Annotated in this window: 202 protein-coding genes and 5 pseudogenes (2 of these 207 running past the window's edge); 103 read left to right on the top strand and 104 right to left on the bottom strand. The window is 67.4% G+C overall.

Going from position 1 to position 230686, the window contains the following annotated elements; translation table 11 throughout:
* The 7 genes in view from LGN17_RS15615 to LGN17_RS15645 are tightly spaced (at most 25 nt apart) and all read right to left on the bottom strand, a layout consistent with a single transcriptional unit that may run on beyond the window.
* Window positions 1-11: the beginning of an acyl-CoA dehydrogenase family protein gene (locus tag LGN17_RS15615; RefSeq protein WP_226197594.1), read on the bottom strand. It extends 1159 nt beyond the left edge of the window; only the first 11 of its 1170 coding nucleotides appear in the window; the start codon lies at window positions 9-11; the stop codon falls past the left edge of the window.
* Window positions 8-817 carry an enoyl-CoA hydratase family protein gene (locus LGN17_RS15620; protein WP_226197595.1) on the bottom strand — a complete coding sequence of 270 codons (810 nt, stop codon included), beginning with the start codon at window positions 815-817 and terminating at the stop codon, window positions 8-10. The genes LGN17_RS15615 and LGN17_RS15620 overlap by 4 nt, the downstream gene beginning before the upstream one ends.
* Window positions 818-842: 25 nt before the next feature.
* On the bottom strand, window positions 843-1931 hold the full coding sequence (locus LGN17_RS15625; protein WP_226197596.1) for an NAD(P)H-dependent flavin oxidoreductase: 1089 nt from the start codon (window positions 1929-1931) through the stop codon (window positions 843-845).
* The gene (locus LGN17_RS15630; RefSeq protein ID WP_226197597.1) at window positions 1928-2854 is read right to left on the bottom strand and encodes an enoyl-CoA hydratase; all 927 of its coding nucleotides are present in this window, start codon (window positions 2852-2854) and stop codon (window positions 1928-1930) included. Before LGN17_RS15630 ends, LGN17_RS15625 begins: the two co-directional genes overlap by 4 nt.
* Window positions 2855-2862: 8 nt before the next feature.
* Window positions 2863-3660: a CoA-transferase subunit beta gene (locus tag LGN17_RS15635; RefSeq protein ID WP_226197598.1), complete on the bottom strand. Its 798-nt coding sequence runs from the start codon at window positions 3658-3660 to the stop codon at window positions 2863-2865.
* Between the two features lie 10 nt (window positions 3661-3670).
* Window positions 3671-4564, bottom strand: a complete 894-nt coding sequence (locus tag LGN17_RS15640) for a CoA transferase subunit A (RefSeq protein ID WP_226197599.1) — start codon at window positions 4562-4564, stop codon at window positions 3671-3673.
* 9 nt (window positions 4565-4573) lie between these two features.
* Window positions 4574-5470 carry a VOC family protein gene (locus tag LGN17_RS15645; RefSeq protein WP_226197600.1) on the bottom strand — a complete coding sequence of 299 codons (897 nt, stop codon included), beginning with the start codon at window positions 5468-5470 and terminating at the stop codon, window positions 4574-4576.
* 765 nt (window positions 5471-6235) lie between these two features.
* On the opposite strand from LGN17_RS15645, the gene LGN17_RS15650 reads away from it, so the two are divergent.
* Window positions 6236-7459, top strand: a complete 1224-nt coding sequence (locus tag LGN17_RS15650) for a trypsin-like serine peptidase (protein WP_226197852.1) — start codon at window positions 6236-6238, stop codon at window positions 7457-7459.
* A gap of 133 nt (window positions 7460-7592) precedes the next feature.
* Here LGN17_RS15650 and LGN17_RS15655 read toward each other — a convergent pair whose 3' ends face one another.
* From LGN17_RS15655 to LGN17_RS15705, 11 genes are all read right to left on the bottom strand, one after another.
* Window positions 7593-8009, bottom strand: coding sequence for a type II toxin-antitoxin system VapC family toxin (locus tag LGN17_RS15655; protein ID WP_226197853.1), 417 nt, complete (start codon window positions 8007-8009; stop codon window positions 7593-7595).
* On the bottom strand, window positions 7996-8232 hold the full coding sequence (locus tag LGN17_RS15660; RefSeq protein WP_014899176.1) for a FitA-like ribbon-helix-helix domain-containing protein: 237 nt from the start codon (window positions 8230-8232) through the stop codon (window positions 7996-7998). Before LGN17_RS15660 ends, LGN17_RS15655 begins: the two co-directional genes overlap by 14 nt.
* Window positions 8233-8613: 381 nt before the next feature.
* Window positions 8614-9267 (bottom strand): hypothetical protein, encoded by a 654-nt coding sequence (locus tag LGN17_RS15665; RefSeq protein ID WP_226197601.1) that lies wholly within the window; start codon window positions 9265-9267, stop codon window positions 8614-8616.
* A 476-nt stretch (window positions 9268-9743) separates the two neighbouring features.
* Window positions 9744-9956 carry a hypothetical protein gene (locus LGN17_RS15670; RefSeq protein ID WP_226197602.1) on the bottom strand — a complete coding sequence of 71 codons (213 nt, stop codon included), beginning with the start codon at window positions 9954-9956 and terminating at the stop codon, window positions 9744-9746.
* A gap of 34 nt (window positions 9957-9990) precedes the next feature.
* Window positions 9991-10167 (bottom strand): hypothetical protein, encoded by a 177-nt coding sequence (locus tag LGN17_RS15675; RefSeq protein ID WP_226197603.1) that lies wholly within the window; start codon window positions 10165-10167, stop codon window positions 9991-9993.
* Between the two features lie 24 nt (window positions 10168-10191).
* Window positions 10192-11778, bottom strand: coding sequence for a FadD3 family acyl-CoA ligase (locus tag LGN17_RS15680; protein WP_319000830.1), 1587 nt, complete (start codon window positions 11776-11778; stop codon window positions 10192-10194).
* A gap of 39 nt (window positions 11779-11817) precedes the next feature.
* Window positions 11818-12867, bottom strand: a complete 1050-nt coding sequence (locus tag LGN17_RS15685) for a ferredoxin--NADP reductase (protein ID WP_226197605.1) — start codon at window positions 12865-12867, stop codon at window positions 11818-11820.
* A 15-nt stretch (window positions 12868-12882) separates the two neighbouring features.
* Window positions 12883-13401, bottom strand: a complete 519-nt coding sequence (locus tag LGN17_RS15690) for a flavin reductase family protein (protein WP_226197606.1) — start codon at window positions 13399-13401, stop codon at window positions 12883-12885.
* Window positions 13398-15158 (bottom strand): FAD-dependent oxidoreductase, encoded by a 1761-nt coding sequence (locus LGN17_RS15695; RefSeq protein WP_226197607.1) that lies wholly within the window; start codon window positions 15156-15158, stop codon window positions 13398-13400. The genes LGN17_RS15690 and LGN17_RS15695 overlap by 4 nt, the downstream gene beginning before the upstream one ends.
* 10 nt (window positions 15159-15168) lie before the next feature.
* Complete coding sequence (locus LGN17_RS15700) at window positions 15169-16362, bottom strand: acyl-CoA dehydrogenase family protein (protein ID WP_226197608.1); 1194 nt, start codon at window positions 16360-16362, stop codon at window positions 15169-15171.
* 168 nt (window positions 16363-16530) lie between these two features.
* A complete protein-coding gene (locus tag LGN17_RS15705; protein ID WP_226197609.1) occupies window positions 16531-17670 on the bottom strand; it encodes an LLM class flavin-dependent oxidoreductase in 1140 nt (379 codons plus the stop codon).
* Window positions 17671-17930: 260 nt separating this feature from the next.
* On the opposite strand from LGN17_RS15705, the gene LGN17_RS15710 reads away from it, so the two are divergent.
* Window positions 17931-18281, top strand: a complete 351-nt coding sequence (locus LGN17_RS15710; RefSeq protein ID WP_226197610.1) for a VOC family protein — start codon at window positions 17931-17933, stop codon at window positions 18279-18281.
* Between the two features lie 38 nt (window positions 18282-18319).
* Here the strand turns inward: LGN17_RS15710 and LGN17_RS15715 are convergent, their stop codons facing one another.
* Entirely contained in the window at window positions 18320-19180 is an 861-nt protein-coding gene (locus LGN17_RS15715) for a LysR family transcriptional regulator (RefSeq protein ID WP_226197611.1), read from the bottom strand.
* Window positions 19181-19338: 158 nt separating this feature from the next.
* Here LGN17_RS15715 and LGN17_RS15720 point away from each other — a divergent pair, with 158 nt between their 5' ends.
* Entirely contained in the window at window positions 19339-20727 is a 1389-nt protein-coding gene (locus LGN17_RS15720) for a DHA2 family efflux MFS transporter permease subunit (protein ID WP_226197612.1), read from the top strand.
* 9 nt (window positions 20728-20736) lie between these two features.
* Here the strand turns inward: LGN17_RS15720 and LGN17_RS15725 are convergent, their stop codons facing one another.
* Window positions 20737-21117 (bottom strand): DUF4377 domain-containing protein, encoded by a 381-nt coding sequence (locus tag LGN17_RS15725; RefSeq protein WP_226197613.1) that lies wholly within the window; start codon window positions 21115-21117, stop codon window positions 20737-20739.
* A 179-nt stretch (window positions 21118-21296) separates the two neighbouring features.
* Between LGN17_RS15725 and LGN17_RS15730 the strand changes: the two are divergent.
* Together LGN17_RS15730 and LGN17_RS15735 are read left to right on the top strand one after the other, a co-directional pair.
* A pseudogene (locus LGN17_RS15730) lies at window positions 21297-21685 on the top strand (helix-turn-helix transcriptional regulator); the annotation flags it as partial.
* Window positions 21686-21778: 93 nt separating this feature from the next.
* Window positions 21779-22972 carry a tyrosine-type recombinase/integrase gene (locus LGN17_RS15735; RefSeq protein ID WP_226197614.1) on the top strand — a complete coding sequence of 398 codons (1194 nt, stop codon included), beginning with the start codon at window positions 21779-21781 and terminating at the stop codon, window positions 22970-22972.
* 53 nt (window positions 22973-23025) lie between these two features.
* On the opposite strand, the gene LGN17_RS15740 is transcribed toward LGN17_RS15735, so the two are convergent.
* The 8 genes from LGN17_RS15740 to LGN17_RS15775 form a co-directional block, all read right to left on the bottom strand.
* Window positions 23026-23424 carry a lysozyme inhibitor LprI family protein gene (locus LGN17_RS15740; protein WP_226197615.1) on the bottom strand — a complete coding sequence of 133 codons (399 nt, stop codon included), beginning with the start codon at window positions 23422-23424 and terminating at the stop codon, window positions 23026-23028.
* A 163-nt stretch (window positions 23425-23587) separates the two neighbouring features.
* Window positions 23588-23806 carry a YXWGXW repeat-containing protein gene (locus LGN17_RS15745; RefSeq protein WP_175954122.1) on the bottom strand — a complete coding sequence of 73 codons (219 nt, stop codon included), beginning with the start codon at window positions 23804-23806 and terminating at the stop codon, window positions 23588-23590.
* 61 nt (window positions 23807-23867) lie between these two features.
* Complete coding sequence (locus LGN17_RS15750) at window positions 23868-25025, bottom strand: DUF1501 domain-containing protein (RefSeq protein ID WP_413227029.1); 1158 nt, start codon at window positions 25023-25025, stop codon at window positions 23868-23870.
* A 2-nt stretch (window positions 25026-25027) separates the two neighbouring features.
* Complete coding sequence (locus tag LGN17_RS15755) at window positions 25028-26422, bottom strand: DUF1800 domain-containing protein (RefSeq protein ID WP_226197617.1); 1395 nt, start codon at window positions 26420-26422, stop codon at window positions 25028-25030.
* Between the two features lie 422 nt (window positions 26423-26844).
* Complete coding sequence (locus LGN17_RS15760) at window positions 26845-27348, bottom strand: periplasmic heavy metal sensor (RefSeq protein WP_226197618.1); 504 nt, start codon at window positions 27346-27348, stop codon at window positions 26845-26847.
* The gene (locus LGN17_RS15765; protein WP_226197619.1) at window positions 27345-27761 is read right to left on the bottom strand and encodes a hypothetical protein; all 417 of its coding nucleotides are present in this window, start codon (window positions 27759-27761) and stop codon (window positions 27345-27347) included. Before LGN17_RS15765 ends, LGN17_RS15760 begins: the two co-directional genes overlap by 4 nt.
* Window positions 27758-28522 (bottom strand): RNA polymerase sigma factor, encoded by a 765-nt coding sequence (locus LGN17_RS15770; RefSeq protein WP_226197620.1) that lies wholly within the window; start codon window positions 28520-28522, stop codon window positions 27758-27760. Before LGN17_RS15770 ends, LGN17_RS15765 begins: the two co-directional genes overlap by 4 nt.
* 241 nt (window positions 28523-28763) lie before the next feature.
* On the bottom strand, window positions 28764-29063 hold the full coding sequence (locus tag LGN17_RS15775; RefSeq protein WP_175953842.1) for a YXWGXW repeat-containing protein: 300 nt from the start codon (window positions 29061-29063) through the stop codon (window positions 28764-28766).
* Between the two features lie 322 nt (window positions 29064-29385).
* On the opposite strand from LGN17_RS15775, the gene LGN17_RS15780 reads away from it, so the two are divergent.
* The gene (locus LGN17_RS15780) at window positions 29386-31071 is read left to right on the top strand and encodes a purple acid phosphatase family protein (RefSeq protein WP_226197621.1); all 1686 of its coding nucleotides are present in this window, start codon (window positions 29386-29388) and stop codon (window positions 31069-31071) included.
* Window positions 31072-31137: 66 nt separating this feature from the next.
* Here LGN17_RS15780 and LGN17_RS15785 read toward each other — a convergent pair whose 3' ends face one another.
* On the bottom strand, window positions 31138-31749 hold the full coding sequence (locus tag LGN17_RS15785) for a C39 family peptidase (protein ID WP_226197622.1): 612 nt from the start codon (window positions 31747-31749) through the stop codon (window positions 31138-31140).
* Window positions 31750-32053: 304 nt separating this feature from the next.
* Between LGN17_RS15785 and LGN17_RS15790 the strand changes: the two genes are divergently transcribed.
* On the top strand, window positions 32054-32341 hold the full coding sequence (locus LGN17_RS15790) for a hypothetical protein (protein WP_226197623.1): 288 nt from the start codon (window positions 32054-32056) through the stop codon (window positions 32339-32341).
* Between the two features lie 206 nt (window positions 32342-32547).
* Window positions 32548-33492 carry an aromatic amino acid DMT transporter YddG gene (yddG, locus tag LGN17_RS15795; protein WP_226197624.1) on the top strand — a complete coding sequence of 315 codons (945 nt, stop codon included), beginning with the start codon at window positions 32548-32550 and terminating at the stop codon, window positions 33490-33492.
* 72 nt (window positions 33493-33564) lie between these two features.
* Here the strand turns inward: yddG and LGN17_RS15800 are convergent, their stop codons facing one another.
* Both LGN17_RS15800 and LGN17_RS15805 read right to left on the bottom strand, forming a co-directional pair.
* Window positions 33565-34197 carry a LysE family translocator gene (locus tag LGN17_RS15800; protein ID WP_226197625.1) on the bottom strand — a complete coding sequence of 211 codons (633 nt, stop codon included), beginning with the start codon at window positions 34195-34197 and terminating at the stop codon, window positions 33565-33567.
* A 123-nt stretch (window positions 34198-34320) separates the two neighbouring features.
* Window positions 34321-35217, bottom strand: a complete 897-nt coding sequence (locus LGN17_RS15805; protein WP_226197626.1) for a LysR family transcriptional regulator — start codon at window positions 35215-35217, stop codon at window positions 34321-34323.
* Window positions 35218-35538: 321 nt separating this feature from the next.
* On the opposite strand from LGN17_RS15805, the gene LGN17_RS15810 reads away from it, so the two are divergent.
* Window positions 35539-36387 carry a sulfite exporter TauE/SafE family protein gene (locus LGN17_RS15810; RefSeq protein ID WP_226197627.1) on the top strand — a complete coding sequence of 283 codons (849 nt, stop codon included), beginning with the start codon at window positions 35539-35541 and terminating at the stop codon, window positions 36385-36387.
* 374 nt (window positions 36388-36761) lie between these two features.
* Here LGN17_RS15810 and LGN17_RS15815 read toward each other — a convergent pair whose 3' ends face one another.
* On the bottom strand, window positions 36762-37718 hold the full coding sequence (locus tag LGN17_RS15815; RefSeq protein WP_226197854.1) for a LysR substrate-binding domain-containing protein: 957 nt from the start codon (window positions 37716-37718) through the stop codon (window positions 36762-36764).
* An 88-nt stretch (window positions 37719-37806) separates the two neighbouring features.
* On the opposite strand from LGN17_RS15815, the gene LGN17_RS15820 reads away from it, so the two are divergent.
* The 3 genes from LGN17_RS15820 (at window position 37807) to LGN17_RS15830 (ending at window position 40027) form a co-directional block, all read left to right on the top strand.
* The gene (locus LGN17_RS15820; RefSeq protein WP_413227032.1) at window positions 37807-39147 is read left to right on the top strand and encodes a D-serine ammonia-lyase; all 1341 of its coding nucleotides are present in this window, start codon (window positions 37807-37809) and stop codon (window positions 39145-39147) included.
* Between the two features lie 53 nt (window positions 39148-39200).
* The gene (locus LGN17_RS15825) at window positions 39201-39455 is read left to right on the top strand and encodes a hypothetical protein (RefSeq protein WP_027791787.1); all 255 of its coding nucleotides are present in this window, start codon (window positions 39201-39203) and stop codon (window positions 39453-39455) included.
* 272 nt (window positions 39456-39727) lie between these two features.
* Window positions 39728-40027, top strand: coding sequence for a DUF4148 domain-containing protein (locus LGN17_RS15830; protein ID WP_226197629.1), 300 nt, complete (start codon window positions 39728-39730; stop codon window positions 40025-40027).
* 70 nt (window positions 40028-40097) lie between these two features.
* On the opposite strand, the gene LGN17_RS15835 is transcribed toward LGN17_RS15830, so the two are convergent.
* The 3 genes from LGN17_RS15835 to LGN17_RS15845 form a co-directional block, all read right to left on the bottom strand.
* Window positions 40098-41888: a GGDEF domain-containing protein gene (locus tag LGN17_RS15835; RefSeq protein ID WP_226197630.1), complete on the bottom strand. Its 1791-nt coding sequence runs from the start codon at window positions 41886-41888 to the stop codon at window positions 40098-40100.
* Entirely contained in the window at window positions 41885-43015 is a 1131-nt protein-coding gene (locus LGN17_RS15840; protein ID WP_226197631.1) for an extracellular solute-binding protein, read from the bottom strand. Before LGN17_RS15840 ends, LGN17_RS15835 begins: the two co-directional genes overlap by 4 nt.
* Window positions 43016-43172: 157 nt before the next feature.
* A complete protein-coding gene (locus LGN17_RS15845) occupies window positions 43173-43895 on the bottom strand; it encodes a FadR/GntR family transcriptional regulator (protein ID WP_226197632.1) in 723 nt (240 codons plus the stop codon).
* Between the two features lie 267 nt (window positions 43896-44162).
* On the opposite strand from LGN17_RS15845, the gene uxuA reads away from it, so the two are divergent.
* The 6 genes from uxuA to LGN17_RS15875 all read left to right on the top strand — a co-directional run bounded on the left by uxuA (window position 44163) and on the right by LGN17_RS15875 (window position 51070).
* Window positions 44163-45227: a mannonate dehydratase gene (uxuA, locus tag LGN17_RS15850; protein ID WP_226197633.1), complete on the top strand. Its 1065-nt coding sequence runs from the start codon at window positions 44163-44165 to the stop codon at window positions 45225-45227.
* A gap of 71 nt (window positions 45228-45298) precedes the next feature.
* Window positions 45299-46609: an MFS transporter gene (locus tag LGN17_RS15855; RefSeq protein ID WP_226197634.1), complete on the top strand. Its 1311-nt coding sequence runs from the start codon at window positions 45299-45301 to the stop codon at window positions 46607-46609.
* Between the two features lie 129 nt (window positions 46610-46738).
* Window positions 46739-48172 carry a PLP-dependent aminotransferase family protein gene (locus LGN17_RS15860; RefSeq protein ID WP_226197635.1) on the top strand — a complete coding sequence of 478 codons (1434 nt, stop codon included), beginning with the start codon at window positions 46739-46741 and terminating at the stop codon, window positions 48170-48172.
* Between the two features lie 92 nt (window positions 48173-48264).
* Window positions 48265-48660 carry a hypothetical protein gene (locus LGN17_RS15865; protein ID WP_226197636.1) on the top strand — a complete coding sequence of 132 codons (396 nt, stop codon included), beginning with the start codon at window positions 48265-48267 and terminating at the stop codon, window positions 48658-48660.
* Window positions 48661-48857: 197 nt separating this feature from the next.
* Window positions 48858-50642, top strand: coding sequence for a nitrite/sulfite reductase (locus LGN17_RS15870; RefSeq protein ID WP_226197637.1), 1785 nt, complete (start codon window positions 48858-48860; stop codon window positions 50640-50642).
* On the top strand, window positions 50639-51070 hold the full coding sequence (locus LGN17_RS15875; protein ID WP_226197638.1) for a DUF934 domain-containing protein: 432 nt from the start codon (window positions 50639-50641) through the stop codon (window positions 51068-51070). The genes LGN17_RS15870 and LGN17_RS15875 overlap by 4 nt, the downstream gene beginning before the upstream one ends.
* 54 nt (window positions 51071-51124) lie before the next feature.
* On the opposite strand, the gene LGN17_RS15880 is transcribed toward LGN17_RS15875, so the two are convergent.
* The 4 genes from LGN17_RS15880 to LGN17_RS15895 form a co-directional block, all read right to left on the bottom strand.
* Entirely contained in the window at window positions 51125-52405 is a 1281-nt protein-coding gene (locus LGN17_RS15880) for a virulence factor family protein (RefSeq protein WP_226197639.1), read from the bottom strand.
* A complete protein-coding gene (gene mprF, locus LGN17_RS15885) occupies window positions 52402-54996 on the bottom strand; it encodes a bifunctional lysylphosphatidylglycerol flippase/synthetase MprF (protein WP_226197640.1) in 2595 nt (864 codons plus the stop codon). Before mprF ends, LGN17_RS15880 begins: the two co-directional genes overlap by 4 nt.
* 427 nt (window positions 54997-55423) lie before the next feature.
* Window positions 55424-55858: a hypothetical protein gene (locus tag LGN17_RS15890; RefSeq protein ID WP_226197641.1), complete on the bottom strand. Its 435-nt coding sequence runs from the start codon at window positions 55856-55858 to the stop codon at window positions 55424-55426.
* An 80-nt stretch (window positions 55859-55938) separates the two neighbouring features.
* Window positions 55939-56853, bottom strand: coding sequence for a LysR family transcriptional regulator (locus LGN17_RS15895; protein ID WP_226197855.1), 915 nt, complete (start codon window positions 56851-56853; stop codon window positions 55939-55941).
* A gap of 95 nt (window positions 56854-56948) precedes the next feature.
* On the opposite strand from LGN17_RS15895, the gene LGN17_RS15900 reads away from it, so the two are divergent.
* Both LGN17_RS15900 and LGN17_RS15905 read left to right on the top strand, forming a co-directional pair.
* Window positions 56949-57386 (top strand): GlcG/HbpS family heme-binding protein, encoded by a 438-nt coding sequence (locus tag LGN17_RS15900; protein ID WP_226197642.1) that lies wholly within the window; start codon window positions 56949-56951, stop codon window positions 57384-57386.
* A 4-nt stretch (window positions 57387-57390) separates the two neighbouring features.
* Window positions 57391-58167: an SDR family oxidoreductase gene (locus LGN17_RS15905; protein WP_226197643.1), complete on the top strand. Its 777-nt coding sequence runs from the start codon at window positions 57391-57393 to the stop codon at window positions 58165-58167.
* A 43-nt stretch (window positions 58168-58210) separates the two neighbouring features.
* On the opposite strand, the gene LGN17_RS15910 is transcribed toward LGN17_RS15905, so the two are convergent.
* Genes LGN17_RS15910 through LGN17_RS15925 form a run of 4 tightly spaced genes read right to left on the bottom strand, consistent with a single transcriptional unit; the run spans window position 58211 to window position 66742 of the window.
* Window positions 58211-62395 (bottom strand): bifunctional nitrate reductase/sulfite reductase flavoprotein subunit alpha, encoded by a 4185-nt coding sequence (locus tag LGN17_RS15910; protein WP_226197644.1) that lies wholly within the window; start codon window positions 62393-62395, stop codon window positions 58211-58213.
* A 16-nt stretch (window positions 62396-62411) separates the two neighbouring features.
* Window positions 62412-62759 carry a nitrite reductase small subunit NirD gene (nirD, locus tag LGN17_RS15915; protein WP_226197645.1) on the bottom strand — a complete coding sequence of 116 codons (348 nt, stop codon included), beginning with the start codon at window positions 62757-62759 and terminating at the stop codon, window positions 62412-62414.
* A 38-nt stretch (window positions 62760-62797) separates the two neighbouring features.
* Entirely contained in the window at window positions 62798-65395 is a 2598-nt protein-coding gene (nirB, locus tag LGN17_RS15920) for a nitrite reductase large subunit NirB (RefSeq protein ID WP_226197646.1), read from the bottom strand.
* 21 nt (window positions 65396-65416) lie between these two features.
* Window positions 65417-66742, bottom strand: a complete 1326-nt coding sequence (locus LGN17_RS15925; RefSeq protein ID WP_226197647.1) for an MFS transporter — start codon at window positions 66740-66742, stop codon at window positions 65417-65419.
* A gap of 662 nt (window positions 66743-67404) precedes the next feature.
* Between LGN17_RS15925 and cobA the strand changes: the two genes are divergently transcribed.
* The 8 genes from cobA to LGN17_RS15965 all read left to right on the top strand — a co-directional run bounded on the left by cobA (window position 67405) and on the right by LGN17_RS15965 (window position 74574).
* Complete coding sequence (gene cobA / locus LGN17_RS15930; RefSeq protein ID WP_226197648.1) at window positions 67405-68175, top strand: uroporphyrinogen-III C-methyltransferase; 771 nt, start codon at window positions 67405-67407, stop codon at window positions 68173-68175.
* A 156-nt stretch (window positions 68176-68331) separates the two neighbouring features.
* Entirely contained in the window at window positions 68332-68928 is a 597-nt protein-coding gene (locus tag LGN17_RS15935; protein WP_175966346.1) for an ANTAR domain-containing response regulator, read from the top strand.
* A 5-nt stretch (window positions 68929-68933) separates the two neighbouring features.
* Window positions 68934-69986, top strand: coding sequence for a CmpA/NrtA family ABC transporter substrate-binding protein (locus LGN17_RS15940; protein ID WP_226197649.1), 1053 nt, complete (start codon window positions 68934-68936; stop codon window positions 69984-69986).
* Between the two features lie 122 nt (window positions 69987-70108).
* A complete protein-coding gene (locus LGN17_RS15945) occupies window positions 70109-70771 on the top strand; it encodes a uracil-DNA glycosylase family protein (RefSeq protein ID WP_226197650.1) in 663 nt (220 codons plus the stop codon).
* A complete protein-coding gene (locus LGN17_RS15950; protein WP_226197651.1) occupies window positions 70768-71553 on the top strand; it encodes a YkgJ family cysteine cluster protein in 786 nt (261 codons plus the stop codon). The genes LGN17_RS15945 and LGN17_RS15950 overlap by 4 nt, the downstream gene beginning before the upstream one ends.
* A 300-nt stretch (window positions 71554-71853) precedes the next feature.
* Window positions 71854-72594 carry an SDR family NAD(P)-dependent oxidoreductase gene (locus LGN17_RS15955; protein WP_226197652.1) on the top strand — a complete coding sequence of 247 codons (741 nt, stop codon included), beginning with the start codon at window positions 71854-71856 and terminating at the stop codon, window positions 72592-72594.
* Window positions 72595-72808: 214 nt separating this feature from the next.
* A complete protein-coding gene (locus tag LGN17_RS15960; RefSeq protein ID WP_226197653.1) occupies window positions 72809-73750 on the top strand; it encodes a helix-turn-helix transcriptional regulator in 942 nt (313 codons plus the stop codon).
* Between the two features lie 125 nt (window positions 73751-73875).
* Window positions 73876-74574: a fumarylacetoacetate hydrolase family protein gene (locus LGN17_RS15965; RefSeq protein WP_046548002.1), complete on the top strand. Its 699-nt coding sequence runs from the start codon at window positions 73876-73878 to the stop codon at window positions 74572-74574.
* Between the two features lie 70 nt (window positions 74575-74644).
* On the opposite strand, the gene LGN17_RS15970 is transcribed toward LGN17_RS15965, so the two are convergent.
* The 4 genes from LGN17_RS15970 to LGN17_RS15985 all read right to left on the bottom strand — a co-directional run bounded on the left by LGN17_RS15970 (window position 74645) and on the right by LGN17_RS15985 (window position 80174).
* Entirely contained in the window at window positions 74645-75184 is a 540-nt protein-coding gene (locus LGN17_RS15970; RefSeq protein WP_226197654.1) for a DUF4303 domain-containing protein, read from the bottom strand.
* A gap of 147 nt (window positions 75185-75331) precedes the next feature.
* Window positions 75332-76543, bottom strand: coding sequence for an MFS transporter (locus LGN17_RS15975; protein ID WP_226197655.1), 1212 nt, complete (start codon window positions 76541-76543; stop codon window positions 75332-75334).
* Window positions 76544-76769: 226 nt separating this feature from the next.
* A complete protein-coding gene (locus tag LGN17_RS15980; RefSeq protein WP_226197656.1) occupies window positions 76770-78347 on the bottom strand; it encodes a trypsin-like peptidase domain-containing protein in 1578 nt (525 codons plus the stop codon).
* Between the two features lie 354 nt (window positions 78348-78701).
* On the bottom strand, window positions 78702-80174 hold the full coding sequence (locus LGN17_RS15985) for a PLP-dependent aminotransferase family protein (RefSeq protein WP_226197657.1): 1473 nt from the start codon (window positions 80172-80174) through the stop codon (window positions 78702-78704).
* Window positions 80175-80377: 203 nt separating this feature from the next.
* Between LGN17_RS15985 and LGN17_RS15990 the strand changes: the two genes are divergently transcribed.
* A complete protein-coding gene (locus LGN17_RS15990) occupies window positions 80378-81580 on the top strand; it encodes a GNAT family N-acetyltransferase (protein ID WP_226197658.1) in 1203 nt (400 codons plus the stop codon).
* A gap of 24 nt (window positions 81581-81604) precedes the next feature.
* Here LGN17_RS15990 and LGN17_RS15995 read toward each other — a convergent pair whose 3' ends face one another.
* Window positions 81605-82084, bottom strand: a complete 480-nt coding sequence (locus LGN17_RS15995) for a DUF3331 domain-containing protein (RefSeq protein ID WP_226197659.1) — start codon at window positions 82082-82084, stop codon at window positions 81605-81607.
* 101 nt (window positions 82085-82185) lie between these two features.
* Window positions 82186-82553, bottom strand: a pseudogene (locus LGN17_RS16005) (MFS transporter); the annotation flags it as partial.
* A gap of 213 nt (window positions 82554-82766) precedes the next feature.
* On the opposite strand from LGN17_RS16005, the gene LGN17_RS16010 reads away from it, so the two are divergent.
* The 4 genes from LGN17_RS16010 (at window position 82767) to LGN17_RS16025 (ending at window position 86879) form a co-directional block, all read left to right on the top strand.
* Window positions 82767-83507 (top strand): GNAT family N-acetyltransferase, encoded by a 741-nt coding sequence (locus LGN17_RS16010; protein WP_226197662.1) that lies wholly within the window; start codon window positions 82767-82769, stop codon window positions 83505-83507.
* A 346-nt stretch (window positions 83508-83853) separates the two neighbouring features.
* Window positions 83854-84918 carry a 2,3-butanediol dehydrogenase gene (locus LGN17_RS16015; RefSeq protein WP_226197856.1) on the top strand — a complete coding sequence of 355 codons (1065 nt, stop codon included), beginning with the start codon at window positions 83854-83856 and terminating at the stop codon, window positions 84916-84918.
* Between the two features lie 357 nt (window positions 84919-85275).
* Complete coding sequence (locus tag LGN17_RS16020) at window positions 85276-85932, top strand: VC0807 family protein (RefSeq protein ID WP_226197663.1); 657 nt, start codon at window positions 85276-85278, stop codon at window positions 85930-85932.
* A gap of 80 nt (window positions 85933-86012) precedes the next feature.
* Window positions 86013-86879: a CPBP family intramembrane glutamic endopeptidase gene (locus LGN17_RS16025; protein ID WP_226197664.1), complete on the top strand. Its 867-nt coding sequence runs from the start codon at window positions 86013-86015 to the stop codon at window positions 86877-86879.
* Window positions 86880-86899: 20 nt separating this feature from the next.
* Here the strand turns inward: LGN17_RS16025 and LGN17_RS16030 are convergent, their stop codons facing one another.
* The 5 genes from LGN17_RS16030 to LGN17_RS16050 all read right to left on the bottom strand — a co-directional run bounded on the left by LGN17_RS16030 (window position 86900) and on the right by LGN17_RS16050 (window position 92656).
* Window positions 86900-87880, bottom strand: coding sequence for an aldo/keto reductase (locus LGN17_RS16030; RefSeq protein WP_226197665.1), 981 nt, complete (start codon window positions 87878-87880; stop codon window positions 86900-86902).
* Window positions 87881-88074: 194 nt separating this feature from the next.
* Window positions 88075-88746 carry a MarC family protein gene (locus tag LGN17_RS16035; RefSeq protein WP_175953933.1) on the bottom strand — a complete coding sequence of 224 codons (672 nt, stop codon included), beginning with the start codon at window positions 88744-88746 and terminating at the stop codon, window positions 88075-88077.
* A gap of 132 nt (window positions 88747-88878) precedes the next feature.
* Window positions 88879-89679, bottom strand: coding sequence for an enoyl-CoA hydratase-related protein (locus LGN17_RS16040; protein WP_226197666.1), 801 nt, complete (start codon window positions 89677-89679; stop codon window positions 88879-88881).
* Window positions 89680-89717: 38 nt separating this feature from the next.
* Window positions 89718-91040, bottom strand: a complete 1323-nt coding sequence (gene paaK / locus LGN17_RS16045; protein ID WP_226197667.1) for a phenylacetate--CoA ligase PaaK — start codon at window positions 91038-91040, stop codon at window positions 89718-89720.
* Between the two features lie 59 nt (window positions 91041-91099).
* Complete coding sequence (locus tag LGN17_RS16050) at window positions 91100-92656, bottom strand: 3-hydroxyacyl-CoA dehydrogenase (protein ID WP_226197668.1); 1557 nt, start codon at window positions 92654-92656, stop codon at window positions 91100-91102.
* Between the two features lie 541 nt (window positions 92657-93197).
* Here LGN17_RS16050 and LGN17_RS16055 point away from each other — a divergent pair.
* Window positions 93198-94286, top strand: a complete 1089-nt coding sequence (locus LGN17_RS16055; RefSeq protein ID WP_175966382.1) for a calcium:proton antiporter — start codon at window positions 93198-93200, stop codon at window positions 94284-94286.
* 94 nt (window positions 94287-94380) lie between these two features.
* Here LGN17_RS16055 and LGN17_RS16060 read toward each other — a convergent pair whose 3' ends face one another.
* From LGN17_RS16060 to LGN17_RS16070, 3 genes are all read right to left on the bottom strand, one after another.
* Window positions 94381-95514, bottom strand: coding sequence for a transporter substrate-binding domain-containing protein (locus tag LGN17_RS16060; RefSeq protein WP_226197669.1), 1134 nt, complete (start codon window positions 95512-95514; stop codon window positions 94381-94383).
* A 20-nt stretch (window positions 95515-95534) separates the two neighbouring features.
* On the bottom strand, window positions 95535-96308 hold the full coding sequence (locus LGN17_RS16065) for a hypothetical protein (RefSeq protein ID WP_226197670.1): 774 nt from the start codon (window positions 96306-96308) through the stop codon (window positions 95535-95537).
* 662 nt (window positions 96309-96970) lie between these two features.
* Window positions 96971-97882 carry a LysR substrate-binding domain-containing protein gene (locus LGN17_RS16070; RefSeq protein WP_226197671.1) on the bottom strand — a complete coding sequence of 304 codons (912 nt, stop codon included), beginning with the start codon at window positions 97880-97882 and terminating at the stop codon, window positions 96971-96973.
* A 113-nt stretch (window positions 97883-97995) separates the two neighbouring features.
* On the opposite strand from LGN17_RS16070, the gene LGN17_RS16075 reads away from it, so the two are divergent.
* Window positions 97996-98934, top strand: a complete 939-nt coding sequence (locus tag LGN17_RS16075; protein WP_226197672.1) for a 2-hydroxyacid dehydrogenase — start codon at window positions 97996-97998, stop codon at window positions 98932-98934.
* A gap of 71 nt (window positions 98935-99005) precedes the next feature.
* Window positions 99006-100370, top strand: coding sequence for an MFS transporter (locus LGN17_RS16080; RefSeq protein WP_226197673.1), 1365 nt, complete (start codon window positions 99006-99008; stop codon window positions 100368-100370).
* Between the two features lie 49 nt (window positions 100371-100419).
* Here LGN17_RS16080 and LGN17_RS16085 read toward each other — a convergent pair whose 3' ends face one another.
* Window positions 100420-101388: a LysR family transcriptional regulator gene (locus tag LGN17_RS16085; protein WP_226197674.1), complete on the bottom strand. Its 969-nt coding sequence runs from the start codon at window positions 101386-101388 to the stop codon at window positions 100420-100422.
* A 364-nt stretch (window positions 101389-101752) separates the two neighbouring features.
* On the opposite strand from LGN17_RS16085, the pseudogene LGN17_RS16090 reads away from it, so the two are divergent.
* The 4 genes and pseudogenes from LGN17_RS16090 (at window position 101753) to LGN17_RS16105 (ending at window position 106097) form a co-directional block, all read left to right on the top strand.
* A pseudogene (locus tag LGN17_RS16090) lies at window positions 101753-102927 on the top strand (HPP family protein).
* 131 nt (window positions 102928-103058) lie between these two features.
* Window positions 103059-103472, top strand: a complete 414-nt coding sequence (locus tag LGN17_RS16095) for a MarR family winged helix-turn-helix transcriptional regulator (protein ID WP_085037382.1) — start codon at window positions 103059-103061, stop codon at window positions 103470-103472.
* A 20-nt stretch (window positions 103473-103492) separates the two neighbouring features.
* Window positions 103493-105280: a chloride channel protein gene (locus LGN17_RS16100; RefSeq protein WP_226197675.1), complete on the top strand. Its 1788-nt coding sequence runs from the start codon at window positions 103493-103495 to the stop codon at window positions 105278-105280.
* 481 nt (window positions 105281-105761) lie between these two features.
* Window positions 105762-106097 (top strand): hypothetical protein, encoded by a 336-nt coding sequence (locus tag LGN17_RS16105; protein ID WP_081436670.1) that lies wholly within the window; start codon window positions 105762-105764, stop codon window positions 106095-106097.
* Window positions 106098-106186: 89 nt separating this feature from the next.
* Here LGN17_RS16105 and LGN17_RS16110 read toward each other — a convergent pair whose 3' ends face one another.
* Both LGN17_RS16110 and LGN17_RS16115 read right to left on the bottom strand, forming a co-directional pair.
* Window positions 106187-106507 carry a pyrimidine/purine nucleoside phosphorylase gene (locus tag LGN17_RS16110; RefSeq protein WP_006478890.1) on the bottom strand — a complete coding sequence of 107 codons (321 nt, stop codon included), beginning with the start codon at window positions 106505-106507 and terminating at the stop codon, window positions 106187-106189.
* Between the two features lie 209 nt (window positions 106508-106716).
* The gene (locus tag LGN17_RS16115) at window positions 106717-107619 is read right to left on the bottom strand and encodes a LysR substrate-binding domain-containing protein (RefSeq protein WP_174918575.1); all 903 of its coding nucleotides are present in this window, start codon (window positions 107617-107619) and stop codon (window positions 106717-106719) included.
* A gap of 182 nt (window positions 107620-107801) precedes the next feature.
* Here LGN17_RS16115 and LGN17_RS16120 point away from each other — a divergent pair, with 182 nt between their 5' ends.
* The 3 genes from LGN17_RS16120 (at window position 107802) to LGN17_RS16130 (ending at window position 111122) form a co-directional block, all read left to right on the top strand.
* Window positions 107802-108986, top strand: coding sequence for a M20 aminoacylase family protein (locus LGN17_RS16120; protein ID WP_226197676.1), 1185 nt, complete (start codon window positions 107802-107804; stop codon window positions 108984-108986).
* A 44-nt stretch (window positions 108987-109030) separates the two neighbouring features.
* On the top strand, window positions 109031-110350 hold the full coding sequence (locus tag LGN17_RS16125; RefSeq protein WP_226197677.1) for an MFS transporter: 1320 nt from the start codon (window positions 109031-109033) through the stop codon (window positions 110348-110350).
* Between the two features lie 229 nt (window positions 110351-110579).
* Window positions 110580-111122, top strand: a complete 543-nt coding sequence (locus tag LGN17_RS16130) for a cysteine hydrolase family protein (protein WP_226197678.1) — start codon at window positions 110580-110582, stop codon at window positions 111120-111122.
* A gap of 278 nt (window positions 111123-111400) precedes the next feature.
* Here the strand turns inward: LGN17_RS16130 and LGN17_RS16135 are convergent, their stop codons facing one another.
* The 7 genes from LGN17_RS16135 to LGN17_RS16165 all read right to left on the bottom strand — a co-directional run bounded on the left by LGN17_RS16135 (window position 111401) and on the right by LGN17_RS16165 (window position 118364).
* The gene (locus LGN17_RS16135) at window positions 111401-111859 is read right to left on the bottom strand and encodes an NUDIX hydrolase (protein ID WP_226197679.1); all 459 of its coding nucleotides are present in this window, start codon (window positions 111857-111859) and stop codon (window positions 111401-111403) included.
* Window positions 111860-111914: 55 nt separating this feature from the next.
* Window positions 111915-112829 carry a phosphotransferase family protein gene (locus tag LGN17_RS16140; RefSeq protein ID WP_226197680.1) on the bottom strand — a complete coding sequence of 305 codons (915 nt, stop codon included), beginning with the start codon at window positions 112827-112829 and terminating at the stop codon, window positions 111915-111917.
* Window positions 112830-113183: 354 nt separating this feature from the next.
* Window positions 113184-114290: a porin gene (locus tag LGN17_RS16145; protein WP_226197681.1), complete on the bottom strand. Its 1107-nt coding sequence runs from the start codon at window positions 114288-114290 to the stop codon at window positions 113184-113186.
* A 63-nt stretch (window positions 114291-114353) separates the two neighbouring features.
* Window positions 114354-114773, bottom strand: a complete 420-nt coding sequence (locus LGN17_RS16150) for a DoxX family protein (RefSeq protein ID WP_175953959.1) — start codon at window positions 114771-114773, stop codon at window positions 114354-114356.
* 185 nt (window positions 114774-114958) lie between these two features.
* The gene (locus tag LGN17_RS16155) at window positions 114959-116236 is read right to left on the bottom strand and encodes a cytochrome c (RefSeq protein WP_175966417.1); all 1278 of its coding nucleotides are present in this window, start codon (window positions 116234-116236) and stop codon (window positions 114959-114961) included.
* Between the two features lie 2 nt (window positions 116237-116238).
* Complete coding sequence (locus LGN17_RS16160) at window positions 116239-117858, bottom strand: GMC family oxidoreductase (RefSeq protein ID WP_226197682.1); 1620 nt, start codon at window positions 117856-117858, stop codon at window positions 116239-116241.
* Window positions 117858-118364: a sorbitol dehydrogenase family protein gene (locus LGN17_RS16165; RefSeq protein WP_226197683.1), complete on the bottom strand. Its 507-nt coding sequence runs from the start codon at window positions 118362-118364 to the stop codon at window positions 117858-117860. The genes LGN17_RS16160 and LGN17_RS16165 overlap by 1 nt, the downstream gene beginning before the upstream one ends.
* A gap of 304 nt (window positions 118365-118668) precedes the next feature.
* On the opposite strand from LGN17_RS16165, the gene LGN17_RS16170 reads away from it, so the two are divergent.
* Together LGN17_RS16170 and pbpC are read left to right on the top strand one after the other, a co-directional pair.
* The gene (locus tag LGN17_RS16170) at window positions 118669-124722 is read left to right on the top strand and encodes an alpha-2-macroglobulin family protein (protein WP_226197684.1); all 6054 of its coding nucleotides are present in this window, start codon (window positions 118669-118671) and stop codon (window positions 124720-124722) included.
* 10 nt (window positions 124723-124732) lie between these two features.
* Window positions 124733-126976 (top strand): penicillin-binding protein 1C, encoded by a 2244-nt coding sequence (gene pbpC, locus LGN17_RS16175; protein ID WP_226197685.1) that lies wholly within the window; start codon window positions 124733-124735, stop codon window positions 126974-126976.
* 23 nt (window positions 126977-126999) lie between these two features.
* Here the strand turns inward: pbpC and LGN17_RS16180 are convergent, their stop codons facing one another.
* The 3 genes from LGN17_RS16180 to LGN17_RS16190 form a co-directional block, all read right to left on the bottom strand.
* Window positions 127000-127626, bottom strand: coding sequence for a LemA family protein (locus tag LGN17_RS16180; RefSeq protein ID WP_226197686.1), 627 nt, complete (start codon window positions 127624-127626; stop codon window positions 127000-127002).
* An 82-nt stretch (window positions 127627-127708) separates the two neighbouring features.
* Window positions 127709-129127 carry a TPM domain-containing protein gene (locus LGN17_RS16185; protein WP_226197687.1) on the bottom strand — a complete coding sequence of 473 codons (1419 nt, stop codon included), beginning with the start codon at window positions 129125-129127 and terminating at the stop codon, window positions 127709-127711.
* Window positions 129128-129247: 120 nt separating this feature from the next.
* Window positions 129248-129721 (bottom strand): hypothetical protein, encoded by a 474-nt coding sequence (locus tag LGN17_RS16190; RefSeq protein WP_226197688.1) that lies wholly within the window; start codon window positions 129719-129721, stop codon window positions 129248-129250.
* Window positions 129722-129854: 133 nt separating this feature from the next.
* On the opposite strand from LGN17_RS16190, the gene LGN17_RS16195 reads away from it, so the two are divergent.
* The gene (locus LGN17_RS16195) at window positions 129855-130013 is read left to right on the top strand and encodes a hypothetical protein (protein WP_226197689.1); all 159 of its coding nucleotides are present in this window, start codon (window positions 129855-129857) and stop codon (window positions 130011-130013) included.
* 308 nt (window positions 130014-130321) lie between these two features.
* Window positions 130322-131011, top strand: a complete 690-nt coding sequence (locus LGN17_RS16200) for a hypothetical protein (RefSeq protein ID WP_226197690.1) — start codon at window positions 130322-130324, stop codon at window positions 131009-131011.
* A 39-nt stretch (window positions 131012-131050) separates the two neighbouring features.
* On the opposite strand, the gene LGN17_RS16205 is transcribed toward LGN17_RS16200, so the two are convergent.
* Both LGN17_RS16205 and LGN17_RS16210 read right to left on the bottom strand, forming a co-directional pair.
* Window positions 131051-131572: a GNAT family N-acetyltransferase gene (locus LGN17_RS16205; protein WP_226197691.1), complete on the bottom strand. Its 522-nt coding sequence runs from the start codon at window positions 131570-131572 to the stop codon at window positions 131051-131053.
* A gap of 21 nt (window positions 131573-131593) precedes the next feature.
* Window positions 131594-132847 carry a multidrug effflux MFS transporter gene (locus LGN17_RS16210; protein ID WP_226197692.1) on the bottom strand — a complete coding sequence of 418 codons (1254 nt, stop codon included), beginning with the start codon at window positions 132845-132847 and terminating at the stop codon, window positions 131594-131596.
* 310 nt (window positions 132848-133157) lie between these two features.
* Between LGN17_RS16210 and LGN17_RS16215 the strand changes: the two genes are divergently transcribed.
* The 3 genes from LGN17_RS16215 (at window position 133158) to LGN17_RS16225 (ending at window position 135650) form a co-directional block, all read left to right on the top strand.
* A complete protein-coding gene (locus LGN17_RS16215) occupies window positions 133158-133700 on the top strand; it encodes a hypothetical protein (RefSeq protein ID WP_226197693.1) in 543 nt (180 codons plus the stop codon).
* A gap of 330 nt (window positions 133701-134030) precedes the next feature.
* A complete protein-coding gene (locus LGN17_RS16220) occupies window positions 134031-134891 on the top strand; it encodes an urea carboxylase-associated family protein (RefSeq protein ID WP_226197694.1) in 861 nt (286 codons plus the stop codon).
* A gap of 84 nt (window positions 134892-134975) precedes the next feature.
* A complete protein-coding gene (locus tag LGN17_RS16225; protein ID WP_226197695.1) occupies window positions 134976-135650 on the top strand; it encodes a GntR family transcriptional regulator in 675 nt (224 codons plus the stop codon).
* Between the two features lie 24 nt (window positions 135651-135674).
* Here LGN17_RS16225 and LGN17_RS16230 read toward each other — a convergent pair whose 3' ends face one another.
* From LGN17_RS16230 to LGN17_RS16250, 5 genes are all read right to left on the bottom strand, one after another.
* Complete coding sequence (locus LGN17_RS16230) at window positions 135675-136073, bottom strand: ectoine synthase (RefSeq protein ID WP_226197696.1); 399 nt, start codon at window positions 136071-136073, stop codon at window positions 135675-135677.
* 61 nt (window positions 136074-136134) lie between these two features.
* The gene (locus LGN17_RS16235) at window positions 136135-137481 is read right to left on the bottom strand and encodes an amidase family protein (protein WP_226197697.1); all 1347 of its coding nucleotides are present in this window, start codon (window positions 137479-137481) and stop codon (window positions 136135-136137) included.
* A 23-nt stretch (window positions 137482-137504) separates the two neighbouring features.
* Window positions 137505-139007 (bottom strand): amino acid ABC transporter permease/ATP-binding protein, encoded by a 1503-nt coding sequence (locus tag LGN17_RS16240; protein ID WP_226197698.1) that lies wholly within the window; start codon window positions 139005-139007, stop codon window positions 137505-137507.
* A gap of 125 nt (window positions 139008-139132) precedes the next feature.
* Window positions 139133-139975 (bottom strand): ABC transporter substrate-binding protein, encoded by an 843-nt coding sequence (locus LGN17_RS16245; protein WP_226197699.1) that lies wholly within the window; start codon window positions 139973-139975, stop codon window positions 139133-139135.
* A 470-nt stretch (window positions 139976-140445) separates the two neighbouring features.
* Complete coding sequence (locus LGN17_RS16250) at window positions 140446-141342, bottom strand: glutamate/aspartate ABC transporter substrate-binding protein (RefSeq protein ID WP_226197700.1); 897 nt, start codon at window positions 141340-141342, stop codon at window positions 140446-140448.
* A gap of 421 nt (window positions 141343-141763) precedes the next feature.
* Here LGN17_RS16250 and LGN17_RS16255 point away from each other — a divergent pair, with 421 nt between their 5' ends.
* The 3 genes from LGN17_RS16255 to LGN17_RS16265 all read left to right on the top strand — a co-directional run bounded on the left by LGN17_RS16255 (window position 141764) and on the right by LGN17_RS16265 (window position 147707).
* Entirely contained in the window at window positions 141764-143404 is a 1641-nt protein-coding gene (locus tag LGN17_RS16255) for a S8 family peptidase (protein ID WP_226197701.1), read from the top strand.
* Between the two features lie 716 nt (window positions 143405-144120).
* The gene (mgtA, locus tag LGN17_RS16260) at window positions 144121-146886 is read left to right on the top strand and encodes a magnesium-translocating P-type ATPase (RefSeq protein WP_226197702.1); all 2766 of its coding nucleotides are present in this window, start codon (window positions 144121-144123) and stop codon (window positions 146884-146886) included.
* A 77-nt stretch (window positions 146887-146963) separates the two neighbouring features.
* Complete coding sequence (locus tag LGN17_RS16265; RefSeq protein ID WP_226197703.1) at window positions 146964-147707, top strand: transporter; 744 nt, start codon at window positions 146964-146966, stop codon at window positions 147705-147707.
* Between the two features lie 71 nt (window positions 147708-147778).
* Here the strand turns inward: LGN17_RS16265 and LGN17_RS16270 are convergent, their stop codons facing one another.
* Entirely contained in the window at window positions 147779-148063 is a 285-nt protein-coding gene (locus LGN17_RS16270; protein WP_226197704.1) for a transcriptional regulator, read from the bottom strand.
* Between the two features lie 98 nt (window positions 148064-148161).
* Complete coding sequence (locus LGN17_RS16275; RefSeq protein WP_226197705.1) at window positions 148162-149037, bottom strand: LysR family transcriptional regulator; 876 nt, start codon at window positions 149035-149037, stop codon at window positions 148162-148164.
* 51 nt (window positions 149038-149088) lie between these two features.
* Here LGN17_RS16275 and LGN17_RS16280 point away from each other — a divergent pair, with 51 nt between their 5' ends.
* A complete protein-coding gene (locus LGN17_RS16280) occupies window positions 149089-149406 on the top strand; it encodes a hypothetical protein (protein ID WP_226197706.1) in 318 nt (105 codons plus the stop codon).
* 71 nt (window positions 149407-149477) lie between these two features.
* Here the strand turns inward: LGN17_RS16280 and LGN17_RS16285 are convergent, their stop codons facing one another.
* Window positions 149478-150458, bottom strand: coding sequence for a hypothetical protein (locus LGN17_RS16285; protein ID WP_226197707.1), 981 nt, complete (start codon window positions 150456-150458; stop codon window positions 149478-149480).
* Window positions 150459-150711: 253 nt separating this feature from the next.
* Here LGN17_RS16285 and LGN17_RS16290 point away from each other — a divergent pair, with 253 nt between their 5' ends.
* The 5 genes from LGN17_RS16290 (at window position 150712) to LGN17_RS16310 (ending at window position 154694) form a co-directional block, all read left to right on the top strand.
* Window positions 150712-151806: a serine hydrolase gene (locus tag LGN17_RS16290; protein ID WP_226197708.1), complete on the top strand. Its 1095-nt coding sequence runs from the start codon at window positions 150712-150714 to the stop codon at window positions 151804-151806.
* A gap of 44 nt (window positions 151807-151850) precedes the next feature.
* Window positions 151851-152084 carry a hypothetical protein gene (locus LGN17_RS16295; protein WP_226197709.1) on the top strand — a complete coding sequence of 78 codons (234 nt, stop codon included), beginning with the start codon at window positions 151851-151853 and terminating at the stop codon, window positions 152082-152084.
* A gap of 72 nt (window positions 152085-152156) precedes the next feature.
* Window positions 152157-152612, top strand: coding sequence for a MarR family winged helix-turn-helix transcriptional regulator (locus LGN17_RS16300; protein WP_226197710.1), 456 nt, complete (start codon window positions 152157-152159; stop codon window positions 152610-152612).
* 67 nt (window positions 152613-152679) lie between these two features.
* Complete coding sequence (locus LGN17_RS16305) at window positions 152680-153243, top strand: isochorismatase family protein (protein WP_226197711.1); 564 nt, start codon at window positions 152680-152682, stop codon at window positions 153241-153243.
* Window positions 153240-154694 carry a DHA2 family efflux MFS transporter permease subunit gene (locus tag LGN17_RS16310; RefSeq protein WP_226197712.1) on the top strand — a complete coding sequence of 485 codons (1455 nt, stop codon included), beginning with the start codon at window positions 153240-153242 and terminating at the stop codon, window positions 154692-154694. Before LGN17_RS16305 ends, LGN17_RS16310 begins: the two co-directional genes overlap by 4 nt.
* Before the next feature lie 41 nt (window positions 154695-154735).
* Here LGN17_RS16310 and LGN17_RS16315 read toward each other — a convergent pair whose 3' ends face one another.
* A complete protein-coding gene (locus LGN17_RS16315; RefSeq protein ID WP_226197713.1) occupies window positions 154736-155389 on the bottom strand; it encodes a LysE family translocator in 654 nt (217 codons plus the stop codon).
* A 42-nt stretch (window positions 155390-155431) separates the two neighbouring features.
* Here LGN17_RS16315 and LGN17_RS16320 point away from each other — a divergent pair, with 42 nt between their 5' ends.
* Window positions 155432-156307 carry a LysR substrate-binding domain-containing protein gene (locus tag LGN17_RS16320; protein ID WP_226197714.1) on the top strand — a complete coding sequence of 292 codons (876 nt, stop codon included), beginning with the start codon at window positions 155432-155434 and terminating at the stop codon, window positions 156305-156307.
* A 12-nt stretch (window positions 156308-156319) separates the two neighbouring features.
* Here LGN17_RS16320 and LGN17_RS16325 read toward each other — a convergent pair whose 3' ends face one another.
* The gene (locus tag LGN17_RS16325) at window positions 156320-158038 is read right to left on the bottom strand and encodes a SulP family inorganic anion transporter (RefSeq protein ID WP_226197715.1); all 1719 of its coding nucleotides are present in this window, start codon (window positions 158036-158038) and stop codon (window positions 156320-156322) included.
* 493 nt (window positions 158039-158531) lie between these two features.
* Between LGN17_RS16325 and LGN17_RS16330 the strand changes: the two genes are divergently transcribed.
* On the top strand, window positions 158532-159782 hold the full coding sequence (locus LGN17_RS16330; protein WP_226197716.1) for a mechanosensitive ion channel family protein: 1251 nt from the start codon (window positions 158532-158534) through the stop codon (window positions 159780-159782).
* Window positions 159783-159836: 54 nt separating this feature from the next.
* On the opposite strand, the gene LGN17_RS16335 is transcribed toward LGN17_RS16330, so the two are convergent.
* Window positions 159837-161258, bottom strand: coding sequence for a PLP-dependent aminotransferase family protein (locus LGN17_RS16335; RefSeq protein WP_226197717.1), 1422 nt, complete (start codon window positions 161256-161258; stop codon window positions 159837-159839).
* 155 nt (window positions 161259-161413) lie between these two features.
* On the opposite strand from LGN17_RS16335, the gene LGN17_RS16340 reads away from it, so the two are divergent.
* Together LGN17_RS16340 and LGN17_RS16345 are read left to right on the top strand one after the other, a co-directional pair.
* Complete coding sequence (locus LGN17_RS16340; protein WP_226197718.1) at window positions 161414-163738, top strand: FdhF/YdeP family oxidoreductase; 2325 nt, start codon at window positions 161414-161416, stop codon at window positions 163736-163738.
* Between the two features lie 12 nt (window positions 163739-163750).
* The gene (locus LGN17_RS16345) at window positions 163751-164671 is read left to right on the top strand and encodes a bestrophin family protein (protein WP_226197719.1); all 921 of its coding nucleotides are present in this window, start codon (window positions 163751-163753) and stop codon (window positions 164669-164671) included.
* A gap of 18 nt (window positions 164672-164689) precedes the next feature.
* Here the strand turns inward: LGN17_RS16345 and LGN17_RS16350 are convergent, their stop codons facing one another.
* Entirely contained in the window at window positions 164690-166720 is a 2031-nt protein-coding gene (locus tag LGN17_RS16350; RefSeq protein ID WP_226197720.1) for an FUSC family protein, read from the bottom strand.
* 145 nt (window positions 166721-166865) lie between these two features.
* Between LGN17_RS16350 and LGN17_RS16355 the strand changes: the two genes are divergently transcribed.
* The 8 genes from LGN17_RS16355 to LGN17_RS16390 all read left to right on the top strand — a co-directional run bounded on the left by LGN17_RS16355 (window position 166866) and on the right by LGN17_RS16390 (window position 174548).
* Entirely contained in the window at window positions 166866-167768 is a 903-nt protein-coding gene (locus tag LGN17_RS16355) for a LysR family transcriptional regulator (protein WP_226197721.1), read from the top strand.
* A 397-nt stretch (window positions 167769-168165) separates the two neighbouring features.
* A complete protein-coding gene (locus tag LGN17_RS16360) occupies window positions 168166-169725 on the top strand; it encodes a DHA2 family efflux MFS transporter permease subunit (protein ID WP_226197722.1) in 1560 nt (519 codons plus the stop codon).
* A 174-nt stretch (window positions 169726-169899) separates the two neighbouring features.
* Window positions 169900-170229 carry a hypothetical protein gene (locus LGN17_RS16365; RefSeq protein WP_226197723.1) on the top strand — a complete coding sequence of 110 codons (330 nt, stop codon included), beginning with the start codon at window positions 169900-169902 and terminating at the stop codon, window positions 170227-170229.
* A 242-nt stretch (window positions 170230-170471) separates the two neighbouring features.
* Complete coding sequence (locus tag LGN17_RS16370) at window positions 170472-170807, top strand: sugar ABC transporter ATPase (protein ID WP_175968549.1); 336 nt, start codon at window positions 170472-170474, stop codon at window positions 170805-170807.
* A 136-nt stretch (window positions 170808-170943) separates the two neighbouring features.
* Window positions 170944-172533 (top strand): ABC transporter substrate-binding protein, encoded by a 1590-nt coding sequence (locus LGN17_RS16375; RefSeq protein ID WP_226197724.1) that lies wholly within the window; start codon window positions 170944-170946, stop codon window positions 172531-172533.
* A gap of 384 nt (window positions 172534-172917) precedes the next feature.
* Window positions 172918-173097 carry a hypothetical protein gene (locus LGN17_RS16380; protein ID WP_226197725.1) on the top strand — a complete coding sequence of 60 codons (180 nt, stop codon included), beginning with the start codon at window positions 172918-172920 and terminating at the stop codon, window positions 173095-173097.
* Window positions 173098-173129: 32 nt separating this feature from the next.
* The gene (locus LGN17_RS16385) at window positions 173130-173267 is read left to right on the top strand and encodes a hypothetical protein (protein WP_226197726.1); all 138 of its coding nucleotides are present in this window, start codon (window positions 173130-173132) and stop codon (window positions 173265-173267) included.
* A gap of 54 nt (window positions 173268-173321) precedes the next feature.
* The gene (locus tag LGN17_RS16390) at window positions 173322-174548 is read left to right on the top strand and encodes a hypothetical protein (RefSeq protein ID WP_226197727.1); all 1227 of its coding nucleotides are present in this window, start codon (window positions 173322-173324) and stop codon (window positions 174546-174548) included.
* A 17-nt stretch (window positions 174549-174565) separates the two neighbouring features.
* Here LGN17_RS16390 and LGN17_RS16395 read toward each other — a convergent pair whose 3' ends face one another.
* The 3 genes and pseudogenes from LGN17_RS16395 to LGN17_RS16405 form a co-directional block, all read right to left on the bottom strand.
* Window positions 174566-175873: an Nramp family divalent metal transporter gene (locus tag LGN17_RS16395; RefSeq protein ID WP_226197728.1), complete on the bottom strand. Its 1308-nt coding sequence runs from the start codon at window positions 175871-175873 to the stop codon at window positions 174566-174568.
* A gap of 87 nt (window positions 175874-175960) precedes the next feature.
* Window positions 175961-177217: an oxalate decarboxylase family bicupin gene (locus LGN17_RS16400; protein ID WP_226197729.1), complete on the bottom strand. Its 1257-nt coding sequence runs from the start codon at window positions 177215-177217 to the stop codon at window positions 175961-175963.
* Between the two features lie 406 nt (window positions 177218-177623).
* Window positions 177624-178311 (bottom strand): annotated as a pseudogene (locus LGN17_RS16405) (HipA domain-containing protein); the annotation flags it as partial.
* Window positions 178312-178504: 193 nt separating this feature from the next.
* Here LGN17_RS16405 and sapR point away from each other — a divergent pair.
* From sapR to LGN17_RS16450, 9 genes are all read left to right on the top strand, one after another.
* Window positions 178505-179392, top strand: a complete 888-nt coding sequence (gene sapR, locus LGN17_RS16410; RefSeq protein WP_226197730.1) for a sap1 transcriptional regulator SapR — start codon at window positions 178505-178507, stop codon at window positions 179390-179392.
* Between the two features lie 16 nt (window positions 179393-179408).
* Window positions 179409-179972, top strand: a complete 564-nt coding sequence (ddpX, locus tag LGN17_RS16415) for a D-alanyl-D-alanine dipeptidase (RefSeq protein WP_226197731.1) — start codon at window positions 179409-179411, stop codon at window positions 179970-179972.
* Between the two features lie 73 nt (window positions 179973-180045).
* Window positions 180046-181647 carry an ABC transporter substrate-binding protein gene (locus LGN17_RS16420; protein WP_226197732.1) on the top strand — a complete coding sequence of 534 codons (1602 nt, stop codon included), beginning with the start codon at window positions 180046-180048 and terminating at the stop codon, window positions 181645-181647.
* A 10-nt stretch (window positions 181648-181657) separates the two neighbouring features.
* On the top strand, window positions 181658-182728 hold the full coding sequence (locus LGN17_RS16425; protein ID WP_226197733.1) for an ABC transporter permease: 1071 nt from the start codon (window positions 181658-181660) through the stop codon (window positions 182726-182728).
* Between the two features lie 66 nt (window positions 182729-182794).
* On the top strand, window positions 182795-183709 hold the full coding sequence (nikC, locus tag LGN17_RS16430; protein WP_226197734.1) for a nickel transporter permease: 915 nt from the start codon (window positions 182795-182797) through the stop codon (window positions 183707-183709).
* Between the two features lies 1 nt (window position 183710).
* Entirely contained in the window at window positions 183711-184625 is a 915-nt protein-coding gene (locus tag LGN17_RS16435) for an ABC transporter ATP-binding protein (RefSeq protein WP_226197735.1), read from the top strand.
* Window positions 184622-185398 (top strand): ABC transporter ATP-binding protein, encoded by a 777-nt coding sequence (locus tag LGN17_RS16440; RefSeq protein ID WP_226197736.1) that lies wholly within the window; start codon window positions 184622-184624, stop codon window positions 185396-185398. Before LGN17_RS16435 ends, LGN17_RS16440 begins: the two co-directional genes overlap by 4 nt.
* A gap of 128 nt (window positions 185399-185526) precedes the next feature.
* The gene (locus LGN17_RS16445; protein WP_175954063.1) at window positions 185527-185781 is read left to right on the top strand and encodes a GlsB/YeaQ/YmgE family stress response membrane protein; all 255 of its coding nucleotides are present in this window, start codon (window positions 185527-185529) and stop codon (window positions 185779-185781) included.
* Window positions 185782-186112: 331 nt separating this feature from the next.
* Window positions 186113-186448 (top strand): type 1 fimbrial protein, encoded by a 336-nt coding sequence (locus tag LGN17_RS16450; RefSeq protein WP_175954065.1) that lies wholly within the window; start codon window positions 186113-186115, stop codon window positions 186446-186448.
* A gap of 42 nt (window positions 186449-186490) precedes the next feature.
* On the opposite strand, the gene LGN17_RS16455 is transcribed toward LGN17_RS16450, so the two are convergent.
* From LGN17_RS16455 to LGN17_RS16465, 3 genes are all read right to left on the bottom strand, one after another.
* Window positions 186491-187363, bottom strand: coding sequence for a LysR substrate-binding domain-containing protein (locus LGN17_RS16455; RefSeq protein WP_226197737.1), 873 nt, complete (start codon window positions 187361-187363; stop codon window positions 186491-186493).
* 106 nt (window positions 187364-187469) lie between these two features.
* Window positions 187470-188369, bottom strand: coding sequence for a class A beta-lactamase (gene bla / locus LGN17_RS16460; protein ID WP_226197738.1), 900 nt, complete (start codon window positions 188367-188369; stop codon window positions 187470-187472).
* Window positions 188370-188579: 210 nt separating this feature from the next.
* Complete coding sequence (locus LGN17_RS16465; RefSeq protein ID WP_226197739.1) at window positions 188580-189440, bottom strand: peptidoglycan DD-metalloendopeptidase family protein; 861 nt, start codon at window positions 189438-189440, stop codon at window positions 188580-188582.
* Window positions 189441-189973: 533 nt separating this feature from the next.
* Between LGN17_RS16465 and LGN17_RS16470 the strand changes: the two genes are divergently transcribed.
* The 3 genes from LGN17_RS16470 to LGN17_RS16480 all read left to right on the top strand — a co-directional run bounded on the left by LGN17_RS16470 (window position 189974) and on the right by LGN17_RS16480 (window position 193972).
* Window positions 189974-190870 carry a LysR substrate-binding domain-containing protein gene (locus LGN17_RS16470; RefSeq protein WP_226197740.1) on the top strand — a complete coding sequence of 299 codons (897 nt, stop codon included), beginning with the start codon at window positions 189974-189976 and terminating at the stop codon, window positions 190868-190870.
* Between the two features lie 52 nt (window positions 190871-190922).
* Window positions 190923-191309: an ester cyclase gene (locus LGN17_RS16475; protein ID WP_175954075.1), complete on the top strand. Its 387-nt coding sequence runs from the start codon at window positions 190923-190925 to the stop codon at window positions 191307-191309.
* A gap of 494 nt (window positions 191310-191803) precedes the next feature.
* Window positions 191804-193972, top strand: coding sequence for a hypothetical protein (locus tag LGN17_RS16480; RefSeq protein ID WP_226197741.1), 2169 nt, complete (start codon window positions 191804-191806; stop codon window positions 193970-193972).
* A gap of 111 nt (window positions 193973-194083) precedes the next feature.
* Here LGN17_RS16480 and LGN17_RS16485 read toward each other — a convergent pair.
* Window positions 194084-194825: pseudogene (locus LGN17_RS16485) on the bottom strand (sulfite exporter TauE/SafE family protein).
* A gap of 399 nt (window positions 194826-195224) precedes the next feature.
* Between LGN17_RS16485 and LGN17_RS16490 the strand changes: the two are divergent.
* The 3 genes from LGN17_RS16490 to LGN17_RS16500 are packed head-to-tail and all read left to right on the top strand — an operon-like array spanning window position 195225 to window position 200205.
* Window positions 195225-195494 (top strand): PAAR domain-containing protein, encoded by a 270-nt coding sequence (locus LGN17_RS16490; protein WP_226197742.1) that lies wholly within the window; start codon window positions 195225-195227, stop codon window positions 195492-195494.
* Window positions 195495-199349, top strand: a complete 3855-nt coding sequence (locus tag LGN17_RS16495) for a type VI secretion system Vgr family protein (RefSeq protein ID WP_226197743.1) — start codon at window positions 195495-195497, stop codon at window positions 199347-199349.
* Window positions 199315-200205 (top strand): hypothetical protein, encoded by an 891-nt coding sequence (locus tag LGN17_RS16500; RefSeq protein WP_226197744.1) that lies wholly within the window; start codon window positions 199315-199317, stop codon window positions 200203-200205. The genes LGN17_RS16495 and LGN17_RS16500 overlap by 35 nt, the downstream gene beginning before the upstream one ends.
* Window positions 200206-200649: 444 nt before the next feature.
* On the opposite strand, the gene LGN17_RS16505 is transcribed toward LGN17_RS16500, so the two are convergent.
* On the bottom strand, window positions 200650-201666 hold the full coding sequence (locus LGN17_RS16505; RefSeq protein WP_226197745.1) for an aldo/keto reductase: 1017 nt from the start codon (window positions 201664-201666) through the stop codon (window positions 200650-200652).
* A 140-nt stretch (window positions 201667-201806) separates the two neighbouring features.
* On the opposite strand from LGN17_RS16505, the gene LGN17_RS16510 reads away from it, so the two are divergent.
* Complete coding sequence (locus LGN17_RS16510; RefSeq protein WP_226197746.1) at window positions 201807-202718, top strand: LysR family transcriptional regulator; 912 nt, start codon at window positions 201807-201809, stop codon at window positions 202716-202718.
* Window positions 202719-202765: 47 nt separating this feature from the next.
* On the opposite strand, the gene LGN17_RS16515 is transcribed toward LGN17_RS16510, so the two are convergent.
* A complete protein-coding gene (locus tag LGN17_RS16515) occupies window positions 202766-203920 on the bottom strand; it encodes a porin (RefSeq protein WP_226197747.1) in 1155 nt (384 codons plus the stop codon).
* Window positions 203921-204301: 381 nt separating this feature from the next.
* Here LGN17_RS16515 and LGN17_RS16520 point away from each other — a divergent pair, with 381 nt between their 5' ends.
* Complete coding sequence (locus LGN17_RS16520) at window positions 204302-205399, top strand: OpgC domain-containing protein (RefSeq protein ID WP_226197748.1); 1098 nt, start codon at window positions 204302-204304, stop codon at window positions 205397-205399.
* Between the two features lie 61 nt (window positions 205400-205460).
* Window positions 205461-206393, top strand: coding sequence for an alpha/beta hydrolase (locus LGN17_RS16525; protein WP_226197749.1), 933 nt, complete (start codon window positions 205461-205463; stop codon window positions 206391-206393).
* A 135-nt stretch (window positions 206394-206528) separates the two neighbouring features.
* Here the strand turns inward: LGN17_RS16525 and LGN17_RS16530 are convergent, their stop codons facing one another.
* A complete protein-coding gene (locus tag LGN17_RS16530) occupies window positions 206529-207743 on the bottom strand; it encodes an FAD-dependent monooxygenase (RefSeq protein ID WP_226197750.1) in 1215 nt (404 codons plus the stop codon).
* 166 nt (window positions 207744-207909) lie between these two features.
* On the opposite strand from LGN17_RS16530, the gene LGN17_RS16535 reads away from it, so the two are divergent.
* From LGN17_RS16535 to LGN17_RS36875, 3 genes are all read left to right on the top strand, one after another.
* Window positions 207910-208854, top strand: coding sequence for a LysR family transcriptional regulator (locus LGN17_RS16535; protein ID WP_226197751.1), 945 nt, complete (start codon window positions 207910-207912; stop codon window positions 208852-208854).
* A 140-nt stretch (window positions 208855-208994) separates the two neighbouring features.
* Window positions 208995-209753 (top strand): SDR family oxidoreductase, encoded by a 759-nt coding sequence (locus LGN17_RS16540; protein WP_226197752.1) that lies wholly within the window; start codon window positions 208995-208997, stop codon window positions 209751-209753.
* Window positions 209754-209831: 78 nt separating this feature from the next.
* Window positions 209832-210017 (top strand): cupin domain-containing protein, encoded by a 186-nt coding sequence (locus tag LGN17_RS36875; RefSeq protein WP_226197753.1) that lies wholly within the window; start codon window positions 209832-209834, stop codon window positions 210015-210017.
* Between the two features lie 14 nt (window positions 210018-210031).
* On the opposite strand, the gene LGN17_RS16550 is transcribed toward LGN17_RS36875, so the two are convergent.
* Window positions 210032-210472, bottom strand: a complete 441-nt coding sequence (locus tag LGN17_RS16550; protein ID WP_226197754.1) for an H-NS family nucleoid-associated regulatory protein — start codon at window positions 210470-210472, stop codon at window positions 210032-210034.
* A 217-nt stretch (window positions 210473-210689) separates the two neighbouring features.
* On the opposite strand from LGN17_RS16550, the gene LGN17_RS16555 reads away from it, so the two are divergent.
* Entirely contained in the window at window positions 210690-211316 is a 627-nt protein-coding gene (locus tag LGN17_RS16555; RefSeq protein WP_226197755.1) for a TetR/AcrR family transcriptional regulator, read from the top strand.
* A gap of 202 nt (window positions 211317-211518) precedes the next feature.
* On the opposite strand, the gene LGN17_RS16560 is transcribed toward LGN17_RS16555, so the two are convergent.
* Window positions 211519-212391, bottom strand: coding sequence for an NmrA family NAD(P)-binding protein (locus LGN17_RS16560; protein WP_226197756.1), 873 nt, complete (start codon window positions 212389-212391; stop codon window positions 211519-211521).
* Between the two features lie 86 nt (window positions 212392-212477).
* Here LGN17_RS16560 and LGN17_RS16565 point away from each other — a divergent pair, with 86 nt between their 5' ends.
* Window positions 212478-213407: a LysR family transcriptional regulator gene (locus LGN17_RS16565; RefSeq protein WP_226197757.1), complete on the top strand. Its 930-nt coding sequence runs from the start codon at window positions 212478-212480 to the stop codon at window positions 213405-213407.
* 559 nt (window positions 213408-213966) lie between these two features.
* A complete protein-coding gene (locus LGN17_RS16570; protein WP_226197857.1) occupies window positions 213967-215055 on the top strand; it encodes a porin in 1089 nt (362 codons plus the stop codon).
* 126 nt (window positions 215056-215181) lie between these two features.
* On the opposite strand, the gene LGN17_RS16575 is transcribed toward LGN17_RS16570, so the two are convergent.
* Both LGN17_RS16575 and LGN17_RS16580 read right to left on the bottom strand, forming a co-directional pair.
* Window positions 215182-215556, bottom strand: a complete 375-nt coding sequence (locus tag LGN17_RS16575; RefSeq protein ID WP_175957825.1) for a hypothetical protein — start codon at window positions 215554-215556, stop codon at window positions 215182-215184.
* Between the two features lie 80 nt (window positions 215557-215636).
* A complete protein-coding gene (locus LGN17_RS16580) occupies window positions 215637-215897 on the bottom strand; it encodes a hypothetical protein (RefSeq protein WP_226197758.1) in 261 nt (86 codons plus the stop codon).
* On the opposite strand from LGN17_RS16580, the gene LGN17_RS16585 reads away from it, so the two are divergent.
* From LGN17_RS16585 to LGN17_RS16605, 5 genes are all read left to right on the top strand, one after another.
* The gene (locus LGN17_RS16585; protein ID WP_226197759.1) at window positions 215883-216806 is read left to right on the top strand and encodes a LysR family transcriptional regulator; all 924 of its coding nucleotides are present in this window, start codon (window positions 215883-215885) and stop codon (window positions 216804-216806) included. The genes LGN17_RS16580 and LGN17_RS16585 overlap by 15 nt on opposite strands.
* A gap of 20 nt (window positions 216807-216826) precedes the next feature.
* Entirely contained in the window at window positions 216827-217501 is a 675-nt protein-coding gene (locus tag LGN17_RS16590; protein WP_226197760.1) for a response regulator transcription factor, read from the top strand.
* 157 nt (window positions 217502-217658) lie between these two features.
* Window positions 217659-220913 carry an efflux RND transporter permease subunit gene (locus LGN17_RS16595; RefSeq protein WP_226197761.1) on the top strand — a complete coding sequence of 1085 codons (3255 nt, stop codon included), beginning with the start codon at window positions 217659-217661 and terminating at the stop codon, window positions 220911-220913.
* The gene (locus LGN17_RS16600; RefSeq protein WP_226197762.1) at window positions 220903-222108 is read left to right on the top strand and encodes an efflux RND transporter periplasmic adaptor subunit; all 1206 of its coding nucleotides are present in this window, start codon (window positions 220903-220905) and stop codon (window positions 222106-222108) included. The genes LGN17_RS16595 and LGN17_RS16600 overlap by 11 nt, the downstream gene beginning before the upstream one ends.
* Window positions 222101-223567, top strand: a complete 1467-nt coding sequence (locus tag LGN17_RS16605; RefSeq protein WP_226197763.1) for an efflux transporter outer membrane subunit — start codon at window positions 222101-222103, stop codon at window positions 223565-223567. The genes LGN17_RS16600 and LGN17_RS16605 overlap by 8 nt, the downstream gene beginning before the upstream one ends.
* 85 nt (window positions 223568-223652) lie before the next feature.
* Here LGN17_RS16605 and LGN17_RS16610 read toward each other — a convergent pair whose 3' ends face one another.
* Window positions 223653-224828, bottom strand: coding sequence for a porin (locus LGN17_RS16610; RefSeq protein WP_226197764.1), 1176 nt, complete (start codon window positions 224826-224828; stop codon window positions 223653-223655).
* Between the two features lie 328 nt (window positions 224829-225156).
* Between LGN17_RS16610 and LGN17_RS16615 the strand changes: the two genes are divergently transcribed.
* Together LGN17_RS16615 and LGN17_RS16620 are read left to right on the top strand one after the other, a co-directional pair.
* Entirely contained in the window at window positions 225157-225429 is a 273-nt protein-coding gene (locus tag LGN17_RS16615) for a DUF4148 domain-containing protein (protein WP_175957817.1), read from the top strand.
* A gap of 93 nt (window positions 225430-225522) precedes the next feature.
* Window positions 225523-225678 (top strand): hypothetical protein, encoded by a 156-nt coding sequence (locus tag LGN17_RS16620; RefSeq protein ID WP_226197765.1) that lies wholly within the window; start codon window positions 225523-225525, stop codon window positions 225676-225678.
* Between the two features lie 74 nt (window positions 225679-225752).
* Here LGN17_RS16620 and LGN17_RS16625 read toward each other — a convergent pair whose 3' ends face one another.
* From LGN17_RS16625 to LGN17_RS16640, 4 genes are all read right to left on the bottom strand, one after another.
* Entirely contained in the window at window positions 225753-226436 is a 684-nt protein-coding gene (locus LGN17_RS16625; RefSeq protein WP_175957815.1) for a response regulator transcription factor, read from the bottom strand.
* 58 nt (window positions 226437-226494) lie between these two features.
* Window positions 226495-227826 (bottom strand): ATP-binding protein, encoded by a 1332-nt coding sequence (locus tag LGN17_RS16630; protein ID WP_226197858.1) that lies wholly within the window; start codon window positions 227824-227826, stop codon window positions 226495-226497.
* Between the two features lie 79 nt (window positions 227827-227905).
* The gene (locus LGN17_RS16635; RefSeq protein WP_226197859.1) at window positions 227906-228583 is read right to left on the bottom strand and encodes a response regulator transcription factor; all 678 of its coding nucleotides are present in this window, start codon (window positions 228581-228583) and stop codon (window positions 227906-227908) included.
* A gap of 363 nt (window positions 228584-228946) precedes the next feature.
* Window positions 228947-229159, bottom strand: a complete 213-nt coding sequence (locus LGN17_RS16640; protein WP_226197766.1) for a hypothetical protein — start codon at window positions 229157-229159, stop codon at window positions 228947-228949.
* A gap of 275 nt (window positions 229160-229434) precedes the next feature.
* Here LGN17_RS16640 and LGN17_RS16645 point away from each other — a divergent pair, with 275 nt between their 5' ends.
* A complete protein-coding gene (locus tag LGN17_RS16645) occupies window positions 229435-229740 on the top strand; it encodes a DUF4148 domain-containing protein (protein WP_226197767.1) in 306 nt (101 codons plus the stop codon).
* A 307-nt stretch (window positions 229741-230047) separates the two neighbouring features.
* Here LGN17_RS16645 and LGN17_RS16650 read toward each other — a convergent pair whose 3' ends face one another.
* Window positions 230048-230686 carry the 3' portion of a potassium channel family protein gene (locus tag LGN17_RS16650; RefSeq protein ID WP_226197768.1) on the bottom strand. 456 nt of this gene lie beyond the right edge of the window, so the window shows 639 of its 1095 coding nt (coding positions 457-1095); its start codon lies beyond the right edge, outside the window; it ends in the stop codon at window positions 230048-230050.

Here is a 230686-nt window from a genome sequence, read left to right on the forward strand (position 1 = left end):
GCCAGGTTCATGCGCGTGCCTCCCCGGCGGTTGCCTGCGCGTCGAAACGCGCATCGCGCTTCTCGACGAACGCGGCGCGCGCCTCCGTCGAATCGTTCGTCAGGTACGCCTGCAGCGTGAAGCCCTGCTCCCAGCGGTACTTGTCCTCGAGATCGCCGTCCTCGACGCCGTTCAGCGCCTCCTTCGCGAGCCGCACCATCGCCGGACTCTTCTCCGCGATCTTGCGGGCGATCGCGAGCGCCGCGTCGCGCAGCATGTCGCGCGTCACGACCTGCTCGACCGCGCCGAGCCGGTACGCTTCGGCCGCATCGATCAGGTCGCCGGTGAAGTACATCGCGCGCACCTTCTGCACGCCGAACAGCCGCTGCAGATGCGCGCCGCCGCCCATCGCGCCCCGGTCGATCTCGGGCACGCCGAAGCGTGCGCAGTCGGCCGCGACGACGATGTCCGCCGCGCCGCAGATGCCGATCCCGCCGCCGAGCACGAACCCGTGCACGGCCGCGATCACCGGCTTCGGGTTGCGGTGCACCGCGCGAAACGTCTCGTAGTTGCCCGCGTTGACCGCCACGATCCGCTCCGGGTGCGCGGCCAGTTCCTTGATGTCGACGCCCGCGCAGAAGCCGCGGCCTTCGCCGCGCACGACGATCACGCGCACGTCGTCGTCCTCGCCGAGTGCGTCGAGCGCCCGCGAGAGCGCGTGCCAGCCCTGCGCGTCGAGCGCGTTCACGGGCGGATGGGCGATTACCAGTTCGGCGATGCCGTCGGCACGATCGATCCGGAACGGCGTCGCGCCGGCCGGTGGGTTGGATGCTGTCATCTCCTCTGCCTCCCTGTGATGGTGTTCACGCGGCCTGTGCCGCCGGCGCGGCGCGCAGCGCGGCCAGTGCGTCGAGCCGCTCGACGGCTTCCGCGACGATCCGCGCGATCAATGCGTCGCACGATTCGATCGCGCCGATCATCGCGGCCGCCTGGCCGCACGGCAGCACGCCTTCATCCGGATGGCCGTCGACGATCGCGCGCCGGATCAGGAACGGCGCATTCGCGGCCATCAGCGTCTGGCTCGCGGTGTAGTCGTGCGAGCGCAGCGCCTGGATTGCCAGGCCGAGCATGTCGCTCGTGCGCAGCCCGTTCTGGCGTCGCCATGCTTCGGCGGTCTTCAGCGCGAACAGCGTGCGGCGCAGCGGGCCGAAACGTTCGAGCTTCAGCAGATACGGGTTGTCGATCATCCGTTGCGGTAGCCCGTCGAGTGCGTCCGACACGCGAATGCGCGCCGGGTCGCCGACCGCGACGTAGCGCTCGAGCGTCTCGCGCGGCACCGGCGATTCGGTGCTCATCAGGAAGCGCGTGCCCATTGCGATGCCGGCCGCGCCATACGCGAGCGCGGCGGCCAGCCCGCGCCCGTCGAAGAACCCGCCGGCCGCGACCACCGGCACGCGCACCGCGTCGAGCACCTGCGGCAGCAGCAGCGTGGTCGGCACCGAGCCCGTGTGGCCGCCGCCTTCCGCGCCCTGCACGGTGACAATGTCCGCGCCGAGTTCGACGGCCTTCGCCGCATGCTTCGGCGCGCCGACGGTCGGCATGCAGACGATGCCGGCCTCCTTGAAGCGGCGGATCGTCTTCGCGTCAGGCCCTCGGCCGTAGCTGACCGCGCGCAGCCGGTGCTTGATCGCCAGTTCGACGACCTGTTGCGCGTTCTTCTGGAACATGTGGAAGTTGATGCCGAACGGCTGGCCGGTCAGCGACTTCACTTTCAGGATCTCGGCCTCGACCTGCCCGGGTTCGAGCGTCGCGCCGGCCAGGAAGCCGAAGCCGCCCGCGTTGCAGGTGGCCGCGACGAGCCGCGCGTCGGCCACCCAGCCCATCGCGGTCTGCACGATCGGATAGCGGCAGCCGAGCAGGTCGCACAACGGCGTATGCAGCGTCGTGCTCATGCGGCGGCTCCGTTGACGACGTCCGGCGCGGGCGCGTGCGCATCGCTACGGTCCGCGCCGTTCGGCTGGCGCTGCGAGCGGGCCATGCTGCGCGCGTCGTAGCCGCCGAGGCGGTCGCCGCTCACCAGCTCGTTGTGCGCATGCGCGAAGTGATGCCACGCGAACGCCGCGTCCATCGCCGCGCGCTTGCCTTGCAGTTCCTCGACGTGATTCAGCGCCTGCTTGGTCAGCGCGAGCCCGAGGCGCGGCATCGTCGCGATCCTCGCGGCGATCGCGTAGGTCGCGTCGCGCAACCGCTCGCGCGGCACCACGCGGTTGACCATCCCCATCTGGTACGCGCGCTCGGCCGGCATCCGCTCGCCGAGGAACAGGAATTCCTTCGCGATGCGCGGGTTCAGCTCGTACGCATGCGCGAAATACTCGACGCCCGGAATCCCCATCCGCACGACCGGATCGGCGAAGCACGCATCCTCGGACGCGACGATCAGGTCGCACACCCACGCGAGCATCAGCCCGCCCGCGATGCATGCGCCCTGCACCATCGCGATCGTCGGCTTCGGCAGGTCGCGCCAGCGCCGGCACATCCCGAGGTACACCTCCTGCTCGCGGGCATAGAGGAATTCGCCGCCGTCCTTGTCGACGTGGTCGTACCACAGCGATGCGCGGTCGAACGACTCGTGGATGTCGCGGCCCGGCGTGCCGATGTCGTGGCCCGCCGAGAAATGCTTGCCGGCGCCCGCGAGCACGATCGCCTTCACCGCATCGTCGTGCGCCGCGCGCCGGAACGCCGCGTCGAGCGCGTACGTCATCTTCGAGTTCTGCGCGTTGTGATACTCGGGACGGTTCATCGTAATCGTCGCGATGCCGCCGTCGACCGCGTAGTCGACGACACCGTCGCCGAAGCTCACCTGGGTCGCTTCCATGTCGGACCTCATCCCCGGCGCGGCGCCGGATTGTTGCGCACGATCGTCGCGCGCAGGTTGTGCGGATCGAGCGCGTGCACGATGCGCAGGTCTTCCGCGTTCGGCGGGGCCGTCGTGCCGATGTCGGGTGCGGCGATCAGCGGAAAGCCGGTCGCGTCCTGCACCTCGTCGAAGCTCACGCCCGGATGCAGCGAGCGCACGCGGATCGCGTGGTTGGGCCCGCCGAAATCCATCACGCACAGGTCGGTGACGATGCTGCGCAGGTCGACGAAGGTCTTCATCCCGGGCAGCCGGCGCGCCGGGTTGTAGCCGACCGTGCACACCATGTCGACTTCGTGTTCGACGAACGTGCGCTTGCCGTGGCCGCTGACGAAGAACGAGTTCGCATGATTCGTCGTGTTGCCGGGAAAGCCGCGTGCGCCGAGCAGCTGGGTTTTCGGGCGCGCGTAGTCGTCGCCGAGCCACGAGATGTTGGCCTGGCCGAAACGGTCGATCTGCGTCGGCATCACGAGCGCGTGGCGGCGGCCGTGCCACAGGCAGTCGAACACGCGCTCGTAGGTCATCCAGCCGCTCGCCTTCATGCGATAGCCGTCGGGGCGCGGGCCGAGCGGCACCGGCTCCTCGACGAGATACGCTTCGCCGTCGGTCAGCATCAGCCCGTTGTTGTACGCGAGCCGCGCGAGGCCGGCCGCGAGCCGCGGGCCCGTGCCGATGCCGGTCGCCAGCACTTCGCCGTCGTCGCGCCAGAGTCGCGCGGACGCGACGATCATCAGTTCCGCGAGGGAATGGTCGAGAGATTCGCTCACAGGCGCTCCTTTACAGAATCGGCAACGGCAGCGTCGTCACGTGCGACAGGCCGCCGACGCCTTCGAGGTACCGGCGTTCGTCCTGGCCGACCACGTCGCGAAGGTACGCCGTCGTTGTCGCGTCGTCTTCCGCGCTGGCGCAGTACGCGCGCAGGTGCGGCAGGTCCCAGCCGTAGGCCGGCCCGCACGACGTCGGATGCGCGCCGCCCGGCGCGTGCACCACGCCCGTGACGAGCGAGCGCTCGAACGGGTTGCGCTTCGCGGCGTCGAGGTCTTCCGTCGCAATCGACGAATCGACCCGTTCCGCCGACACGTAGCAGCGCTGCGCGGCCCGCGCCATCCACGCGTCGAAGAACGGATCGGGGCCGTCGATGCGCGTGTTGCCCATCCGGTCGGCCGCGTTCACGTGCAGCAGCGCGACGTCGAGTTCGATCGCGGGCATCGCGAGCAGCGTCTCGCCATCGTCGTACGGTGACTGCACCGTGCGCAGTCGCGGCGCGTGATCGAGCAGCGCGGTGCCGAGCCCGGCACGGGTCGGCAGGAACGGCAGGCGTGCGGCGGCCGCGCGCAGGCCGAGCTGCAGCATCCCTTCGTCGAATTCGAGCACGTCGATGCGGCCGTGCTCACGGGCGCGGCGGAAATGCGGTTCGAGCGGAATCACGTCGAGCGACACGAAGCCGAACACCACCTTGCGCACCTTGTCCGCCGCGCAGAGCAGCCCGACATCGGCGCCGCCGTACGCGACGATCGTCAGGTCCTTCAGGTTCGAGCGCGCGATTTCGCGCACCAGCGCCATCGGCTTGCGCCGCGGCCCCCATCCGCCGATGCCGATCGTCATGCCGTCGGCGAGTTGCGCGACCACGTCGCGCGCGGACATCGTCTTGTCGAGAGGTTTCATCGTCATCGTGCTGGCTTACCGGTATCCGATGCTGAAATCGTGGCCCCACTGGCTCACCTTCGTAGCCTCGAACACCGCGTGTTTCGACCAGTCGACCGTCAGGCCGCCGAAGCCGTATTCGAGATCGAAGCCGCCGGGGGTCTTCATGTAGAACGAGATCATCTGGTCGTTGCAGTGACGGCCGAGCGTCGCGGACATCGTCACGTCGTGCGTGGCCACGCGATCGAGCGCGCGCCCCACTTCGTCCATCGAGTCGACTTCGGCCATCACGTGCACGCAGCCCGACGGCACGGCCATCTCGAACAGCGCGAGGCTGTGATGACGCGCGTTGCGGCAGTGCATGAAGTGAATGCGTTTCTCGGGTTCGGCCGGATGGGGCGTGAACTTCACGCGATAGATGTCGGACAGCTCGAAGCCGAGCACGCCGCGCACGAACGCGTCGGTCGCGTCGAACTGCGGCGCGGGCAGCACCGCGTGGCCGAGCCCCATGTCGCCGGTGACGAAGTGCGAGACGCCCAGCGGCGACACGAAGCGGCGGAAGTCGCAGCGCGCCCCCCAGTACAGCTCGTGGCGGTTGCCTGACGGGTCGGTGCACCACGCCATCGCCTGCACGCGGCGCAGCGCGGCTTCGGCGGGCGTCGCGCGGATCGGCTCGACGCCCGCGCACTGCAGCGCCGCAAGCGCGGCGTCGAACGCAGCGCCGTCAGGCAGTTCCCAGCCCGACGCGAAATAGCGGTCGGTCGAGCCGGGAACGATCACGTAGCGGAAATCGCGCTCGTCCATCTTCAGGTACAGCGCGCCGTCGGGCGCGTCGAGCGCCTGCATGCCCAGCACGTCTTCCGCGTAGCGGCGCCACGCATCGACACGCGTCGCCTCGACGACGACGTAGCCAAGCGCACGGACATCGATCATGTCGGCCTCCTCCAGGTTCAGAATCCGTTGTTCGTGAAAGGATTCTGGCCGGTCGGGGGGGGGTGTCACATCGTCTGTTGGGACGAGAGGCGGAGAGGAAATGGACGGGGGCGGAACGGCCGCGACGGGGGTGCGGCGGGCGTTGGGTCAGCCGGGGGTTCGGCAGGTTCGTGTGCCGGCATGCGGGCATCGGCTGGACAGGCAACCGACGAAGGCAAAAAAAGCGGCTGTCCGGTCCGGATACGTCGGCTTCTCGCCACCGTTCCGGTGAATTCGCGCGCGGTTTTCGAACCGATTCCCTCGATTGAATCTTGCGGTGCGCATTTGAAACAATGAAAGTTTTAATTCGATTAATTACTCCGCATTTATTCGCAAAACACTTTACCCATTCGGCAATCGCCCCCCTTTAAATCAATCTATTTTCATTCAAATTACAAAAAATAATAACTCAAATTAAATAACATTATAACGGTCGAGTGATTTTTACGGTGTAGATTTGATATGCCATCCATTTAAACCGGGCAAGACTGGAATTACATAGACCGCATTTCGTCGACTCCGAACGATTTCACCGAATATGGCCCCAAGCAATTAAATTGGCGCACGAGTTGCATTTCGATCGGCGGAAGTCATTGAACGGCCAATCAAAACAAGACCCCATCCACTCCACCCGCCTGGGTGTTCGGCAACAACAAAGAGCGTTCATTGGAAGCATTTTCCACGCAACGTCCTCGCAATGCATTTAATTCGCCCGGCATAATTTTCATGCAATCTGAGGGGCACCTCAATGTTCGACCGATATTTCGAATCTCAGGGAACGACTCGCAAGTTCGAAAGGAGATTCAAATGAGCAAATTGATCAATAAAATCGCTGTTGCTGCGTTCGGTTCGTTGATCGCAACCAGCGCGCTGGCCCAGCAGATCAGAACACAGGGAAGCGTGACGCAAATCACGTTACCCGAGCGCGGTCTGCAAATTGCCGCAATCGATTTCAAGCACGCGCTGCCGATGCCGATGCCAAGGCCGCTCGTTGCGCCGCCTGCCATGCTGGATTCACTGATGTACAACGCCAGGCCAGTGCTGGGCGTGCCGGGCCATGCGCCAGGCGGCGCCGGAGACGGCGTGCAAAGGCCGGTGCAACTGGTCGCGCCAGTCGATTTGAGTCAGTCCGGGGTTCAACCGCAGGAATACGGATCGTCGAATCAGCCATATACCACTAGCCAGGTGAATGCGAACGGCGACAATACGCAGTATTACTATCCGTTCCGTGCAGCCGGCAAGCTGTTCTTCAACATCGGCTCCGCGACCTACCTGTGCTCTGCCTCCCTGATCAAACCGGGCGTGGTCGTCACGGCCGCGCACTGCGTCGCGAATTTCGGCCAGCGGCAGTTCTACTCGAACTGGGTATTCGTTCCGGCCTACAGTAACGGAACCGCACCCTACGGTACGTGGAACGCGGCATCCGCCACCGTCATGACGTCCTATTACGACGGCACCGATCCATGCGCTGCCGCCGGCGTCATCTGCCAGGACGACATGGCCGTGATCGTGCTGTCGCCGCAAGCCGGATCGTATGCGGGCAATCGCGCCGGATGGTATGGCTATGGATGGAACGGCTATAGCTACACGCCGTCAGGACTCGCGCTGATCGACCAGCTCGGCTACCCGGTGGCCTTGGATAGCGGCGTCTACATGGAGCGAAACGAATCGCAAGGTTTCGTGTCCGCCAGCAACTCGAACAACACGATCATCGGATCGCTGATGACCGGGGGTTCGAGCGGCGGCCCGTGGCTCGTCAATCTTGGCATGCCGCCGACACTCAACGGCACGGCCTTCGGCAACGCAGCCTTGCACAATACCGTGGTCGGCGTGACGAGCTGGGGTTATACGAACTCCGCGGTGAAGCAGCAAGGCGCGTCGCCGTTCACGAGCAGCAACATCGTGACGCTCGTGAATACCGTATGCGGCAGCACGCCGGCAGCGTGTTGAGGGCAGCCTGACGTAACGCGTCGCGCGTGGCATTGCGCTCGTCGTGCCGATTCGGCACCGCCGGCCGACGCTTCACGCGACGCGCCCTCTGCGGTGCCCTGGGCCAACCCGCGCTTCGATCGAACGCGCGACGCTAGTCGAACGGATTCACCAGCCGGACCCCCGTCTTCGCGAAATCGCCGACGTTGCGGGTGACGACCGTCAGGTCGTTGATCAGCGCCGTTGCGGCAATCAGCTTGTCCAGCGCGTGCTCCGGATGCGGAACACGCAGGTGGCCCCACAACTGGCCGACATCGATGTCGATCGGCAGGATGTTGGGCGCATAGTCGGACATGAGCGCGGCCAGCCAGGCATCGAGTATCGACGCCTGCCGCGTATCGCCGCGGCGGCGGATCATCTCGACACCGCGGCGTAGTTCGGAAACCGTCACGACGGACAGGTAGAGACTGCTGCCGTCGTTTCCGGCTTCACGGAAGAACGCGCGCACCCCGCTGTTCGCGCGCTTTCCCTTTCTGATTTCGCTGATGACGTTCGTATCAATCAAAAACACGCCTGACCTCGCCGGAATCCTGAACACGTTGGAAATCCGCGTCTTCGCCAACATCAGGCATGCTCATCAGCACTTGCGCAAATGTCCTTCGCTTCGGCCGGCCGAGTGCATCGGCCAGAATGGCTCGATGTTCGGCCTCGGCACTCCTGCCATTTGCCGCAGCCTGCTCGCGCAGGCTCTGAACGATACTGTCATCCACGTTACGCACCAGAAGATTTGCCATAGGTCCCTCCATCCAGGTTGCTATCAATGATAGCGCCATGACGGTGAATTGCAAGCATTGCTATCATCGTCATGAATGGATGGAAGACGGGGTTGGCGTCGGCCAACGGCAGCAGCCAGCATGAATCCACCCGACTTCCGCCGTTCGCCCGACACGTCGCACTGCTGTCCGCAAGGTAAGGCAGATCGGAGCGACGTAAAAGACGGCCGAACGGCTATTCGCAGACAGGCGGCACGCGTGGACTCGCGCAGGGTGGCGTCATTCACCGCTGCCGCGTCGATCACGCAACGCAGCCCCCATCCGTCGACGCATTCGGGATCGCAGGCGACCGGCGTCGAACCCTTATCGGCAAATCCGCACGCACAACGGCAACCCGACCACTCAGAACCGATACGAAATCCCGATCTGCAACACCGGGTACCACCGATAGCGCGACATCACCTGCCGCAGTTCGTCGAGCCCGCTCGCGACGAGGATCTGGCTCTTCGCCGGCCCGGCCGCGGCCGCGAGTTCCGGCGACAGCGTGTACGAACATTTCGGTATCCCGTACGCCACGCCGAGGTCGGCGACGAATCCGAGCCCCTTCGACGCCGGCCGATGCCCGTAGCCGATCCCGACATACGGCATCACGGCCGGATAGCGCGCTTCCGCCACCGCGTACATCCCCGGCATCGCCGGATAGCGCTTGCCGCCGAACACGTAAGTCCCATTGGTCGGCACCGATACGCCGCGCAGTTCGTCGTCGTTGAAACGCAGGCCGAGCGTCGCCCGGAAGCCGCTGCCGCGCCACGGAAAGATGTCCGCGTACAGGCCACCCTGGCGCAGTTTCAGGTCGTCCTGATAGCGATTGCCGGCCACCGTGAAGTCATGCGAAAGATCGATCGCATTGAAGTCCGCATGCGCACCCAGCATCGAATTGAAGCTCACGGCCGCGCCGATGCCGACGCCCTGCGTGCCACCCTGCAGGTAGATCTCCTGCGCGTGCGCGCTCGCGGCGCACATCACCGCCACCGCTGCCCATTGGTTCACCGTCATTTTCACGGGCGCCTCCCCCGACTTGTGCCGGGCGCGCCTCGCCAACGCATGCGGCCTGCGCCGCGCTGCGTGATGCGAACCCCGACACGACACCTTGCAAGCACGCTTGCTGTTCGACGGATCGGGAACGCGTTGCCCCGTGCGCATGGCCGATACAGCATGCGCCGCAACACACGGCGCCCGCGGCCCGATCCGATTCCCCGTTTCTATCGATGTCGTTGCATGCCGCAGATGCGCTCATCGTTGTTGCGACATTCGTTTGCGCCAGCGGCACCGGGTCAACCGCAAAGCGCGTGCCATGCGGCGCAAACCGAAGCGGGACGCGCGTCACCGTCACACACAGGCGGTCACGACGGTCGCAATCCGGGGGAAATGTTTCAGGAACGTATCCGCATTCGGCGGGACACGCGGGAACACGCGATTTGATCTATCGCGCATCGAGATCGGAACGCATGCCGAACTAGGCTGGAAAGCCGTCAGCGCGTGCAAGTCGTCGTTGCAATCAATCGAGTCGGGCGAGACACATTGACGAAACGTTGCAAAAGTGCGACCTCGCGCCGGGTGCACGCGATGCCGATGCGCAATCCTGCGTGACGAGACAGGGTGAACACCGATGCGTGCGCATGCATCTTGTCGGTGCCGCGCACGGAAGCGATATGCGAGCCGATCGGCAAACCGGCCAGCGTCATCGACGCGCTGAAGAGGAGGGATAGGCAGGCTTTGTCAGCGACCGGGGCAACCGACGTCGCGCGCGACACGCTCGGCCACGTTGGCCTTGCTGCGGTAGTCCACCGCGACCGGCACGCCGGCGCACGCAAACTCGAGCGCGACACCCTGCCCGATCCCGCCGCTGCCGCCGAACACCAGCACCGCGCCCTGCGCAAACCCGTTGTCGTTCATCCCGTCCGTGTGTCGCGGCGCCGCTCAGGCCGCGGCCTCGCTCCCCGCCCGCAGGCGGTACTTCAGCACTTTCCCCGCGGCACTCGTCGGCAGTTGCCCGACGAACGTGAAATGCCGCGGCACCTTGAAGTTCGCCATGTTGCGGCGCGCCCAGTCGTTCAGTTCGTCGGCGTCCGCATGCGCGCCCGGCCGCAGCACGACATACGCGTGGCCGACTTCACCGAGCCGCGTATCGGGCACGCCGACCAGCGCAACCTGCGCAATCGCCGGATGTGCGGCGAGCAGCCGCTCGATCTCGGCCGGATAGCAGTTGAAGCCGCCGACGATGAACATGTCCTTGATACGGTCGGTAATCTTCAGGTTGCCGTTCGCATCGACGCAGCCGAGATCGCCCGTATGCAGCCAGCCATCGGCATCGACGGTCTCGCGCGTCGCGTCCGGCTGGTTGAAGTAGCCGCGCATCACGTTGTAGCCGCGCACCCAGATCTCGCCGGTCTCGTCCGGCCCGAGCGGCGCGCCGTCCGGCCCCGCGATGCGCAGCTCGACATCCGGCATCGGCCGGCCGGACGTACAGGCAACCGTCTGGGCATCGTCGCCCTGACGGCACAGCGTCGCGAAGCCGCACGATTCGGTCAGTCCGTAGCCGGTCAGCACCGTCTCGAAGCCGAGCTCCGCGCGCATCCGTTCGATCAGACTTGGCGCGATCGCCGCCGCGCCCGTCACCGCGATCCGCAGAGACGACAGGTCGCGCGTCGCGCGGTCGGGGGCGTCGAGCAGCGCGTAGTACAGCGTCGGCGGGCCGGGCAGCACCGATACGCGATCGTCGGCAACGCGCCGCAGCACGTCGTCCGGCTGGAACACGAGATGCGGCAGCACGGTCGCGCCGCTCGACAGCGCGGCGAGCCAGCCGGCCTTGTAGCCGAACGTGTGGAAGAACGGATTGACGACCAGGTAGCGGTCGTCGTGGCGCACGCCCGCGATCGCCGCCCACGCCTGCGCGGCGCGCAGGTTCTGGCCGTGCGCGGTCATCACGCCCTTCGGGCGGCCGGTCGTGCCGGACGTGAACATCAGGTCCATCACGGTGTCGGGCGTCACCTGCGCCTCGCGTTCGCGCACCGCGGCCAGCGGCACCTCGGCGCCGCGCGCGAGGAACGCGTTCCAGGTCTCGTCGCGCGCACCGGGCGGCGGCTCATCGTCGAACACGACGACGCGCTCGAGCGTCGCGGGCCGGTGCGGTGCGAGCATGGCCGGATAGGATTCGCCGAGGAAGGTGCCGCAGCAGAACAGCAGCCGTGCGCCGCCGTCGTGCAGGATGCCGCCCACCTCCATCCCCTTCATCCGCGTATTCACCGGCACGAGGATCGCGCCGACGGTGTGGATCGCCAGCGCCGCGACGATCCATTGCGGCAGGTTCGGCGCCCACACCGCGATGCGGTCGCCGGCCGCGATGCCGCTCGCGAGCAGCGCGCGGGCCGCGTCGAGGCGCGCCGTGTCGAGCTCCGCGTAGGTCAGCCGGCCATGCTCCGACTCGATCGCCGGATGCGCGCCGTGGCGCGCGGCTGCCCGTGCGATCAGCGCGGGCGTGGTCAGGATTTCGTTGTCCATCGTCATCGATCAGGGTGGCCGTGCGCGCCGCCGGCGCGCCACGGCTCAGTCGGGAAACACCACGCGCAGTGCGTCGCTCGCGGGCCGTGCGCAGCAGGCGAGCGTCCAGCCGGCCGCGACCTCGTCATCGTCGAGCGCGTGGTTGCCGTCGAGCGCGACCTCGCCGCGCTCGATCCGGCACATGCACGCGCCGCATTGCCCCATCCGGCAGGAATTCGGCGCCGGTACGCCCGCGCGCAGCATCGCGTCGAGCAGCGTTTCGCCGGGGGCGCTGTCGAACGCGAACGCGTCGCCGTCGAGCACCGTCTCGATCGCCGCGACGTCGCGCGACGCCGCGGCCGCCGCTGCGCTCGACGCAGCCGTCTCGGCAGCCTGCGCCGGCGCATCGGGCAGCGACGCGAAACGCTCGACGTGCACGCGGGCCCGCGGCAACCCGAGGCCGAGCATCGCGGCCAGCGCGTTCTCCATGAACCGCGCGGGCCCGCAGATGAACGTCTCCTGCCGGCTGAACGGCCGCGCGAGTTCCTCGAGATGGCGCTGCTGCGGGATGCCCTGCACGCTGTCGAGCCAGTGGATCGCGCGCACGCGGCCCGGATGGCGCTGCGCGAGTTGCCGCAGTTCGTCGCGGAAAATCACCGAGCGTTCGTCGCGGTTCGCATAGATCAGCGTCAGCATCCCGCGTCCGTGCACGAGCGCCGATTTCAGGATCGACAGCACGGGCGTGATGCCGCTGCCGCCCGCGAACAGCAGCAGGTCGCCGTCGAGTGTGCGCGGCGTAAACACGCCGGCCGGCGGCAGCACGTCGAGCGTGTCGCCCGCCCTCACGCGCTCGCACAGCCAGTTCGACGCGCGGCCGTCGCGCACCCGCTTGACGGTGATCTTCGGCGCGGCGTCGATGCCGGGCGCGCTCGACAGCGAATAGCAGCGCGCGACGGTCGCGTCCGTGCACGGCACGTTCAGCGTCAGGAACTGGCCGGGCCGGTACGCGAATGCGTCGCGCAACGCGGCCGGCACGTCGAACACGAACGAGCACGCGTCGTCGCTTTCGGCAATCACGTCGGCAACGGTCAGCCGATGGAAGCGCGAATCGCTCATGGCCGGCTCCTCACGTCACGCGGCCGCACGGGCCACCGGCGCGCCGGGCGTCGTGTAGGCGCCGTCGAGATAGACGAGCGGATCGACATCGCCGCTCATCAGCACCTCGCGGATACGCCCGATGAACACCGTGTGCGTGCCGTATTCGAAGCGGCCGTCCTGTTCGCACACGAGGCTCGCCTGCGCGTCGCGCAGATACGGCACGCCGTGCGGCGACGTGTGCCAGTCGCCGGTCGTGAAGCGCGCCTCGCCCTTCAGGCGGCCGCTGCAGTCGATCGCGATGCCTTCGTGGGCCGCCGACAACACGTTCACGCAGAACCCGGCGCCCGCGTCGAGCGGCGGATACAGCGACGCGCTGCGGTTGATGCAGATCAGCAGCGAAGGCGGCTCGGTCGACAGCGAATCGACCGCCGTCGCGGACATCGAGTAGCGCCGGCCGTCGTGCGCGCTGCTGATGACCGTGACGGAGCGCGCGAGGCGGCGCATCGCGAGCAGCATGTCGGTGCGCAGCGGATGGGGGGTGAGGTCGCTCATGGTCGGACTCCGTCAAGTTCAGTCGTGGATGGCCGGGCGGGCCGGCCGCCGGCGTCGGCTGCGCGAGCAGCCAGGTGGTCGGCGGCGAGATACCCGAAGGTCATCGCCGGGCCGAGCGTCGAGCCCGCGCCGGGGTAGCTCGCGCCCATCATCGATGCGCTGGTGTTGCCGATCGCATAGAGGCCGTCGATCGGCTCGCCGTCGGCGCGCAGCACGCGGGCGTGCATGTCGGTGACGAGCCCGCCCTTCGTGCCGATGTCGCCCGCATCGATCCGCACGGCGTAGAACGGCGCCTGCTCGACCGGCCCGAGGCACGGGTTCGGCTTGTTCCGCGGATCGCCGTAGTACGTGTCGAACAGGTTGTCGCCCTTGCCGAATGCCTCGTCGATCCCGGTGGCCGCGTAGCGCGCCATGTCGCGCAGCGTGTCGTGCAGGCCGGCTGCATCGACGCCGATGCGCGCGGCCAGCGCGTCGATCGTGTCGGCCTTCACGATCACGTCGCGGAACGCGGCCGGAATCCGGGAATCGGGCATCATCGACGCCGGCATGATCGGGCCGCACGGATACTTGCGGCGAAACCGCGCGTCGAACACCATCCAGGCGGGCACGCTCGCGCCGGTGCGCGCATGGTCGCGATACATCGCCGGCACGAATTCGGAATACGGCGCGGCTTCGTTGACGAAGCGCTTGCCGAGACCGTTCACGATCACGCAGCCCGGCAGGTTGCGTTCGACGAACAGCGCGCGCTGCTTCTCCTCGCCCGCGACACCGACCGTCGGCGCGCCCCACACGTGCGCCATCAGCGCCAGCGCCCCGCCGAGCCGGTGGCCTTCGGCGATCGCGTCGCCGGTATTGGCCGGCGGCGTCGCGCTCCACTGCGCCTGCGTCGGCTGCGGCAGGTAGCGCTCGCGCATCGGCTGGTTGCGCTCGAAGCCGCCCGCGCCGAGGATCACGCCGCGCCGCGCGGCGATCGTCACGGGCTGCCCGAAGCGCTGCGCGCGCACGCCCGTCACGCGGCCGTCCGCATCGAGCAGGTCGCGCATCGGCGTATCGAGCCACACGGGTACATTGCGATCGAGCAGTGCACGGCGCAGCCCGCCGATCAGCGCGTTGCCGAGCGTCAGGCGCCGGTCGCGCCGCGTGCGGCGGCGCATCCCGACATCGAGCCAGTAGCGGCCGAACTGCGCGATCGCGAGCTTCATGAAGCCGGGGCCGCGCGAGAACAGCGTGTGCGCCTCCTTCGACGTCACCGCCACGCGCCCGCCGATCAGCGTGCCGGGCGACGCCGGCCGCAGCCGGTCGAATTCGGCGCCGAGCAGCCCGCCGTCGAACGGCAGCGGATCGAGCGCGCGGTAGCCCGGCATCGCGCCCGGCACCTTCTGGAAATAGTCCGCGTACTTCGGCAACGACTGGTAACGCACCGGCGTCTTCGATTCCAGGTAGCGCAGCATCTCCGGCGCGCGGTCGAGATACGTGTCGAGCTTCTCTGGCGTCGATTCGCCGGCCACGCAGGCTGCGATATAACCGCGCGCGGCCTCGCGCGAATCGGTCGCGCCGAGCTCGGCGATATGGTGATTGCACGGCACCCAGATACCGCCGCCGGAGACGGCCGACGTGCCGCCGTACAGCGCCGTCTTCTCGATCACGACGACGGACAGGCCGCGGTCGGCCGCGCGGCACGCGGCGAGCAGCGCGCCCGCGCCCGAACCGACGACCACCACGTCGAACACGTATTGCGGTGCTTGCGGGTCGTTCATCGCGTCTCCGTCAGATGAAGAAGTCGGTGTTCTCGCGGCCAAGCATCACGGCGCCGAGGTTCTGGCCGAAGCGGTCCACGTTGTTCGCGTAGTGCGCGCGGGCCGCGTGCAGGTCGAGGAAGCGGCGCACCAGCGGATTGCGGTGATAGATGCCGTTGCCGCCCGCGTAGCGCAGCAGCGCGTTCGCGGCCTGCGCGCAGCGCTCCGCGACCTGCGCGGACTGGTAGCGGAAATGCACGCGGCGCTCGATCGACACGGCGGGGCCGCCGGTGACCGACGCCATCAGTTCCGCGAAATTGCGCTTGAGCAGCACCGTCATCTCGTCGATCGCGACCGCCGCGTTCGCGCATGCGGTCTGCGCGCCCGGATCGTCGGTCGTCTTCGCGCCGCTGTTGGCCGACACGCGCGTCGCCGCATAGCCGGTGAAATCGTCGAGTGCGCCCTGCAGCGCGCCGATGCACGACGTGCACACCGCACGCACGAAGATCTGCGCGAACGGCAGCTTGAACAGCGGCGCGTCGTTGACGGCGAGGCCCGGGCTCGTGCCCATCATCCCGTCGATCGCCTTGTGCGTGCGGTACGCGGGCACGAATGCGTCGTCGACGACGATGTCGTGGCTACCCGTCGCGCGCAGGCCGATCACGTCCCAGTCCTGCCGGATCCGGTAGTCGGATTTCGGCAGCAGGAAGGTGCGGTATTCGGGCGGCTGGCCGGCTTCGGCCGGCGGCACCAGCGCGCCGAGGAACACCCATTCGCACAGTTCGCTGCCGCTCGAGAACTTCCAGTGGCCCGACAGGCGGAAGCCGCCGTCGACCGGCGTCACGCGGCCGACCGGCATGTAGGTCGACGCGATCAGCGTCGCCGGGTCGTTGCCCCACACATCCTGCTGCGCGCGCTCGTCGAACAGCGCGAGCTGCCAGTTGTGCACGCCGACGACGCCGTACACCCACGCAGTCGACATGCAGCCGCGCGCGAGCGCCATCTGGATGTCGAAGAAGACTTGCGGATCGAGCTCGTAGCCGCCATGGCGCTTCGGCTGCAGCACCTTGAAGAAGCCGGCGGCCTGCATGTCGGCGATCGTCTCGGCCGGGATGCGGCCCTGCGCTTCCGCCTGCGCGGCGCGGCCGGCCAGCGTCGGCGCCAGCGCCTCGGCCCGGGCGATCAGCGTGGCGGCCAGCGCGTTCGAATCGTTGTCGCGATGCACGAATGTCTCCTGTGAAGCGGGTGATGCGCCGCGGCGCGTGCCCCGCTCTCGTTCAAAGTTGTTCGGTGCGGCCTGGCCGCGGGCGATGCTCGCCGCCACCGATGGTCGGCTTCGCGCGGCCGCGCCGCATCGTCCGACCGGACGGGACGACGCGCGCGGCCCGGCGCATCACGCGCAGGCGCGCACCTGCTCCTTGTTGAAGAACGGGATCACGTGCTCGCCGATGTTGCGGATCGTCTCCATCTGCGCGTCGTGCGGTACCGTGCCCATCTGGCACAGGAACAGCACTTCGTCGACGCCGGCTTCCTGCAGGCGGCCGACATAGCCGATGCAGTCGTCCACCGTGCCGTACGCATGGTTCGGGTTCATCATCGCGAGCGCCGGGTCGGCGAAGTTCACGACGACTTCCTCCGATGCGAAGCGCGAGCGGATCACCATCTCGCCGGTGTCGGCCTGCACGAGGTCGTCGCCCCACTTCGCCGGGTCCGGACGCTCGCCGCCCGTGTACCAGTACGCGAGTGATTCCATGAAGTAGCGCTGGCCTCGGATGCCGATCTTGCGGGCGGCCTGGCCGTCGGCCATCACGACCGTCGGGCACAGCGCCGCGAGATGCTGGGTCGCGCGGAAGCCGACCTGGTCTTCCGGCTTGCGGTTCGCCCACGCTTCGCGATACACGGCGTTCTTCTTCGCGACTTCGTCGGGGCCGCCGAAGCCGAGCACCAGCGCGCCCATCCCGCGCTGGCCGGCGCGCAGCAGCGCATCGGTGTTGGTACACGCGAGGTACATCGGCGGGTGCGGATCCTGGAACGGCTTCGGGTGGATCGGGCGCTTCGGAATCCTGATGTACTTGCCGTCGTGCTCGATCTCGTCCTGCACGAACATCTTCGGCACGAGGTACATCGATTCGTCGATCATCGGCTGCAGTTCGTTGAGGTCATAGCCGAACGCGCCGGCTTCCTGCTGGCTGCCGCCCTTGCCGACGCCGAAGTGCACACGGCCGCCGGACAGGATGTCGAGCAGTGCCACACGCTCCGCGACCTTGATCGGGTGGTTCATCGCCGGCGGCAGGCACACGACGCCGTGGCCGAGGCCGATGCGCGTCGTGCGGCCGGCCAGGTACGCAAGGAAGGTTTCCGGCGCGCTCATGTGCGCATAGTTTGTGAGCGACGTGTGCTCCACGCACCAGATCGTGTCGAAGCCGACCTGCTCGGCCAGCAGCGCCTGTTCGACCGTTTCCTTGAACACCCGGTGGTCGCCCTCGCGCGATGCGTCGGTGGTCTGGGCTTCGTAGATGAGGGAAAACTTCATTGCGTGCGTCTCCATGTAGGTTGGACGAGTCGGGGTCGTGCAGCCCGCCCGCACGATACGGACGAAGCGCGACGGTCCACGAATGGGAGTGTCGGCGCGCGGGCCGGTGCGGACATCGTCTGTTTGGAGTAACGGCATGCGTGCGGGGACAGCGGGGTTTCACGATCATCCGATCGGACTGCGTGAGCGCGCAGGCGGCGCGCTAGCATCGAAAGGCGGCACGTTGCACGCCGCCCACATCAAGACAAGGGAGAACCGGGATGAAGGTATCGATGCTGCTGTATCCGGTCGACGACATCGACACGGCGCTGCCGCTGTTCGTCGACGGGCTCGGCCTGAACGTGACGTTCCGCGACGGCGACCGCTATTGCGCGCTCGACGGCGGCCCGCTGACGATCGCGCTGGTCGCGGGCGACGAGCAAATCGTCGAGCGCGCGGCGCTCACGCTGCGCGTCGACGAGGAGGACGACCTGTATGCGGCGATGGCGCGGGTCGTGAAGGCCGGTGCGTCGGTGCGCGTGCCCGTGCAGGCCGGGCCGCACGAATACCGTGCGGTGCTGGAGGACAAGAACGGCGCGCTGTTCGTGATTTCGCAGAAACGGGCCGCATGACGGCATGCGGCGCGGGCGCCGCGCGCGTGGCAGGGCCGTTACGCGTCCGCGCCCGGCGTGCTCAGGTCGCTCGCTTCGAGCAACTCGAGCAGCGTGCGCGCCGGCTGGCTGAGCCGCTTCGCGGCCAGCGCGATGAATTCGATGTCGGGCAGCACGGGCAGCGCGTCGCCGTTGACCAGCGGCGCGAGCCCACGCGTCGACAAATAATGCGACGTCGCGGTCAGGCCGAGCCCCGCACGGGCGGCCGCGATGCAGCCCGGCTGGCTGCTGCTGGAGCACACGACTTCCCAGCCGATGCCCTTCTCCGCCAGCGCGTTCAGGACGATCGCGCGCGTCACGCTCGGCTCGGCGACCAGCACGAGCGGCAGCGGCCGCTCCGGATCGACGACGGTGCCGGGCCGCGCGACCCATTCGAGCCGCGTGCGCAGCAGCGGCGTGCCGCGCCGCTCGCCGAGCCGCCGCTTGCCGATCATCAGGTCGAGCGCGCCCGCGTCCAGCCCTTCATAGAGCCGGCTCGTCATGCCGGTGGTGATCTCCAGCGCGACGTCCGGGTGCGCGGCGCGAAACGCGGCGAGCACATCCGGCAACGCGACGAGCGCGAGGTCGTCCGGCGCGCCGAGCCGCACCCGCCCCCGCAGCCTCGGCTTGCGGAACTGCGATTCCGCGCGGTTCAGCGCCTGCAGGATCACGTTCGCATGCACGAGCAGCGCCTCGCCGTCAGCCGTCATCGCGATCGAATGCGTGTCGCGCACGAACAGCCGCCGGCCGACGCTCTCTTCGAGACGACGGATGTGTTCGCTGACGCTCGACTGGTTGAGCCCGAGCTGCCGGCCCGCTTCGGTGAAGCTGCGGCAATTCGTGACGGTCGCGAACGTGTTGAGCCAGACGGGATTGAGCATGGCGCATTGTCATCGGCATTACCGATGACAGTCAACGCCTTCAGGCAGCTTCCCGATGACCATCGGAATCGGTACCATCGTGCGCTTGAAGACCGGCAGGCGCCGCGCGACCGCGTCAAGGCGCCACCCGCGCCGGCCTTTGCACCACCGATTTCGCCATGTCCCGGGAACCCACACACTCCGCGCTGCTCTGGATCGTCGCCGCTGCGTTCTTCATGCAGTCGCTCGACACGACGATCGTCAACACCGCCCTGCCTTCGATCGCACAAAGCCTGCACGCGTCGCCGCTTGCGATGCAGCCCGTCGTGGTCGTCTATACGCTGACGATGGCGATGCTCACGCCGGCGTCCGGATGGCTGGCCGACCGGTTCGGCACGCGCCGGGTGTTCTCGCTCGCGATTCTCGTGTTCGTGCTGGCATCGATCGGCTGCGCGGCGTCGCATACGCTCGGCCAGCTCGTCGCCGCGCGCGCGCTGCAGGGCATCGGCGGGTCGATGCTGCTGCCGATCGGGCGGCTCGCCGTGCTGCGCCGCGTGCCGGGCGAACAGTACGTCGCGGCGATCGCGTTCGTGTCGATCGCCGGCCAGCTCGGGCCGATCGTCGGGCCGACGCTCGGCGGCTGGCTGACGCAGGCGATTTCGTGGCACTGGGTGTTCATCGTCAACGTGCCGGTCGGCGTGGTCGGCTTCCTCGCCGTGCAGCGCTACCTGCCGCACGACCAGGCACAACAGCCGCCGCCGTTCGACTTCGTCGGCTGTGCGCTGCTGTCGGCCGCGATGATCGCGCTGTCGCTCGCGATCGACCCGCCGATGCCCGCGCATCGCGCCGCGTGGGCGGCCGGGCTCGCCGTGCTCGGCCTGGCGAGCGCGCTCGCCTACCTGCCGCACGCACGGCGGCGCACGCAGCCGCTGTTCCGGCTCGGGCTGTTCCGCGAGCCGAACTTCGGTTCGGGGCTGCTTGGGAATCTGCTGTGCCGGATCGGCACGAGCTCGGTGCCGTTCATGCTGCCGCTGCTGATGCAGGTGCAGCTCGGCTACACGCCGTTGCAGTCGGGGCTGATGATGCTGCCGGCCGCGATCGCGGGCGTCATCGCGAAACGCTGGATCGCGCCGCTCGTGAAGCGTTTCGGCTACGCAGCGTTCCTGGTCGTGAATACGGGGATCGTCGGGTGCGCGATCGCGGGGTTCGCGCTGGTGTCGGCGCGGCCCGCGCCGCTACTGGAAGGCGCGCTGCTGATCGTGTTCGGCGCGGCAAACTCGATGCAGTTCGCGGCGATGAACGGCGTGACGTTGAAGGGGCTGTCGCACGCCGACGCCGGCAGCGGCAACAGCCTGTTCACGATGATGCAGATGCTGGCGATGGGGCTCGGCGTATCGATCGGCGGCGGCCTCGTCAACCTGTTCGCCGCCTATCGGGGCTCGATGGCGCACGGGTTCATGCTGTCGTTCACGTGCATGGGCGTGGTGACGCTGCTGTCGTCCGTCGTGTTCCGGCGGATCGATGCGGCCGCCCCGCCGGCCAGCGCCGCCGCGCGCCCGTCCGCGTAAGCGCGGCCGTCAGTTCACCTGGCGGCGCTCGACGACGCGCTTGAGCACCCAGCGGATCGACGATCCGTCGGCCGGCGGCTGCGCGACGCGGTATTCGTCGATTTCGAGCGTGTACAGGTAGCCGGGCTGGTACGCGAAGCCTTCGATACCGGCGTACCACAGGCTCCACGGCTCGTTCGGGCCGTTGCGCACCTGCAGGCACTCCATCGGCGCGACGCCCGTGCAGCGCGCGGACTGCGGCGCAACTTGGACGGTCTTGGTCACCGGCTTGCTGTCGGCCGGGCGCATCGCGTTCGGCGCCGTCGCGACGGCGTCGGCCTGGCATCCGGCGAGGAGCGTGCTACCGGCAATGACGGCCGCGCCGAGCAGCGTTCTGGACTGGCGAATCATCTGATGTTCCTCAGGAAGCGTTGAAGGGCCGATTAGAGGCCCCCTACGGCAAGAAAGTTCACAAATAGCTTACAGAAGGCAATCCACCACGTTCATTCGTGGGATGCCGCGCGCGAGCCGATACGTTGTGGTGATCCGGTTCAGCCGTGCGCATCGCCGCCGGCGGCTCGCCCGGGCCGCGCCGGTCCGGCAAGCCGCCGCTCCGCGTGCCGATCCGCGCGGTGCCGCTCAGCGAATGGTCGGAAGACAATCCGCGGGGGCCGGCGCGATCTTCATCCGCGATGCCAAACGCAAGTCGCAGGCGTCGCACGGCATCGTGCGCAAGCGGTTCGACCTCACGCCGGCTGAAACCGCACTGGCGCTCGCGCTCGTCGACGGGCAGACGCTCGAGGAAGCGGCCGCCGCGCTCGCGATCAGCAAGCACACCGCGCGCTCGCACCCGCGCGCGATTTTTCCGAAGACGGGCGTCACGCGGCAGGCGACGCTCGTCAGGACGTTGCTGAACAGCGTGCCGCGCTGGGGTGAGGTGCGTTGCCGTCGTCACGACGGCGGATTCACCGTGGGATGATCGTGTACCATCCACGCTTCCCGATATGCCTGATCACACTGCGTTCGTCCGCCCGGCCCCACGCGAACGATCCGCACAGCGTCCCCACTTCGCATGACCTCGCCCGTTCCGTCCGACACCGCGCTGCGCCCGCTGCCGATCGATGCGCTGACCGTGCCGGCCGCGCTCGACGGACGCACGGGCACCAACCGCTCGAACTGCGCGCATCCGCAGATCGCCGCGACCAACGACCTCGACGCGGTGCGCGCCTGGCTCGCCCGCTTCGTCGATACGCCGACCACGTTCCAGAACTACCGCAAGGAAGCGGAACGCCTGCTTCTGTGGGCCGTGATCGCGTGCGGCAAGCCGCTGTCGTCGCTCACGCACGAAGATCTGGCCGTCTACCGGCAGTTCCTGCTCGCCCCCGAGCCGGCCGAGCTGTGGTGCGCGAACGGCGGGCGCAAGCATCCGCGCGACGATCCGCGCTGGCGGCCGTTCTACGGGCCGCTGTCGGCGGCCAGCCAGCGGCAGGCGTTAGTGATCCTGAACGTGATGTTCTCGTGGCTCGTGCAGGCCGGCTATCTGGCCGGCAATCCGCTCGCGTTGTCGCGGCAGCGGCAGCGCCGGCCCGCGCCGCGCGTCACGCGCCATCTCGGGCAGCCGCTGTGGCAGTCGGTCAAGGATGCTATCGCCGCGATGCCGCGCGACGATGCGCGGGCGAGCTTCCATGCGGATCGCGCGCGCTGGCTGTTCACGCTGCTGTATCTCGGCGGGCTGCGCATCACCGAAGCGGCCAATACGACGATGGGCCAGTTCTTCTGCCGGCGCGATGCGGACGGGCGCGACCGCTGGTGGCTCGATGTCGCGGGCAAAGGCGGCCGGCAGCGGCTCGTGCCGGCCACCGACGAAATGATGGCCGAGCTGGCGCGTTACCGGCGCGCGCATGGCCTGCCCGCCTTGCCGTCCGACGGCGAGCCCACGCCGCTCGTGCTGCCGGTCGGCCAGGCGCGCCAGCCGCTCACGCGCGCAGCGCTGCACCGGATCGTGAAGCAGGTGTTCCGGCACGCGGCCGACCGGCTGCGCGCGAACGGCGAAGCCGGCGAACAACAGGCGCGCGTGCTCGAACAGGCGTCCGCACACTGGCTGCGACACAGCGCGGGCTCGCATATGGCCGACGGCCACGTCGACCTGCGGCTCGTGCGCGACAACCTCGGCCACGTGTCGCTCACGACGACGAGCCAGTACCTGCATGCGGACGACGACTGGCGGCATCGCGAGACGGAGGAGAAGCACCGGATCGGGTGGTAGGTGTGCGCCGATCCGATGGGTCGCGGGTCGAGGCTCGCGCAGCGTGTCCGCGCTCAGTGATCGAGTTCGAGCCCGCCGAGGCCACCGTTGCCGCGGCATTTCGCGCGGTCGCCTTTCACGTGCCAGTCGATCTGCCCGCACACCACGTCGATGCGCTTGCGGTAACTGTCGACCAGGCACTGCGTCGTCGTGCAGCGGTTACGCGCCTTCAGCCACGCCCTCTGCGTCGCCATGAACTGCTCGTACTCGGGCGGATCCTCGACCGGATAGTTGCTGAAATCGTAGAGCATGCGCTGGTAATCCGCGTTGAGCGCATCGTCGAGACGCGACAACGTCGGATTGGCGCAGATTTCGCGCTCCACGAACGTGGACGCCTTCGCGCAGTTGAACGACGCGGCGTGCGCGCCGGTCATGCCGGCCGCGACGGCCAGCGCAACGAGCCATGCTTTCATGTAGGTGCCGTAACGAAGAAGGCGGCGGCCGCGGATCGGCTCGCCCTGACGTGCGAACGGGCCTGCCCGTCGCCGCGACCCGCGAGCTTAGGTCAACGCGCGTCGCATTTCAATACGCGGCTCGCCTTCCCGGCACCTGCGCCACACGGCGCGTCACACTCGATCAGTACACGCCCACCCAATGCCCGGGCACCCATGCCCAGTGGTTGCCGGCCCACCGGTAATGCCCCTTCTCCCAGCGATAGCCCGGCGCAGGCATCGGAGGCGGCACCTCGGCGACGGGCGCCGGCTGTGGCGGCCGCACGGGTTCGACCACGCATGCGGACATCAGCGCCGCACTGGCCGTCACCAGCATGGCGAGCGAAACGGATCGGATCTTGATCATCCTGGATTCTCCCTTTTGTGTAGTGGATGGTTGAGTGCCGAAGCGGCAACACCGCGCGTCACGCGGATCCCCGAATCAGCCCGCTCATCGGCCGCGTCGCACCGCTTTCCGCGAACAGCGCGGACGCGGTGCGGCGCGGATCAAGCCGCAGGCTTTCGGCGGCGGCGCCCGAGATCAGCGCGTCGAGCGACGCGGTCGGTTTCAGGTCGCGCCCTTCGTACAGGTCGCCCGGCCGCAACCCCGGCCAGTCGGCGATCACGCGGCCGCCGCCCACCGCGCCGCCCGCGAGCATCGCGACCGATGCCTGCCCGTGATCGGTGCCGCCCGTGCCGTTCGCGGCCGCCGTGCGGCCGAACTCCGTTGCGACCAGCACCGTGGTCTGCTGCCACGCGGGCCCGAGGCCGTCGCGCAGCGCGGCGAGCATCGTATCGAGCGCCTTCAACTGATTCGCGAGCCGCGCGTTCTGCGCGCTGTGCGTGTCCCAGCCCCCCGTCTCGATCATCGCGATGCGCGGGCCGTCGTCGCGTGCGAGAAACGTCGCGGCGAGCTTGCCGACCCCGGCCGGATCCTGCCGCGCATGCGCATCGCCGGCGAGGCCGCGCGCGTCCATCGCCGACTGCCACAACGGGCCGAGTTGCGCGTCGGCCTCATAGAGCGCCGACACGCGTGCGAGCAGGTCATCCGGCGCGGCCGGCAAGCCGGACGGCGCGTACGACGCGGCCTGCACGGCGCCGCGCAACGCGAGCGGCACGGTCGGCGCGAATGCGATCGCGTTTTCTCGCGTGGCCGGCAGCAGTGCGGCGAGCCGGTTCAGCCATCCGTCCTTCACCTGGTACGGCGCGCGGCCGCCCGTCTCGAGCACGTTCTGGCCGTCGAAATGCGAACGGTCGCGATACGGCGATGCAATCGCATGAACGAACAACGCCTGCCCGTCGCGGTACAACTGCGCGGTCTGTACGAGCGACGGATGCAGCGCGAACGTGCCGTCGAGCCGCGTCGCGGACGACGCGTCGATCGCCAGCGGGCCGCGCAGCGACGCATACGCGGGCTCGGCATACGGGACGACGATGTTCAGGCCGTCGGCCGCGCCGCGCTGGATCACGAACACGAAGCGCCGATCGGTCTCGACGTTCGCGAACACGATCCGCGGCGCGACGAGGATCGCGCCTGCGCCGGCGGCGGCCACGCTCAGGAATTGTCGGCGGGACAGTGCCATGGTCATCTCCGTTGGAAATCGGGCGATACGAGCAGCAGTGCGAGCGACGTGGTCGCGCTTTCGGCGCGCGACAGCGCGGTCGCCGTCGGCTCGCTCAACGACCCGGCGAGCAGCGTGTTGCCGAGCGTGCGCGGGTCGAGCCGGTCGCCCGTGCGCGCGGCCAGCCGCTGCGCGAGCTCGACACGGCGCACGAGCGCGTCGGGCGCGGCCCAGCTCGCGGCAACATCGTCGTAACCGGCCGGCGAGCCGGGCCGCCACACCGGCTGGCCTAGCTGCGTGAGCAGCGGCGCGGCCTTCAGGTCGCCCGTGTCGCGCCAGCCGAGCCCGCGCAGCGACGACACGGCCCACTCCCACGGCGTCTTGAACTTGCGGTTGACCGGCGCCCACGCATCGGGCGCATCGACGAGCGCGCGATAGACGGTCGGCAGATCGCCGCCGCTCGCATCGAACGCGCGGGCGAGCCGATCGGTCAGCGCGGGCGGCGGATTGTCGGCGACGAAATGACGGGCAAGCTGGAACGCGATATGCCGGCCAGTCGCCTCCGAATGCGCGAGGTCGTGCAGGATCGCGCGCGCCTGCGCTTCGCCGGGCTGGTCGTAGCTGCGCCCCATCACGCTACGCACGCCGGGCTCGTGCAGTTTCGGGCGAAACACGAACGCGCCGGGCGCCGCATCGCCGGGCTGCGGGCCACGCCCGCCGGCGATGCTCCAGCCGGTCAGCGCACGTGCGAATTCCGTCACGTCGGCTTGCGTGTAACCCGTGCGTACGCCGAGCGTATGCAGTTCCATGATTTCGCGCGCGAGATTCTCGTTGAGCCCGCGTTTGGCCGACGGATTGCGTGCTTCGGCACGCAGCGCGGCCGGGCTGTCGGGGCCGACCGAGCGTGCCTGGTCGAGGAAAAGCTGCATCGCGGGATGCTGTTCGACGGCGACCAGCATGTCCTCGAAACGGCCGAGCACGTGCGGGCGGATCGCGTCGCGTTCGAACGCGCCCGCGTAGGCCGCCACCGGCCCCTTGTCGACCGACACCGCGAAATGGTTCGCCCAGAAATGCACGAGACGCTCGACGAACGGCGCGGGCGTATTGAGCGCACTGTTCATCCGCGCGGCGACGGCGCTGCGATACGTGTCGCGACCGTCGCGCCGGATCGACTGCTCAGTCGCGCGCTTCGTCGCCGGATCGTTGCCGGTCATCGCATTGCGCGCGTTCGCGAAGCGCGTCGCGAGCGCCACCGCGTCCGGCTCGCCGGCCCACGCGGCCGGCCGCGCGTCGTAACGGTCGAACTGCGCGACGAGCGCCGCCTTCGGGTCGGCTGGCGGCGCTTCGTCGGCGCGCGCGCCGAGACCGAAGCGGTTCAGCGCGATGGCGGCCGGTGTGATGTCGTTCGGGTGGTCCATGGAAGGGCTCTCGCGATGCGTACCCGTGTTTAACGTCGGTCGGCGGGAAATCCGTCGCGCGGAAGGCAAATATTTCGGGTTTGTCTCGCGGCTTTGAATGCGTGCGTGTTGCCGCTCGATTTTCCATCTCGGATTCGACTGGCGGTTGCAGCGAATCGGGGCGCTCGGCCGCCGCATTGCCGTATCGCTGCATCGCCGTTCCGTGCGTTGCCGGAGGCCGTAGAGAGCGGCATGGTCGACGCGATCTCCGCGGGGATGCTTGCACGTTGAACGTGCGCGCAGCGTCGCGCTGTCGCAGATGCCTCGCGACGCTTCGCTGAAGCGTGCCTGCAAGCGTTGTCGATCAACGCGCCGCGTACGCGTTGCGCATTACTGAAAAGGCACGCCGCCGCACGTCGCCCGCGCGGCGTTTGCTGACCGACTTACCGACTCGCCGCGTCGTCCTGCTTCTTCTGCCACTTCGGCGGCAGCCGCCAGTTACCGCTACGCCGCAACCCGTCGACGAACTTCGCACGCTCGTCCGGCGTCAGCGTCGCCGCGAAATCGACGACGCTGCGCTCGACCTGCGCACGCAGCGCGGTATCGGCCGCACGCGTACGTTCGAGCGCGGCGTCGATCGCCGGACGATCGAGTTGCGGCGCGGCGAGCAGATCCAGCACGGTGATCCGGTCGTCGCGCCCTTCCCGCGCGAAATCGCGGCCGTCCTTGCGCGCCGCCTTCAGCGCCGCAACGAACGCCTGCTGGCGCGCGTCAGGCAATTCGTCCGCGGCGAAACGCAATGCGGTGCGCGACGCAGGCGCGCCCGCGGCCCGCAGGTCGCGATGCGTCGAAAACCACTGATACGCACCGCCGCCGATCGCGCCGAGCATGAATACGTTCAGCACGACCGAACCGACGAGGACGAATTTCCAGCCACGCTCACTCATTCATCACTCCAGTCCACGCTCGGTCCACCGAACGTCGTTGTCAGATAGCCCGGCTCATGCGAAGGCGGCACGCTGCCCAACATCAGCATCGACACGGCCACCGCACCCGCGAGCGCGCCGGCCAGGCCCACGCCCGCGAATGCCGCGCCCGACCACCACACGGCGCCGCGCCGCCGCGCGCGCTGCGGTGCGGGCGCCGTCGCGACGATGCGCTCGACGAGCGCCGGCGCGGGCGGTGCGACCGTATCGTTGGCGAGCCACGCATCGAGTTCGGCCGCATCGTCCAGCGCCGCCAATGCGTCGCCCGGATGCGCGCGCGCCCATGCCTCGGCGGCCGCGCGTTCGCCGTCCGGCCAGCGCCGCGCATCCGAGCCGTACGCGGCGACGATGGTGCGAAATCGTTCGGGTGTCATCGGATGTCCTCGCTAGGTGAATCGCCCGCCAGTTGCGCGCGCAAGTTTCGCCGCGCACGCGCGAGCAGGCTTTCCAGCGCGTCAACGGTAATGCCCATCAGGTTGGCCGCCTCCACGTTCGACATTTCCTGATAGTACTGGAGCACGAGCGCTTCGCGCTGCCTCGCCGGCAACGCCGCGAGCGCCTGCCGCACGCGCGCGTCGCGCGAGCGGATCTCCGCCCGCATGGCCGGCTCCGGTTGCGGATCGGGCACGTCGGGCAACACGTCGACCGGCTCCTCACGGCGGCCGCGCAACCGGTCGTAGCACAGATTCAGCACGACGCGATGCAGCCACGTGTCGAACCGTGCCTCGCCTTCGCGCCAGCCCGGTGCCTGTTTCCAGATCCGCAAGAACGTCTCCTGTGCGACGTCCTCGGCTTCCGTGCGGTCGCCGAGCATGCGCGTCGCGAGTGCGAGCAGCCGCGGCAGCTTGCGCGCGACGAGCATGCGCACGGCCGACGCGTCGCGCGCGCCGACCCGTGCGACCAGGGCCGCGTCCGGATCACCGTCGCTCAACGCGGGGCGCTCCAGCGCATCGCGCGTCTGTGCCGCGGCGCGATCGTCGATGCGTCCGCCGGCAGACTGAAGCTCATCGTCGTGCTCTCCTTGCATGCGCCGCGCCATTACCCGGCCCCGCCATACTGGCGGTTCGGGCTCGCCGCGCGCATCGCGCACGGCCTCGGCAAGGTCCGTTTCATCGGCATCCGTTTCAGGCTGCATGGCGATCGGGTCGATCGGGTGCCGGCCGCCCGGTCGCGCGAGCGGCGGCCGGCGTGCTCAATATACGACGACCGGCGCGGGCCGGTAATAGGCCGGGCGCGCGGGCACCACGACACAGCCGGCCAGCACGATGGCGGCGGCCGCCAGTATCACCACGGTTCGAAAAGGCATGGCTGCGCCTCATGACGTTGCGGGAAACAGCCGCCGCGCCGGCACCGCGTGCCGTGCGGCGGCATGCGCATCAGGCCCAGTGGCCCGGAACCCAGCGCCATGCCGGGCCGCGCGCGACCCAGTGGCCCGGCACCCAGTGATGACCGACGCGAACCACTTGCCAGTGGCCCGGAATCCACACGTAGCGGCCCTGCCGCCAGTGCCAGTGGCCTTGGTCCCACACGTAGCCCGCGCGCGGCGCGGGCATCACTTCGACGCGAGGCGGCGGCGGTGCGTAAGGCGCGACGATGACGGCCTGCGCGAAGGCCGCCGACGCGGCCAGCGCGGCCACGCATGCCGTGGCAAACCGCAATGACGTGGAAAGCTTCATGAAAGTCTCCGAGGTAGCGAGTATCGACCGGTAGCGGCCGTTCATGCGTTAAACGGCGCGGGCGAACAGAATCCGTCGCGGTGGCGGCAAATAAATTTCGGCCGGGCCGGATGCACGTCGGCGCAGGCCCGATGCCGCGATCCGCACGCCCGCGCATGAGCCAACCTTGCGCGGGGTTGCCCTGCTGTCACAACTCGGCAAAACTGCCCTCCGACAATGTCTCGCACCGGAATCCCGCTCGTTTCCGGCTCACGCATTGGCCGCGCTCGCACACGGCCAGGCGGTTCCACATCTCGCGTCTCCACCAACGAAAACACCGACCATGTCGAACCAGGACAACTCCCCGATCCAGCCGAACGAGCCGGCCGCGTCCGTGTCGCGTCGCGGCTTCCTGAAACTCGCCGGCGTATCCGGCCTCGCCACCGCCGCCGGCGGCCTCGCGGCAGCCAGGGCCGCCGCGTCGAACCCGGACGGCACGCCCGAACAGGTTCACCTCACGTGGGGCAACGACCCGACGTCGGAAGTCGTGATCTCGTGGGCATCGCTCGCGTCGGCCGTCAATCCGCGCGCGCGCATCGTCGCCGACGGCGAGCCCGCGCGCACCGTGCACGGCGTCCAGCGCCTGTACACCGACGGCCTGAACGGCGAGACGGTATTCACGTACCACGCACGCGTGCACGGGCTGAAGCCGAATACGCGCTACCGCTACGAGATCACGGCCGACAACGACAGCAACGCTGCGCAGCCGTTCTCCGCGACTTTCTCGACGGCGCCGCGCGGCCGCGCGCCGTTCCGCTTCACGAGCTACGGCGATCTCGCGACGCCGAACGGCGCGTGGGTGCTGTCGTCGCCGCAGAGCCGCTTCGCGGTGCAGGCCGTCGAGCAGTTCCAGCCGCTGTTCCACCTGCTGAACGGCGACCTCTGCTACGCGAACCTGAACCCCGCGCACCAGCCCGAGGTGTGGCGCGATTTCGGCAACAACAACCAGACGTCGGCCGCGAATCGTCCGTGGATGCCGTGCCCCGGCAATCACGAGATCGAGTTCAACAACGGCCCGCAGGGGCTCGACTCGTATCTCGCGCGCTATACGCTGCCGGAGAACGGCACGCGCTTCCAGGGCCGCTGGTACAGCTTCCGCGTGAGCTCGGTGCTGTTCGTATCGCTCGATGCGGACGACGTCGTGTACCAGGATGCCGCCGCGTTCGTCGGCGGCCCCGCGCCGCTCGTGCCGGCCGCGAGCACGGGCCGCCCGCCGATCGAGCCCGGCACGTCGTTCTACGTGCGTGGCTACAGCAACGGCGAGCAGACGCGCTGGCTCGAACACACGCTGCGTCATGCCGCGCATGACGACGATATCGACTGGATCGTCGTGCAGATGCACCAGGACGCGCTCAGTTCGTCGAAGACGGGCAACGGTTCCGACAAGGGCATTCGCGAAGCCTGGCTGCCGCTGTTCGACCGTTACGGCGTCGACCTCGTGCTGTGCGGCCACGATCACGACTACGAGCGCAGCTACCCGGTGCGCGGCTGCAATCACCGCGCAGGCGTCGATGCGACGACCGGCGAAGTCGTCGAGACGCTGCAGCCGCGTCCGGTCGGCTCGAACGACCCGGACCGCACAAAGTTCGACACGAGCCACGGCACGATCCACCTGATCCTCGGCGGCGGCGGCACCAGCGCGCCGCTCGACGTGTATGGCGAGAACCCGGCGACCGGCTTTGCGCGGGCGAAGGTGTTCACGAAGCCGAACCGGCCGGTGCCGGGCACGGCGCCGAACACGTTCGTGCGCGAGCCGGCCGATGCGCTCGAGGACGCGATCTGGTCCGCGCGCCGCGATACGGGCACCGGCTACGGGATCGCCGTGTTCGATCACGACCCGGGCAAGCCGGGCGGTCACACGACGATCACGATGCGCTACTACCACGCGCCGGGCGCCGACCAGCACCCGACCGCCGACTACGAGCTGTTCGAGACGATCGAGCTGAGCAAGAAGCGCAACGAGCGCTGACCGGGCGGGCGCCCGTTGCGACGGGCGCCCGATGCTTCGCTTGTCCGGTTCGTTGCGTACGCAACGTTATGGGGCGATCAGGATGCCGCGGTTCGCGAAATAGCGGTCGAAGGTCGCGCGCGGCATCGCCACGCTCTGCTGCGTGCGCACGTCGAACCCGGACGGATTGTGGAACAGCCAGTCGCCGGTATCCCGGTTCGCGCCGAACACGAGCACCAGATGCCCGCCGCGAGACGGCGGCTCGAACCCGTCGTGCCGGATGCCGGGATGAACCGACGCCATCAACATGTGGCCATCATGCAGCCTCGGTTCGAGCGCGGCCGAATCGATCCCTTCCACGACATCCCCATCGATCCCGTACCGCTCGCGCACCCAGTGCACGAAGGGCCGGTAATGCAGGCGCTTGCCGGTATCGCCGAGTTCCGGCCGATAGACGCCGAACCCGACGGCTTCGCGTACGAGTTCGAGCAACGGCACGATCGTGTTCGAGCGGTACGCGAGCAGCATCTTCAGGCACGCGATGCCGCAGATGTTCGGGCTCCACTGCGCATACTCCTCCGGAGTGCTCGCGCCGGAGCGATGCCACAACGGGTCGTCCTCCGAGCGCAGCTCGCGGGACACGAACTGCGACACCAGGTGCTTCGATTCCCATTGCGAGAAATACGGCACTTCTTTCATGGCTTCCCTCTCTGAAGGCGCGATGCAGGTAGCTCTGTCTACGTCTGCGAGAACGTGATCTTCATGCTTCCTTGGACGCAGGCGCTTCAGCATGCACGACGCCGGAAAACGCGGCAAAGGCTGTGGCTGAAATGACGGGCCTTGCCCAATTCAACATGGATCCTCTGGTTGGTCTTATGCGATTCGATGCATGCGAAGACGGCTGCGTGACTATACCGCGACGGCGCGCAGGCACCTCTTGCACGCCGATAGCGGGACGCTGCGCCATGACACGCGCTAGACTGCCCGCCTCGCACACCGGTCCATGAAGATGAGTTTCGAATACCGCATCCACACGACGCCGTCGGCCGACGCATTCGATGCAATCCCGAATGCGTTGCGGCAAGCGCATGACGACATCGACCTCGATCCCTTCCGGCGACAGCCTGAAATCCGTGGCGACGCCGGCGGATGGCCGCTGATCGCCCTGTCGACGGACGAAGACGGTTGCTTCGTTGTCACGACACTCGGACCGACGCGGAACGCGATGCTCGACTCGATCGGCGACGCGTTGTCGGCAATCGGTGCGGCATGGCGCATCGACGACGCGTAACCGGTTGCCGCGTGGCGCCCGTGTTGCCGGATCGGCCGCAAGCGCCGAGCCGATCGCCGCCCACGCCGCTGCTCGATCTCCCTCACCTCGTTAAACTACGCGTTTCCGTCGGCAATCGCCGTCCCGCATGCCGAAAGCATGCCTGCTCATGCCGGCGGATCCGAATCATCCGAAATCGAATTTGAATGTTGAAACAGGCAGGACGCATGAAGCGCAAGAATAAGGCAACGCTCACCGGGCTCGGCGCGGTGTTGTTGTGGGCCTCCGTGGTCGCCCTCGTTCGTGGCGTGAGCGAAAGCCTCGGCGCGACCGGCGGCGCCGCGATGATCTATACGGTGGCATCCGTGCTTCTGCTGTTGACGATCGGCTTCCCCGATCTGAGCAAATTCCCGAAAAGCTATCTGCTCTGGGGCGGGCTGCTGTTCGTCGCGTACGAGCTGTGCCTGTCGCTGTCGATCGGCTATGCAAGCAACGGCCAGCAGGCAATCGAAGTCGCGATGGTCAACTATCTGTGGCCGAGCTTCACGCTGGTCGCCGCGATCGTGTTCAACAAGCAGCGCGCCAACCTGCTGGTCGTGCCCGGCGTCCTGCTGTCGATGCTCGGAATCTGCCGGGTGCTCGGCGGCGACCAGGGCCTCGACCCGGCCGGCATGCTGCACAACGTCGCGAACAATCCGCTGAGCTACGGGCTCGCGTTCTTCGGCGCGCTGATCTGGGCCGGCTACTGCACGGTGACGGCGCGCCTAGCCGACGGCAAGAACGGCGTCACGCCGTTCTTCATGCTGGTCGCGCTGGCGCTCTGGATCAAGTTCGCGATCGAAGGCGGCGGCGGCATGACGTTCAGCCTGCATGCGGTCCTCTACATCGTGCTGGCGGCATCGGCGCTGGGGTTCGGCTACGCGGCCTGGAACACCGGCATCATGCACGGCAACGTGACGATCATCGTCGGCGCGTCGTACTTCACCCCGGTGCTCGCCGCCATGCTCGCCGCGACGCTGCTGCATGCGCCGCTGTCGATCGAGTTCTGGCAAGGCGCATCGATGGTCTGCGGCGGGTCGATCCTGTGCTGGCTCGCGACGCGCGGCCGGCGCAGTGCAAAGGCCGCGCCCGTTCGGAGCCGCAACGAAGCCCAGGGCAACTGCCAGGGCTGACGATACCGGGCGCTTGCGTTGCGATGCCGCTCGACAGCACGCGGTGATCCTGCAGACCATCGGGCACTCACGCTAGCTGCGCGACGCCAGTGCGATACGCACGGCGAGCCCGGCCAGCACCGTGCCCATCAGCCAGCGCTGCGCCGACGCCCAGACCGGCCGCCCGGCCAAGAAACCCGCGATGCCGCCTGCCATGCAGGCAATCAGCCCATTCACGCTGACACTCACCGCAATCTGCACGCAGCCGAGCGCCAGCGATTGCGCGAGCACGCTGCCGTGCCCCGGCGAAATGAACTGCGGCAGAAGCGACAGGTACATCACCGCGATCTTCGGATTCGAGAGGTTCGTGACGAAGCCCATCGCGAACAGCCTGGCCCGGCTGTCGTGCGGCAACTGCCTGACCTGGAATGCCGAGCGACCGCCCGGCTTCAGCGCCTGCCACGCCAGGTACGCCAGATAAAGCGCACCGGCGAAACGCAACGCGTCGTACGCATACGGCACGGCCATCACCAGCGCGGTGATACCCAGCGCCGCGCACACCATGTAGAAAACGAACCCCAGCGCGACGCCGCCGAGCGACACCAGCCCCGCACGGCGGCCCTGGCAGATCGAGCGCGACACCAGGTAGATCATGTTCGGCCCGGGCGTCAGCACCATGCCGAGCGACACGAGTCCGAAAGCAAGCAAGGTAGAGGCGGCCGGCACGGAAATCTCCTTCGGGGCGAAGCGGTCAGGGGCGAGTTCGAACAATGTATTGCATCTCGACCGCCAACTGCATGAATAAACTTCAAGCCGCCCATGAGCGCTGTTCATCGCACCGGCCGTTCGTTACCGGCTCTTTCTCGCGCGCGTGCGGATCACCTTCGCCGCCTTCGTGCATTGCGCGTCGACGAGCCGCACGAACTCATCCGCGACCGCGTTGCCGGCCGTATTCCACGACAACCGCACCGAGCGATGCAGCCTGGGCGACAGTTCCAGCACGCGGCCACCGAACGGCGTGTACGTGAGCGTGATGCGCGGCACGATCGACACGCCCATGCCGGCTTCCGCCATCGACAGAATGGTCCGCATCTCGACCACGTTGAACGCGGCCCGCAGCGGCGCCCCGCCGCGCGCGAAGTAATCCGCGATCACCGGCCCGCAGCCGGCCTTCGAGAAAATGAACGGCGCCGACGACAACTGCTTCGCCGATACGCTCTTGCGGCCGGCGAACATGCCGTCCGCCGCCACTGCGACAAAATCCTCGTCGAGCAGCGGCAGATTGTGCGCGAACGTCTTCGTGCCGGCCACCACGCCGACATCGGCCGTTCCGTCGTCGATCCACCCTTCGACTTCGCTGTCGGTGCCTTCGAGCAGCACCGCCGACACGCCCTGGTGCCTTTCCTTCAACGCCTCGAGCGCCGGTACGACGAACGCCAGCGACACGCTCGGCAGCGACGCGACCACCAGCTTCCCTTCGAGCTTGCCGCGCGACAGGCTGAACTGCTGGCGCAACAGCTGCGCTTCCCGCACCACGTTCTGGACGTACGGCCACAGGCGTTCGCCCGCCGCCGTCAGGACGACCGGCTGCCGGTCGCGCCAGAGCAGCTTGACCTCCGTGATGTCCTCCAGCTCGGTCAATGCATGACTGATCGCAGACTGACTGCGGCTCAACCGGTCGGCCGCGGCCGTGAGCGAGCCGAGTTCGACCACGGCCGCCAGGGCCTGCAACTGGGCAAGCGTCATCGACGCCTCCTTGTTCAAAGATATGTATATCGTGCATGAGATGGGTAATCGTCATGAATTATATTGAACCGAGGAAACGATCACGCCGACGCTACCCGTGGCGCACCGCGGCCGATGCCGAATGTCCTTCACAACGCTCGGGTAAGATGCATCCTCGAACCGCATATCGGTTGCCTGCAGCCCCGCCCACACAACGGCGCGACGTCCTGCAATCGACTTCCGGTTCTAGCCGATCCAGAACAAGTGCGTGCAACACGCACGCGACCGCAACGGGCTCCGTCGACAGCGCTCGCTGCCGGACATGCCGCGACATGCCATTCCATGATGCATTTCAATCTGACTGAAGGTGTGCTGGTCTCCAGCCTGCAGGGGCTCAGCGCGTTCGATCTGGCCGGTATCGCCGTTGCGCTGCTGCTGGGCGGCATGGTCAAGGGGATCACGGGCATCGGCGTGCCGCTGATCGCGATGCCGATACTCAGCCAGTTCCTGCCGATCCGGCATGCGGTGCTGCTGCTGTCGATGCCGATCATCCTCGGCAACATTCCGCAGGCGCTGGAAGGCGGCCAGTTGCTGGCGACGGCACGCAAGATCGCCGCGCCGATCGCGGGCACCGTGATCGGCAATATCGTCGGCGTGGCGATCCTGCTGTCGCTCAATCCGGGTCATGCGCAGGCGGCGTCCGGCGCGTTGCTGATCGTAGCCGCGGCGCTGATGCTCGCCGCGCCGAAACTCAACCTGCCGGACGCGTGGCAAAAGCCTGTCGGCTTCGCGCTCGGTTTCGGCGCAGCGCTGATGGAGAGCATCGCGTCGGTGCCCGGCCCGCTGCTCGCCACCTACCTGATTTCGTCCGGCGCAACCGGGCGCGTCTTCACGAAGCAGATCGCGATCATCCTCGTGGTGTCCATCGTCACGCTGGTCACGACGTTCAGCGGCGCCGCACACGCGAGCGGCGCCGACCTCGCGATCTCGGCAGCGGCCAGCCTCCCGGCCATTGCCGGCATGTGGCTCGTTCGCCCGCTGCGGGACAAGATGTCGCCTCGCCTCTTCAGGATGGTCGTGCTGCTGTTCGTGCTCGTCGCGGCGTCGCAGATGATCTGGAAATCGGGCGTGTTCCGGCACGGCGGATCGCACGTGACCCGGATGGACAACGCGCACGCAACCAAGAATTAGCAGCCGGCGCACCGCCATCGATGACGCATGCGTTCTGAAAGCTGCCAGGCGTAGTATTCGCGGGCCCGGCGTATCGCCCCGCCCGACGGTGCGGACGATGCGTCACCGACCTTGCTGCTCGCTCGCTGATGCCCGCATCGGCGCAGCCATGCTTTCAGAGACATGAAATGGAAACCTACGTGTTGCTCGGCTGCGGATTCGGCCTTGGCCTGCTGATCGCCATCTGGGGCATCTGGCAACTCAAGTAACGCTTGCCCGCCCGATCCACGCGCAAGCAATCCGTATGGTGACGGACGGGAAATTGTAGTTGCATCCGCATTCGTCACCCCTCTCCCTCTGTTTCGCACTCCGATTCAGCGATCCGACAGCATCGGCTACCCGCGCCTGCTTCCGTTCGAAAGCAAACGCGATCGCGCTGCATCGAAACGCGTGCACTCGGCCTTGAGCCAGTCCGAAAACACCACGGTGCGCGGATCGTCGGGATTGCGTGACAACAGCATGTAGCGCGCCGGCGCTCGCACGTGCCTGCCGAAAACATCCACGAGCCGTCCACTCGCGATCTCGCCGTGCACCAGCGCGGCGCGCCCCATCGCGACGCCCTGATGGTTCAGCGCGGCCGCGATTGCCAGGCTGGAAAAATTGAACTGCGGGCCGTCAAGATGGGCCGTCCACGCCGGACGGACCGCCTCCAGCCAAGTGCGCCACTCGACGAATTCGGGTGCACCGCCCCACGGAGCCGCGTCGTGCAGCAGGACGACGCCATCCAGCGATGCCCCGCCGGCAAAGGCCGGATGCTGCGCCAGATACGCCGGCGTGGCGACCGGAAACAGGATTTCGTCGAGCACGGCCTCGGCATGCAACCGATCGTATTGCACCGGGTCGTAACGCACCGCCACATCGATGTCGTCGGCGTCCATGGCCTGACGATCCAGCACCTGAAACTCGGCCTTCACGCGAACCGGCACGTTCGGCTGTTGCCGGTGAAATTCGGACAGGCGCGGCATCAGCCACTGCAGCGCGAGCGACGGCAGGCAACTGACCTGCAGCGGGGCATCCGACATGCCAAGCGCCTGAAGCGTGCGATTGATGTCGACGAATGCGCCAGACACCGTCCCGAGCAGGATCCCGCCCTTCTCGGTCAGCTTCAGTCCGCGCGCCTGGCGCACGAACAGCGGATAACCGAGCCGGTCCTCCAGGTTCCTGATCTGCTGGCTCACGGCGCTTTGCGTCAGGTTGAACGCCTGTGCCGTCTTCGTGAAGCTCAGCAGCCGGCCGGCCGTTTCAAAACAGAGCAACGCACCCAGGATCGAACCGTCGAGTCGCATAGATATCAGTCAGGCTAATACATTCATTAGAAATCGGCGCTTTTGCGCAGCCGAACCGAATCGTAGCATTCCGGCCAGATGTTCCATTTATCCGATGCAAGGCCGATCCATGACCATTACACTCCAGCCCGCCGATCTATTAGCCAAACTGCAATCACGCCGCCCGCTGCTGTGGCTGAATCCCCATGCCGGCGGCCCGCTGCCGCACGACGCACCGTCGCCCGGGGCCATTGCGATGGCCGAAGCGCGGCTGGCGCGCTGCGAGCCGCTGATGGCCGAGCTGTTTCCCGAACTCGCGGCAAGCGCCGGAAAAATCGAATCGCCGCTGATGCCGGCCGACCGCCTGCAGCGCACGCTGTCGCTCCCGGCGGACACACACGGCTCGTGGTTCATCAAGCGCGACGACGCGTTGCCGGTCGCCGGTTCGATCAAGGCGCGCGGCGGCTTTAATGAAGTGCTCGCGCTCGCGGAGTCGATCGCGATCGAACACGGGCTGCTCGACCCCGCGGGCGACCGGCGGATCCTCGCATCGGCCGCCGCACGCGAACTGTTTGCCGCAAACACCGTCATCGTGGGCAGCACCGGCAATCTCGGCCTGAGCATCGGCGTGATGGCCGCCGCGCTGGGGTTCGAGTCGGTCGTTCACATGTCGACCGACGCGAAGCCGTGGAAGAAAGCGCGCCTGAGGCAACGCGGCGTTCGCGTCGTCGAACATGACGGCGACTATGCGCAGGCCGTCGCGGCCGGACGCGCGCAGGCACGCAATCAGCCGCGCAGCCACTTCGTCGACGACGAAGGCTCGCTGATGCTGTTCCTGGGCTACGCGGCCGGCGCCCGGCATCTCGCCGCGCAGCTCGCCGAAGCGGGCCGCCGCGTGGACGCGGCGCATCCGCTCTTCGTCCATATTCCGTGCGGCGTCGGCGGCGCGCCGGGCGGCATCGCGTATGGCCTCAAGGCGCTGTTCGGCGCGCACGTGCATTGCTTTTTCGCCGAACCCGTCGCGTCGCCGTGCATGCTGGTCCAGCTGGCCGCCGGCCCCGGGAAGCCCGTGTCCGTCTACGACGCGGGGCTCGACAACCGGACCGAGGCCGATGGCCTGGCCGTCGCGCAGGCCTCGCACCTCGTCAGTCCGCTGATGGCGTCGCTGCTGTCGGGCGTGTTCACCGTCAGCGACGCGCAGCTCTACACCCAGTTGCTCGCGGTCCACCGTACGACGGGCGTGGAGCTCGAGCCGTCGGCCGCCGCTGCCGTCGGCGGCCCCGGCTGGCTGTCGCAGTCCCCGGCCGGCCGCGACTACGTGCAGCGCCACGCGATCGACCTGCGCCGGTCGACCCACGTCATCTGGGCGACGGGCGGCTCGCTCGTGCCGCCGGAAGAACATGCCCGGTTCCAGTCTCATGCGAAAGCGCTCGCCGGTGCCGCAGCGAATGCGTGACGCGTCGGGGCCGGTGCCCGGCCTCGTTCCCGAAGACGCGTTAGACTGTCTCGATGGAACAATGCCGTTATTGCCAGAGAATCCGCGATGAATGGGATTGCCACGGTGACGAATGCCGCCGGGCAATCGCCAAGGCGCTGCGCCGGCAGCGCGCGGGCCTGCCCATGGTGCCCGATCGCATCCGCAACGAACTGCCGTCCGGCGCGCCGACCCAGCAGGTCATCGCCGTGCTGTCGCGCCAGCGCCTGCGCGCGCGGCGCGGCAACGAGGAACGCCGGGAACGCAAGGAAATCGACGACGACGTCTGATCCGGCAGCGTCGCAGCCCGCCCGCATCCCCTCGCTCCGCCCGCGCCTTCGCCGCCGTGCGCCCGCCCCTGCCGCACGCGTCCGCCCCGCTCCATTGCAAATCCGGCAACCTGGATTAGGGACAGAAGGCGTTTGTCTCGAAATTATTATCCAGGCTGCAACGATCTTTCGCCGAAACCAACGTTTACCCTAGGTCGACCGGCGCCTACGATGTAATCAACCGCTTACGACATGGTGTCGAACGCGGAAAGCCAAAAACATCGGAGGTCATCATGAAATCGCTCGTTTCCGCAGTCGTTGCCGCTGTCGCCCTGTCCGCCTCGTTCGGCGCATTCGCGCAAAGCACCGTGACGCGCGCTCAAGTGCGCAATGAACTGGTCCAGCTCGAAAGCGCCGGCTACAAGCCGAGCCAGTCGAGCCCGTACTACCCGGCCGACATCCAGGCCGCGCAAGCCCGCGTGCACGCCGCCGACAACAGCGGCTACGGTGCGCAACCGGCCGCGACCGTCCAGGGTGGCGCGCCGGCCGTCAAGGTGCAAAACCCGCGCGACTCGGTCTACTTCGGCCACTAAGCCTTCGCGCGCAGTCCGCGCGGCCACGAGCCCGTCTTGCGACGGGCTCGTGGCGTTTGCATCGCACGCTTCACCGGCCGCCGCCCGACGCGGCCCGGCCGGCCGCTTCGTCCGTCCCGCAGCCGGCGCCGCTGCCGTTGCCGACCAGATCCTGGTAGCGCACGAACGCGCGCTGCGCGGACGCCTTCGCCGCGTACATCGCCGCGTCGGCCTTGACGAGCAGTTCCTCGGCCGACGCACCGTCAGCCGGAAACTCGCTGACGCCGATGCTCGCGCCGACCGCCACGCGCCGGTCGCCAAACTCCAGTTCCTCGGCCATCACGAGCTGGATGCGCGACGCGACGTCGCCGATCACCGCCGGTGAGCGCACGTCCGCAATCAGCACGATGAATTCGTCGCCGCCGAGCCGCGCGACCATGTCGCCGCTGCGCAGCACGAGGCTCAGCCGCTGGGCGACCGCGACGAGCGTGCGGTCGCCGGCCGAGTGCCCGTGCTGGTCGTTGATCTGCTTGAAGCGATCGAGGTCGACGAACATCACGGCCAGCCCTTCGTGCATCGCGGCCGCACGCCGGATCGCGGCATCGAGACGCTCCATGAACAGCAGGCGATTCGGCAACTCGGTCAGCGCATCGTGCCCGGCGAGGTGCGTGAGCTCCAGCTGCTTCGCACGCAGCATCGCGACCTGCGTGCGAATCTCGACGCGCATGCTCTCGAAACAGCGCGCGAGCACGCCGATCTCGTCGGCACGCCCGACCGGCAGCTGCTCGGCGGCCGGATCGTCGAACACGTGGGTCGCGGCGCGCGCGAGCGTCTGCAGCGGCCGCGTGATCGCACGCGCGAACAGGATCGCGAGGATCACCGCCATCAGGCTCGACTCGAGCACCATCCGGACGATCCGTTCGCCGAGCATGCCGGCCGGCGCCAGCACATCCGTCAGCGGGCGCCCCATCCCGAGCACGACGAAGCGATTGCCCTCGTCGTGTCCGAACGGCGTGCGCACGAACGCGAACATCTGCCCCGGCGCCGCGGCAGGATTGGTCAAGCCATTGACGGTAACGTTTGTGCGCGCGTCGTCGAACAGCGCGCGCGTGACGGCGAAGCGGTCCTGCATCAGCACGCGCCTGCCGCGATCGAAGCCGAACGTCTGCGCCGGATCGGGGTGCACGAGAAAATCGCCCCACTCGTTCGCGAGATACACCTCATAGTCTTCCGGCAGATCGCGTTCGAGCCGCTCGAACACGCGCGACAGCTCGACATCGACGACGAGCGCGCCAACCGCCTGGCCCGACGTGTCGACGACCGGCGTGCCCACGCGCAGGATAGGCAGCCCTTCGGCTGCGTGCGACCCCGTCTCGTGGTTGATCACGATCGGCGACAGGTAGATATGACCGGGCGCCGTCGCGAGCGTATCGAATACATAGGAAAACTGCCCTTTCTCCTGGAGCGCACTGGCCGGCAATACGACGATGCCGTGCGCATCGCGATCGACGCGGATGCGTTCGAGCCCGAAATCCCCGCGCGCGATCAGGCGGATCTGCAGGTACTCCGGGTGATTTCTCATGAAGCTGTAGAACACCTGCTCGAGCCGCGCGCGTGGCGCGCCATCCCGGTTGTCGCCGTCCGCGACCAGCGCGCACGACGGCAATTGCGCGAGCACGAGCGCATCGTCCGCGACGTCGGACAGCACCGTGGTGAAGCGCTGCCCGAGCAGTTGCGTCGACATCAACAGGCTGTGCTGTGCTTCCTGCACGAGCATCGCGCGGTTCGCGCGATACGTGTAATAGCCGGTCGCGCCCGACGCGATCACCCCGATGCACGCGAACAGCACCGACAGTTTCGACGTGAGCCCGAGCCGGATCATTTTCCGAACCGCTCAGGCCGGTCGCCCGACACGATGCGGCTCCACAGCGACTCGCGCCGCGCGATGTCCTCGACAGGCTGGAGCCAGACGAGATGCTGGTGCCCGGTATCGAGACCTGGCGGCGGCGCGAGCGTGTTCGCGAGGCCCTGGCGTTCGGTCAGCAGCGCGCCGATCGCCGGTTCGAGCATGTAATTGATCCATGCGAACGCGAGCTCCGGATGTTGCGCGCCACGCGTGACGGCCCAGCAGTCGAGCCATGCGAGCGCGCCTTCGTCCGGGATCACGTAGCCGACGTCGGCGCCGGCACGTCGCAGCAGTTCGACCTGTTGCGTGCCGTAGTTGCCGAACATCAGTGCCGCACGATGCTGGACGAACAACGCGGTCGCCTCTTCGGGCAGCGTGTAGTACGTCAGCAGGTTGCGGCGCAGGGCGATCAGCTTGTGCGCGACGGCGAGCGTCTGCGCGCTCGACAGGCGAAACGGATCGGGATAGCCGAGCGCCAGCGCCGTAAACGAAAAATTGTGCTGCGCGCTGTTGAAGTCGAGCACCTTGCCGCGGTAGCGCGGGTTCCACAACTCCCGCATCGAGCGCGGCGCGACCGGCACCTGCTTGCGATCGTAGATCAGCCCCATCGACGAATACGTGAACGGGATCGCATAGATGGCGCCATCCTCCACGAGCCCGTCGATCGTCGCGAGTTGCTGGAAGTTCGGCAACTGCCGCCGCCGGTTCGGGATGCGCGACAGGTCGATCGGCGCGAGCAAACGTTCGTGCGCATAGCGCTGGATCTCGGCCGTGTTCGCGGCCAGCACGTCATACGGCGGTGGCGCCGCGCTGTGCATGCGCGTCCATAGTGCTTCATCGGAGTCGACGAAACTCACTTCGACACGTACGTGAAATTGCGCTTCGAACGCGCTGACGACGTCGCTGTCCGCATAGCCGGGCCATGCGAGCACGCGCAGCACGTTGTCGTTGACGGCTTCGGGAGACGCGGCGAACGCCGCAAGCGCAGAGGCAAGTAAGCTCGCCGTCAAAATGATAAGCAGCCTGCGCACGGCGATACGTGCGCGCGTACGTGCGCCGATTCCCCTGATCAATCGGACTCCGCGTGAATCGCACGGCTGCATTCGACTGTCCTTTTTCGAGTCGATGCGATATCCCGCCACGAGACCATAAAACGTACGGTCGCGCAATTGGAAGAAGCCGTATACGGCGCGTGCCCCATCGTCGACGCCGCGTGCGGATGCCGTTACACCGGCCCGTTTCCGCTTGCCGGAACGAACGTCAGCGCCACGCCTGCGTGAATTCCGCGATCACACGCGACAGGTGTGCACGCATCGCGTCGCGTGCAGCAGTTGCGTCGCGCGCCATGATCGCCGCGAAGATCCGCTGGTGATCTTCCTGCGACGCCTCGCGCAGCGCGGTCGAGTGAAAATGTTCCTCGATCTTGTCCCACAGCGGATCGCTGCGCGCGCAGTCCCACATCGCTGTGACCATGTGCAGCAGCACCGTGTTGCCGGTCGATTCCGCGATGCGCAGGTGGAACTGGCGATCGGCCGCGTCGTACGCGACCTTGTCGTTCATCTGCTCGCGCATCGTCGTCAGCGAGAAGAACAGCCGGTCGAGATCCGCATCCTTGCGTTCGGTCGCCGCGAGCGCCGCGACTTCCGCCTCGATCAGCCCGCGTGCGCGCAACGTCTCGATCGGCCCCGGGCCGCGCGGCACCTCGAACGTCACCGGACGCGCGGCGTCGGCCGCCGATACGTAGATGCCCGAACCGATCCGCACTTCGACGATCCCCTGCACCTCGAGCGCGATGATCGCCTCGCGCACCTGCGTGCGGCTCACGCCGAACTGGTCGGCCAGGCTGCGCTCGGACGGCAACCGCGCGCCGGCCTCGAACGCGCCGGCGGCCACCATCGCGTGAATCTGCCGCGCAAGGCCGATATAGGAGCGGTCCGCGGCATCGGTATCGCGGCTGGCCGGCAGGCTGGAAAGATCGGTCATCGAAAGGCTCGCAACAGGCTGGCCGGCGCCGTCGCGGCGCCGGATCGCCAAAATGGTACACCAATTCCGGGCAGCACCCGGTTCCGCGTCTTCGCCGGCGTGCTGGGTGCTTCCTGAAATGCCATGCCGGCCGGTTTGGACCCCGACAACTGGTAAACCACTATCCCGCATAACTGGCATACCAATCATAATCCGCACACCGGGGACGGGCCGGCACACTGCCGCCCGTCCGCCCGATGCATCAACCGCCAGCCAGGAGCCGCTCCAGTGAAGATGTCTTTCCGTTGGTACGGCGAGTCCGATCCGGTCTCGCTGCAATACATCCGCCAGATCCCGGGCGTCACGCATATCGTGTCCGCGATCTACGACGAACCGGTGGGAGAAGTCTGGCCCGCGCACAAGATCGACGCGCTGAAGGCGACGATCGAGCGCGCCGGCCTGCGGTTCGAAGTCGTCGAGTCGGTGCCCGTCCACGAGGACATCAAGCTCGGCAAGCCGGGCCGCGACCGCCTGATCGACAACTACCGTCAGACGATTCGCCATCTCGGCGCGGCCGGCGTGCGCGTGATCTGCTACAACTTCATGCCCGTGTTCGACTGGACGCGCACCGAGCTGTCGAAGACGCTCGACGACGGCTCGACCTGCCTCGCGTTCAGCACCGACGCGGTCGACCGGATCGATCCGGATGACGGCATCGCACTGCCGGGCTGGGATTCGAGCTACCAGCCCGAACAGTTGAAGGCCCTGCTCGCCGAGTATCGCGACGTCGACGAGCACGCGCTGTGGGCGAACCTCGAATACTTCCTGAAGGCGATCATTCCGGTCGCGGAAGAAGCCGGCGTGAAGATGGCGATCCACCCCGACGATCCGCCGCGCCCGATCTTCGGACTGCCGCGCATCGTGAAGAACCGCGACGATCTCGCGCGAATCGTGCGCATCGTCGACACGCCCGCGAACGGGCTGACGCTGTGCTCGGGCTCGCTCGGCGCGGGCCCGCAGAACGATGTCGAAGCGCTCGTGCGCGAATTCGGCGCGATGGGCCGCATTCACTTCGCGCACATCCGCAACGTGAAGGTCGACGCGAACGGCGATTTCGAGGAAACCGCCCACCTGTCGAGCTGCGGCTCGCTCGACATCGCCGCGATCGTGAAGGCGTACCACGACACCGGCTTCACCGGCTACGTGCGTCCCGACCACGGCCGCATGATCTGGGGGGAGACGGGCAAGCCCGGCTACGGCCTCTACGACCGTGCGCTCGGCGCGGTCTACCTGAACGGCCTGTGGGAAGCGCTCGCGAAGTTCGACCGCACGCCGTCGCAAGCCACGCAATAACCCGCCCATCGAGGCCGCCGGCGCTGCGGATCGCCGGCGGCCCGTCACGACATTCCGCGCGGAGACACCGCATGCCACGCATCCGATGGGCCATGATCCTCATGTGCTTCCTGGCCAACGTCATCAACTTCATCGACCGCGCGAACCTTGCGATCGCGGCGCCCAGCATCCGCGCCGACCTCGGCCTCGACGCGGTCGGCATGGGGCTCGTGCTGAGCGCGTTCTTCTGGACCTACGCGTTCCTGCAACTGCCGGCAGGCTGGTTCATCGACAAGGTCGGCGTGCGCGTGAGCCTCGCGCTGGCCGTGGGCTGGTGGTCGGTGTTCACTGTCGCGACGGGCGCCGCGCGCGGCCTCGCGCAACTCGTCGGCGTGCGGCTGATGCTCGGCGTCGGCGAAGCCGCGGCGATCCCGTCGTTCGCGAAGGTTGCGTTCAACTGGTTCCCGCGCGGCGAACGCGGGCTCGCGAGCAGCATTTTCGACAGCGGTTCGCGCGTCGGCTCGGCGCTGTCGCTGCCGCTCGTCGCATGGCTGATCTCGATCGTCGGCTGGCGCGGGTCGTTCGCGATCACCGGCGGCATCGGCATCGTGTGGGCACTGGCGTGGTGGTTCATCTATCGCGACCCTGAACGCTATCGCGCGGTCGCGCCCGATGCCGTCGATGCACTTCTGGCGCAGCGCGGCGCGCCAACCGTTGCGGCCGCAACCGACGGACCGAAGGTATCGTGGCTCGACCTGTTCCGCTACCGCACCGTGTGGGGCATGATGATCGGCCTGTTCTGCCTGAACTTCGCGATCTACTTCTTCATCACGTGGTTCCCGAGCTACCTGCTGCAGTCGCGCGGCTTCTCGCTCGCGTCGCTCGGTACCTGGGGCATGCTGCCGGCGCTGCTCGCGATTCCGGGCGGCTGGCTCGGCGGCTATGTGTCGGACAGCCTGTTCCGCCGCGGCTGGAGCGCGACTGCCGCGCGCAAGACCTGCCTCGTGCTCGGCATGCTGCTGTCTTCGTCGATCGCATTGTCGGCCTTCGTCGAGAACGTGTGGGCCTGCCTCGGCCTGTTCGCCCTCGCGTACGCAAGCCTGTCGTTCGCCGGCGCCAATGTGTGGACGCTCGTCGGCGAAGTCGCGCCGACGCCGGCGCATGTCGCATCGCTCGGCGGCATCCAGAATTTCGCGGGCAATCTCGCGGGGATCTTCATCACGACGTTCACGGGCGTGATGCTGTCGATCACGAAGGGCTCGTTCGTCGTGCCACTCGCGGTGGCCGGTGCGTTGTGCGTGGTCGGCGCGCTGTCGTACCTGTTCATCGTCGGCAAGGTCGAGCCGTTGCCGCCGCTGCGCGGCGGTGCGAACCCGCAGAACGTCGAGCCGAACGCGGCCTGACGCGGCAGGAAAGCGCGGCCGACGGGCCCGCACTTTCCTTTTCGGGCCGCGCATCGGACAATGAGCCGCGCCCGCCGGCGCGGCGCCACTCCGGCCCGCGCGTGGCGACGGCGCGCTCTGCCCTCGCCGATGAAACGCTACGAAACCCTCGCCCACACGATCGCCGACGATATCCGCAACGGCAACCTCGCCGTCGGCACGCGCCTGCCGTCGCTGCGGCAGATCATCGCGCAGCACGGCGTGAGCCAGTCGACGGTGTTTCGCGCGTACTACCTGCTCGAACAGTGGGGGCTGATCCGCGCACGCGAACGCTCGGGCTACTACGTCGCGCCGGGCGCCACGCCGGCAGCGAGCCCCGCCGCCAAGCGCCGAGCCAGCCGTGCCGGCGCCACGCGCAAGGTCGACATCAGCAGCCTCGTGTTCTCCGTCCTCGACGCGGCCACGCAACCCGGCATCGTGCCGCTCGGCTCCGCCTTCCCGTCGCCGCAACTGTTTCCGCTGCCGCGCCTCGCGAAATCGCTCGCGCAGGCCACGCGGCTCGTCAGCCCGTGGAGCACGGTCGTCGACCTGCCGCCCGGCAACGAGGCGCTGCGCCAGCAGATCGCACGGCGCTATCTCGCGACAGGCATCTCGCAACCCATCGACGAGATCGTCGTCACGAACGGTGCGCTCGAAGCGCTAAATCTGTGCCTGATGGCCGTCACGCGGCCCGGCGACGTCGTGGCCGTCGAAGCGCCCGGTTTCTATGCGGCGCTGCAGGCAATCGAGCGCCTCGACCTGCGCGCGGTCGAGATTCCCGTCGATCCGCACACGGGCCTCGATCTCGATGCGCTCGCGAACGCGCTCGACCGGCACGACATCCGCGCGTGCTGGTTCATGACCAACTTTCAGAATCCGACCGGCGTCACGCTGTCCGCCGAGAAAAAGCGCGCGCTCGTCGAGTTGCTCGCCGCGCGCGACGTGCCGCTGATCGAGGACGACGTATACGGCGAGCTGCACTTCGGCCCCGACTATCCGCTGCCCGCGCGTGCGTTCGATCGACACGGCCTCGTGATGCACTGCAGTTCGTTCTCGAAGACGCTCGCGCCCGGCTACCGGATCGGCTGGGCCGCCGCCGGCCGGTTCGCGGAGAAGGTGCAGCGGCTGAAGCTGATGACGACGCTGTCGGCCAGCATTCCCGCGCAGGCCGGCATCGCGAACTATCTCGAGCATGGCGGCTACGATCGGCACCTGCGCAAGCTGCGCGGCGCGCTGCACGCGCAGCTCGACCGGATGGACGACGCGCTGCGGCGCTGGCTGCCGGCCGGCGTCGAATGGGTGCGGCCCGAAGGCGGCTATTTTCTATGGCTCGCGTTTCCCGACGCGATCGACGCGATGGAACTGCATCGCCAGGCGATCGCACGCGGGATCAGCTTCGCGCCGGGGCCGCTGTTTTCGGCCGCACACGGTTTCGAGCGTTGCGTTCGCGTGAACTTCGGCCACCCGTGGAGCCGCGACATCGAGCGCGCGATCCGTGTGCTCGGCGAGCTCGTCGCGCAGCCGTCGGTCCGCAAGGGCGCTTGAGTCTCACGCGGTGCACCCTGCCTGCGTCACGGTGCTGCACGCGACCCGCACGCGGGTTACAGTGCCGATCCCGCCGCTCCTCACGATTGCCCATGAGTCAACTGCCCTACCTCGATCACGACGCGCTGTTGAAACTGGCCGCTGAAGCCGCGCACGTCACGCGGCCGTGCGCCTGCACGAGAACGCCGCTCGCCGGATGGACGACCCTGCCGCTGTCGCTGCAGGACGCGCAACTGACCGAAGTCGCCACGCTCGCGCCGCCGGGCGAGACGGAGCCGACCCACGCCGAACATCACCCGGCCGGCACGCGCTACGCGTCGGACGACGCGCCGATCGCACTGCGCCATTTCCCGTACAACCGCTGCACCGTCAACCGCTGCCGCTCGTGCGGCCGCCTGTTCCTGCGCTACCAGGAAGGCGGCGGCTACTTCATCGACCAGCGCATCCGCGCGCTCGATCCGGCGCTCGTCGTCGACGCCGCCGCCTGAACACCCGCCACGGGCACGCACGCATGCCCGGCCCGCGCCGGCGTCGCGCCGGCCATCTGCTGCGCCCTTTTCGTCCCCATCTGCTGCTTGTCCCGCCTCGCCGCGTTCCCTACGCTGTCTGCGGTTGCCCGACATCCGTCGCAACCTCTCTCCCGAGCCACGCGCTTCGCGTCGCGGCTCCTCTCGCGTATCACGTCATGTATCGATATACCGTTTTCGACCGGGCGCTCGTGCACAGCCGCGCCGCCCAGTTTCGCGACCAGCTCGAACGCTGGCAGCAGGGCACGCTGAGCGAAGAGGCGTTCCGGCCGCTGCGCCTGCAGAACGGCTGGTACGTGCAGCGCCACGCGCCGATGCTGCGCGTGGCCGTCCCGTACGGCGAACTGTCGAGCGCGCAGCTGCGCGTGCTCGCGCGGATCGCGCGCGACTACGACGTGCCGGACGACGCCACTTACCGCGCCGCATCCGACGCGCAGGCCTTGCTCGGCACGCTGCGCCTGCCGACCCGCAGCGCGCACTTCACGACCCGCACCAACGTGCAGTTCAACTGGATTCCGCTTGACAAGGCCGCCGATGTGATGGACCTGCTCGCGACCGTCGACATGCACGGCATCCAGACGAGCGGCAACTGCATCCGCAATATCTCGTGCGACGAGCGCGCCGGCGTCGCACCGGACGAGATCGCCGATCCGCGCCCGTTCGCCGAGGTGATGCGCCAGTGGACGACGCTGCACCCCGAGTTCGCGTTCCTGCCGCGCAAGTTCAAGATCGCGATCACCTGCGCAACCGAAGACCGCGCAGCCACCGACTGGCACGATGTCGGGCTGAAGCTCGTGCGCGACGACGCGGGCGAACTCGGCTTTCGTGTGAGCGTCGGCGGCGGGATGGGCCGCACGCCGATGATCGCGACGCTGCTGCGCGCGTTCCTGCCGTGGCAGCACGTGATGAACTACATCGAGGCGATCGTCCGCGTGTACAACCGCTATGGACGGCGCGACAACAAGTACAAGGCGCGCATCAAGATCCTCGTGAAGACGGAGGGGCAGCGCTACATCGACGAGGTCGAGGAGGAGTTTCGCCAGATCGTCGATCACGACGGCGGACTGCACACGATTGCGCAGGTCGAGTTCGACCGCGTCGCCGCCTCGTTCGTCCCGCCGCGGCTCAGACCGCGCACGGTCAGCCTGCGCGACGCGAACCTGCGCATGTCCGCCCAGGCGGCGCGCCACCCGGCCTTCGCGCGCTGGCTCACGCGCAATGTGGCCGACCACCGCGATCCGGCGCTTCGCATCGTCACGCTGTCGTTCAAGCGCCGCCTGCAGGCGCCGGGCGACGCATCGCCGGACCAGCTCGATGCACTCGCCGATCTCGCCGACCGTTTCTCGGCCGGCGAGGCTCGCGTCACGCACACGCAGAACGTCGTGCTGCCGTGGGTGCATGTCGACGACCTGTTCCTGCTGTGGGAAAACGCGCGCGCGATCGGGCTCGCCAGCGCGAACGTCGGACTCCTGACGGACATGATCGCGTGCCCGGGCGGTGACTTCTGCGCGCTCGCGAATGCACGCTCGATCCCGATCGCCGATGCGATCGCCGAGCGCTTCCAGGATCTCGACATGCTGCACGACGTCGGCGACATCGACCTGCACATCAGCGGCTGCATCAACTCGTGCGGCCATCACCACAGCGGCCACCTCGGCATCCTCGGCGTCGACAAGGACGGCGCCGAGTGGTACCAGGTCACGCTCGGCGGCTCGGACGGCTCGAGCGCGAGCGGTCCCGCGCGGCCGGGCAAGGTGATCGGCCCGTCGTTTTCGGCGGACGAGATCGTCGATGTCGTCGATGCGATCGTCAACGCGTATCTCGACGCGCGAAACGACGACGACGGTCGCAGCGAACGATTCATCGACACCGTCCGCCGCATCGGCACGGAACCCTTCAAGGCCGCCGCGAACGCTGCGCGCCATCAGGAGGAGCACGCATGAAGCAGGCGCACCCTACCGCACGTATCCGGCTGTTGACGCCGGCCGAACACGCCGGCGACACGCCGCGGCACGACGACGCGACGCTGACGATCGGCAACGACGAGGAACTGCCGCCGCTCGCCGAACACATCGCGCGGGCTGCGCGCATCGACCTGGCATTTCCGTCGTTCACCGACGGTCGCGCGTACAGCCAGGCGTACCTGCTGCGCAAGCGCTACGGTTTCGCCGGCGACCTGCGCGCGACCGGCGATGTGCTGGTCGACCAGTTGCTGCTGATGGAACGCACGGGGTTTTCGAGCGCGGTGCTCGTCGACGGCACGGACATCGCGGCCGCGCGGCGCCAGCTCGACCGGTTTCCGGGCTTCTACCAGCACGATGCGCGAGGGGCGACGCCGCAGCAGAACGCGGCAACGCCAGCCGGAAAATGAAACGGGCGGCCCGCAGGCCGCCCGTACGATGAACCGGAAGCTACCGGCCGGCGTTCAGCGCGCCGCGACCGGCTTGCCGAACGCGCCGAGGATCTTCTTCTCGAGCGCGATATAGTCGCGGCCGAAGTGGTGATCGCCCTGCGTCTTGATCACGTCGGCGCCCGTGTTCACGAGCGCCGGACACATCGTGTCCTTCTCTTCCGCGCCATAGAAGCACTGCACGAGTTGCGGCGGCACCTTCGCGATTTCCGGCGCGACCTTCAGCGCCTTGTCGCTCGCGGGCATGCCGAGCCAGCCCGTCACGCGGATCTGGAAATCGGCGGCCGGCGCGAAGCCGAGCAGCGACATCACGGCGACCTTGTCGCGCAGGTCGGCCGGCAGCCGGTTGTACGCGAACGGCATCACGTCGGCGCCGAACGAATAGCCGACCAGCGCCACGCGGTTCGCATGCCAGCGCGCCATGTAGGTGCGCATCACGCGCGCGAGATCGCGGCTCACCTGCGCCGGCGGCTTCTCGCTCCAGAAATAGCGCAGGCTGTCGATGCCGACCACCGACACGCCGTCGCGCTGCAGCGCCTCGGCGATCGTCTTGTCGAGATCGCGCCAGCCGCCGTCACCCGAGATCACGATCGCGAGCTGGCCGTTGCCCCCCTTGGCCGGCAGTTCGACGAGCGGCAGGTCCGACACGTCGAGTTCGTCGCCGCTGCCGGTGTCCCGCAGATGCGACGTGACGAGCGACACGAGCTTCGCGGAATCGCCCGAGGCCGCCGTTTCGACGAAGCCCGGCATCGCGCGGCGCACGATCGTCGGATCGGGCGGGCACGGCTTGAAGCGCGGATCGAGCTTGGCAGCCGGATCGACCGATACGACACCGGCGATCGTGTTCTCCGGCGCCATCGACAGGATCTGCTTCGCGATCGCGCCGCCCTGACCCACGCCCGCGACGATCGGCGTGAAATAGCGCGACGATTGCGCAAGGCGTTCGAGCTGGTGGCTGACCGCTTCGGCGTCGCCGTCGAGGTGGTGGCAGGTCTCCGGCTTCGCGGCGAGATTCATCGCATAACGCTCCGAATCGACGCCGACCGTCATCGCACCGGCCTTCGCGAGCGCATCGGCGGCCTGCTGGTCGGCCGCATTCCAGCCGGCCTCGCGCGAGAACAGCACGACGAAGCCGCGCAACGGCCCGCTGGGTTTGGTCACGGTCACGGGCCCGTAGCGGCCGCCCGACACGGTTTCGGCCTTCACGGCGGCCGGTTGCGTGGCGCACGCGGCGCCGGCCAGCATCATTGCAGCGCAGGCGGCTGCCGCCCGCGCGATTCCCTTCTTCAACATCATGAACGCCGACCTCCCGCCAGCAATGACAGATCCGCCAGCGTGACAAACACGCCGACCGTGCCCGAGGCCGCGAGGTAACGCGGCTCCCAGTGCGGTTCGAACTTGCTCTTGAATGCGCGCAAGCCGCGGAAATTGTAGAAGCGGCCGCCGAAGCGCCAGACCATCAGGCCGATCCGGTGCAACGGCGACGGCATCTTCGCCGCCCCCATCCCCGAGAACGGCGCGATACCCAGGCTCAGCTTGCGGAAGCCCGCTTCCTTCAGATGCAGCGCGAGCTGCGTAAACAGATATTCCATCGCGTACGGCGACGCCTCCGGCAGATGGCGCATCACGCCGACCGTCGCCTCGGTGTTGAGGTCGGTCGTCATGAACGTGACGAACGCGATCGGCTTGTCGGCCTGCCGCACGAGCATCACCGACTGCGTCGCCAGATAGCCGTCGTGGAACGCGGCGACCGAGAAGCTCTTCTCGCGCGCGTCGCGGCTGTCGAGCCAGCCGTCCGAGATGTCGCGCAGCGCCGGCAGCGCGGCCGGCACGTCGCTCGGCGCAATCACCTCGACCGTCAACGCGTCCTTGTCGCCGCGGCGCAGCGCGTAGCGCAGGTGCGAGCGGTTCGAACCTTTCAGGTCGAACTGGTCGAGCGCGATATGCGCTTCCTCGCCGAGCTTCATCAGCGTGAGCCCCGCATCGAGATACAGCGGCAGCGCGTTCGCGCGCACCTGGTAGAACGCCGCCCGGCCGCTATGCGCGTGTGCGAGCGCGATGAACTTGCTGATCAATGCCGGCCATTCCTCGCGCGGCCCGACCGGGTCGTGCAGCGCGGCCCACGTGCGGCCGTTCTTCGCATACATCAGGAACGCCCGGCGGGACTCCGAGAACAGGAACGACTTGTCGCCCATCAGCGCGAGGCCCGCATCGCTGCATTCCTGCGCGCGGATGATCCGTTCGGCATCCGACAGGTCCTGCTCCGCGGGCTTCACGAACCGGCCCGGCGCCGGGCGCAGCAATTGCCACAGCGCGAACAGCGCGACGAACACGCCGGCCGCGAGCGTTGCGCGCAGCGCACGCGGCGCACGCGCGTCGAACGAGAAATGCGACCACAGCTCGCGTGTGTACGGCACGTCGCGGAACGCGAAGAACAGCACCCATACGGCCAGCATCAGCACCATCGCCACCGACACGAACCAGCTCACCGTGAAGCGCTCGGCCAGCAGCGACGAATGGCGATTGAAGCGGCGACGGCTGACCAGCAGCAGCACCAGCAGCGTGCCGAGCACGCCGGCCTCGACGAACGCGAGGCCCTTCGCCAGCGACAGCGCGAGGCTCGCGAGCGTCAGCGCGAAGGTCATCCACCATGCGCCGTCGAGGCGGCGCAGCAGCCCGCGCGCGACGAACAGCAATGCGACGCCGAGCACGCTGCAGATCACCTGCGAGCCTTCGAGCACCCACAGCGGCACGAGGTGGCGCAGGATCGCGATCCGGTGCCAGAACGCGGGCGTCGCGCTCGAGATCACCAGCATCCCGCCGACCGCGAACGTCACGAGGCTCAGGAACACCGGTGCGAGCTGCGACACGCGCACGGCCTGCCGCGTCACGAGCCGGCGCCGCAGCGCGCGGCCTTCGAAACCGGCCAGCAGGCCGGCCGACAGCACGAGCGGCACGCCGAAGTAGATCGCGCGATACGCGATCAGCGCGGCGACCATCGCGTGCGGCGGCACTTCGCGACCGAGCGTGAAGACCATCGCCGCTTCGAACACGCCGATCCCGCCCGGCGTATGGCCGATCATCCCGAGCAGCAACGCCGCGGCGTAAACGGTAATGAAGGTCGGGAAGCCGACCGGCGCGGCCGGCAGCAACACCCACAGCGTCAGGCCCGCCGCGACGACGTCGAGTACCGCATACACGACCTGCGCGACGAGATCGCGTCGCGCCGGCACGTCGAACGACAGCCACTTGAAGCGCGTGACGACCGGGCGTGCGGCGTTGCCGCACATCACGACCATCGCGGCCAGCACCACCAGCAGCGCCGCGCCGGTCCACGTCAGCACGCCGGGCGCGACGTGCAGCATCGCGGCGAGCGCTTCCGGCACGCAGACCATGCCGACCGCCGTCATCAACACCATCGCGAGCGCCAGCGTGCCGCTCGTGAACACCGTCATCCGGCCGATCTGCGCGGGCGTGACGCCCGACACGCCGTACACGCGTGCACGCACCGCGCCGCCCGTCAGCGCGCCGAAACCGGTCGCGTTACCGAGCGCGGACCCGGCGATCGCGCCGATCCACAACGCGACGCGCGGCACCTTCGCGGCGACGTAGCGCAGGCCGACCGCGTCGCGAGCGACGAGCGCGAGATAGCTGAGGGCCGTCGCGGCCAGCGACGCGCCCCACTCGCCGGCGGACATGTGGCGCAGCTGGCGGATCACCGACCGGTAGTCGACGGATTCCGACAGGTGCTGGAAAACCACGATCAGCAGCAGGCCGATGCCGAGCGCGAGCAGCGGCGACAGCACACGCTCGTTGCGGATCAGCGCCCGGAAACGGGCGATCACCGCCGCGGCGCGGCCGGGCGAACCAGAGTGGCGGGAAGACATAGGTTGTTCAGTGGTGGTGCATAGCGTGTCGCGGCGCAAGACGGCCAGGCGGCGACGTATCTGGTTGTTCTGCTTGGGCGGCCGGCCGACGGAAATGGTTGGCGGCGCCTGGATCAGAACTTACGAGTATACGGAATTTATATTACAGAATCTTTCAAGTCCGGATTGTGCGGATTTGTGGTGCCGCGTGCGTAAATATCGCATCAAAAATTGTGCGTCCGATCAACGCAAGGTGCGCATCATACCGGGAACCGGAGGGGTTTTTTCATCGGATGAATGGCCGGTAGCGGAATTGGGAGAAATTCTCCCGGTCGGGCTGCGTGGACGAGCACGGATTCACGGGCCAGTTCACCACTTTGGAAATGGGGACGGGTTGATCCGTGTGACGGGCGCCTACCGTCTCCCGACCCGGGAACACACCGGTCCATTACTCCGCCCGCTCATGCTCCCCCAACCCGATCGCCTTGTAGTCGTAGGTCGGATAGAACTCCGTCCGATACGCGCCCCACGCCGTATCCTCGAGCACCCGATTGACCTCGCGCAGCCGCGACGCCGGCAACCGCAGCACGACGATCTGCCCGATCCCCATCGTCACGGTCCAGCTCACCACCTCCACGCCCGGCGGCGGAAACGCCTTGTAGAACCCCTGTTTCGCGAGCTGCGCATTCAGCTCGGCAAGCGGGCGCGACTGGTCGTGTTTCAGGAATACCGTGAGCAGTACCGCGTTGTCGGGCGTCGCGGCAGCCGATCCGGCCGGCACGGTCGACGTCTGGCCGATGGCCGGTGCGCCACCGATCGCGGCGCCGGCCAGCACTGCAGCGATTGCAAGGGGTCGAATCGGGAAATACGGGAATGCCGTCATGACGCGACTCCATGGCTTCGTGGGTGGAGCCGCCATCATGCGCCGACGGCCGCATCGCTGCAGCCGTCCGGCCGATGCGGCTACGCGCCGTCCACGCCGTTGCGTTCGCGCAGCACGTCGATGAACGCACGCAGCTTGGCCGGCACGTGCTTGCGATTGACGTAGTACAGCCACATCGGGGGCAGCGTGCGGCATGCGCCGGGCAGCACCTCGACGAGCGTACCGGCGCGCAAGTCCTGCTCGATCCGCTCGCGCATGAACGCGAACGCGATGCCGACACCCTCGCGCGCCGCATCGATCACCGCGTCGGCGTCGTTCGTCACGAACACGCCGTCCGGATCGAGGTCGACATCGCGCTGCCCGTCGCGCAACAGCCATTTGTGCAGGCGTCCGCTCTCCGAGAACCGGAAGCGGATGCACGCATGCCGCTCGAGCCCGGCAATCGACGCCGGCGCGCCATGCCGCGCCAGATAACCGGGCGACGCAACCAGCGCACACGTCAACGCCGGCGCGATCCGCACGCCGATCATGCCCGGCTGCAACCGGTCGGCCAAGCGAATCCCCGCATCGAACCCGTCCTTCGCGATATCGACCAGTTCGTTCTCGTAGCGGATCTCGAGCCGGACTTTCGGGTAGCGTTCGCGGAACGTGGCGAGCACCGGCGCGATCACGAGCGTACGCGCGAGCGGCAGCGCGGTCACGCGCAACACCCCGTTCGGCTCGCTGCGTGCATCCTTCAGCTCGTCGCGAGCCTGCATGACCTGCCGGTACGCAGGCTCCGTCTGCCGCCAGTAGCGCTGGCCGGCTTCCGTCAGGCTCACGCCGCGCGTGCTGCGATTGAACAGCTTCACGTTCAGCTCGCCCTCGAGTTGCCCGATCGCGAGGCTGACGGCCGCCGGCGTCAGGCCCAGTGCGGCGGCGGCACGCGTGAAGTTGCCGGCCGTCGCGACGGTCATGAACACGTGCAGCCCGGCCATCGGATCGCGTCTGCTCATCATTAAAAAAACTTGAAACGCCTTCGAGCGGAATGCGAATTCTCGCATATACCGCAACTGCCTACACTAGCCCTGTCGTCCCATCGGAGCCTCGCATGAACCCGCTCACCGCCGCGCTGCCGCTCGTGGCCGCCCGCCGCACGATCGACGCGGCACTGGCGCATGCCGCATCGCTGCAGGTCGCTGGCATCGCCATCGCCGTCGTCGATGCCGGCGCGAACCTGCTCGCGTTCGCGCGCACCGACGACTGCTTGCTCGGCGCGATCGATCTCGCGCAACGCAAGGCGCTGACGGCGGTCCGCTTCCGCGCATCGACCGGCGCGCTGGGTGCGATGTCGGGCGACGGTCCGCTGCGCGGCATCGAACACAGCCACGGCGGGCTCGTCACGTTCGGCGGCGGCGAACCGCTCGTCGACAGCGACGGGCGCTGCGTCGGCGCGATCGGCATCTCGGGCGGCAGCGTCGACGAAGACACCGCGATCGCGCAGCACTGCCGCGACCGCTTTCCGGCAACGTTCCACTCCACAAGGTAAGCACATGGCACCGAAACGCATCCTCATCACCGGCGCGGGCACCGGCTTCGGCCGCGAAGTCGCGCTGCGCCTCGCCGAACGCGGTCACGACGTGACGGCCGGCGTGCGCGTCACCGCCGGAATCGACGCACTGGCGGACGTCGCCACGCAGCGCGGCACCGCGCTGCGCGCGATCAAGCTCGACGTCACGTCGCCTCACGATCGCGCCCGCGCGGCCGAGCTCGACGTCGACGTGCTCGTGAACAACGCGGGCGTCGGCGAAGCCGGCGCACTGGTGGACCTGCCGGTCGAGATCGTCCGCGAACTGTTCGACGTGAACGTGTTCGGGCCGCTCGAACTCACGCAGCAGATCGCGCGCGGCATGCTTGCGCGCCGGCACGGCAAGATCGTGTTCGTATCGTCGATCGCGGGCCTGATCACGGGGCCGTTCACGGGCGCCTATTGCGCGTCGAAGCACGCGGTCGAATCGGTGGCCGAGGCGATGCACGCGGAACTCGCGCCGCACGGGATCAAGGTCGCGGTCGTGAACCCCGGCCCGTACAGCACGGGCTTCAACGACCGGATGATGGAAACGACGCGACGCTGGCGCGACCCGGCCGTGCATACCGTGACGCCCGAGCGGCTGACGTTCCCGCTCGAACAGCACGACCCTGAGGAAATGATCGCGAAGATGGTCGACGTGATCGACAGCGACGGCGGCGCGTTCCGCAACCTGCTGCCGGCATCGTCGGAAGCGTTCGTGCGCGCCGAACAGGCGCGCGCGTGGGAGCGGCAGCAATAAACCGCCGGCCGAGCGGCGCACGGCACGCCGCCGTTCCGTGCGTTCAGTACACGTCCCGCATGTAGCGCCGTGCCTTCGAAAGCCGCGCGACGTAGTCGTTCGCGGCTTCGTCCGACATGCCGCCGTGCTCGGCGACCACCGCCTTCAGCGCCGTGTCGACGTCCTTCGCCATCCGCGCGGCATCGCCGCACACGTAGAAGTGCGCGCCTTCCTCCAGCCACGCGAACAGCTCGGCGCCCTGCTCGCGCATCCGGTCCTGCACGTAGATCTTGTCGGCCTGGTCGCGCGAGAACGCCAGGTCGAGCCGTGTCAAGAAGCCGCTGTCGCGCATCGCGCCCAGTTCGTCGCCGTAGTAGAAGTCGGTCTGCGCGTGCTGCTCGCCGAAGAACAGCCAGTTGCGCCCGCGCGCGCCACGTGCCCGCCGCTCGTGCAGGAAGCCGCGGAACGGCGCGACGCCGGTCCCGGGGCCGACCATCACGATCGGCACGTCGCCGTTCACCGGCGGCCGGAAATGCGCGGACTTCTGCACGAATACGGGTACGCGGCCGTCATCCGCGCGATCGGCGAGGAACGTCGACGCGACGCCTTTGCGCGCACGGCGGCCGTTGTGATAACGCACGGCCGACACGGTCAGGTGGATCTCGCCCTGGTGCGCGCTCGGGCTCGACGCGATCGAATAGAGGCGCGGCTGCATGCGCTTGAGCATCCCGACCAGTTCGGCGCCCGACAGCTCGACCGGGAACTCGTGCAGCACGTCCGCAAGCTGTTGCCCCCACAACCATTGCTTCAGGTCGCGCTTGCGGTCGTCGCCGAGCAGCGACTTCAGCGCGCCGTTCGCGCTGCGCGACGCGATGAAGGCAAGCGTGTCCGGATGCGGGCGCGTGATGTCGAAGTGGCGCGCGAGCGCGTCGCCGAGGCGCATGTCGCCGACGCCCGCCACCGATACGGGCGCATCGGCCTTCAGCGCGGTGACGGACAGCAGTTCGTCGACCAGTTCCGGGCAGTTGGTCGGCCATACGCCAAGTGCGTCGCCGGCTTCGTATTCGAGGTTCGCGCCTTCGGTCGACAGCGACACATAGCGCGTGTCCTTGGCCGCGCCCGGACGGTTGAGCCGCAAGTTCGCGACGAGTCTCGACGGCGCCGGATGCGCCTTCGTCGGCAGCAGCCCCGACGGGCTCGTCCCGCCGGTCGGCACCGCGTGCAGCGCCGCATCGGCCTCCTTGATCCGCGCGACGACGCGTTCGAGCCACTGGTCGGCGTCGCGCTGGAATTCGACGTCGCAATCGACGCGTGCGCAGAGCCGCGCCGCGCCGAGTTCCGCGAGCCGCGCGTCGAGGCGGCGGCCGTGGCCGCAGAACTGGTCGTAGTTGCGATCGCCGAACGCGAGCACCGCGTAGTGCACGCCATCGAAGCGCGCGGCGCTGCCGGCCTGCAGTGCTTCCCAGAATTCGCTGCCGTTGTCGGGCGCATCGCCATCGCCAAACGTGCTCGTCATCAGCAGCACGTATTGCGCACTGGCGAGCGACGCCACCGGATAGTCGGACATGCACGCGGTGCGGATCTCGAAGCCCGCATTCATCAGTTGCGTCGCGTAATCCTCGGTCAACGATTCGATGTTTCCGGTCTGCGATGCCCACAGCAGCACGACCTTCGGCCGCGCGTGCACGATCCGCACGCCTGCGGACGCGCCGGCATCGGCCGGCAGCACAGGCGTCGCTGCCGGCACATTCGCCGGCAGCGAGCGGCTGAACAGCCCGGCCAGCATGCCGTCGAGCCAGACCCGCACCGGCGGCGTGAGCGGCGCGCCGGCCGGCAGGACGGGCACGCCGCCCTCGCGCCGGCCGGGGCTCGCCTTCAGCCCGCTGACGAGGCCGGCCACATACAGCCGTTCGGTGTCCGTCAACGGCGGCGGCGCGAGGTCGGCCACGCCGAGGGCGGCCGCGAAAGTGTCGATGTCTGCCATGTCCGATTCCTGTGAAGCGGTCGCCTGCGCCATCACCGGCGCGGGCCGCGCGTCGGCGGCGCGTGCGCCGGGTTGCGCCGTCTCGTCGGCGGCGGACGCGAACGCATCGGTCTCGACGCGCCGCAGCGCGACCGCGCAGTATTTCAGTTCGGGTTGCTGCGATTCCGGATCGATCGCGTCGTTCGTCACCGCGTTGATGCACAGGTCGTCGCCGTACACGTCGTTCCAGTGCATCGGCGCGAAGCAGTTGCCGCGCCGCACGCGCCCGGTCACGACGGCCGGCAGCACCGCGCGGCCACGCGCCGAGCGGATCTCGACGCTGTCCTTCGCGGCGATGCCGAGCGCGCTCGCATCGTCCGGGTGCAGTTCGACGAACGGGCGCGGGTTGAGCTTGTTCAGCATCGCGACCTTGCCCGTCTTGGTCATCGTGTGCCATTGATGCTGCAGCCGCCCGGTGTTCAGCACGATCGGGAACGTATCGTCGGGCAGCTCGGCCGGATCGACGTGCGGCCGGGCGAAGAAGCGCGCCTTGCCCGACGGTGTCGGGAACGCGACGCGCGGCGCGTCGTTGCCGTCGGCTGAAGGGCGCAGCGTCTGGCTCACGCCGTCGTTCAGGTAGCGGATCGGGTGCCGCTCGCGCGCGGTGCCCGGCGCGACCGGCCACTGCACGGGCCCGTCGCGCAGCGCCGCATGGCTCGCGCCGCGCAGGTCGTAGCCGGTCGCCGGATTCGAGAAACGGACGATCTCGTCGAACACGTCGGCCGCCGACGCGTAGTCGAACGCATCGCCGAAGCCCATCGCGCGCGCGACTTCCGCGACGATGCGCCAGTCGGGCAGCGCGTCGCCCGGCGGCGCGATCGCGGCGCGCATCAGCGTCATGTTGCGCTCGGAGTTGACCATCACGCCGTCGCCCTCGGCCCACAGCGCGCCGGGCAGCAGGATGTCCGCATAGCGGTTGGTCTCGGTGTCGAGGAATGCATCCTGCGCGATCACGAGCTCGGCGGCCTGCAACCCGGCGATCACGTTTCGCCGGTTCGGCACCGTGGCGACCGGGTTCGTGCAGATGATCCAGCATGCCTTGACGTCGCCGGCCGCCATCCGTGAAAACAGGTCGACCGTGCCTTGCCCCGCCTCCTTGCGCAGCGTGCCGGCCGGCACGCGCCACAGGTTCTCGACGAAACGGCGGTCGTCATCGGACAACACCGAACGCTGCCCCGGCAGCCCCGGCCCCATGTAGCCCATCTCGCGCCCGCCCATCGCGTTCGGCTGGCCCGTCAGCGAGAACGGCCCGCTGCCGGGGCGGCAGATGCGGCCGGTGGCAAGATGCAGGTTGCAGATCGCATTGGTGTTCCACACGCCGTGCGTGCTCTGGTTGAGCCCCATCGTCCAGCAGCTCATCCACTCCTGCGCGTCGCCGATCCATTGCGCGGCCGTGCGCAGGTCGGCTTGCGCGAGCCCCGTGATCGCCGCGACGCGCTCGGGCGTGTAGTCGGCGAGGAACGCGGGCATCGCGTCCCAGCCTTCGGTGTACGCATCGATGAACGCCGCATCGGTGCAGCCGTTCGCATGCAGCAGGTGCAGCAGCCCGTTGATCAGCGCGAGATCGGTGCCCGGCCGGATCTGCAGGAACAGGTCGGCCTTGTCGGCCGTGCCGGTGCGGCGCGGATCGACGACGATCAGCTTCGCGCCGGCCTTCACGCGATCCATCATCCGCAGGAACAGGATCGGGTGGCAATCGGTCATGTTCGCGCCGATCACGAAGAACAGGTTCGCGCGATCGAAGTCCTGGTACGACCCGGGCGGGCCGTCCGCGCCGAGCGACTGCTTGTAGCCGGTGCTCGCGCTCGCCATGCAGAGGCGCGAGTTCGACTCGATGTTGTGGGTGCCGACGAAGCCCTTCGCGAGCTTGTTGACGAGGTATTGCGCCTCGATCGACATCTGCCCCGACACGTAGAACGACAGCGCGTCGGGCCCGTGCGCATCGAGCACCGCGCGCAGGCGGCGCGCGGTTTCGGCAATCGCGTCGCGCGCCGGCAGCGGCACCAGGTCGTCCTCGCGCGCCCGGCGCACGAACGCGCGGTCGAGCCGCCCCGAACGGCGCAACGCGACGTGCGCCGATGAGCCCTTCGTGCACAGCCGCCCGAAGTTGGCCGGATGGTCGGCGTCGCCGGACACCTTGACGACTTCGCCTGCCTCGACGTGCAGCACCATCCCGCAGCCGACGCCGCAGTACGGGCACACGCTCTTGACGGGAGTGGCGCTCATGCGTGCTCCGGGGCGCTCAGGCCGCGACCCACACGAAGCCGTCCTCGACCCGCGACGGATACGCGCGCACCGACTGCTCGGGCGCCTCGACGCATTCGCCGGTGCGCAGGTCGAAATGCTGCTTGTACAGCGGCGACGCGACGACGACGCGCTCGCCGAGGCTGCCGATCAGCCCGCGCGACATCACGGCCGCCCGCGACACGGGATCGACGTTGTCGATCGCGAACACGCCGCCTGCTTCGGCATGCGCGACGCGAAACACCGCGACCTGCTCGCCGTTGACGAGTGCACACACGCCGGTGTTCGGCACGATCTCGTCGAGCGGGCACACGCGGGTCCAGGACAGCGGAAGACGATCGTTCATGATGGACTCCTTGGAAAGGACGCGGGTGTCGGTCGGGATCAAACGGTTGCGGATTCGGTCACGGCCTGCGTCGCGCTCGCAGCGACGACGGGAATCGTCACGGCCTTGCCGCGCACGCGCTCGTCGGGTGTCGCGGGGCGAATCTGGCCGCGCGTCTCGACGAACGCGATGTTCTCGTCCGGCGCGTCGCTGTTCACGAAGTGGCGGAAGCGCCTGCGCGTGTCGGGGTCGGTGACGGCCTTCTTCCATTCGCACTCGTAGGTGTCGACCACCTGCTGCATGTCGGCTTCGAGTTCGGCGCCGATCCCGAGCTTGTCGTGCACGACCACGTCGACCAGGTAGTCGAGGCCGCCTTCGAGGTTGTCGCGCCACACGCTGGTGCGTTGCAAGCGGTCGGCGGTGCGTACGTAGAACATCAGGAAACGGTCGATGTAGCGAACCAGCGTGGCACGGTCGAGGTCGGACGCGAGCAGCTCCGCGTGGCGCGGCTTCATCCCGCCGTTGCCGCACACGTACAGGTTCCAGCCCTTCTCGGTCGCGATGATGCCGACGTCCTTGCCCTGCGCCTCCGCGCACTCGCGCGTGCAACCGGACACGCCGAACTTGATCTTGTGCGGCGCGCGCAGGCCCTTGTAGCGGTTCTCGAGGTCGATCGCGAGGCCGACCGAATCGCCGACGCCGTAGCGGCACCACGTCGACCCGACGCACGACTTCACGGTGCGCAGCGCCTTGCCGTATGCGTGGCCCGATTCGAACCCGGCCGCGATCAGCTCCTCCCAGATCGACGGCAGCTGCTCGACGCGTGCGCCGAACAGGTCGACACGCTGGCCGCCGGTGATCTTCGTGTAGAGCCCGTACTTCCGTGCGACCTGACCCACCGCGATCAGCCCTTCCGGCGTGACTTCGCCGCCCGGCATGCGCGGCACGACCGAGTACGTGCCGTCGCGCTGGATGTTCGCGAGGTAGTAGTCGTTCGAATCCTGCAGCCCGGCGTGCGCCTTCTTCAGCACGAATTCGTTGAAGCACGACGCGAGGATGCCCGCCACCGCCGGCTTGCACACGTCGCAGCCGAGGCCGTGGCCGTGCTTCGCGAGCAGTTCGTCGAAGGTCGTGATGCGCTCGACGCGGATCAGGTGAAACAACGCCTGGCGCGAATGCGGGAAGTGCTCGCAGATATGGTTGTTCACCGCGAGGCCCTGTTTCTTCATCTCGGCCTTCATGATCTGCGTGACGAGCGGCACACAGCCGCCGCACGACGTGCCCGCGCCCGTGCACGACTTCAGCGCGCCGAGGCTGGTCGCACCGTCCGAGACCGCCGTGCAGATTTGCGACTTCGACACGTTGTTGCACGAGCAGATCTGGGCGGCCGCAGGCAGCGCGTCGACGCCGATCGCCGGCTTCGCGACGCCGTCCGACGACGGCAGGATCAGGAATTCCGGCGACTCGGGTAGCTCGATGCGGTTCAGCATCATCTGCAGCAGCGTGCCGTATTCGGCCGCGTCGCCGACCATCACCGCGCCGTGCAGGAACCTGCCGCAGTCGGACACCACGAGCTTCTTGTAGACCTGGCGGCGTTCGTCCGCGTACTGATAGGTGCGGCTGCCCGCGGTCGTGCCGTGCGCGTCGCCGATGCTTGCGACGTCCACGCCCATCAGCTTCAGCTTCGTGCTCATGTCGGCGCCCGCGAATACGGCCGCCGCTGCACCGTTCGCATCGCCGCCGAGCTGCTTCGCGACCACGCGCGCCATGTCGTAGCCGGGCGCGACGAGGCCGTACACCATGCCGTTCCAGGCCGCGCATTCGCCGATCGCGTAGATGTCGGCGTCGCTCGTGCGGCAGGCGTCGTCGATCGCGACGCCGCCGCGCGGGCCGATGTCGAGCCCGCATGCGCGGGCCAGTTCGTCGCGTGCGCGGATGCCGGCCGAGAACACGATCATGTCGGCGTCGAGGTGCGAACCATCGGCAAACGCCATCCGGTGCGTGCCTGCTTCGCCATCGACGATCTCGAGCGTGTTCTTGCCCGTATGCACGGTCACGCCGAGCGCCTCGATCTTCGCACGCAGCATCCGGCCGCCGCCGTCGTCGACCTGCACGGCCATCAGCCGCGGCGCGAATTCGACGACATGCGTGTCGAGCCCCATGTCGCGCAGCGCTTTCGCGCATTCGAGGCCGAGCAGCCCGCCGCCGACCACCACGCCGCGCTTCGCGTGCGCGCCGCACGCCTGCATCGCTTCGAGGTCCTCGATCGTCCGGTACACGAAGCAGCCGTCGCGATCGCGCCCCGGCATCGGCGGCACGAACGGGCGCGAACCCGTCGCGAGCACCAGCTTGTCGTACGCGAGCGTTTCGCCGGACGTGAGCGTGACCGTATGCGCGGCGCGGTCGATCGACGCGACTTGCGCGTTCAGGCGCAGGTCGAACGCCGGATGGCGCTCGAAGAAGCCGGGTTCGACGAGCGACAGGTCGTCCGCCGACTTGCCCGCGAAGAATTCGGACAGGTGCACGCGGTCGTACGCCGGGCGAGGTTCCTCGCCGAGCACGGTGACCTGCAGCGCGCCCGTGGCGCCCGCTTCCGCCGCGATGCATTCGAGCAGCTTGTGGCCGACCATGCCGTGGCCGATGACGATGAGTTTCATGATGACGTTTCCTTCGGTCGATCAGTTCGCGACGCTACTGGCGGCCAGCGCGCGGTCGCGCAGCTCGGCTTCGCGCGCCTTGTGTTCTTCGCTGAAGCGCACGGCCATCGCGCACAGCGCGGTCGCGGTGACGGCCAGGCCGAGCAGGCTCAGCGTGTGCTGCACGTCGCCGACGCCCTTCAGCAGGAAGCTCGCGGCGACCGCCCCCACGTTGCCGCCCGCGCCGACGATCCCCGCCACGCCGCCGAGCGCCTTGCGGTCGATGAACGGCACCAGCGCGTAGGTCGCGCCGCACGCCATGTGCGTGAACAGGCCGAAGGTCAGCATCGCGACGAGCGCGATGCCCACGTTTTGCGCATGCGAGAACCAGGTCAGCCCGAGCCCTTCGCCGACGATCAGCGCGCACAGCAGCGTCGCGCGCACGTCGAGGCTGCGGCGCGCGGCGATCCTGTCGGACAGCCAGCCGCCGAGCGCACGGGCAAACAAGGCGAGCAGCCCGAACAGGCCGACCGCGAACCCTGCATCCTTCAGCGACAGGCTGAAGTGATCGACGTAGTACAGCGCGGCGATGTTGTGGATGAACACCTCGACGCCGAAGCACGCGCCATACGTGACGAACAACATCCACACGCGATAATTGCCGCAGGCCGCGAGGAAGCTCGCCCAGCCGCCCTTCTTGCCGCTGTCGACTGTCACGCCTGCGTTGCGCAGCGCGACGAAGTCGCCTTGCGGGCAATCCTGCGTGAAGCGCCAGTAAGCCCAGGCCATCACGAGCATCGCGACGCCGGGCACGACCAGCGCGATACGCCACGACGCATCCTCGCCGAAGCCGAGCATCAGGCCGGCGGCGACGAGCAGCGGCATCAGCGCCTGCGTCGCGCCGGCGCCGGCATTGCCCCAGCCGGCCGTCGTCGCGTTCGCGGTGCCGACCACGTTCGGCGCGAACATCACCGACGTGTGGTACTGCGTGATCACGAAGCCCGCGCCGATCGCGCCGATGCCGAGCCGGCAGATCAGGAACGACAGGTAGTCGTGCGTGAACGACACCGCGAACACGGGGATCGCGCCGAGCAGCAGCAGCCCGACGTACACGCGACGCGGGCCGAAGCGGTCGCACAGCGGGCCGACCAGCAGCCGCACGGCGATCGTCGCGGCCACCGCGGCGATGTTGATGTTGGCGACCTGTGCCGCCGTCAGGTGGAATTCGCGTGCGATCAACGGCATCAGCGGCGCGCACGCGAACCACGCGAAGAAGCACACGAAGAACGCCATCCACGTCAGATGAAACGCGCGCATCGGCGCGGTGCGGAGGCTGAAGAGATCGATACGGGTAGCTTTGTCGGTCATGTCATCCGCCAAACGAAAAACGGCGTCCTGCGCACCCGGTCTCGTCGAGACCCGATGCGTAGGACGCCGTTGCCCATGAAGCCCGTTGCCGGGCGCGTCGGTAATCGGTACTGCCGGACGAACCGCCATTGATTCGCCCGAGCCCGTTGACGCAAACGCCGTGCCATGTCGTCACGAATCGGGCCCACAGCCTCGCCACGCAAGGCGTGCCGGGTGTCATGCGACGCACGGCGCCTCGCGACACGCGATGCGCTGTGATGCAGCGAGGCACAGATGTGGTGCGCTGCAGCACTGTCGCCGTGCGATATCGCGGTGCGCGCTGACGGGCCGCGATGCACGCCGATGCGGTATTGCGACTGCCCGCGCGCGGCAGCCGCCTGCATGAATGGCGCCATCGCGCGGCGCGGTGCGCGCGGTTCCCGCCGCGCCGGCGTGACGTGTCATGCCGGTTGGCCCGGATATTGCTGAATCCGGTGCATGACACCGGCAACGGCGCCGGTGGGCAGTCCCAGCAAACCATGTCCGTCGTTCAGGCGGGCCGATCAGGACAACGGTGTCCTCCCGTGCGCGGCACGGCTGGACACCGGTGCATTTCGACCGCCCGCCGCCGCCCGCAACGACACCCACTCGACCGCCGGATGCAGGCGGCACAGGAACACGACATGACGACAGGCAAAGTCACGCTGCTGGGCGCCGGGCCCGGCGATCCCGATCTCCTCACGTTGAAGGCCGTGAAGGCACTGGCGGCTGCCGACGTGCTGCTGCTCGACGATCTCGTCGCGCCCGGCATCGTCGAACTCGCCCCGCAGGCACGCGTGATCCGCGTCGGCAAACGCGGCGGCTGCCGCTCCACGCCGCAGGCATTCATCGAGAAGCTGATGTGCCGCTACGCGCTGCGCGGCGCGCACGTGGTGCGCGTGAAAGGCGGCGATGCCCTGCTGTTCGGGCGCGCCGGCGAAGAACTCGCGACCCTGCGCGCCGCCGCGATTCCGGTCGAGATCGTCAACGGCATCTCGTCGGGATTCGCGGCCGCCGCGAGCCTCGGTATCTCGCTCACGCACCGCGAGCATTGCCACGGCGTCACGTTCGTCACCGCGCACCGTCGGGACCACGGCGAACCCGACTGGGCGCAGCTCGCGGCGACCGGCACGACGCTCGCGATCTACATGGGAATGAGCCGCGTCGAAAGCATCGCCGCCGGCCTGCTCGCCGTGCTGCCGCCATCGACACCGGCCGCGGCCGTGCAATGGGCCGGCACGCCCGACGAACGCCGCTGGACCGGCACGCTCGGCGGTCTCGCGCGCGGCATCGACGAAGCACGGCTCGGCAGCCCGGCGGTGATCCTCGTCGGCGGCGCGATCGGCGAAGCGGCCGTGCAGCACGTGCCGGACGCGGGCGCCGCGATCGAGGCGGCCTTGTCCCGGGCCGCGTAGCATGCGCGACACCACGCGGCACCGGCCGCCCACCTATCACGAAGACAGCGGCGCCGGCCGCCGGGCTGCCATGCGCGGCGCCGACACGATGTCTGCGCGGGGCCGTTGCCCCCGCACCGCGCATCGCGCCACGATTTCGCCGCCGCCGGTCGCGCCATGAGTGCGTCTGCTTCTTCCGCCCGCCTGCGCGTGCTGCTCGTCACCGATACCGACAAGCCGATCGGCGAACTCGGCGATGCGCTTGCGCACCTCGGCTACGAGATGCTGAACGACGTCGCGACGCCCGCGCGCCTGCCGGCCGCCGTCGAGGAGCAGCGTCCCGACGTCGTGATCATCGATACCGATTCGCCATCGCGCGACACGCTCGAGCAGCTTGCCGTGATGCATGCCACCGCGCCGCGCCCCGTGCTGATGTTCAGCCACGACGCCAACCAGTCGCTGATCCGTGCGGCGGTCGGCGCAGGCGTCAGCGCGTATCTCGTCGAAGGGCTGTCGGCCGAGCGCCTCGCACCGATTCTCGAAGTCGCGCTCGCCCGTTTCTCGCATGACGACGCGCTGCGCCGGCGGCTCGCCGACGTCGAGCGCGAACTCGCGGAGCGCAAACTGATCGACCGCGCGAAGCGCCTGCTGATGGACCAGCGCAGGCTGTCCGAACACGACGCATACGCGACGCTGCGCAAGCGTGCGATGGATCAGGGCCTGCGCATCGTCGACGTCGCGCGGCAACTGCTCGACGCGTCACCCGAGTCATGACCGCCATGGATACCTCCGCCCCCGTCGCGCCGGAACGCGCGCATCTTCGCCTCGGGTTCGTCGCGCTGAGCGACGCGGCCCCGCTGATCGTCGCGCACCGCCTGAACCTCGGCGCGCGACACGGCCTCACGCTCGAACTCAGCCGCCAGCCGTCGTGGGCTGCCGTCCGCGACAAGCTGCTGAGCGGCGAGCTCGACGCCGCCCATGCGCTGTACGGGCTCGTCTGCGGGCTGCAGCTCGGGATCGGCGGCCCGCAGGCCGACATGGCCGCGCTGATGGTGCTGAACCGCAATGGCCAGGCGATCTCGTTGTCGCCCGGCCTCGCCGACGCGTATCGCAACAGCGGCAGCGTGCGCGACGCGTTTGCGACGCTCGGCCGCAAGCCGCTCCTCGCCCAGACGTTCCCGACCGGCACGCACGCGATGTGGCTGAACCACTGGCTCGCGTCGCACGACGTCGACCCGCTGCGCGACGTGCGCAGCATCGTGATCCCGCCGCCCGAGATGGTGGCCGCGCTCGCCAGCGGCGAACTCGACGGCTTCTGCGCCGGCGAGCCGTGGCATGCGGTGGCCGAGGCCTGCGGCGCGGGGCGGACCGTTGCCGTCACGAGCGAGATCTGGCCCGATCATCCGGAGAAGGTGCTCGCGGCGCGGCGCGATTTCGTCGCGCTGTACCCGGCCGCTGCCCGCGCGCTGATCCGCACGCTCGTCGATGCCTGCGCATGGCTCGACAGCGCCGCGCACCGTCGCGAGGCGGCCGACTGGCTCGCGTCGCCCGATGCGCTCGGCGTACCGGCCCGGCTGATCGCGCCGCGGCTGCTCGGCGACTACGGATCAGGGCCGTTCGCCGTGCCGCCGCTGCCGATCCGCTTTCACGACGGCGGCGCCGTGAACCGCCCCGATCCGCGCGAAGGCGAGTGGTTCCTGTCCCAATACCGGCGCTGGGGCATGCTCGACGGTTCGCACGACGACGCGGAAATCGCCCGCGCGATCGCGCAAACCGCGTTGTATGATGCTGCCGTCGCCGAAAGCGGCGCACCGGGCCTGCCGCAGGCGTGATGCGCGCCGCGTGATGCAGGCGGCGCGCGCTCCCGCGCCACGCCTGTCCAGGCCGCCTGCCGGCGCCCGGCATGCGCCCCCCGGGTGACGCCGCATGACCACTCCGTCCCCGCTCAGATTCGATGCCGAAACCCGCGCGCGCGCCGCTCGACGTGCTGCTCACCGAAATCCGCGCGTGCCGTGCCTGCGAAGCGGGCCTGCCGCTCGGCCCGCGCCCCGTCGTGCGTGCCCATCGCGACGCGCGCATCCTGATCGTCGGGCAGGCGCCGGGGGCGCGCGTCCATGCGAGCGGCATCCCGTGGGACGATGCGAGCGGCCGGCGGCTGCGCGGCTGGCTCGACGTCGACGCCGACACGTTCTACGACGAGAGGCGCTTCGCAATCGTGCCGATGGGTTTCTGCTACCCGGGCCGCGGCGCAAGCGGCGACAACCCGCCGCGCCCCGAATGCGCGCCACTGTGGATCGACCGGTTGCTCGCCGAGCTGCCTTCGATCCGGCTCACGCTGCTGGTCGGCCAGTACGCGCAGCGACATTTCCTGCGCGATACGCGCAAGGCCACGCTGACCGACACCGTACACGCGTGGCGCGACTACGGCCCCGACGTGTTGCCGCTGCCGCATCCGTCGCCGCGCAACCAGGCGTGGTTCAAGCACCACCCGTGGTTCGACGCCGAGGTCGTGCCCGAGCTGCGGCGCCGGGTCGCGCCGCTGGTCGCCGTCGACGCAACCGCCCCCCTGTCGCGACGCTTCGCGACCTCCCCGTTATCCGTAGCGAATCCAGAATGAACGACACCCCCACCGACCTCGACTTTGCCTGCAACGGCTGCGGCGGATGCTGCCACGACCTGCGCATTCCGCTGACGATCGACGAGGCCACCGCGTGGCTGCAGCGCGGCGGCCACGTGGAGCTGCTGTGCGACGCGATGCCATGGCTGGTCGAACCCGAGCCCGACAATGCGTTCGCCGAATACAAGCGCGTGCGCTCGACCGCCGCGCTCAGCGGCTCGCTGCCCGTCCGCGTCACGGTCATGCTTACCGCGACCCATGCCGGGCCGTGCCCGAACCTGCTCGACGACCTGCGCTGCGCGATCTACGACGAGCGCCCGCTCGTGTGCCGGATCTATCCGGCCGAAGTGAATCCGTTCGTGCCGCTGGTGCCGGCCGGCAAGCAATGCACGCCCGACGCGTGGCAGCAGGCGCCGTTCCTCCGCGGCGGCACGATCGTCGACGCGGCCACGCGGGAGAACATCGCGCGCTCGCGTGCGGCGAGCGAAGCCGAGACGCCGCTGCGGGCGCGGCTGTGTACGGTGCTGGGGATCGATACGGCGGCCGTGGCCAACGAAGGGTTCGCGGTCCATGCGCCGCCTGCCGGCGAGTTGCTCGCCGCGTTGACCGATCTACACGCGGCAGCGGTCGCCAACGACACCGTCGCACCGGCAACCTGGATGCTAGTGACGAACCGTACCGCGACGGCTGAAGCGCTCGCATCCGTCGGCGCCGCCAGCCGGCTTGCGGCAGGCGATACCGATCCGCGCACCCGCTACCTCGGCTTTCACCCCGGCGAGTAACCGCAGCGGCGACGGCAGTGTCATGGGGCCGTTTGCGCGCGGCACGGCCCCGGGTCTGCGTCGCATCCCGGAACATCGCGATGTCATCCCGGCCGGCATCGCGTCCGGCGCAATCGGTTTTTACGCTTTCCCCCATTTTCGCCATCACCGCTCAACACAAAATCCATAAAATCGCGACTCTCTCGAAATAAACACGTCATTTAAATCGAGATAATCTCGCCTCAATATTCGTCCGCATTCATTGTGCTAGCCTCATTGCCTTCCCAGTGAATAACGAGCATGAGCTCAAGGAGTGCAATGATGCGTTTCGATAACAAGGTTGCGATCGTCACCGGTGGTGCAAGCGGTATTGGTGAAGCCACGGTTCGCGCGTTTGCCCGCGAAGGCGCCAGTGTCGTGATTGCCGACCTGACGGACCAGGGTGCGCGGCTCGCCGGCGAGATCGTCGAAAATGGCGGACACGCTACGTATATTCGTACGGATGTAACGGATAGCGAAGCGGTTCAGAAACTGATATCTGAAACCGTACGAATTTACGGGCGCGTCGACATCATGTTCGCCAATGCCGGCATCGCAGCCGACGATTGCATCGAACATCTCGACGAATCCGCGTGGCAAAAGACGATCGATATCAATCTGACCGGTGTTTATCTTTGCGATAAATATGCGATTCAGCAAATGCGCAAGCAAGGCAGCGGTGTCGTCGTCAATTGCGGCTCGATCCACAGTCACGTCGGGAAATCGGGCGTGACGGCCTATGCCGCCGCGAAAGGCGGCGTGAAGCTCCTGACGCAGACGCTCGCGATCGACTATGGTCAGCACAACATTCGCGTGAATGCCGTGTGTCCCGGGTATATCGACACGCCGCTGCTGAAAGACGCGCCGGTCGCGCAAAAACAGGCGCTGATCGCGCTGCATCCGATGGGGCGTCTCGGGAAAGCCGCGGAAGTAGCGAGCGCCGTGCTGTTTCTCGCCAGCGACGACGCGTCGTTCGTCAATGGATCGTCGTTGATGGTCGACGGCGGCTATACGGCTCAGTAACCGGCTCAGTCGCCGCTTCGAGCTCCGCCGGCCGGCGTCGCACCTGGCGACGCCGCAGTTCAGAGTGTGGCCCTGCCATTCGATGTCAGGGCCATTCCCGGCCAGGGGCACGATCCCGCCGCGGCAGCGGCTCCGGATTCTCCCTGCTGCCCGGCACAGGTCGGTTTCGCTGTACCATCGCGGCTCAACCGCGTCACGACCAGCAGAATCCTTCATGCCCTCCACCGCCCCGCCGCGCCTGTACGGGATGCCCGAACGCAGCGACCGGCTCGACTTCTACATCCGCGACCAGGCGTCGCGCCAGGCGATCACCGAGCCGCACCGGCACGCGTATTTCCAGATCCAGTTCAATCTCGGCGGCGACACCGAGCAGCGGATCGGCGGCGTCACGCGGCCGTTTCCGCGCGGCGCGCTCGCGTTCGTGCTACCGCACCGCGAGCACCTGATCCCGCATCCGGAAGGCGCGCACTTCATCGTGATCAACTTCAGCCAGGCATTCCTGCGCGCCGATCTCGACGTCGACCCGCTCGATCTCGAGGACGTGCCCGCGCACCGCTTTCCCGAGCTGACGCCGTTCCGCTTCCAGGAACACCTCGACTTCATCCTGACCGGCGATACGTACGACGAAGCGCGCCGCCTCGCGCTGTGCATGCTCGATACCGATCGCGTGCGCACATTCGGCTCGACCACGCTGCTGCGCGGCTACCTGCTGCAGCTGATCGGGCTCGTCTGCACGCAGTACGCGGGTGCACTCGACAAGCTCGCGCAGCGCGGCGCCCAGCGCGCGGGCCGGCGCGACGCGCTCGCGCGCGTGCTGCGGCACGTGCGCGCCAACCTGACCCGCGAAGACCTGACGCTCGCCGCGACCGCCGAGGCCGCGTTCCTGTCGCCCAACTACCTCGCGCACCTGGTCCGCAAGGAAACCGGCAGCACTTTCACCGATCTCGTGACCGAGCGCCGGATCGCGCTCGCGCAGTCGCTGCTGGCCCACACCAGCCGGCGCATCGCGGACATCGCACGCTCGGTCGGTTTCCGCGACGAAGGGTATTTCGCGCGGCGCTTCCGCGCGCGGGTCGGCGTGTCGCCGAAGGCGTACCGCGACGCGAATGCCGCGCGGCCGGACGGCGACGACGCACCGGCGGCCGCCGACGCGTAGTTTTGTACCGGTAAAACGCAGTTGCGTCGCATCCGGCCGCGCGGGCGTCGGGTATCGTTGCAAGCATGCCGGCCCGTGCGCCGCACGGGCGCGGCATCCGTCTTCCCACCGAACGAGGCCATCCGATGTCCGCTTATGTCATCGACGCTGCCGAGCGTCCTTCCGTCGAAGTCGACCAGTCGTCCGCGCGCTTTCCGGTGCGCCGCGTCTTCTGCGTCGGCCGCAACTACGCCGACCACGCGCGCGAAATGGGCGCCGATCCCGACCGCGAACCGCCGTTCTTCTTCACGAAGCCAGCCGACGCGATCGTCCCGGCCAGCGGCACCGTCGCCTATCCGCCGCTGACGAACGACCTCCATCATGAAATCGAGCTGGTCGTCGCGATCGGCAAGGACGGCCGGTCGATCGACCCGGCCGACGCGCTGTCGCACGTGTGGGGCTATGGCGTCGGCGTCGACCTCACGCGCCGCGACCTGCAGGCCGAAGCGAAGAAGCTGAGCCGCCCGTGGGACTGGGCCAAGGGCTTCGACGCATCGGGCCCCGTGACCGCGCTGCGCGCGGCATCGGCCACCGGCCACCCGGCGACGGGCCGCATCTGGCTCGCGGTGAACGGCGACACGCGCCAGCAAGGCGACCTGGCCGACATGATCTGGGCCGTGCCCGACGTCATCGCCTATGTGTCGCGCTCGGTCGAGCTGAAGGCCGGCGACCTGATCTTCACCGGCACGCCGGCCGGCGTTGGCGCACTGCAGCCCGGTGACCGCGTCACGGGCGGCGTCGATGGCGTCGCGACGTTCGAATTCGTCGTGGGCGCGAAGCCGTAAGCCGTAGTCCGTCACGCGGCACGCATGGCGGCCGCCTGCCCGGGGCCGCCGTGCGATATCCCGATGTCGGTCAGTCGTAGCGGCGCAGGAAGGCGTCGGCGACGGCCGGCGGATTCAGCACCTTCGCCGATTCGTTTTCCAGCGCTTCGGCAGCGTCGTCGTCGCTGATCGACACGAACAGCGTGATCGCCGCCCTTTCGTCGCCCGTGCCGAACAGGCCCTCGCGGTCGAGCAGGCGCAACGCCCCGATCATCTCGGCATGCAGTTGCCGCGCAAATTCCGGGAATCTCGACCGGACGAACTGCGGGCTCAGCACGTCATCGGCGAGCTTGCCGCAGATCGCATTGAACGGCGACGCTTCCGCCGCCGCGTAAGCCCATTCGGAAAAGCCCCACACATACCACGGGTCGTCGTCCGGCACCGCCTGTTGCGCGCGGATCCGGCGCAGCCCCTCGACCGAATTGGCCGCCGGCACCACCGTCATCGCGCCGCTGTCGGTATACAGCGCGAACGCATAGAAATGCTCGTCCGGGTGCTGCGCCCGCAGCGCCCGGAATGTCGCTCTCGCGGCGTCGGCAATGTCACGCTGGAAATCAGAAAAGTCGCTCATCACGTCCTCGTCCAGTCGCCCTTCGCGCGTCGGCGCGTGCTCGGCGTGCGGCGGGCGCGTCGTCTCCCGATATTCGATCGATTGTCCGCCAATCGCCGGCGGCACGGTAGCGCGCCCTCACCGGCCCCCGGTTCCGCGCGCCCCTGTTCAGCGGCCGGCCTCCCTGGCATCGAACACCCGCACACAGACGGCCGCCGCCAGCGCGATCGCGGCCGACAGCAGCATCATCACGAGCGGCGCATAGCCCGCGTTGCCGGCCGTCAACACCGCCCCCGTCAGCGACGAAAGCGCGGCGCCGCCGGCGATCGTCATCGCGCCCGCCAGCCCCGACGCGCTGCCTGCCAGTTCCGGGCGCACCGACACCGCGCCGGCATGCGCCCCGGGATTGGTCAGCCCGTTGCCGATGCCGACCAGCACGCACGGCCCGAACCATGCAATCGCCTGCGTCGCGCCACCGAACATCAGCGCGAGGCCGATCGACGGCCCCGCGCACGCGACGACGCGCCCGCACAGGATCGTCGTGGCCAGCGCGTAGCGGCGCGCGTAACGCGCGGCCAGGAAACTGCCGCACACGAAACCGGCCGTGATGGCGCCCATGTAGACGCCGATCTCCGCGGGCGCGATGCCGAACACCGTTTGCGCGGCGAGCGGCGCGCCGGCCAGGAACGCGTAGAACGAGCCGGTCGAGAACGCCATGCAGAGCGCATAGGCCCAGAAACGGCGCGCACGAAGCAGCGCCGGATACGCGCGAAGCTGCTGCCCGAGGCTCGACGACCGGTTCGCATGGGTTTCGACGAGATCGAACGCACACCAGACGAACAGCGCGACGCCGGCCGCGCCGAGCAGCCAGAAACTCGCGCGCCAGCCCATCGTCTGGTCGATCGCGCCGCCGAGCGTCGGGCCGAGCATCGGCGCGAACGCGGCCGCCATCGCCGCATAGCCGATCCGGCTCGCCACGCGGGCACCGCCGCCGGTATCCCGAATCGTCGCCATCGACACCGGATAGACCGACGTGATCGCCGCCTGCATCAGCCGACAGGCGAGGAATGCACGAATATCGGTCGCCATCGCGCAGCCGAGCGAGCCGAGCGCGAACACGCCGATGCTCGCCAGCACGACCGGCCGCCGCCCGAACCGGTCCGACAGCGGCCCCATCACGAACTCGAGCGACGCGGCCACGGCCGCATAACCGCCGAGCGACAGCGCGACGAGCGCATAGTCGGCGCGCAGGTCGCGCGCGATGGCCGGCAGCGACGGCAGGAACAGGCTCAGCGGCAGCACCGAGCACGCGCACAGCAGGATCAGCGTCGCGTGTCTCGGCGACGCCCGTTCGGAAGCGATCGGCAGGTTCGATTGCAAGCGAATGCCCTCCACGCACGTGCCGCACGGCCGTGCGCAACGAAAAAAAAGCCCCCGAACGAGTCGGGGGCGCATGGGTGCCGGCGCGGTGCCGCTACCGGACCCTGCGCCTGTGGACGACTACGATGAAGATGGCTGCCTGCATGCCGGATGGCTCCTGATTGCCTGGCTGACTGCGTGCGATATCGGACGATGGTAGGGGGACGATACCGTCCGCGTCAACGCCCTACCTCGCATGCACCGACACGAACCTCCGCGCATTGTTGCGCTGGATCAGCACCGCGATCACGCTGCCGCCGCTCGCTTCGAGCGACTGTATGTCGTCCGGCGTCTCCAGCAGCGTGTCGTTGAGCTCCAGCACGACATCGCCCGGCTGGATGCCGGCCCTGGCCGCCGGGCCGTGCACCGCGTCCACCATCATCCCGACCGCGAGTCCCGTCGAACGGCGCTCGTCGTCGTTCAGCGCGTGCATCGTCAGCCCGAGACGGTCGCCGCCGTCTCCCGCCCCGGCTCCCGGCCCCGTTCGTGCAGCCCCCTTCGGCGCAGCCATGCCGACGGCCGTGCCCGCGTTGCCGGCGGCCTCGTCGGCGCCCGTGATCGTCAGCATCACCGGCGCGCGGTTGCGGATCAGCCGCAGCGATGCCTTCTGCCCAGGCGGCAGCGCGGCGGCCAGGTCGTTCAGTTCGGCCGAGCGGCCGATCGTCTTGTCACCCAGCTTCACGATCACGTCGCCGGGCCGCACGCCGGCCGCGGCAGCCGGCGAGCCGGGCGCGACGCCGTTGACGAGCGCGCCCGCCGGACGCGGCAGCCCGAACGCCGCGGCAAGCCCGATGCCGACATCCTGCACGTCGACGCCGAGCGCATTGCCGGACGACGCGTCCGGCGCCTGGGACGGTTGCGCCTGAGCCTGCATCTGCTTCTGCAGTTGCGCACGCACCTTTGCCGCAAACGCGATCGGGATCGCGAACGTCGTGCTTGCGTAGCGGTCGGTGCCCGTATAAACCTGCACTGCGATACCGATCACGTCGCCCGCCCGATTGAACACGGGGCCACCCGAGTTGTCGGGGTTCGGCGCGATGTCGGTTTCGAAGAACGGAAACGCGCTGCCGTCCGGCAGCCGGTGCGATGTCGCGCTGACGATGCCGGCCGTGACCGTGTTGCCCGATCCGTCCGGCGCACCGATCGTCATCACCGGTTCGCCCGCGCGCACTTTCGACGAATCGCCGACGCGCACGAACGGCAGCTTCGTCGCATCGACTCGCAGCACGGCGACATCGCTTTGCGGATCGACGGCCAGCACGGTCGCCTTGAATTCGCGGCGGTCGGTGAGCCGCACCGTCACGTCGGTCGCGTCGTCGACCACGTGGGCCGAAGTCAGAACCAGGCCATCCGCGCTGACGATGAAACCCGAGCCGCTGCCCGATACCGCACGTGGCGCCGTGTCGGGGGCCGGCGCTTGCGCCTGCGCCTGCGGGCCCTGTGCGGGCGGCGGCGCGTCGTGCCGGAAGAACGCGGCGAGCGGATCGTCGGGATCGAGGATCGCGAACGACGGACCGCTCGCCTGCTGGTCGGGTGCGGCGGTCATGATGGTCACGACCGCCGGGCCGTAGCGGTCGACGATTGCCGGAAAGTCGACCGGCATCGCGTAAGGCGCGGCAGCCGGGCGCTGCTTCATGGGGTGGGGCGTAACGGGCGGCGAGAGGGTTCCGGCAAGGGCGGCCGGCGAGGCCAGCCAACAGCCGGCAAACACGCCCCCGATCAACGCGGTGCGAAGCACGGCGCGAGCAAGCGTCTGGCGAACCACGGTGCACCTCCCCCGGGCGTCGCGGCGCCGACATGCGCGAGACGCGCAGGCACCCGACAAGCACCGGTACACGCATCCATTTATAGTCCACGCGGCCTGTTCGAACATACGAATCGAAACCCGAATGCCGGGCGGCCCGGCAGGCGCGGCGCCGCCACGGCATTCGTTTCGAACAAAGTGCGCGGTTCGTCAATCCGCACATCCACCACGCGACCATTTCTGACGATCAAGACCGCAGCATGTTCAGCTCGGGGAGCGAGACCAAAAATCGACGAACATCAACCTTGATTTTAAAAATCCAATATTTATAAGGTTGGCAAAATAAATTGCCGTGATTGAGCGGCGAGTCTCGCCTCACGCCCCACCCACCCGCTCCGCGATCGCCGACAGCATCCTCAACATCGGCTCGAACGCGTCGGCCGACGTATTGCCGAAACCGAGCACGAGCCCGTTGCCCGCCGACGCCGCATCGATCGAAAAGCCCGACAGCGGGAACGGCCCGATGCCGTGCGCTCGCGCCGCGTCGACGATCGCGCGATCGCGATAGCGCGCCGGCAGCCGCAGTGCGAGATGCAGCCCGCACGGCCCGCCCTCGATCTGATGCGGCACGCTCAGGGTGCGGTCGAGCGCGGCGAGCAGCAATCGCCGCCGGTCGCGGTACAGCCGGCGCATGCGGCCGAGATGGCGGCCGTACTCGCCGGTCTCGATGAAATCGGCCAGCGCAAGCTGCACGTGGCGCGTCCCGCCGCGCAGCATCTCCGGCAACACCGGCCGCACCGCCGCCAGCAACGCATCGGGCAGCACGAGAAAACCGATCCGCAGCGCCGGAAACATCGTCTTGCTGAACGAGCCGAGATAGACGACGGGCGAATCGGGCGCGAGCCCGTGCATCGCGCCGATCGGCTCGCCGGTATGACGGAATTCGCTGTCGTAGTCGTCCTCGATGATCCACGCGCGATGCCGGCGCGCGGCATCGATCAGCGCGAGCCGGCGCGAGATCGACAGCACGGCGCCGGTCGGGAACTGGTTCGACGGCGTCGTATAGACGAGGCGCGGCGTCCGCTCGCGCCAGTCCTCTGCTTCCGTGCGCAGCCCTTCCGCGTCGACCGGCATCGGCACGACGTCGAGGTCGGCCGCCTGCATCGCGGTGCGCGCGCCGCGATAGCCGGGCTCCTCGACCCACACCGTATCGCCCGGGTTCGTCAGCAACTGCGCGCACAGCGCGATCGCGCCCTGTGCGCCTTCCGTGATCACGATCTGCTCGGGATCGCAGCGCACGCCGCGTGTCACGGCCAGGTGGCGCGCGATCGATTCGCGCAGCGCGCGCTCGCCGAGCGGATCGCCATAGCCGAGCAGGTCGCGGCCGGCGCGGCGCAGCGCGCGGTCGATCGCGTGGCGCCATGCGTCCGCCGGGAAATGCGTCAGCGCGGGCACACCCGGCCGGAAGCCCTCCGATTCGCCGGTGCCGATGCGGCTCGGGCGAATCCGGCCGAGCCGCTGCGCAACGGCCGGCGGCGCGGCACGCCGGCGCGGCGGCGCCGGCCGTGAAAGCCCGACCACGCGCGTGCCGCGGCGATCGGACTGCAGGAAGCCTTCCGCGACGAGCTGCTCGTAGACGGCGGCTGTCGTGTTGCGCGACACGCCGAGCGTTTCGGCCAGCGCGCGCGTGCCGGGCAGCCGCGTGCCGGCCGGCATCGCGCCGCCGAGAATCGCGTCGCGCACGCGGCGCAGCAACTGGCGCTGCAGCGAAGGCGCGCCCGGCGTGCGCGCCAGCGGCGCGTCGAGCGGCAGCAGCGGTGCATCGCCGGAAGGAAGGACAGTCGTCATCGGAACATCGCAGCGTGAAAATGTCGGAACGTCGCGCACGGCTACGGGCGCACGGCGAGTGCAGGACGGGCTCGTGGTTCGCGCCCCGAAACTCGTGGCACCATAAATTTGCCGATCGCTGGCGCTTCTCATGGTACCTCGCCGCGACTACGATCGTCTGCATGCCGGCATGTCGCCGGCCGCCAACCGAAGCGAGATCGACCTTGTCCACGCTCACCAACGCTTTCCAGCAACCCATCGGCCACCCCGTTCCCGACTGGTCCGCGCGCCCGCGCCCGGAACGCATCGTGCTCGAAGGCCGCTACTGCCGGCTCGAACCGCTCGACGCCGAGCGCCATGCGGCCGACCTGCACGCCGCCTACGCACAGGCGCCGGACGGCAGCGACTGGACCTATCTTGCACACGGCCCGTACGCCGACGAATCGAGCTACCGCGACTACGCGCGGAGCGCGCAGGCGAGCCCGGATCCGCTGCACTACACGGTGATCGACCGTGCCACGGGCCGCGCGGTCGGCACGCTCGCGCTGATGCGCATCGATCCGGCCAACGGCGTGATCGAGGTCGGCTCCGTCACGTTCTCGCCGCTGCTCAAGCGCACGCCCATTTCGACCGAAGCGCAGTTCCTGTTGATGAAGTACGCGTTCGACACGCTCGGCTACCGGCGCTACGAATGGAAGTGCGACGACCTGAACATCCCGTCGCGCAAGGCCGCTGCACGGCTTGGCTTCCGCTACGAAGGCACGTTCCGGCAGGCGATCATCTATCGCGGCCGCAATCGCGACACCGCGTGGTTCTCGATCATCGACAGCGAATGGCCGGATGTCCGCGCCGCGTTCGACGCGTGGCTCGCTCCGGAGAACTTCGACGCGCAAGGCGAGCAGCGCCAGTCGCTTGCCGCCATCCGCCACGCGCAGGCGAACGCGCGCGATGCGGCCAGCCGCGCGAACGACGCAACGCGCGTCACGGTGCGCCCGCTCGTCGCCGCCGACGAAGCCGCGTGGCGCCCGCTGTGGCAGGGTTATCAGAAGTTCTACGACACCGCGCTGAGCGAGGCGGTGTTCGCGACGACGTGGGCGCGCCTGATGGATCCCGCCGAGCCGATGTTCGTGCTCGGCGCATTCGACGCATCAGGTGTGCTGGTCGGGATCGTGCATTCGATCTACCACCGTTCGTGCTGGACCGAAGGGCCGTACTGCTATCTGCAGGACCTGTACACCGCGCCCGACGCACGCGGGCAAGGCGCGGGCGGCGCGCTGATCGAGGCCGTGTACGAACATGCCCGCGAAGCCGGCGCGAGCCGCGTGTACTGGCTCACGCACGAAACCAACACGACCGCGCGCGCGCTGTACGACAAGCTCGCGAACAACGCCGGGTTCATCCAGTACCGGCACGACCTGAAGAAGTAACGCGGCGTCGCAGCCGGCCGGCATTCAGCCGAAAACGTCGGCCGGCGCGTGCGCGTCGTCGCCGTCCGGCGCAACGTCGCACGCCACGCCGGCGGCCCCCGGCACCGACGCCGGGCAGATCATCTCGTCGCCATTGGCCGGCACGGGCCGCCGCACCGGCCGGAACACCGGATCGCCCGGCTCGATCGGCTGCCCCGAGATCGCGCAGCGGCCCGGCTGCAACGCGACGCGCAAGCGCCAGCGCTGCTCGCCGTAATGGCACCGGCCGCTCTCGACCCAGCGAATCAGCAGCGCGTCGTCGTCGGCCTCCAGCACCGTGACGAACAGTTGCTGGCGCAACGGCGAGACGGCCGCGGCGGCGTGCTCGGAAACGGCCGCGCGACCGAGCGTCGCGAGCGGATCCGCGACGCCGCCACGCGGCGACATCGCATCGTCTTCGACCCATGCCGGCGCATCGCACGGCACGTCTTCTTCGCAAATCAGGCTTTCCATGGTGTTGAGCATGCTTGACGGATTTTCGTGCAGGTTGAACGGCGCCGCGCCCAGCGCCGGCCCATCGGTTCGCGCAGCAGCGACAGGCCGATCGCCGCGCCGGTAACGGCGGCCGCGAGCATCAGCCCGATGCCGCCCGACCAGCCCAATGCACCGACGATCGCGCCGATCGCCAGCGGCCCGATCACCTGTCCGAGATCGTTGCCCTGCACGACCCAGCCGATGCCGAGCGGCGCCAGCGACGTACCGGCAGGCAGGCCGCGATGCCGCCGAACACGCCGCCGAACGGAAACACCGGCATGATCCCGCTCAGCGACGCGAGCGAGCCGCCGAACTCGTGCTGAAGCGACGGCAATACGATCGTCGCCTTGCCGACGTGCAGCGCCGACACGATGCTCGCGAGCACGACGTTCGCGACTGCGGCCCGGTCGCTGCGCGACGGCAGCGTGGCGGCATCGGCCGCGACAGGTGTTTCGGGCATTTCCCCCTCCGTTGAAACGGCCGCGTGCAACGGGATGCGTCACGCGTCCGAGATCGGACTGCCGCACATGATACAAATTGAAGTTCACTTCAAGTAAAGGGGTAATGTGCGCAACGATCCGTTCCGCCAATCGCGGCAATGAGCCGGCATGGCAGCGTGCGCCTGCCTGATCTAAGCTGTCGCATTCGCCCCGACGACGACGCATACGACCGCATGCCGACCGCCTTTCCCGCTCCCGACGCCCCGCTTCCGCTCGACGCGGCCTGGTCGACCTTCTCAGGCCGCAAGGCCGCCGTGCGCATCTTCGTCGCCGGATACTGCGCCGCACGCGACCGGCGCGATGCGCCGCTGCACGACAGCCCGGACGGCCAGGTCGTGCAATTCGACGCCGGCATGGGACGGCCATTCGAGCACTTCGTGATCGAGGGCGCGCCGGCGAATGGCGACGGCCCGTTCCGCGTCGGCGCGTGGATCACGCGCTTCGGCGCCGCGCCGCTGCCGGCCGCGCTGCAAGGCAGGACTCGCCGGCTGTCGGACGAGCATTTCATGGCCGCCGATATCGGCAGGCTGCCCGGCGACGATGCGCTCGCGCGGGCGCTCGCCTGCCACACGCCGGGCGACATCGATACGTTCAATGCGCACGCCCCGTTCCCGCCGTTCCAGCCGAATCCGGCCGCGTTCCTGTTCGCACACCGGCTGGATGGACAGATCGCCGCCGCCGCGCGTTATGGCTTTGCGTCGGCGCGCGATATCGTCGTCGACCGGGTCGGGACGGCCGACGCGTACCGCCGCCGCGGCCTCGCGATGCAGTTGCTCGCCGCGATCGTCGCGCACGCTCGGCAACGCGGCGCGCAGCGCGTGTGGCTCGTGTCGACCGAGGCCGGCCTGCCGCTGTACCGCGCGGCCGGATTCACGCTGCTCGCACCGGTTGCGGTCGACGAAATCGTCGCCTGAATGCGCGTCGAACCGCACCGGCCGTCGCCGCGCGTCTCACGGTTCGTCTCATCGCGCTGAGACGAACGTCCCAGCGTCTCACCGGCGTGTCGTTCAGCTTTCGCAGCAAACTTCACGCCGCGCCCCCGTCAAACCTTTGCCGGTCAACGAACCGGGAAATGCCGCATCGCACCACGCTCATCCCGTCCGATCGCGGCCCGGCGCACCCCTCGAGCTGGCCCCGTTCCTGCATACCGGTCGATCGCGCAATCGCGCGACGGGCGCACCGGCAGCCACGCCTCGCGCCCGACGACAACCTGATGGAGACAGCAACGTGAGTACACCGGCATCGACCACCGCTCCCAGCATGAAAGCCGCCGTCTGGCACGGCCGCCACGACATCCGCGTCGAACAGGTTCCCGTTCCGGAGCGCCCGCCGGCAGGCTGGGTCACGATTCGCGTGCACTGGTGCGGGATCTGCGGCTCCGACCTGCACGAATACGTCGCGGGCCCCGTCTTCATCCCGGTCGACGCGCCGCATCCGCTGACGGGCCTGAAGGGCCAGTGCATCCTCGGCCACGAGTTCAGCGGCGAGATCGTCGAACTCGGCGCGGGCGTGACGGGCTTCGCGGTCGGCGACCGCGTGACGGCCGACGCATGCCAGCATTGCGGCACCTGCTGGTATTGCAGGCATGGGCTGTACAACATCTGCGAGAACCTCGCGTTCACCGGGCTGATGAACAACGGCGCATTCGCCGAATACGTGAACGTACCGGCCGAGTTGCTGTACAAGCTGCCCGACGATTTCCCGACCGAGGCCGGCGCGCTGATCGAGCCGCTCGCGGTCGGGCTGCATGCGGTGAAGAAGGCCGGCAACATCGTCGGGCAGACCGTCGTCGTGGTCGGCGCGGGCACGATCGGCCTGTGCACGATCATGTGCGCGAAGGCCGCAGGCGCCGGGCGCGTAATCGCGCTGGAAATGTCGGCCGCGCGCAAGCAGAAGGCGCTGGAAGTCGGCGCGAGCGTCGTCGTCGATCCGAAGACGTCCGACGCGATCGCGGAAGTCAAGGCACTGACCGGCGGCTACGGCGCCGACGTGTCGTTCGAGTGCATCGGGCATACAACCACGGCGAAGCTCGCGATCGACGTGATCCGCAAGGCCGGCAAGTCGGTGATGGTCGGCATCTTCGAGGAGCCGGCGCCGTTCAACTTCTTCGACATCGTGTCGACCGAGAAGGAAGTGATCGGCTCGCTCGCGTACAACGGCGAATTCGCGGACGTGATCCGCTTCATCGCCGACGGCCGCATCGACGTGCAGCCGCTCATCACCGGGCGCATCACGCTCCGCGACATCGTCTCGCACGGCTTCGAGGAATTGGTCAACCACAAGGACCGGAACGTGAAGATCATCGTTCAGCCCGGCATCGCCTGACCGCACGCGCGGCCGCGGCAGCGATTCGCGCCGTGGCACGCGTGGTGGCGAGTGTCACCCTGAAGCGTCGCCCGTGTACGGGCGGCGCGCCTGCCTGCCGTTTCCCCCGCCCTGCCGCCGTCGTCGAGCGGCACGAAGGCGCCATCCACGTGCACAGCGTCGTGCAGCAGGGCACCACGGTCACGATCACACCGCCGGGCGCGGCGCTTCCGTGACGGCGCCGCAGGCGGCAGGCGGCCGAGGCGGCACCGCATCCCCGCCCGATTCTTCGATATACTGGACCGAACCCTTTTCGGGGCAACCGCGGGCCACCACGCTCGTTGCACGTTCGCCCCAACCTGCGTGGGATTGCTCACCGTGAAACCGCGAGCCGGACTGATTCTCGAACTCTTCGTCAACCTGGTGCTGCCCTGGGTCGCCTACCGGGCCGCTCTGCCCTATTTCGGCGAAACCGGCGCGCTGTATGCGTCGGCGATCCCGCCGATCATCTGGTCGATCGTCGAATTCATCCGCTCGCGCCGCGTCGATGCGGTGGCGGCCATCGTGCTGCTCGGCATCGCGCTGTCGATCATCGGGATGGCGCTCGGCGGCAGCCCGCGCACGCTGCTGATGCGCGAATCGCTCGCGTCGGGCACGATCGGCGTCGTGTTCCTGCTGTCGCTGTTCCGCGAACGCCCGCTGATCTTCTATCTCGCCCGCGCCACCGTGGCCCGCGAGATGGATGGCGGCGCCGCGCATTTCGAAGCCGTCTGGAACGCACAGCCGGGGCTGCGTCAAATGCTGCGGCGAATGACCTTCGTCTGGGGCGCGTTCATGACCGTGGAAATGCTGCTGCGCCTCTGGATGGTCGTGACCTGGCCGGTCGAACGCGTGCTGGTCGTGTCGCCGGTCATGGGTTACACCGTGTTCGGCTGTCTGCTGCTGTGGACATTCTGGTACCGGCGGCGGATGCGCGAGCGCAACAGCGTCCACATCCCGGGCCGCGACGGCGTCACCGAAACCGCCGGCCGCTGACCGCCGACGATTCCGGCCAGCATGGCAAGACGGCTGCGGTATGATGCGCGGCGTCTCGTCCGACGAATGCCGCTCCTGTCATGTCCCTTTCGCTCCTTCCGTCCGCCACGATCTGGCTCGCCCTGTTCGCGGCCGCCGCGTTCGTGTGGCATCGCCCGCAGCACGGCCTGAGCGTCGGCCTTGCCGTGCTCGCTTATGCGTGCGCGCTGGCGTTCGGCAAGCTCGCGCCGCTCGCGCTGGCGCCCCTCGCGTTGCTGGCCGCGGCCGCCTGGGGCGCGATGCCCGAGCGCCCGCGCGGGGTGCGCATCGCCGCGCACGTCGTCTTTGCCGCGCTCGCGATCGCGCTCAGCCTGCACCTGATTCCCGGCTTCCACAATCCGCGCGTGATCGGCCCGACGCGCTTCACGCCGGATGCCGTGCCGTTCACGATGTACCTGAATCTCGACAAACCGCTCGTCGGCCTGTGGCTGGTGTGGGTGCTGCCGTGGGTCGCCCCCGACGTCCCGCTGTCGCGCGCGCTGCGCACCGGCGCGGTGGCTGCCGTCGCGACGGCAGCCGCGTGCCTGGCCGGCGCGCTCGCATTCGGGATGGTCGGCTGGGCGCCCAAGTGGCCGCCGTCGGGCTGGCTGTGGCTCGTGAACAACCTGCTGATCGTGACGCTCGCCGAGGAAGCGCTGTTCCGCGGCTACGTGCAGGGCTGGCTCACGCGCGCGCTGCGCGGATTCGCATGGGGGCCATGGGCCGCGCTGGCGATCGGCGCGGTGCTGTTCGGCGCCGCGCATGCGGCCGGCGGCTGGCAATGGATCGTGCTCGGCACGGTGGCCGGCATCGGCTACGGCCTCGCCTGGCGGCGCGGCGGGCTGCTCGCATCCGCGCTCGCGCATGCGGGACTGAACATCGTCCATTTCGGCCTGTTTACCTACCCGATGCTCGACGCCGCGCGCTGACGGCCGCGCGGCGCCACCGCTCAGTTGATCCCGGCGACCGCGTGCGGCACGTACGGGCGTTCGAGCGTGGCAATCTCGTCGTCGGTCAGTTTCAGCTCGAGCGCGGCCAGTGCGTCGTCCAGCTGCCGCACCTTCGAAATGCCGACGATCGGCGCGGTCACCCCGCGCTTCTGCGCGACCCAGGCGAGCGCGACCTGCGCACGCGGCACGTTGCGGGCAGCCGCGATCGTCGCAACGGCGTCGACGACCGCCTTGTCCGACTCCGCCGTCGCATCGTAAAGCCGCTGGCCGACCGCGTCGCTCTGCTGCCGCTCGGTCGACTCGTCCCAGTTGCGGGTCAAGCGGCCGCGCGCGAGCGGGCTCCACGGAATCACCGCGATCCCTTCGTCTGCGCACAGCGGCAGCATTTCCCGCTCTTCTTCCCGATACAGCAGGTTCAGGTGGTTCTGCATGCTGACGAAGCGGGTCCAGCCGTGCTGCTTCGACGTGTGCAGCGCCTTCGCGAACTGCCACGCGAACATCGACGACGCGCCGATATAGCGTGCCTTGCCGGCCTTCACGACATCGTGCAACGCCTCGAGCGTCTCCTCGAGCGGCGTGCCGTCGTCCCAGCGGTGAATCTGGTAGAGATCGACATAGTCGGTGCCGAGCCGCTTCAGGCTCTGGTCGATGTCGGTCATGATCGCCTTGCGCGACAGCCCCGCGCCGTTCGGCCCCGGCCGCATCCGGTAGAACACCTTGGTCGCGATCACGATCTCGTCGCGTTTCGCGAAATCGCGCAGCGCACGGCCGACGATCTCCTCCGACGTGCCGTCGGAATACATGTTCGCGGTATCGAAGAAGTTGATGCCGGCTTCGGCCGCCCGCTGGATGATCGGGCGGCTCTCCGCTTCCGGCAGCGTCCACGGATGCGTGCCGCGTGACGGTTCGCCGAACGTCATGCAACCCAGCACCAGCCTGGACACGTCCAGCCCCGTCGATCCGAATTTCACGTATTCCATTGCACGCCTCGCCATTGAAGTTGAGCTGACGGCCGGACGCGCGCCGCGCATCCGCCGAACCGTCGCATGGTATCCCGGGCGGCAAGAATGCGTGCGGCGTCGCCACTTGGTACGAAGGCAGTGCTCGTCAGCGCGAGATCGCACGGGGCGCCGGCTGCGCGGCGCGTGCGCAGCGGCGCCGCCCGCTGACTTGCTTACTTGGCCTGGTCGGCGATCGGCTGCAGGAACGCGGAGAAGCCGGTCAGCATGATCTGCACGCCGATGCACAGCAGCAGGAAGGCCGACACGCGCTTCGCGACCTTGGTGCCTTCGCTGCCGAGGTAGCGCGACAGCAGCGCGGAGCGGCTGTAGACCTGCCAGATCACGATCGCGACCAGCACGGAGACGGCGATCGACACGATGCTCGACAGCATGAATTCCGACAGCTTGTGCGTGCGGTTCGCATTCAGCGCGATTGCGGTCGCGATCGAGCCGGGGCCGACCGTCAGCGGCATGGTCAACGGGAAGAACGCGCGCGTCATGATCGCGTTCGCGTCGATCGGCTTGACCGGCGTATCGCCGCCGCCCGGGCCGTCGGGTTCGTTCAGCATCTGCCAGCCCGCGACGGCAACCGCGAAGCCGCCGCCGATCCGCAGCGCTTCCATCGAAATCCCGAAGAAATGCAGCACCGGCGTGCCGGCGAAGAACGCGACCATCAGCACGATGAACGCGTTGAACGCGACCTTCCTCGCGAGCAGATCGCGTTCGTGCTCGGTGAGCGCCTCGGTCCGTTCGAGAAACAGGAACGCGATGCCGATCGGGTTGATGATGCCGATCAGGCCGGTGAAGCCGAACAGGATCTCGGAGATAAGGCGGTTGACGATCATCGGATGAGGAATCGGTCGGGGCTGGGCCGGCAGCGCGCCGGAGGTCACGCATTGTAGAGCAAGCGCCAGCGCCGCCAAACTCGGCTACGCCCGTCGTGCCGTCGATCGTCACCGTTTCGCCGTCGCTTCCCCTTACTCGGCGCCCGCCTCCCATGCCGGCGGACGCTTCGCGAAGAACGCGGTGAAGCCCTCCTTCGCTTCCGGCGTTGCCCGCACGCGGGAGATCGTCTGCGCGGTGAACGCCGCGCGCTCGTCCGACGGCGGATACTCGCCGATCGCGTCGAAGAAGCGCTTGATCTCCATCAGCGCATTCGGGCCGTTGCGGCCGAGTTCGGCGAGCGTCTTGTCGAGTGCTTCGTCGAGCGAATCGAGCGGCACGGCCTGGTGAATCAGGCCGATCGCGACCGCTTCGCCGGCGGCGAGCTGGGTCGCCGTCAGCGCGAGCCGGCGCGCCTGGCGCTGGCCAACCGCCTCGACCAGATACGGGCCGATCACGGCCGGCAGGATCCCGAAACGAGCTTCGCTGACCGAGAAGCGCGCGTGATCGCTCGCGATCACGATGTCGCATGCCGCGCACAGGCCGACGCCGCCGCCGAACGCATGGCCCTGCACACGCGCCACCGTCGGCTTCGGACATTGCCGGATCGCGCGCATCATCGCGGCGAACCGCTGCGCGTCGCGCAGGTTCGCCGCCGCGTCGTTCGCGCTCGCGCGCTGCATCCATTGCAGGTCGGCGCCCGCGCAGAACGCGCGGCCGTCCGAACGCAGCACGATCGCGCGCACGTCGTCGCGCCGGCCGAGCGTGGTGAACGCTTCGGTCAGTTCGGCGATCATCGTCTCGTCGAACGCGTTGAGCACGTCGCCGCGCTGCAGCGCGACGGTTGCGATACCGCGCGCATCGACCGTGACGGCCAGGGTCTTCAATCCATCCATCGAACAGGTTTCCTCGGGTTGAACGGCAAACATGGGAATCAGGCGGCCTGGCGGCGGTCGATCACGCGCCGGGCCTTGCCGGTCGCGGTCGCGGGAATGCCGCCCGCCGCCAGCACCGTCACGCCGGACGACACACCGACCATCGTCTTGATCCGGTGCTGCAGCTCACGCGCGAGCACCGCACGATCGCTTTCGCCGACGGACGCAGCCGCTTCGGAGCGCAACTCGACCGCGAGGTCGAGCCGGTCCATGTGACCGTCGCGCGACAGCGTGATCTGGAACTGGCCCGACAACTGCGGCAGCGCGACGACGATCTCCTCGATCTGGCTCGGGAACACGTTGACGCCGCGCACGATCAGCATGTCGTCGGAGCGGCCGGTGATCTTCGCAAGACGGCGCATCGCGCGTGACGTCGGCGGCAGCAGCGCGGTAAGGTCGCGCGTGCGGTAGCGGATCACCGGCATCGCTTCCTTCGTCAGCGACGTGAACACGAGCTCGCCGTGGCTGCCGTCGGGCAGCACCTCGCCCGTGACCGGATCGATGATTTCCGGGTAGAAATGGTCTTCCCAGATCACCGGGCCGTCCTTCGTCTCGACGCATTCGCACGCGACGCCCGGGCCCATCACTTCCGACAGCCCGTAGATGTCCAGCGCGTCGATGCCCACGCGCGTTTCCACTTCCTCGCGCAACGCCTGCGTCCACGGCTCGGCGCCGAAGATGCCGATCTTCAGCGACGACTCGGCCGGGTCCATCCCCTGCCGCACCATCTCGTCGATCAGGTTCAGCATGTACGACGGCGTGACGAGGATGATCTTCGGCTCGAAATCGCGGATCAGCTGCACCTGCTTCTCGGTCTGCCCGCCCGACATCGGCACGACCATGCAGCCGAGCCGCTCCGCGCCGTAATGAATCCCGAGGCCGCCGGTGAAGAGCCCATAGCCGAACGCGTTGTGCAGCGTGTCGCCGGGACGTCCGCCCGCCGCGCGGATCGAGCGCGCGGTCACGTTCGCCCAGGTATCGATGTCGCGCGCGGTGTAGCCGACCACCGTCGGCTTGCCCGTCGTGCCGCTCGACGCGTGCACGCGCACGACCTGCTCGCGCGGCACCGCGAACAGCCCGAACGGATAGTTGTCACGCAAGTCGCTCTTGGTCGAGAACGGGAATTTCGCGAGATCGGCAAGCGACGTCAGGTCGTCCGGATGCACGCCCGCCGCCTCGAACGTGCGGCGATAGTGCGGGACGTTGTCGTACGCGTGGCGCAGCGACCACTTGAGGCGCTCGAGTTGCAGCGCCTGCAGTTCGTCGCGACTGGCGGTCTCGATCGGCTCGAGGGTGGCGGCGGGATGCGTCGGGTGAGTCATCGGGGTGCTCCTCCAATGGAGTGATGTCGTTATCGTGTTCGAAGCAGCGGGGGCGACGGCTACGACCGGAACGTGCGGCCGGCCGCGTGCAGCGCGGCAATGCGCGGCGACACGCGATAGCGGTCCTCGCCGTAGCTCGCCGCCAGGTTCGACAGCACGCGATGCACGCGGCCGATGCCGATCGCATCGGCCCACGCCAGCGGGCCGCACGGGTAGTTCACGCCCTTCTCCATCGCGAGATCGAGATCGGCGGGCGAACATACGCCCTGGTTCACCGTATCGGCCGCCTCGTTCGCGAGCATCGCGACGGTACGCATCACGACCATGCCCGGCACGTCCGCCACGCCGACCACGCGAAAACCGGCCTGCTGGAACAGGCCGACCGCGTCCGCATAGGCCGCATCGCTGCACTGGAGCGCGCGCGTCAGCGCAACGAGCCCGGCCTGCGCGTAATCGCGCGCAAGGTCGACCAGCACGAGATCGGCGGCGCCCGTCTGCGCGGCGCGCGCGGTCGCGGTGCGGCCGTCGGTCAGCGCGATCGATGCGCGGCCGGCCGTCGCGAGCAGGTCGTCGGCGGTCGCGGCGGCCTGCCGGGCGCCGGCGATGCGTTCGGCAAAGCGCGCGTGCAGCGCGGCGGCCGGGCCGTCCTGCGCGAACAGCACGACTTCGGCCGGCGCGTCGCGCTGCGGTTCGAGATCGGGCGCGGGCGGCGTCGCGCCGTCCGCATACGCATAGAAGCCGCGACCCGACTTGCGCCCGAGGAAGCCCGCATTCACGAGTTCCTGCTGGATCAGCGACGGCGTGTAGCGCGGATCGTTGAAGTACGCGCGGAATACCGACTCGGTCACCGCGAAGTTCACGTCGTGGCCGATCAGGTCCATCAGCTCGAACGGCCCCATCCGGAAGCCGCCGGCCTCGCGCATCACCGCGTCGATCGATGCCGGCGCGCCGCCCTGCTCGTTCAGCACGCGCAGCGCCTCCGCGTAATACGGCCGCGCGACACGATTGACGATGAAGCCCGGCGTCGATTTCGCCATCACGGGCTGCTTGCCCCACGCGGCGGCGGTCGCAACCAGTACCTGTGCGACCTCGGGTGCGGTCGCGAGCCCGCTGACCACCTCGACGAGCGCCATCAGCGGCGCCGGGTTGAAGAAATGCAGGCCGGCGACGCGCTGCGGCACGCGCAGCCCGGCCGCGATCGACGTGATCGAAATCGACGACGTGTTGGTGGCCAGCAGGCACGCGTCGTCGACATGGCGCTCAAGGGTTGCGAAGATCTCGCGCTTCACGTCGAGCCGCTCGGCCGCCGCCTCGACGATCAATGCCGCGCCCGCGAAGTCGGCCAGTTCGCGCACCGCGCGAATCCGGGCGCCGGCCGCGTCGGCCTGGACGGGTTCGAGCCGGCCCTTCTCCGCGAGCCGCGCGAACTGCGCGCGGATGCCGGCCAACGCCTTGTCGCAGGCGGCGGCGTTCAGGTCGTACAGCAGCACCGTATGGCCGGCCGCCGCCGCGACCTGCGCAATACCCGCGCCCATCGCGCCGGCACCGATCACGCCGACGACGGCCGACGGCGCCAGCGCGCCCGAGTTCACCGAATGTGCAGAAGAAACAGCCATCGCTTGCGATCCGTCAAGAAGTGGAGGTGCGAGCAATTATAAACCGACCGGTCGGTAGATTTATGTCAGGGCGAGCCCGAATTTGTCGTGCAAGAGACCGTTACGGAAACTGCAAAGACAAAAAAATTGAAAGGTCGGGGCACTTTTTGCAGACAGAAAGGTCAATGAAAGCATTCGAATATGAGATAGTGACCCCCGAACGCCTGATAAAATTCGACAAATCGCCGGATTTCAGGGGGAACCCGCGTGTCACGCTGCCACCGTCGTCCGCCCTTCCGGCGTCGGAACCGAGCCTCCGGCACGGGCCGCGTCTCATGTGCTGGCCTCGCCACGTGCGGCCAGCCGCATCGAACCGTTTCATCCAGCGACGGGCTTCGGCCCGCCCGCGCCCCTCGCTGCCTCACGGCGGCGAACCCAGGGCAGCACCGTTGCGTGCCGCCACCTTTCGGTTTCATCGTCCTCGTTCGGCGGATAGTACGGCCGGGCTTCGTCAACCCGTGACGGCGCGTCGCGCGCCGCCACTCGCATAAGGAAACCCTTCATGCCGCTCTCGTCCAACCAGCTCCCGCGCTGGACCCTCGTGGCCCCGCTTGCCGCATGGCTGGTCCTCGCGCTGTCGCGCGTCGTGCCGGCCGAAGGCCTCGTCATCGCGGTGTTCGCCGCCGCACTCGCCGGCGCCGTGTTCGCCGCTGTCCACCATGCGGAAGTCGTCGCGCATCGCGTCGGCGAGCCGTTCGGCACGCTCGTGCTCGCGGTCGCCGTGACCGTCATCGAAGTCGCGCTGATCGTGTCGGTGATGCTCGGCGCGGGCCCCGAGAAATCGGGCCTCGCCCGCGACACCGTGTTCGCCGCCGTGATGATCATCTGCAACGGCATCGTCGGCATCTGCCTGCTGGTCGGCGCGTGGAAGCACGGCGAGCAGGACTTCCAGGGCCGTGGCGCAAGCAAGGCGCTCGCGGTGCTGGCGTCGCTGTCGGTGCTGTCGCTCGTGATGCCGAACTACCTGAACGCCGCACCGGGCCCGTTCTTCTCGAAATCGCAGCTCGCATTTGCCGGCGTGTCGTCGCTCGTGCTGTACGGCGCATTCGTGTTCGTGCAGACCGTGCGTCACCGCGACTACTTCCTCACCGCGCACGACAGCGCGAACGAATCGGTGCACGCAGCGCCGCCGAGCAACCGCACTGCGGTGATCAGCATGCTGCTGCTGTTCGCAAGCCTCGTCGCGGTCGTGCTGCTCGCAAAGCTGCTGTCGCCGGCGGTCGAGCACGCCGTAATGAAGCTCGGCGCGCCCGAAGCCGCGGTCGGTATCGTGATCGCCGCGCTCGTGCTGCTGCCCGAAGGGCTCGCGGCCGTCACCGCCGCGCGTGCGAACCGCCTGCAGACCAGCATGAACCTTGCGCTCGGTTCGGCGCTCGCGAGTATCGGGCTCACGATCCCGACCGTCGCGGCCGTGTTCATCTGGGTCGGCCAGCCGCTCACGCTCGGCATCGGCCCGATGGAAACCGTACTGCTGGCGCTGACGCTGCTGGTCAGCACGCTGACGCTCAGCCAGGGGCGCACGACGGTGCTGCACGGCGTCGTGCACCTGTCGCTGTTCGCCGCGTACCTGTTCCTGTCGATCACTCACTGACGCAAAAAAGCGCGCGGCCCGGCGGATCCCCTCCGCCGGGCCGCGCGCAGTCTTTCACGTCCCTTCAGCTTCCTTCGTTCACGTCACGCCGCCGTTACCGCACCGGAATCACGAGGTGCTGGCCCGCCAGGATCAGGTTCGGGTTGGCAAGGTTGTTGCGGCGTTGAATCTCGCGATAGCGCTGGCCGCTGCCGAGCTTGCTTGCCGCGATCATGTTCAGCGTGTCGCCCGCCTTCACCACGTACGTGTGCTCGCCCGACGCGGCCGCGGTCGTCACCGCCTGGTCGCTGACGAAGTACTTGCGCAGCAGGTCGAGATACTGCGGCGACTGCTTGAGCTTCGCGATCGCCGCGTTCAGGTAGATCAACAGATCCTGGTCGTCGGCGCGCACGCCGATCTTGTACGCGATGTTCGAGCCGTCGAGCTTGGTCACCGCGAACTTCAGGTCGGTGTCCTTGATCGAGCTGACCGCGAACGGATAGTCGTAGATGAACGCGTCGACCGTATGGCCGTCGATGCTCTTCGCGATGAACGCCGGATCGGAATCGTCGATTTCAACGAACTTCACGTTCGGATACTGGCGCGTGACGAATGCGCGCACGTCCGGGTCGCCCTTCAGGATGCCGACCGTCTTGCCCGCGAGATCGTCGGTCGAGCGGATCGCGGAGCCCTGCCGCACGATCAGCGAATAGCCGAAATCGTCGACGTACGGCACCGAATAGACCACGCCCGACGGCGTGTTGTCCGGGAACGTCAGCCCGTCCATCGCCACGTCGACCACGTGGTTCCCCTTCGCGTCCGTATCGAGCAGCTGCTTCGGCACGCCCGGATACGTGTCGACCTCGTGACGCGTATCGACGACGACCGGCTTGCCGCCGTGCGAGAACGACGGATCCGCGAACAGCAGCCGCGCGAATTCGACGTTGAAGCCGTGCGGCGTGCCCTTGTCCTCGCCGAAGAACGGTTCGCTCGGGTTCTGCACGGAGATCCGCACGACGCCGTTTTCGGCAATCGATTTCAGCGCGCTGGCCTGCGGCGTGAAGCCCGCCGGCAGCACGCTGGACGACGGCGACGCCTGCGCGGACTGCCCGGTGTCGCCACTTTGCGCGGACGTCGAGGCCGGGGCCGCGTCATGCGCGGGAATCAGTGTCGACAGGCCGCCCTGATGCACGATCCATACGCCGACGAGCACGACCAGAAATGCGATGGCGCCAAGAAGTTTTTTCATGGTTGCGAACCTGCAGGAAGTTATTGTTGTTTCGACGGCAGTTGCGCGGGGTTCGCCGCATCGAGCCCGGGCGCGTGCGGCGCATTCATTACCGCCTGCTGCTGCGCCTGCTTGACCTCGGGGTTATCCATCAGCGACGTCTCCATTTCGGAGAACGCCTTGTTGACCGAGCGCATCACCGAATCGACGGCCACGTCGGTCTTGATCTGCTCGAACGTGTCGGACGCCTGCCGGCCCGCGAGCTTGTTCATCTGCTGCGCGGCCTGCGACATGTCCCACATCGCCTTCGCGCGGTCGATCGCCGACGCGAAATTCTTCAGTTCGGCCTGCACCTGCTTGTAGCGCCCCTCGCGGAACGCGAGCAGCTGCTTCATCGTGTCGAGCTGCTGCCGGAAGCGTGGCGCATCGTCCGGATACTGCTTCTCGAACAGCTCCGTCTTGTTCTCGAAGTTCTTCACCTCGGTGCGGAACGCGGTGATGCTGTCCGCGAATTTCTGGGCCGCCTGGCGCTTTTCCGCGAGCTGGTTGATCAGCGTCTCGATCGGATTGGCCTGCGCCTCCTCGACGATCATCTTCACCTTCTGGTTCGCGAACTTCATCGCGACGACCGGCGCGAAATAAATCGCGCCGAGGCCGATCACGCCCGCCGTGACCAGCGCGATCACCCCCTTCAGGATGAACAACGCGGCCGGAGCCGCGATTGCGACGCCGGCGACGATGATCGCCCACTTGATCAGCTTGACCTTGCCACTCCCCGAACTGCCGTTTGCTTCTTCATTCGAAAGCTGCGACATGAGTTTTTCTCCTTGAACCTCGAACCGAACTGCTTGCGTTTGCTTTTTCAAGCTCAATCGAAATGCTTCGGACTTCGGTGCCGCCGGGCAATCAGGCAAGCCGGCGGCGCAATGCAAGGATGGGCGCGACGGACGTCACGAGACGCCGGTGTAGGCGCCGTTCAGGATGCGGTGATGAGGAGCGGCAGACAACGCTGCGATGCGGCGCGCCGGACGGGCGCCGTTCGTCGCCGCGGCGCTCGCGCGGACGGGAAAGTGTACCGATGCACGGTACGCAACGGGATGACGGATAGGTGACGCGCCGGGCGTCGGGAGAAGCGTTGTTCCGGCGGGCCGACAAACGCGGGGCCGGTATTCCGGTACGAGTGCGTAAAGGCTCATCGTTGTTCTTTTGTGTATCGCGGGTGCAGGACCGCGCGGCCGGCGCGTCCCGCTCCAAATGCACGGACGTATCGTGCGCCGACCGGCATGCAGCGTCAAGCAGTTGTCGCAGTGCAGCGAACTGCTGCGTTCCTCCTTTGGAACACCGGTAGCGAAGCAGCTTTCAACGCGGTAAGGATTCGCAGGACTGCGACTGGTCGTGCTCGGTCAGGATTGCTTGGCATCGCTTGCGCAAGCTTCCGGGTTGAAAGCTTGTCACATCGCGCCGACGGATTCCGCGCTTATGCCGTTACCGCGCCGCCGTGCTCCTGCGTCAGAAACCGCTCGACCATCGCGTTGAACACCGGCAGCGCCGGATTGTCGTTGTCCGCTCGCCACGCGAGATACAGCTCGGCCGCCACGTCGGCGCCCGCCAGCGGCCGGAACATCACGCCGTCGACATGCAGTTCGCGCGCCGACGCCGGCACGAGCGCGGCACCGAGCCCCGCGCGTACGAGGCCGAGGATCGTATGCGTCTGCCCGACGTAGTGCAGGTAGTTCGGCAGCCGCCCCGCGTTCGCGAACAGGCCCGAGATCAGGTCGTGGAAGTATTTCCCTTCGTTCGGCGAATACGCGATGAACGGCTGCCGGTCCAGATCGTCAGGGCCGATGCGCTCGCACGCGGCAAGCGGCGCGCCTTCCGCGACCGCAACCAGCATCGGCTCGCGCTGCACAAGCCGGTATTCGAGCGGCTGGCGCGCGGCACGCTGGCGCACGAAGCCCGCGTCGAGCATCCGCGACGCCAGCGCATCGATCTGCACGGTCGACACCATCTCGCGCAATTCGATGTCGACGTCCGGCAGCGCGTGCGCGGCGTGCGCCAGCAGCATCGGGATCATCCGGTATGCGCTGACCGCCGTGAAGCCGAGCGTGATGCGGCCGGCGCCGCCATGGGCGACGCGTTGCGCGGCCTGCTCGGCCCGTGCGGAGAATTCGAGGATGTGCCGCGCGTCGCGCAGGAACCGCTCGCCGGCCGCGGTCAGGCTGACCTGCCGGCTGCTGCGTTCGAGCAGCGCGATGCCGAGCGCATGCTCGAGCAGCTGGATCTGCCGGCTGAGCGGCGGCTGGGTCATGAAGAGCCGCCGGGCCGCGCGACCGAAATGCAGTTCCTCGGCGACCGCGACGAAGCAGCGAAGCTGGTGCAGTTCAATCATCCAATTCTTGAATCGATCGATAGTCTTTTGATGTTAGACGCATATCGATACGATTTCTATACTCGGTTGCACCTGATGCACGGCCCAAGCCGCGCACGACGACCGAGACCTTCATGACCATCGACATCCTGCTCACCCAGCCGCTCCCCGACGCCATCGACGCCGAACTGTCCGCCCGTTACGCGGTGCACCGGCTGTATGCGGCCGAGCAACCGGACGCGCTGCTCGATCGCGTGGCCGCACGCATTCGCGGCGTCGTGACCGGCGGCGCGAACGGCCTGTCCGCCACGCTGATGGACCGGCTGCCCGCGCTCGAGATCGTCGCGATCAGCGGCATCGGCACCGACGCCGTCGATCTCGACCGCGCACGCGCACTCGGCATTCACGTGACGACGACGCCCGACGTGCTGACCGACGACGTCGCCGACATGGCGATGGGGCTGATCCTGATGACGCTGCGCGACCTCGGCGCCGGCGAGCGCATCGTGCGCGGCGGCCGCTGGGGCAAGGCGGCCCAGCCGCTCGCAACGCAGGTGACCGGCAAGCGGCTGGGCATCGTCGGGCTGGGCCGCGTCGGACGCGCAATCGCGCAGCGCGCGCAGGCGTTCCGGATGCCCGTCAGCTACTTTGGCCCGCGCGAGCATCGCGACAGCGGCTATCGCTTCGTGCCCGACCTCATCGCGCTCGCGCGCGACAGCGACGTGCTCGTGATCGCGGCATCGGCCGATCACGGCAACGTGCTTGTGACAGCCGACGTGCTCGCCGCGCTCGGCCCCAAAGGATTCCTGATCAATGTCGCGCGCGGCAAGCTGGTCGACGAAGCCGCGCTCATCCGCGCGCTCGCCGACGGCACGATCGCCGGCGCCGGCCTCGACGTATTCGCGAACGAGCCGCACGTGCCGGCCGCGCTGCTCGAGCTCGACCGTGTCGTCGTGCAGCCGCACCGTGCGAGCGCGACCCGCGAAACCCGCGAAGAGATGGGCCGGATCGTGCTGGCCAATCTTGCCGCGTGTTTTGCCGGCCAGCGCCCGCCGACCAGCGTCACGCGCTGATCCCCGCGCCGCACGGCGGCCACCCGTTACAACACCGGATGCCTCCGCACGACGGAGGCCAGGAGACACGCATGCCCAATCGATCCAGCGGCACCGCCCTCGCCGCGTCGCCCGCCGCCTCGCGCACGATCGGCCGCGTCCGCTATGCGGTCCTCGCGCTGATTTTCGCGGTCACCGTCATCAACTATGCGGATCGCGCGACGATGTCGATCGCCGGAACCGGCGTCGCTCACGACCTCGGGCTGACGCCCGTGCAGCTCGGCATCGTCTTTTCCGCGTTCGCGTGGGCCTATGCGATCGGCCAGATCCCGGGCGGCTGGCTGCTCGACCGCTTCGGCGCACGGCGCGTGTACGGCCTGAGCCTGCTGCTGTGGTCGGTCTTCACGATGCTGCAGGGCACGGTCGGCTGGCTCGCCGTGCAGGGCGCGGCCGCCACGCTCGCGCTGTTCGTCATGCGCTTCATGCTCGGCCTCGTCGAATCGCCGGCGTTCCCGGCCAACTCGAGAATCGTCGCGTGCTGGTTCCCGACCGCCGAACGCGGCACGGCGTCGGCCCTGTTCAATTCGGCGCAGTACATGGCCGTCGTGCTGTTCACGCCCGCGATGGCCTGGCTCACGCATGCGCTCGGCTGGGAGCACGTGTTCCTGTGGATGGGGATGCTCGGCATCGCGCTCGCCGCGCTGTGGTTCGCGTGGTATCGCGAGCCGCACGGCCATCCGCGCGTGAGCGACGCGGAACGCGACTACCTGCGCGCGCACGGCGCGCTCGTCGATCTCGAGGCGAACCGCGTGCGCCATCGGCCGCGCGTGTCGTGGCACGACGTGTCGCAACTGTTCCGCCACCGGAACCTGTGGGCGATCTACATCGGCCAGTACTGCATCACGGCCCTCACCTATTTCTTCATCACGTGGTTCCCGATCTACCTGATCAAGGGACGCGGGATGACGATCATGGAGGCCGGCTGGGTCGCCGCGCTGCCGGCGATCTGCGGGTTCACGGGCGGCGTGCTCGGCGGCGTGCTGTCGGACTGGCTGATCCGGCGCGGCATGCATCCGTCGAAGGCGCGCAAGACGCCGTTCGTCGTGGGAATGGCGATGGCGACGCTGCTCGTGCTGGCGAACGGCGCATCGTCGAACGCGGTCGTGATCGCGCTGATGACGATCGCATTCTTCGGCAAGGGGCTCGCGGCGGTCGGCTGGGCGGTGCTCGCCGACACGGCGCCGGAAGGGATGGTCGGGCTGAGCGGCGGCGTGTTCAACGGCCTCGGCAATATCGCCGGGATCGTCACGCCGCTCGTGATCGGCTACTTCGTCGCCAGCACGGGCTCGTTCGCCGGCGCATTATGGTTCGTCGCCGCGCACGGGCTGCTCGGCATTGCCGCCTACGGATGGCTCGCGGGTCGCTTCGAACGGATTCGCATCGCGCCGCGCGCATGAACCTCGCCGCGGCACGTGCGGTTCGCGCGAAGCATGCCCGCGCGAATCGTCACGCTCGCTTGCGGCCGCCCCGCGTCTGTTCGGTCGTCAGCCGGTCGAGTTCGCGCAGGTCGTTCTCCAGCGCGGGCGTGAGCGTCGTGCGCAGGTGGTCGAGGAACGTACGGATCTTCGCGTCGAGATAACGGCGGGTCGCGTAGACGGCATACACGCTCACCGTCTGCAGCCGATACTCGGGCAGCACGCGGATCAGCCGCCCTTCGCGGATGTCGTCGAGCACCGTATACAGCGCGACGCACGCGATCCCGCGCCCGGCGCGCACCGCGACGCATAGTGCGTCCGGCACATTGACCTGGAACGGCGCGGGCTGCAGCTCGTAGACGGTCTCCTCGCCATCGCTGCGCTCGAGCCGCCATTCGCCGGCCGGCGAGGCGGGCGTATCGAGGCGCAGGCACACGTGGTTCGGCAATTCGTCGGGCGACTGCGGCGTGCCGTGGCGCGCCAGGTATTCGCGCGATGCGACGAGCACGCTGCAACTCGTGCCGCAGGTCTGCGCGACATAGCCCGAATCGGGCAGTTGCGACGCCGTCACGATCGATACGTCATAGCCCTCTTCGACGAGATTCGGCATCCGCTGCGCGAGCGTCAGCTCGACCGACACGTCGGGGTTGTCCTCCTGGTAGCGCACGATCGACGACACGACATGACTCTGCCCGAGCCCCGTCATCGCATGGATGCGCATCTTGCCGCTCGGCCGCAGCAGCGCGTTGCGCGCCTCCGCGTTCGCGTAGTCGATTTCCGCGAGGATCGATTTCGCGCGCTCGAAATAGCGTTCGCCGCTTTCGGTGAGGCCGAGATGGCGCGTCGTGCGATGCAGCAGCCGCGTCTGTACGTGCGCTTCGAGGTTCGATACCGCGCGCGACACCTGCGCGGTGGTCGCGTCGATTTCCTTCGCGACCGCAGTAAAACTGCCGGCTTCGACAACGCGCACGAACAGGCGCATGTTTTCGAGCATGTCCATTGAATTGGCTTGGGGAGAGTCAGTGGGGAGGCGTCGGCAGCGCTCGCGTCAGATGAGGAACGGAACGCAGCCGCGAACCACGTCGATTCGATCACCGTGCCGGGAGAAAGGCGGGAGAGCGGGCATCGCGTTACGTGGTTCTGGCATGACGGGGGGATTCAGTGGCCCGAATTGTACGCCGCCGCAGACAAATTTGCGCGGCTCCCCGGCCCGCAAGCTCTCATCCTACGAAAGGTTTTTGCAAGCAACGCGCATCGCACACGGGCAACCGCTTGATGCAGCGCGACAATTTATATCACAACGCGATATAATTCGCCGCTCGTCGCTGCGCGCATCCGCGCGTCACTTTTACCGCTTCCCGTCCATGTCGTCAGGCTCCCCTCCACCGCGCCGCACGTTGCGGCAATGGCTGCATAGCTTCGTTCCCCATCCGATGTCGCTGGGCTGGCGTGAGCGCCTGCGCTCGTGCACGGGCGCGCTCGTCGGCATCGCGACGGTCGGCTGGCGATGCGGCTGCTGCCCGGCGTGCCGGGCCTCGTGCCGCTGCTCGTCGCGCCGATGGGCGCGTCGGCCGTGCTGCTGTTCGCCGTGCCGGCGAGCCCGCTCGCGCAACCGTGGCCGATCATCGGCGGCAATCTCGTCGCCGCGACGGTCGGTGTCGCGTGCGCCCAATGGATCGCCGATCCGGTCACGGCTGCCGCGGTCGCGATCGCGTGCGCGATCGGCGGCATGTTCGTGCTGCGCTGCGTGCACCCGCCGTCGGGCGCCGTCGCGCTCACGGCCGTGGTCGGCGGCCCGGCGATCCATGCGCTCGGGTTCAGCTTCGTGCTGGAGCCGATCGCGCTGCAATCGGCCATCCTGTTGTCGGCCGCGCTCGCGTATCACGCACTGACCGGGCACCGCTACCCGCACGGCGGCATGCGTCCCGAAGCGAAACCGCAGGCAGGCGGCGCCACACCCGAGCGAGGCGGTTTCACGCGCGGCGACCTCGACGCGGTGCTGAAGCGCCGCGGCGAATGGCTCGACGTCGATCCGGACGATCTCGAAGCCCTGCTGCGCGAAACCGAGATGCAGGCGTATACGCGCACGTTCGGCCAGCTCTCGTGCGCCGACCTGATGACGAAGAACGCCATCGAAGTCGCGCCGTCGACGTCGGTGACGGCCGCGCTCACGCTGCTCGACCGCCACCGCGTGAAGGCGCTGCCCGTCGTCGACGGCGAAGGCCGGCTGACCGGCATCGTCACGCGCGCCGACCTCACGCGCCAACTGCACCGCCCGACCCCGCTGTGGCAACGCCTGTCCGCGCGGCTGCCGCAAGCGTTCGGCGGCCAGCCGGCGAGCGTCGCCACCGTGATGACGCGCGACGTCGCGTACGCGCCGGAAACGATGCCGATCACCGCGCTCGTCGCGCTGTTGACGCATTCGGGCCACCACCACATTCCGGTCGTCGATGCATCGCACCGGCTCGTCGGAATCATTACTCAGACGGATCTCGTCACGGGCCTTTATCGGCAGACGCAGATGCTAGAGGCGGCGTAACGCATGCAGCGCACGTAACGCCACGTCACGGCCTGCGCGACGCAGAATGGATCGAATCCGCCAAGATTCGGCCATTTGCATCATGTTGTGATATATTTATCGCTACCGAAACTGACTGTCCGACCGCCCCGATGAACGATACCCGACGCGCGCTGGCGAAAAGCGATTTCCAGCAACTGTCCGAATTCCGCTACCAGATGCGCCGCTTCGAGCGCTTCTCCGAGCGAGCCGCGCAAAGCGAAGGCGTGACGCCGCTGCAATACCTGCTGCTGCTGCACATCAAGGGTTATCCGCATCGCGAATGGGCAACCATCGGCGAACTCGCGGAACGCCTGCAGGCGCAGCATCACGGCGTCGTCGCGCTGGTCACGCGCTGCGAAGCGCTTGGCCTCGTGAAGCGCAAGACGAGCGAAGCGGATCGCCGGCAGGTCGAGGTCCACCTCGAGCCGGCCGGCGAGACACTGCTCGCCCGCCTCGCGGCCATGCATCGCGCCGAGCTGAAGTCGCTCAAGGATGCGTTCCAGGTTCCCCAGATCGATTACTGACCCTTGCATTTTCCACGCCGATGAACGGACCACACAAACGCGATTTCGCGACCAACGACCGCCTGCCCAGGATCGCGTTGCTTGCCGCCGGGATCGGCCTGCTCGGCACGCTGGCCGCATTCGTGCTGTTGAGCCTGATCCACTTGTTCACGAACCTGTTCTTCTACCAGCAGTTCTCGTTCGTCGACCGCTCGCCCGCGAACAACACGCTGGGCGCATGGGTGATCGTGATCCCGGTGATCGGCGGGCTGATCGTGGGGATCATGGCGCGTTTCGGTTCGGAAAAGATCCGCGGCCACGGCATTCCCGAAGCGATCGAGGCGATCCTGTTCGGCAAGAGCCGCATGTCGCCGAAAGTCGCGATCCTCAAGCCGCTGTCGTCCGGCGTCGTGATCGGCAGCGGCGGCCCGTTCGGCGCTGAAGGCCCGATCATCATGACGGGCGGCGCGCTCGGCTCGCTGATCGCGCAATGCGTGCACGTGAGCGCTGCCGAGCGCAAGACGCTGCTCGTCGCCGGTGCGGCCGCCGGCATGACGGCCGTGTTCGGCACCCCGGTCGCCGCCGTGTTGCTCGCGGTCGAACTGCTGCTGTTCGAATGGCGCCCGCGCAGTTTCCTGCCGGTCGCGCTCGCGTGCGCGGTGGCCGGTTTCGCTCGCGCCGTATTCTTCGGCGTCGACCCGTTGTTTCCGGTGACCACGGCGGCGCCGACGCCCGTCGCGCTGCTGTCGTGCATCGTCGCGGGCCTGCTGTCCGGCATGCTCGCGTGCGGCCTGTCGGCGGCCCTGTACCGCGTCGAGGACACCTTCGCGAAGCTGCCGGTGCACTGGATGTGGTGGCCTGCGCTTGGCGCGATCGTGATCGGCATCGGCGGCTGGCTCGAGCCGCGCGCGCTCGGTGTCGGCTACGACGTGATCGGCGACCTGCTGCACCAGCACATCGCATTGAAGATCGCGCTTGCACTGCTGATCGTGAAGGCCGCGACGTGGGTGATCGCGCTCGGCTCGGGCACGTCGGGCGGCGTGCTCGCCCCACTGCTGATGCTCGGCGCCGGCCTCGGCGCCGTGCTGTCGCCGATGCTGCCGGGTGGCGATCCGGCGCTGTGGCCGCTCGTGTGCATGGCCGCGACGCTCGGTGCCACGCTGGGCGCCCCGCTGACCGCGATCGTGTTCGCATTCGGCCTCACGCATGACGCGAACGCGCTGTTGCCGCTGCTCGCGGCGACGCTCGTCGCGCACGGCTTCTCGACCGTCGTGATGAAGCGCTCGATCATGACGGAAAAGATCGCGCGCCGCGGTTATCACATCTATCGCGAATACGGCGTCGATCCGCTCGAGCGGCATGACATCGGCGAAGTGATGACGTCGGCCGACCGGCTCGTCGCGATCGACGGCGACTCGACGCTCGACACCGTCGAGTCGCAGTACTTCGGCGCGAAGCAGACGCACCGTGCGTACCCGGTCGTGCAGAACGGCCGCCTGCTCGGTGTCGTCGATCGCGCGACGCTCGACGCGCAGCGCACCCAGGCCGCGGCCGACACGCCGATCTCCGGTGCATTCGCCAACCGCGCGCCTGCGGTCGCGCAGGCGCACGAAACGTGCCGCGTCGTCGCGTCGCGGCTCGCGATGCTCGGACTCGAGCGCCTGCCCGTCGTCGCCGACGAGCAATCGATGCGTATCACCGGCATCGTGTCGCGCAGCGACCTGATCAAGCCCGCGCTCCAGCACTTCGACGACGAACAGAAGCGCGAGCGCTTCCGCCCGATCGTCCCGGCCAACCTGCGCGACATCGGCACGCGCAAGGCCGGCTGATCCACCGCGCAGCGCGCCACCCTCGCTGCGCACACCCCGCTCGCGCCACCTCTGCCGCGCGAAGCGGCACACCACTCACGTGCGGCATCGCATTGCGCCGCTTCCCGCGTTTAAAGTTGGTTAACAATTCGACGAGCGAAAGTTTGTCATCATGGTGCTCATGCGACGGGGCCATCAATCAGCCATTCCACTTCGCGATCAAATAAAGAGTCGCGGCACGGCATGCAGACACATGCCGCTCGCCGCGACCGTCACATCACCACACGACCGGGCAGCGCGCCGACCACGCAGCGCGGGACGTTGTGCCGCACACGATGCATGCCGTGCCGCAGCAAAGTGCAAAGCATCGGAGCCGTCGTTTGGCAAGCGCGTTAACAACTTGTTTCCGAATAGCCGGAACCGTGCTCGTCCGATGCAATCTCACTGTTACGCAGTCCTGCTGCGCATCCCACTCAATCAATCACGAATCGAGGGAGATAACGTGAACGCAAAATACTTACCGCTCATCGCATTGACCGTGGCATTTTCTGCTCATGCAGCCGATTCTGCCCTCCAAAACGTGGGACAAAGCCAGAAACCCGCCGACCAGGTTGCGCAGTGCATCGCCAAGACCTGGGCCGACAAGTCGCAGCAACAAGTGACATCGCAGTATGAACTCGCGAACGGCCTCGCCATGGCCGTCTATGCGCCGGGCCAGCAGCCGCCGAATGGCGCCGCGGCCATCGTGCGGCCGGCCAACGCCGCCAATGCGAAAACCTGGGTGGGTTTCCGCGGTGGCGATGCATCGTCGGCCGGCGACATCAACGCCTGCCTGTAACGAGAACAGGCGCTCCGGATGGCCTTGGCGCCATCCGCTTGCGACAAGCCCCGCTTCGGCGGGGCTTTTCTTTTGCTGCGCGGGGCGTGTTACAGGTAGCTGCAGACGTAGTCGAGCGTCTCGAGCACTTCGATGTCGAAGCGGCTCTTGCCCGGCACCGAGAACGACTCACCGGCGCCGTAGGTCTGCCATTCGCTGCTGCCGTCGAGCTTCACGCGGCACTTGCCGGCCTGCACTTCCATCAATTCGGGGGCGTCCGTGCCGAAGTTGAGCGCGCACGGCAGGATCACGCCGAGCGTCTTGCGCGTGCCGTCCGGGAAGAGCACGGTATGCGACACGCACTTGCCGTCGAAATAGACGTTCGCGCGCTTGACGACCGATACGTTGTCGAATTGGGTTGCACTGGTCATGAAATGCCTCTGATTGCTGGATGCCGGATGGCGATGTTGTTGGAGGCCGGCCGGAGCGGCGGGCCGGCCGCTATGATACCGGCTCGCGCGGCATGCGCCGCAATGGCGTGCTCGCTGCGCAAGCCGCATGCCCGCCAGACGACGGCAATGCCGCACGTCCAATCATCAGGATACCGATGCAATGACGATTGCGAACCGCAGGCACCGGTTCATCGCAGCCCCTTGCGTCGCGCGGAATCGCGCAGGCAATCGAGCAGCATCGCCGCGGCAGGCGTCAGCGGGCTGTCGCGACGCGTGATGACCTGCACCGAGACGCCCGGCAGGCGCTCGCGGATCGGCAGCACCGCGAGCTGGTCGCGCGCCCACTCGCCCTGCAGCAGTTGCTCGGGCATCGACGCAATCAGGTCGCAACCGGTCATCAGGCTGTGCGCGAGCCCGAAGCTCGGGCATTCGACGACGCGCGCCGGCACCGGCAGCCCGTAGGCGACGAACGAATTGAACAGCACCTGCGTCGAGCTTTCCGGCGACGGGTTCATCAGCCAGTCGGCCTCGACGAGATCGGCGAGCGACGTGGCCGACGCGAGCGGATGCCCCTTGCGGGCGACGATCAGCGAACGGCTCGCGTAGAGTTCCGCGTGATCGAATTCGGCTGCCAGCAGTTCGGGCACGACGACGGCCACCGCGAAATCGAGCGAGCCGTCGTGCAGGCGCGGCAGCGCGACGCCCGGAAACCCTTCGATCAGGTTGACGCGCGCCACCGGGAAGCGGCGCCGGAACGCGCGAAACGCATCGGGCAGGATCGTCACCGCGGCGGCCGGCGTGATCGCCGCCGCGACGGAGCCCGTCATCGCGCCCTGCGCCTGCTCGATGTCGTCGCGGGCGCGCTGCATTTCGGCGACGATCAGCCGCGCGCGCACCTGCAACTGCTGGCCGAACGCGGTGAGTTGCACGCCGCGCGCGGTGCGCACGACAAGCGATACGCCGAGTGCGATCTCCAGTTCCTTGACCGCCTTCGTCAGCGCTGCCGGCGACACGTTCAGGCGCCGCGCGGCCGCGCGAATGCTCCCCTCTTCCGCGACGGTGACGAACGCTTTCAGCTGATGGTATTTCATGGCGGCGAGACGTGATCCGTGGAAACCCTGTGCTGCGCGGCAGAAGTCGGTTCAGGGTATTCCCGAGCGGCAACCGGTGGTGAGCACCAAAGCAATTTATCAGCTTCTGGTAGACAAAAGAAATTTATATGCTTGCTCGTCATATGTGCGTCAAACGCCCCACCTGCCCCACAGGAGAGACCATGCTGCAAGCCGTGAACCCCGTCATCCCCGGTATCGCCGCGATCGCACCCGAGCTGGTCGAAGTGCGCCGCCGCATCCACGCACACCCCGAGCTCGCGTTCGAGGAAACGCTCACGAGCGATCTCGTTGCCGAGTTGCTCACCGGCTGGGGCTATGAAGTGCATCGCGGCATCGGCAAGACGGGCGTGGTCGGCGTGCTGCGCGAAGGGCAAGGCACACGCACGGTCGGGCTGCGCGCCGACATGGATGCATTGCCGCTCGCGGAAGCCACGGGCCTGCCGTACGCGAGCCGCCATGCGAACAAGATGCATGCATGCGGCCACGACGGCCACACCGCAATGCTGCTGTGCGCGGCGCGCCACCTCGCGGCCACGCGCCAGTTCTCCGGCACGCTGAACCTGATCTTCCAGCCGGCCGAGGAAAACTTCGGCGGCGCGAAGGCGATGATGGACGACGGCCTGTTCGACCGCTTTCCGTGCGACGCGATCTTCGCGATCCACAACATGCCGGGCCGCGCGGCCGGCGACATGGCCTTCCGCACCGGCGCCGCGATGGCATCGGCCGACCGCGTGACGATCACGCTGCGCGGCGTCGGCGGCCACGGCGCGATGCCGCACTTCGCGCGCGATCCGATGTCGGCCGCGGGCAGCATCATGGTTGCACTGCAGACGATCGTCGCGCGCGAGGTCGATGCGCAGCATGCGGCCGTCATCACGGTCGGCAGCGTGCAGGCCGGCGAGACGTTCAACATCATTCCCGAAACCGTCACGATGAAACTGTCGGTGCGCGCGCTCAACGCCGACGTGCGCGCGCTGCTCGCGCGCCGCATCGAAGCGCTCGCGAAAGGCCAGGCGGAAAGCTTCGGCGTCACCGCGGAAGTCGACTACAACTACGGCTACCCGGTGCTCGTCAATCACGCGGAGCCGACTGAATTCGCGGCCGACATCGCGCGTCGGATGCTCGGCGCCGAACGCGTCGAAACCGACGCCGCGCCGCTGATGGGCAGCGAGGATTTCGCGTTCATGCTCGAAGCACGCCCCGGCTGCTACGCGTTCATCGGCAACGGGATCGGCAGCAAGGGCGGCTGCATGGTGCACAACCCCGGCTACGACTTCAACGACGACATCCTTGCGATCGGCGCAAGCTACTGGGTTCGCATCGCCGAAGCCTGGCTCGCGGCCTGACGGCCCTTCATCCCATCGTTTCGCGCCCACCCGGGGAGTCCCACATGGAAACGTCCGCCCTTTCTCTCGCCGGCACGCCGGTCGATGCACGCGCCGCCGCGAAGAAACGCCGGCTGATCGCGGCCGCCGCCGTCGGCAACGCGCTCGAGTTCTACGACTTCACGGTCTACAGCTTTTTCGCGATCCTGATCGGCAAGCTGTTCTTTCCCGTGCATTCGTCGTTCGGGCAATTGATGCTCGCGGTTGCGAGCTTCGGCGTCGGCTTCGTCACGCGCCCGCTCGGCGGGCTCGTGATCGGCATGTATGCCGACCGCGCCGGCCGCAAGAAGGCGATGATCCTCACGCTGCTGCTGATGGCGCTCGGCACCGCGACGATCGCGGTAGCACCGACCTTCGCACAGATCGGCCTCGCCGCACCGCTGCTGCTCGTGCTCGCGCGCCTGCTGCAAGGGTTCGCGTCGGGCGGCGAAGTCGGCGCATCGACGACGCTGCTGCTCGAACAGGCGCCGCAGCATCGTCGCGGCTTCTATGCATCGTTCCAGTTCTCGAGCCAGGGGCTCGCCGCGCTCGCCGGCGCGCTGACCGGCGTCGCGCTGACGTCGACGCTGAATGCCGCGCAGCTCGAAAGCTGGGGCTGGCGCGTGCCGTTCATCATCGGCACGCTGTTCGTGCCGCTCGGCTATTGGCTGCGCAAGACCGTCGAGGAAGTACCGGCCGCTACGCCCGCCGCCGCGCACGCCGAACCGGTCGCGTCGCTGCCGCTCGCCGACGTGCTGCGCCATCACGGCAAGGCCGTGTTCGCGGGTCTCGGTGTGACGATCGGCGGCACGTCGATCCACTACATCATCGTGTTCTACATGGCGATCTACGGCGTGCAGGTGCTGCACCTGCCGACCTGGCTGTCGATGACGGCCGGCTGCGTCGCCGGCGCGATCCTGATGCTCGTGACGCCGATCGGCGGCCACCTGTCCGATATCTACGGGCGCAACCGGATCGTCTGGTGGACGCGCATCGTGCTGATGGCCGCGATCTACCCGGCGTTCATCGCGCTGAACCGCTGGCCGGGCGCCGCGTCGCTGCTGTCGATCATCGCCGCGCTGTCGATCGTGCATGCGATCAACATCGGCGCGACGGGCGCGATGCTCGGCGAACTGTTCCCGCGCGCGGTGCGTGCGACCGGCGGCGCGCTCGTGTACAGCGTCGGCGTTGCGATCTTCGGCGGCTTCGCGCAGTTCTTCGTCACATGGCTGATCGCGGCGACCGGCAATCCGAATGCGCCTGCGTGGTATGCGATCGGGTGCGGCGCGATGACGCTGCTCGCCGTGCGCTGCATGGATGAAAAGGCCGGGAAGTCGCTGGACTGACGGGTGGCCGATACACGATGCGCGATTGACGTGATGCGTGCGCATCGTGCATGATCGCTGCATGCGCCACGTCACGACCACCACCTCGACCACGACGCGCACGACCGCCTTCGGCGGGCTCGTGCGGCGAGTGCGCGCAAGGTCGTAGCGCGATCCCTCACAGGCCCCGCCGGTTCCGGACGGGGTCTTGTCGTTTCTCCGTCCGCATCGGTCACTCAGGAGAAACGCCATGCCCGAAGTCTCTTCCCCGAAACGCGCCCTGCTCGTCGTCGACATGCAGGTCGGCCTGTTTCACGGCCCGGAGCGTCCGTACGACGGCGAACGCGTGCTCGCGAACATCAACCGGTTGATCGGTCGAGCGCATGAATCCGGTGCACCGGTATTTGCCGTGCGTCACACCGGGCCCGCCGGTTCGCCGATTGCGCCCGGAACGCCGCTGACCGCGCTGGTACCGAAACTCGCGATCGATACGGCGCGCGACATCGTGTTCGACAAGGCCCAGTCGAGCAGCTTCGCGGGCACGCGGCTCGCCGAATGGCTGCGCGAGGCTGGCATCGTCGAGATCGTCATCGCGGGAATGAAGACCCAGTACTGTATCGACACGGCGTGCCGCGCGGCCGCCGATCATGGCTTTCGCGCGGTGCTCGTGACCGACGCGCATACCTGCATGGACACGCCGGCACTCCCGGCCGAGCGGATCGTCGCGCATCACAATGCGACGCTTGGTGGGCCGTTTGCAACGCTCACCACGACCGAGCAGTGCGTGTTTTGATCCGCCGCAGTCGCCGAACTACGCAGTACGAGCGCATTTGCCTGTTGCAATAGCTTCAGCAAAGATCCGCCGCACCGATTGCCTTGATGCGCGAGGAAGCGTCGTGGACTGCAACGACCCTCCTCGCGAGTGCCTCGCCTCCAGACAGGTATTCGCTGAGCCGCTTGTCGATGCGGCACGGGACCTTGATCATGTCGACGGTGTTCCGGAAGCTCTCCTCTGCTCATGTCCCTCGACAGACCTACGATGCAGACCTTCATGCATCAGTCTCTGTTCAATCACGCATCCGAATGCTCCCGCATGAAGTGTTTCAGCATGGGCAAGAAGAAATCGTGCCCACCGATCAGCGTGATTTCCGCTCCAAAAAGGCGAAGCCACTGAAAGCTGAATGCAATTGGCTCACCACCGGAACTTGGATCAGTTTCGAAATGCGACCAGTGCGCCTTCATTGCAATATTGTCACTCACCGTAGCATGCACGACATGCCGGTGCTGGATCTCGCTTCGTCCGAATTTCCTCATCGAATAGAAGTAGTCGCCAAGAACACGCGCGACTTTGGCATCGTCGATGCCACTTTCCTCTCGAAGCTCGCGTAGCGCTGCGGCTACCGGCATTTCTCCCTGGTTCATCGTGCCGGCAACCACCTGCCTTCCGGCTTCCGGGAACCTGGTTTGTGTAAACGTGAGCAAGCTATCTCGCCACGTAAGATAGACCAGTACCTTGTTGTTGATTGGCACGTGACTTTTCCCGTCGGAACCGCTCTAACCCGGCAACATGCCAACTGAAAGTCAATTACAACTCGTGAACCACGTCGCTCAACGTGCGGATCGCCGTTGATCGAAATACGTTTGCGTTGTCGAGCGGCGCGTTCTTGTCCGTCCACGCGATCGCCGCCAGGCATTGCACACCAACATAGTAGAGAAATTCCCTTCGAGAAACCTGCTCACCGTACGTATTCTCCCAGCCTGCGAGAAAGGCGCTACGCAGCGTTTGATCGGAAAAATCCATATCCACCCAGACGATCTTCGCTAGATCGTAGGTTGCGTCTCCAATGCGTGCAGCTTCGAAATCCAGAATCCCGGAAACCCTATCGTCGGAGTCGACCAGGATATTTCTTCCGATGTAGTCGCAATGCAGGAGCCGGAAATCGGATGGTTCACGCAAGTTGGCGCCGGAATGAAGCAGTCGATCCAGTTGGACGCAGTATTCAGGGTAGTCAGGAGCAGCCCGGTTCAGGCGTGACATCCACTTCGAAACCATCCCCTCAAGATGAGTACGCCACTCGACGGGGTGCTCCAGCTTCACATCACGCTGCTGCCAGAACTTCATCCCCGACAAGCTGGATGGCGTGATCGCACGATGAAGCTGCCCTAAAGCAGCACCGGCAGCCGAAACGAGCCGCAGTTTCGTCTCCCGTCCGGCCCGTTTCAAAACTTGATCAAGCTGATTGCCCTGAATGGCGCTCAAGACGACGACCCCATAGTCGTCCCAAGCGGCCTTCCCCAATATTTTCGGTGCGAAAGAATGCGCTTCGAGCGCTTCCAGGATTTCACACTGCCGGTCGAAAGCCGCTTTATCCGTCGTCGCCTTGACGAACACCCTTTCTTGCGAGGCATGAGCCTCGGCGACGAACGTGCCATCCCGCTCGACAACCAGCCTAAGGTTGTCGACCCGGACGAGCTTTTCCAATGCGGCCAGATCCTTCATGTGAAAAAGATTCCGTATTAGCGTTGCGAAGAGGATCAAGGTTACACAACGATCCATTGAACGGGTGAAGCCTGAACGTGGTTTTCCCGGGACTCGACGACAGCCGTTTCGTGGAGTTGAGCGGCCGATGCGTGTCGCACCAGCATTTGCTGGCCCGGAAAGAAATTTAGCGAATGCAAACTACCGAGCTCGCTTTACCGGTGGCTGCGAAACAACGGATGAACGTTCTGCCGTGTTCGTATCACGTCTTTTGAGTCCGGTGCGATGTACTGAAGCCAGACCGGCAAAACCTGTAGACGTAAAAAAGCACGGGTTGGAAACCCGTGCCTTTTGTGCATCCGGTGCCCTTCGCGCTCAGAACGTATGCATCATCCCCACATACGCCCCCGTCTGCGACTCGCCCGTCATCGGGCTCGTGCCCGACGTCGCATCACGCGGCGTCGCGAGCAGCGAGAAGTTCGAATTCCCGCCGTTGCGCGCATACGCGACCGTGCCATACAGAAACGTGCGCTTCGACAGGTTGTACGTCGTGCCGAGCACATACATGATCGCGTGCCCCGACGGATCGTGCGATGCATCGCCGCCGCCGTCACCCACCTTCACGTAATACCCGCCGCCCGTCACGGCCCACTGCGGCGTCGCGGTGTAGGTCGCGCCGAGCCAGTAGTGATCGGCACGATCGGCCACGCCGGCCGGGCTGTCCGGCGCCTGGTAATGCGTATACGCGCCCTGGATCTTGAACTTCGACACCTTCACGTTCGCGCCGACGAAATATTCGCGCGACGCGGTGAAGATGTTGCTGAACTTGCCGTTGTTGTCGCGCAGTTCATCGTAGATGCCGCGCACGTCGAGCAGCGGCGAGTGGTACGAGATCATGATCCCGTCCGAGCGGCCGAAATCGTCGGTCGCACCGTAGTTGAAGCCGCGTGACTGGTTGCCGAACGCGTATTGCGCCTGCACGTCGAAACCACCGATCACCGGGCTGTGATACTCGATGTTGTTGCTGGTCTGCTGCCAGTTGCGGCCGCGCACGAGCGAGGCCGACGAAAACGCCTGCTGCACGAACGGGTCGAATTCCCACACGCCGTCGCTGTCGATGAACAGGTTGCGGCCGGCCTGCAGCTGGCCCCACGTGTTGCTCTTGAGCCCGACATACGCGCGCCGCGACCACATGCGCCCGCCGCCCGTCTGGCCGTTCATCACCTGGAACGCGGTTTCCAGGTCGAAGACCGTCGACAGCCCGCCGCCGAGATCCTCGATGCCCTTCAGCCCGAACATGCTGGTGCCCCAGTCGCCGCTTTCGGCGCTCCAGCGGGTCCCGCTGCCGCCGTTCGGCTTCGCGATGTGGTTCAGGTATTCGATGCCGCCGTCGACGCGGCCGTACAGCGTCACGCTCGTCTGTGCAAAACCGGCCGCCGGCGTGGCGGCCGCGATCAGCCATGCGAAATGTTTGAGTCGCAAAATGAAGCCCCCTCGGAGTCTCGACCTTCCAGCGCGTGCCCCATGCGCGCGCCCCGGGTCCGTTTATCCGCGATCGATCGAAAAACGCCCGGGGCCTGCCGCGCAAAGCGCGAGCAAGCCGCCGGCGATCGCGATGTTCTTGTAGAAATGAATCATGTTGTTGATCTGCTCACCGCCCGTCATATTCCAGAAGTGGTGGCCGATGATGCCGGTGCCGATCGTATAGAGCGCCAGCAGCAGCGCGAGCGCGCGCGTCTGGAAGCCGACCAGGATCGCGATCCCGACGAACAGCTCCATCACGACGGAGATCGCGGCGGACATGATCGGCGCGGGCGCGCCTTCCGAACCCATGAACGCGATGGTACCGGGGAAGTCGACGATCTTCTTCCAGCCGAACATGATGAACAGGATCACGAGCAGGATCCGGGCAAGCAGCAGCAGCACATCGCGCTGGGACGCGAGAAACGGTTGATTCGGTGTCATGGTGTCGATCAACGAAAGCGATGCGTGTAGCGGGAACCCGCCCCGCGCACCGGATTGCGAATGAACCAGGACGGGCGGCCGCCTGCGCCGCCCGCCCCGCTCTGCAACAACCGGCATCGGGCAACAACCCGATGTGCTGTGCTCCTCCTCTTGTCAGTTATTGCCCTGCTTCGTCACGCGCCGCGTCAACGCAGCTTCGCGACGTCCTGCTCGGTCACCTTCGCGGCCGGATTGCCGAACTGCCCGGTCACGTAGTTCGTCAGCGCGGCGATCTGCGCATCCGACAGCTCGTGGCGGAACGCGGGCATCCCGACGTCCTCGCTGCCGGCCTTGCGCTGCACGCCGTTCAGGATCACCTGCACGAGGTTGACCGGATTCGGCGCGCCGACCGTCGAGTTGTGGAACAGCGGCGGGTAATAGCCGTCCGGCGTGCCCTTGCCCTGCATCTGGTGGCAGGTCGCGCAGTTGCCGAGATAGAGCCGCGCCGGATCGATGCCCGACGACGCGAGCGCGACGCCGCGCAGCGTCAGCCCGTCCTCGGCCGGCTTGCCCCACGACGAGCGCGACTGCTTCGCATCGCCGCTGGCGACTGCCGGCACCGTGCGAATGTACGTCGAGATCGCGCCGATATCGGCTTCCGTCATCTTCGAGAAGCTGTGCTCGATCGCCTCGGCCATCGGGCCGGCCGCCTGCGCGAGACCCGGCACGCTGCCGGTGCGCAGGTACTGGACGAGCTGCTGCTGCGTCCAGCCGCCGATCCCCGCGTTGGCGTCGGACGTGATGTTGTAGCCGTCCCAGCCCGCGAGCACCGAGCCCGACAGGAAGCTGCCGCCCGTCTCGTCGAGCGACTTCTCCTGCATCGCGATGCCGCGCGGCGTGTGGCACGTGCTGCAGTGAGCAAGCCCCTGGACCAGATACGCACCGCGGTTCCACTCGGCGCTCTGCGCCGGCTTCGGCTCGTACGCGCCGTCCTTCAGGAACAGCCAGTTCCAGATCTTCAGCGGCCAGCGCATGCTCAGCAGCGCGGGGATCTCGTTCTTCGGCGGCGTCTGCTTGACCGGCTCGACGCCGTGCATGAAGTACGCGTACAACGCCTGTACGTCGTCGTCATTGATCTTCGCGTACGACACGTACGGCATCGCCGGATACAGGTTGTCGCCGTTCTTCGACACCCCGTGGCGTACCGCGCGCTCGAAGTCCTCGGCCGACCAGTTGCCGATGCCCGTCTCGGGATCGGGCGTGATGTTGCTCGTGTAGATCTTGCCGAGCATCGGGATCGGCATGCCGAGGCCGCCCGCGAACGGCTTGCCGCCCTTCGCGGTGTGGCACGCCATGCAGTCGCCCGCGACTGCGAGATATTCGCCGCGCTTGACCAGCGCCGGATCGGCCGCGTCGGCCGCGCGTGCGAGACCCGGCAGCGCGAGGCAGCCGGCGAGGAGGAAGGTGAGAGTAGATTTCCGCACGGTCAGACTTCCTTCTTCAGCGTGTCCGACATCCGCAGCGCAAGCGCCGCGATCGTCAGCGTCACGTTCACCGTGCCGACGGTCGGCATCGTCGAGCTGCTCGAGATGAACAGGTTCGGATGGTCGAACGTGCGGCAATCCTTGTCGACGACCGAGTCGCGTGCATCCGCGCCCATGATCGTCGCGCCCGTGATGTGGTTGTTCGGCGCGAACTCGTCGTTGAAGACGACTTCGGTGCCGCCCAGCACCTTCGCGGCCGTCGCGTAGACCTCGCGCGTGTGCACGGCGCCGCGCTTCACGTAGTCGTCGATCGCATACGTGATCTCGGGGCGCGGGATGCCGATCGCGTCGGTGGCCGTCTTGCTCGGCACGATGCGGTTCTCGGGTTGCGGCAGGATTTCGTGGAAGCAGTCGAACTGCACGTAGCGCGCGGAACGGTCGCGGATCTGCGCGTCGAGCTCCTCGGGCTTCATCAGCTTGCCGCCCTTGAAGATCTTCTGCGTTTCCTGGTTGATGCGCGACATGTTCGACAGGTGGATCTTCTTCGCGGCTTCGGTCGCGCGGAACGGGCCGTCGCGGAAGCCGATCAGCGACGTCATCTCCTGCGGGCCGCGACCCGGCCACAGCTTCTCGTTCGCGTAGAACGACACGCCGGTGCCCGGGTGGTCCATCAAATTGCGGCCGACCATGTCCGAGCTGTTCGCGACGCCGTTCGGGAAATCGCGGTTCGCGGACATCAGCAGGATCTTCGGCGTCTCGATGCCGTTCGCGGCCACCACGAAGTACTTGCCTTCGACGCGATGGTCGGCGCCCGTCTTGTCCTTGTAGACCGCGGCGGTGATGCGCTTGTCCGGCCCGGTCTCGAGCTTGTAGACGACCGCGCTGTCGATCAGCTTCGCGCCGGCCTGCTCGGCCTTCTCGACGTGCACGATGCCGTTGTACATCGCGCCGATCGGGCAGATCGGCATGCAATTGTTGTTGCCGCAACAAGTCGGCCGCCCGTCGTACGGGCGGCTGTTGCGCGCGACCGGCTCGGTCACCACGTGGAACTTCGGGTCATAGCCGTTGAGCGCGCTCTTGATCGTCTGCTCGTTGAACGACAACGGCAGCGGCGGCATCGGGTACGGCTCCTTGCGCGGCGAGTAAAGATCTTCCTCGGGGCCCGGGCCCCACACGCCGAGTTCTTCCTCGGCGCGCTGATAGTAATGCTCGAGGTCGTCGTACTGGATCGGCCAGTCGCGGCCGACACCGTACACGGTCTTCATCTTGAAGTCGTTCGGGATGAAGCGCCATGCCGACGCGGCCCAGTGCCACGTCGTGCCGCCCACCGCGCGGATGTACTGCGAGTTGAACTTGTGCTCGCCCTTCAGGATCAGGTAGTCGTTCGGCGGGCCGTATTCCGGATGCGGGGCCCACGCGCTCGACGGATACGGCGCCATGAAATCGGTCTTGTCGACCTGGTTGCGGAAGCGCTCGACGATCTCCCAGCGCGGCATGCGCGGACCGGCTTCCAGCAGGATCACGGACTTGCCCGCCATCGCGAGCTGGTGTGCAACGATCGCGCCTGCGACACCCGACCCGACGACGACGACGTCGGCCTTTTGCGTATCGGTATCGGCCATCAGGCTTGCCTCTCGATCGGTTTTTCGGCCCAGAAGCCGGGTTTGTTGGGGCAATACGACGGGATCACGAGCGTATCGGATACGACGCTGAACATTAATGCTTCTTCGTAGGTAATCACGACGTTGTCGACGATGCCGAGATACCACGCTTCAAGAATCTTCAGCGCGAGTGCTTCCTGGTCGGGATTCAGCGAACCGGACGCGAGTGCGCCGGCGAGTTGCGGCAGGCTGTCGGCCGTCTTGAACGAGCCCTTCTGCAAGGCCTGCAGGAAGCGCTGGCCGAGCACGCGGCTCAGCCCCTTCTTGCCTGTCAATGCTTCGGAGAGCGTCATGAACGTATCGAGCGGCGCGGTGCCGGGATCGTCGGCCAGGGCCCGCAACGCCAGCGAGCCGGTGAGGCCCGCCGCCGTCAGCGCCAGTGCGCCCTGCAGCCATTGACGCCGTGTGATGCCTGTTAAGGCTGCGTCGCCAGTGCGACGCGAATGGGGAGTGTTGTCGTTGTGCATGTTTCCTTCTCTCGAACACCGGATTCGGGAAAACCACGCTTGATATTTCTCAAACATTGGCGCGGACCTGAAATGTACGCGCACAAAGCGGATCGAACAATCTTTTTATAGTCCATTAAATGTTCCGCAATCCGAGACAATCGACATTTCGCTGCATTTTTGTGTCGTCGACGCGACAAATCTGCGGCACGCCGGCCAATGTCGCACACTGACGCCACACTGTGCGGCGCGATGCGGGCGCATGTCGGTCGGTTAGAATCGCGTGCAATCAAACAGAAAGCTTCCCTCCGAGGGCAATCGAGCGATGAAGCAGCACGACAAACAGAACAAGGCAACGCAAGCCAACCACACCACCCGGCTGCTCTGGCGCATTGGCGCCGTCGCGGCGCTCGGCGGCGCCACGGCGCTGTCGCTACATGCGGGCGCGGCGCGCACGGTGAGCGTGTCGCCGCAAGGCACCGTCACCGAAGTCCGGCAAGCCGTCGTCAAGTTCGACGAACCGATGGTCGCGTTCGGCTCGGCGTCCGCGCCGAATCCCGCGCGCGTCACCTGCAACGATTCCACGGCCGCACGCGGCCAGGGCCACTGGCTCGACGACAAGACCTGGGTCTACGACTTCGAAAACGACCTGCCGCCCGGCGTGCGCTGCTCGGTCGCGCTCAACGACGCGCTGCGCTCGGTCGCCGGCAATGCGGCCAGCGGCCCGCGCCGCTTCACGTTCCAGACGGGCGGCCCGTTCCCGGTGAACGTCCGCCCCGGCTCGCGCGAGATCGAGGAACGGCAGATGTTCGTGCTGAAGCTGAACGGCCCGGCCGAACCGCGCTCGGCGCTCGCAAACATCTGGTGCGAGGCGGCCGGCATCGGCAACCGCATTCCCGTCACGGCCGCCGACGACGATGCGCGCAACGCGCTGCTCGATCACTTCGGCCTGAAGAAGGATGCCGCGCGCGTGCTGACGCTGTCGTGCGCGCAGGCGCTGCCGGCCAGCGCAAAGATGCAGCTCGTATACGGCAAGGGCGTCACGAGCCCGAGCGGGATCCCGAACGAAACGGAACGGCGCTTCGATTTCACCGTGCGGGCACCGTTCGCCGCGAGCTTCTCGTGCGAGCGCGAGAATGCGAAGGCGCCCTGCACGCCGCTGCGCCCGCTCACGCTGTCGTTCAACGCACCGATCTCGCGCAAGAACGCCGAGGCGATCAAGCTGCGCGGCCCCGACGGTTCGCTGTCGCCGACCTTCGCGGCCGACGACAAGAGCGAGGAAGTCACCACCGTCACGTTCAACCCGCCGCTGCCCGAACAGGCCGGCCTGACGATCGAATTGCCGTCGGGCCTGCGCGACGTGACCGACCGCTCGCTGTCCAACGCCGACCTGTTCCCGCTCGCGACGCGCACCGCGCCGATGCCGCCGCTCGCGAAATTCTCGTCGGGCACGTTCGGAATCGTCGAGCGCTTCGCCGAACCCGATTCGCCCGCGCTCGTGCCCGTCACGCTGCGCAACGTCGAGGCCGACCTGCATATCGACGGCCTCAATACCCAGGGCGCGCAGTTCTCGAACCTGAAGGTCGACGACGACACCGCGATTCGCCAGTGGATGCGCACGGTCGACCGCTTCGACAACTGGTCGATGACGGCCGGTTCGATCGACAGCCAGATTCCCGGCCTGCTCGAACGCAAGGGCCAGCACCCCGTCTACGTACCGCGCGAAGCCGGCGAAAAAGCGCCCGCGCCGAAGGATCGCCGCATCGACGTGCGCTCGCTGACGCTGCTCAAGGGCCAGCCCGGCGTGCAGGCGCTGGCGCTGCCGAAGGCGGACCCGAAGGCACTGCGCCCGTTCGAAGTCGTCGGCGTGCCGATCGACAAGCCCGGCTTCTACGTGCTCGAACTCGCGTCGCCCGCGCTCGGCCGCTCGCTGCTCGCGAAGCCGTCGAGCATGTACGTGCGCACCACGGTGCTCGTCACCAACCTCGCCGTGCACCTGAAACAGGGCCGCGAAAACAACCTCGTGTGGGTCACGACGCTCGACAAGGGCAAGCCCGTGCCGAACGCGCAGATCCGCGTGTCGGACTGCAATGGCGACGAGATCGCGTCCGGCAAGACCGACGCACAGGGCCTGCTGAAGATCGACGGCGCGTTCGAATCGAAGCGCGCATGCAGCTCGTCCGATTCGGAGCAACGCTTCGACGACTACTTCGTGTCGGCCCGTGTGAACGATCCGAAGACGGGCCCCGACATGGCGTTCGTCAGCTCGGGCTGGAACCGCGGGATCGAATCGTGGCGCTTCAACGTGCCGACCGACACCGACAGCGCGCAGACCGTGCGCGCGCATACGGTCTTCGACCGCACGCTGCTGCGCGCGGGCGAAACCGTGTCGATGAAGCATTTCATCCGCACCGAAACGCTGCAGAGCCTCGCGTTCCCTGCACAATACCCGACGCGCGTGACGATCCGCCATCTCGGCACGGGTCAGACCTACAAGCTGCCGCTCACGTGGGCGGCCGACCACAGCGCGGACACGCAGTTCACGCTGCCTGCCGCCGCCAAGCTCGGCGAATACAGCGTCGAACTCGAAGGCGGCCCGGAGGACGCGCCGACCGCCACCTATTACAGCGGCAGCTTCCGCGTCGAGGCATTCCGCCTGCCGGTGCTGAAGGGGTCGATCGGCGCACGCGACGCGCAGAAAAGCCCGCTCGTCGCCGTGAAGGAAGCGCCGCTCGCGGTGCAGATCGACTACGTGTCGGGCGGCGGCGCATCGAACCTGCCGGTGCAGGTGTCGGCGCTGATGAAGTGGGCGTCGCCGCCGTTCGCGGATCGCTTCGAGGATTTCAGCTTCACGCCGTATCGCCCCGACACGAGCGACGGCAATGCCGACGACGATTCGCAGGACGGCGACAACGCATCGGCGTCGAACAACGATCCCGACGCAACGAAGCTGATCGCCGACAAGCTGCCGCTGACGCTCGACCGCAACGGTGCGGGCTCGGTCACGCTCAAGGGCCTTCCCGACGTCGATGCACCGAAGCGCATCGCGCTCGAAGCGACGTTCGCCGACCCGAACGGCGAAGTGCAGACGATTCGCGGCGACACGATCCTGTGGCCGGCCGCGGTCGTGGCCGGCATCAAGGCGGGCCGCTGGGTATCGGTCGGCCAGCGCGTGCCCGTGCAGGCGCTGGCAGTGGACCTGCAAGGCAAGCCGCGTGCGTCCGTGCCGATCGAGATCAAGGGCGTCGCGCACATCACGACGTCGTCGCGCAAGCGGATGGTCGGCGGCTTCTATGCGTACGACAACAAGAGCGACACGCGCGACCTCGGCGTGCTGTGCTCGGGCAAGACCGACGACAAGGGCCGCATGGCCTGCGACGCGACGCTCGAACAGGCCGGCAACGTGCAGCTGATCGCGGTCGCCAAGGATGGCGACGGCCGCACGTCGAATGCATCGACGTCGGTGTGGGTCACGCGCGAAGACGAGCTCTGGTTCGGCGGCGACAACACCGACCGGATCGACGTGATTCCGGAGAAAACCTCGTACGAACCGGGCGAAACCGCCCGCTTCCAGGTGCGCATGCCGTTCCGCTACGCGACCGCGCTGGTCGCCGTCGAGCGCGGCGGCGTGATGGAGACGCACATCGTCGAGCTGAACGGCAAGAATCCGACGGTCGACCTGAAGGTTGGCGAATCGTGGGGGCCGAACGTCTACGTGTCGGTGCTCGCGCTGCGCGGCCGGATTCGCGAAGTGCCGTGGTACTCGTTCTTCACGTGGGGCTGGAAGGCGCCGGTCGAATGGGCGCGCGCGTTCTGGCGCGAAGGCCGTCACTATGAAGCGCCGACCGCGTTCGTCGACCTGTCGAAGCCGGCGTTCCGCTACGGTCTCGGCGAAATCAAGGTCGGCACGGGCGTGCACCGCCTCGGCGTGACCGTGACGACCGACGCGACGCGCTACACGGTGCGCAGCAAGGCGCAGGCGCACGTGAAGGTCACGCTGCCGAATGGCCAGCCCGCGCCGGCCGGCACGCAGATCGCGGTCGCGGCCGTCGACGAGGCGCTGCTCGAACTGATGCCGAACAACAGCTGGGACCTGCTCGACGCGATGCTGCGGCGACGCGCGTACGGCGTCGAGACGGCCACCGCGCAGATGGAAATCGTGGGCCGCCGCCACTTCGGCCGCAAGGCCGTGCCGGCAGGCGGCGGTGGCGGCAGCGCGCCGACGCGCGAGCTGTTCGACACGCTGCTGCTGTGGAATCCGCGCGTGACGCTGGACGCGAACGGCAGCACAACCGTCGAGGTGCCGCTGAACGACGCGCTCACGCGCTTCCGGATCGTCGCGATCGCGGCGGTCGGCCCCGACCGCTTCGGCACCGGCAGCACGTCGATCCGCAGCACGCAGGATCTGCAGTTGATCTCCGGCCTGCCGCCGCTCGTGCGCGAAGGCGACGCGTTCCGCGCGCAGGTCACGCTGCGCAACACGACCGACCGCGCGATGCAGGTCGTCGTGACGCCGCGCGTGACGGGCCTCGATGTCGCGCCGCAGACCGTATCGCTCGCGGCCAATACGGCAACCGAGGTCGCGTGGACGATCACCGTGCCCGAGCAGGCGCTCGACGCGGCCGGCGCGCTGAACTGGCGCATCGAAGCGGCCGAGCAAGGCGGCAAGCGCGCATCCGACGCACTGGCAGTCGCGCAGAAGGTCGTGCCCGCACTGCCGGTCACCGTGCAGCAGGCGACGCTCGCGCAAGTCGACGGCACGCTGACGGTGCCGGTAGCCTCCCCGGCCGGCGCCGCGAACAACGCGCAAGGCCTGCCGCGCGGCGGCATCGCGGTGTCGCTGCAGTCGAAGCTTGCCGACGGGCTGCCCGGCGTGAAACGCTGGTTCGAGCGCTATCCGTACCGCTGCCTCGAACAGCAGACCTCGCGCGCGATCGGCCTGCGCGACCCCGCGCAATGGCAGGCGCTGATCGCACGCATGCCCGTCTATCTCGACAGCGACGGGCTCGCGAGCTACTTCCCGCCGTCGTCCGACGATTCGCATGCCGGCAGCGCGACGCTGTCGTCGTACCTGCTCGTGGTGTCCGACGAGGCAAGCCGTCTCGACCCGCGCTTCGCGCTGCCGGAAGACCTGCGCACCCAGCTCGAGGCCGGGCTCGCGCGCTTCGTCGACGGTCGCCTCGAACGCAACACGTGGGCGCCGCGCCAGGATCGCGACCTGCGCAAGCTGGCCGCGATCGAGGCGCTGTCGCGCTACGGCGCCGCGCAGGGCCGCATGCTCGGCTCGATCGAGATCGCGCCGAACCAGTGGCCGACGTCGGCGGTGATCGACTATCACGCGATCCTGACACGCGTGAAGGACATCCCGCAACGCGACGAAAAACGCGCACAGGTCGAACAGATCCTGCGGGCACGCCTCACGTACCAGGGCACGCAGCTCGTGTTCTCGACCGCACGCGACGACGACCTGTGGTGGCTGATGACCAGCAACGAGACCAACGCGGCGCGTCTCGCGCTGGAATTCGCGGGCGACCCGGCGTGGAAGGACGAGATGCCGCGCGTGACGGCCGGCCTGCTCGCGCTGCAGCGCCAGGGTGCATGGCAGACCACGACGTCGAACGCACTCGGCCTGCTCGCGGTCGAGCGCTTCTCGCGCACCTACGAAAGCACGCCGGTTGCCGGCGCGACGAAGGTCGCGCTCGGCGGCGACGCGCGCACGATCTCGTGGTCGCAGGCGCCGGCACCCGCGCCCGTCGATGGATCGTCGGCGGCGTCGGCCACGCCCGCCACCCGCGCCGCCGCGGCCCGCAGCGTGATGCTGCCGTGGCCGCGCGCGTCGCAGGCGCCGGCCACGCTGTCCGTCACGCAGGACGGCACGGGCCGCCCGTGGGCCACGATCGAAAGCCTCGCGGCGGTGCCGCTGCGCTCACCGTTCGCGGCCGGCTACCGGATCACGAAGACCGTCACGCCCGTATCGCCCGCCGTCAAGGGCGTGCTGACGCGCGGCGACGTCGTGCGCGTGCATCTCGACATCGATGCGCAGAGCGACATGACGTGGGTCGTCGTCAACGATCCGGTTCCGGCCGGCTCGACGATCCTCGGTTCGGGCCTCGGCCGCGACTCCGAAGCCGCGACGCAAGGCGAGAAGACGCCGGACGGCACGTGGCCGGCGTTCATCGAACGCGACTTCGACGGCTACCGCGCGTACTACGACTATCTGCCGAAGGGCAAATTCTCGGTCGAGTACACGGTGCGGCTGAACAACGTCGGCACGTTCGGGCTGCCGCCGACGCGCGTCGAGGCGCTGTACGCGCCGTCCGTGTACGGCCTGTGGCCGAACCCGCCGATGACCGTGAAGCCGGCCGAACCGGGCAAGTAACGAGACATTGATGATCGATCCGGTATTGCCGCGGCCGGTGCGTTTCGCCGGCCGCGTATTCGTCGCCATCGTGCTGGCCGCGCCGCTCGTCGCGCATGCGCTGCCGAGCTACGACACGGTGCGCCGCAGCTGGCGCAGCTCCGACTGGGTGCTGCTCGCACGCGACGGCACGCCGCTGCAGCGCACCCGCGTCGACCTCGCCGAACGGCGCGGCGACTGGGTGTCGCTCGCCGATGTGTCGCCCGCGTTTCGCGAGGCGATCGTCGTGTCGGAAGACAAGCGCTTTTATGAACACAGCGGCGTCGACTGGCGCGGCATCGCCGGCGCCGCATGGGGCAACCTGTGGAACGAGCGCACGCGCGGCGCATCGACCGTCACGATGCAGCTCGCCGGACTGCTCAGCGATTCGCCGCGCCGGTCGGGCCAGCGCTCGCTGCCGCAGAAGGCGACGCAGGCGGTCAACGCGCTGCTGCTCGAACGCGGCTGGCGCAAGGACCAGGTGCTCGAGGCGTACCTGAACCTCGTGCCGTTCCGCGGCGAGACGATCGGCCTCGCCGCGCTGTCGCAGGTGCTGTTCGGCAAGGCGCCGTCGGGCCTCGACGCCCGCGAAGCCGCGATCGCGGCCGCGCTCGTGCGCGCGCCCAATGCGACGCCCGCGAAAGTCGCCGAGCGCGCATGCCGGATCCTGCGCGACATGCATGCCGAGCAGGCCTGCGCGTCGCTCGACGGCTACGTGCAACTCGTCACCGCGCGTCCGGCCAGCGCCGCGCGCGACGACGGCGCCGCCCTCGCCCCGCACTTCGCGCGACGCATCGCGGCCGAGGTGCGGCCAACGGCCGGTGCACAGGTGCGCACGACGCTCGATGCGCCGCTGCAGCGCTTCGCGCGCGACACGCTGATGCGCGCGCTGACCGAACTCAACGCGCCCGCGCACCGGCGCAACGTGCAGGACGGCGCGGTCGTCGTGATCGACAACGCGACCGGCGAGATTCGTGCCTGGGTCGGATCGTCCGGCGCGCTGTCGAGTGCGCGCGACGTCGATGCCGTGCTCGCGCCGCGCCAGGCCGGCTCGACGCTCAAGCCGTTCCTCTATGCGCAGGCGATCGACGAGAAACGGCTGACGGCCGCGTCGCTGCTCGACGATGCGCCGATCAACCTCGCCGCCGGCGGCGGCCTGTACATTCCGCAGAACTACGACAAGGATTTCAAGGGCTGGGTGAGTGTGCGCAGCGCGCTCGGCGGCTCGCTGAACGTGCCGGCCGTGCGTACGCTCGTGCTCGTCACGCCGCACCGCTTCGCGCGCACGCTGACCGCGCTCGGCCTGCCGCTCGCGCAGGAAGGCGACTACTACGGCTTCAGTCTCGCGCTCGGCAGTGCGGACGTCACGCTGCTGTCGCTCACCAACGCGTACCGCGCGCTAGCGAACGGCGGCGTTGCCCGCAAGGTCGTCGACATGCCCGGTCCCAGTCCCGCGCCGGCGTCCGGCGCATCGACCGCCGCGCAAGCCACCGACGGTACGCGCGTGTTCAGTGAGGCAGCCAGCTTCGTCGTGACCGACATCCTCTCCGACAACAATGCGCGCGTGCGCACGTTCGGCTTCGACAATCCGCTCGCGACGCGCTTCTTCTCGGCGGTCAAGACCGGCACGAGCAAGGACATGCGCGACAACTGGACCGTCGGCTTCACGTCGCGCTATACGGTCGGTGTGTGGGTCGGCAATGCGGACGGCTCGCCGATGTGGGACGTGTCGGGCGTCACGGGTGCGTCGCCGGTGTGGTCGGCTGTCGTCGGCTACCTGCACCGCGACCAGCCGAGCCGCGCGCCGCGCGCGCCGGCCGGCGTCGAGACGCGCCGCATCACGTTCGAACGCGATATCGAACCGTCGCGCAACGAGTGGTTCATCGCGGGAACGGCGCTCGACACGATGCGGCTCGCCGCCCCCGTCACGCCAGGCAAGGACGGCGCACGCGCGCCGCTGACGATCGGCGCGCCGACCGACGGTACGATCTTCGCGATCGACCCGGACATTCCGCCGAAGAACCAGCGGATCTGGTTCGAGCGCTCGGCCGGGCGCGCGTCGAAATTCGCGTGGCGGCTCGACGACAAGGTGATCGGGCACGCCGATCGCGTCGCGTGGATGCCGTGGCCGGGCCGCCACCGGCTCGAACTCGTCGATGCGCGCGGCAATGTGGCCGATGCGATCGGCTTCGAGGTGCGCGGCGCTTTCGCGAAGGCGGCCGCGCGCAAGCCCTGAGCGTGTGAGACCGTTAGCCGGCGTTACTCGCCGGCCACGTTTGCCTTTGGCGGCTGCGGCTGTGCGGAGAAATCGAGCGTCGGCGCGACCGAGATCGTCGCTGCGTTCGCCACGCCGAAATTCGGACGCGGCTGGTAGCCGAAGATCCTCGCGATCACGACGCCCGGGAACTGGCGGATCTGCACGTTGTAGTGCTGCACCGTCTTGATGTAGCGGCCGCGCGCGACCGCGATGCGGTTTTCCGTGCCCTCGAGCTGCGTCTGCAGATCACGAAACGCTTCGTTCGCCTTCAGCTCCGGGTAGCGCTCGGACACCACCATCAGCCGGCTCAGCGCCGCCGACAGCTCGCCCTGCCGCTGGTCGAACGCCGCGAGCGCGGCCGGATCCTTCGCCATTTCCGGCGTCATCTGCACGCTGCCCACGCGCGCACGGGCCGACGCCACCTCGGTCAGCACGCGCGCCTCGTGCGATGCGTAGCCCTTCACCGACGCCGCGAGGTTCGGTACGAGATCGGCGCGGCGCTGGTACTGGTTCAGCACTTCGGACCACGCGGCATTGATGTCCTCGTCGGACGACTGGATCGCGTTGTAGCCGCACCCCGCAAGCGGAGCCAGCACACAGCACACGAGCAGGATTCGAAACCATTTCATCGTGGATTGTTTCCGGTTGAACGCTCCGGGTGGAGCGGTAGGTGAAAGGAATCGGGTGCGCGGGCAAGCCGCGCGCAGGGGGCTACCAGCGGCCCGACGCGCCGCCGCCGCCGCTCGAACCGCCGTCGCCGCGGAACGAATCGGAGCTCGAGCGTGACCGGGAGCCGGACGAGGAAGACGACGAAGACGAACCGATGCCCATCAGCTTCGCCCAGATCACGGCGAGCACGCACAGCACGCCGAAGATGCCGGACAGCACTTCCTCGACCGAATAATCCATCTCGCGCCCGATCGCGATGATCATGAACAGCGTCCCGCCCACGATCGCCGTGTATTTGCGCACGCGCGCCGACAGAAACAGGTTGATGCCGAGCAGGCACGGCGCGATACCGGCCGCCGCCGGGACGAACAGCGCCGCGCCCAGCATTGCTCCGAGACTGCCGTTGAAGATCGCGCCGACCGGCAGCATCACGATCGGCACGACGGCCGCCACGAGCCAGGCGGCCAGCAGCGCCAGCCTGCGGCGCAGCCGGCGCCACTGCGCGACCACGCCCAGCACGACATTGGCAAGCGCGAGCAGGAACCAGAAGCGCACGCCGCCCGTGTTCGTGCGTTTCCGCTCGGGCAGGCCGTTCGGCTGGTACTTTTCGCCGTCAGTCCGTGCGTCGCGGGCGGGTGCGTTCGTGGCGCCGGTCGCGGCCGCCACTTCCGTTTCGTATGCGTCGTCGCGCCCGCCGGGCGCTGCGGCGGGTGCCGCGTGCTCCGGCGTGGCGACGTCCGCCGGCAACATTTGGCGCGTCAACGCATCCACCGCATCGCTGATGCCGGCTTCAATACGGTTCTCGCGGAATGCCGGCACGATCCGCTCGCGGATGATCCGGCCCGCGACGATGTCCGGAATCGTGCCTTCGAGCCCGTAGCCGACTTCGATCCGCACGGTATGGTCGTTGAGCGCGGCGACGAGCAGCAGCCCGTTGTCGACTTTGGCCTTGCCGAGCTTCCAATGGTCGAATACGGTGGTCGCGAACTGTTCGATCGTCGCTTGCCCGGTCGACCCGACCAGCAGGATCGCGACCTGTACGCCGAGTTGTCGTTCGAGCGCAGCGAGGCGGTCGGTCAGTTCGGATGCGCAGGCGGTGCCGAGCACGCCCGTCGTGTCCGTCACGCGGCCTTTCAGCGGTGGCGCGGCTTCGGGTTTTGCGGCGACCGGATAGGCCGCTGCGGCAGCCACATGCGTGCAGGCCGACTGGGCCGGGGTGAAAAGCGTGGCGGCCGACGAAGCCGCGACGGCGGTGCTGCCGTCTTCGGCGGGCGCCGCCGTGGCCGCGCCGCCGAACAGTACGACCGCGCTTGCCAGCAAGGCCGTGGCCTGCCAGAAGCCGGGCCTGCCAGCCGCACCCTTCATGCCGCGCGTGCGCCGAACGCCGTTTCGGGTCGTGCCTGCCCGCGATGCCGGATCGCCCTCACCGCCCGGCCGGCCCGTCTGTCGTTTCAAGTTCATGTCGGAAACGGCGCGCCGGCTCCATCGGGAACGGCGCATTCTCTCGTCGTTTTTAATCGTCCCGCAGCATAACCAATTGCGAAAGGAACTGAAAGGTTTCCGGCCGACTTCCGGGGCTCGTCATTTCAATATGCCGCCATATCTCCCCGATGCCGGCGCATACGTTTCAAAACGGTTGTCTTCCGCGGTTTCGATCAGCAGCCGGCCGCACGCGGTGCATTCGTACGCGGTTCTTTCAAGACCGTGAAGGCGCGTGTGCAGATGGTCGTGAAGCACGTTGCCATGATCGAGTTGCAAGCCGATGTAGTCGCTGGAATAACCGCGACTCACGAGCCAATCAGACGTCTCGCCCTGCTCCACGGCCACGACGTAGCTTTGCACCTCACTCACCAGCCAGTCGAAAAACGGTCCGTACGCCGTATCCTTGAGAATCCTTGCCTTGTAAGGCAGCGAATCGGTGTTGTCCCGAATTGTGTTTCCGCATAGACAGCTGATCTTGCTCATCATTTCCCCGGTGCTTGCCTTACCGTGATTGCAGTGAAGCCGGATACCTTTATCGGTCGCCGCTTTTTCTTCGCTCCAGGCCGTTTCCACCTGACTTTCCGAACGGTCCTCTCAAGCCGCAAGCCATTCTGCGCCGCGATGGATTCGGTCGACAATATCGAGCACACGATGCATTCGGACACAGACGACAAACCGACGCAGGCCAATTCCGGAGTCGACCAGAATGACAACCGAAACCGAGGGGAAGCTGCTCCAGTACGGCGTACAGATCGTCCCGCTCTTCCTGGGGCTGTATTCAGGCGATGCACTGTGGGATGCCTATCTGCATGGCGGCATCCTGGAGTGTCACCAAGCCCGGTTGCATCCCATGACGTGCTGGTAGATCACGCCGGATATGGGCAAGCACTATCAGCAGTTGCTGATCGGCCATTGGCACACGCTCGTGCTCAGCATGGTACTGAGCCTGTTGCTCGCCTACGTGATGGCGCCGGCTCGTCCGCCGCGCAACTGACGCGCGTAACCGCCAGAGCAGGACGGCGCACGACACGCTCGACGGCAGGTCGCTCCCGGTCGCAGGCAGGCCTGACGAGCCAAACGGGCAAGCAGCGCCCCGATTCGGGACCTAGAATATGAACGGCGCCGCACCTTCGGCGCCGACCGGTTGCCCCACTCTCCTCAAGGCCAGCGACCATGAACACTCCCCCCAGGCGTTTCATCCGCCCCGCGCTGGGCACGCTCTGCCTCGCCACCCTCGCGACGCTGCAGGCTTGCAACGGCGATGCCTGCTTCGGCGTGGATGTCTGCTTCAATAACAACACGCAGACCGTCGCGATCTCGGGCACGGCCGCGACGGGCGACGCTCTCGCCAGCGCGCAGGTGACGGTCAGTTGCGTGACGGGTTCGGCGACAACGCTGACAGATGGCGGAGGCAACTACAGTGTAACGGTCAATGCCGCGCTGCCGTGCGCGATCACCGTGACATCGGGCGGCACGAGCCTGCATTCGCTCGCGTACGCGGGCGGCACGTTCAATACAACCCCCGAGACCGAGCTGATGCTGGTCTATCTCGCCGCCCAGCTCGGCACGAACACGGCCACACTGATCGGCAATTTCCAGGGTAATCCGCGCTATCAGCAGGCGATGAACAGCTCGAGCACCGTGCAGGCCGCGCAATCGGCCGTGGTCACGAACCTGCAGCAGCGCTATTCGGTCACGCTCGCGGCACCGGCCTTCCTGACCACGTCGTTCACGGTCGGGCAGCCGGGTGTCGACGGCGATCTCGTCGCGCTCGCGAAAGCCGGCGCGATCGACTCCAACGGGATGCCGGATCCGGCTGCCGTGTCGCTGCTGACGCAGGCCGGCGCGGCGCATCCGCTGTAAGCGGCCGGTGGCGGGAAGAAGTTCGCCCGGTAGCGGGCGTCAGGTGTGCGCTTCGGGCTCACTGTCGGCCAGCAGCGCCCACCGTTCGTGGTCGCGCCATTCGCCGCCGATGCGCAGATAGCGCGGCGAAAATCCTTCTTTCTTGAAACCGAGCCGCCGAACCAGCGCAATCGACGCGTGGTTGCCGGGCTGGATGTTCGCTTCGAGCCGATGCAGCCCGAGTTCGCCAAACGCGATGCCGATCGCCGCGCGCATGGCCTCGGTCATCAGCCCCTTGCGGCTGAACGCCGCCATGCCGTAGTACCCGAGATACGCGCTCTGGAACACGCCGCCCACGATCTCGTTGAGGTTCACCACGCCGACCACCGCCCCTGACGTACGCTCGCGCGCGACGAGGCCGACGTTCGGCCCCGTCAGGCAGCGGGCGAACCACTGGTCGAAACCCGCCTGGTCGGTGAACGAGTCGACCCACGGCAGATGGTGAGTCCGGCTCGCGCGATTGGCGGCGATCAGGTCGGCGGCGTCGGTTCGCGCGACGCGGTTCAGCACGATCGGGCTCATGGGTCGGTCGACAGGCGGCACTTACGCGGCTTCTTCGCGCCCGCACACGACGGGCGCGGCCTGGGCCTGTTGCTGCGACAGGTACCGCAGCAGCTTGGTGACCATCCACACGACGATGCACGACAGCGCGACGAAGAACACCGCGAGCGGCGTCAGCACATGAATCGACACGAAACCGGCCAGCCCCATCATCGCGGACGACACCAGCAGCAGCGCGCATCCGAGGATCGCGCTCGTCAGGCCGGCGATATGCGGAAACAGCGAGTTGCCCTTGGCCATCAGCGTCGGGTACATCGCGCCCGCGCAGAAGCCCATCACGAGCACCGGCATCGCCAGCGTCCAGACGCGCAGCCCGACGGTCAGCGCCAGCACCAGCATCGCGACCGACGCGCCTGCCATCACGCGCGCGCCGATGCGCAGCCGTTGCTCGGCGCTCGGCAGCCCGGGCCCGTGAATCCGGTTCGACAGGCCGCCGAGGAAATACATCAGCCCGATCCCGAGCGCGAGATAGCCGAAGAAGGTCGGCGGCTTGTGCAGCGTGGTCTGCACCATGAACGGCCCGACGATGTTGAACACGAGCAGGATGCTGTAGCACAGCCCTTGTGCCAGGAAGCAGCTCTGGAACACCGGGCTCGCCAGCACCTTGCCCGCGTTCGTCATCAGCGTGCGCGGCTCGAGATGCACCGGTTTCGGCAAGGTTTCGCGGTAACGCCACAGCAGCGCCCACATCACCAGCGAGTACACCAGCAGGAACACGAGGCACGCGCGCCAGCCGAACCATTCCTGCAGGTGCGCGCCGATCACCGGCGCAACGATCGGCGCGAGCCCCCACGCGATCGACATGTACGTAAACGCGTGCATCAGCGCCTGGCCGGAGAACGAATCGGTGATGATCGCCTTCGCGAGCAGGTTGGTGGTCGCGATCCCGAAGCCTTGCAGGCAGCGCGCCAGCACGAACGTCTCCAGGTTCTGCGCGCCGAGCGACAGCAGGCAGCCGATCGTGTAGATCACGAGCCCGAACGCGAGTACGCGCTTGCGCCCGTATGCATCGGCGATCGGCCCGAAGATGAGCTGGCCGAGCGCATAGGCCGCCATGTAGCCGGACACGCTCGACTGGATCGCCTGGGGCGTGGTCGCGAACGAACGTGCCATGTCGGGCAGCGCGGGCACGTAGATGTCGATCGCGAGCTGGCCGGCGGACGCGAACAGGCAGATCAGGAACAACAGGAAACGCGGCGAATTCGACTCGCGCGCGGCAGTGGGTGTGGCGTTCATGACGACCGGGAAGGATTCAGGCAGCGGTGACGCAGCCGTGTGATGTTCGAATTGCGAACGTGCGTGCGACGTGGCGAATTCCGTATTGTGCCTGTTGTCGGGTCGCGCGGCCGGATTCCCCTGGCACGGGCGAGGTTGAATGCCGGTTGCGGGATGGCCGGGAATCCGCTGTCGGCACGACACCGGCGGCCTCGCCCCACTTTAATTCTGGTTTAAGCCGGCCCCCGCATAGTCGCCGATGGCTCTCTCCGCGAGCCGCACGATTCGTTCATTATTGCTTCGATCAGTCTTGTTTGATGGAGATATGAAGATGCGATTCCGTTCGTTCATGGCGGCGGGCACACTGGCGCTCGCGCCCGTGTTCGCGCTGGCCGGGCAGACCGGCGCCGCCGTTGCCCAGCCGATATTCGTCAACGTCAACGGGCAGGCCGTGCCCGTGAAAGCCGAAACACGCGTGGTACAGACGGCCGTCGGCCCGATGAAGGTCAGCACGTGGCGCTGGCAGAGTCCGCAAGGCGGCGCGAGCTTCGAGATGCAGACGTCGTCGTCGGGCGGCATGCCGCCGGCCGCGGCGCTTCGGCAGATGCAGGCCGCGCAGTACCAGATGCAGGCGGCCCAGGCGCAGATGGTCGCCATGCAGCAGCAGATGATGGCGCTCCAGCACGTCGCGCTCGCCAACGCATTCGGGATGTCGGCGCCGCAGCCGGTCGGGTTCGCGATGCCGCCGTGGGCAATGCCCGAGCCGGTGCTCGTCATCGTGCCGGCGCAGCCGTCCACGCGGTCGGTGGCGCCTGCGCCCGCAACGGACACGCCGGCCCGGCCGGCCGCGCGTGGACCTGAAATCAAGGCCTGACGCAACGCTGCGTCGCGCGAGCGAGCGAGCGACTGACAGCGATACCGAAACCGCCGGCACACGCCGGCGGTTTTTTATTGCCGGTCGCGCGCCTCCCGCGCGTTTCCCGTCCCGGCGAACGCGCGCTGCCGGCCCGCTCCAGAGCGGATCGAAACGCCGGCTCCTCCGTACTTTCCACCCATTGACACCCCTCCCCGCCTTCCCTCTATACTCCTCGAAGCGTCGATAAATTGTTGAACAATTAATTGTTGAAATCGACGCCTGACCGGCCAGCACAAAGGATTCCAGCCGGATCGTCGCGCCTGCCAACTTCCCCGAGAGTACCGCGTCATGTCGAACTATCCCGCTGCCTACCAGGTCACCAAGGGCTCCGTCCTGAACGTCGACACTGCCTTTTATTCCGCGATCGCCCGACGCCAGGACGCGCGCGAACGCATCGAGTCGCATGTCGTGCCGATCCGCAGCGGCTTCGCATGGACGGTCCCGGCCGGCCACGTGTTCCGCATCGTCACCCTGGAAGGTCCGCAGGTCGCCGACTTCAACATGTGGAACCTGCACAATCCGCGCGAACGCATGTGGGCGTCGCGCACCCGGCAATTGCAGGCCGCGCACGTGAGCACGTTCGACCGGCTCTGGTCGACACTGCCGTACCTGCGCCCGATGGCGACGATCACCGACGACACGCTTGCCGACTATGGCGTCGACAGCGACGGCGGCCGCGTCCACGACCTGCTCGGCACACGCTGCGACCCGTACGTGAACAAGCTGCTGACCGGCGAGGATTTTCATTTCCACTGCCACTCGAACCTCGTCCGCGCCGTCGCGCCGTACGGGCTGACCGAATTCGACGTGCACGACGTGCTCAACGTGTTCCAGTGCACGGGCCTGAACAGCGACGACAAATACTTCATGAAGGCATGCCCAGCGAAACCGGGCGACTATCTCGAATTCTTCGCGGAAATCGACCTGCTGTGCGCGATGTCCACCTGCCCCGGCGGCGACCTGTCGGTGCCGATGTGGGGCCCCGACGCGCGCGACCCGATCGACGTGTGCCGGCCGCTCGGCGTCGAGGTCTACCGGCTCGCCCCGAGCCTGCTCGAAGGTTGGTCGTCGCCGTCGGTCGCGCCGTATCGCGGCCAGCACGGGATGCAGCCGCCGCAGGCCGACTGGCAGCGCGACAAGACGGCGTAACGCGCGCCGCAGCCCGTAGAATGGCGAAACACCGCCGGCCGCCACGCCGGCGGCGCACGATCAGGAGAGGAGCGAACGAACGGCATGGCAAGCGAAAAAGCGAGAGGACAGTCGGTCTCTGACCGAATCAGCCATCAACTACGCGAGCACATCATCAGCGGCAAGTTGCCGCCCGGCACTGCACTGATCGAAATGGACCTTGCCGCCGAATACGACACGTCGCGCAATTCGCTGCGCGAAGTGCTGCACCAGCTCGGCCGTGAAGGGCTCGTCACGTTCGTGCGGCACAAGGGCGTCGTCGTGCGCACGCTCAACCGCCAGGACGTGCGCGATCTCTACGTCGCGCGCCGCACGCTCGAACTGCATGCGCTGAACACCGCCGAACTCGCTCAGCCAGCGCTGCTCGAGAAAATGCAGGCCGCGATCCGTGCGGCCGAGCGCGAACTCGACAAGCAGAACTGGCAGGCCGTCGGCACGCACAGCTTGCGGTTTCATCAGCATATTGTCGCGCTGCAGAAATCGGCGCTGCTCGACGAGTTCTTCCGAACCATCTCGGCCCAGCTGCGCCTCGTCTTTGCCGCCGACCCCGACGAGCGGCGCGTACAGACGCCCGACTGGATCCAGCGCGAATACCAGATCTACGACCTGCTCACGCAGAACCGTCGCAGCGAGGCCGTCACCACGCTGGCACGCTATCTCGACGATTCCGAGCGGATGCTCGTCGAAGCGATCAAGCGCAGCCAGCGCGAGGCCGCGTAAGCATCGCGCGGCCGTCGCGCGCCGTCAGGCGCGCTCGTCCTCCGGCAGCGCATAACTGCCGTCTTCCCGGTGCGTTTCGAGCCCCGTGAGCGGCGGGTTGAACACGCACACGAGATGCAGATCGCCGCGCGTCGCGCGCAGGATATGCGGATCGTTCAGGTTCAGTGCGTAGATCGTTCCGGGCGCGATCCGGTGTACGTCGCCCGTCGCCGTATCGACGACTTCCCCCTCTCCCGCCACGCAATAGTTGGTTTCGAAATGGTTCTTGTAGTGCAGATGCAGTTCCGCGCCTTCGTGAACAGACGTCTCGTGAACCGAGTAGCCGACGCCGTCCTGTTTGACGATCATGCGCTTGCTGTCCCAGCCCGGACCGCGTGCGTGGCGTTCGGTATTGGCGATATCGCCCGATCTTACGACAATCATGAGTTTTCCTTAATAGCGTCGATGAACAATGACAAGGCAAGCCTTGTCGCCGGAAAGCAGGTCATGCGGAATCGGCAAGCGCGCGCTCGACCGCCGCGGCGATATCGAACAGCCGCGCGTCCATACCGCGGCGCCCGGTGATCAGCAGGCCGACCGGCTGTCGATCGTGCAGGTCGCCGGGCAGGCTGATGCTCGGCAGGTCGAGCCGATTCGCGAATTCGGTCAACCGGAACGCACGCCCGTTCTGCTCGAGGTACGCGGCTTCGTCGGCGAGATCGGTCATGCGCGGCGGCAGCATCGGCACCGTTGGCGTCAGCACCGCATCCGCATCGCCGAGTTCGGCATCGTAGGTGTCGGCCATTGCGGCGAGACGCAGCAGCGCGGCCGCATAATCGTGTGCGCGCACCTGCTCGCCCGCGGCAATGCGCGGTCCGACCAGCGGATCGTAGCGGTTCGCTGCCGTCGCGAGCCGCGCACGGTGCAGCATGAACGCTTCGGCCGCGATGATGCCGCCCGCACGGGCGACGGCACCGGCCTCGGCCGCACAGTCGAGCCGCTTGCGCCTGATCCGCGCGCCGTGTGCGGAAAGCCGCGACAGCCACGCGTCGAATGCCCGCGCAACGACGGGATCGAGACCGTCGGTCGCGAACGGCTCGGGCACGATGAAATCCAGATCACGAACCGACACCGGCGTGCGCGCCGGCCGCCGTTCGTCACGACCGCACAGCACTGCGTCCGCGCGACGGCACAGGTCGACCGTCGCGGCCAGCAGGCCCGGTACATCGAAGCTGGTCGACAGAAACTGCATGCCGCCGTCCGGATAACGTCCGCGCGACGGCTTGAATCCGGTCACGCCGCAGAATGCCGCCGGAATGCGTGCGGAGCCGCTCGTATCGGAACCCAGCGACAGATCGGCCGCGCCAAGCGCGACCGACACGGCCGCGCCCGAACTCGATCCGCCGGCAACGCGCTCGCGCCGCGTATCGAGCGGTGTCGTCGGCGTCCCGTACGCGCGGTTCACGCCGAGCGCACCGTACGCGAACTCGGTCATCGCCGTCTGCGCAACCAGCACCGCTCCTGCACCACGCAATGCCGACACCGCCGTCGCGTCGACGGCGGCCGGCGGCGCGTCGGCAAGCACGCGCGAACCGGCATGCGTAATCCAGCCCGCGCAATCGAAGCATGCCTTCACCGTCAGCACGACACCGGCCAGCGGCAAGCCGGCCGCACCGGCGCGCCGCGGCGCATCGCATGCGTGCGCATCGGCCATCGCTGCGGCGTCGCGACGCGCCAGCCACGCCGTTTCGATGTCGTCGGGATACGCGTCGGCATGCGCGAGACATGCGCGCAGCCGGTCGACGCACGCCTGTTCGATCGCAGCGCCGTGACGCAAATCCGCCGAATTCATTTCCGCTTCTCCCGGATCATTCGTCATGCGAAGTGAACGTGCTTCAGGAAGTCCTGCACGCGCTCATCGGCGCTGCCGCGAATCCGTTCAGGCGGCACGTCGTACAGGATCCGGCCGTTTTCCATGAATACGATGCGATCGGATACCTTGAACGCGAAGTTCATCTCGTGCGTGACGATGATCATCGTCATCCCCTCTTTCGCGAGCGTTTCGACGACCTTCAGCACTTCGCCGACGAGTTCGGGATCCAGCGCCGACGTCGGTTCGTCGAACAGCATGATCGACGGCCGCGTCGCGAGCGCGCGCGCAATGGCGACGCGCTGCTGCTGGCCGCCCGACAACTGATGCGGGTACTTGTTCGCATGCTCCAGCATCCCGACCTTCGACAACAGCGACAGCGCCTGCAGCCGGATCGCCGCCTCGTCGGCCTGGCGGTGATAGCACGGCGCCATCATCACGTTCTGCAGCGCGGTGCGATGCGGAAACAGGTTGAAGCTCTGGAACACCATGCCGATATCGAGAATGCGCTCGTTCGAGACGCGCGGCGGATGCGAACCCGACGCCCGGATGAACGGCTCGCCGTACAGGTCGATCTCGCCCGCGTTCACCGGCGCAAGGCCGTTGACGGTGCGAATCAGCGACGTCTTTCCAGAGCCGGACGGGCCGATGATCGACACCACTTGCCCCGGCACGACGTCGAGATGGATGTCCTTCAGCACCTCGTGTCGCCCGTAGCGCTGCTGCACGCCCTTCAGGCGCAGCGCGAATTCGGCGTTCGCGCGCGGTCTCGGCGCGACGGCCGGCGCCGACAGCGGCAATTCGACGAGCGTGTGGCCGGCCGGCGCGGGTGCGCGGCGGCTGACGTCGAGGTGCCGCTCGAGATAGCCGAGCAGTCGGCTGAACACCGTGACGATCAACACGTAGTAGAACGCGACGGCCAGCATCGTTTCGAACACGAGGAAATTCTGCGTGTACAGCCGCTGCCCGACGAGCAGGATCTCGGCGAGCGAGATCACCGACACCAGCGACGTCAGCTTCACGATCGTGATGAACTCGTTCGCGAGCGCCGGTAACGCGATGCGGATCGCCTGCGGCATCACGATCATCCGCTGGATGCCGGTAAATCGAATGCCGAGCGCACGCCCCGCTTCGAGCTGCCCGCGCGGCACCGACAGGATCCCGCCGCGATGGATCTCCGCGAAATACGCGGTCTCGCTCAGCACCATCGCGATCAGGCCGGCCGTGAACGGATCGGACAGGACCGCGCTGGTCGCCGGAAAGACCTGCGGCAGGTTGTAGATGAAGACCAGCAGCACGAGCAGCGGCAGGCTGCGGAAAAACCAGATGTAGACGGCCGCCGCCCGCTTCAACAGCGGCCGGTGCGATTGCCGCGCGAGTGCCAGCGGGAAGCCGAGCAGCACACCGAGCACCCAAGCCGCGACGCTGAGTTCGACGACCACGACGCAGGCGCGCCAGAAATCCTTGTCCCCCAACAACTGAAACGCATAGTGCCAATCGAACTGCATCGAAGACTCCTCGACCCCGCAGGGTGATGCCCCGCCCGGCGTGCAGCGTGCACGCCGGTGCGGAGATGCGCGCCGGCTCGGCACGCGATGATCGGGTCACGCGTACTTCGGGCCCTGCGGCGCGCCTACTTCGGGGTGCCGAGCGCGGCGGCGACGTCGGCGGGCGTCGGCTCCTGCAGCCCGTATTTCTTCACGAGGCTGCCGTACTCGCCGCTGCGCCTTGCGTCGCCCAGCGCGCCCTCGAGCGCGCCCAGCAGGCCGCTGTCGCCCTTCGTCACCCCGAGGCCGATCACGATCGGATAAAGCAGCGTCGTCGAGCCGATCTCGACACGCCCGCCCGTCTGCCGCGGGATCCCCTGCGCCACGGCTGCGTCCTCGATCTGGACGTCGACTGCCTTCGACATCAGCGCGGACGTCGCTTCAGGCGACGTCGGGAACTCGAGAATGGCGATCTCGCCGCGTCCGGTCGCCTTGCACGCATCCTGCGACAGCGCACGCAGCTTCGGCGTCCACGATGCACCCTTGATCGAGCCGACCCGCTTGCCGCACAGGTCCTGCGGCGTCCTGGGCAGGAACGTGCTGCCCTTCGCGACCAGCAGCGAGGCCCCCGTCTTCAGGTACGGGACGAAATCGACCTGCTTCACGCGGTCGGGCGTCACGTACAGCGCGGACGCAACGATGTCGAAGCGGCGCGCCTTCATCCCGAGGATCAGGTCCGGGAACCGCGTGTCCAGAAACACCGGCTCGAGATTCAGGTGGCGCGCCAGCATCCGCGAGAACTCGGCGTCGAAGCCGGCCGGCTTGCCGGCCTCCAGATACGCATAAGGCGGATACGTGAGATCGGAGCCCACCAGCAAGGTGCCGGGTCGGACGGTCTGCAGCGGAGCCGCCGACGCGAACGAGCACGCGAGGGCCAGCGGCACGAGCGCGCCGCGAAGGAAATGGCGAAGCGGAAAACGAGCGGACATCGCAAGACTCCTGGGTTGTTCGGCTCCCGCGCTGAAATTCCGCAACGCCTCCCGGACGCCGCCGCATGGGGCTTCCCGGGATTTTTCGCCGAAAATTGTTGAACAATTTCGGCCGATTCTGACCAGTTCAAATTGAAATCTGAATCCGGGTATACGCGATAACCGGCGCGACCGGACAGACACCGCATGCGCGCACACACGCGGCCTGTCGGCGCGGAGCACCGGCGCGGGCAAAGTGGAAAAAGAGGCGGGGGAACGCGATCCGGACGGATGTCCGCGAGGTACGGCGCCGGCAACGCGGCGCGCGCAGCGAAGGATCAAGAGGCGGCTTTCATCGTCCGGCTTGAACAGCGCGAAGCCCGCTCACGCCGCCGGATGCGAGCCGCATCACCGGTTGCCGGGCCGGTGGCGTTCGAACGCACGGCCGGCATGTTCGTCATGCCGGCCTGCACTCGATTGAAACGATTCCGTCAATACTGCGCCTGATCCGTCGGATTCCTGAACAGCTGCTTCATCTCCGCCGACAGCGGATAGTTGAGGCTCACGCCCTTCGGCGGAATCGGCTGCGTGAACCACTGGTTGTAGAGCTTCTCGGCCGCACCCGACGTCTGCATTTTCGCAATCACGCCGTCGACGACATGCTTGAACGCCGGATCGTCCCTGCGCATCATGCACGCGTAGTTTTCATGGACGAGCGGTGTGCCCGCCACCGTGTACGCGCCCGGGTTGCGGTCCTTCGCGATCTCGCCGTACAGCAGCGGCTCATCCATCACGAATGCCACCGCGCGCCCGGTCGTGACGTTCATGAACGCTTCGGCGTGATCCCTCGCGCTGATGATCGTCATGTTCATCGCCTTCTCTTCATTGAGCTTGCGCAGCAGGCGCTCGTCCGACGTGCCGGCCGTCGTCGCAACCGTCTTACCGGCCAGGTCCGGGAAATCCTTCACGCCCGAATCCTTGCGCGTGCTGAAGCGGATGCCGTAAAGAAAGATGCTGTTCGAGAACGCGGCCTGCTTCTGCCGTTCGAGCGTATTCGTCGTCGATCCGCATTCGAAATCGATCGTCCCGTTCTGCAGCAGCGGAATCCGGTTCTGCGACGTGATCGGGATTTCCTTCACCGCGAGATTCGGCAGGTTCAGTTCCGTCTTGAGTTGGTCGATGATGCGCGACGCGATGTCGCGCGAATAACCGATGTTCTTCTGCTGGTTGTCCGAATACGAGAACGGCACCGACGATTCACGAATGCCCAGCGACACGACGCCCGTGTCCTTGATCTTCTTCAGCGTGCCGGTGAGGGCCTGCGCGTGCGCGCTACCCGCCAGCGCACAGGACAGCGCGACGGCCAGCCAGCGTAAGCGGCGATCCATGCTTTTCTCCTGAGGAAACGTTGATCGAATCGCGATCGTACGCCCGACAAAATTCGCACCCTATCAGGGAAAGCGTAATCAACCTTCCACCGCAGCCAGGGCGTGAAAGATGTTTTCCGTACCGCGCAAACCGGCCCGCGCCGCACATTTCGCCCGATCGGCCGCGCACAGGCTCACCCCCTCTTCTGTGCCACACGTTCCAAACACGCGTTCATGCTGCGGCGCAGCAACGTAATCGTTTGCGCACGCCCCGTTTTTTCTCGTGAAACGCACTCAAGAAGCCGCCACGCAGGCCGTTACCCAGTGCATGGCGCGTCGCAGCAACCTTGCCGCAACCGTCAGACAAAAAAGACAAGGTCCGGGTCAGCCGGATCAGCGCCACCGCCGGCACGACGGTTATCTACGAGGATCGAGTTTCAACATGAGAGCCAAACGATTCAATTTTGCGCTGGCGCGCTCCGCACATGCGCGCATGCTAGCCGGCATGCTGTCTGCCGCCGCCCTCCTGCCCCTCGCCGGTTGCGGCGGCGGCGGTGGCGGCGACGGCAGCAATCCGTCTTCCTCCAACGCGGCGCCGGCTCCGACGCCTGCTCCGACCACCCCGACGCCCGCTCCCACCACGGCCGGCAACAATGCATGCGCGACGCAGCAGGCCGCCGTGCAGATGGCCGCGCAGACGGCGCCGGCCGAAGCGCCGATCGATCACCTGATCGTCAAGCTGAAGACGCTGACGGCCACGCGTGCGATGGCGGCCATCGACAACGGGACGCGGCTCGACGCGGTGATCCAGCGCTCGATGACACGCTGGACGGCACCGGCTACCGGCAGCGCACGCGCCTATGCGAGCACGGTCGGGCAAACGCCGGTGAACGTACAGGTCGAACGGACGATCTCGAACGGCGCTGCCGTACTGTCGCTCGGGCAGCGCATGGCCGCCACCGACGCAGCCGCGCTCGCGCAGGCATTCGCAGCCGATTCGGACGTCGATTACGCGGAACCGGATCACCCGATGCAGATCCGCGACACGCCGAGCGATCCGCTCTACAGCCAGCAGTGGTACCTGTCCGACCCGACCGCGGGCATCGACCTGCCGCCCGCATGGAGCACGACCAAGGGTTCGCCGACCGTCGTCACGGCGGTGCTCGACACCGGCTACCGGCCGCATGCGGACCTCGTCGGCAACCTGCTGCCCGGCTACAGCTTCATCAGCAACGTCAACACCAGCAACAATGGCCTGACGCGCGGCCCCGACGCAACCGATCCGGGCGACTGGGTCACGCAGCAGGAACTCAGCAATGCGAACGGTCCGTACTATAACTGCGCGTCCCAGCCGAGCGACAGCAGCTGGCACGGCACCCGCGTGATGGGCGTGATCGGCGCGACCGCGAACAACGGCGCCGGCATCGCCGGCATCTCGTGGCTCGGCCGAATCCTGCCGGTGCGCGTGCTCGGCAAGTGCGGCGGTACGACGAGCGACATCGCGGACGGGATGCGCTGGGCGGCCGGCATTCCGGTCAACGGCGTCCCGAACAACCCGACGCCCGCGAAGGTCATCAACCTGAGCCTCGGCGGCGTCGGCGCGTGCAGCACGACGTTCCAGCAAGCGATCGACGACGTGACCGCGAAGGGCGTAACCGTCGTCGTCGCGGCCGGCAACGACGGCCTGTCGACCGGTCTCGACCAGCCGGCGAACTGCCGTGGCGTGATCAGCGTCGGCGCAACCGACGCGACGGGCCGCCGCGCATCGTTCAGCAACTTCGGCGCCGATGTCGCGCTGAGCGCGCCGGGCGTCAACATCCTGTCGACGTCGAATACCGGCACCACGACGCCGGGCTCGGACACCTATGGCCTCGCGAACGGCACCAGTCTCGCAACGCCGCAGGTGACGGGGGTCGCCGCGCTGATGCTGTCGGTGAACGGCAACCTCACGCCGGCGCAGATCCAGCAGAAGCTGCAGGGCGGCACGCGCACGACCAAGCTGGCGGCCGGCACGTCGTGCACCGCGATGCCGGCGGGCTCGGGCATCCTCGACGCAGGGGCCGCCGTCGCGTCAGCCAACTAAGCAACGCCACCCTGCTTCGACGCGGCCGCGCGCATGCCGATATCGCATGCGCGCGGCCGTTTCATTGAGGGCGCTCCGGCGTCGCTCCGATCGCGCATCGCCCCGATTACGTTTCTCGAAATAACGACTGACAAAAGGGTTGACGCTTCGCACAGCGACCCATTACCATCGCTCCCGTCTAATTACATGGAGTGTTCTGTGAACACCGATGCGAGTTGTAGTTGGTCCTTGACCAACTTGACTGCTGCCTGAGGAAAACGCGCAGAGCCTCGTCTTCTGCCGCATCCCGGGAAGCAGGATGCGGCGCCCTTCCGGCCTGACTGGCCAGATCTCCCGCCGAATTTTCATTGTTGTCGAATGCACGCGATACGCCGTCGCGTGTGTGCATTCGTGTTGCGCGCAGCGTCAGCTGCGTGCGCCTTCCGTTCGCGTGCCGTCCGGCCGCGCGCCTTCGTGCGTGCGTCGCCGCCGATCGCCCGTGCCGATCATTCGCAACCGACAGGAGTGCAGATGAACTCAGACGACAGTAGTCGATTATCGCTCGCCGGTGCGACGCTGCGCATCGCCCCTCCGGCCGCACCGCACGCGCCGGCGAGCGTTCCCGCCTTCTCCGATCCACAACCGATCGCGCCTGACGCGACGCGGCAGGGAGCGCTCGTGCGTCGATAACGTCACGGTCGCTCCCCGCCCGCCGCCCCGTGCGCAGGGACCGACTCATGACAACACGACACAACACATCGCAAAAGAAACAGCGCGGCTTTATCAAGGCCGGCGCCGGCCCGCAGAACGACCCGCACATCATGCGCGCCGCGCAGGAAGCGGCCCGGCCGCTCGAAGACACGCTGAAGTCGCTGAACGCCAGCACGCGCGGCCTCACCTACGACCAGGCCGCCGACCGCCTGCAGCACTACGGCCCGAACGAAATCGCGCACGACAAGCCGCCGCACTGGACCCGCCAGTTGCTGCTCTCGTTCCACAACCCGTTCGTCTATGTGCTGCTGGTGCTGGCCGCCATCAGCTTCTTCACCGATGTCTATTTCGCGGCACCCGACGATCGCGACTACGTCGGCATGACGATCCTGCTGACGATGGTCACGATCAGCGCGCTGCTGCGCTTCGTGCAGGAATTCCGTTCGCTGCGCGCCGCCGAGAAGCTGAAGGCGATGGTCCGCACGACCGCGACCGTGCAGCGCGCGGTAACCGACACGTCCGAACCGTCGCGGCGTGAGGTGCCGATGCGCGAAGTCGTGGCCGGCGACATCGTGCACCTGTCGGCCGGCGACATGATCCCGGCCGACGTGCGCCTGCTCGCGTCGCGCGACCTGTTCATCAGCCAGGCCGTGCTGACCGGCGAGGCGCTGCCCGTCGAGAAGTACGACACGCTCGGCGCGGTCGCCGGCAAATCCGCCAGCACGCGTGCGGCGGATGCTGCGACCGATACGTCCGCATCGCCGCTCGATCTGGAGAACGTCTGCTTCATGGGCACCAATGTCGTCAGCGGCACGGCGACTGCCGTCGTCGTCGCGACCGGCGAGGAAACCTACTTCGGCTCGCTCGCGCGCAACGTCGTAAGCCACAAGCGCATCGAGACGAGCTTCGATCGCGGCGTCGCGAGCGTGAGCTGGCTGCTGATCAAGTTCATGTTCGTGATGGTGCCGATCGTGTTCATGATCAACGGCCTGACCAAGGGCGACTGGCTGAGCGCGCTCACGTTCGCCCTCGCGGTGGCCGTGGGCCTCACGCCCGAGATGCTGCCGATGATCGTCAGCGCGAATCTCGCGCGCGGCGCGGTGGCGATGGCGCGCCGCAAGGTGGTCGTCAAGCGCCTGAACTCGGTGCAGAACTTCGGCGCGATGGACGTGCTGTGCACCGACAAGACCGGCACGCTCACGCAGGACAAGATCATCCTCGAACATCATCTCGACCTGTCGGGCTACAAGGACGAGGAGATCCTGCGGCTCGGCTGGCTGAACAGCTTCCACCAGAGCGGCCAGAAGAACCTGATCGACATCGCGGTCGTCGCGCGTGCCGACGAAATCGGCGCGCGCGCGAAGCCGCAGGGCTACAAGAAGATCGACGAACTGCCGTTCGACTTCGTCCGCCGGCGCCTGTCGGTCGTGGTCGAGGACACGCGCGGCACGCACCTGCTGATCTGCAAGGGTGCGGTCGAGGAAATGCTGGCCGTCTCCACGCACGTGCAGGACGAGGACGGCGTGCGTCCGCTCGACTTCGTCGCGCGCAAGCGGCTGCTCGAACAGGCCAGCGCCTACAACGAGGACGGCTTCCGCGTGCTCGTGCTCGCGACGCGCACGATCCCGCGCGGCGACGAGCGCCAGCAGTACCGCACCGCCGACGAACACGACCTCGTCGTGCGCGGCTTCCTGACCTTCCTCGATCCGCCGAAGGAGTCTGCCGCGCCGGCGCTCGCCGCACTGCGCGAAAACGGCGTCGCGGTGAAGGTGCTGACGGGCGACAACCCGATCGTCACGATGAAGGTGTGCCGCCAGGTCGGCCTCGAACCCGGCAAGCCGATGCTCGGCACGGAAATCGAAGCGCTCGACGACGCGACGCTCGCGGAAGTCGTCGAACGCACGACCGTGTTCGCGAAGCTCACGCCGCTGCAGAAGGCGCGCATCGTGAAGGCGCTGCAGGCGAACGGCCACACGGTCGGCTTCCTCGGCGACGGCATCAACGACGCGCCCGCGCTGCGCGACGCCGACGTCGGCATTTCGGTCGACAGCGGCGCCGACATCGCGAAGGAAACCGCCGACATCATCCTGCTCGAAAAGAGCCTGATGGTGCTCGAGGAAGGCGTGATCAAGGGCCGCGAGACGTTCGGCAACATCCTGAAGTACCTGAACATGACCGCGAGCTCGAACTTCGGCAACGTGTTCTCGGTGCTCGTCGCCAGCGCCTTCCTGCCGTGGGAGCCGATGCTCGCGACCCAGCTGCTCGTGCTGAACCTGATCTACGACACGTCGCAGATGCTGCTGCCGTGGGACAAGATGGATCCCGAGTTCCTGAAGAAGCCGCGCAAGTGGGAAGCCGGCAACATCAGCCGCTTCATGCTGTGGGTCGGGCCGACGTCGTCGGTGTTCGACATCACGACGTACATCCTGATGTGGACCGTGTTCGGCGCGGGTGCGATGTATCACCTGAACGGCGGCACCGGCGGCCAGATCGTGATGAATTCGGGCTGGTTCATCGAGAGCCTCGTATCGCAGACGCTCGTCGTACACCTGCTGCGCACGCAGAAGATCCCGTTCCTGCAGAGCACGGCCGCGCTGCCGGTGCTGCTGTCGACATTCACCGCGATCGCGATCGGCTGCTGGCTGCCGTTCTCGCCGTTCGCGGAGTCCCTCGGCTTCATGCACCTGCCGGGTACCTTCTGGCCGTGGCTCGCCGCGACGATGGTCGGCTACATCCTGCTCGCGCAGATCGTCAAGACGATCTACGTGCGCCGCTACAAGCAGTGGTTCTGAACGCCATTTCCTGAAGCCGGCCGGCCCGCGCGCCCCTGTGCGGGCCGGCCGGCTCGCCACGCACGACAGGTGATCCAATGAAAAGAATGCTTCCGCTCGCAGCCGCGAGCGCCCTCCTCGCGCCGTTCGACGCCCTCGCCACCCATCCGCTCGTCAGCGACGACACGGGCACGCAGGGCAACGCGAACTGGCAGTTCGAGTTCAACGCCGAGGAAACCTCGAAACAGGAAGAAAACGGCCGTCACCAGCTGTGGAACGCGACGCTCACGCGCGGGTTCGGCGATCACGCCGATCTCTACGTGAACGTGCCGTACACGCATCTGCAGACACGCACCGACGAAAATGGCGCCGGGGTCGGCGATGTCGAGATCGGCATGAAATGGCGGTTCGTCGAACGCGGCCCGCTGTCGATCGCGCTGAAGCCGAAACTGACGACGCCGACCGGCAACGACCGGCGCGGGCTCGGCACCGGCCGCGTGGGTGCCGGCGCAACGCTGCTCGCGCAGCTCGACGTCGCGCGGTTTTCGTTCCTCGCGAATGCGGGTATGACGTACCAGCCGAATCGCCAGGGCGACCTGACATCGATCTGGGCCGTGTCGGGCGCGGCGATCTACAAGGTGACCGACACGCTGCAGATCGTGGCCGACATCGGCACTTCACGCAACACGGCAAGCAGCACCGGTGCGAATCCTGCATTCGTGATCGCGGGCGCGATCTATTCGCCGAAACCGTGGCTCGATCTCGACATCGGCTACCGGCGTGGGCTGAACGACCAGACCTACGATCATTCCGTGATGGGCGGCGTGACGGTGCGGTGGTAACACGCCGATAACCCATATCGAACCGCATACCCGGCAGCAAGACGACGGGCCGCTTCCCAGCGGCCCGTTTTTCATTGTGCGTCGTTCGCGCCGAACAGTTGCGCGCACACGGCGCGCCCTTCGTCGGTCAGCGCGGCGCTGCCGGTGCCGTCCTCGTTCAGCGTCGTCACGCTCAGGCCCGCGGCGTCGAGCTGCGTCAGCACGCGGCGCAGCGTGCTCATCGGCAGTTGCGTGCGTTTCGCGATCTTGGGCAACGACCAGGTCTTGCCGGCCGGATCGCTCGCGGCGTCGTTCAGCGTCGCGAGCGTCGCGACGAGTGCGGGATCGAGCGGGGAGTCGTCGGATGCTGAAGTCATGGGTTGCGGTCGGTGAGCAAGACAGGGGCTGTCGTTCGGGCGTCCGGCACGCGATCGGGCGACCGCCGCCGGCCGCGGACACTATACCGCTTCGTCCATCATGCATGCTTGATCGCGGCACGCATGAACGACACGAAGCGTGTGGTGACGGGATCGTCGCGGCCCGACAGCCATGCGAGCCCGACGCGCCACTTCGCGTCCTTGCCGTCGAGCGGCAATACCGTCGCGTCACGCAGCAGATATTGCGCACGCGACGGAATGAACGCGACGCCCGCGCCGGCCGCAACCGATGCGAGCACCGACTGCACATCTTCGGCCTGCTGCGTCACGTGCGGCACGAAGCGGCGTTCGACGCACCACCGGTCGACCTGCGCGGCCAACCCTTGCCCGCGTGCGCGCTGCAACGCGATGAAGCCGATTTCGTTGAGCGTGCCGAGATCGGCCGGCACGCGCTTCAGGCCGAGATGCGGCGGCACCGCCAGCGCCAGCGCCTCGTCGATCACCTTGAACGACGACAGTCCTTCGTCCGACGGCAGGCGCAGGAACCCGGCATCGAGCTTGCCCGCGCGCAACCGGCGCGTCTGCTCCGCAGACGACAGGTCGCTCAGCGTGACGGCAATGCCAGGATTCCGGCTGCGAAACTCCGCGACGAGCCGTGGCACGAGCGTCAGCACCGACAGGCAGATGCCCAGCCGCAAATGACCGCGCTGCCCGCTCGACAGCTCGCGCGCGCGAGCGAGAATCTCGTCCGCATCGCGCACCAGCGCCTGCGCATCGGGCAGGAAACGCTCGCCGAACGCGGTGAGCTCCGCACCATGCCGGCCGCGCTCGAACAGCTTGCCGCCGAGGCTCGTCTCGAGCGCGCCGATCTGCTTGCTCAGTGCCGGCTGGCTCATGTGCAGCGCATCGGCCGCGCGGCTGAAATGGCACAGCTCGGTGACGGTCAGGAACGTTCGCAGAAGTTTCAATTCCATTCTTGAAAGGAATATCAACGATCAAAACATTCATTTTACCGATCGAATGCGATGACGTTCAATACGGACATGCCCTTTCAGGAATCGCCCGTCATGTCCGTTGATCTCGTCAGTGAATGTCCGCCCGACGACGCTTCGTGCGCGCCGGCCGCCCTCGACGGGCGCGCCGCAACAGCCGATCCGCGCGCGCCGAAACGTCGTGCCGGACGCGTCGAGCGTGCCGAACGCGCTGGCGGCCGTGGCCGCGGCTTTCGTTTCGGCGATGCCGTGGACGCGATGAACGCGATGAACGACGCGCCGCCGCGCCCCGTGACCGGCTCGATCGCGCTCAGCTTCGCGGTGGTGTCGCGGCGGAACTGGCCACGTTGAATGGCGCGCGGCGCCCGTGCATGCTTTTCATGCGTGCCCTCGCCGTTGCGACGTCAAAACGCGCGATGCCCTCACCCGAGCGCCAGGTCGGCGATATCGATGCGATAGCAGTTGCCGTCCGTAGCGACCGCATGAAGCACGCGGCCGCGGCCAGTCATTCGGGCGATCTCGACCGGTTCGGAACCATCGCGCTGCAAACGATACGTGCGCACCAATCGAGCATCGCCACCGCCATCGATACGCACCAGGTACAACATGTCACGTTCCTGATACGAGCCGCAGAGCAGCGCCACGTATCCGTCGGGCCGCGTCACATCCTCCATGACCGCGAACGCATGGCTGCCGCTGACCGGCATGCGCGATGACCAGACGGTTTGCCGGTCGCGCACGCGGGCGAGCGCGAATGTGCTGTAGTAGTAGATCCATGCGTCCCGGTCGTCCGGAACGTTGAGCGCATAACAGCAATCGATCGGCCCGAACCCCGGCGACGGAGCAAACGCATAGCGCTTCTCGCCGGCCCGGCTCCATGCGATCAACCCTGGCGCGCCGACCGGCGAATCCCAGCCCAGATTGCCGTATACGCCCTCGTCGAAATAGGACGTCCAGATTTCCCCGGCAGCCGTGGCCTGCACGGCCGCGATGCCGTCGCCGAGCAGGATTGCGCCGCACGGCGTGCCGTCGCGCCGATAGAACCGGCCATTCAGGTCGAAATCGTCGTCCCCGCGACGGACGGATCGGCAGCAAACCAGCAGCAGATCGTCGCCGACAGGCTGGATGTCGTGAATATTGAACGGCGCGCTATCGATCACGCAGTCCAGGCGAATCTCGCCGCCCTGCCAGGCAATCACGCGATACCGCTGCGACGCCGACGGCACAATTTTCGCAAACGACCCACCGCTCGATAGCGTCCGGTCATCGCGCGGCTCCAGCGCAAACGCCATGTACAACGCGTCATCCGGTCCGACGTTGCAGGCAACCAGCTCCCCCGTCGCGGACAGGCTGTCGATCGATACGCAAGGCTGCACGGGTAACGCGTGCGGGCGGCTGGACATGTGCGCTCCTGAAAATGATCTCGACATCTTGCCGGCTGTTCCATCGTTTGTCAGGCAGGCGCGACATATCGACGCAAATCGCCACGCAAAGAGGCGTCACCCCGCCGAACAGTGCCTGCGCCATTCACCGAATCGCGCATCGTTTCCCGCCTTCAATCATCATCGCCCCGCGATCGACCGTATAATTTTCCGCATCCCACTGCCCCCCGTACATTCCACGCAGCCTCAGCGCGCGTGAAAAGGAGACGTTCGCTTGACCGGCCTCATCGCGCGCCTGCCCTTTGCCCGAGCCACCCTGCTCGTCGCCCTGTCGATGCTGGTGCTCGCCTTCTCGACAAACGCGTCGTCCACGCCACGCAACCCGCCGCCGCGCGCCGCGCACGCTCATGCGCCGGCGAAAGCCGTCAAGAAAACCGTCAAGAAGAAGCCGGCCCAGCGCACCAAGAAGGCCGTCAAGCATCGCCGCCCGCGTGCGAAACACCAGGCAGTCAAGCGTCACGCGGCACCGGCCCCGCAGCAGCGTCGTTCCAAGCGCGCGACCGCCGTGCGCCCGCGCCCGGCCGCCAGGCCGCGCCTGATGGCGAGTTGCGGCTACAGCCCGCGCGCGGTCAATTCCCTCCATTCACGCGCGGCCTACGTGCTCGACGTCGACTCCGGCACGCCGCTGCTGGCGCGCAACGCACGCGCCGTGCGGCCGATCGCGTCGATCTCGAAGCTGATGACGGCCGTCGTCGCGCGTGACGCGGACCGTCCGCTGAACGGCGTGCTGCGCGTCACCGCGCACGACCGCGACACGATCAAGTTCACCGGGTCGCGCCTGCAGGTCGGCTCGGAACTGTCGCGCCGCGAGATGTTCCATATCGCGCTGATGTCGTCGGAAAACCGCGCGGCCGCCGCGCTGAGCCGCGACTATCCGGGCGGACGCGCCGCCTTCGTCAAGGCGATGAATCGCGAAGCGCGCCGGCTCGGCATGCGCCATACGCACTTCCGCGAGCCGACCGGCCTGTCGCCGCACAACGTGTCGACGGCCGAGGATCTCGCGAAGCTCGTCGGCGCGGCGGCGCAGGATCCGCTGATCCGCTATTTCTCGACGGATACGTCGACCACCGTGCGCCCAGGCGACGGCGAGCTGCTGTATGTGAATTCCGACCCGCTCGTCCGCTACCGCCGCCTGCCGATCCGGCTGCAGAAGACCGGCTTCATCAACGAGTCGGGGCACGGCGTCGTGATGCGCATGCGCGTGAAAGGCCGCCGCGAAACGGTCGTGCTGCTCGGCGCACCGACGCGCGCAGGCGTCTCGAGCGATGCCATCAAGATCCACCGCTGGCTGTCCTGCTCGATCCGGTAAGCGCACACGGGCGGCCGGCGCGTTCACCCTACGGGAGCGATGCCATGCAGGACGAATACCGCTTCAACGCATTCGGACGGCTGCTGGCCGTCGTGCGCATGAATGGCCGCTGGGCCGTGTTCGATCTCGGCACCGAAGGCAAACGGCGCCCGGCCAACCTGCATGTTCCGCCGACGCTCGCCGCCGACGAACTCGCGCAATACCTCGGCGACCTGCTGCACGAGAACGCGACCCCGAGATACAGCGAAGTCGTTCCGGTCCCGGTCCGCGGCGCATGACCGCCCTCCCGCTGCACCTCGATTCGGCGGACAATTAGACAGTTAAACTTGCAAGTTTAACTGTCGTGTCATATGATCCGCCGCATGAACCCGCCACGCAAACCCGGCGTTTCCGCCGACATCGTCGCCGCTGACCTGACCCTCGCGGTCGGCCAGCTGATCCGCCGGCTCCGCTCCGAGATCGAATCCGGGGGGCTCGGCATGTCCCAGACGAGCGCGCTCGCGCGCCTCGAACGGCACGGGCCGATGACGACCGCCGACCTCGCGCGCGCTGAAGCGATGAAGCCGCAGTCGATGAAGGCGACACTCGCAAGCCTCGAGGAAGACGGTCTCGTCGAGCGCGAACCGCATCCGACCGACGGCCGCCAGATCCTGTTCCGGCTGACCGCGGCCGGCCTCGATGCACGGCTCAAGCGCAACGCCGCGAAACACAAGTGGCTCGGCGCCGCGATCGAGCAGCTCGATCTGGAAGACATCGACACGCTCGCCGCCGCGATCCCGCTGATCCGCCGCATCGGCGAACAATGAATCCGGCCAGCGCGCCCCACGGCATTCGCGCTCACGGCTTTCCTCGTCCCTTCCACGGAGTCCCATCATGTGCGCAACCCGTCTCGACACGAACACGGCGCTCGTCGTCATCGACCTGCAGAAAGGCATCGTCACCCTCCCCACCGCGCATCCGGTCGAACCGGTGATCGCGCACGCCCGCGCACTGCTCGACGCATTCCGCGACCGCGGCCTGCCGGTCGTGCTCGTCAACGTCGCGGGCGGCGCTCCGGGTCGCACCCAGCAGCAGGTGCGCGTGGATCCGCTTCCCGCCGACTGGACCGAACTCGTGCCCGAACTGAACCGGCAGCCGGGCGATCACCTCGTAACGAAAAAGACCTGGGGGGCATTCACCGGCACCGACCTCGACGCGCACCTGAAGGCGGCCGGCGTCACGCAGATCGTGCTGGCCGGCGTCGCGACGAGCATCGGCGTCGAATCGACCGCACGGCAGGCGCACGAACTCGGCTACAACGTGACGCTCGCCGTCGACGCGATGACCGACCTCGACGCGGACAGGCATGCGAACAGCGTCGAGCGGCTGTTCCCGCGCCTCGGCGAGACGGGCACGACGCAGGACATCGTCGCGCTGCTCGACCGGCGCGGCGCGTGAGCGACCCGCGCGCCCGGCCGGCGCGAGGCCACGCGGGCGGCCAGCCCGATCCGTCGATCTGGAAGGTCAGCGCGGTCGCGGTACTCGGCTCGCTGCTGTCGCAGCTCGACGCGACGATCGTCAACGTGTCGCTGTCGAGCCTCGCGACCGACCTGCACGCGAGCCTCGCGACGATCCAGTGGGTGACGAGCGGCTACCTGCTCGCGCTCACGCTGGTGCTGCCGCTGAACGGCTGGCTCGTCGACCGGATCGGCGCGAAGGCGCTGTATCTGTGGTGCTTCTCGGCGTTCACGCTCACGTCGGCGCTGTGCGGGCTCGCATGGTCCGCGCCGTCGCTGATCGCATTCCGCGTGCTGCAAGGCGTGAGCGGCGGGCTGCTCGCGCCGATGGCGCAGATGATGATCGCGCGCGTCGCCGGCCAGCAGATGGCGCGCGTGATCGGCTACGCGGCCGTGCCCGTGCTGCTCGCGCCGATCCTCGGCCCGGTCGTCGCCGGCGCGATCCTGCAGCACGCATCGTGGCGCTGGCTGTTTCTCGTGAACCTGCCCGTCGGCATACTGGCGCTCGCGCTGGCCGTGCGGTTCCTGCCCGGCGACCGCGACGACACGCAGCCGCGCAAACTCGACTGGGTCGGCCTGGCACTGCTGTCGCCGGGGCTCGTGCTGTTCCTGTACGGCATCGAACGGATCAACGAAGCGCTCGGCATCGCGGCGATCGTCGCGGCCGCGCTGTTGCTCACGGCGTTCCTGCGGGTCGAAACGCGCCAGGGCGACCATGCGCTGATCGACCTGGCGCTGTTTCGCGGCAAGGTGTTCGGCGCGGCCGCGTCAACGCAGTTCCTGTCGAACGGCGCGCTGTTCGCGGGCCAGATGTTGATTCCGGTATTCCTGATCCAGGCCTGCGGCCGCACGCCTGGCGAAATGGGCTGGCTGCTCGCGCCGATGGGCCTCGGCATGCTCGTCACCTACCCGTCGATGGGTGCGCTGACGAGCCGGTTCGGCGTGCGGCGGCTGGCTGCCGCCGGCGCGCTGCTCGCGCTGTTCGCGACGCTGCCGTTCGTGTTCCTCGCGCTGACCGGCTACGATCCGTACTTGCTCGTGCCGGCGCTGTTTCTGCGCGGCATGGGCCAGAGCGCAATCGGCGCGCCGTCGATTTCCGCCGCGTATGCGTCGGTCGAGCGCCGCAACCTGCCGATGGCGACGACCTCGCTCAATATCGTGCAGCGTCTCGGCGGCCCGACGTTCACGACTGTCTGCACGCTGTTCCTCGCGTGGCGGCTGCAGGTCGAATCGGTGGCGAGCGGCGGCACGCAGGCGAACGCGTATGCTTGGGCGTTCGGCCTGCTTTGCGTGCTGCACGCGGCGAGCTTCGTCACGACGCTGCGGCTGCCGTTGGGGTCGGCCGGTGCGGACGGGAAACCCACCGGCACCGCGCGCGCCGGTTCGCGCTGACCGCGAACGCTGCGTCACGCCGCGCCGCGCGCGCGGCATCGCTACGGCAGCCACATCGGCACGATCGACACCACCAGCAGCGCGCCGAGCCCGGCATTCAGCCAGCGCCACTGCCGCTCCGTGCGCAGCACACGCGCGAACAGCAGCCCGGCGAAACACCAGAGCGACAGCGACGCCATCGCGGCCACCCCGAACGCCAGCCCGAGCAAGACGCCGAGCCGGGCCGGGCCGGAGGCGAGCGCGGCGAACGACGCGGCCGCGCCGAGCGTCATCGCCCAGCCTTTCGGGTTGTGCCAGAGCATCCAGACGCCGCTGACGAACCCCTGCGGCCGATGCACGGCGGCATCGAGCCGCGGCTTGCCGCCGCGCCCGATACGCACGGCCAGCCACACGAGGTACACCGAACCGATCGCCTTCATCGCGAGTTGCAACGCGGGGAGCGCCAGCAGCACGCCGCCGAGCCCGGCGGCAGCCGCGGCGGCCATCGACGCCAGGCCGGCCGAGATTCCGGCCATCAGCGGCAGCGAACGCCGATAGCCGAAATGCGCGCCCGAGGCGGTCGCGAGCGTCGTCGCGCCGCCCGGCGTCACAGTGGACACGATCACGAACAGCATCAGCGGCAGGTAGTCGCGGAACGGCACGGAAGCTCCCGGTTGTCGTCGTCGATGCCCCCGTTTTACCCGCGATCCTCCCATTACGACAGCGAAAGCTTTTTATGCCTGCCATTAGCATTCATAATGTATCGCATGGTACGCAATCTCGACATCGCGCTGCTGCGCGCCTTCGTCACGGTCGCCGAGCATCGCAGCATGACGGCGGCCAGCCGCGCGCTGCACCTGACGCAAGGCGCGATCAGCCAGCAGGTCGCACGGCTCGAAACGCTGTCCGGCCCGCTGTTCGTCCGCGAGCATCGCAACCTGCTGCTCACGGCGGACGGCGAGCGGCTGCTCGGGCAGGCGCGCCAGCTGCTCGCCCTACACGATGCGCTGCTGACCGACATGACGGCCGGCGCGGTCGAAGGCGCCGTGCGCCTCGGTGCGCCGCAGGATCTCGTCGGCAGCTGTCTCGCACCGATCCTCAAAGGCTATGCGCAGGCGCATCCACAGGTCGCGCTCACGCTCGTGTGTGCCGCATCGCCGGAACTGCGCCAGGGGCTCACGCAGGGTGAACTCGACGTCGCGCTGATCGAGGCGCCGGTCGGGCCGTCGCGCGGCGAGTGCATCGCCGTCGACCGCCTGGTCTGGGTCGGCGCGAAAGGCGGCACCGCGTACCGGAACACGCCGCTGCCCGTATCGCTGGTCGCGCAGACCTGCGCGTTCCGCCCGACGGTGCTCGACGCGCTGCGCGGCTGCGATCGCGCGTGGCGCACCGTGTTCGAGAACGGCAGCATCGACGCGACGGCCGCGACCGTGCGCTCCGACCTCGCCGTGACCGCCTGGCTTGCGTCGACCGTACCGGCCGACCTCGATATCCTGCCGGCCGGCAGCGGCCTGCCCGCACTGCCGAACTTCGCGATCAACCTGCACCTGCCGCGCGGCCAGCGCACGCCGGCCGCGGCGGAACTCGTCCGCCACCTGCGCAACGGCTTCGCGCGCTTGCGGGCTGCCGCGTAGCGCCGGTTCCCGTTAGACGGTGCCCGGCTCCTGCGGCGCCACCGTCGTACCGGCGGCCTCCAGTGCCTGATGCAGCGTCGGGAAGATGCACGACGCGCCGACGATCTCCGTGATCCGGTGACGATCCATGTCCGCGCGCAGATAGCGGTTGACCCGCCCGAACAGCACGCCGATCCCGCGTGTGTGCAACATCCCGACGAGGTCGGCCAGCGTCCGCGCGGCCGAATAGTCGATGTCGGTGATCGCGCCCGCATCGACGACGAACCAGCGCGTCGGCACCGGCGCCGCATCGACGAGCTCGGTCACTTCGGCCGTGAACAGATGATCATTCGCGAAGAACAGGTCGGAGCCGAACCGGTAGACGATCAGCCCCGGTGCCGTCATCGCGCCGCGCCTTGCAGGTACCGGCTGCCATCGTCCATTGCCTTCGACCGGTTCGAGCACCATCGTGTGCGGCTGGTAGCTGTGGCGCACGTGACGCATCAGCGACAGCGCGACGGCCAGCAGGATGCCGTGCTCGACGCCGACCGTCACGACGGCCACGGCCGTCACCAGCGCGAGCGTGAATTCGCCGGGGCTTTCCTTGCGGATCGCGGCGAGGCTGCGCAGGTTGATCAGCCCGAGCGCGATCGTGAACACGATGCCGGCCAGCACCGCATGCGGCAGGTACTGCAAATACGTGCTGAAGAACAGCAGGACCACCGCCACCACGGCCGCGAACGCGAGATGCCCGATCTGGCTGCGCACGCCCGCGCCGTCGGCCATCGCCGTCTGGGTCGGGCTGCCGTTGACGACGAACGCGCCGCCCACCGCCGCAGCCGCGTTGGCGGCCGCCAGGCCGAGGATGTCGGCGTTGGTGTCGACCTCCTCGTCGTACTGCTGCGCGAACACGCGCGCGGCGGCCGCGCTCTGCGCAATGATCATCACGAAACACGACGCGGCGACCGGCACGAGATCGAGGAACTGCTGCCACGTGACGGACGGCCAGCGCAGCGGCGGCAGCCCGCCCGCGACCGGCCCGAGCACCGCGATGCCGTGTGCGGCGAATCCGAACGCGGCGCTTGCCGCGATGCTGCCCGCGACCGCGATCATCGGCATCGGCACGCGCGGCAGGAACCGCTTGCACGCGAGAATCGCGACGACGACGAGCGCCGCGAGCGCGAACGTCGGCCGGTTCGTGTGGACGAGATGCGTGACGACGTAGAAGAGCTGCGCCAGGCTGCGCGACGCCGGGTACGGCACGGCCAGCCCGAGCATGTCGCCGAGCATCGCGATCGACACCTGCACGCCGACGCCGGCGAGAAAGCCGACCAGCACCGTGCGCGACAGGAAATCGGCGAGAAAACCGAGCTTGAAGATGCGCGCGAGCAGCAGCATCGCGGCGGTCAGTAGCGCGACCATGCCGGCCAGCGCCACATACTCGGCGCTGCCGGCCGGCGCCATCGACGACAGCCGGCTCGCGAAGATCGTCGCGGTCGCGGAGTCGGCGGCGACCACGAGATGGCGCGACGCGCCGAAGCACGCGAACGCAATGAGCGGCAGGAACACCGTATAGAGGCCCGTGACGGCCGGCATGCCGGCGATGCGCGCATAACCGAGCACCTGCGGGATGTCCATCGACGCGAGCGAAAGGCCCGCGAATATGTCGCGGAGGGCCCCGCCGCGGCGGATCGGGAGGATGCCTTTCAGCAGCCGCGCGCCCGACGGGCGGCTTTCGTTGGAATCTTGCATGCGTGGAATGCGTGAATACGGGGTGACGTGGTTCGCAAAGTCGTTCGCGCATCGTGCCCCGGACAGGCATCGCATGGCAAGTGCGCGAAGGAGGCGCGTGTCGCTCACCGTCGGCGACGGGCCGCATGCAACGACGAACGGCGCACCGACGATCCATGCGACGTCCGCATGATTGCATGGATCGCCGTTCTCGCGCATCGAAGCGCAAAGGCCCGCCGCAGCGGGGCCCGGCCGCGCCCCGGCCAGTGCGCAACACAAGCCGCCACACGCACGTGCGGCGGCTTGCGGTGATGCGCTTTCATCACCCGCCGTCACCCGATTACAGAGGAGACCTGCGCAATGGTGAGGAGGTTCGGGAGCCGCGCACCCGGCATCCACGGCAACCTGCCTGGAACCCGATGGCACAATCACGGTCCCTTTCATGTGCCCTTCACCGGGCGCGCGCCGCGCCGCGGCGCCGATTCAACGCACGAGAAGGCCCCTGTTCGCCCCTATGACCCTGAACGAATCCTGGTTTGCGCCGCTCGTCGGCATCCTCATCCTGCTCGCCGCCGCCGGCGCGATCACCGCCGTCGTCCATTTCCTGCTGTTCCGCGTGGTCGCGCGGCTCGCACGGCTTTCCGCCACGCGCGTCGACGACGCGCTGTTCGAGTTCGGCGCGTTCAAGTGGCTGAACCGCATCGTCCCGTTCGTCGTGATCAAGCTCGGCCTCGGCGCAGTGCCCGGCATTCCCGACAAGGCCGCCCAGGTCGCCCAGGTCGCCGACAAGGTGCTGTTCGCGCTGCTCGTGTTCCTCGTGTCGATGACGATCAGCGCGACGCTGTCCGCGCTCGAACACACGCATCGCACGCACCATCGCGACCAGCCGCGCCTGTCGCTGAAAGGCGCGATGCAGCTCGTCAAGCTCGTGATGTTCATCACGGCCGCGCTGGTCGTGATCGGCGACGCGACCGGCAAGCAGATCGGCCTGCTGCTGTCCGGCATCGGCGCGATGTCCGCGGTGCTGATGCTGATCTTCAAGGACACGCTGCTCGGCCTCGTCGCGGGCGTGCAGCTGTCGTCGAACGACATGCTGCGGATCGGCGACTGGATCACGATGCCGTCGGCCGGCGCGGACGGCACCGTGATCGACATCACGCTGAACACCGTCAAGGTCGCGAACTTCGATCACACGATCATCACCGTGCCCACCTGGAAGCTGATCACCGAGAGCTACCAGAACTGGCGCGGGATGACCGAAGCGGGCGGACGCCGCATCAAGCGTGCGCTGTTCGTCGACGCGACGAGCGTGCGCTTTCTCGCCAACGACGAGATCGAGCGGCTCGAGCGCCTGACGCTGCTGAAGGACTATCTCGAGGACAAGGTCGACGCGATCGAGCAATGGAACGGCACGCTCGGCGCGGCCGGCGACTGTGCGGCGAACCGCCGCCAGTTGACGAACCTCGGCACGTTCCGCGCGTATGTCGCGAACTACCTGAAAGGCCATCCGCGCATCCGCCGCGACATGACCTGCATGGCGCGGCAACTGCCGCTCACCGCCGAAGGCATTCCGCTCGAACTGTACTGTTTCACCGACACGACGACGTGGGTCGACTATGAGGCCATCCAGGCCGACCTGTTCGATCACCTGATCGCCGTGCTGCCCGAGTTCGGACTGCGCGTGTACCAGCACCCGTCGGGCTTCGACATGCGGCAGATGGCCGGCGCCGCGCAAACCGGGCTGCCCGCGCCGCACGCGGGTTGATGCGCGCGACGGCGGCCGGTCGTCGACCGCCGCTTGCCGCGCGGCCCCCTGCACTCAGCGCGCCGCGCACTCCGACGCGAGCCGCCCGAGCACCTTCAACGCGTCCTCGATCTGCCGCGACCACGGATAGCTGTAGTTGAGCCGGATGAAATGCCGGTAGTCGGTGCCGGCCGAAAACATGTGCCCGGGGCCGACCGTGATCCGCTGCGCGAGGGCCAGCGCATACAGCTTCATCGCGTCGACCTTGGGCGGCAGCTCGACCCACAGCACGTACCCGCCCTGCGGTTGCGACAGCCGCGTGCCCTCCGGAAAGAAACGCCGCACCATCGCGCTCATCAGGCTCGCCTGCTGCGCGTACTGCTTGCGCATGCGCCGCAGGTGGAAATCGTAGCCGTCGTGTTTCAGGTACTCGGCGATCGCGAGCTGCTCGATCGCGGGCGTGGCCAGCGTGTTCAGGAATTTCAGCTTCTCGACCTGGTCGCGGTAGCGGCCCGGCATCGCCCAGCCGATCCGGTAGCGCGGCGACAGGCTCTTCGAGAACGACGCGCAATGCAGCACGAGCCCGTCGCGGTCGAACGACTTCAGCGCGCTCGGCGTCGTGTCGCCGAAGTACAGCTCGTGATAGACATCGCTCTCGATCGCCGGCACGCCGTGCTTCGCCAGCAGTTCGACGAGCGCGCGCTTGCGCGTGTCGGGCATCTGGAAACCGAGCGGATTCTGGAAATTCGGCATCACCATGCACGCGGCGATGCGCTCGCGCTCGAGGATCCGTTCGAGCGCGTCGAGATCGATGCCGTCGCCCGGATGCGTCGCGACTTCCAGCGCGCGCATGCCCATCCGCTCGATCGCGTGCAGCATCGCGTAGAACGTCGGCGATTCGACGGCGATCGTGTCGCCCGGCTTCGCGACGGCCTGCAGGCACAGGTTGATCGCCTCGGTCGCGCCGATCGTCACCACGATCTCGCCGGGTTCGACCGCGATCCCGCGCTCCGCATAACGACGCGCGATCTGCCGGATCAGCTCCTGGTTGCCGGGCGGCAGATCGTCGATCACGCCCCAGCGCGTGCGGCGGCGGCCGATCGTCTGCGCATAGCGCGCGAGACGCTGCACCGGAAACTGCGACGCATCGGGATACGGCGAGCCGAGCGGCACCGCGTCGTCGCGCGCGATCGAGCGCAGCGTCGACAGCACGAGACGGCTCACGTCCACGGCCGACGGCTCGGCGGCCGGCGCCGACATGTGCAGCTCGGCCTCGGCCGGCGCCGCTGCGCGCGCGCGGACGAAATAGCCCGATTGCGGCCGGCTCTCGATCAGGCCGCGGCTTTCGAGCACGAGGTACGCGCGCAGCACGGTCGTGACGCTGAGCTGCTGCTGCCGGCTCGCCTGCCGCACCGACGGAATCCGCTCGCCGGGCCGGTACATGCCGCGCTCGATCTGCGCCTGGAGATCGTCGGCCAGTTGTTCGTAACGCTTCATGCGCCTTCCTTTCAACTTCCCTTCAACAACACAGTTGCGATCCGCACTGCCTGAATGGCGGCAACTGTACTCTTTTTTGAAGTGGACAGGTGTACACACAGCCGGACGGGTGCCGCACGTACTCTGCACGCATCGACCCCGACACCCGCTGCATCATGAAAAAGAAATCCGCCACCGCGCGCATCGAACCGTACACCCACCCGGCCGCCGGCTGGGGCGCGCTGAAAGCCGTCACGATCAACCTGATCAAGGAAAAGGTCGCAGGCGGCAACTACCGTACGCTGCTGCGCCAGAACCAGCCGGACGGCTTCGACTGCCCGGGCTGCGCATGGCCCGACCGCCAGCACGCGTCGACGTTCGAATTTTGCGAAAACGGCGTGAAGGCGGTCGCCGCCGAAGCGACGAGCAAGCGCGTGACGCCCGAATTCTTCGCCGCGCACACGGTCACCGAGCTGCTCGAACAGTCGGACTTCGAACTCGAGCAGCACGGCCGGCTCACCGACCCGATGGTGTATGACGCGCAGACCGACCGCTACGTGCCGATCGCGTGGGACGACGCGTTCGCGCTGATCGCGCGCCACCTGCGCGCGCTGCCCGACCCGAACCAGGCCGCGTTCTACACGTCCGGGCGCGCCAGCAACGAAGCAGCGTTCCTGTACCAGCTGCTCGTGCGGCTGTACGGCACGAACAACTTCCCCGACTGCTCGAACATGTGCCACGAGGCGACGAGCCGCGGGCTGCCGGCGTCGGTCGGCGTCGGCAAGGGCACCGTCACGCTCGACGATTTCGAACAGGCGGACACGCTGCTGATCTTCGGCCAGAACCCGGCCACCAACCACCCGCGGATGATGGGCGAACTGCGCGAGTGCGCGAAGCGCGGCGCGACGATCGTGTCGATCAACCCGCTGAAGGAACGCGGCCTCGAACGCTTCGCCGATCCGCAAAGCCCGCTCGAGATGCTGACGATGTCGGGCACGAAGATCGCGTCGACGTTCATCCAGCCGACGATCGGCGGCGATTTCGCGCTGATCAAGGGGATGGCCAAGCGCGTGCTCGAACTCGACGACGCCGCACGCACCGCCGGTGCGCCGCGTGTGCTCGACACCGCGTTCATCGGCGAGCATACGGCCGGCTTCGACGCGTTCGCCGACGACCTGCGCAACGAAAGCTGGTCCGCGCTGACGGCCGAAAGTGGCGTGCCGTACGAACAGATCGACGGCCTCGCGCAGCTTTATGCGCGCAGCGAGCGCGTGATCGCGACATGGGGCATGGGCATCACGCAGCACAAGCATTCGGTCGCGACCGTGCAGATGCTGACGAACCTGATGCTGATGCGCGGCAACATCGGCCGCCCCGGCGCGGGCCTGTGCCCGGTGCGCGGTCACTCGAACGTGCAGGGCAACCGCACGGTCGGCATCGAGGAAAAGCCGTCGCAGGCGTTCCTCGACCGGCTCGGCCGCGTGTTCGACTTCGAGCCGCCGCGCCATCATGGCTATGACGTCGTCGAGACGATCGAAGGGATGCTCGAAGGCCACGTGAAGGTCCTGATCGGCCTCGGCGGCAACTTCGCGATGGCGACGCCCGACACGCCGCGCACGTGGGAAGGCATGCGCCGCTGCGACCTCTCCGTGCACATCACGACGAAGCTGAACCGCAGCCACCTGATCCACGGCCGCGACGCGCTGATCCTCCCGACGCTCGGCCGCACCGAGATCGACCTGCAGGACAACGTCGCGCAAGGCGTGACGGTCGAGGATTCGATGAGCATGGTCCACGTGTCGTACGGGATGAACAAGCCGGCGTCGCCGAACCTGATGTCGGAGCCCGCGATCGTCGCGCACATGGGCCACGCGTTGTTCGGCAGCGGCAAGATCGACTGGCTGGCCTACAAGGACGACTACGCGAAGATCCGCGACGCGATCGAGGCGACGCTCGACGGCTTCTACGACTACAACACGCGCATCGCGCGGCCGGGCGGCTTCCACCTGCGCGTGGCGTCGCGCGACCGCGAATGGCTCACGCCGACGGGCAAGGCGAACTTCATCGCGCACGCACTGCCGGCCGACACGCCGATCCAGCGCGCCCGCGCACTGCACGGCGAACGGCTGATGACGCTGATGACGACGCGCTCGCACGACCAGTACAACACGACCGTCTACGGGCTCGACGACCGCTATCGCGGCGTGTTCGGCCAGCGCCGCGTGGTGTTCGCGAACCGCGACGACCTCGCGATGCTCGGCCTGAAGGCCGGCGAATGGGTCGATATGGAAACCGTGTGGCACGACGGCATCGAGCGGCGCGCGGACGGCTTCCTGCTCGTCGAATACGACATCCCGCGCGGCTGCATCGGCGCGTACTACCCGGAAACGAACCCGCTCGTGCCGCTCGACAGCGTCGGCGACGTGTGCAACACGCCGACGTCGAAGTCGATTCCGGTGCTGCTGCATCGCGCGGCCGCGCCGGCGTCGATCGCCGCCTGACGGAGCGCGGCGATGATCGTTCGTCCGCGCGAGCACTGGCTGCGGATGCTGCTCGTCTGGAACGGCTCGGTGCTGCCGACCATCCTGCCGCAGCTCGTGCTGACGCTCGCGATCAGCCTCGTCGCGGTATGGGGCGGCGGCCGCGTGCTCGGCGAGAAGGTGCCGCTGAACCCGACGCCGTTCACGCTGATCGGCCTCACGCTCGCGATCTTCGCGGGGTTTCGCAACAACGCGAGCTACGAACGCTACCGCGAAGGCCGGCAACTGTGGGGCGGCGTGCTGACCGCCTCGCGCACGCTGGTGTCGCAGGCGCTCTGCTACGGTGCGGTCGACCGTGACGATGCATCGCGGCGCGCCTTCGTGCGGACTGTCGTCGCGTACGTCTATGCGCTCAAGCATCAGCTGCGCGGCACCGATCCGGCCGCGGACCTGCGCGGGCTGCTCGACGGCGCCGCCTACGCGCGCATCGCCGCGTCGCGGTTCCGCCCGGTCGTCATCGTGCACGCGCTGCGCGAAGCGTTCGCCGTGCGCGCCGATGCGGGCCACCTCTCCGACACGCGGCTGTGGATGCTCGACGCGCGTCTCGACGATCTGGTATCGATGGTGAGCGGCTGTGAACGGATCGCGTCGACGCCGATACCGTTTTCATACGACGTGCTGCTGCACCGGACCATCTACGCGTACTGCGTGCTGCTGCCGTTCGGTCTCGTCGACTCGATCGGCGCGGCGACGCCGTTCGTCACCGTGTTCGTCGCCTATACGCTGATCGCGCTCGACGCAATCGCACATGCGATCGCCGAGCCGTTCGGCGACGGGCCGAACCATCTCGCACTCGATGCGATGACGCGGCAGATCGAGCGCACGCTGCTCGAACTGAACCGCGAGCCGCTGCCGGCGGAAGTGACGCCGGGCAAGGCCTATCGCCTCAGCTGACGCACGCCGGGCGCTCCATCATTCCTGACGGCCTCGCAGGAAGCCATCGTGCGCGGCCGCCGTCTCGGCGATCGTGCTGAGCAACACCGCGCCGCGCAGCAGCGCGCGGCCGTCGTCGCTGTCGACCTCCTTCACACGCCGCAGTAGCGCATGGGCTGCCGCGTTGCCGGCCCGCGCCAGCCGCGAGAAATCCGCGCGCCCTACCCGAGCCCGCACCAACGCAACCGCTCGCCGCGCCGCCGGCTCGCGTGCCGCCAGTTCCGCCAACGCCAGCAGGCTGTCGCCGATCGTCCAGGCCGCTAGCAGATCGCGCAGGTCGTGCTCGATGAGAGCGGGCGACAGACGGCCCGCGAAGCCGAGTTCACGCCCGAGACGGTCGGCCGTGCGGCTCAGCCACGCACTCGCCCGCAACGCCCGTGGATTGCGTGCGATGCGAACCAAATCGTCGCGCACCGCGCGATGCAGGCGCCGCCGGCTCGTGCCGGGATCGCCGGGAAACACGAGCGCGAACACCAGTGCCCCGAACGCGATGCCAAGCAGCGTGGCGAGCGCCGAATTGAGAAACGCGGCGTCGCCGATGCGCGCCGTATTGTCCGGCGACGTGAAATTCCAGAAGAAGATCGAGAAGCCGCTGCCGATGCCGGCCGTGCGCGGATTGCGCATCGCGATGCCCGTGCCGATCATGAACACGCCGAGGATGTAGGCGAGCATCTCGAAGCCCGACACCGCCGGCAGCAGCACGAAATTGCAGAGGGCGCCCGCGACCGCCGCGCAAGCCGCCCCTTTCAGGAAGCCGACGGTGGCGCCCACCGAGTTCGGGCGCGTTGAGAACAGCGCGCAGACCACGCCCGTGATCGCGACGAACCCGGCGCCCGACGGCCACGCGGTTACGATCCAGAGCGCCGAGGCGACCAGCACCGCAATGAACGCGCGAATCCCGTTGTGCCAAGCGAGCACCGGATCGTGGTGGAACGCGTAGCGCACGGGCGACGCCGTCGGGTTCGGCCGGTCCAACTGCGCCTTGCCCGCGAAGGCGGCGTCGAAACCGGCAAGCAGCACCGCCAGCCGGTCGAGCGTGAGCAGGCGCGACGGGTCCGAGCCGGCCGGCTCGGCGGCCTCGGCGCGCACCGCGGCGTCCACGCGCGCACGCAATGCGGTCAACTCGGCGCCTGCTGCGCCCGACGCCGCCACGCCGTCGAGCACCTGCGCGGCATCGGCGACCAGCGGGTCCGGCGTGCCGCCGCTGCGCGCCGCGTGCTCGTGCAGCGCTTGCCCCGCAGCCTGCGCGGACAGCACGCCCAGCACCGCCGCGCGCAGATGGCCGATCGCGTTGCGCACCGGCGGCGCGCCGGCAGCCGCATACTCGGCCGCCGTGTCGAGTTCGAGCGCGTCCGCGAACAGCCGGTGCACGGCCGCGCCGTTCGGCTCGCGGCGCAGCGCACCCGCGCCGACGGCCACTGCGCGGTCCAGATAGCGCGCGAGCCGCGTACGGACGTCGGCCAGCGGCGAACCGGGTGCGAACACCGTCTCGAACGCCGCGCCGCACAGGATGCCCACCACCACGTACAGAAAACGCGCGGTCGCGATGTCGAATGCGTGCAGCGGCGCGGCTACGGCGTCCATCGCGATGATGGCCGCCGTATAGCCCGCGAGCACCGCCGCATACGCGCGGAAATTACGCAGGAAGGTCGCGACGCCCGCACACAGGCCGATCCACGCGGCGAGCGCCGGCAGGAACAGCTCGGGCGTCTGCGCGAACGCACCGGTCAGCACGAGCGCGACGGCCGCGCCGATCGCGGTGCCGAGAATCCGGTACTGGCTCTTCGACAAACCCATTCCGCGGCTACCCTGCGCGACGATCCACACCGTCGACGCGGCCCATTTCGGGTCGTCGAGATTCATCCGGAAGGCGATGTAGAGCGCGAGCAGCGACGCGGCCGTATTGCGCAATGCGAAGCCAAGGGCGCCGGGCGGCAGCGTGGGCCGGGCGTCGCGCAGCGCGGTGCGCACGGTCGCGAACGGCGGCAGAGGAGGCAAGGCGAATTTCATGCGGCGAGCATACGGGGGCGCGCCGCCGCCACTAAGAGGCGCGGACAGGATGCGTTATTGCTCCTGGCAGGATAATCGCCGCCGCGCGGAGCGATTCGGCCGGCGAAGGTAAGATGCGCGCAGGTCGAACACTGACGCACCCCGTATGGACTTCGAAAGCATCCGGATATTCCTGCGCGTGGTCGAGCGCGGCAATTTCACCGCCGCCGCCACGCATCTCGACATGCCGCTCAGCCGCGTGAGCCGCAAGGTCAAGCAGCTCGAGGACGATCTCGGCGTCCAGCTGCTGTACCGGACCACGCGCCGCGTCTCCGTCACCGAGGCCGGACGCGACTACTACGAGCGCTGCCTGCGCGCCGAGGACATCCTGCTCGACGCCGACCGGCAGGCCCGCGCGCTGCGCACGGCGCCGGAGGGCATGCTGCGCGTGCTGGTGCCCTACTCGATCGGCTTGTTCGAACTGGAGCCGGCGCTCGCCGAGTTTCGCCGGCGCTACCCGCTGGTCCAGCTCGTGCTGATCTACGACAACAACCCGCTCGATCTCGTCGAGCACGGCTTCGACGTGGCGCTGCGCGCGGGGGTGCTGACCGATTCCAGCTACATTGCGCGCTCGCTCGGCTGGTCGCAGGCGAAGCTTGCCGCGAGCCCGGCCTATCTCGACCGCGCCGGCCGGCCCGCCACGCCGCAGGATCTCGCGCGGCACGACCTGCTGCTCGTCGGCCGCGACGCGCCCGGCCTGACGCTGCGGCTCACCAATGCGGCCGGCGACGTGGCCGACGTGCCGGTGCGGCCGGTGCTGATCACCAACGAATCGATGACGGTGCTGCGCCAGGCCGCGGGCGGCGGCGGCATCGCGCTGGTGTCGACGCACTACACGGCCCGCCGGCTCGAGCGGAACGAACTCGAAATCGTGCTGCCCGACTGGCACCGGACCGACGACGTCGAGCTGCACGTGCTGTATCCGCGACGCGCGACCCTCGACAGCAAGGTGCGCGCGTTCGTCGATTTCCTGGCGGAGGTGTTCACGGGATGGCGCACCGCGCCGTAACCCGCACGGTTCGCACACCGATTGTTGCGGCAAGCGAAATCGATTGATGAGCCGGCCCGTGTTGATGGCGGCTCGCCACATCGTTAGCCTGTCGCCATGCAAAATCATTCCACACGCGACGGCAGCCGCCTGAGCGCTGCCCGCAGGCGCGTCACGCGCGTCCCGCCTTCCTGACCGGCCGCATCCCGCCTCCCGAAGCCCGCCACGGCTTCATGCATCCGATCGAGCAGCACGTCGCACGCATCGGCCCCATCCACCGGGCTGCGCTGCGCGCGCCGTGCCCACTTCCGTTCAGCAGCCGCGCCTGCGCCGCGTTCGCGCGCGTGCGCGGCCGCGCGCGGCGGTGCGTGCCCGCCGCAACGGGCCGCATCCGTTACGCCCCTTACGCAGGAAACGCATGTCCACTCCGTCATCTTCGGCCCCGTTATCGGGCGGCCGCCTCGCGATCGGCACGATCGCGGTATCGCTCGCGATGTTCATGAACGTGCTCGACTCGTCGATCGCGAACGTCGCGATTCCGACGATCTCGGGCGACCTCGGCGTGTCGGTCGACGAAGGCACGTGGGTGATCACGATCTTCGCGGCGGCGAACGCGGTGTCGATTCCGTTGACCGGCTGGCTCACGCAGCGCTTCGGCCAGGTACGCCTGTTCGTCACGTCGATCCTGCTGTTCGTGTTCGCGTCGTGGCTGTGCGGGATCGCGCCGAACCTGCCGACGCTGCTCGCCGCACGGATCCTGCAGGGCGCGGTCGCCGGGCCGCTCGCGCCGCTGTCGCAGGCGCTGCTGCTCGGCGCGTGGCCGCGGCGGAAATCGTCGAGCGCGCTGGCGCTGTGGTCGATGACGGCGCTCGTCGGCCCGATCGCGGGGCCGTCGCTCGGCGGCTGGATCACGTACGACTACAACTGGTCGTGGATCTTCTACATCAACATCCCGGTCGGCTTCTTCGCGGCCGCCGTCACGTGGATCGTGTTCCGCGACCGCGAATCGGCCACGAAACGCATGCCGATCGATACGGTCGGCCTGTTGCTGCTCGTGCTGTGGGTCGCATCGCTGCAGATCATGCTCGACAAGGGCAAGGATCTCGACTGGTTCAACTCGCCCGTCGTCGTCGCGCTCGGCATCGTCGCGCTGATCGGCTTCGCGTTCTTCCTCGTGTGGGAGCTCTACGAAACCAACCCGATCGTCGACCTGCGGCTCTTCACGCAGCGCAATTTCGCAGGCGGCACGATCGCGATCTCGGTCGCGTACGGGATGTTCTTCGGCACGCTCGTATTGCTGCCGCAGTGGATGCAGGGCTATCTCGGCTACCGCGCGGTCGACTCGGGGCTCGCCACCGCGCCGCTCGGGCTGTTCGCGATCCTGCTCACGCCGGTCATGGGGCGCCTGCTGCCGCGCACCGACCCGCGCTACATCGCGACACTCGCGTTCGTCGGCTTCGCGGTTGTCTTCATGATGCGCACGACCTTCTACACCGACGTGTCGCGCTGGGATCTCGTGCTGCCGACGCTGCTGCAGGGCATCCCGATGGCGATGTTCTTCGTGCCGCTGACGTCGATCATCCTGTCCGGGTTGCCGCCGGAAAAGATCCCCGCCGCCGCCGGCCTGTCGAACTTCGGCCGCACGTTCTGCGGCGCGGTGGGCACGTCGCTGATCAGCAACGCGTGGAACGACCGCACGATCCTGCATCACGTGCGGCTCACCGAACAGGCGAGCGTCACCAACCCGACCTTCGCGCAGCACGTCGACACCACGCGTTCGCTGCTGCACCTCGGCCCCGATTCGGCGCTCGCGTTCTTCAACGCATCGGTCGATTCGCAAGCGGCCGTGATGGGGCTGAACGACATCTTCTACGTGTCGGCGATCATCTTCATCGCGATCATTCCGCTGATCTGGATCACGAAACCCACGCGCTCGGGCGGCGGCGACGCCGACGCGGCGGCCGCCGGCGCGCATTGATCCGCATGCGCGACGGCCGGGCCTCGCGCGGCACGCGCGGGGCCCGCGCCGCAACGCCCCGACGTAACAAAGACTTGCAATCGATACAGGCAGAAACGTCAACAGCAGGGGCCCCCTCCGCGTTTTTTGGACAAGCGCCCACGATCCGGACGCACAACGACAGGAGAAAACACCATGCGAGCCCTTACCCGCCATCTCGCGATTGCCGCCACCCTGATGTCGGTGCTGACCGGCACCGCGTTCGCCGACACGCCGTGGCAACAGGCGCATCCGCGCCGCGAAGAGGTCAACCAGCGCCTCGCAAACCAGAATCGCCGGATCCATCACGAAGTGAAGGAAGGCGAGATGTCGCACGCCCAGGCCGCGCGCCTGCACCGTGACGACCGCAAGATCCGCCAGGAAGAGCGGGACATGGCTGCGCAGGATCACAGCCACATTACGAAGAGCGAACAGCACGTGCTGAACCAGCAGGAAAATGCGGTCAGCAACAAGATCGGCCAGTAACGCCGGCAAGCGCCCAGTCGCCATCGCCTGAACGCCCGCTGCCGCCGCCCGGCAGCGGGTGCTTGTTGTATCGAATCGTTTCAACGCCCGAATCGCGTCAAACGCTGCGGGTATACTCCGACGTCAGCCGCCGGCCGTATCGACCGTCAAGAACGGCCCGATTCCGGGCGGTTTCGTCGCGAAGCCTCGCGTTTCGCCTACCCCGCGCCCCAGCCTCGATACGAGACACACGACGACCGACCATGAAACGATTCCTGCTGCTTCTTCCCGCCGCCCTGCTCGCCGCCTGCGGTTCCGCACCCTCGCCCGACTCGGCCGCTTCCTCCGGCGCAGCGCCGATGATCTACGTGTCGTCGCAACGCCCGGCCTACGCGATCGCCAACTGCCTCGACAGCCGCCTGTCGGGCACCGAGCAGTCGCAGCACAACGGCGTGACCGACATCGCCGTCGGCTCGAACTCGTACTTCGTCACGCTGACGCCGTCGGGCAACGGCTCGGTCATCAAGGTCGTGCGCGGCTCGGGCAACGAGCCGGCCGAGGAAGCGATGCGCTTCGCGATCGCGCGCTGCGCGATCTGATCCGAACCCGCCGATGCCGGGCGTCCGCCCGGCTCGCTCCCGCGCGCCAGCCCGCCGGCGCGCACGCCGAATATTTTCATCCGGGCGGCCGTCGATGAGAGAATCGCAGCCACGATTTCCTTTCAACGGAGCCCGCATGAAGCACCTGCTGTCCCGGCTGTTCGTCAGCGCCGCGCTCGTCGCGCTTGTTCCGGCATGGCCGGCACAGGCGGCCACGCCGCCCGGCATCTTCGTCGTCGCCACGCAGCTCGGCGAATTCACGACCCTCGACCCGAGCGGGATCTACGAGCTGGTGCCGTCCGAGTACGTCGCGAACACCTACGAACGCCTGGTGCGGGTCGACCTGAAGGACCCGACTCGCTTCGACGGGCAGATCGCCCAATCGTGGACGGTCGGCGCCGACGGCGTGACCTACACGTTCAAGCTGCGCCCCGGCCTCACGTTCCATTCCGGCAACCCGGTGACCGCCGACGACGTCGCGTGGTCGCTGCAGCGCACCATCCTGCTCGACAAGGGGCCGGCCGGCGTGCTCGCCGATCTCGGTCTCACGAAGGCGAACGTGATGCAGAAGGTGCGTGTGGTCGATGCGCAGACCGTCGTGCTCGAAACCGACCGCAAGTACGCGCCGAGCTTCGTGCTCAACGTGCTGAGCGCGTGCCCGGCATCGGTCTTCGACAAGAAGCTGCTGCTGTCGCACCAGCAGGGCAACGATTTCGGCAGCGGCTGGCTCCGGACCAACGACGCAGGCTCGGGCCCGTACCAGCTCGTCAAGTGGACGCCCAACGAGACCATCGTGCTGCAGCGTTTCGACAAGTACCGCACGCCGTACCCGATGAAGCGCGTCGTGCTGCGTCACGTGCCCGAAGCGTCCGCGCAGCGGCTGCTGCTGGAGAACGGCGACGCCGACGCCGCTCGCAACCTGAGCCCCGACAGCCTCGCCGCGCTGACGAAGGCCGGCAAGATCAAGGTCGCGTCGTGGCCGGTGTCCGCGCTGTTGTACCTGAGCCTGAACACGAAGAACCCGAACCTCGCGAAACCCGAGGTGCAGCAGGCGATGAAATGGCTCGTGGACTACGACGGCATCCAGCGCAACATCGTCAGCACGACCTACAAGGTGCATCAGACCTTCCTGCCCGAAGGCTTCCTCGGCGCGTCGAACGCGCGGCCGTACAAGCAGGACGTCGCGAAGGCGAAGGCGCTGCTCGCCAAGGCCGGCTTGCCGAACGGCTTCGACGTGACGATGGACATGCCGAACGACTATCCGTACCTCGAGATCGCACAGGCGCTGCAGGCGAACTTCGCGCAGGGCGGCATCCGCGTGAAGCTGATTCCGGGTGATGCAAAGCAGGCGATCGGCAAGTACCGCGCACGCCAGCACGACATCTTCGTCGGCGAATGGTCGCCCGACTACATGGACCCGAACAGCAATGCGCGCGGCTTCGCGTGGAATCCCGACAACTCCGACCAGTCGCCGACGAAGATGCTCGCGTGGCGCAACAGCTGGGACATTCCGCAACTGACGAAGGACACCGAGGCCGCACTCGTCGAGCCGTCGCCCGCGAAGCGCGCACAGCGCTACGAAGCGCTGCAGAAGGCCGTGCTCGCGAACTCGCCGTTCATCATCATGTTCGAGAAGGTCGTGCAGGTCGCGACGCGCCCCGGCGTGACCGGGCCGGAAATCGGGCCGATCAACGATCTCGTGTCATACCGCACGCTCGCGAAGTAATCGGGGCTGCCCGCGCGGCCGGCCATGCCGGCGCGCGGGTAATCGCCGCAAGCCGCCGCAAGCCGCCGCAAGCCGCCGCGTCGGCGCTAGGCCGTGCGGCGGCCGGCGATCTACAATGGCCGGCGCCGCGGGGGCCGGCTGGTCCCGGCGATGGCACCCACCACCGAGTTCGCTACGCGAAGGAAAAACGGATGCGCACGCTACAACAACTGAGAATGGAATTCCTGCAGTACAAGATCGAACCGATCGGCTGGCTCGGTGACAGCCCTTCCCGCTTCGACTTTTATACGGAAACGGCGATCGGCTGCGACACCATCCTCGAGCTCGGCGTGTTTACCGGGCTGACCACGACGGCCTTCATGCTCCGCGCAACCGAAGCGCCTCGTGTCGGTCGACATCTCCGACGAGCACTTCCACATCCGGCGCGAACTGGAGCAGGCCGCGCAAGACCTGTTAGTCGACTTCGAATTCAGGATCGCCGACGATCTCGCGATGGAGCCGCTGGCATCCGACCTGTTGTTCATCGACACCACGCACACGTACGAGCAGACGCTCGCGAACTGAACCGCTTCGGCCCGCTGGCACGCAAGAAGATCGTGCTGCACGACATGACCACGGCCGGCGTGTACCAAGCCGTGTTCCAATGGCTGTGGGACAACAAGCAGTTTCATATTACGTATCACGACAGCCGCGGTTGCGGCGCGGTCGTCTGCGAGCGCCACGTCGGCTACTGAGCCGGGCAGGCCCACCGGGGAAAACACATGCATTAGAGCGAGCACGCGGTCTGCGTGGCGATCAACGACAACAACCGCGCATGGTACGAAATGCTCGTACCGTTCCTGCTGTCGCTGCGGCACACCGGCTACGACGGCCGGATCGCGGTGATCGGCTACGGGCTCTCCGAACGCAAGCGGCGGATCCTGGCGAGCCAGTCGATCGACGTGATCGAAGCATCTGGCGCATATGCGCTGCCGCTCGGCCGCTTCATCGAGGCCGCCGAGTATTGCGCCCGCAACCCGCAGATCCGCAAGCTCGCGCTGTACGACGCCGACATCTGGTTCTGCGCGGCGGAGTTCGACCTGTTCTCGCAGATCGGCGACGACCGGATCCACGCGTGCCCCGACCCGCTGTTCTGCACGTTCGTCGTCACGCCGCTGATCGGCGAGCGGCGCGACGCTCATTGGCGTCTCGTCGTCGACGAAGTCCGCGCGCGCCACGGCGGTGCGCTGCAGGCCGGGCTCGTCGCCGGGACCGCGGACGCGTGGGCGCGCTACGCCAGCCATCTGCGCGACTGCATTGCCCGCATCGGCACCGATTTCCAGGAATGCTTCGGGATCGATACGACGTTCCTGCACCTGTGGAGCGCGCAAGGCGAAACGGCGCTGCTCGATCCGGTCCAGAACTTCGTCAGCAAGTACGGCATTCACGAGGCGTTCGACGCAAGCGACGGCACGACGACGCTCCAGTATCACGGCGAGCCGATCCGCGCGCTGCACATGACCGGCGATATCCGCTTCCTCGACCGCTGGCGCTACTACGCAAACCACACCGACGCCGCGCTACGCGACGGCGTGCCGTTCGCGCTGTCGGACGGCACGCCGGTGCAATCCGACGCGGTGGCCGCGCGCATCGCGGCGGCCGACTACCTGCGCTCGGCCGGGCTGACCGTCGCGGCCGCGGCGATCGAGGAAAGCGCCGGCGCCTATCTGCAGGCGATCGACGAACCGGGCGGCACGATGCTGATCGGCAGCGGAAACCACGAAGCCGTGTTCACCGCGACCCGCGACATCGCGCGGCTGAACGTCTACGTCACGCATCCGTCCGGCTCGCCGTCGCCGCTGCTGTGCGAAGTGCTGGTCGACGGGCAGCCCCAGCGCAAAGGCACCGAGCTGATGGCGCATTTCTGGTATCGGATCGTGGCCGGCACCGTCATCACGCTGCGCTCGACGAGCCTCGGCGGCCAGCAGTGCAACGTGATCTGGCGGCTTCGCGAGGCGCCGGACATGCAGCAGTAGGCGCCGGCCGCGGCCGTTCAATTGAAGGCCGCCCACACCAGGTACGCATTCAACCCGACGATCACGACCGTCGCCGCCCCGGCGACGATCCGCAGCGGCAGCCGCATCGCGTAAGCACCCATCACGTCCGCGCGCGCCGACAGCATCAGCAGCGCGATCATCGGCAGCGGCAGCACGAAACTCAGCACGACCTGGCTCGCGACCATCGCGCGCGTGACGTCGCAGCCGAGCGCGACAACCGCGAACGCGGGCGCGATCGTCACCGCGCGCCGCACCCAGACCGGCACGCGGCGGTGGATGAAGCCCTGCATCACGACCTGCCCGGCCATCGTGCCGACCACCGAACTCGACACGCCCGACGTCAGCAGCGCGACGAGAAACAGCACGCCGGCCGCCGGCCCGAGCACCGGGATCAGCGTGTGATACGCGGCGCCGATGTCGGTCATGCCCGGCGCGCTCGCGTGAAACGCCGACGACGCCATCATCACCATCGCGAGATTCACGAACCCGGCCAGCCCGAGCGCGACGACCACCTCGCGGTTCGAGAAACGCACGAGCCGCCGCCGCTCCGCCTCGTTGCGCGGCGCGGTGCGATCCTGCGTGAGCCCCGAATGCAGATACAGCGTGTGCGGCATGATCGTCGCGCCGATGATCCCGACCGCGATCGTCAGCGCCGCATGATCCGGGATCTGCGGAACGACCAGGTGAAACACGGCCGCGTGCCAGTCCTGCGGCGCGATCAGCAGTTCGCCGAGATAGCACGCGCCGATCACGCCGACCAGCGCCGCGATCGCGGCCTCCAGCGGCCGGAAGCCGCGCTTTTCGAGCGCGAGGATCGCGCAGGTCGCGAGCGCCGTCGCGATCATCCCCGCGAACAGCGACAGGTGACACAACAGCCCGAATGCGAGCGCGCCGCCAAGGAATTCGGCGAGGTCGGTCGCCATCGCGGCGATCTCGGACGCGACCCACATGCCCCACACGACCGGCGCGGGAAAGCGGTCGCGGCACAGCTCCGCGAGATTGCGGCCGGTCACGATGCCGAGCTTCGCGGACATCGCCTGGAACAGCATCGCGATCGCGTTCGCGGCCAGCACGACCCACAGCAGCCGGTAGCCGTACGCGGCGCCGGCCTGGATGTTGGTCGCGAAGTTGCCGGGATCCATGTAGCCGATCGACGCGATGACGGCCGGACCGACGAACGGCAGCAGCGCGGCGACGCCGGTGCGGCGCCCTTCCAGCGCGGCGCGCGCGGCGCCGTCGGTGTGCCCGGTGGGCCGGCCCGGCAGCGCGAAGCCGCCGGCAGGTTTGCTCGTGACGGGAATCATGGTGAGGTTCCGTTCGAATGAGGAAGGCTTCCTGAAGTTCGGGCGCCGCGGCCGGCGTGCCGCCTGCCGGCCGCGACGGCGGCGGCGTTACAGCGGCACGACGTCGGGGCGGTTGCGCGGAAACTGCGCGATCACGTCCGGCGCGAGGTTCAGGTGCGCTTCGACGAGTTGCGGCGGCGTATGCGCAAGCCAGTCGGACAGCGACACTTCCGCATAGCGGTCGGTCTTGAAGATCTCGAGGAACACCAGGTCGGTGCTGCCGGTGTTCTGCACGTAGTGACCGAGGCTCTTTTTCACATAGCCGACGTCGCCCGCGCGGAAGTCGGCCGTCTGCGCCTTCGGCCCCGTGTCGAATACGGTCATCCGTGCGTCGCCCTGCAGGTAGTACTGCCATTCGTCCGCGTTCGGGTGCCAGTGCAGCTCGCGCATGCCGCCCGGGTGCACGGTGACGAGCGCCGCCGCGACGGTGGTCGACACGTTGAAGTTCGTGCTGTCCGCGATCCGCACTTCGCCGCCGCGGGTCTTCCTGACCGGCTTCATGTCGCCGAGCGAGAAGATGAACGGATGCGGCGGCGCCCCGGCCGACGACGCCGACGCGCGCTGCGCTTGCGCGAGCGGACCCGGTTCGTCGCCCTGGAAGATCCACAGGTTGTCGAGCGGAATGTTCCTGAATGCGTCGGCGGGCACGCCGAAGTTGAGCGCGAGCACATCGGGCGGCGTGTGCGCGATCCAGTCGGTCAACAGCAACGTGTTGAATTCGGAGGCGCGGCCGTTATCGAACGCGAGCAGGAATTCGGCGCCGTCGGTGCCGAGGCCCTGCAGCGAATGCGGCAGCCCGGGCGGGAAATACCAGAGATCGCCGGTTTTCACGTCCTGCACCGATGGCCGCCCGAGCTCGTCCAGCACCGTGATCCGGCAGCGGCCGTCGAGCATGATGGCCCACTCGGCCTGCTGGTGCCAGTGCATCTCGCGAATGCCGCCGCGCGTGAGGCGCATGTTGACGCCTGAAATGGTTTCGGAAATCGCGAAATCGTCCTGCGTGACTTCGCGCGCCCATCCGCCATTTTGAATGCGTTTATGCGCATTATTGAACGAAGCCCAGAATAACGGCATGCCGTTGATATCGGTGGCCGGCGGATCCTGAAAAGACGGGAATTGATTGGCGATTGCCGGATTTTTCGGACCCGGGTCGGTCAGGCTCTGGCGGTTGCGCGCATTCATCGCGCCTTCCGGCGGGCGGTCCGGATTGCCGAACGAGGCGGCCTTGGCCGATACCGCGATACCCGCGGCGGCAATAGCGCCGGCGGTTCCCGCCAGCATCTTGCGTCGAGAAAGATTCGTCATGGTTTCCTCTTCATGCCTGCAATTGAGCGAATTTCCATTACGGAACTCATGCCGTTTTTCGGATTATCGAAAATCGAACATCCCGTGACGCAAGTTAAATCCAAATTCCATGAAAAATTAAATGAATTATTAACCTGAATTAATGATTTAATCTGATCCGCTTTAACTTTGTAATTATTGCGGCGCAGCGGAATACTGAAAGGTGACCGATATCGGTGAATCGGTCAGGTCCGGTGAATGCGGAAATACGACCGCGCGCGGTCGAGATGCCACACATGGCGACAAGATCGAGACATGCAACGCACGATCACGATGCGGCGCAGTCGATTCGGATCACTGATCCTCTCGAACTGAAACAGCCGTATGCCGATGCGTCGAACGCCAGCCAATCGGGCCGGGGTGCGGTTTACGCCCGCGGCATTTCGTCGAGCCGTTGCGCGGCGAACCGCAATCCACCCAGGATGCGCTCCGCTATCCTCGCCGGAAAACCGGGAGGCAGCGCAGCTGCCGACCGATTCGATCACATGCGGCGTCATCGCGACGAGCCGTTCGACGATCGGCGTCGCAATATCGCCGAGCAGGCAGTATTCGGCCATCGCGGTGAAGTGCCGTCGCGTCATGTCGCGCATCGCATGGTGCTTGCGCTTGCCGTGCACGGCCATCGCGAGCTTCGCCTTATGCCACGACCACGGGTTCCCGCCATCGCCTTCGACCGGCCAGATCGACATCACGTCGTAGAGCGGCGTGAGGCGGAAACGGCCGCCCGGCAGCAGGCGCAGGCTGAAGTTCTTCGCGTGCCCGTCCGGTGCCGCGAGCATCCAGAACACGACCAGGCCCGCGAACAGTGTGTCGAGATCCTCCCGCGCCGTTTCCGAACGGCGCAGGAGGCCGACCAGGTCAGGCACGCCGGGGCCGCCCTGCGATTCGTACTTCAGGTGCGGCGACACGCCGAGCGCCTGGCAGAAGTCCTCCTGCGGCAAGCGCAACAGCCACCCGCCGTCACGATGCAACGTCCGATCGAAACGCTCGACCGACAGTACCTTGTGCGCGCCGAAACGCACGATTTCCATATGGGCGACCGGCAGACCGAATGAATTATTCCTGTGGGGCATAAACGCAAAATATGCCTGACAGAGATAAAAACGCCTTTTTCACCTGCCCCCATGACCGCGCCCTCGACCCTATCGTCGCCCATCACCCCATAGTTTTTATCCGCTAGCGCGATTGATTTTGGCTTTGTTAGATAGATGACATTGAATCATCCAATGACAACGATCTAACATACCGATGACCTGCGCGTTCGCCCATACCGTCGAATCCCGCTTTGCCGAGCTGACGCCGACCGCGAAGCGCATCGCGAGCTACATGCTCGCGAACCTCGATCGGCTCGGCCTCGAAACCGCCGACCAGATCGCGCAGCAAACCGGCACCAGCGGCATTTCGGTCGGGCGTTTCCTGCGCAGCGTCGGCTACCGGAATCTCGACGACCTGAAACGCGAACTGCGCGGCGGCAGCGACCGTCCGTGGATGATCACCGACCGCCTCGACGAGTACCGCCGCGCCACCGCCACGCCAACGACCACCGGCGAGCACGACAGCCATCGCGGCGACGGCACGCTTGCGTCGTCGCTCGAGCGCGAACTCGACGCGATCCGCCACGTGTACCGGCTCGCCGAAGAACCGGTGTTCGCGCAGGTGGCCGACCGGATCGCCCAAGCCGACGCCGTGTTCATCCTCGGCATCCAGTCGACGCGCGGCATCAGCAACGCGTTCAGCAGCTACCTCGAATACCTGCGCCCGCGCGTGTTCTACTCGGACGGCCAGTCAGGCTCGTACGTCGATTCGCTGAACTCCGAATTCGAGCGGCCGTACTGCATCGTCACCGATACCCGCGCCTATTCGCGCAGCGCGCGCCGCTATTGCCAGGCGGCCGCCGAACGCGGCCAGCCGTTCGCGCTGGTCACCGATCTGTATTGCCCGTGGGCGCGCGAGTGGCCGGCCGACCTGCTGCAAGTGAAGACCGACGTCGGCCAGTTCTGGGATTCGCTCGCGCCGCTCACCTGCCTGTTCAACCTGCTGATCACCGCCGTGGTCGACCGCCTCGGTCCCGCGATCGACCGGCGCGTCGCGCGCAATCGCGAACTGCAGCGCACGTTCGACCAATTCGAATCCTGAGCAAACCGGACCGCCGATGAACCATCACCGCCTCGTCGAAATCACGCCCGCCACGCATCGCGTCGAAATCGATCTCGTCTACGCGACCGAGCACAACCTGACCGGCAAGCCGATCTACCGCAACGCGCACTGTCTGTTGCTCGAGCCGGCCGAAGCCGCACTGCGCCGCGCGGTGGACGTGGCCGCGCAGGCCGGCTTCACGCTGCGCCTCTACGACGCGTATCGCCCGCCGCAAGCGCAGCAGGTGCTGTGGGAGTTCCTGCCGGATCCGAACTTCGTCGCCGATCTCGGCCGCGGGTCGAACCACAGCCGCGGCACCGCGCTGGACCTGACGCTCGTCGGCGCGAACGGCGAGCCGCTCGACATGGGCACCGGCTTCGACGAGATGGTGGCCGCGTCGGGCCATTTTCACGCGGGGTTGCCCGAGCACGTGCAACGCAACCGGCTGCTGCTGCTCGGCGTGATGCATGCGGCCGGCTTCGCGCATATCGACAGCGAGTGGTGGCACTACGAGCTGCCCGGTTCGCACGCGCTGCCGCCGATCGACAACGCGGCGAGCGGCCCGTGGCGCCTGATGTGACGACGCTGCACACGCGCCCCCTTTTCATGCAGGTTCACGTTCAACGACTCAAACGACAGATGGAGAAGCGCCCATGAAATTCCCGACCTCCCGGCTCGTCGCGGCGCTGGCCGCCGCGTCCCTGTTCGCCGCCGTTCCGCTTTCCACCGCCCATGCGGAAACGCCGAAGGACATGTTCGTGATGGCCACGCTGCTCGACGAATTCACGACGCTCGATCCGGGCGAAATCTACGAACTGGTGCCGGAGGAATACGTCGCGAACACGTACGACCGGCTCGTGCGCGTCGACCTGCGCGATCCGTCGAAATTCAACGGCGACGTTGCGCAGTCTTGGACCGTGAGCCCCGACGGGCTGACCTATACGTTCAAGCTGCGCTCGGGCCTCAAGTTCCACTCGGGCAACCCGCTGACGGCCGACGACGTCGCGTGGTCGATCCAGCGCACGGTGCTGCTCGACAAGGGCCCGGCCGCGGTGCTGACCGGCATCGGGCTCACGAAGGCCAACGTCGCGGCGAACGTGAAGAAGCTGGACGACCAGACGGTGTCGATCACGACCGATCACAAATACGCGCCGACCTTCGTGCTCAACGTGCTCGGCTCGTGGCCCGCGTCGGTGCTCGACAAGAAACTGCTGCTGTCGCACCAGCAGGGCAACGACTTCGGCAATGCGTGGCTGAAGACCAACGAGGCCGGCTCCGGTGCGTACAAGCTCGTCAAGTGGTCGCCCAGCGACAGCATCGTGCTGCAACGCTTCGACGGCTACCGGCTGCCGCTCGCGATGAAGCGCATCGTGCTGCGCCACGTGCCCGAAGCGGCGAGCCAGCGGCTGCTGCTGGAAAACGGCGACGTCGACGCGGCGCGCGACCTGAGCCCCGACGATCTCGCGTCGGTCGTGAAATCGGGCAAGGCGAAAGTCACGGCCTCACCGCAGGCAACGCTGCTGTATCTCGGCCTGAACACGAAGAACCCGACGCTCGCCAAGCCCGACGTGCAGGAAGCGCTGAAGTGGCTGGTCGACTATGCGGGCATCCAGGCCAACGTCGTGAAGACGACCTACAAGGTGCACCAGACCTTCCTGCCCGAAGGCTTCCTCGGCACGCTGAATGCGAACCCGTACAAGCTCGACGTCGCGAAGGCGAAGGCGCTGCTCGCGAAGGCCGGCGTGCCGAACGGCTTCTCGGTGACGATGGACGTGCGCAACGACTATCCGTACACGGAGATCGCGCAAGCCGTGCAGGCGAACTTCGCGCAGGCGGGCGTCAAGGTGCAGCTGATCCCCGGCGACAACAAGCAGACGCTCGCGAAATACCGCGCGCGCCAGCACGACATCTACATCGGCGAATGGTCGGCCGACTACATCGACCCGCACAGCAACGCGCAGGGTTTCGCATGGAACCCCGACAACGCCGACAAGTCGAGCTACAAGATGCTGGCCTGGCGCAACAGCTGGGACATCCCGCAGCTCACGAAGGAGACCGACGCCGCGCTCGCCGAGCCGACCGCCGCGCAACGCGCGCAGCGGTACCAGGCGATGCAGAAGGAGATGCTCGCGCGCTCGCCGTTCGTGATCATGTTCGAGAAGGTCGCGCAGGTCGCGATGCGGCCCGGCGTGAGCGGGCTCGAAGTCGGGCCGATCAACGATCTCGTGTCGTACCGTCACCTGAAGAAGCAATAAGGTTCGCCGCATGTCGACTCCCGCCTCCTCCCTCGAAGCACTGCGCACGCTGCCCGCGCGGCGCCCGGCCGTACGCTGGGCGTTGCGTGTGCTGCGCTGGGCGCTCACCCTCGCCGTCACGTTCGCGGGGCTGCTCGCACTGACGTTCGTGATCGGCCGCAAGGTGCCGATCGATCCTGTCCTCGCGATCCTCGGCGATCGCGCATCGGCCGACGCGTACGCGGCCGAGCGCATCGCACTCGGCCTCGACAAGCCGCTCGTCACGCAGTTCCTGATCTACGCGCGCGACGTGCTGCACGGCAATCTCGGCATGTCGCTGCTGACGTCGAACCCCGTGCTCGACGACATCAGGCGCGTGTTCCCCGCCACGCTCGAACTCGCGACGATCGCGACGTTGATCGGCATCGCGATCGGCGTGCCGCTCGGCGTTGCGGCCGCGGTGAAGCACAACCGGCCGATCGACCACATCGCACGCTTCGTCGGCCTGATCGGCAATTCGGTGCCGGTGTTCTGGCTCGGGCTGATGGGGCTGCTGCTGTTCTATGCGCGGCTGCACTGGGTCGGCGGCCCGGGCCGGCTCGATCCCGTGTACGACGGGATGGTCGACCCGCGCACGGGCAGCCTGCTGATCGACGCGGCGCTTGCCGGCGAGTGGGACGTGTTCCGCAACGCGGTGTCGCACATCGCACTGCCGGCCGCGATCCTCGGCTACTACTCGGTCGCGTACCTGAGCCGGATGACGCGCTCGTTCATGCTCGACCAGTTGAGCCAGGAATACATCGTCACCGCGCGCGCAAAAGGCTTGTCGGAACGGCGCGTGATCTGGCGGCATGCATTCGGCAACATCATGGTGCCGCTGCTCACCGTGATCGCGCTCACGTACAGCAACCTGCTCGAAGGCTCGGTGCTGACCGAGATCGTGTTCGCGTGGCCGGGGCTTGGCTCGTACCTGACCGGCGCGCTCCTGAACGCCGACATGAATGCCGTGCTCGGCGCGACGCTCGTGATCGGCGTGATGTTCATCACCGTCAACCTGCTGACCGACGCGCTGTACCGCGTGTTCGATCCGCGTGCGCGCTGAGGGCGGCTTCGACATGACCGTTTCCATCCTGATTCCTTCACCGTCCATGCCGAAGGCCATCCGACCATGAATGCCGCCCCTCTCACGCTGCGCGCGTGGCTGCTGTCCGACGCGCCTGCGTCGCGCTCGCAGGCCGCACTCGGCCTCGCCTACCGCCGCTGGCGCCGTTTCGCGGTCAATCCGCTCAACCTGTTCGGGCTCGCGATCCTGGTGACGCTGATCGTCGTCGCGATCGTCGGCCCGCTGATCATGCCGCACGATCCGCTGCGCCAGGTGCTGTCCGACCGGCTGCTGCCGCCCGGCTCCGCATCGCACTGGCTCGGCACCGACCAGCTCGGGCGCGACATCCTCTCACGGCTGATCGCAGGTTCCCGCCTCACGCTCGGCATCGCGCTGCTCGTCGTCGTGATCGTCGTGCCGATCGGCCTCGCGATCGGCACGACGGCCGGCTATTGCGGCGGCTTCGTCGACAGCGTGCTGATGCGCATCACCGACATCGCGCTCGCGTTCCCGAAGATCGTGCTCGCGCTCGCGTTCGCCGCCGCGCTCGGGCCCGGCGTGATCAACGCGGTCGTCGCGATCTCGATCACCGCGTGGCCCGCGTATGCGCGGCTCGCGCGCGCGGAGACGATCCGCATCGCGCAGGCCGACTTCATCCACGCCGCGCGGCTGCAAGGCGCGTCGGGCCCGCGCATCCTGCTGCGCTACATCATGCCGCTGTGCATGTCGTCGGTGATCGTGCGCGCGACGCTCGACATGGCCGGCATCATCCTGACCGTCGCGGGCCTCGGCTTTCTCGGCCTCGGCGCGCAGCCGCCGAGCCCCGAGTGGGGCTTCATGGTCGCGTCGGGCCGCAACGTGCTGCTCGACGCGTGGTGGGTCGCGACGCTGCCCGGCATCGCGATCCTGCTCGTGAGCCTCGCGTTCAACCTGCTCGGCGACGGGCTGCGCGACGTCTTCGATCCCCGCCATGGAGCATGACATGCCGATGAATTTCACCCCCGCACCCGCGCCGCTCTGCGAGATCGACGGCCTGAAAATCGGCTTTCGCGGGCACGACGGCGTCGTCACCGACGCGGTGCGCGACCTGTCGCTGACGCTCGCGCCCGGCGAACGGCTCGGCATCGTCGGCGAATCGGGCTCCGGCAAATCGCTGACGGGCCGCGCGCTGCTCGGCCTGCTGCCCGACGCCGCGCGCTGGTCGGCCCGCACGATGCGCTTCGCGGGCCACGACCTGCTCGCGATGTCGCCGGGCGAACGCCGGCGGCTGTGCGGCAGCCAGATGGGGATGATCCTGCAGGATCCGAAGTATTCGCTGAACCCGGTCATGACCGTCGCGAAGCAGATGGGCGAAGCGTTCCGGCGGCACGAGCCGGGCTTGCGCGGCCGCGCGCTGCGCGAGCGGATCGTCGACGCGCTCGCGGCCGTGCAGATCCGCGACCCGGCGCGCGTCGCCGATGCGTATCCGCACGAGCTGTCGGGCGGCATGGGCCAGCGGGTGATGATCGCGATGATGGTGTCGACGGGTCCGCGCCTGCTGATCGCCGACGAGCCGACCTCCGCGCTCGACGTCGCGGTGTCGATGCAGGTGCTCGCGGTGCTCGACGCGATGATCGCGCGGCACGACACGGGCCTGATGTTTGTCAGCCACGACCTGCCGCTCGTGATGTCGTTCTGCGATCGCGTCGCGGTGATGTACGCGGGGCGCGTGGTCGAAACCTGCGCCGCGCGCGACCTGCGCGATGCGACGCATCCCTATACGCGCGGGCTGCTCGCGGCGAACCCGCCGCTCGCGAACCCGCCCGACGAACTGCCGGTGCTGCGGCGCGATCCGGCATGGCTCGACGCCGCCGCGCCCGCGCCGGCCGCTCACCTACCGAAGGAGGCCGCACGATGATCGACGTCGATCACGCATCGATCCGTTTCCCGACCCGCACGGGTCACGTCGACGCCGTGCGCGACGCAAGCTTCGCGGTCCGCGACGGCGAAGTGTTCGGGCTGGTCGGCGAATCGGGCTCCGGCAAGTCGACGCTGCTGCGCGCGCTGACGGGGCTCGTGCCGCTCGCGTCCGGCAGCCTGTCGATCGACGGCCGGCCGGTGGGCGGCACGCCCGATCGTGCCTTTCGCCGTCACGTGCAGATGGTGTTCCAGGATCCGTACGCGTCGCTGCATCCGCGCTTCACGGTCGACCAGACGCTGCGCGAACCGCTGTCGATCCACGGCATCGGCGACGCCGATACGCGCATCGCCCGCGCGCTGTCCGAGGTTGGCCTTGGCCCCACGTTCCGGTTCCGCTATCCGCACCAGCTGTCGGGCGGCCAGCGGCAGCGCGTCGCGATCGCGCGCGCGCTGATCGTCGAGCCGCGCGTGCTGCTGCTCGACGAGCCGACGTCCGCGCTCGACGTGTCGGTGCAGGCCGAGATCCTGAACCTGCTGCGCCGCCTGCATCGCGAACGCAACCTGACGATGATCCTCGTCAGCCACAACCTCGCGGTGATCGGCTTCCTGTGCCAGCGCGTCGCGGTGATGCAGCACGGCGAGATCGTCGAGCTGCTCCGGATCGAGGACGTGCGCGCCGGGCAGGTTGCACGCGACTACACGCGCACGCTGCTGAACGCGACCGAAGGCTACCGTCGTCTCGACCCGGTGGCAGGCGCGCCGGTAGCCTGACATGTGCGCGCCGCGCCGGCATGCGATACTCGGCGCGCCACGCAACGGCCCGCGGCCCATGGAACCCTGGTGCGCCGCACGGGTCAATTTCGTTTCGTCAACAGCTCAACCGCAATAGGGAGGCGTTCATGCTGCAATTCATCGAAACCCTGGTCGTCGGGCTCATCGTCGGCCTCCTCGCCCGCGCGCTCAAGCCCGGCGACGACAAGATGGGCATCCTGATGACCACCGTGCTCGGCATCGTCGGCTCGCTGGTCGCCGGCTACGTCGGCCGCGCCGCCGGCTGGTACGCACCGGGCCAGGGCGCGGGCTGGATCGCGTCGATCATCGGCGCGATCGTGCTGCTCGTGATCGTCGGCGCGGTACGCAAGCGCGCGAACTGAACGGCGCACCTTCGGCTCCAACGCAAGACGGCCGCTCATCTCGAGCGGCCGTCTTGCTTTCCGGGCGGCGCAAGGCCGTTGCCCACACAACGGTCACGACGACCGTTCGTCCTTCGATCTTATGCCACCCGGCATTTCCCTGACTTGCGGTTGCACAGATTCGGCCTACATTGGTTTAAGCAATACGCAATCGTTTGCCGATTGCCATTATTTCGATTTTTTTCATTCAAGAGGTCCGATGGTTTTGCCGTTTACGCATACAGCATTGCAGCGTTGACGGACTGCCACCCGAGCGGCCACGCTGCGACGCGCTTCCTTTCTGGAGCCTGTCATGAAGCACCGCCCTATCGCCGCCTCGTTCGTCCTGGCTGCCTCGCTTCTGGCCACTTCCTCATCGTTTGCTGCCGGCGCGTCCGGCACCATCTCCTTTTCCGGCATGATCGTCGAGCCGCCCTGCTCGTTCGCGGTCGATACGGCCGATCTCGCCCGCGGGCAAGTACGCCCCGACTGTCCGCGCCCGGCAAGCGGCCAGATCGCATTCGTCGACGCGGCGAGCCAGCAGGCCATCAAGACCACGACCTTTACCCAGGCCTCGCGCGCAATCGTTTTACCGAACCGTCCAGGCAACCACCAGGCGCCGATGATCGCCGTCGTGACGTACCAGTAAATCCGCCCGCCGGCGCGACGCCCGGCGGGTTCCGCGCGCCGGTCAATCGCGATGGCGCGCGATCCAGTCGCTGAACGCGCGGATCTTCTGCTGGCTGCCGATGTTCTCGGGATACACGAAGAAGTAGCGCGCGCCCGTCTCGAGCACGATGTCGAACGGCCGTTCAAGCCGGCGTGCGCTGACGTCGTCGTCGACGAGCGTCACGTCGCCGATCGCGACGCCGAAGCCCTGCATCGCCGCATTCGTCGCGAGATCGAGCGTGTCGAACGTCGGCCCGCGCGCCGGATCGACGCTGCGCTCGCCCGCGTGATCGAGCCATGCGCGCCAGTCGCGATGGTCGCGGGTCGGATGCAGCAACGTATGGCGCGCGAGATCGCCGACCGCGTCGAGCGGCGACGTCTGCCTCAATTCGGGCGCGCAGACGGGCGTCAGCCGCTCGTCGAACAGCGGCAGCGCGCACACGCCCGTGCCCGGCGACGTACCGTAGACGACCGCCGCATCGAACGGCTCGGTCGCGAAATCGACGACGTGCTGCCACGCGGTGGTGATCTGCACATGCAGATCGGGATGCTCGCCCTGGAAGCGCATGATGCGCGGCAGCATCCAGCGCATCACGCAGGTCGGCACCTTCAGCGCGAGATCGGTGCGCTGCCGCGTGAGCTTCATCGAAATATCTTCGATCCGCGCGAAGCTCTCGTTGACGACCGGCAGCAACTGTTCGCCCTCCGCCGTCAGCGTGAGGCCCTTCGCATGCCGCTTGAACAACGGGAAACCGTAATGCGCCTCGAGCGTCTGGATCTGCCGGCTTACCGCGCCCTGCGTGATGCACAGCTGCTCGGCCGCGCGCGTGAAGCTGCGGTGGCGAGCCACCGTCGAGAAAATCTGCAGCGCGTGCAGGGGCGGAAGTCGGCGCATGAAGAAGGCAAACGGAAAAACGGCGCGGAGGGACCGCGCGCCGACGCCGGCGCGCGCTGTCCGACACGATAAGCCAAACGCCGGCTTTGCGCGAGGCGCGGGACGCTCAGGCCGTCGCGGTGAGCGCGCCCGCCACGATGCGCGCCGCCGACGCGACGACGTCCGCGCGGGCCGCCGCGGCGGCCTGCGGCTGTGTGAACGACACGGCCATCACGATCGGCGCACGCGACGGCGGCCACAGCACCGCGACGTCGGTCGTCGTGCCGTAGCCGCCCGTGCCGGCCTTGTCCGCGATGCGCCAGCCGGGCGGCACACCCGCGGCGATGCCGGTCGCGCCGCGCGCGCCGCCGACCATCCACTCCGTCAGTTGGGCGCGCTGCGGCTCGTGCAGCGTGTTGCCGAGCAGCAGCCGCTGCAGCGTGTCGACCATCTCGACCGGCGTCGACGTGTCGCGTTCGTCGCCGGGCGCCGCGTTGTTCAGTTCGGGTTCCCAGTGGTCGAGGCGAAACGACGTGGCGCCGCTCTCGCGCGCGAACGACGTGACGGCCTGCGGGCCGCCGAGCACGCCCATCAGCAGGTTGCCGGCGCCCTTGTCGCCCGACTGCAGCATCGCCGCGCACAGCTGCTCGATCGTCATGCCCGTGTCGACGTGGCTTTCCGTGATCGGCGAGCCCGACACGATTTCATAGCGGCGGTACAGGATGCGGCGCGGCAGCAGCGACGCGTCGAGCGAGCCGCGCGCGAGCATCGCGGCAGCCGCGACGACCGCATACGTGCCGCACAGCGGGAAGCGCTCGCGCGCACGGTGCGCGATCCGCACGCCGTTCGACGTATCGAGCGCGGCGACGCCGAGCCGGCCATTCGAGGCCTTCTCGAGCGCGGTCAGTTCGGCCTGGGCAGTGTGGGCGCGCCCCTGGTCGGCGACCGGCGCGGACGTGCACGCGGCGACGAACGGCGCGGCAACGGCGGCAAGCAACAGCGAACGGCGTGTCGGAGAATGTTCCATGAATGTGATGTGTTCTGTCGGAATCGGTGGCACGAAGCAACGCGGGCGCGCCTTGAACACGCGCGCCCGTTCACGCCGGCGGCCGGCCCGCGACGGCCTACGCCGCGCATCCCCGAAAGACGGCCGTCGGCCCCGCGCAGCGCGGGACTCGCATGAACAGGCCCTAGCGTAGCAGTGACCGCCGCCGCGTTCCAGCGAAACGGCCCGGCTTCACCCTTGCGACGAAGGCAGATACGGCATCGGATTGACCGGCTTGCCGTCGCGCCGCACTTCGAACAGCAGCGCGACACGCGAGTTGTCGAGGTCGCCCATCTCGGCGATCTCGTCGCCCTGGCGCACGATGTCGCCCGTCTTCACGAGCAGCTTGCGGTTATGCGCATAGGCGGTCAGGAAATCCGCGTTGTGCTGGACGATGATCAGGCTGCCGTAATCGTTCAGGCCGGTGCCCGCGTACATCACGCGGCCGTCGGCCGCGGCGCGGACCGGGTCGCCCGGCCGGCCGGCGATCTGGATGCCGCGGTTCTGCCCCGGCCGGAACCCGTCGACGATCTTGCCGTTCGCGGGCCACGTGAGTGCGACGCCGCCCGCATGCCGCTTCGTTTCCTTGACGACCTGACGGTCGCTCGCGCTCGACGCCGCGGTCTGCGCGGTTGCCTGGTTGCTCGCTGCCCCATTGCTCGACGCCGACGACGCAGCCACCTGCGTGCCGGCCACGCCCGACGGCGGCAACGGCTGCTGCTTGACGATGCGCAGCACCTGTCCCATGCGCAGCCTGCCCTTCGCACCCAGCTTGTTCCAGGTGCGCAGGTCGGCCACGCTGCAGCCGCTCGCTGACGCGATGCCCGTCAACGTGTCGCCGCGCTTCACGACGTACTTCCGCGCGACGAGAATCGGCGCCGGCGGCGGTGTGACGGCCGACTGCGCGGCAGCGGGCGGGCTCGACGGCGACGGTTGTCCCGCCAGCGTGTCGCTTGGCGAAACGGACTGCGTGCTTGCACAACCGGCCATGACGAGCACGGCTGCCAGTCCCGGCAGCCACGCTGCGTTGCGGTGAATCTCGCGCGTTTTCATGGACGATCCGACTCCGGTTTGACAATCTTTCAAGCATCTCAAAAACGGAACGGCCGACGTGTAACCGGATGCAAACAATGATGACAAACGATCACGAACCGGATGCCGGCCGGCATTCGCTACCGGTAATACGGCCCGACCCGGAAAAACTTGATGGTCTGGTTGCGTGAAAACGGAAGAATTTTCGTTTCAGGAAACTATGGCGAATGCGTTTCGATAGGTGCGAAACGAGACTACCGCCTGCTGCGGCGCGCGCCCGCCGCGATGTTCAACGCAACCACGCGGCGAGTTCGGAGCAGGCCCACGCGATGCCGATGCACAGGAACAGTACGTGCAACGCGATCTTGAACGACACGCCCCACGACGGATCGATCTGCATGACAGGCTCCCCGGTTGATGTGCGGCCATGATCCGTCATCGATCCCGCCCCGAAAATGCGGAACCGGCGAATCAGGCCTCAGGCTGTGCCTGAGACCGCGGCCGCGGTTCCCTGCTAACTTATCGGCCATTCCAACACGATCGCCCCGCCCATCATGCGCTTCGACCTGACCGACCTGCGGCTCTTCCTGAACATCTGCGAGGCCGGCACGATCACGAGCGGCGCCGAGCGGACCCACATCACGCTGCAGGCCGCGAGCGAGCGCATCCGCGGCATGGAGGACGAACTCGGCGTGCCGCTGCTGCATCGGACCAAGTCGGGCGCGCAGGCCACCGACGCGGGCCGCGCGCTCGAGCATCACGCGCGCACCGTGCTGCAGCAGATCGACCACATGCGCGGCGAGTTGCAGCAATACGGCCAGGGGCTGCGCGGGCATATCCGGCTGCTGTGCAACACGGCGTCGCTGAGCGAATACCTGCCCGACGCACTGGCCGACTACCTGCCGCTTCATCCGAAGCTGTCGATCAGCGTCGAGGAGCGCTCGAGCCAGGAAATCGTGCATGCGATCCGCAACAAGACGGCCGAGGTCGGCATCGTCGCCGATTCGGTCGGGCTCGGCGGGCTCGAACAGAAGCCGTTCCGCGAAGACTGGCTGATCGTCGTCGTGCCGGCCGCGCATCCGCTCGCGTCGCAAGGCGAGGTCGCGTTCGACTCGATCGCCGACGCCGACTTCATCGGCCTCACCGACGGCAGCGCGCTGCAGGTGCATCTCGCCGACCAGGCGCGCGCACTCGGCAAGCGGATCCGCTATCGCGTGCAACTGAAAAGCTTCGATGCGATCTGCCGCGTGATCGCCAGCGGCGTGGGCATCGGCATCGTGTCGCGGCACGCGGCCGAACGCGCGATGCAGACGATGGACGTGCGGCTCGTCGAGCTGTCCGATCCGTGGAGCCACCGGAAGCTGACGCTGTGCGCGCGCTCGTTCGATGCGCTGCCGAAGTACACGCGCGAGTTCGTCGCGTTCTTGTCCGGCGAAACGGCGCCGCGATGATGCGCGCCGCACTCGCCCCCATCGACACATGGAAACACACGGAGGGACGCTCATGACCGACATCGATCTCGCCAATCGCTACCGTGCATATCTCGACTGCCTGAACCGGCGGGACTGGGCGGCGCTCGGCCAGTATGTCGACGACGACGTGATTCACAACGACCGGCCGCTCGGCCTCGCCGGCTACCGCGCGATGCTGGAGCAGGACTGCCGCGACATTCCGGATCTGCGCTTCGACATCCGGCTGCTCACATGCGAACCGCCGCTCGTCGCGTGCCGGCTTCGCTTCGCGTGTTCGCCGAAAGGAACGTTCATGGGGCTCGCCATCGACGGCAGGAAAGTCACGTTCGCCGAGAACGTGTTCTACGAATTTCACGACGGCAAGATCCGGCAGGTCTGGTCGGCGATCGACAAGGCGGCGCTCGAGGCTCAGCTGTGACATCGCCGGCGCGGCCGGAGGCCCGTCGCGATCGATGAGCCGACGTCCGGCTCGATTCGCCTCTTGTGGATAACGTTTTCTCTCTAACACAACCAAGCGCATCTCGCCGGATAGCGTGCCGCCTCGCCGCGTCGTCACCCGCATCCTGCGCTCCATCGAATCGATCCAGGTAAAAATTCCTCGCGATTTCCGCATCATCCGGCTCTCGCTTCCTGCCCCTGCTTTCCCGCGATTCGGGTTTCTACCGGCGCGTCCCGCGCGAAAGTTCATTGACATCACGCCTGTCGATGTCTAAATTTGGAAAACGTTTTCCTTCGCATCGGTGCGACGCCGTTCACGGCCCGCGCAGGGGGAACGCTTGCCCGCTCGGGTTGCGATTTCGGGCCACCGTCTTCAGGGATCAGGATTGCCAGGCGGAGGTCAGGGACGGGCGCCGGGCGCGGCAACGGTCATACCGGCCCGCCCCTCATCACTATTCAAAAACTGGAGACACAATGCATCCGCGCAGCAGATTCGCGCTCGGCGCCGCGCTCAGCGCCCTTTCCGTCCTGTTCGTCAGCGCCTGCGGCGGCAGCGACGTGACCGACACGCCTCCCGCATCGTCGCCGCCGTCGACCGCGACGCCCTCGCTCGCGGCGAACTCGCTGCAGGCGCTCGTCTACGGCGCGCCCGACACCAGCGTGCCGGCCGGCGCGGACATCCCCGTCACGATGATGGGCCAGATGCGCGCGCTGTTCGACCTGATCCGGAAATCGCCCGACTTCACGCAGGTCGTGATGGATCTCGGCGACGGCACGCCGGTGCACGTGCTCGATACGAACACCGGCGACAAATTCCTGCCGGGCAAGCTCGCGCTCGGGCTGTCGTACATCCTGATCGACATGAAGTCGAAGGGCGACCCGCAATACGCGAGCTATCTCGCCACCTACCAGACGATCACGACCGCGATGATGGCGCAGTCGGGCAGCAACTACACGTATGCGAATACGTCGTGGGGCGAGTACTACTACCTCGTCGCGCTGAACAACCTGAAGGCGCACGGAATGCTCAACGAAGTCTTCAGCGACGCGATGCTCGCGACGCTGCAGCAACGGCTCACCTTCTGCGACATGTTCGGCCCCGACGCGAGCGGCAAGACCAATACGTGCCCGGCCGCGGGCACGCCGATCGACATCGCGTCGCTCAACACGGCGCAGAACTACTATGCGGTGTCCTACGGAATCGCCGGGTTGCGCCAGAAGCTGGGCTGGAGCAACCCGTCGTTCGCGTCGGCGACCGATCCGTCGGTCGCGACGATGGGCGCACGCGATGCGCTGCTGTACACGCTCACGAACCACATCCGCAACGACTCGTCGGGCGGGTTCTCGGACGAAGCGTCGAACACGCACACGACCTACTACGACCAGGCGCGCTTCGATCGCTACAGCACGTTGCTGATCGGCGAAGTGACCGAGCGCACGTTCGAGATGGGTAACGAGGCGAACCTCACGCCGGAACTGAAGGGGTATCTGCGCAAGTCCGTCGACCTGATCCTCCCGCAACTGAACGGCGACGGCCAGGGCTTCAACTACGGCCGCTCGATCGGCCCGTACGGCGATTCCGCGTTCATGGAAATACTGACGGCCGCGGCCAATGCCGGCGTGCTGACCGACCAGGAGAAGCAGATCGCGTACGCGTTCATCTACAAGGCCGCGCATCGCTTCGACACGTACTGGTACGACCCGTCGCTGCCGACGCCGTCGGTGAACATGTGGGTCAAGGGCCGCGGCACCGATGCGTATCGCGGCAAGCCGCGCGTGATGGGCGAGAACTTCAGCCTGCTGCACCAGTACCTGTACGTGAACGCGTGGTGGAACAAGCTCGGCTTCGGCGGCAAGGCGCCGATGGCCGATGCGGACTACAACGCGTGGCTCGACGCGCTGCCGCATTACACGCTCACCTGGTACAACCAGCCGGGCGACACAGCGCATCCGTACAGTGCGGCGCTCGTCACCGTGCGCGACGGCCGGCGCGTGATCAACCTGAACCTCAGCCAGGCGCCCGACTACAACTCGTACACGCCGTACTACCCGGTGCCGTTCTCCGACAAGCTGATCTACGGCACGACCGATCTCGGCTACGCGCTGCTGGTGCCGCAGGTGTCGTACAACGGGAAGACCTACATTCCCGTCACGTACTACAAGAACCTGAATGTCCAGCAAAGCAACGGGCAGGTGATCGTGTCGTTCGATACCGCGAAATTCCGGCTCGCGTCGAAGAACGCGGCGTACACGACGGATCTCGACCTGCAGGTGCATACGGTATTGACGTTCGCGCACGGCTCGGTCGCACGCAGCGATACGCTGAGCACGGGCACGCTCACCGGTAACCTGTCGGTCGAAACGGACTTCACATCGTTCGCGGATTTCGCATCGACGCAGGCGAACGGCGACGGCGTGTCGGTGACCTACGCGAACAGCGCCGCGACCGGCTATGCGGCGTCCGGGTTCGACAACTGCGCGCTGTCCGCCTTCGACACGGTGAACGGCACGACGAACCCGCTGTCGACCACGCCGATCGGCCAGCTGCATTCGAACTTCGCCTGCACGACGAAGCCGTTCGCACTCGGCGCGGGCGCGACCCGCACGTTCGGATGGACGCTGAAATACGCCGACCCGGCCTGAGCTGTGTGACCCACACCCACGTCCGGCGAACGACCCCGAACCCGGCTGTTGTCGAAACCGGCGTCAGGATCGTCACGGACAGCGGGCATCGCGCTCGTCGGCGATGCCCGCTTACAGCCACCCCGAAGCCGCCGTATACGCGCCGAGCGCGATCAGCCCGACGAAGAAGCAGCGCTTGAACGCCTTCTCGCTCATCACGCGCCGCGCATACTGGCCGCCGGCCATGCCCGCCAGCGCCGGCACGAGCGCGAGCACCGACACGCCGAGATCGCCCGTCTCCAGCACGCCCGTCACGCGCAACTGCAGGCCGAGCACGATCGTCGACGCGGTGAACGACAGCCCGAGCGCCTGGATCAGGTCGTCCTTCGACAACCGCAGCGCCTGCAGGTACGGCACGGCCGGCACGACGAACACGCCGGTCGCGGCCGTCACGACACCCGTCAGGTAGCCGACCACGAGCGACAGCCATTTTTCATGGCGACCCGGCGCGGGCAGCCTCGCGGCGGCCAGCCCCCACAGCCCGTAGAGGATCAGCACCACGCCGAGCGCCGCATGCGTCCAGGTGCTGCCGGCCGCGAGCGCGGGCAGGCCGCCCGTCAGCGTGCCGATCGTCAGGCCGGCGAGCAGCGGCCACAGCCGGCGCAGCAGCGGCCCGAACGACGGGCCGAGCCACAACTGCCACACGTTGGTGATGAACGACGGCACGAGCAGCAGGCTCGCGGCGGCCGACGGCGGCATCGCGAGCGTCAGCAGCCCCATCGTGATCGTCGGAAGCCCGAGCCCGATCATGCCCTTGACCGCGCCGGCCAGCAGGCCCCCCCCCCGCGATGATCGTCAGCGTATGAATGTGCATGAAGGGCATTCCGTCCGGTTGAGTACGGCGCCGATGGTGAACCCCGATCGCGCCGCTCGCCATCTGGTTTTGCCTGAGGCTGGCTAGGGCTTGCCGGGCGTACCGCCAAGCAAGCGTTTCGGACAGGATATGCCGCGCAACGACGTCGATGTCATTGCCACCGCACACACGAATTCCGGGCGCAATGACGGAGCCATACAGTGCCTGATGCGGGGAAACACACGGAATCAACGCGCCGCCATCTGACACGGTGCCCTCTCAATGTGTCCGCCTTGCTCTCGCCCTCTGAAGCCACCCCAAATAGGGGTAATCCAATATTGAGAAACGATTTGGACAAGCCGCTGTAGAGTTTTCCGCTCGCATCGCAGTACATATCTTTGCGGCGAAACAGGAGCGCGCATGAAAGACCAGCATGGACGGGACATGATTCGCTTGTGCGACACCACCGACCACGGCGGTGAAGTTGTCGACGCAGCCAACGATTTGAAGCATATGGGGATTGCCGTCGCGCTTGACGGCCACGAGGTATGGTGCCCCCGATGCGGTGGCGTGTTTCCACTGCTTGCAAGCGGTCCCCGCACGCATCGCGACCGGCGCGTGGGTTATCACGGCGACAAGACCGGTTGTGGTGCGACCGTCATTGGTCAGCGAACGGCGGGGGCCGAGTAAATGGCGATTTTGTCTCAGACCCGTACGCTCTCGATCTCCGGCGAGTCGTTGCCCACCTATGGCATGGATGCGCTACCGGTATTCGCTCCAGTGCGCCTGCAAGGCACCGAAACCATCGGCCGACTCGACGAATGCCGCTACCTCGTCACGCTGCGCACCGACGACGCCTATGCCGTTTCGCCGAACCGCACGGCCGATCTCGATCTGGACAAGATGGTCGGCACGGAAGTCACCGTGTCGATCCAGCTCGAAGGCAAGGGGCGGTTCATTCCGGGGCTGGCAGGTGTCGCCGGACTTGGCAACATCGGCGCGGGAACGCGCGAGATCATCGGATTGGTCGAGGCTGCACGACTAGCCGGTCAGGATCGCGATGCGATCCTGTACGAACTGGAACTGCGGCCGTGGCTCTACCGCGCGACCCTGACGCAGGATTGCCGTCTGTTTCAGGATATGACCGTCGTTGAAATCACCGACGCGGTGCTTTCGAAGTATCCCTACCCTGTCGACAAGCGGCTGGGCGCCTTTCGGGGCGTCTATCCCAAACGCGACTTACAGAGACAGGCGTTTGAATCGGACTGGGCGTTCCTGCAACGCCTCTGGGAAGAATGGGGAATCTGGTGGTGGTTCGAACACGATGACGGCCATCATCGTCTGGTCCTGTGCGACACGATGGGCGGACACCAACCGCACGGGCAGGCTTACGAGACCTTGCGCTATCTGCCGCCCGGCGGTCAGCGCATCGACGAGGAACACATTCACACGCTATCCGTGACCAGTCGATTGACGGCAGGGTCCGTGAGCGTAACGGATTACGACTACACGCGGCCGCGCGCGAGGCTGGGCGTGTCCGTGGAAGATCCTCGTCCGACGGCCAGCTCGGATGGCGAGATCTATGACTGGGGAAACTACAGCCAGCCGCTCGCCGGTGCGCCAGGGCTGACGGGCGAGCCGAACGATACGGAGTGGGAGGCGCGTCACTTCGCGCGGGTTCAGCTTGAGGCGCAGCGCTGCGTGGGGCGGCGTGCGCACGGCAAAGGAAATCTGCGCGGCTTGGCGGTCGGCCGCACCTTTACGCTCATTGGCCATCCGCAGCAAGCGGCGAATCGTGAATACGTGGTTGTGTCCTGCACGCTCGATATCGAGGAAGTCGCTGGGCGAGCCGGCAGCGCGCCAACCTATCGCGCCGAAGCGCAGTTCGAACTGCTGCCGACGAACGAGCCGTTCCGGCTGGAGCGCAGCGTACGCAAGCCCATTATGGGCGGACCTGAGAAAGCAATCGTCGTCGGCCCCGCCCGGCAGGAGATCTGGACGGACCAATACGGTCGCGTGAAGGTGCAGTTCCACTGGGATCGCCACGGCCAGCACGATGAGAATTCAGGCATCTGGCTACGTGTGCTGTCGCCTTGGCAAGGCGTCGACATGGGCGCGACGTTCATTCCACGCATCGGTCACGAGGTGGCGGTGTCGCACTACTACGGCGACCCGGACCTGCCCGTGATTATCGGTAGTGCCGTCAACGCGTTCCGCCAGCCTGCGCTGGAGCAGCCACACAATCACGCGGTATCGGTCATTCGCGGCCGGGAACTCCACGGCAACGCGTCCGGCCATCTGGCGATCGACGATACGCGGGAGCAAATCCAGACGCAGCTTGCGAGCGACGCAGGGATATCGCAGCTGAGTCTCGGCCATATCCGCCGCATTACCCGAAAAAAAGGGCGCGCCGATGCGCGCGGCAAGGGCTTCGATCTCCGCACCGACGATTGGGGCGTGGTGCGCGCGCTGAAGGGTTTGTTTGTGTCGACTGACGGTCAACCGGGTGGCGCCGGCCATGCGAAGGACGCCAAGGAGGCCATCGGCCGACTCACGCGGGCGCGCGAACTGCAGGAAAGCCTCACTGGCCTGGCGCAACGGCATCAGGCGCAACAGCCCGACGCGGATCAGAGCGATGTGGCCAAGGCGATCAAGGCGCGCAACGATGCGATTCGTGGCCATACGCCTGCCGGCCCGGACGATTTCCCGGAATTGACAGAGGCGGACATCGTACTGGCCGGACCAGCCGGATTCAGTCTGGCAGCCGAGCGTAGCGCTCACATTGCGAGCGGCGAGGATGTTGCCGTAACAAGCGGCCGGCATGTCGGGCTTGCCGTGGGGCGTTCGCTGTTCGCGAGCGTGTCGAACGCGTTCTCATTGTTCGTGCACAAGGCCGGCATGGCGCTCGTCGCCGCAGCCGGGAAAGTGCGTATCGAAGCGCAAACCGACGGTGTTGACCTCACCGCAAAGAAGACCATCAACATCACGAGTACGACCGACAGCATCCACCTGCATGCGGCAGAGGAAATCGTGCTGCACGCGGGAAGTACGGAGGTTCGCATCAGCGAACGCGGGTATGTCGTAAAGACCGCCGGCGAGCATACGGTCCACGCGGGCAGTCATCAGACCGACGCGGCGCAGGTGCGGCCGATGCGCCTGCCGGTCACGCCCGACAATCCGGGGCAGTATGCCGCGCACTTCGTGCTGCTGGAACACGACAGCGGATTCGCGCTACCGAACCAGCCGTACCGCGTCACGCTCGATAACGGTCGCGTGATCGAGGGGGTGAGCAACGAACTGGGCGAAACGGAAGTCGTGACGAGCCACGACATCGCGTTCGGCACGGTGGAACTGCTGGCGGCGAGCGATCCGGACAAGGTGATTGCGGTGAACCGGGCCGCTGTCGTGCGCGATAACACGATGCCCTACACAGCCAAGGCACCGAACGCCGACAAGCGCACCACGACGGTCAAGGGCAAGAAGGTCAGCACGCCGGAGCAAGGGGCCACGTCCGAGCGTCAGCCGGCGGCGTTCGCGACCTGCGATCCGCTCAACTTCGGGCTGCGTTTCCACCACTTCATCGACGGCGCCAAGCAGAGCGATACGCCCCCTGACATGCCGGTGCGCCGCGACGTCGAGTATCCGGTAACGAAGACCTATACGGCGGCGATCAAGAAGGCACTTAATGAAATTGAGTGGGGAAAGTTCAATACGTTGAGCGGCGAGATATCGGACGAAGCAAAGGAAAGTATCGCGCTTGCGGTTGGCAATGTATTGAATACCGCCCTTGCAGCTGGGCCGTTTGGATTGCCAAGAGGTTCTTCAAGTGACCGGATGAGGTCAAATGGAGCGACTCCCAAAATCGATATTGTTAACTCAAAGAATGGTCGATCCAGATACAACATGCGTCCGGACGTAAGCGCATCGTTTTCCACATTGAGGTGGACGATAGTCGTTCAAGAGGCAGAAATCATGAAAATCATTGCAGCGACAAAAAATGATGTCGCCCTGGATAGCGCCCTGAAAGGGCTCGCGGACACGCTTTATCACGAAGCGCGACATTGTCAGCAGTCGTTCTGGATGACTGCCTTACTTCATCAGCACAGTGAAGATTACGCCGCATTCCATAAAATCAAGACCATTTATCAACAATATATCCACGAAGATATCTTGACCGTTGCCCAAAAAGCTCAAATTCCCAACGATGCACGGGTTGCCACGGGACTTCATCGCATGTTGATTTTCCACTACTACTGGATGATTTCACATCTGCAAAATCAGACGGGCGGAGCCTATGTGAAGCCAGACGTGTCGATTGCACAGGCCGAGGTGTGCAAGCTGTTGAGAGTGTCGCCAGAAACGGCGGCCAAGATGGTAAGTTTCGAAGAAGGTTACCGGAGCCAGCTACATGAAGAAGATGCTTATGCGTGTGCAGAAGTGGTGCAAGCCTATTGGAACCGCTCTGATCGTGCTTTCGTGCGTAACCCCGGTACATGCACAGGAGGATACGATGATTCACTTCAAGTCATTGGAGGAGGGATTTGAAATGCAGACGACCGACGAAGAGCAACGCGTCATGCTGCGGACCATTCTTAAAACAGCGATGGAAATTCTCCGCGATGATGTCTCATACGATCCCGATCATATAGTATTTGGAGATAATTACACAACATGGACACACCCTCCTGCAAAAGGATTCCTTTATAAGTACAAAAATCGTGCGCTGCGGAGTACGAAGATTGAATTTTCCACCGGCGACGATCCAGAGGACTACAGCGATAATCGCGATAAAGTTAAAATCGTTCCAGCTGGGGTAAGAATTATCCTTGACGCAAGGATTTCCAGCCTACCTGAAACGGAAATCAAATCGCTTCTTCAGCTGGAGGACTATTGGGTTGATGGGGAAGGGAATCGCAAATACGGTAACGAGATGATGGTACGTGATCCGAAGATGCCAAATTTGCAATCTTTTCGCTACCGATCAAAAAATATTTTTGGAGGCAAGTTCCCCGTGAATGTCAATCTATTTTACGTGAATCCGCTGGACGGTTCATTTCCGCCCATGCTCGATGAAGTTAGAATAAGCCGAGCGTACAAGATTTTGACACCGGAGGAACGCGAGCAGCGCCGCTTGGAGGAGCAACAGGCCAAGCGCCACAAATACGGATTGCTGAATCTGTGTACGGGCATGCTGTGCCCTGAAACGGGAATCTGGCAGGGATACACCAAGACTTCCAGTTCGGATATTCATATGATCCGGAAGGGGCATAGATTTCCCGATGTCCGCACGCTAACTCCTCGAGAGCAAGCGGAACGAAACCAGTACACGAACCTGTTTGAGCCGGGCCAGTGGATGTGGGTAGAGGAATATGTGAAGCCGGAGTGGATAAAAGACGGCTGACCTGGAAATTGGAGCATGGGCCGGGGGGCGCTTCCGAGAAAAATGTCGTGTTGCCGGATACCCCCCCGCCCTCCATTCCTTTGCGAAATCTCGACTTTTTACCCTGGAATTTCGGGCGGATTGCCCGGACACCCGAAGGACATCGAAATGCAAAAAGGTAAAATTCGGAACCCAACCGACTGGCTCGCCGGTGCCCATGTAGGCAGCACGTGGTGACGAATCATGCGCGACGCGACGCCCGGCCCAGTCCGATCTGGGCACGCTGTCCATGATCGCCGATACGCGATGCCGTGCTGCGGCTCGCCGACTTCAGCAAGAAGTCCCTACGCGGCACAACACGACGCCCCTTTCACGTCTGGCATTTAGCTGATTACCCTCCCGGAAAAATATAAGAAAGCGACGGATTGTTCAGACCGCACGAAACGCCACCGCTACCACCAACGATCAGCTCCCGTGAGACGCCCCCCGCCCCTGCTCGCTATCGAGGTGCGCCATCTGTGCGGCCGGATAACGCTCACCGGCAGCCGCCCCGGCGGGAACCGCCGTTTCGATGCGAGCGATATCATTGACCGTTAGTTGCATCTCAGCCGCTTGCAATGCGTCCTGAAGCTGCGTGCGCTTGCGCGCGCCGATCAGCGGCACGACATCGCCGCCGCGCGACAGCGCCCACGCGATCGCGACCTGCGCGGGATTGCTGCCCTTCTCGTCGGCGATTGCGCGCAACGCGTCGACGAGCGCGAGGTTGTGCGCGAGGTTCTCGCCCTGGAAGCGCGGGCTCGCCGCGCGGAAATCGCGCTCCCCCTGCCGCGTCGTGCTCCAGCGCCCGCCGAGCAGCCCGCGTGACAGCACGCCGTACGCCGTCACGCCGATCCCGAGTTCGCGGCACGCCGGCAGGATCGCGGCCTCGATGCCGCGCGACAGCAGCGAATATTCGATCTGCAGGTCGGAGATCGGCGCGACGGCCGCCGCGCGGCGGATCGTGTCGACGCCGGCTTCCGACAGGCCGATATGTCGTACGTACCCGGCCTTCACGAGATCGGCGATCGCGCCGATCGTGTCCTCGATCGGCACCGCCGGATCGACGCGCGCCGGCCGGTAGATGTCGATGTAGTCGGTGCCGAGCCGCTTCAGCGAGTACGCGACGAAGTTGCGGATCGCCGCCGGCCGCGCGTCGTAGCCGGCAAACCCGCCGGCCGGATCGCGCAGCGCGCCGAATTTCACGCTGATCAGCACCTGGTCGCGTGCCCGGCCGCGCAGCGCATCGCGGATCAGCATCTCGTTGTCGCCCATCCCGTAGAAATCGCCGGTGTCGAGCATCGTGATGCCGTGGTCGAGTGCCGCGTGCAGCGTCGCGACGCTTTCGTCGCGGTCGGCCGGCCCGTAGAAGTCCGACATCCCCATGCAGCCGAGCGCGAGTGCCGACACCCGCGGGCCCGTCCGGCCCAGTTCACGCGTTTCCATGTCCGTTTCCTTGAGTGATGAATGAACAGGCCGGATTCTGGACGCATCGCGACACGCGATAAACGTGAAACACTCAACCAAACCATTCGACGCTGATTAACAATGGAGCCTGCTCCCCTCCACCCACGCATCCGCCCCGCATGGACCATCTGCAAGCAATGCGCATCTTCGCGCGCGTCACCCATCTCGGCAGCTTCACCAAGGCGGCCGAGCAGTTGCAACTGCCGCGCCCGACGGTCAGCAACGCCGTCCAGTATCTGGAAAAGCACCTGAAGATCCGCCTGCTGCAGCGCACGACGCGGCGTGTCGCGCTGACGGCCGAAGGCGCGACCTATTACGAGCGCTGCGTACGGCTCCTGGCCGACCTGGACGATGCGGAAACGCTGTTCGAGGACGCGGGCACGACGCCGCGCGGCGCGATCCGCGTCGACCTGCCCGAGCGCTTCGCGCTGAACCAGGTGATTCCGGCGCTGCCGGGTTTCCACGCGCGCTACCCCGACCTGCGTGTCGTGATCGGCACGACCGACCGCTTCGCCGACCTCGTCGCCGACGGCATCGACTGCGCGGTGCGCGTCGGCGCGATGTCCGACACGTCGCTCGTCGCGCGGCGCATCGGCGAACTGGCGCAGATCAACTGCGCGGCGCCCGCCTATCTCGAGCGGCACGGCACACCGCGCTCGCCGGACGAGTTGCCGGACCACGTCGCGGTCGGCTATTTCTCGAGCCGCACGGGCCGCGAACTGGACTGGGAATATGCGGATATGGATACGGGCCAGCTGCACGCGGTAAAGATGCGCAGCATCGTATCGGTCAGCAGCTCGCAGGCGTATCTCGCGTGCTGTCTTGCGGGCCTCGGGCTGATCCAGGCACCGCGCGAAGGGCTCGGGCCGCTGCTCGCCGACGGCTCGCTGGTCGAGGTGCTGCCGGAATGGAATGCCGAGCCGCTGCCCGTATCGGTGGTGTTTCCGACCGGCCGGCATCTCGCGCCGCGCGTGCGGATCTTCGTCGACTGGCTTGCGGAAACCCTCGGCGCCACGCCCCGGGCGGATTGACCGCAGCCGGCGCCGGCGCACGCGGCCCCGGCACCGCCCGATCAGGATCAGAACTTGTGGCGGATCGCGGCGCGCACCGCGAACTGATTCGACGACGCCGACGGGCCGTCGGTGCCGACCACGTAGCCGCCGTCGGCCGCCGTGCCGGTCTTGTCGCCGGCAACCTTCTGCCATGCGCCCTGCAGGTACACGTCGGTGCGCTTCGACAGGCTGTAGTCGGCCATCAGGCCAACCGTGTGGTATTTCGGCTTGAACGTCCCGGCCGCCGCATCGTACTTGCCGTCCGTGTACACGTATTGCGCGCCGAGATAGAAGTCGGGCGTGAGCTGGTACTTGCCGTTGATCTCGATGTTCTGGAACTTCGTCGCGGTCAGCCCGAGGCCGGCGAACGTCGAAGCCGGCAGGTAGACGGTCGACACCGGGTTCTTCACGTCCGTCTTCGTGTAGACCAGGCCGACCGTGGCCGGGCCGAACGTGTAGTTGACGCCGCCGCCGAAGATCCGCAGGCGGTCGGCGACGAAGTTCGCGTCATCCGCCGAGATCGCGCCCGCGCTGCCGACGCCCGGGTTGTTCGCCTGCAGATACGCAGCCGCAACCTGCAGCCCGGCCAGCGAGTACTGCGCGCCGAGGCTGTACTGGCGGTTGTTCGAGAAGCCGGTGCTGTTGCTGAAGCTGTACGTGCCGCCGAACGTCAGGCCGTTCCAGTCGGCGCTCGCGTACTTGACCGTGTTGTTGACGCGGAACGAGTTGTCCGTGTTGTCATTGTCGAACGGGTGCGAGAACAGCGTGCCGCCCCAGTTGCCGTTGGCGGTGAGCGGCGCGAGATAGTCGACCACCGAGTCGTACTGGCGGCCGAAGGTCAGCGTGCCGAAGCGCGGCGCGCTCAGCCCGACGAACGCCTGGCGGCCGAACATGCGGCCGCCCTGGCCGAGCCGGCCGTTGTTCACGTCAAAACCGTTTTCCAGCGTGAAGATCGCCTTCAGCCCGCCGCCGAGATCCTCGCTGCCCTTCAGGCCCCAGCGGCTGCCCTGCGCATAGCCGCTCGCGAGCTGGTAATTCGTTTTTCCGACCCCATTGACGTTCACGTTGTTCGTGTAATTGAAGCCTTCGTCGATCACACCGTACAGCGTCACGCTGTTCTGGGCGAAGACCGGCGCGGCGAAAGCGGCCAGCGCGGCGGCAAAAATGACGTGCTTCTTCATGACGGATCTCCGGAGCCGGGGGCCGGGCGGGTCGAGCGCCCGGCGAATGTTTGGTCTGTTGTATGTGTGGCCCGCAGGGCGGACGACGCGGTGTGCGGCCGCGTGAGGTCAAAATGGTGTCACGTCGCAAACCGTCCGTCCATCGGGGCAAGTGAACCCTGCGCAAACCGTTGCGCTCGTCCAACTGCCCCGTTGCGCAGACTGCCTGCCCCGGCTTATCGGCAGCGGCAGGACGGGCGGCCATCCGCGTAAACCCGGTGTGCGCCGCATCGGTGGCACAATGCGCATCCGTTCGTCATTTCTTCACGAAGTCATGCTTCACCCCGATTCACGCGCGGCGCGCGCCGGCCGTGCCCGCGGCCCGCGCCGGGAGGCGGCCCGATGACCGCACCGGCCCGGGCCGGCCGCTACGCCGAACTCGATTTCTTCCGCGGCCTGGTGCTGCTCGTCATCGTCGTCGATCACATCGGCGGCAGCATCCTGTCGCGCGTGACGCTGCATGCGTACGCGCTGTGCGACGCGGCCGAAGTCTTCGTGTTCCTCGGCGGTTTCGCCACCGCGATCGCGTACAACTCGCTCGCCGAGCGGCACGACGAGGCCGCCGCGCGCCAGCGCTTCATCCGGCGCGCATTCGAGATCTACCGCGCGTTCCTCGTGACGGCCGGCCTGATGCTGCTGATCACGGCCGCGCTGAACGCGTTCGCGATCGACGGCCCGAACATGCCGACCAACGATCTCGACGGCCTGCTCCACAAGCCGCTCGCCGCGCTGCGCGACATCCTGCTGTTCCGCCGCCAGCCGTACCTCGCGTCGGTGCTGCCGATGTACGCGTTCTTCGCGCTGCTCGTCCCGCTCGCGCTGCCGCTCGCGCGCACGCAGCCGTGGCTGCTGCTCGCGTTCAGCGGGTCGCTGTGGTACGCGGCGCCGCACGTCGCGCGCTTTTTGCCGACCGTCGAAGGCGCGCCGTGGGACTTCAATCCGTTCGCGTGGCAGTTCCTGTTCGTGCTCGGCGTGATCGCGCGCTGCCAGCCGGTCTACCAGACGCTCGCACCGAAGCCGCAGGGCTGGCTGCTGACGGCCGCGGCGCTCGCGATAGTCGCGGCCGGCGCGTACTACCGGCTGCGCGTCGAGCCGTTCCCGACCGATCCGTCGATCAAGCAGAACCTCGGCGCGCTGCGGCTCGCGAACTTCCTCGCGATCGCGTGGCTCGCGGCCAAGCTCGTGCACCTCGGCTGGATGAAGAAGGTCGCGCACGCGATGCCGTGGATCGGCACGATCGGCCGGCAGGGGCTGCTGTGCTTCGTCGCGGGCACCGCCATCTCGCTCGCGGTCGATTCGGTGCTCTACCAGGCGACCGAAGGCTATCTCGACGTGAAACTCGGCCTGACCGCCGACGTCGTCGCAATGGGCCTGCTGTATCTCGTCGCCAAACTCTACGGGCCGCTCGTCGCGCGGCTGCCGTTCCGTTCGCGGCGATGACGCGCCGCGCCTTCATGCGCCGCTGCTACGATAGCCGGCGCCTCTCCTGAAACGATTCGACATGCGCCGACTCGCCCTTCCGTTCGCCATCGCCCTGATCGCCGGCTCCATCGCCACGGCCCGCGCCACGCCGCCCGCACCGGCGGGTTCGCCCGCGCCGCCGCCGGCCGTCCAGACCGCGACGACCCCGTCAGCCGCCCAGGAACCCGCCCTCAATCCGGGCAGCAGCGTCGTGCTGCGCACGTTCCGGTCGGCGTCGCTGAAGCGCGACTGGTCGTACACGGTCTACCTGCCGCCCGGCTACAACCCGGAAGGCGCGCGCTACCCGGTGATGTACCTGCTGCACGGCAACGCCGGCAATGCGAACGACTGGATCACGCAGGGCCGGCTGCAGGCCACCGCCGACACGCTGATCGAGCGCCGCGAGATTCCGCCGGTCGTGATCGTGATGCCGCAGGGCGGCACCGACTGGTACGTCGACCGCAAGGAGAAGATGCAGAGCGCGTTCCTCAACGACCTGCTGCCCGAGGTCGAAGCGCACTTCGCGGTGTCGAACCAGCGCGCGGGCCGCGCGATCGGCGGCGTGTCGATGGGCGGCTTCGGCGCGCTGCGCTTCTCGCTGCTCGAACCCGGGCTGTTCTGCGGCGCGATGCTGCTGAGCCCCGCGATCTATGCGAACGAGCCGCCGCTCAATTCCGCCGCGCGCTATGTCGGCGTGTTCGGCGACCGGCAGTTCGACCCGCGCGTGTGGCACGAACTCAACTACCCGGCGCTGATGCGCGGCTATTTCGCGCGCAGCTGGCGGATTCCGATGTTCATCGCGGCCGGCGACGACGACCTGACGATCCAGGCCGAATCGAGCGTGCTGTACACGCACCTGCGCCGCGCGCAGAACCCGGCCGAGCTTCGCATCGTCGACGGCGGGCATACGTGGGACGTCTGGCGCGGGCTGCTCGGGCAGGGGTTGAAGTACGCGCTCGAGTGCGTGAAATGACGGCGGGCGGGCGCTGCCCCGCCCGTTTTCGTCAGGCTGGCCGGTGACCGGCGGGCCGCCGGCCGGAGTCATGCCCTGCGCCCGCTATCCCGGCGCGCCTGTCGCGCCGGATGGCGCGCTCAAGATCGCGCGGGCTCAAAGCCACGTGCCGCCCTGCCGTTCGCTCGGCTCCCCGGCCAGCGCGTCGAAATCGTGAATCCAGTCCAGGTGATGCAGCACGCTGTCGCGCTCGGCCAGACGCGCATTGCGCGCCTGCGCGGCCGGCCCGTCGGGCAGGTGCAGCACATCGGCCACGGAGATCGACGCGTACTGCACCTTGCGCGTGCGGCCGCGGCGCAGCCGCTCGTACGCTTCCTGCGCTTCGCGCCAGTTGCCCGGCCCGGCCTGCGCCAGTTGCGCCGCCAGCACCACCGCATCCTCGATCGACTGATTCGCGCCCTGCCCGTGGTGCGGCACCAGCGCATGCGCGGCGTCGCCGATCAGCGTCACGCGCCCGCGGCTCCAGCGGCCGAGCGGCGGCCGGTAGAACAGGCCCCAGCGCTGGCTGATCGGCACGGCGGTGATCATCTGCAGCACCGCCGGATGCCAGTCCCTAAACAACCGCAGTTGCTCGCCCTCTTCCGACGGCATCACCCAGTCGCGCGACGGCCACGGTGACGGGTGACGCTCGACCAGCAGGAAATTCTGGTCGCCGCCGTCGCCGATCGGATAGTGCAGCAGGTGCCCGTGCGGCCCGATCCAGTACTGCAGCGTTTCGGGATCGGGCAACAGGCTCAGCCGCGCGGCCGGCACCACGCCGCGAAAACCCGAACAGCCCGAATACAGCGCATCGTCGTAGCCGAGCATCCAGCGCCGCGTGATCGAGCGCGCGCCGTCCGCTCCGATCACGAGATCGGCGTCGACGCGCACGCCGTTGTCGAACGACAGCGTGACGCGATCGGGATGCTGGGCGAGATCGGTCAGCCGATGGCCGAGACGAATGGATTCGAGGCCGACCGCCTTGGACAGCACGGCCTGCAGATCCGCGCGATGCACGCCCCAGTACGCGCCGCCGAATTGCCGGCGATAGTCGGGGTCGCCCCGATGACGGCCGATCACCGCGCCGCTGCGGCCGTCGCGATAGACGAGCCCCGGGATGTCCGCGCACACCGCATCGAAGGCCGCACGCAATCCCATGCGTTCGTAGAAGCGCGTCGCATTGGCCGACAGCGCGACGGCCGCGCCGACTTCGCGCAGCACCTCCGTCTGCTCGTAGAGCTGCGCGTCGATGCCGTGCTCGCGCAAGGCGAGCGCAAGCGTCAGGCCGCCGATCCCGGCGCCGACGATCGCAATCTTCAGGTTCGTCTGCATGATGAAGGTGTCTCCGATATTCCGATGTGGGGTCTGCGGCTTGCGCAGCGGTCATGTCGATTGCATGGGCCGTATCGGTATTCTCGGGAGCGGACTTTCATCCCGCAATAAAATGACTGGAATCTGCTTCATCACTGGATGCAATGAACCCGGCGAGGCCCACCCCATGGAATTGAGCGATATCGATCTCAACCTGCTGCTGCTTTTCCAGCGGCTGATGCAGGAACGGCGCGTGTCGAGCGTCGCCGAGCAGATGAACATGAGCCAGCCGGGCGTGAGCAACGCGCTCGCGAAGCTGCGGCGCCGGCTCGGCGATCCGCTGTTCGTGCGCGGGCCCGGCGGCGTGGTGCCGACGCCGTTCGCGCTGCGCCTCGCGGAACCCGTGTCGCACGCGCTCGCGACGCTGCATGCCGCGCTCAATCCCGAGACCGGTTTCGATCCGCAGCGCGCCACGCGCACGCTGACGATCGGCATGACCGATATCGGCGAAGTCGTATTCCTGCCCGCGCTGCTCGAACACCTGTCGCAAGCGGCGCCGGGCATCGCGCTCAATACCGTGCGCGACACGAGCGTCAACCTCGGCGACGAAATGGCCGACGGCCGCGTCGATCTCGCGATCGGCCTGCTGCCGCAGCTCAAGGGCGGCTTCTATCAGCGCCGGCTGTTCGATCAGCGCTATGTGTGCCTGTTCCGGCGCGGGCATCCGCTCGAGGAAGCGCCGATGACGGTCGACGCGTGGCGCAATGCCGAGCACCTGGTCGTGGTCTCGGCCGGCACCGGTCACGGCCAGGTGGACGAATGGCTGAAGCGCCGCCGCGTGGCGCGCCAGGTGCGGCTCACCGTGCCGCATTTCATGAGCGTCGGCTACATCCTGCAGCGCACCGACCTGATCGCGACGGTGCCCGAGCATCTCGCGCAGCAGCTCGCCGCACCGTTCTCGCTGGGCTGGCGCGCGTTGCCCGTCACCGTGCCGGGCGCGCCGATTCACATGCTCTGGCATACGCGGGTCAACCAGGACGAGGGGAACCGGTGGCTGCGCGACGTGGTGGTCGATCTGTTTGCGGAGACGGGGGCGCGAGCAAGGAAGGCCACGCCAGGCAGGAAGAAATAGCCGAGGCCATCGCGCCATCGAGGGTGCTTTACGATGCGCTCGAACCTGCGCGCCGCGCATTTCGACTACATTGCCGAAGGTGGCGACGATCCCGGTCATCGGCCGCCTTGCCCCTCTTTCAACCAGCAGGAAATCAAGCCATGTCTGTCCCGAAAAAAATCGCAGCCGTCACGGGCGCCGGCTCCGGCATCGGTCGCGCAGCGTCCATCGCGCTCGCCCAGGCGGGATTCACCGTCGCGCTGCTCGGACGCACGGAGGAATCGCTGCGCGCAACGCAGGACGCGATCCGCACCGCCGGCGGCGACGCGCAAGTGTTTCCTGCAGACGTCACCGACGAAGCGTCGGTCGACCACGCGTTCGCACGGATCGCGCAGCAGTTCGGCCGGCTCGACGTGCTGTTCAACAATGCCGGCCGCAACGCCCCGCCGGTTTCACTCGACGAATACGAATTCGATGTGTGGAACGGCGTCGTCGCGACGAACCTGACCGGTGTCTTCCTGTGTGCGCGGGCCGCGTGGCGCCTGATGAAAGCGCAGACGCCGCAGGGCGGCCGGATCATCAACAACGGCTCGATCTCGGCGCACGCGCCGCGCCCCGACACGATTGCGTACACGGCCACCAAGCATGCGGTGACCGGGATCACCAAGTCGCTGGCGCTCGATGGCCGCCGGTACAACATCGCGTGCGGCCAGATCGACATCGGCAACGCAGCGACGTCGCTCACGGAACGGATGACGCAAGGCGTCCCGCAGGCGGACGGCAGCCTCGCGCCCGAGGCGCGCATGGACGTCACGCATGTCGCGAACGCGGTCGTCCAGATGGCGAACCTGCCGCTGGACACGAACATCCTGAACATGACGATCATGGCGACCGCGATGCCGTTCGTGGGCCGGGGCTAAACGAAGCGCTCGCGACGCCCAGTCCCGGCCGGTCCGCAGCGGGAGACGTCACCCGCCCATGATTGCTGACGACGTCATGTGCTATCGGGCGAACTCGATCTGCACTTCGAGCACGGCGAACCGACGCGATTGCGCGCCGGTGAGCGCGCGCTGATCTCGTCGCATCGGCCGCATGCGTACGTGGCGCCGTCACCCGAAGGCGCGACGCTGCTCGTGGTGCTCATGCCGCCGAGTCAGGCACCGGCGAAGCCTCTGTCGCCGTAGCCTGGCGCCGTGCGTCAGCCGGTCCGGGTTTTCTTGCCGGTGGACGGCGGCTTGACGATGACGAACTGACGACGATCCTTGCCCCTGATCCAGAGCGGCGCATTGCCGCGCCCGCTCCACTCCTTTCCGCTCGCCGGATCGCGATAGCGCGCCGGCAGCACTTTCACGACGTACGAACCCCGGCTGCCGTTGCGGCCGACCAGGTCGCGATGCTTGATCGCATAGGTATCCATCAACGAGTGAACCGCCGCGATCGCATCGACGCGTTCGCGCGCGCGTGCTCGCTCGATTTCCTCGTCCAGTTCGGCCAGCTCGACTACGAGCTGTGCATAGGTCTTGCTCGCGCTCATCTTCTTCATGCCCGCATCCACATCTGCATGCGAACCATCATGATTCGCATCACTAACTGACTGTTTCACGACGCCCCGTGACGACGGGATCCACTCGATCGGCAAGCGGCTCGCGTCGGCGCGTCGAAGCACGCGACAGGCGGGCAACGACATACCGCCGCGCACAGTGCGCGCCCCCGCGTCGACCCGAGCGTCCGCCCGGGGAATCCTCGCGGCAGACGTCCGGCGACACAATCGCGCCCTGCGTTTCAAATATCAAGTGATATTTGAAACGCGATCGTAATAGTATCTATCTCAAATATCAACTGATATCCTTCCTGCCATGAATACGACGCCCCTTCCGCCGCGGCTGAGCCGCGAAGAAAGTCGACTGCAGACCCGCGCACATTTGCTCGCCGCGGCGAAGCGGCTGTTTGTCGACCGCGGCTTCGGCGCCACGTCGCTCAGGGATATCGCGGCCGAGGCCGGCTACACGCAGGGTGCGTTCTATTCGAATTTCGCGAGCAAGGAAGCGCTGTTCGTGGAGTTGATGCGGGAGCGATCGAAGACGCAAGTGGCCGACATCGCCCGGGCGCTGAGCGACCCGTCCGCGACCGGGGACGACATATTGAATGCGCTGGAAGCTTGGTCGCGGACTGTCGATGCCGAGCCCGAGTGGTCGGTCCTGGGCGTCGAGTTCAAGCTTCAGGGGCGGCGCAACCCGGCGTTCGCAGCAGCGTCGCAGGCGTTACTGGACGGCCACCGCGATGGCCTCGCCTATTGCATCGAACAGATTTTCGCAAGGATGAAGAAGGTGCCGCCCGAATCGCCGGCCGTCCTGGCCGTGTCGTTCATGGGGCTCTCGCAAGGCCTGTCGCTCCAGCAGTCGATCCTGTCGGAAGTGCCGATCGGGCACATGATCATGGTGTTCCTGCGCAGCCTGCTGGCGGCGGCAGCGCCGGTGCGCTGACCGGCGAGGTTGCAAGCGATCGCGGGGATGGCCGGCGCCGCGATGGAGCCGGTTCGCGCGTGACGCGGTTCACCACATTGCGGTCGTTCGCCGTACCCGATGCTGCCCGTATCCGGGCAGCACGGTGCTGCCGCGCGTTGATCGCAGGTCATTCACGAACGACGCGATGCTGCGGCGATGCACCGCATGCAAACGTGCGCCGTCACGCTCGCAGGATATCCTCGGCAACGCGTTCGAACGGCACGCATCCTTGCCGAAGCTCGACCGCCCGGTCGCTCCCGAAATCGATATGGCCGCTGTTCAGCCCTCGATTCAGTTCGATGAATCCATCGATTGCAGCAATCGAGAACGGATTCATCGCGAGTACCCCGGCCCATGCGGACGGCTCAAGCGCGACCGGCCGCACCGGCCGATTCAGCAGGCGCGAAAAAATCTCCGCGATGTCGCCGGGCGAATATGCCGTCGGCCCTTCGAGCCCGATCTTCCGGATACCCGTCCAGTCTTCACGCAGAACGTCCGCCGCGACGCGGCCGATATCCTCGGTCGCGACCATCGGAATGGCACGCTCGACCGGCGTGAGCAAGCTTGGCAAGATGCCCTCCGTGCGGACCGGATCGACAACACGTGCCCAGTTTTCCATGAAGTACGCGGCACGCAGGAACGTGACCGGGATTCCCAGTTCGGCCAGCCGCCGCTCCGCGGTCCTGTTGGTCGCGATCACGCCGGTGCCGTCCGGCCGGTCCGCGCCGACCGACGACAACAGCACGAGCTTGGGCAGGCCCGATGCGCGGACCGCTTCTGCAACGGCGCGCGCCGTCACGTCCGCATGATCGAACAGATTCTCAAGCGCATAGTTGGGCGGCTTGACCAGATACGCGCCGCGCGCGCCGGTCAACGCTTGCGTCAGTGCGGCCGAATCGGCCAGGTCGGCGATCGCCACCTCCGCGCCCTGCGCGACCCAGCGCGCCGCCTTCGCGCGATCGCGCACGACCACGCGAACCGCAACGCCTGCATCGATCAGCGCCTGGGCCGCGACGGCTCCCGTGCGCCCGGTGACACCCGTGACAACGTACATATGCTCTCCAGACAGCCGCCCCACCCGTTGGAGCGATGGCTTCGATGATGTACGCTGGCCTCACATTACTCAAATGCATACCGATCATGTCCAGCATGCACGAACTGGATTTACGTTCCGTCGACCTCAACTTACTCAAGCTGCTCGACGCGTTGCTCAAGGAGCGCAGTGTCACACGCGCCGGCATGCGGCTCGGTCTGACTCAGCCCGCCGCAAGCCGCGCGTTGGGCCGACTGCGCACACTGCTCGACGATCGCGTCGTCGTGCGCACGCCGAAGGGGCTGGAATTCACGCCACGCGCGGCATCGCTGGCGCTGCGCGTCTCACGCGTGCTGGCGGAAGCGGCCAGCATCGTCGCGCCCGAGAGATTCGATCCCGCCACCGCGCGCGGGCAGTTCTCGATCGCGTGCCTCGACCACATGGCGCTAACGCTGATTCCAGACGTGAATGCGCGACTGGAACAACTCGCGCCGGGGCTGAATCTCGAAGTACCGCCGTCCCGCGGCAACAACGTCGAACTCGTGGCGGACGGCACGGCTGGCATCGCGCTTGGCGCATTCGAAGACGATGCGTTGCCCGCAGGCTTCTATCGTCGAACGCTCTACGACGACAGCCTGGTCTGCATCATTCGAACCGGGCATCCGATCCTGTCGGCGCGACTGACGCCTGGGCGTTTCGCGGCGTTGTCGCACGTGTTGGTGACGATCGGCGGCCGGGGCGGTGAGTTGGTCGACGCGGCTCTCGCGCGGCACGGGCTGCACCGGCGAATCGCGATGCGGTTGCCGCACTTTCTGGTAGCGCCGATGGTCGTCGCGAAGAGCGACATGGCGCTGGTGCTGCCGCGTCGCCTCGCGCAGCACGTCGCGTTGTCGATGCCGGTCACGCTTGTGGAATTGCCGGTCGATGTGCCGCATTTCACGCTGTCGATGATCTGGCATGAGCGCACGCACGACGATGCCGCGCATGCGTGGCTACGCGCTCAGATCGCCGATATCGTGCAGGCAATAGAACCGTAGGCGCCGCGCGCGAACACCCGCAACGCATTGGCCTTGACGCGATCCACTTCTCCCTCAAACATCCGGATCCGGAATCCGTGTGTCACGAGATCATTCAGCGTTGATCAGTCTTCCCAACGTGCCCTCGGGCGAGGCAATCTACGAGGGCTTGACGGACAAGCCTCGAATTTTCAGTCGATCGATTGCGGTCGCTTTTTCCCTTCCAGCCGGCCTTGCCGAGCGCCGTGGGCCGTGGGCCGTGGGCCGTGGGCCGTTGCGACACGAGACCTTGCGGCCCATCATTACGCAATCGGCACCCCGCCGCCGAATCCGTCGCGTCGTCAGCTCGATGCCCGCCTGTCGACCTCTCGCCACCGCTCACAGCGACGGACAAATACCGTTGTCGACCGGCCGCATGCGCGAATCCAACGCGAAAACTGAAAGACTGAATTGCTGCTGCGCGTGCGATCGACACCGCTATATTGTCGACGACCAGACCTTTCACAAAGGACTGCGAACAATATCCGTCAACCTCCAATCGAGACATCCATCCATGAATAAAACAACACGGCTGCTGCGCATGACTTGCGCGCTCGCCTGCTGCGGCCTGTTCTCCCACGCGCATGCGCAAAGCAGCGTCACGCTGTACGGCATCGTCGACACCGGAATCGACTTCGCGTCGAACGTCGGCGACCAGCACCTGTGGCAGATGGCGAGCGGCGTCAGCGCCGGCAGCCGCTGGGGGCTGCGCGGCCGGGAAGATCTGGGTGGCGGGCTGGCCGCGATCTTCGATCTCGAAAGCGGCTTCAATTCCGCGAACGGCGGGCTCGGCAGCGGCCTCGAGTTCTCCCGCAACGCCTACGCCGGGCTGTCGAGCGAGCGCATGGGCACGCTGACGCTCGGCCGCCAGTGGGATCCGGTCGTCGACCTGATCGAGCCGTACTCGCTGAACAGCTATTACGGCGGCTGGTATTTCTCGCACCCGAACGACATGGACAACCTCGACAACGGCTTTGCGGTCAGCAATGCCGTCAAATACACGAGCCCGACGATCGCCGGCTTCACCGGCGAGGCGCTCTACTCGTTCGGCGGCCAGCCCGGCCGCTTCTCCGACAACTCGGCCTACAGCGCGGCCGTCGCGTATACGAACGGGCCGTTCTCGGCCGGCGTCGGCTATCTGCGCGTCAACGATCCGGAGCAGGCGGTGCAGAGCTACCAGAACGGCGACGGCTACACGAACGCGGTATACGGCAACTCTCTCGAGAACGCGCGCAGCCAGAACATCTTCGCGGCAGGCGCGTCGTACCAGATCGGCAAGGTCAAGCTGATGGGCAACTTCAGCAACGTCGATTTCCAGCAAGGCGACGACGAGCAGGACGTGAAGTTCCAGAACTACGAGATCGCCGGCACGCTCGCGGCCACGAGCCAGCTCAACTTCGGCCTCGGCTATACCTACACGACCGGCCGTGACCATGCGACCGGCCAGGAGCCGAAATACCGGCAGCTGAACGCGAGCGCCGAGTACGAACTGTCGAAGCGCACGGCCGTCTACGCGCTCGCGGCGCTGCAGATGGCGTCGGGCGGCGCCGTCGCGCAGGTCGCGGGCTTCGATCCGTCGTCGAACGGCCGTCAGGCGGTCGGCCGGATCGGGCTGCGTCATACGTTCTAGGCGATTTTGCGTCCGGGCCGGCTTTCGACGTTCCGGAAGCCGGGTCCGGCATCGCCGCGATCGACATGCCCGCCGCACCTTCATCCGCCGGTCCCCGGGGCCGGCGCAACTGACGAACACGCCGGGTCAGTTCGGCAGGCTGATCGCCAGTTGCTCATCCTCGAGCAGTTGCGTGAGCGACCCGTGCAGGCGCTCGAGGCTTCGCGGCGGCAGCGCGAAGCTCGCCCAGCCGAGCCCCGTGTGCCGCAGCAACAGCACCGCGCCGCCGTACAGCGGATGGCGCTCCGCATACCAGCACGGGTCCATTTCCGTCACGAACTGCTGCGCGCGCGGCGGCATCTCGGGCACCGCCGGCTGCATCGACGCGCGCAGCAGGCTCAGATACTGGATGACCGCGTCGACGTCCTCCGGATCGAGCACCGCGGCGCCACGTTCGATCGACACCAGCACCACCGGCTTGCCGTGCTCCTGGATCATCTTGATACTCAGCGGCTGCGTCATTTCTGCGTTCCTTGTCACGACTTATATCGTCCTATTATCGGCAGCCGCGCCACACGCTCACCTGAAGATTCGGTGTCGCTTCATGAAGTTTTTTTTAGATGACGAACGACGCCCGGAAGCCGTTCGTCGTGTGCTTGAGCAGCAGATAGCCCCGCCTTCCCCGCCGCTTCCTTAAACGAAATTTCATCCATCCCGCGTCGTTTTTTAAGCGTGAGCGGCAGGCACGCATCCCATAATCGGCTCGCTACCCTGCCGCTCACGCGTTGCAGGACGCGCCGATCGATCATCGCCGGCGCATGCCTCCCAACCCCACCCTTGCGCGGATCATGAATCAACTGCAAGCGATGCGTGTCTTCACGCGCGTAGTCGAGTTGTCGAGTTTCAATCTCGCCGCCCGCCAGCTCGGGATGTCCGCTGCCGCGGTCACGCGCAGCGTCGGCATGCTCGAAGCGCACCTGAACATGCGCCTGCTGAACCGGACGACCCGCAGCCTGTCCCTCACCGAGACCGGCCGCGAATACCTCGACGGTTGCCGCACGATCATCGAGAAGCTCGACGAGATCGAATCGAACCTCGTGCAGGCCACTCGCGACCCGCGCGGCACGCTGCGGATCGCGGCGTCGGCGACCTCCGTCGCGGCCGGCCTCGGCCGCCTGCTGTCGGCGTATCGCGCCGCCCATCCGCGTGTCCGGTTCGACGTGACGACGTTCGACACGCATGTCGACATGGTCGAGGGCGGCTACGACGTCTGCTTCTGCGACGATCGCCGCCTGATCAACGCGACCTTCGTCTCGCGCATGCTGATGAGCGTGCGCGACGTGGTGGTCGCGTCGCCCGAGTACCTCGCGCGCCACGGCACGCCGAACGACCCCGGCGAACTGAACGAACACAGCCTGCTGACCGTGTCGAACGGCACGGCCCGCAGCTGGGAGTTCTCCGACGTCGACGGCGCCTACCGCGTCTATACCGGCAACGCGCTGGCGTCGTCCGGCAGCATGATGGTGCGGATCGCGGCGCTCAATCACATGGGCATCACGCAATTGCCGCATCCGCTCGTCGCCGACGATCTCGCGCGCGGCACGCTGCTGCCGCTACTCGAACGTTACGAAGTCAACGGCGGCCCGCGCTGCGTGTCGATGCTTTACCCCAGCCGCAACTATCTGTCGACGAAAGTGCGCAGCTTCATCGACTACGTGGTCGACCACTATCGCGCGCTCGAACGCGACACCGTGCAGCTCTCCGCCGCCTGACGCCCCGGGCCGCTCCGTCGATGACACGCATCCTGACGATCGAAGACGATCCGCTGATCGCGGATCACATCACGCGCGCGCTGCGAGCCGCCGGCCACCAGGTGGACGTCGCGCGTACCGGCCGCGACGGCATGGCCCGCGCGATGAGCACCGACTACGACGTCGTCACGCTCGACCGCATGCTGCCGGATCTCGACGGCCTCACGATCCTCGCGACGATGCGCGGCGTCGGCCTCGACACGCCGGTGCTCGTGATGAGCGCGATGTCCGATGTCGACCAGCGCATCCAGGGGCTGCGTGCGGGCGGCGACGACTATCTCGTCAAGCCGTTCTCGCTCGACGAGATGTGCGCGCGCATCGACGTGCTGATCCGCCGGCGGCCGCGCGGCCCGCAGGTCGAGACGGTGCTGCGCGCCGGCGAGCTCGAACTCGACCTGGTGCGGCGTCGCGTCACGCTCGGCGGGCACGAGCTCGCGCTGCTGCCGACCGAATGGCGCGTGCTCGAATTCATGATGCGCCACGCGGGGCGCGTGCTCACGCGCACGATGATCTTCGAAGCGGTATGGGGCTGCCGCTTCGATCCGGGCACGAACCTGATCGACGTGCACGTCGGCCGCCTGCGCAAGAAGGTGAACCGGCCCGGCGCCGGGCCGTTGATCCGCACGATCCGCGGCTCGGGCTACATGCTCGGCTGAATCAGGCCGCCGCCACCTAAAACTTGTTTCATCTTTTTAGCGACCGGCTGTTAGGGGCCGCTCCGCAGAATGCGGTCATCGGCTGCGCATCGGTGTTTTCCCGAGGCCGCGCGCATCCGGCTCTTCTTCACGACGCTTTTGAACGGAGCAGCACCCCATGCTGAAAATTGTCCGGCTCGCGCTTGTCCGGCCCTATACGTTCGTCGTGCTGGCGCTGCTGATCCTGATCGCAGGTCCGCTCGCGGCGGTGCGCACCCCCATCGACATCTTCCCGGACATCCGCATTCCGGTGATCAGTGTCGTCTGGAACTATTCCGGCCTGCAGCCGGACGACATGTCCGGCCGGATCGTCACGTACTACGAGCGCACGCTCGGCACCACGGTCAACGACATCCAGCACATCGAATCCCAGTCGTTCCGCAGCTTCGGCATCGTCAAGATCTTCTTCCAGCCGACCGTCGACATCCGCACGGCCACCGCGCAGGTCACGTCGATCTCGCAGACGGTGCTCAAGCAGATGCCGCCCGGCACCACGCCGCCGCAGATCCTCAACTACAACGCGTCGACCGTGCCGGTGCTGCAGATCGCGCTGAGCAGCAACACGCTCGACGAGCAGAAGCTGGAGGACTACGCGGAGAACTTCATTCGCCCGCAGCTGCTGTCGGTGCCCGGCGTCGCGATTCCGACGCCATATGGCGGCAAAGCGCGCGAGGTGCAGATCGACCTCGATCCGCAGGCGCTGCAGTCGAAGGGGCTGTCGGCGCAGGACGTCGCGCACGCGCTCGCGCAGCAGAACCAGATCATCCCGGCCGGCACGCAGAAGATCGGCCGCTTCGAATACAACATCAAGCTCAACAACAGCCCGCTCGCGCTCGACGCGCTGAACGACCTGCCGATCAAGTCGGTCGGCGGCACGACCCTCACGATCCGCGACGTGGCGCACGTGCGCGACGGCTTCCCGCCGCAGAGCAACATCGTGCGCGTCGACGGCCATCGCGCCGTGCTGATGAGCATCCTGAAGAACGGCTCGGCGTCGACGCTCGACATCATCGCGGGCGTGAAGGCCAAGCTGCCGCTGATCGAACAGACGCTGCCGCCGGGCCTGAAGCTCGTCACCATGGGCGACCAGTCGACCTTCGTGAAGGGCGCCGTCAGCGGCGTGGCGCGGGAAGGCATCATCGCCGCCGCGCTGACCTCGCTGATGATCCTGCTGTTCCTCGGCTCGTGGCGCTCCACGCTGATCATCGCCGCGTCGATTCCGCTGGCCGTGCTCTCGGCGATCGCGCTGCTCGCGGCCACCGGCGAGACGCTCAACGTGATGACGCTCGGCGGCCTCGCGCTGGCGGTCGGGATCCTGGTCGACGACGCGACGGTGACAATCGAGAACGTGAACTGGCACCTCGAACAGGGCAAGGACACCCGTACCGCGATCGTCGACGGCGCGAAGCAGATCGTGATGCCCGCACTGGTCTCGCTGCTGTGCATCTGCATCGTGTTCGTGCCGATGCTGATGCTCGACGGCATCTCGCGCTTCCTGTTCGTGCCGATGGCCAAGGCCGTGATCTTCTCGATGGTGTCGTCGTTCGTGCTGTCGCGCACCTTCGTGCCGATGCTCGCGCAATACCTGCTCAAGCCGCACGCATCGGCCGGCCATGCGTCGGGCGAAATGGCCGCGATCATGGATCCGCACGCGGGCCACGCGGGCGCGCACGACGTGCCGCCCTCGTCCAATCCGCTGGTGCGCTTCCAGCGCGCGTTCGAGTGCCGCTTCGAGGCCGTGCGCGCGTCGTACCGGATCCTGCTGGGCCTCGCGCTCACGCGCCGCAAGCCGTTCGTCATCGGGTTCCTGTGCGTGGTGGCCGCGTCCTTCCTGCTCGCGCCGTGGCTCGGCCGCAACTTCTTCCCGGCCATCGACTCGGGCGAGATCTCGCTGCACGTACGCGCGCCGGTCGGCACGCGCGTCGAGGAAACCGCCGCCGAGTTCGACCACATCGAGAACACGATCCGCGGCGTGATTCCGCCGTCGCAGTTGCGCGCGATGATCGACAACATCGGCCTGCCGAAGAGCGGGATCAACCTGACCTACAACAACAGCGGCACGCTCGGGCCGCAGGACGGCGACATCCTGATCTCGCTGTCGAAGGATCACGCGCCGACCGCCGGTTACGTGCGCACGCTGCGCGAACTGCTGCCGCGCGCCTATCCGGGCACCACGTTCTCGTTCCTGCCCGCCGACATCGTCAGCCAGATCCTCAATTTCGGCTCGCCCGCCCCGGTCGACCTGCAGGTGGCCGGCCCCAACCAGCGCGCGAACCTCGAATACGCACGCGAGCTGTACCGCAAGCTGCGCCTGATCGCAGGCATCGCCGACACGCGCATCCAGCAGGCCAGCACCTACCCGCAATTCACGGTGGCGGTCGACCGCACGCGCGCCGACCAGCTCGGCATCACCGAGCAGGACGTGACGAACTCGGTGGTCGCGACGCTGGCCGGCACCAGCCAGGTCGCCCCGACCTACTGGCTCAATCCGCGCAACGGCGTGTCCTACCCGATCGTCGCGCAGACGCCGCAGTACCGGATGACCACGCTGTCGGCGCTGCAGAACCTGCCGGTCACCGGGGCGAGCGGCCAGTCGCAGCTGCTCGGCGGCCTGGCCACGATCACGCGCGGCGTCGGCAACGCGGTGGTGTCGCACTACAACATCGAGCCGCTGTTCGACATCTACGCGACGACCCAGGGCCGCGACCTCGGCGCGGTCGCGGCCGACATCGACGGCATCGTCAAGGCCACCGCGAAGGATCTGCCGAAGGGCTCGACCGTCACGCTGCGCGGCCAGGTGCAGACCATGAACGGCGCGTTCGCCGGCCTGCTGCTCGGCCTCGTCGGCGCGATCGCGCTGATCTACCTGCTGATCGTCGTGAACTTCCACTCGTGGGCCGACGCGTTCGTGATCGTCTCGGCGCTGCCGGCCGCACTGGCCGGCATCGTCTGGATGTTGTTCACCACGCACACGCCGCTGTCGGTGCCGGCGCTGACCGGCGCGATCCTGTGCATGGGCGTGGCGACCGCGAACTCGATTCTCGTCGTCAGTTTCGCGCGCGAGCGCCTGGCCGAAACCGGCAACGCGCTGGCGTCCGCACTCGAGGCCGGCTTCACGCGGTTCCGCCCGGTGCTGATGACGGCGCTTGCGATGATCATCGGCATGGCGCCGATGGCGCTCGGCCTCGGCGACGGCGGCGAGCAGAACGCGCCGCTCGGCCGCGCGGTGATCGGCGGCCTCGCGTGCGCGACGATCGCGACGCTGTTCTTCGTTCCCGTCGTGTTCAGCCTCGTGCATCGGCGCGACGCGCTGAAGCACGACGCTTCCCGCGCTTCCTCCCCTTCCGCGTCCGGAGCTTTCCATGTCCACTGAGATCGATATCAAGTCGCCGAAACGGCTGCCCAACCTCAAGCTCGTCGCCACGATCACCGCGCTGATCGCGGTCGGCATCGTGACGACCGGCGTCGTCGGCCGCGCGCATGCGAAACAGGAAATGACGACCTGGTCCGCCGAGCAGGCCGTGCCGACCGTGGTCGCCTACACACCGTCGACCGGCGCCGAGGGCAGCACGCTGGTGCTGCCGGGCCATCTGTCCGCGTTCGAGAGCGCGCCGATCCACGCGCAGGTGTCGGGCTACCTGCATGCGTGGTACACCGACATCGGCGCGCACGTGAAGTCGGGCCAGCTGCTCGGGCTGATCGACACGCCCGAGCTCGACCAGCAGCTGCAGCAGGCGCGCGCCGACCTGCAGAGTTCGCTCGCCAACGAGAAGCTGGCCGCGTCCACGGCCGCGCGCTGGACCAGGATGCTCGCGCAGGATTCGGTGTCGCAGCAGGAAACCGACGAGAAGACCAGCGACCTCGCCGCCAAGCAGGCGATCGTCGCGGCCAACGAGGCCAACGTGCGGCGCCTCGACGCGCTCGAGGCGTTCAAGCGCATCGTCGCGCCGTTCGACGGCGTGGTCACCGCGCGCAAGACCGATATCGGCCAGCTGATCTCGGCAGGCGGCGGTACGGGCCCCGAGCTGTTCGCCGTGTCCGACGTGCACCAGATGCGCGTCTACGTCAGCGTGCCGCAGAACGAGGCGGCCGCGATCCGCCCCGGCATGACGGCCACGCTGACCGTGCCCGAGCATCCGGGCGAAACCTTCCATGCGACGCTCGCCGACACCGACGACTCGATCGCCGATTCGACCGGCACGCTGCTCGTGCAGTTGATGGTCGACAACCGCGACGGCAAGCTGATTCCGGGCGAATACACCGAAGTGCATTTCGCGCTGCCGGCCGGCAGCAGCCACGTGCTGACGATTCCGGCCAGCTCGCTGATCTTCCGGCAGGCAGGCCTGCAGGTCGCCGTGGTCGGCAAGGACAACCGCGCGGTATTCAAGCCCGTGACGGTCGCGACCGATCTCGGCACGCACGTGCAGATCGCGACCGGCCTCGCTCCGGACGATCGCGTGATCGACAACCCGCCGGACTCGCTGGCCGCGGGCGACCCGGTCAGGCTCGCGGCGCCGGCCCGCGCCGTCGCGGCGGCCGCGCGCGACACGGAGCGTGCGAATGGCTAACCGGGTTCGGCTCTGCGCGATGCTCGCCGGCATCGCGTTCCTCTCCGCGTGCTCGTTCGCGCCCGCCTATCACGCACCGCGGACGGCGTTGCCGGCCAGTTTCAAGGAAGCGGGCGGCTGGCAGACCGCGAAGCCGGCCGACCGCATCGCCCGCGACGGCTGGTGGAAGGCGTTCCGCGATCCGGTGCTCGACCGGCTCGAAGCACAGGTGGCCGCGGCCAACCCCGACGTGGCCGCCGCCGTGGCCCGTCACGACGAAGCCGCCGCGCTGTTCGACCAGGCGCGCTCGGGGCTGTTTCCGACCATCGGCCTCGGCGCGCAAGTCTCGAGCAACCGGCAATCGGCCACGCGGCCGCTGCGCGGCTCGAACCAGCCGGACGTGTACGGCTCCAACACGCTCGACGCCGGCTTCGACTACGACCTCGACCTGTGGGGGAAAGTCCGCAACGAAGTCGCGGCCGGCCGCGCCGACGCGCAAGCCAGCGCCGACGATCTCGCGTCGGTGCGGCTGAGCCTGCAGGCCAGCCTCGCGAACGCGTACTTCAACCTGCGCGGGCTCGACCAGCAGCAGCAACTGCTGGCCGACACGATCGCCACCTACCGGCGCGCGCTGCAGTTGACGATGAGCCGGCACGAAGGCGGCATCGCGTCCGATCTCGACGTCTCGCGCGCACAAACGCAGCTCGATTCGGCCCGTGCATCGGCCGAGGACGTGCGCGCGCGGCGCGCGCTCTACGAGCACTCGATCGCGACGCTCACGGGCGTACCGGCGTCGTCGTTCTCGCTGACGCCGGACCTGGGCGTCGCGTACCTGCCGACGATCCCGGCCGGCATTCCCGCCACGCTGCTGCAGCGGCGTCCCGACGTCGCGGCCGCCGAGCGCCGCATGGCGGCCGCCAACGCGAAGATCGGCGTGGTGCGCGCGGCGTTCTTCCCCGACGTCACGCTCGGGCTGATCGGCGGGTACCAGAGTTCCGGGCTCGGCCACTGGCTCAGCGCACCGAACGAGATCTGGTCGATCGGACCCAGCCTCGCGCTGACGCTGTTCGACGGCGGCCGCCGCCAGGCGCTCACCGACCAGGCGCGCGCGAAACTGGCCGAGAACGGCGCGCGCTATCGCGCGGTGGTGCTCGCCGCGTGCCAGCAGGTGGAGGACAACCTCGCGCTCACGCACCACCTCGGCGACGAAGCCGCTCGCGAGCAGGAAGCGCTCGACGCGGCCGAGCGCACGCTGCAGTTGTCGATGTCGCGCTATCGGGACGGCGTCGTCAGCTATCTCGACGTGGTGACGGCGCAAACCACCGAGCTCAATACGAAGGTCGCGATGCTGGAGCTGGACACGCGCCGGCAACTGGCGGCGGTGGGATTGATCGCCGCGTTGGGCGGCGGGTGGTCGACGGATGAAGCCGCATCCGGGGCGCCGGCGCCGGCCGCGACGCCGACCCGTTCCGCGACCTGACACCCTCGCGACACGCGGGAGGCGTGTCGCCTTTCAAGGCACCCGTCGCGATGACGGGTGCCGTTTTTTACATCGATCCGGCTGCTCAGAACTTGTGGCGGATACCGGCCGCGACCACGGCCTGCCGGTCGTTGCCCGACGCGGCGAGATTGAAGATCCCCGCGTTGCCGAGCACCGCGACGCCGTCCGCGCCCGTCACGCGCTGGTACACGCCTTCGAGATAGAGATCGGTGCGGCGCGACAGCGCATAGTCGGCCTGCAGCATGAACTGGTTCCACTTCGGCGCGACGCTGCGGCCCGCATCGTCGAAACGGCCCTGCGTGAACGTATACGAGCCGCCCAGCGAAAAGGCCGGCGTCAGGAAGTAGCGCCCGTTCAGTTCGTAGTTGCTGAAGGTCAGCAACTGGCCGTTCACGGCGCCGTACGCACCGCCTTGCGACAGTTCGCGCGGATCGTTCAGGATCGTTCTCGTGTAGACGAGGCCGATCGCCGCATGGTCGAACGCGTAATGCGCGCCGGCGCCGAACGTGCGCCAGCGGCCGCCGGCCAGCATCGCATCGCCGTCCGAACTGCTCAGCGATCCGCCCGTATTCTGCGGCGCGTTCACGCCGCCCGGCTGGTTGGACTGCAGGTACGCGACCGCGAGGTCGACCGGGCCGTTCGCGTACTGCGCGCCGACGCTGTACGCGTTGTTGTTGCTGAACCCGCCGCCCTGGTTGCTGAAGCCGTACGCGCCGCCGAACGTGAAGCCGCCGTAGTCCGCGCTGCGGAATTTCACCGCGTTGTTCATCCGCGTGTCGTTGGCGAGATTATCGTTGTCGTACGGGTGATCGGCGATGTTGCCGCCGAATCCCGAGCCCGTCGCCGACAGCGGCGCGACGAAGTCGACCAGGAAATCGTACTGGCGGCCGAGCGTCACCGTGCCCCACTGGCGGCTGGACAGACCGACCCACGCCTGGCGGCCGAACTCGTCGCCGCCGTTGCCGAACTTGCCGTTCGCGACGTTGAAGCCGTTCTCGAGGGTGAACACGGCAGCCAGGCCGCCGCCGAGATCCTCGTTGCCGCGCAGACCCCAGCGCGACGTGCTGACGTTGCCGCTCTGGACGCCGTAGACCGGGCCCGCACCGGCCGACGATTTCTGGTTGCTGATGTAGTCCAGGCCCGCGTCGATCGTGCCGTACAGCGTGACGCTGCTCTGCGCGTGGGCCGTGCTCGCAAGCACGCACGCGATCGCCGCCGGGATTGCCAGATATTTCTTCATGATGGTTTCGCTAGAGTGGATCGGTCTTCTCGCATCGACGGCCAGTGTGGGATGGCCGGTCCGTCCGCGATGCGATGGCGCACAATTTAGGCGGCGGGCATGACAGCGCCGTTATCAAAACGGCCCGAAAAATGAAACCCTCTTCATGTTCGCGATGCAACGGTTTCATGTCCGCCCAGACGCTGCGCCCGCGCATGAATTTCTTTTCACGTTGCGTATGCCGATCCGCTAGCCACCCTCCTCTATGCTTGACCTCAACCCGATGCGCAACAGCGACACATGCCGCGCCGGGGGATGAACCCAGTCAACCATCATGAGGACTCCGAACATGAAAACCGCCCATATCGTCGCCGCCGCCATGCTCGCCGCAATCGGCACGCTGTCCGTTCCCGCGTTTGCACAGACCGGCAGCCAGCCGATGCAGATGGCTTCCGCCGTCACCAAGGATGGGGCGACCGGTGCGCAGGCCGCCGGCCAGTGGGTGCCGCCGTACGGCCAGGCGATGCACGAGAAGACGCGCGCCGAGGTCTACGCCGAACTCGTGCATGCCGAACAGGACGGGCAGCTCAAGTACCTGAACTCCACGCTCTACTCGCATTGATGCGTACCGCCGTGCGGCCGGGCGCGGTGCCCGGCTCGTGCCGTCCGCGCCGTCCGCGGCGACGCCTCCCTTTCACCGAAACGTCCGCCATTCATGAAGCTTCGTCCGTTGTTCGCCCGTTCTGCCCGTCTCGCGATCGCCGCGGTCGCCGCCGGCGTCCTGCTGTCCGGCTGTGCCGCCGCGCAGCCCGACGGCCCCGGCGATTGCGTCGGGCCGCCCGATTTCTGCGTGCCGTTCTTCGGCTCGTAAACGCACGACGGGCGCGCTGCCGTCGGCAGGGCGCCCGTCGCGTCTTCCGCTCGATGCGGGCCACGCCCGCGCGCTCAGGCGTCCGGCAGCGTCACCTGGTAGCCGTAACGGCTCACGGTATCGATCCGCACGCCGGGCAGGTGCCGCGCAAGCTTGCGGCGCAGCCGCGACACCACGAGATTGACGCTCGACGGATCGACATCCTCCTTGTCCTGCCAGACGTAGCGGATCAGCTGATCGCGCGGCACCGGCGCGTTCGGACGGCGCATCAGGCATTCGAGCAGCAGGCATTCGCGCCGCGTCACGGCCAGGCGCAGCTTGCCGTCCTTGAGTTCACGCGCGAGCGTGTCGAACGGGGATGCCGCCGCGACCGGGCCTTCCGTGTCGCGCGGCCCGGCCAGCCGCTGCAGCGCCTGCAGGCGCTCGTGCAACTCGATGAACGAGTACGGCGCGCAAAAGCAGGCGTCGGCGCCCGCACGCAGCACGCGGATGCGCTCGCGCGCCGACGCCTGGCCGATCAGCACCACCAGCGCCGCGCCGCCGCCGTCGGCGACGAAACGCGGCAGCATCGCGATCAGCGCGGCGTCGCCGCCGGGCTCGAAAGCCGTCGCGACGATTGCGTCGAACGCCTCCTGCGAGGCGAGGAACAGCCCGTCGCGCAGGTCGTCGGCGCGCTGCAGGCTGTGCCCGCTCTCCTGCAGCGCCTTGTGCAGCCACGCCGCTTCCGGGTGCGGCGAAGTCACGAGCAGGACGCGCATCGTCAACGGGCCTCGCAGCGGAAAACCGCACACACGAGCAATTGCATCCGGACAAACGTCATGCCAGCGACCTCGGCCAGCATTCGATCGTCACGCGCGTGCCGGGCTCGGCATTGCCGATGCGCAGCGTGAAGTCGTGCACGTTGACGACCGCCGACACGATGCTCAGGCCGAGCCCCGCCCCGGCGAGATGCCCGGTACGGCGGCTGCGGTAGCGATGCTGCAGCACGGCCTCGCGCTCGTTGGCCGCGATGCCCGGGCCGTTGTCGACCACGTCGATGCGCGGACCGCACGGCGTGTCATGCAGTTCCACGCGCACGGTGTCGCCCGACGTCGTGTACTTGAGCGCGTTGTCGAGCAGGTTGGTGAGCGCCTCGAACAGCAGCGCGCAATCGCCATGGATCCGCGTGACAGGCTCGACGAGCACCACGAACTGGATCGAACGGCTGTCGGCGAGCGGCTCGAACAGTTGCCCGACATCCGTGACGAGATCCTCCAGCGCCACCTCCGCGAACCCGCCGCGCCGCTGCAGCGAACCGATTTCGGCAATGCGCAGCATCGCGCGAAAGCGGCTGAGCAGCACGTCGGTCTCGTTGCGCGCCCGTGCGACGAGGCTCGCCAGCGCCGCATCGTCGAGCCCGTCCGCGCGCTCCGCCGCGTGCGCGAGCAGCGTGTGCACGTGCGCGAGCGGTGTCCGCAGGTCGTGCGCGATGCCGTCGCAGACGCCCTTCACTTCGTTCATCAGGCGCTCGACTTCCTCGAGCATGTGATTGACGAGATGCGACAGCAGGTCGATCTCGTCGTGCCCGCCGATCGGCAGCCGCTGCCCGAGGTCGCCCTGCGCGATGCGCTGCGTGATGAGCCGAACTTCCTTCAGGCGCTGCATCTGCCGGACGCTGAGGATCAACCCGCCGACGACGCCCGCGGCAAGGCAGAACAACCCGCCGCCGACGAGCGCCTGGATGATCGCCGCGCGGATCCTCAGGATGTGCGTGAGGTCGCGCCCAAGCACCAGAATGTCGCCGTTGGCGCGCCGCTCCGCCATCGTGCGGACGACCGGCGGCACCTGGTCGCCCGCGATCGTCATCGTGTGATCGAGCGTCACGCCGTTGCGGTTCGGCTGGAGGCCGGCCGGCAGTGCCAGCACGTCGCCCGCGATATGCTTGCCGTCCGCGGTGAAGAGCCCGTAATAGTTGGTGTGCATCCGCTCGCGCTCGATCCGGTGCTGAATGGCGGCAGGAAGCTGGTCCTCCTGGATCGAATCGAAGTAGATCATCTGCCAGTCGATCACCACATCGGTTTCGCGCTCCATGTCGTGTGTGATCACCGATGCGATGTAGCCGAGCAGCAACATCACCGAGATGGAAAACGTCACGGCGTAGACGGACACGAGCCGGAACGTGCTGGAGTACCAGCGCCGCTTGGGCGCCGGCTGGACGTGATGCGTGGAGGACGTCAAGGCAGCGGACTCAACCAAGGATGTAACCGGCACCGCGTACCGTCTGGATCATCTGTTTCGCATCGGGCGGATCGATCTTCTTGCGCAGCCGGCCCATGTGCACTTCGATCAGGTTGGTGCCGGGATCGAAGTGATAGCCCCATACGGCCTCGAACAGCATCGTGCGCGTGATGGTCTGCCCGGCATTGCGCATCATGTATTCGAGCACGCGGTACTCGGTCGGCAACAGCGCGATTTCCTCGCCGTCGCGAAACACCTTGCGCGAGATCAGGTCGAGCCTGAGCGGCCCGACGGTCAGGCTCGTGTCGAACTGCGCGGGCGCCGTCTGGCTCCGGCGCAACAGCACTTCGAGGCGCGCGGCCATTTCCTCGGGATCGAACGGTTTGGTCAGGTAGTCGTCGCCGCCCGCGCGCAAGCCGCGAACGCGTTCGTCGACATCGCCGAGCGCACTCAGCATCAGCACCGGGGTGCGCACGCCGACGCTGCGCATCGTGGTCAGGATCGTGAGGCCGTCGACGACCGGCAGCATCCGGTCGAGCGTGATCACGTCGAATTCGTTGCCGAGCGCGCGGGCCATGCCGTCGCGCCCGTTCGCCACCCATTCGACCGTGAAACCGCGACCTGTCAGTTCTCTGACGATTTCATTCGCGGTGATTTCGTCATCTTCGATCGTGAGGACGTGCGCCATGGCCGCACCGTCGCGGGACAGCTTGTTGGGCAGGACCGGCTGGTTACCCGGGGAAACTGATAATGCCATATACGATTCTCGTCTTCATCGAAGGGACGCATGCGCTTCGACTCCCGATGGCCGAACGCGCTCGGATGGAGACTACACGCGCGCGCGTAAATCGTGCGCGTCGACTTCATGAAGAAAATTTCATATATGGCGACATCGCGGCCCGGCCGTTGCCGGCACCGGCCGGCCAGGCGCGCGATGACGCGGGACGCCGGGAACCGGCCGGCATCCGGAAAGTTGCGACACCATGCCGCACCGTCATCGGCGAACGCGGGCCACCGGCGGTCGTGGCCGGGCGCGTCGCGATGCATGCAATCAGCCGCGCGGCGGCGACCCGTCCGGCTTGCCGGCCACCCGCTGCGATGCGGCGGCATGCGCGGCGTCCTCCGCACGATGCAGGCGCTCGACCTTCGTCTGCGCGAGCGTCGCGTCGGCAATCGCGAGCCCCGTTCCCTGCACCTTCGCGAACGCCAGCACCGGCGAGCACACCAGCGCGACGAGCGCGGCCATCCTGACGGTCGTTTTCATGCCTTTCCTCCTGCGGGCCGCGCCGTGCGCAGCGTCGATTGATCACCGGCTCGACGATACGCACGAGCCGCTAACCGTTCGACAGCGCACACATGAAGGTTTCTTTAACGTCCGATGCACGCGATGAAGGCGGCCTCGACACGCGCCGCCCCGCATAAAACTTGTTTCATCTTCGCGCTGCCGTTTCGATAGTCCGCCGCCCCTAACCTTCGTCGGGCAGTCGACGTTGGCATCCCACCGTACGGCCTGTTCCCAACGCTTCCCAGGAGTCGAAGATGAATCATCCCGCCCGTTACCTCGCCTGTGCCGCGCTGCTCGTGCTGAGCGTCTCCGCGCACGCCGCGCCGAAGCTCACGTCGGCGCAATGCAACGACTATCCGTTCGTGCACACGAAAGGCCCGGTCTCCCATCGGCAACTGGTCAACGAGCTGAACGAGCTGGAGTCCGTCGGCTACAACCCGGCGTCGGGCGACGAAAGCAGCTATCCGGACGATATCGATTCGGCGCAGGCGCGCCTGATGCAGAAGTATCAGAAGGATTGCGCGGGCGCCGCCAACACGGTCGCGTCGAACGGCAACTGAAGCGCCAGCGGCAAACGATCTCCGAGTTTGCGCGCTTGCCTCGCGGCTGCGCGCTTTTTTTCGTCATCCGAACGGATTCGCCATCATGCGCGCAGACGGTACGACGCTTCCGGAGAGACGCGGCCCGTTCGACATCATGCACTCATGCGCGGCGGCGAACGCGAAACGAGCGCCGATCGGAGATGGATCGACATGGCCTGATGCCGCCCGCCACGCCTGCATGGCGCCTGCACGATGAAAGCAGGTCGACGATGCGTCAACGACCCGCCGCGCGAATCATTTGCTTGTTCTATAAATTCGAACCCCGTCACATATCCGGATCCGGAATCCTTGCCGACTGGATCACGACCAGCGTATCCCCCGCCTCGATCCTGCACGGCGGATCCTCATAGAACGAAAAGATCTTCCCGCACCGGTCGAGCCCGACGACGATCGCGCCCGGCACGACGTTCGTCATGCAGCCGATCTCGCTTGGCATCGCCTCGCGCTCCAGCAGCGTCGCGCGCCCGCGCGTCGACAGCATGTCGTTCACGAACGGCACGATGTAGCGGCTGTGCACCGCGTCCGCGAGCAGCAGCGCGCCGATCTTCGTCGACGACACGATCACGTCGGCGCCCGCCTGCCGCAATTGCCGCTGGTACAGGTTCTCCTGGATCCGCACGACGATCTTCGTATCGGGCGCGATGCTGCGCACCGACAGCGTCAGCAGGATCGCGGTCGGATCGTCGGTCACCGAGATGATCACGGCCTTCGCCGCACGCACCTGTGCCTGCTGCAGCAGGTCCTCGTGCGCGGGATCGCCGAGCAACCCCGTCACGCCGAGCGACGTCGCGGCCTCGAGCGCCTGCTGCTGCGAATCGATCACGATGATCGTCGCGGCATCGACGCCGCTCTCGAGCAGCTCGCGCACGGCGATCGACCCCGACAGGCCATACCCGCAGACGAC

This window comes from Burkholderia sp. AU30280, from assembly GCF_020420125.1.
Lineage (GTDB): Bacteria > Pseudomonadota > Gammaproteobacteria > Burkholderiales > Burkholderiaceae > Burkholderia.

What these genes read in the sequence shown, in the direction of transcription:
- LGN17_RS15620 (WP_226197595.1), bottom strand. Translation starts at nt 817, where the DNA reads ATGACAGCATCCAACCCACCGGCCGGCGCGACGCCGTTCCGGATCGAT.
- LGN17_RS15625 (WP_226197596.1), bottom strand. Translation starts at nt 1,931, where the DNA reads ATGAGCACGACGCTGCATACGCCGTTGTGCGACCTGCTCGGCTGCCGC.
- LGN17_RS15630 (WP_226197597.1), bottom strand. Translation starts at nt 2,854, where the DNA reads ATGGAAGCGACCCAGGTGAGCTTCGGCGACGGTGTCGTCGACTACGCG.
- LGN17_RS15640 (WP_226197599.1), bottom strand. Translation starts at nt 4,564, where the DNA reads ATGACGATGAAACCTCTCGACAAGACGATGTCCGCGCGCGACGTGGTC.
- LGN17_RS15645 (WP_226197600.1), bottom strand. Translation starts at nt 5,470, where the DNA reads ATGATCGATGTCCGTGCGCTTGGCTACGTCGTCGTCGAGGCGACGCGT.
- LGN17_RS15650 (WP_226197852.1), top strand. Translation starts at nt 6,236, where the DNA reads ATGCAATCTGAGGGGCACCTCAATGTTCGACCGATATTTCGAATCTCA.
- LGN17_RS15660 (WP_014899176.1), bottom strand. Translation starts at nt 8,232, where the DNA reads ATGGCAAATCTTCTGGTGCGTAACGTGGATGACAGTATCGTTCAGAGC.
- LGN17_RS15665 (WP_226197601.1), bottom strand. Translation starts at nt 9,267, where the DNA reads ATGACGGTGAACCAATGGGCAGCGGTGGCGGTGATGTGCGCCGCGAGC.
- LGN17_RS15670 (WP_226197602.1), bottom strand. Translation starts at nt 9,956, where the DNA reads ATGACGCTGGCCGGTTTGCCGATCGGCTCGCATATCGCTTCCGTGCGC.
- LGN17_RS15675 (WP_226197603.1), bottom strand. Translation starts at nt 10,167, where the DNA reads ATGAACGACAACGGGTTTGCGCAGGGCGCGGTGCTGGTGTTCGGCGGC.
- LGN17_RS15680 (WP_319000830.1), bottom strand. Translation starts at nt 11,778, where the DNA reads ATGACGATGGACAACGAAATCCTGACCACGCCCGCGCTGATCGCACGG.
- LGN17_RS15685 (WP_226197605.1), bottom strand. Translation starts at nt 12,867, where the DNA reads ATGAGCGATTCGCGCTTCCATCGGCTGACCGTTGCCGACGTGATTGCC.
- LGN17_RS15690 (WP_226197606.1), bottom strand. Translation starts at nt 13,401, where the DNA reads ATGAGCGACCTCACCCCCCATCCGCTGCGCACCGACATGCTGCTCGCG.
- LGN17_RS15695 (WP_226197607.1), bottom strand. Translation starts at nt 15,158, where the DNA reads ATGAACGACCCGCAAGCACCGCAATACGTGTTCGACGTGGTGGTCGTC.
- LGN17_RS15705 (WP_226197609.1), bottom strand. Translation starts at nt 17,670, where the DNA reads ATGAAGTTTTCCCTCATCTACGAAGCCCAGACCACCGACGCATCGCGC.
- LGN17_RS15710 (WP_226197610.1), top strand. Translation starts at nt 17,931, where the DNA reads ATGAAGGTATCGATGCTGCTGTATCCGGTCGACGACATCGACACGGCG.
- LGN17_RS15715 (WP_226197611.1), bottom strand. Translation starts at nt 19,180, where the DNA reads ATGCTCAATCCCGTCTGGCTCAACACGTTCGCGACCGTCACGAATTGC.
- LGN17_RS15720 (WP_226197612.1), top strand. Translation starts at nt 19,339, where the DNA reads ATGTCCCGGGAACCCACACACTCCGCGCTGCTCTGGATCGTCGCCGCT.
- LGN17_RS15725 (WP_226197613.1), bottom strand. Translation starts at nt 21,117, where the DNA reads ATGATTCGCCAGTCCAGAACGCTGCTCGGCGCGGCCGTCATTGCCGGT.
- LGN17_RS15735 (WP_226197614.1), top strand. Translation starts at nt 21,779, where the DNA reads ATGACCTCGCCCGTTCCGTCCGACACCGCGCTGCGCCCGCTGCCGATC.
- LGN17_RS15740 (WP_226197615.1), bottom strand. Translation starts at nt 23,424, where the DNA reads ATGAAAGCATGGCTCGTTGCGCTGGCCGTCGCGGCCGGCATGACCGGC.
- LGN17_RS15750 (WP_413227029.1), bottom strand. Translation starts at nt 25,025, where the DNA reads ATGGCACTGTCCCGCCGACAATTCCTGAGCGTGGCCGCCGCCGGCGCA.
- LGN17_RS15755 (WP_226197617.1), bottom strand. Translation starts at nt 26,422, where the DNA reads ATGGACCACCCGAACGACATCACACCGGCCGCCATCGCGCTGAACCGC.
- LGN17_RS15760 (WP_226197618.1), bottom strand. Translation starts at nt 27,348, where the DNA reads ATGAGTGAGCGTGGCTGGAAATTCGTCCTCGTCGGTTCGGTCGTGCTG.
- LGN17_RS15765 (WP_226197619.1), bottom strand. Translation starts at nt 27,761, where the DNA reads ATGACACCCGAACGATTTCGCACCATCGTCGCCGCGTACGGCTCGGAT.
- LGN17_RS15770 (WP_226197620.1), bottom strand. Translation starts at nt 28,522, where the DNA reads ATGCAGCCTGAAACGGATGCCGATGAAACGGACCTTGCCGAGGCCGTG.
- LGN17_RS15775 (WP_175953842.1), bottom strand. Translation starts at nt 29,063, where the DNA reads ATGAAGCTTTCCACGTCATTGCGGTTTGCCACGGCATGCGTGGCCGCG.
- LGN17_RS15780 (WP_226197621.1), top strand. Translation starts at nt 29,386, where the DNA reads ATGTCGAACCAGGACAACTCCCCGATCCAGCCGAACGAGCCGGCCGCG.
- LGN17_RS15785 (WP_226197622.1), bottom strand. Translation starts at nt 31,749, where the DNA reads ATGAAAGAAGTGCCGTATTTCTCGCAATGGGAATCGAAGCACCTGGTG.
- LGN17_RS15790 (WP_226197623.1), top strand. Translation starts at nt 32,054, where the DNA reads ATGAAGATGAGTTTCGAATACCGCATCCACACGACGCCGTCGGCCGAC.
- yddG (WP_226197624.1), top strand. Translation starts at nt 32,548, where the DNA reads ATGAAGCGCAAGAATAAGGCAACGCTCACCGGGCTCGGCGCGGTGTTG.
- LGN17_RS15805 (WP_226197626.1), bottom strand. Translation starts at nt 35,217, where the DNA reads ATGACGCTTGCCCAGTTGCAGGCCCTGGCGGCCGTGGTCGAACTCGGC.
- LGN17_RS15810 (WP_226197627.1), top strand. Translation starts at nt 35,539, where the DNA reads ATGATGCATTTCAATCTGACTGAAGGTGTGCTGGTCTCCAGCCTGCAG.
- LGN17_RS15820 (WP_413227032.1), top strand. Translation starts at nt 37,807, where the DNA reads ATGCAAGGCCGATCCATGACCATTACACTCCAGCCCGCCGATCTATTA.
- LGN17_RS15825 (WP_027791787.1), top strand. Translation starts at nt 39,201, where the DNA reads ATGGAACAATGCCGTTATTGCCAGAGAATCCGCGATGAATGGGATTGC.
- LGN17_RS15830 (WP_226197629.1), top strand. Translation starts at nt 39,728, where the DNA reads ATGAAATCGCTCGTTTCCGCAGTCGTTGCCGCTGTCGCCCTGTCCGCC.
- LGN17_RS15835 (WP_226197630.1), bottom strand. Translation starts at nt 41,888, where the DNA reads ATGATCCGGCTCGGGCTCACGTCGAAACTGTCGGTGCTGTTCGCGTGC.
- LGN17_RS15840 (WP_226197631.1), bottom strand. Translation starts at nt 43,015, where the DNA reads ATGCAGCCGTGCGATTCACGCGGAGTCCGATTGATCAGGGGAATCGGC.
- LGN17_RS15845 (WP_226197632.1), bottom strand. Translation starts at nt 43,895, where the DNA reads ATGACCGATCTTTCCAGCCTGCCGGCCAGCCGCGATACCGATGCCGCG.
- LGN17_RS15855 (WP_226197634.1), top strand. Translation starts at nt 45,299, where the DNA reads ATGCCACGCATCCGATGGGCCATGATCCTCATGTGCTTCCTGGCCAAC.
- LGN17_RS15860 (WP_226197635.1), top strand. Translation starts at nt 46,739, where the DNA reads ATGAAACGCTACGAAACCCTCGCCCACACGATCGCCGACGATATCCGC.
- LGN17_RS15865 (WP_226197636.1), top strand. Translation starts at nt 48,265, where the DNA reads ATGAGTCAACTGCCCTACCTCGATCACGACGCGCTGTTGAAACTGGCC.
- LGN17_RS15870 (WP_226197637.1), top strand. Translation starts at nt 48,858, where the DNA reads ATGTATCGATATACCGTTTTCGACCGGGCGCTCGTGCACAGCCGCGCC.
- LGN17_RS15875 (WP_226197638.1), top strand. Translation starts at nt 50,639, where the DNA reads ATGAAGCAGGCGCACCCTACCGCACGTATCCGGCTGTTGACGCCGGCC.
- LGN17_RS15880 (WP_226197639.1), bottom strand. Translation starts at nt 52,405, where the DNA reads ATGATGTTGAAGAAGGGAATCGCGCGGGCGGCAGCCGCCTGCGCTGCA.
- mprF (WP_226197640.1), bottom strand. Translation starts at nt 54,996, where the DNA reads ATGTCTTCCCGCCACTCTGGTTCGCCCGGCCGCGCCGCGGCGGTGATC.
- LGN17_RS15890 (WP_226197641.1), bottom strand. Translation starts at nt 55,858, where the DNA reads ATGACGGCATTCCCGTATTTCCCGATTCGACCCCTTGCAATCGCTGCA.
- LGN17_RS15895 (WP_226197855.1), bottom strand. Translation starts at nt 56,853, where the DNA reads ATGAGCAGACGCGATCCGATGGCCGGGCTGCACGTGTTCATGACCGTC.
- LGN17_RS15900 (WP_226197642.1), top strand. Translation starts at nt 56,949, where the DNA reads ATGAACCCGCTCACCGCCGCGCTGCCGCTCGTGGCCGCCCGCCGCACG.
- LGN17_RS15905 (WP_226197643.1), top strand. Translation starts at nt 57,391, where the DNA reads ATGGCACCGAAACGCATCCTCATCACCGGCGCGGGCACCGGCTTCGGC.
- LGN17_RS15910 (WP_226197644.1), bottom strand. Translation starts at nt 62,395, where the DNA reads ATGAGCGCCACTCCCGTCAAGAGCGTGTGCCCGTACTGCGGCGTCGGC.
- nirD (WP_226197645.1), bottom strand. Translation starts at nt 62,759, where the DNA reads ATGAACGATCGTCTTCCGCTGTCCTGGACCCGCGTGTGCCCGCTCGAC.
- nirB (WP_226197646.1), bottom strand. Translation starts at nt 65,395, where the DNA reads ATGAAACTCATCGTCATCGGCCACGGCATGGTCGGCCACAAGCTGCTC.
- LGN17_RS15925 (WP_226197647.1), bottom strand. Translation starts at nt 66,742, where the DNA reads ATGACCGACAAAGCTACCCGTATCGATCTCTTCAGCCTCCGCACCGCG.
- cobA (WP_226197648.1), top strand. Translation starts at nt 67,405, where the DNA reads ATGACGACAGGCAAAGTCACGCTGCTGGGCGCCGGGCCCGGCGATCCC.
- LGN17_RS15935 (WP_175966346.1), top strand. Translation starts at nt 68,332, where the DNA reads ATGAGTGCGTCTGCTTCTTCCGCCCGCCTGCGCGTGCTGCTCGTCACC.
- LGN17_RS15940 (WP_226197649.1), top strand. Translation starts at nt 68,934, where the DNA reads ATGGATACCTCCGCCCCCGTCGCGCCGGAACGCGCGCATCTTCGCCTC.
- LGN17_RS15945 (WP_226197650.1), top strand. Translation starts at nt 70,109, where the DNA reads ATGCCGAAACCCGCGCGCGCGCCGCTCGACGTGCTGCTCACCGAAATC.
- LGN17_RS15950 (WP_226197651.1), top strand. Translation starts at nt 70,768, where the DNA reads ATGAACGACACCCCCACCGACCTCGACTTTGCCTGCAACGGCTGCGGC.
- LGN17_RS15955 (WP_226197652.1), top strand. Translation starts at nt 71,854, where the DNA reads ATGCGTTTCGATAACAAGGTTGCGATCGTCACCGGTGGTGCAAGCGGT.
- LGN17_RS15960 (WP_226197653.1), top strand. Translation starts at nt 72,809, where the DNA reads ATGCCCTCCACCGCCCCGCCGCGCCTGTACGGGATGCCCGAACGCAGC.
- LGN17_RS15965 (WP_046548002.1), top strand. Translation starts at nt 73,876, where the DNA reads ATGTCCGCTTATGTCATCGACGCTGCCGAGCGTCCTTCCGTCGAAGTC.
- LGN17_RS15970 (WP_226197654.1), bottom strand. Translation starts at nt 75,184, where the DNA reads ATGAGCGACTTTTCTGATTTCCAGCGTGACATTGCCGACGCCGCGAGA.
- LGN17_RS15985 (WP_226197657.1), bottom strand. Translation starts at nt 80,174, where the DNA reads ATGACGACTGTCCTTCCTTCCGGCGATGCACCGCTGCTGCCGCTCGAC.
- LGN17_RS15995 (WP_226197659.1), bottom strand. Translation starts at nt 82,084, where the DNA reads ATGCTCAACACCATGGAAAGCCTGATTTGCGAAGAAGACGTGCCGTGC.
- LGN17_RS16010 (WP_226197662.1), top strand. Translation starts at nt 82,767, where the DNA reads ATGCCGACCGCCTTTCCCGCTCCCGACGCCCCGCTTCCGCTCGACGCG.
- LGN17_RS16015 (WP_226197856.1), top strand. Translation starts at nt 83,854, where the DNA reads ATGAAAGCCGCCGTCTGGCACGGCCGCCACGACATCCGCGTCGAACAG.
- LGN17_RS16025 (WP_226197664.1), top strand. Translation starts at nt 86,013, where the DNA reads ATGTCCCTTTCGCTCCTTCCGTCCGCCACGATCTGGCTCGCCCTGTTC.
- LGN17_RS16030 (WP_226197665.1), bottom strand. Translation starts at nt 87,880, where the DNA reads ATGGAATACGTGAAATTCGGATCGACGGGGCTGGACGTGTCCAGGCTG.
- LGN17_RS16035 (WP_175953933.1), bottom strand. Translation starts at nt 88,746, where the DNA reads ATGATCGTCAACCGCCTTATCTCCGAGATCCTGTTCGGCTTCACCGGC.
- LGN17_RS16040 (WP_226197666.1), bottom strand. Translation starts at nt 89,679, where the DNA reads ATGGATGGATTGAAGACCCTGGCCGTCACGGTCGATGCGCGCGGTATC.
- paaK (WP_226197667.1), bottom strand. Translation starts at nt 91,040, where the DNA reads ATGACTCACCCGACGCATCCCGCCGCCACCCTCGAGCCGATCGAGACC.
- LGN17_RS16050 (WP_226197668.1), bottom strand. Translation starts at nt 92,656, where the DNA reads ATGGCTGTTTCTTCTGCACATTCGGTGAACTCGGGCGCGCTGGCGCCG.
- LGN17_RS16055 (WP_175966382.1), top strand. Translation starts at nt 93,198, where the DNA reads ATGCCGCTCTCGTCCAACCAGCTCCCGCGCTGGACCCTCGTGGCCCCG.
- LGN17_RS16060 (WP_226197669.1), bottom strand. Translation starts at nt 95,514, where the DNA reads ATGAAAAAACTTCTTGGCGCCATCGCATTTCTGGTCGTGCTCGTCGGC.
- LGN17_RS16065 (WP_226197670.1), bottom strand. Translation starts at nt 96,308, where the DNA reads ATGTCGCAGCTTTCGAATGAAGAAGCAAACGGCAGTTCGGGGAGTGGC.
- LGN17_RS16070 (WP_226197671.1), bottom strand. Translation starts at nt 97,882, where the DNA reads ATGATTGAACTGCACCAGCTTCGCTGCTTCGTCGCGGTCGCCGAGGAA.
- LGN17_RS16075 (WP_226197672.1), top strand. Translation starts at nt 97,996, where the DNA reads ATGACCATCGACATCCTGCTCACCCAGCCGCTCCCCGACGCCATCGAC.
- LGN17_RS16080 (WP_226197673.1), top strand. Translation starts at nt 99,006, where the DNA reads ATGCCCAATCGATCCAGCGGCACCGCCCTCGCCGCGTCGCCCGCCGCC.
- LGN17_RS16085 (WP_226197674.1), bottom strand. Translation starts at nt 101,388, where the DNA reads ATGGACATGCTCGAAAACATGCGCCTGTTCGTGCGCGTTGTCGAAGCC.
- LGN17_RS16095 (WP_085037382.1), top strand. Translation starts at nt 103,059, where the DNA reads ATGAACGATACCCGACGCGCGCTGGCGAAAAGCGATTTCCAGCAACTG.
- LGN17_RS16100 (WP_226197675.1), top strand. Translation starts at nt 103,493, where the DNA reads ATGAACGGACCACACAAACGCGATTTCGCGACCAACGACCGCCTGCCC.
- LGN17_RS16110 (WP_006478890.1), bottom strand. Translation starts at nt 106,507, where the DNA reads ATGACCAGTGCAACCCAATTCGACAACGTATCGGTCGTCAAGCGCGCG.
- LGN17_RS16115 (WP_174918575.1), bottom strand. Translation starts at nt 107,619, where the DNA reads ATGAAATACCATCAGCTGAAAGCGTTCGTCACCGTCGCGGAAGAGGGG.
- LGN17_RS16120 (WP_226197676.1), top strand. Translation starts at nt 107,802, where the DNA reads ATGCTGCAAGCCGTGAACCCCGTCATCCCCGGTATCGCCGCGATCGCA.
- LGN17_RS16125 (WP_226197677.1), top strand. Translation starts at nt 109,031, where the DNA reads ATGGAAACGTCCGCCCTTTCTCTCGCCGGCACGCCGGTCGATGCACGC.
- LGN17_RS16130 (WP_226197678.1), top strand. Translation starts at nt 110,580, where the DNA reads ATGCCCGAAGTCTCTTCCCCGAAACGCGCCCTGCTCGTCGTCGACATG.
- LGN17_RS16140 (WP_226197680.1), bottom strand. Translation starts at nt 112,829, where the DNA reads ATGAAGGATCTGGCCGCATTGGAAAAGCTCGTCCGGGTCGACAACCTT.
- LGN17_RS16150 (WP_175953959.1), bottom strand. Translation starts at nt 114,773, where the DNA reads ATGACACCGAATCAACCGTTTCTCGCGTCCCAGCGCGATGTGCTGCTG.
- LGN17_RS16160 (WP_226197682.1), bottom strand. Translation starts at nt 117,858, where the DNA reads ATGGCCGATACCGATACGCAAAAGGCCGACGTCGTCGTCGTCGGGTCG.
- LGN17_RS16165 (WP_226197683.1), bottom strand. Translation starts at nt 118,364, where the DNA reads ATGCACAACGACAACACTCCCCATTCGCGTCGCACTGGCGACGCAGCC.
- LGN17_RS16170 (WP_226197684.1), top strand. Translation starts at nt 118,669, where the DNA reads ATGAAGCAGCACGACAAACAGAACAAGGCAACGCAAGCCAACCACACC.
- pbpC (WP_226197685.1), top strand. Translation starts at nt 124,733, where the DNA reads ATGATCGATCCGGTATTGCCGCGGCCGGTGCGTTTCGCCGGCCGCGTA.
- LGN17_RS16180 (WP_226197686.1), bottom strand. Translation starts at nt 127,626, where the DNA reads ATGAAATGGTTTCGAATCCTGCTCGTGTGCTGTGTGCTGGCTCCGCTT.
- LGN17_RS16185 (WP_226197687.1), bottom strand. Translation starts at nt 129,127, where the DNA reads ATGAACTTGAAACGACAGACGGGCCGGCCGGGCGGTGAGGGCGATCCG.
- LGN17_RS16195 (WP_226197689.1), top strand. Translation starts at nt 129,855, where the DNA reads ATGACAACCGAAACCGAGGGGAAGCTGCTCCAGTACGGCGTACAGATC.
- LGN17_RS16200 (WP_226197690.1), top strand. Translation starts at nt 130,322, where the DNA reads ATGAACACTCCCCCCAGGCGTTTCATCCGCCCCGCGCTGGGCACGCTC.
- LGN17_RS16205 (WP_226197691.1), bottom strand. Translation starts at nt 131,572, where the DNA reads ATGAGCCCGATCGTGCTGAACCGCGTCGCGCGAACCGACGCCGCCGAC.
- LGN17_RS16210 (WP_226197692.1), bottom strand. Translation starts at nt 132,847, where the DNA reads ATGAACGCCACACCCACTGCCGCGCGCGAGTCGAATTCGCCGCGTTTC.
- LGN17_RS16215 (WP_226197693.1), top strand. Translation starts at nt 133,158, where the DNA reads ATGCGATTCCGTTCGTTCATGGCGGCGGGCACACTGGCGCTCGCGCCC.
- LGN17_RS16220 (WP_226197694.1), top strand. Translation starts at nt 134,031, where the DNA reads ATGTCGAACTATCCCGCTGCCTACCAGGTCACCAAGGGCTCCGTCCTG.
- LGN17_RS16225 (WP_226197695.1), top strand. Translation starts at nt 134,976, where the DNA reads ATGGCAAGCGAAAAAGCGAGAGGACAGTCGGTCTCTGACCGAATCAGC.
- LGN17_RS16230 (WP_226197696.1), bottom strand. Translation starts at nt 136,073, where the DNA reads ATGATTGTCGTAAGATCGGGCGATATCGCCAATACCGAACGCCACGCA.
- LGN17_RS16235 (WP_226197697.1), bottom strand. Translation starts at nt 137,481, where the DNA reads ATGAATTCGGCGGATTTGCGTCACGGCGCTGCGATCGAACAGGCGTGC.
- LGN17_RS16240 (WP_226197698.1), bottom strand. Translation starts at nt 139,007, where the DNA reads ATGCAGTTCGATTGGCACTATGCGTTTCAGTTGTTGGGGGACAAGGAT.
- LGN17_RS16245 (WP_226197699.1), bottom strand. Translation starts at nt 139,975, where the DNA reads ATGTCCGCTCGTTTTCCGCTTCGCCATTTCCTTCGCGGCGCGCTCGTG.
- LGN17_RS16250 (WP_226197700.1), bottom strand. Translation starts at nt 141,342, where the DNA reads ATGGATCGCCGCTTACGCTGGCTGGCCGTCGCGCTGTCCTGTGCGCTG.
- LGN17_RS16255 (WP_226197701.1), top strand. Translation starts at nt 141,764, where the DNA reads ATGAGAGCCAAACGATTCAATTTTGCGCTGGCGCGCTCCGCACATGCG.
- mgtA (WP_226197702.1), top strand. Translation starts at nt 144,121, where the DNA reads ATGACAACACGACACAACACATCGCAAAAGAAACAGCGCGGCTTTATC.
- LGN17_RS16265 (WP_226197703.1), top strand. Translation starts at nt 146,964, where the DNA reads ATGAAAAGAATGCTTCCGCTCGCAGCCGCGAGCGCCCTCCTCGCGCCG.
- LGN17_RS16270 (WP_226197704.1), bottom strand. Translation starts at nt 148,063, where the DNA reads ATGACTTCAGCATCCGACGACTCCCCGCTCGATCCCGCACTCGTCGCG.
- LGN17_RS16275 (WP_226197705.1), bottom strand. Translation starts at nt 149,037, where the DNA reads ATGGAATTGAAACTTCTGCGAACGTTCCTGACCGTCACCGAGCTGTGC.
- LGN17_RS16280 (WP_226197706.1), top strand. Translation starts at nt 149,089, where the DNA reads ATGACGTTCAATACGGACATGCCCTTTCAGGAATCGCCCGTCATGTCC.
- LGN17_RS16285 (WP_226197707.1), bottom strand. Translation starts at nt 150,458, where the DNA reads ATGTCCAGCCGCCCGCACGCGTTACCCGTGCAGCCTTGCGTATCGATC.
- LGN17_RS16295 (WP_226197709.1), top strand. Translation starts at nt 151,851, where the DNA reads ATGCAGGACGAATACCGCTTCAACGCATTCGGACGGCTGCTGGCCGTC.
- LGN17_RS16300 (WP_226197710.1), top strand. Translation starts at nt 152,157, where the DNA reads ATGATCCGCCGCATGAACCCGCCACGCAAACCCGGCGTTTCCGCCGAC.
- LGN17_RS16305 (WP_226197711.1), top strand. Translation starts at nt 152,680, where the DNA reads ATGTGCGCAACCCGTCTCGACACGAACACGGCGCTCGTCGTCATCGAC.
- LGN17_RS16315 (WP_226197713.1), bottom strand. Translation starts at nt 155,389, where the DNA reads ATGGGAGGATCGCGGGTAAAACGGGGGCATCGACGACGACAACCGGGA.
- LGN17_RS16320 (WP_226197714.1), top strand. Translation starts at nt 155,432, where the DNA reads ATGTATCGCATGGTACGCAATCTCGACATCGCGCTGCTGCGCGCCTTC.
- LGN17_RS16325 (WP_226197715.1), bottom strand. Translation starts at nt 158,038, where the DNA reads ATGCAAGATTCCAACGAAAGCCGCCCGTCGGGCGCGCGGCTGCTGAAA.
- LGN17_RS16330 (WP_226197716.1), top strand. Translation starts at nt 158,532, where the DNA reads ATGACCCTGAACGAATCCTGGTTTGCGCCGCTCGTCGGCATCCTCATC.
- LGN17_RS16335 (WP_226197717.1), bottom strand. Translation starts at nt 161,258, where the DNA reads ATGAAGCGTTACGAACAACTGGCCGACGATCTCCAGGCGCAGATCGAG.
- LGN17_RS16340 (WP_226197718.1), top strand. Translation starts at nt 161,414, where the DNA reads ATGAAAAAGAAATCCGCCACCGCGCGCATCGAACCGTACACCCACCCG.
- LGN17_RS16345 (WP_226197719.1), top strand. Translation starts at nt 163,751, where the DNA reads ATGATCGTTCGTCCGCGCGAGCACTGGCTGCGGATGCTGCTCGTCTGG.
- LGN17_RS16350 (WP_226197720.1), bottom strand. Translation starts at nt 166,720, where the DNA reads ATGAAATTCGCCTTGCCTCCTCTGCCGCCGTTCGCGACCGTGCGCACC.
- LGN17_RS16355 (WP_226197721.1), top strand. Translation starts at nt 166,866, where the DNA reads ATGGACTTCGAAAGCATCCGGATATTCCTGCGCGTGGTCGAGCGCGGC.
- LGN17_RS16360 (WP_226197722.1), top strand. Translation starts at nt 168,166, where the DNA reads ATGTCCACTCCGTCATCTTCGGCCCCGTTATCGGGCGGCCGCCTCGCG.
- LGN17_RS16365 (WP_226197723.1), top strand. Translation starts at nt 169,900, where the DNA reads ATGCGAGCCCTTACCCGCCATCTCGCGATTGCCGCCACCCTGATGTCG.
- LGN17_RS16370 (WP_175968549.1), top strand. Translation starts at nt 170,472, where the DNA reads ATGAAACGATTCCTGCTGCTTCTTCCCGCCGCCCTGCTCGCCGCCTGC.
- LGN17_RS16375 (WP_226197724.1), top strand. Translation starts at nt 170,944, where the DNA reads ATGAAGCACCTGCTGTCCCGGCTGTTCGTCAGCGCCGCGCTCGTCGCG.
- LGN17_RS16395 (WP_226197728.1), bottom strand. Translation starts at nt 175,873, where the DNA reads ATGATTCCCGTCACGAGCAAACCTGCCGGCGGCTTCGCGCTGCCGGGC.
- LGN17_RS16400 (WP_226197729.1), bottom strand. Translation starts at nt 177,217, where the DNA reads ATGACGAATCTTTCTCGACGCAAGATGCTGGCGGGAACCGCCGGCGCT.
- sapR (WP_226197730.1), top strand. Translation starts at nt 178,505, where the DNA reads ATGACCTGCGCGTTCGCCCATACCGTCGAATCCCGCTTTGCCGAGCTG.
- ddpX (WP_226197731.1), top strand. Translation starts at nt 179,409, where the DNA reads ATGAACCATCACCGCCTCGTCGAAATCACGCCCGCCACGCATCGCGTC.
- LGN17_RS16420 (WP_226197732.1), top strand. Translation starts at nt 180,046, where the DNA reads ATGAAATTCCCGACCTCCCGGCTCGTCGCGGCGCTGGCCGCCGCGTCC.
- LGN17_RS16425 (WP_226197733.1), top strand. Translation starts at nt 181,658, where the DNA reads ATGTCGACTCCCGCCTCCTCCCTCGAAGCACTGCGCACGCTGCCCGCG.
- nikC (WP_226197734.1), top strand. Translation starts at nt 182,795, where the DNA reads ATGAATGCCGCCCCTCTCACGCTGCGCGCGTGGCTGCTGTCCGACGCG.
- LGN17_RS16435 (WP_226197735.1), top strand. Translation starts at nt 183,711, where the DNA reads ATGCCGATGAATTTCACCCCCGCACCCGCGCCGCTCTGCGAGATCGAC.
- LGN17_RS16440 (WP_226197736.1), top strand. Translation starts at nt 184,622, where the DNA reads ATGATCGACGTCGATCACGCATCGATCCGTTTCCCGACCCGCACGGGT.
- LGN17_RS16445 (WP_175954063.1), top strand. Translation starts at nt 185,527, where the DNA reads ATGCTGCAATTCATCGAAACCCTGGTCGTCGGGCTCATCGTCGGCCTC.
- LGN17_RS16450 (WP_175954065.1), top strand. Translation starts at nt 186,113, where the DNA reads ATGAAGCACCGCCCTATCGCCGCCTCGTTCGTCCTGGCTGCCTCGCTT.
- LGN17_RS16455 (WP_226197737.1), bottom strand. Translation starts at nt 187,363, where the DNA reads ATGCGCCGACTTCCGCCCCTGCACGCGCTGCAGATTTTCTCGACGGTG.
- bla (WP_226197738.1), bottom strand. Translation starts at nt 188,369, where the DNA reads ATGGAACATTCTCCGACACGCCGTTCGCTGTTGCTTGCCGCCGTTGCC.
- LGN17_RS16465 (WP_226197739.1), bottom strand. Translation starts at nt 189,440, where the DNA reads ATGAAAACGCGCGAGATTCACCGCAACGCAGCGTGGCTGCCGGGACTG.
- LGN17_RS16470 (WP_226197740.1), top strand. Translation starts at nt 189,974, where the DNA reads ATGCGCTTCGACCTGACCGACCTGCGGCTCTTCCTGAACATCTGCGAG.
- LGN17_RS16475 (WP_175954075.1), top strand. Translation starts at nt 190,923, where the DNA reads ATGACCGACATCGATCTCGCCAATCGCTACCGTGCATATCTCGACTGC.
- LGN17_RS16480 (WP_226197741.1), top strand. Translation starts at nt 191,804, where the DNA reads ATGCATCCGCGCAGCAGATTCGCGCTCGGCGCCGCGCTCAGCGCCCTT.
- LGN17_RS16490 (WP_226197742.1), top strand. Translation starts at nt 195,225, where the DNA reads ATGAAAGACCAGCATGGACGGGACATGATTCGCTTGTGCGACACCACC.
- LGN17_RS16495 (WP_226197743.1), top strand. Translation starts at nt 195,495, where the DNA reads ATGGCGATTTTGTCTCAGACCCGTACGCTCTCGATCTCCGGCGAGTCG.
- LGN17_RS16500 (WP_226197744.1), top strand. Translation starts at nt 199,315, where the DNA reads ATGATTCACTTCAAGTCATTGGAGGAGGGATTTGAAATGCAGACGACC.
- LGN17_RS16505 (WP_226197745.1), bottom strand. Translation starts at nt 201,666, where the DNA reads ATGGAAACGCGTGAACTGGGCCGGACGGGCCCGCGGGTGTCGGCACTC.
- LGN17_RS16510 (WP_226197746.1), top strand. Translation starts at nt 201,807, where the DNA reads ATGGACCATCTGCAAGCAATGCGCATCTTCGCGCGCGTCACCCATCTC.
- LGN17_RS16515 (WP_226197747.1), bottom strand. Translation starts at nt 203,920, where the DNA reads ATGAAGAAGCACGTCATTTTTGCCGCCGCGCTGGCCGCTTTCGCCGCG.
- LGN17_RS16520 (WP_226197748.1), top strand. Translation starts at nt 204,302, where the DNA reads ATGACCGCACCGGCCCGGGCCGGCCGCTACGCCGAACTCGATTTCTTC.
- LGN17_RS16525 (WP_226197749.1), top strand. Translation starts at nt 205,461, where the DNA reads ATGCGCCGACTCGCCCTTCCGTTCGCCATCGCCCTGATCGCCGGCTCC.
- LGN17_RS16530 (WP_226197750.1), bottom strand. Translation starts at nt 207,743, where the DNA reads ATGCAGACGAACCTGAAGATTGCGATCGTCGGCGCCGGGATCGGCGGC.
- LGN17_RS16535 (WP_226197751.1), top strand. Translation starts at nt 207,910, where the DNA reads ATGGAATTGAGCGATATCGATCTCAACCTGCTGCTGCTTTTCCAGCGG.
- LGN17_RS16540 (WP_226197752.1), top strand. Translation starts at nt 208,995, where the DNA reads ATGTCTGTCCCGAAAAAAATCGCAGCCGTCACGGGCGCCGGCTCCGGC.
- LGN17_RS16555 (WP_226197755.1), top strand. Translation starts at nt 210,690, where the DNA reads ATGAATACGACGCCCCTTCCGCCGCGGCTGAGCCGCGAAGAAAGTCGA.
- LGN17_RS16560 (WP_226197756.1), bottom strand. Translation starts at nt 212,391, where the DNA reads ATGTACGTTGTCACGGGTGTCACCGGGCGCACGGGAGCCGTCGCGGCC.
- LGN17_RS16565 (WP_226197757.1), top strand. Translation starts at nt 212,478, where the DNA reads ATGTCCAGCATGCACGAACTGGATTTACGTTCCGTCGACCTCAACTTA.
- LGN17_RS16570 (WP_226197857.1), top strand. Translation starts at nt 213,967, where the DNA reads ATGACTTGCGCGCTCGCCTGCTGCGGCCTGTTCTCCCACGCGCATGCG.
- LGN17_RS16575 (WP_175957825.1), bottom strand. Translation starts at nt 215,556, where the DNA reads ATGACGCAGCCGCTGAGTATCAAGATGATCCAGGAGCACGGCAAGCCG.
- LGN17_RS16585 (WP_226197759.1), top strand. Translation starts at nt 215,883, where the DNA reads ATGAATCAACTGCAAGCGATGCGTGTCTTCACGCGCGTAGTCGAGTTG.
- LGN17_RS16590 (WP_226197760.1), top strand. Translation starts at nt 216,827, where the DNA reads ATGACACGCATCCTGACGATCGAAGACGATCCGCTGATCGCGGATCAC.
- LGN17_RS16595 (WP_226197761.1), top strand. Translation starts at nt 217,659, where the DNA reads ATGCTGAAAATTGTCCGGCTCGCGCTTGTCCGGCCCTATACGTTCGTC.
- LGN17_RS16600 (WP_226197762.1), top strand. Translation starts at nt 220,903, where the DNA reads ATGTCCACTGAGATCGATATCAAGTCGCCGAAACGGCTGCCCAACCTC.
- LGN17_RS16605 (WP_226197763.1), top strand. Translation starts at nt 222,101, where the DNA reads ATGGCTAACCGGGTTCGGCTCTGCGCGATGCTCGCCGGCATCGCGTTC.
- LGN17_RS16610 (WP_226197764.1), bottom strand. Translation starts at nt 224,828, where the DNA reads ATGAAGAAATATCTGGCAATCCCGGCGGCGATCGCGTGCGTGCTTGCG.
- LGN17_RS16615 (WP_175957817.1), top strand. Translation starts at nt 225,157, where the DNA reads ATGAAAACCGCCCATATCGTCGCCGCCGCCATGCTCGCCGCAATCGGC.
- LGN17_RS16620 (WP_226197765.1), top strand. Translation starts at nt 225,523, where the DNA reads ATGAAGCTTCGTCCGTTGTTCGCCCGTTCTGCCCGTCTCGCGATCGCC.
- LGN17_RS16625 (WP_175957815.1), bottom strand. Translation starts at nt 226,436, where the DNA reads ATGCGCGTCCTGCTCGTGACTTCGCCGCACCCGGAAGCGGCGTGGCTG.
- LGN17_RS16635 (WP_226197859.1), bottom strand. Translation starts at nt 228,583, where the DNA reads ATGGCGCACGTCCTCACGATCGAAGATGACGAAATCACCGCGAATGAA.
- LGN17_RS16640 (WP_226197766.1), bottom strand. Translation starts at nt 229,159, where the DNA reads ATGAAAACGACCGTCAGGATGGCCGCGCTCGTCGCGCTGGTGTGCTCG.
- LGN17_RS16645 (WP_226197767.1), top strand. Translation starts at nt 229,435, where the DNA reads ATGAATCATCCCGCCCGTTACCTCGCCTGTGCCGCGCTGCTCGTGCTG.